This is a genomic window from Klebsiella sp. WP4-W18-ESBL-05 (assembly GCF_014169075.1).
GTDB lineage: Bacteria > Pseudomonadota > Gammaproteobacteria > Enterobacterales > Enterobacteriaceae > Kluyvera > Kluyvera ascorbata_B.
In genome coordinates, this window is sequence record NZ_AP022057.1 from 2,166,803 (window position 1) to 2,397,488 (window position 230,686).

212 protein-coding genes, 2 tRNA genes, 2 other RNA genes, 6 pseudogenes and 1 other annotated feature (1 of these 223 only partly in view) are annotated in these 230,686 nt (G+C 55.0%); of the genes and pseudogenes, 131 read left to right on the forward strand and 91 right to left on the reverse strand.

The genetic code is table 11. The annotated features are described in order from the left end of the window. Positions 1-112 precede the first annotated feature (112 nt). On the reverse strand, positions 113-466 hold the full coding sequence (locus H7R58_RS10390) for a DsrE/DsrF/TusD sulfur relay family protein (protein WP_106928881.1): 354 nt from the start codon (positions 464-466) through the stop codon (positions 113-115). 71 nt (positions 467-537) lie between these two features. Between H7R58_RS10390 and nasR the strand changes: the two genes are divergently transcribed. From nasR to H7R58_RS10425, 7 genes are all read left to right on the forward strand, one after another. Continuing rightward, complete coding sequence (gene nasR / locus H7R58_RS10395) at positions 538-1,746, forward strand: nitrate regulatory protein NasR (RefSeq protein ID WP_182929009.1); 1,209 nt, start codon at positions 538-540, stop codon at positions 1,744-1,746. 201 nt (positions 1,747-1,947) lie between these two features. Further along, positions 1,948-3,204, forward strand: coding sequence for a CmpA/NrtA family ABC transporter substrate-binding protein (locus tag H7R58_RS10400; RefSeq protein ID WP_182929008.1), 1,257 nt, complete (start codon positions 1,948-1,950; stop codon positions 3,202-3,204). 1 nt (position 3,205) lies between these two features. Then, positions 3,206-4,084, forward strand: coding sequence for a nitrate ABC transporter permease (gene ntrB, locus H7R58_RS10405; RefSeq protein ID WP_106928878.1), 879 nt, complete (start codon positions 3,206-3,208; stop codon positions 4,082-4,084). Between the two features lie 10 nt (positions 4,085-4,094). After that, positions 4,095-4,883 (forward strand): ABC transporter ATP-binding protein, encoded by a 789-nt coding sequence (locus tag H7R58_RS10410; RefSeq protein WP_106928876.1) that lies wholly within the window; start codon positions 4,095-4,097, stop codon positions 4,881-4,883. Positions 4,884-4,894: 11 nt separating this feature from the next. Next, on the forward strand, positions 4,895-8,959 hold the full coding sequence (gene nirB, locus H7R58_RS10415) for a nitrite reductase large subunit NirB (protein WP_182929007.1): 4,065 nt from the start codon (positions 4,895-4,897) through the stop codon (positions 8,957-8,959). Continuing rightward, positions 8,956-11,562, forward strand: a complete 2,607-nt coding sequence (locus H7R58_RS10420; RefSeq protein WP_182929006.1) for a nitrate reductase — start codon at positions 8,956-8,958, stop codon at positions 11,560-11,562. Before nirB ends, H7R58_RS10420 begins: the two co-directional genes overlap by 4 nt. A gap of 117 nt (positions 11,563-11,679) precedes the next feature. Then, positions 11,680-13,071, forward strand: coding sequence for a YchO/YchP family invasin (locus H7R58_RS10425; RefSeq protein ID WP_106929054.1), 1,392 nt, complete (start codon positions 11,680-11,682; stop codon positions 13,069-13,071). 43 nt (positions 13,072-13,114) lie between these two features. On the opposite strand, the gene narL is transcribed toward H7R58_RS10425, so the two are convergent. Then, positions 13,115-13,765 (reverse strand): two-component system response regulator NarL, encoded by a 651-nt coding sequence (narL, locus tag H7R58_RS10430; RefSeq protein WP_182928277.1) that lies wholly within the window; start codon positions 13,763-13,765, stop codon positions 13,115-13,117. Beyond that, a complete protein-coding gene (gene narX, locus H7R58_RS10435; RefSeq protein ID WP_182934716.1) occupies positions 13,758-15,557 on the reverse strand; it encodes a nitrate/nitrite two-component system sensor histidine kinase NarX in 1,800 nt (599 codons plus the stop codon). The genes narL and narX overlap by 8 nt, the downstream gene beginning before the upstream one ends. Positions 15,558-15,868: 311 nt before the next feature. Between narX and H7R58_RS10440 the strand changes: the two genes are divergently transcribed. The 5 genes from H7R58_RS10440 (at position 15,869) to narI (ending at position 24,317) form a co-directional block, all read left to right on the forward strand. Continuing rightward, complete coding sequence (locus H7R58_RS10440; RefSeq protein WP_182934717.1) at positions 15,869-17,257, forward strand: NarK family nitrate/nitrite MFS transporter; 1,389 nt, start codon at positions 15,869-15,871, stop codon at positions 17,255-17,257. A 397-nt stretch (positions 17,258-17,654) separates the two neighbouring features. Continuing rightward, positions 17,655-21,398, forward strand: coding sequence for a nitrate reductase subunit alpha (locus H7R58_RS10445; protein WP_182934718.1), 3,744 nt, complete (start codon positions 17,655-17,657; stop codon positions 21,396-21,398). Next, on the forward strand, positions 21,395-22,933 hold the full coding sequence (gene narH, locus H7R58_RS10450) for a nitrate reductase subunit beta (RefSeq protein ID WP_182929004.1): 1,539 nt from the start codon (positions 21,395-21,397) through the stop codon (positions 22,931-22,933). The genes H7R58_RS10445 and narH overlap by 4 nt, the downstream gene beginning before the upstream one ends. Continuing rightward, on the forward strand, positions 22,930-23,640 hold the full coding sequence (gene narJ / locus H7R58_RS10455; RefSeq protein WP_182929003.1) for a nitrate reductase molybdenum cofactor assembly chaperone: 711 nt from the start codon (positions 22,930-22,932) through the stop codon (positions 23,638-23,640). Before narH ends, narJ begins: the two co-directional genes overlap by 4 nt. Then, entirely contained in the window at positions 23,640-24,317 is a 678-nt protein-coding gene (narI, locus tag H7R58_RS10460) for a respiratory nitrate reductase subunit gamma (RefSeq protein ID WP_035895580.1), read from the forward strand. Before narJ ends, narI begins: the two co-directional genes overlap by 1 nt. 237 nt (positions 24,318-24,554) lie before the next feature. Here the strand turns inward: narI and H7R58_RS10465 are convergent. The 5 genes from H7R58_RS10465 to H7R58_RS10485 form a co-directional block, all read right to left on the reverse strand. After that, positions 24,555-24,685: non-coding RNA, RtT sRNA (locus H7R58_RS10465), on the reverse strand. Positions 24,686-24,731: 46 nt separating this feature from the next. Next, positions 24,732-24,816: transfer RNA gene (locus H7R58_RS10470), tRNA-Tyr, on the reverse strand. A gap of 34 nt (positions 24,817-24,850) precedes the next feature. Then, positions 24,851-24,935: transfer RNA gene (locus tag H7R58_RS10475), tRNA-Tyr, on the reverse strand. Positions 24,936-25,098: 163 nt separating this feature from the next. Next, positions 25,099-25,941, reverse strand: a complete 843-nt coding sequence (gene purU, locus H7R58_RS10480; protein WP_106930781.1) for a formyltetrahydrofolate deformylase — start codon at positions 25,939-25,941, stop codon at positions 25,099-25,101. A gap of 46 nt (positions 25,942-25,987) precedes the next feature. Further along, on the reverse strand, positions 25,988-26,446 hold the full coding sequence (locus H7R58_RS10485) for a YchJ family protein (protein WP_106930783.1): 459 nt from the start codon (positions 26,444-26,446) through the stop codon (positions 25,988-25,990). A 113-nt stretch (positions 26,447-26,559) separates the two neighbouring features. Between H7R58_RS10485 and rssA the strand changes: the two genes are divergently transcribed. Together rssA and H7R58_RS10495 are read left to right on the forward strand one after the other, a co-directional pair. Continuing rightward, positions 26,560-27,471 (forward strand): patatin-like phospholipase RssA, encoded by a 912-nt coding sequence (rssA, locus tag H7R58_RS10490; RefSeq protein WP_182929002.1) that lies wholly within the window; start codon positions 26,560-26,562, stop codon positions 27,469-27,471. Positions 27,472-27,562: 91 nt separating this feature from the next. Next, positions 27,563-27,946 (forward strand): annotated as a pseudogene (locus tag H7R58_RS10495) (response regulator); the annotation flags it as partial. A gap of 56 nt (positions 27,947-28,002) precedes the next feature. On the opposite strand, the gene H7R58_RS10500 reads toward H7R58_RS10495, so the two are convergent. Further along, on the reverse strand, positions 28,003-28,971 hold the full coding sequence (locus H7R58_RS10500; RefSeq protein ID WP_077255787.1) for an IS5-like element IS903B family transposase: 969 nt from the start codon (positions 28,969-28,971) through the stop codon (positions 28,003-28,005). Positions 28,972-29,003: 32 nt separating this feature from the next. Between H7R58_RS10500 and rssB the strand changes: the two are divergent. Both rssB and galU read left to right on the forward strand, forming a co-directional pair. Beyond that, positions 29,004-29,642 (forward strand): annotated as a pseudogene (gene rssB / locus H7R58_RS10505) (two-component system response regulator RssB); the annotation flags it as partial. A 316-nt stretch (positions 29,643-29,958) separates the two neighbouring features. Continuing rightward, positions 29,959-30,867 (forward strand): UTP--glucose-1-phosphate uridylyltransferase GalU, encoded by a 909-nt coding sequence (gene galU, locus H7R58_RS10510; RefSeq protein WP_106930789.1) that lies wholly within the window; start codon positions 29,959-29,961, stop codon positions 30,865-30,867. Positions 30,868-31,028: 161 nt separating this feature from the next. Here the strand turns inward: galU and hns are convergent, their stop codons facing one another. Continuing rightward, complete coding sequence (hns, locus tag H7R58_RS10515) at positions 31,029-31,442, reverse strand: histone-like nucleoid-structuring protein H-NS (RefSeq protein WP_064545023.1); 414 nt, start codon at positions 31,440-31,442, stop codon at positions 31,029-31,031. A gap of 911 nt (positions 31,443-32,353) precedes the next feature. On the opposite strand from hns, the gene tdk reads away from it, so the two are divergent. Next, complete coding sequence (tdk, locus tag H7R58_RS10520) at positions 32,354-32,983, forward strand: thymidine kinase (RefSeq protein ID WP_106930791.1); 630 nt, start codon at positions 32,354-32,356, stop codon at positions 32,981-32,983. Positions 32,984-33,124: 141 nt separating this feature from the next. On the opposite strand, the gene adhE is transcribed toward tdk, so the two are convergent. Next, positions 33,125-35,797 (reverse strand): bifunctional acetaldehyde-CoA/alcohol dehydrogenase, encoded by a 2,673-nt coding sequence (gene adhE, locus H7R58_RS10525; protein ID WP_182929001.1) that lies wholly within the window; start codon positions 35,795-35,797, stop codon positions 33,125-33,127. A gap of 493 nt (positions 35,798-36,290) precedes the next feature. Between adhE and H7R58_RS10530 the strand changes: the two genes are divergently transcribed. The 7 genes from H7R58_RS10530 (at position 36,291) to H7R58_RS10560 (ending at position 44,161) form a co-directional block, all read left to right on the forward strand. Continuing rightward, positions 36,291-36,938: a YchE family NAAT transporter gene (locus tag H7R58_RS10530; protein ID WP_106930795.1), complete on the forward strand. Its 648-nt coding sequence runs from the start codon at positions 36,291-36,293 to the stop codon at positions 36,936-36,938. Between the two features lie 759 nt (positions 36,939-37,697). Beyond that, a complete protein-coding gene (gene oppA, locus H7R58_RS10535) occupies positions 37,698-39,329 on the forward strand; it encodes an oligopeptide ABC transporter substrate-binding protein OppA (protein WP_106930797.1) in 1,632 nt (543 codons plus the stop codon). A gap of 84 nt (positions 39,330-39,413) precedes the next feature. Beyond that, a complete protein-coding gene (gene oppB, locus H7R58_RS10540) occupies positions 39,414-40,334 on the forward strand; it encodes an oligopeptide ABC transporter permease OppB (RefSeq protein ID WP_106930799.1) in 921 nt (306 codons plus the stop codon). Positions 40,335-40,348: 14 nt separating this feature from the next. Next, a complete protein-coding gene (oppC, locus tag H7R58_RS10545) occupies positions 40,349-41,257 on the forward strand; it encodes an oligopeptide ABC transporter permease OppC (RefSeq protein WP_106930801.1) in 909 nt (302 codons plus the stop codon). Positions 41,258-41,268: 11 nt separating this feature from the next. Continuing rightward, the gene (locus H7R58_RS10550) at positions 41,269-42,264 is read left to right on the forward strand and encodes an ABC transporter ATP-binding protein (protein ID WP_106930803.1); all 996 of its coding nucleotides are present in this window, start codon (positions 41,269-41,271) and stop codon (positions 42,262-42,264) included. Then, positions 42,261-43,265 (forward strand): murein tripeptide/oligopeptide ABC transporter ATP-binding protein OppF, encoded by a 1,005-nt coding sequence (gene oppF / locus H7R58_RS10555; protein WP_106930805.1) that lies wholly within the window; start codon positions 42,261-42,263, stop codon positions 43,263-43,265. The genes H7R58_RS10550 and oppF overlap by 4 nt, the downstream gene beginning before the upstream one ends. Positions 43,266-43,315: 50 nt before the next feature. Continuing rightward, positions 43,316-44,161, forward strand: coding sequence for an ion transporter (locus tag H7R58_RS10560; protein WP_413774311.1), 846 nt, complete (start codon positions 43,316-43,318; stop codon positions 44,159-44,161). A 49-nt stretch (positions 44,162-44,210) separates the two neighbouring features. Here H7R58_RS10560 and H7R58_RS10565 read toward each other — a convergent pair whose 3' ends face one another. Continuing rightward, positions 44,211-44,540, reverse strand: coding sequence for an HI1450 family dsDNA-mimic protein (locus H7R58_RS10565; RefSeq protein ID WP_106930809.1), 330 nt, complete (start codon positions 44,538-44,540; stop codon positions 44,211-44,213). Between the two features lie 33 nt (positions 44,541-44,573). Continuing rightward, positions 44,574-46,034, reverse strand: a complete 1,461-nt coding sequence (cls, locus tag H7R58_RS10570; RefSeq protein WP_106930811.1) for a cardiolipin synthase — start codon at positions 46,032-46,034, stop codon at positions 44,574-44,576. Positions 46,035-46,177: 143 nt separating this feature from the next. On the opposite strand from cls, the gene H7R58_RS10575 reads away from it, so the two are divergent. Further along, the gene (locus tag H7R58_RS10575) at positions 46,178-46,351 is read left to right on the forward strand and encodes a YciY family protein (RefSeq protein WP_015964169.1); all 174 of its coding nucleotides are present in this window, start codon (positions 46,178-46,180) and stop codon (positions 46,349-46,351) included. Positions 46,352-46,541: 190 nt separating this feature from the next. Here H7R58_RS10575 and cspF read toward each other — a convergent pair whose 3' ends face one another. After that, positions 46,542-46,754 carry a cold shock-like protein CspF gene (gene cspF, locus H7R58_RS10580; protein WP_182929000.1) on the reverse strand — a complete coding sequence of 71 codons (213 nt, stop codon included), beginning with the start codon at positions 46,752-46,754 and terminating at the stop codon, positions 46,542-46,544. A gap of 381 nt (positions 46,755-47,135) precedes the next feature. Next, complete coding sequence (locus H7R58_RS25285; protein ID WP_320108696.1) at positions 47,136-47,306, reverse strand: YnfU family zinc-binding protein; 171 nt, start codon at positions 47,304-47,306, stop codon at positions 47,136-47,138. A 138-nt stretch (positions 47,307-47,444) separates the two neighbouring features. Between H7R58_RS25285 and H7R58_RS25290 the strand changes: the two genes are divergently transcribed. Continuing rightward, positions 47,445-47,627 carry a cold shock small protein YmcF gene (locus tag H7R58_RS25290; protein WP_227674979.1) on the forward strand — a complete coding sequence of 61 codons (183 nt, stop codon included), beginning with the start codon at positions 47,445-47,447 and terminating at the stop codon, positions 47,625-47,627. A 150-nt stretch (positions 47,628-47,777) separates the two neighbouring features. Here H7R58_RS25290 and H7R58_RS10585 read toward each other — a convergent pair whose 3' ends face one another. Then, complete coding sequence (locus H7R58_RS10585; protein WP_182934719.1) at positions 47,778-49,283, reverse strand: sensor domain-containing diguanylate cyclase; 1,506 nt, start codon at positions 49,281-49,283, stop codon at positions 47,778-47,780. A gap of 400 nt (positions 49,284-49,683) precedes the next feature. Between H7R58_RS10585 and H7R58_RS25605 the strand changes: the two are divergent. Continuing rightward, positions 49,684-49,795: pseudogene (locus H7R58_RS25605) on the forward strand (hypothetical protein); the annotation flags it as partial. A 57-nt stretch (positions 49,796-49,852) separates the two neighbouring features. Here H7R58_RS25605 and H7R58_RS10590 read toward each other — a convergent pair. Beyond that, positions 49,853-50,128, reverse strand: coding sequence for a hypothetical protein (locus H7R58_RS10590; RefSeq protein ID WP_182934720.1), 276 nt, complete (start codon positions 50,126-50,128; stop codon positions 49,853-49,855). Positions 50,129-50,361: 233 nt separating this feature from the next. On the opposite strand from H7R58_RS10590, the gene H7R58_RS10595 reads away from it, so the two are divergent. After that, positions 50,362-51,059 (forward strand): IS1 family transposase gene (locus tag H7R58_RS10595; RefSeq protein WP_182929052.1). Its coding sequence is split into 2 segments (ribosomal slippage): positions 50,362-50,611 and positions 50,611-51,059, totalling 699 coding nucleotides; the frame shifts between segments, so codons are not numbered across the junction. Between the two features lie 65 nt (positions 51,060-51,124). Here the strand turns inward: H7R58_RS10595 and H7R58_RS10600 are convergent. Then, positions 51,125-51,421, reverse strand: a complete 297-nt coding sequence (locus tag H7R58_RS10600; RefSeq protein ID WP_106930819.1) for a YciI family protein — start codon at positions 51,419-51,421, stop codon at positions 51,125-51,127. A 221-nt stretch (positions 51,422-51,642) separates the two neighbouring features. Between H7R58_RS10600 and tonB the strand changes: the two genes are divergently transcribed. Further along, entirely contained in the window at positions 51,643-52,356 is a 714-nt protein-coding gene (tonB, locus tag H7R58_RS10605) for a TonB system transport protein TonB (RefSeq protein WP_181358060.1), read from the forward strand. A gap of 29 nt (positions 52,357-52,385) precedes the next feature. Here tonB and H7R58_RS10610 read toward each other — a convergent pair whose 3' ends face one another. Further along, on the reverse strand, positions 52,386-53,246 hold the full coding sequence (locus H7R58_RS10610; RefSeq protein WP_182928997.1) for a fructosamine kinase family protein: 861 nt from the start codon (positions 53,244-53,246) through the stop codon (positions 52,386-52,388). 253 nt (positions 53,247-53,499) lie between these two features. Then, a complete protein-coding gene (gene pfkB / locus H7R58_RS10615) occupies positions 53,500-54,432 on the reverse strand; it encodes a 6-phosphofructokinase II (RefSeq protein WP_106930825.1) in 933 nt (310 codons plus the stop codon). Positions 54,433-54,747: 315 nt separating this feature from the next. Here pfkB and H7R58_RS10620 point away from each other — a divergent pair, with 315 nt between their 5' ends. Together H7R58_RS10620 and H7R58_RS10625 are read left to right on the forward strand one after the other, a co-directional pair. Next, complete coding sequence (locus tag H7R58_RS10620) at positions 54,748-55,506, forward strand: DUF481 domain-containing protein (RefSeq protein WP_106930827.1); 759 nt, start codon at positions 54,748-54,750, stop codon at positions 55,504-55,506. A gap of 266 nt (positions 55,507-55,772) precedes the next feature. Beyond that, positions 55,773-56,018, forward strand: coding sequence for a YdgH/BhsA/McbA family protein (locus H7R58_RS10625; protein ID WP_106929232.1), 246 nt, complete (start codon positions 55,773-55,775; stop codon positions 56,016-56,018). A 238-nt stretch (positions 56,019-56,256) separates the two neighbouring features. On the opposite strand, the gene yniD is transcribed toward H7R58_RS10625, so the two are convergent. Then, positions 56,257-56,364: a small membrane protein YniD gene (gene yniD / locus H7R58_RS10630; protein ID WP_100249959.1), complete on the reverse strand. Its 108-nt coding sequence runs from the start codon at positions 56,362-56,364 to the stop codon at positions 56,257-56,259. Between the two features lie 102 nt (positions 56,365-56,466). Here yniD and amyA point away from each other — a divergent pair, with 102 nt between their 5' ends. The 16 genes from amyA (at position 56,467) to selO (ending at position 72,326) form a co-directional block, all read left to right on the forward strand. Then, entirely contained in the window at positions 56,467-57,954 is a 1,488-nt protein-coding gene (amyA, locus tag H7R58_RS10635; RefSeq protein WP_182928995.1) for an alpha-amylase, read from the forward strand. 291 nt (positions 57,955-58,245) lie between these two features. Next, positions 58,246-60,174, forward strand: a complete 1,929-nt coding sequence (gene thrS / locus H7R58_RS10640) for a threonine--tRNA ligase (protein ID WP_106929228.1) — start codon at positions 58,246-58,248, stop codon at positions 60,172-60,174. Positions 60,175-60,177: 3 nt separating this feature from the next. Further along, entirely contained in the window at positions 60,178-60,720 is a 543-nt protein-coding gene (gene infC / locus H7R58_RS10645) for a translation initiation factor IF-3 (protein ID WP_071845866.1), read from the forward strand. Between the two features lie 96 nt (positions 60,721-60,816). Beyond that, the gene (rpmI, locus tag H7R58_RS10650) at positions 60,817-61,014 is read left to right on the forward strand and encodes a 50S ribosomal protein L35 (protein ID WP_003030583.1); all 198 of its coding nucleotides are present in this window, start codon (positions 60,817-60,819) and stop codon (positions 61,012-61,014) included. 51 nt (positions 61,015-61,065) lie between these two features. Continuing rightward, complete coding sequence (rplT, locus tag H7R58_RS10655) at positions 61,066-61,422, forward strand: 50S ribosomal protein L20 (protein WP_013366084.1); 357 nt, start codon at positions 61,066-61,068, stop codon at positions 61,420-61,422. Between the two features lie 118 nt (positions 61,423-61,540). Continuing rightward, positions 61,541-61,665 (forward strand) — a sequence feature (Phe leader region). Then, positions 61,546-61,590: a pheST operon leader peptide PheM gene (pheM, locus tag H7R58_RS10660; protein WP_001386830.1), complete on the forward strand. Its 45-nt coding sequence runs from the start codon at positions 61,546-61,548 to the stop codon at positions 61,588-61,590. (Overlaps the previous feature by 45 nt.) A gap of 60 nt (positions 61,666-61,725) precedes the next feature. Further along, positions 61,726-62,709, forward strand: coding sequence for a phenylalanine--tRNA ligase subunit alpha (gene pheS / locus H7R58_RS10665; RefSeq protein WP_106929226.1), 984 nt, complete (start codon positions 61,726-61,728; stop codon positions 62,707-62,709). Positions 62,710-62,724: 15 nt separating this feature from the next. Beyond that, positions 62,725-65,112: a phenylalanine--tRNA ligase subunit beta gene (gene pheT, locus H7R58_RS10670; RefSeq protein ID WP_182928994.1), complete on the forward strand. Its 2,388-nt coding sequence runs from the start codon at positions 62,725-62,727 to the stop codon at positions 65,110-65,112. Between the two features lie 4 nt (positions 65,113-65,116). After that, complete coding sequence (gene ihfA, locus H7R58_RS10675; protein ID WP_003030571.1) at positions 65,117-65,416, forward strand: integration host factor subunit alpha; 300 nt, start codon at positions 65,117-65,119, stop codon at positions 65,414-65,416. A 100-nt stretch (positions 65,417-65,516) separates the two neighbouring features. Further along, a complete protein-coding gene (gene btuC, locus H7R58_RS10680) occupies positions 65,517-66,503 on the forward strand; it encodes a vitamin B12 ABC transporter permease BtuC (protein WP_182934721.1) in 987 nt (328 codons plus the stop codon). Between the two features lie 88 nt (positions 66,504-66,591). Further along, positions 66,592-67,146, forward strand: coding sequence for a glutathione peroxidase (locus H7R58_RS10685; protein WP_106929220.1), 555 nt, complete (start codon positions 66,592-66,594; stop codon positions 67,144-67,146). Next, positions 67,143-67,904 carry a vitamin B12 ABC transporter ATP-binding protein BtuD gene (gene btuD / locus H7R58_RS10690; RefSeq protein WP_182928992.1) on the forward strand — a complete coding sequence of 254 codons (762 nt, stop codon included), beginning with the start codon at positions 67,143-67,145 and terminating at the stop codon, positions 67,902-67,904. Before H7R58_RS10685 ends, btuD begins: the two co-directional genes overlap by 4 nt. A gap of 95 nt (positions 67,905-67,999) precedes the next feature. After that, positions 68,000-68,464 carry a C40 family peptidase gene (locus tag H7R58_RS10695; protein ID WP_106929238.1) on the forward strand — a complete coding sequence of 155 codons (465 nt, stop codon included), beginning with the start codon at positions 68,000-68,002 and terminating at the stop codon, positions 68,462-68,464. A gap of 279 nt (positions 68,465-68,743) precedes the next feature. Continuing rightward, on the forward strand, positions 68,744-69,457 hold the full coding sequence (locus H7R58_RS10700) for an EAL domain-containing protein (RefSeq protein WP_106929216.1): 714 nt from the start codon (positions 68,744-68,746) through the stop codon (positions 69,455-69,457). Positions 69,458-69,565: 108 nt separating this feature from the next. After that, a complete protein-coding gene (locus H7R58_RS10705) occupies positions 69,566-70,588 on the forward strand; it encodes an IS110 family RNA-guided transposase (protein ID WP_000156887.1) in 1,023 nt (340 codons plus the stop codon). A 295-nt stretch (positions 70,589-70,883) separates the two neighbouring features. After that, positions 70,884-72,326 carry a protein adenylyltransferase SelO gene (gene selO / locus H7R58_RS10710; protein WP_182928991.1) on the forward strand — a complete coding sequence of 481 codons (1,443 nt, stop codon included), beginning with the start codon at positions 70,884-70,886 and terminating at the stop codon, positions 72,324-72,326. Positions 72,327-72,360: 34 nt separating this feature from the next. Here the strand turns inward: selO and hemP are convergent, their stop codons facing one another. The 3 genes from hemP to H7R58_RS10725 form a co-directional block, all read right to left on the reverse strand. Beyond that, positions 72,361-72,540, reverse strand: a complete 180-nt coding sequence (gene hemP / locus H7R58_RS10715) for a hemin uptake protein HemP (RefSeq protein WP_106929212.1) — start codon at positions 72,538-72,540, stop codon at positions 72,361-72,363. 138 nt (positions 72,541-72,678) lie between these two features. Continuing rightward, positions 72,679-73,725: a 3-deoxy-7-phosphoheptulonate synthase AroH gene (gene aroH / locus H7R58_RS10720; RefSeq protein ID WP_106929210.1), complete on the reverse strand. Its 1,047-nt coding sequence runs from the start codon at positions 73,723-73,725 to the stop codon at positions 72,679-72,681. A gap of 153 nt (positions 73,726-73,878) precedes the next feature. Then, entirely contained in the window at positions 73,879-74,712 is an 834-nt protein-coding gene (locus H7R58_RS10725) for a posphoenolpyruvate synthetase regulatory kinase/phosphorylase PpsR (protein WP_106929208.1), read from the reverse strand. A gap of 331 nt (positions 74,713-75,043) precedes the next feature. Between H7R58_RS10725 and ppsA the strand changes: the two genes are divergently transcribed. Further along, a complete protein-coding gene (gene ppsA, locus H7R58_RS10730; RefSeq protein ID WP_106929206.1) occupies positions 75,044-77,422 on the forward strand; it encodes a phosphoenolpyruvate synthase in 2,379 nt (792 codons plus the stop codon). Between the two features lie 217 nt (positions 77,423-77,639). Next, entirely contained in the window at positions 77,640-80,012 is a 2,373-nt protein-coding gene (locus H7R58_RS10735) for a glycoside hydrolase family 3 N-terminal domain-containing protein (RefSeq protein WP_106929204.1), read from the forward strand. Positions 80,013-80,060: 48 nt separating this feature from the next. Here H7R58_RS10735 and rprA read toward each other — a convergent pair. Both rprA and ydiK read right to left on the reverse strand, forming a co-directional pair. Then, positions 80,061-80,160, reverse strand: an RNA gene (gene rprA / locus H7R58_RS10740) — antisense sRNA RprA. A 176-nt stretch (positions 80,161-80,336) separates the two neighbouring features. Next, the gene (gene ydiK, locus H7R58_RS10745) at positions 80,337-81,458 is read right to left on the reverse strand and encodes an AI-2E family transporter YdiK (protein WP_106929202.1); all 1,122 of its coding nucleotides are present in this window, start codon (positions 81,456-81,458) and stop codon (positions 80,337-80,339) included. A gap of 258 nt (positions 81,459-81,716) precedes the next feature. Here ydiK and H7R58_RS10750 point away from each other — a divergent pair, with 258 nt between their 5' ends. Together H7R58_RS10750 and menI are read left to right on the forward strand one after the other, a co-directional pair. Beyond that, positions 81,717-84,773: a D-2-hydroxyglutarate dehydrogenase YdiJ gene (locus tag H7R58_RS10750; protein ID WP_182928990.1), complete on the forward strand. Its 3,057-nt coding sequence runs from the start codon at positions 81,717-81,719 to the stop codon at positions 84,771-84,773. Further along, complete coding sequence (gene menI, locus H7R58_RS10755) at positions 84,770-85,180, forward strand: 1,4-dihydroxy-2-naphthoyl-CoA hydrolase (protein WP_106929198.1); 411 nt, start codon at positions 84,770-84,772, stop codon at positions 85,178-85,180. Before H7R58_RS10750 ends, menI begins: the two co-directional genes overlap by 4 nt. 198 nt (positions 85,181-85,378) lie before the next feature. Here the strand turns inward: menI and H7R58_RS10760 are convergent, their stop codons facing one another. The 3 genes from H7R58_RS10760 to H7R58_RS10770 form a co-directional block, all read right to left on the reverse strand. Then, positions 85,379-85,669, reverse strand: a complete 291-nt coding sequence (locus tag H7R58_RS10760) for a putative quinol monooxygenase (RefSeq protein WP_106929196.1) — start codon at positions 85,667-85,669, stop codon at positions 85,379-85,381. Position 85,670: 1 nt separating this feature from the next. Continuing rightward, positions 85,671-86,678 (reverse strand): zinc-binding alcohol dehydrogenase family protein, encoded by a 1,008-nt coding sequence (locus tag H7R58_RS10765; protein ID WP_182930640.1) that lies wholly within the window; start codon positions 86,676-86,678, stop codon positions 85,671-85,673. 112 nt (positions 86,679-86,790) lie between these two features. Then, positions 86,791-87,603, reverse strand: coding sequence for a DNA-binding transcriptional regulator (locus H7R58_RS10770; RefSeq protein ID WP_146145733.1), 813 nt, complete (start codon positions 87,601-87,603; stop codon positions 86,791-86,793). 188 nt (positions 87,604-87,791) lie between these two features. Here H7R58_RS10770 and H7R58_RS10775 point away from each other — a divergent pair, with 188 nt between their 5' ends. The 7 genes from H7R58_RS10775 (at position 87,792) to mhpT (ending at position 95,396) form a co-directional block, all read left to right on the forward strand. Next, positions 87,792-89,456, forward strand: a complete 1,665-nt coding sequence (locus H7R58_RS10775) for a bifunctional 3-(3-hydroxy-phenyl)propionate/3-hydroxycinnamic acid hydroxylase (protein ID WP_182928989.1) — start codon at positions 87,792-87,794, stop codon at positions 89,454-89,456. Between the two features lies 1 nt (position 89,457). Further along, a complete protein-coding gene (gene mhpB / locus H7R58_RS10780) occupies positions 89,458-90,402 on the forward strand; it encodes a 2,3-dihydroxyphenylpropionate/2,3-dihydroxicinnamic acid 1,2-dioxygenase (RefSeq protein ID WP_106929188.1) in 945 nt (314 codons plus the stop codon). 17 nt (positions 90,403-90,419) lie between these two features. Next, the gene (gene mhpC / locus H7R58_RS10785; RefSeq protein ID WP_182928988.1) at positions 90,420-91,286 is read left to right on the forward strand and encodes a 2-hydroxy-6-oxonona-2,4-dienedioate hydrolase; all 867 of its coding nucleotides are present in this window, start codon (positions 90,420-90,422) and stop codon (positions 91,284-91,286) included. 9 nt (positions 91,287-91,295) lie between these two features. Then, the gene (gene mhpD, locus H7R58_RS10790; RefSeq protein ID WP_106929184.1) at positions 91,296-92,099 is read left to right on the forward strand and encodes a 2-keto-4-pentenoate hydratase; all 804 of its coding nucleotides are present in this window, start codon (positions 91,296-91,298) and stop codon (positions 92,097-92,099) included. After that, positions 92,096-93,046 carry an acetaldehyde dehydrogenase gene (gene mhpF / locus H7R58_RS10795; RefSeq protein ID WP_106929182.1) on the forward strand — a complete coding sequence of 317 codons (951 nt, stop codon included), beginning with the start codon at positions 92,096-92,098 and terminating at the stop codon, positions 93,044-93,046. The genes mhpD and mhpF overlap by 4 nt, the downstream gene beginning before the upstream one ends. Next, positions 93,043-94,062, forward strand: a complete 1,020-nt coding sequence (gene mhpE / locus H7R58_RS10800) for a 4-hydroxy-2-oxovalerate aldolase (protein WP_182928987.1) — start codon at positions 93,043-93,045, stop codon at positions 94,060-94,062. Before mhpF ends, mhpE begins: the two co-directional genes overlap by 4 nt. A gap of 107 nt (positions 94,063-94,169) precedes the next feature. Further along, positions 94,170-95,396 carry a 3-(3-hydroxy-phenyl)propionate transporter MhpT gene (gene mhpT, locus H7R58_RS10805; protein ID WP_182934722.1) on the forward strand — a complete coding sequence of 409 codons (1,227 nt, stop codon included), beginning with the start codon at positions 94,170-94,172 and terminating at the stop codon, positions 95,394-95,396. A 72-nt stretch (positions 95,397-95,468) separates the two neighbouring features. Here mhpT and H7R58_RS10810 read toward each other — a convergent pair whose 3' ends face one another. Beyond that, complete coding sequence (locus tag H7R58_RS10810; RefSeq protein ID WP_106929176.1) at positions 95,469-95,987, reverse strand: hypothetical protein; 519 nt, start codon at positions 95,985-95,987, stop codon at positions 95,469-95,471. Between the two features lie 332 nt (positions 95,988-96,319). Between H7R58_RS10810 and H7R58_RS10815 the strand changes: the two genes are divergently transcribed. Continuing rightward, entirely contained in the window at positions 96,320-97,186 is an 867-nt protein-coding gene (locus H7R58_RS10815; RefSeq protein WP_182928985.1) for an aldo/keto reductase family oxidoreductase, read from the forward strand. Positions 97,187-97,197: 11 nt separating this feature from the next. Continuing rightward, entirely contained in the window at positions 97,198-97,617 is a 420-nt protein-coding gene (locus H7R58_RS10820) for a GFA family protein (RefSeq protein ID WP_182928984.1), read from the forward strand. 43 nt (positions 97,618-97,660) lie between these two features. On the opposite strand, the gene azoR is transcribed toward H7R58_RS10820, so the two are convergent. Next, positions 97,661-98,263: an FMN-dependent NADH-azoreductase gene (gene azoR, locus H7R58_RS10825; protein ID WP_106929170.1), complete on the reverse strand. Its 603-nt coding sequence runs from the start codon at positions 98,261-98,263 to the stop codon at positions 97,661-97,663. Positions 98,264-98,464: 201 nt separating this feature from the next. Between azoR and hrpA the strand changes: the two genes are divergently transcribed. Then, positions 98,465-102,367, forward strand: coding sequence for an ATP-dependent RNA helicase HrpA (gene hrpA / locus H7R58_RS10830; RefSeq protein ID WP_182934723.1), 3,903 nt, complete (start codon positions 98,465-98,467; stop codon positions 102,365-102,367). A gap of 234 nt (positions 102,368-102,601) precedes the next feature. Here the strand turns inward: hrpA and H7R58_RS10835 are convergent, their stop codons facing one another. The 6 genes from H7R58_RS10835 to H7R58_RS10860 all read right to left on the reverse strand — a co-directional run bounded on the left by H7R58_RS10835 (position 102,602) and on the right by H7R58_RS10860 (position 109,318). Then, positions 102,602-103,261: an O-methyltransferase gene (locus H7R58_RS10835; RefSeq protein WP_106929165.1), complete on the reverse strand. Its 660-nt coding sequence runs from the start codon at positions 103,259-103,261 to the stop codon at positions 102,602-102,604. Between the two features lie 21 nt (positions 103,262-103,282). Next, positions 103,283-104,659 (reverse strand): efflux transporter outer membrane subunit, encoded by a 1,377-nt coding sequence (locus tag H7R58_RS10840; RefSeq protein ID WP_182928983.1) that lies wholly within the window; start codon positions 104,657-104,659, stop codon positions 103,283-103,285. Further along, positions 104,656-105,741 carry an HlyD family secretion protein gene (locus H7R58_RS10845; protein ID WP_182928982.1) on the reverse strand — a complete coding sequence of 362 codons (1,086 nt, stop codon included), beginning with the start codon at positions 105,739-105,741 and terminating at the stop codon, positions 104,656-104,658. The genes H7R58_RS10840 and H7R58_RS10845 overlap by 4 nt, the downstream gene beginning before the upstream one ends. A 17-nt stretch (positions 105,742-105,758) precedes the next feature. Continuing rightward, entirely contained in the window at positions 105,759-107,417 is a 1,659-nt protein-coding gene (locus H7R58_RS10850; RefSeq protein ID WP_182928981.1) for an MFS transporter, read from the reverse strand. Then, positions 107,417-107,848, reverse strand: a complete 432-nt coding sequence (locus H7R58_RS10855; RefSeq protein WP_182928980.1) for a MarR family winged helix-turn-helix transcriptional regulator — start codon at positions 107,846-107,848, stop codon at positions 107,417-107,419. Before H7R58_RS10855 ends, H7R58_RS10850 begins: the two co-directional genes overlap by 1 nt. 147 nt (positions 107,849-107,995) lie before the next feature. Then, positions 107,996-109,318, reverse strand: coding sequence for an MFS transporter (locus H7R58_RS10860; RefSeq protein WP_182928979.1), 1,323 nt, complete (start codon positions 109,316-109,318; stop codon positions 107,996-107,998). A 361-nt stretch (positions 109,319-109,679) separates the two neighbouring features. On the opposite strand from H7R58_RS10860, the gene H7R58_RS10865 reads away from it, so the two are divergent. Continuing rightward, positions 109,680-110,474, forward strand: coding sequence for a YdcF family protein (locus H7R58_RS10865; RefSeq protein WP_182928978.1), 795 nt, complete (start codon positions 109,680-109,682; stop codon positions 110,472-110,474). A gap of 45 nt (positions 110,475-110,519) precedes the next feature. Here the strand turns inward: H7R58_RS10865 and H7R58_RS10870 are convergent, their stop codons facing one another. After that, positions 110,520-111,008: a hypothetical protein gene (locus H7R58_RS10870; RefSeq protein WP_181358027.1), complete on the reverse strand. Its 489-nt coding sequence runs from the start codon at positions 111,006-111,008 to the stop codon at positions 110,520-110,522. Positions 111,009-111,281: 273 nt separating this feature from the next. On the opposite strand from H7R58_RS10870, the gene aldA reads away from it, so the two are divergent. Then, a complete protein-coding gene (gene aldA / locus H7R58_RS10875) occupies positions 111,282-112,730 on the forward strand; it encodes an aldehyde dehydrogenase (protein ID WP_182928977.1) in 1,449 nt (482 codons plus the stop codon). A gap of 44 nt (positions 112,731-112,774) precedes the next feature. Here aldA and H7R58_RS10880 read toward each other — a convergent pair whose 3' ends face one another. The 4 genes and pseudogenes from H7R58_RS10880 to gap all read right to left on the reverse strand — a co-directional run bounded on the left by H7R58_RS10880 (position 112,775) and on the right by gap (position 116,603). Beyond that, positions 112,775-113,701, reverse strand: a complete 927-nt coding sequence (locus H7R58_RS10880; protein WP_182928976.1) for an alpha/beta hydrolase — start codon at positions 113,699-113,701, stop codon at positions 112,775-112,777. Positions 113,702-113,741: 40 nt separating this feature from the next. Then, positions 113,742-114,724: pseudogene (locus tag H7R58_RS10885) on the reverse strand (bifunctional transcriptional activator/DNA repair enzyme AdaA). After that, on the reverse strand, positions 114,708-115,484 hold the full coding sequence (locus tag H7R58_RS10890; protein ID WP_182928975.1) for an isocitrate lyase/PEP mutase family protein: 777 nt from the start codon (positions 115,482-115,484) through the stop codon (positions 114,708-114,710). The pseudogene H7R58_RS10885 and the gene H7R58_RS10890 overlap by 17 nt, the downstream one beginning before the upstream one ends. Positions 115,485-115,601: 117 nt before the next feature. Continuing rightward, positions 115,602-116,603 carry a type I glyceraldehyde-3-phosphate dehydrogenase gene (gene gap, locus H7R58_RS10895; protein ID WP_182928974.1) on the reverse strand — a complete coding sequence of 334 codons (1,002 nt, stop codon included), beginning with the start codon at positions 116,601-116,603 and terminating at the stop codon, positions 115,602-115,604. 225 nt (positions 116,604-116,828) lie between these two features. Here gap and cybB point away from each other — a divergent pair, with 225 nt between their 5' ends. From cybB to H7R58_RS10925, 6 genes are all read left to right on the forward strand, one after another. Then, a complete protein-coding gene (cybB, locus tag H7R58_RS10900; RefSeq protein ID WP_182928966.1) occupies positions 116,829-117,356 on the forward strand; it encodes a cytochrome b561 in 528 nt (175 codons plus the stop codon). Positions 117,357-117,428: 72 nt separating this feature from the next. Further along, the gene (gene leuE, locus H7R58_RS10905) at positions 117,429-118,067 is read left to right on the forward strand and encodes a leucine efflux protein LeuE (RefSeq protein ID WP_106929143.1); all 639 of its coding nucleotides are present in this window, start codon (positions 117,429-117,431) and stop codon (positions 118,065-118,067) included. Between the two features lie 342 nt (positions 118,068-118,409). Further along, positions 118,410-118,562: a Hok/Gef family protein gene (locus H7R58_RS10910; protein ID WP_106929142.1), complete on the forward strand. Its 153-nt coding sequence runs from the start codon at positions 118,410-118,412 to the stop codon at positions 118,560-118,562. Between the two features lie 198 nt (positions 118,563-118,760). Continuing rightward, on the forward strand, positions 118,761-119,036 hold the full coding sequence (locus H7R58_RS10915) for a metal/formaldehyde-sensitive transcriptional repressor (RefSeq protein ID WP_106929140.1): 276 nt from the start codon (positions 118,761-118,763) through the stop codon (positions 119,034-119,036). Positions 119,037-119,059: 23 nt separating this feature from the next. Further along, on the forward strand, positions 119,060-120,178 hold the full coding sequence (locus tag H7R58_RS10920) for an S-(hydroxymethyl)glutathione dehydrogenase/class III alcohol dehydrogenase (RefSeq protein ID WP_182928965.1): 1,119 nt from the start codon (positions 119,060-119,062) through the stop codon (positions 120,176-120,178). A gap of 137 nt (positions 120,179-120,315) precedes the next feature. Beyond that, positions 120,316-122,010 (forward strand): methyl-accepting chemotaxis protein, encoded by a 1,695-nt coding sequence (locus tag H7R58_RS10925; protein ID WP_106929138.1) that lies wholly within the window; start codon positions 120,316-120,318, stop codon positions 122,008-122,010. Positions 122,011-122,052: 42 nt separating this feature from the next. On the opposite strand, the gene H7R58_RS10930 is transcribed toward H7R58_RS10925, so the two are convergent. Further along, positions 122,053-124,428 (reverse strand): glucose/quinate/shikimate family membrane-bound PQQ-dependent dehydrogenase, encoded by a 2,376-nt coding sequence (locus tag H7R58_RS10930; RefSeq protein WP_182934724.1) that lies wholly within the window; start codon positions 124,426-124,428, stop codon positions 122,053-122,055. Positions 124,429-124,851: 423 nt separating this feature from the next. Here H7R58_RS10930 and H7R58_RS10935 point away from each other — a divergent pair, with 423 nt between their 5' ends. Continuing rightward, on the forward strand, positions 124,852-125,751 hold the full coding sequence (locus H7R58_RS10935) for a lipopolysaccharide core biosynthesis protein RfaZ (RefSeq protein ID WP_182934725.1): 900 nt from the start codon (positions 124,852-124,854) through the stop codon (positions 125,749-125,751). Positions 125,752-125,788: 37 nt separating this feature from the next. Here H7R58_RS10935 and H7R58_RS10940 read toward each other — a convergent pair whose 3' ends face one another. From H7R58_RS10940 to pcaH, 3 genes are all read right to left on the reverse strand, one after another. Beyond that, complete coding sequence (locus H7R58_RS10940) at positions 125,789-126,712, reverse strand: LysR substrate-binding domain-containing protein (protein ID WP_182928963.1); 924 nt, start codon at positions 126,710-126,712, stop codon at positions 125,789-125,791. A gap of 209 nt (positions 126,713-126,921) precedes the next feature. After that, on the reverse strand, positions 126,922-127,542 hold the full coding sequence (gene pcaG, locus H7R58_RS10945; protein ID WP_182928962.1) for a protocatechuate 3,4-dioxygenase subunit alpha: 621 nt from the start codon (positions 127,540-127,542) through the stop codon (positions 126,922-126,924). After that, positions 127,539-128,279, reverse strand: coding sequence for a protocatechuate 3,4-dioxygenase subunit beta (gene pcaH, locus H7R58_RS10950; RefSeq protein WP_182928961.1), 741 nt, complete (start codon positions 128,277-128,279; stop codon positions 127,539-127,541). Before pcaH ends, pcaG begins: the two co-directional genes overlap by 4 nt. Before the next feature lie 226 nt (positions 128,280-128,505). Here pcaH and H7R58_RS10955 point away from each other — a divergent pair, with 226 nt between their 5' ends. From H7R58_RS10955 to rimL, 4 genes are all read left to right on the forward strand, one after another. After that, positions 128,506-129,849, forward strand: a complete 1,344-nt coding sequence (locus H7R58_RS10955) for a 2-oxoadipate dioxygenase/decarboxylase HglS (protein WP_106929128.1) — start codon at positions 128,506-128,508, stop codon at positions 129,847-129,849. A 44-nt stretch (positions 129,850-129,893) separates the two neighbouring features. Then, a complete protein-coding gene (locus H7R58_RS10960) occupies positions 129,894-131,399 on the forward strand; it encodes a carboxylesterase/lipase family protein (protein WP_106929126.1) in 1,506 nt (501 codons plus the stop codon). A 115-nt stretch (positions 131,400-131,514) separates the two neighbouring features. Beyond that, on the forward strand, positions 131,515-133,170 hold the full coding sequence (locus H7R58_RS10965; RefSeq protein ID WP_106929124.1) for a glucan biosynthesis protein D: 1,656 nt from the start codon (positions 131,515-131,517) through the stop codon (positions 133,168-133,170). A gap of 59 nt (positions 133,171-133,229) precedes the next feature. Then, on the forward strand, positions 133,230-133,781 hold the full coding sequence (gene rimL, locus H7R58_RS10970; RefSeq protein ID WP_106929123.1) for a 50S ribosomal protein L7/L12-serine acetyltransferase: 552 nt from the start codon (positions 133,230-133,232) through the stop codon (positions 133,779-133,781). Here rimL and ydcK read toward each other — a convergent pair. Then, positions 133,776-134,756, reverse strand: a complete 981-nt coding sequence (ydcK, locus tag H7R58_RS10975; RefSeq protein WP_182928960.1) for a YdcK family protein — start codon at positions 134,754-134,756, stop codon at positions 133,776-133,778. The two genes, rimL and ydcK, sit on opposite strands and share 6 nt — an antisense overlap. A gap of 124 nt (positions 134,757-134,880) precedes the next feature. Between ydcK and H7R58_RS10980 the strand changes: the two genes are divergently transcribed. The 6 genes from H7R58_RS10980 to H7R58_RS11005 all read left to right on the forward strand — a co-directional run bounded on the left by H7R58_RS10980 (position 134,881) and on the right by H7R58_RS11005 (position 139,637). Further along, the gene (locus H7R58_RS10980) at positions 134,881-135,861 is read left to right on the forward strand and encodes a threo-3-hydroxy-L-aspartate ammonia-lyase (RefSeq protein WP_182928959.1); all 981 of its coding nucleotides are present in this window, start codon (positions 134,881-134,883) and stop codon (positions 135,859-135,861) included. Then, entirely contained in the window at positions 135,861-136,490 is a 630-nt protein-coding gene (locus H7R58_RS10985) for a helix-turn-helix transcriptional regulator (protein ID WP_106929118.1), read from the forward strand. Before H7R58_RS10980 ends, H7R58_RS10985 begins: the two co-directional genes overlap by 1 nt. A gap of 46 nt (positions 136,491-136,536) precedes the next feature. Continuing rightward, entirely contained in the window at positions 136,537-137,166 is a 630-nt protein-coding gene (locus H7R58_RS10990; protein ID WP_182928271.1) for a LysE family translocator, read from the forward strand. A 58-nt stretch (positions 137,167-137,224) separates the two neighbouring features. Continuing rightward, complete coding sequence (gene tehA, locus H7R58_RS10995; RefSeq protein ID WP_182928958.1) at positions 137,225-138,226, forward strand: dicarboxylate transporter/tellurite-resistance protein TehA; 1,002 nt, start codon at positions 137,225-137,227, stop codon at positions 138,224-138,226. Continuing rightward, the gene (gene tehB, locus H7R58_RS11000; RefSeq protein WP_106929113.1) at positions 138,226-138,822 is read left to right on the forward strand and encodes a tellurite resistance methyltransferase TehB; all 597 of its coding nucleotides are present in this window, start codon (positions 138,226-138,228) and stop codon (positions 138,820-138,822) included. The genes tehA and tehB overlap by 1 nt, the downstream gene beginning before the upstream one ends. A 146-nt stretch (positions 138,823-138,968) precedes the next feature. Further along, positions 138,969-139,637, forward strand: a complete 669-nt coding sequence (locus tag H7R58_RS11005) for a DUF3313 domain-containing protein (protein ID WP_106929111.1) — start codon at positions 138,969-138,971, stop codon at positions 139,635-139,637. Positions 139,638-139,846: 209 nt separating this feature from the next. Here the strand turns inward: H7R58_RS11005 and H7R58_RS11010 are convergent, their stop codons facing one another. Next, the gene (locus tag H7R58_RS11010) at positions 139,847-140,746 is read right to left on the reverse strand and encodes a DMT family transporter (RefSeq protein ID WP_106929109.1); all 900 of its coding nucleotides are present in this window, start codon (positions 140,744-140,746) and stop codon (positions 139,847-139,849) included. Positions 140,747-140,921: 175 nt separating this feature from the next. Next, on the reverse strand, positions 140,922-141,953 hold the full coding sequence (locus H7R58_RS11015) for an IS630-like element ISEc33 family transposase (protein ID WP_001395480.1): 1,032 nt from the start codon (positions 141,951-141,953) through the stop codon (positions 140,922-140,924). Between the two features lie 133 nt (positions 141,954-142,086). Between H7R58_RS11015 and H7R58_RS11020 the strand changes: the two genes are divergently transcribed. After that, positions 142,087-142,962: a helix-turn-helix domain-containing protein gene (locus H7R58_RS11020; RefSeq protein ID WP_106929108.1), complete on the forward strand. Its 876-nt coding sequence runs from the start codon at positions 142,087-142,089 to the stop codon at positions 142,960-142,962. Here the strand turns inward: H7R58_RS11020 and H7R58_RS11025 are convergent. Further along, complete coding sequence (locus H7R58_RS11025; RefSeq protein ID WP_182928957.1) at positions 142,939-144,105, reverse strand: benzoate/H(+) symporter BenE family transporter; 1,167 nt, start codon at positions 144,103-144,105, stop codon at positions 142,939-142,941. The genes H7R58_RS11020 and H7R58_RS11025 overlap by 24 nt on opposite strands. 130 nt (positions 144,106-144,235) lie before the next feature. On the opposite strand from H7R58_RS11025, the gene H7R58_RS11030 reads away from it, so the two are divergent. Next, positions 144,236-144,811 carry a helix-turn-helix domain-containing protein gene (locus H7R58_RS11030; protein ID WP_106929105.1) on the forward strand — a complete coding sequence of 192 codons (576 nt, stop codon included), beginning with the start codon at positions 144,236-144,238 and terminating at the stop codon, positions 144,809-144,811. A gap of 198 nt (positions 144,812-145,009) precedes the next feature. Next, positions 145,010-146,971 (forward strand): peptidase U32 family protein, encoded by a 1,962-nt coding sequence (locus tag H7R58_RS11035; RefSeq protein WP_182928956.1) that lies wholly within the window; start codon positions 145,010-145,012, stop codon positions 146,969-146,971. A 77-nt stretch (positions 146,972-147,048) separates the two neighbouring features. Here H7R58_RS11035 and H7R58_RS11040 read toward each other — a convergent pair whose 3' ends face one another. The 4 genes from H7R58_RS11040 to H7R58_RS11055 form a co-directional block, all read right to left on the reverse strand. Continuing rightward, positions 147,049-147,402, reverse strand: coding sequence for a hypothetical protein (locus H7R58_RS11040; RefSeq protein WP_227673967.1), 354 nt, complete (start codon positions 147,400-147,402; stop codon positions 147,049-147,051). 125 nt (positions 147,403-147,527) lie between these two features. Next, positions 147,528-147,653 (reverse strand): DUF2474 domain-containing protein, encoded by a 126-nt coding sequence (locus H7R58_RS11045; RefSeq protein WP_181358025.1) that lies wholly within the window; start codon positions 147,651-147,653, stop codon positions 147,528-147,530. Next, positions 147,653-148,663, reverse strand: coding sequence for a cytochrome d ubiquinol oxidase subunit II (gene cydB, locus H7R58_RS11050; protein ID WP_182934726.1), 1,011 nt, complete (start codon positions 148,661-148,663; stop codon positions 147,653-147,655). The genes H7R58_RS11045 and cydB overlap by 1 nt, the downstream gene beginning before the upstream one ends. Beyond that, positions 148,660-150,060, reverse strand: coding sequence for a cytochrome ubiquinol oxidase subunit I (locus H7R58_RS11055; protein WP_182934727.1), 1,401 nt, complete (start codon positions 150,058-150,060; stop codon positions 148,660-148,662). Before H7R58_RS11055 ends, cydB begins: the two co-directional genes overlap by 4 nt. A gap of 232 nt (positions 150,061-150,292) precedes the next feature. Between H7R58_RS11055 and H7R58_RS11060 the strand changes: the two genes are divergently transcribed. From H7R58_RS11060 to H7R58_RS11095, 8 genes are all read left to right on the forward strand, one after another. After that, positions 150,293-151,702, forward strand: coding sequence for an aminotransferase-like domain-containing protein (locus H7R58_RS11060; protein WP_106929095.1), 1,410 nt, complete (start codon positions 150,293-150,295; stop codon positions 151,700-151,702). A 298-nt stretch (positions 151,703-152,000) separates the two neighbouring features. Beyond that, positions 152,001-153,146, forward strand: coding sequence for a putative ABC transporter substrate-binding protein YdcS (gene ydcS, locus H7R58_RS11065; RefSeq protein ID WP_106929093.1), 1,146 nt, complete (start codon positions 152,001-152,003; stop codon positions 153,144-153,146). Between the two features lie 17 nt (positions 153,147-153,163). Further along, positions 153,164-154,177: an ABC transporter ATP-binding protein gene (locus H7R58_RS11070; RefSeq protein ID WP_182928953.1), complete on the forward strand. Its 1,014-nt coding sequence runs from the start codon at positions 153,164-153,166 to the stop codon at positions 154,175-154,177. A 12-nt stretch (positions 154,178-154,189) separates the two neighbouring features. After that, positions 154,190-155,119: an ABC transporter permease gene (locus tag H7R58_RS11075; RefSeq protein ID WP_374956752.1), complete on the forward strand. Its 930-nt coding sequence runs from the start codon at positions 154,190-154,192 to the stop codon at positions 155,117-155,119. Beyond that, positions 155,109-155,924: an ABC transporter permease gene (locus H7R58_RS11080; RefSeq protein WP_182928952.1), complete on the forward strand. Its 816-nt coding sequence runs from the start codon at positions 155,109-155,111 to the stop codon at positions 155,922-155,924. Before H7R58_RS11075 ends, H7R58_RS11080 begins: the two co-directional genes overlap by 11 nt. Before the next feature lie 14 nt (positions 155,925-155,938). Continuing rightward, positions 155,939-157,363: an aminobutyraldehyde dehydrogenase gene (gene patD / locus H7R58_RS11085; protein ID WP_106929086.1), complete on the forward strand. Its 1,425-nt coding sequence runs from the start codon at positions 155,939-155,941 to the stop codon at positions 157,361-157,363. A 111-nt stretch (positions 157,364-157,474) separates the two neighbouring features. Continuing rightward, on the forward strand, positions 157,475-157,711 hold the full coding sequence (locus tag H7R58_RS11090; RefSeq protein ID WP_146145732.1) for a hypothetical protein: 237 nt from the start codon (positions 157,475-157,477) through the stop codon (positions 157,709-157,711). A gap of 198 nt (positions 157,712-157,909) precedes the next feature. Next, positions 157,910-158,083: a GhoT/OrtT family toxin gene (locus H7R58_RS11095; RefSeq protein WP_106929082.1), complete on the forward strand. Its 174-nt coding sequence runs from the start codon at positions 157,910-157,912 to the stop codon at positions 158,081-158,083. A 2-nt stretch (positions 158,084-158,085) separates the two neighbouring features. On the opposite strand, the gene H7R58_RS11100 is transcribed toward H7R58_RS11095, so the two are convergent. Beyond that, positions 158,086-159,117 carry an AI-2E family transporter gene (locus H7R58_RS11100; protein WP_182928951.1) on the reverse strand — a complete coding sequence of 344 codons (1,032 nt, stop codon included), beginning with the start codon at positions 159,115-159,117 and terminating at the stop codon, positions 158,086-158,088. 399 nt (positions 159,118-159,516) lie between these two features. Between H7R58_RS11100 and mdtJ the strand changes: the two genes are divergently transcribed. The 3 genes from mdtJ to H7R58_RS11115 all read left to right on the forward strand — a co-directional run bounded on the left by mdtJ (position 159,517) and on the right by H7R58_RS11115 (position 162,465). Continuing rightward, entirely contained in the window at positions 159,517-159,885 is a 369-nt protein-coding gene (mdtJ, locus tag H7R58_RS11105) for a multidrug/spermidine efflux SMR transporter subunit MdtJ (protein ID WP_106929079.1), read from the forward strand. Beyond that, positions 159,878-160,207 (forward strand): multidrug/spermidine efflux SMR transporter subunit MdtI, encoded by a 330-nt coding sequence (gene mdtI / locus H7R58_RS11110; RefSeq protein WP_106929077.1) that lies wholly within the window; start codon positions 159,878-159,880, stop codon positions 160,205-160,207. The genes mdtJ and mdtI overlap by 8 nt, the downstream gene beginning before the upstream one ends. Before the next feature lie 92 nt (positions 160,208-160,299). Beyond that, positions 160,300-162,465, forward strand: a complete 2,166-nt coding sequence (locus tag H7R58_RS11115) for a putative bifunctional diguanylate cyclase/phosphodiesterase (RefSeq protein ID WP_182928950.1) — start codon at positions 160,300-160,302, stop codon at positions 162,463-162,465. On the opposite strand, the gene H7R58_RS11120 is transcribed toward H7R58_RS11115, so the two are convergent. From H7R58_RS11120 to H7R58_RS11135, 4 genes are all read right to left on the reverse strand, one after another. Further along, positions 162,462-163,286, reverse strand: coding sequence for a trypsin-like serine peptidase (locus H7R58_RS11120; protein WP_182928949.1), 825 nt, complete (start codon positions 163,284-163,286; stop codon positions 162,462-162,464). The genes H7R58_RS11115 and H7R58_RS11120 overlap by 4 nt on opposite strands. A 342-nt stretch (positions 163,287-163,628) precedes the next feature. Further along, the gene (asr, locus tag H7R58_RS11125) at positions 163,629-164,054 is read right to left on the reverse strand and encodes an acid resistance repetitive basic protein Asr (RefSeq protein WP_106929073.1); all 426 of its coding nucleotides are present in this window, start codon (positions 164,052-164,054) and stop codon (positions 163,629-163,631) included. A gap of 170 nt (positions 164,055-164,224) precedes the next feature. Beyond that, complete coding sequence (locus H7R58_RS11130; protein WP_106929072.1) at positions 164,225-165,421, reverse strand: MFS transporter; 1,197 nt, start codon at positions 165,419-165,421, stop codon at positions 164,225-164,227. A 135-nt stretch (positions 165,422-165,556) separates the two neighbouring features. Next, positions 165,557-166,807 carry an MFS transporter gene (locus tag H7R58_RS11135; protein WP_106929070.1) on the reverse strand — a complete coding sequence of 417 codons (1,251 nt, stop codon included), beginning with the start codon at positions 166,805-166,807 and terminating at the stop codon, positions 165,557-165,559. 116 nt (positions 166,808-166,923) lie between these two features. Between H7R58_RS11135 and H7R58_RS11140 the strand changes: the two genes are divergently transcribed. The 3 genes from H7R58_RS11140 to bioD all read left to right on the forward strand — a co-directional run bounded on the left by H7R58_RS11140 (position 166,924) and on the right by bioD (position 169,995). Next, positions 166,924-167,832 (forward strand): LysR family transcriptional regulator, encoded by a 909-nt coding sequence (locus tag H7R58_RS11140; RefSeq protein ID WP_106929068.1) that lies wholly within the window; start codon positions 166,924-166,926, stop codon positions 167,830-167,832. A gap of 118 nt (positions 167,833-167,950) precedes the next feature. Next, positions 167,951-169,168: a sugar metabolism global transcriptional regulator Mlc gene (gene mlc, locus H7R58_RS11145; RefSeq protein WP_182934728.1), complete on the forward strand. Its 1,218-nt coding sequence runs from the start codon at positions 167,951-167,953 to the stop codon at positions 169,166-169,168. A gap of 131 nt (positions 169,169-169,299) precedes the next feature. Then, positions 169,300-169,995 (forward strand): dethiobiotin synthase, encoded by a 696-nt coding sequence (gene bioD / locus H7R58_RS11150; protein ID WP_106929064.1) that lies wholly within the window; start codon positions 169,300-169,302, stop codon positions 169,993-169,995. Here the strand turns inward: bioD and clcB are convergent. The 5 genes and pseudogenes from clcB to ynfE form a co-directional block, all read right to left on the reverse strand. Next, the gene (clcB, locus tag H7R58_RS11155) at positions 169,948-171,243 is read right to left on the reverse strand and encodes a voltage-gated ClC-type chloride channel ClcB (RefSeq protein ID WP_182934729.1); all 1,296 of its coding nucleotides are present in this window, start codon (positions 171,241-171,243) and stop codon (positions 169,948-169,950) included. The genes bioD and clcB overlap by 48 nt on opposite strands. Positions 171,244-171,256: 13 nt before the next feature. Continuing rightward, positions 171,257-171,871 carry a Tat proofreading chaperone DmsD gene (dmsD, locus tag H7R58_RS11160; RefSeq protein WP_182928946.1) on the reverse strand — a complete coding sequence of 205 codons (615 nt, stop codon included), beginning with the start codon at positions 171,869-171,871 and terminating at the stop codon, positions 171,257-171,259. A 48-nt stretch (positions 171,872-171,919) separates the two neighbouring features. Then, the gene (locus H7R58_RS11165) at positions 171,920-172,777 is read right to left on the reverse strand and encodes a DmsC/YnfH family molybdoenzyme membrane anchor subunit (RefSeq protein ID WP_182928945.1); all 858 of its coding nucleotides are present in this window, start codon (positions 172,775-172,777) and stop codon (positions 171,920-171,922) included. Between the two features lies 1 nt (position 172,778). Beyond that, positions 172,779-173,396: a DMSO/selenate family reductase complex B subunit gene (locus H7R58_RS11170; RefSeq protein WP_182928944.1), complete on the reverse strand. Its 618-nt coding sequence runs from the start codon at positions 173,394-173,396 to the stop codon at positions 172,779-172,781. A 10-nt stretch (positions 173,397-173,406) separates the two neighbouring features. After that, positions 173,407-175,841, reverse strand: a pseudogene (gene ynfE, locus H7R58_RS11175) (selenate/tellurate reductase subunit YnfE). A 245-nt stretch (positions 175,842-176,086) separates the two neighbouring features. Here ynfE and H7R58_RS11180 point away from each other — a divergent pair. Then, positions 176,087-176,488, forward strand: coding sequence for a dTDP-glucose pyrophosphorylase (locus H7R58_RS11180; RefSeq protein ID WP_106930582.1), 402 nt, complete (start codon positions 176,087-176,089; stop codon positions 176,486-176,488). 33 nt (positions 176,489-176,521) lie between these two features. Here H7R58_RS11180 and H7R58_RS11185 read toward each other — a convergent pair whose 3' ends face one another. After that, the gene (locus tag H7R58_RS11185) at positions 176,522-176,776 is read right to left on the reverse strand and encodes a DUF1161 domain-containing protein (protein ID WP_106930584.1); all 255 of its coding nucleotides are present in this window, start codon (positions 176,774-176,776) and stop codon (positions 176,522-176,524) included. Positions 176,777-176,880: 104 nt separating this feature from the next. Here H7R58_RS11185 and H7R58_RS11190 point away from each other — a divergent pair, with 104 nt between their 5' ends. Next, a complete protein-coding gene (locus H7R58_RS11190) occupies positions 176,881-177,591 on the forward strand; it encodes a YnfC family lipoprotein (protein ID WP_106930586.1) in 711 nt (236 codons plus the stop codon). 196 nt (positions 177,592-177,787) lie between these two features. Here H7R58_RS11190 and H7R58_RS11195 read toward each other — a convergent pair whose 3' ends face one another. Further along, entirely contained in the window at positions 177,788-178,129 is a 342-nt protein-coding gene (locus H7R58_RS11195) for a DUF1283 family protein (protein WP_106930588.1), read from the reverse strand. A gap of 150 nt (positions 178,130-178,279) precedes the next feature. Between H7R58_RS11195 and H7R58_RS11200 the strand changes: the two genes are divergently transcribed. From H7R58_RS11200 to H7R58_RS11225, 6 genes are all read left to right on the forward strand, one after another. Further along, positions 178,280-178,606, forward strand: a complete 327-nt coding sequence (locus H7R58_RS11200) for a YnfA family protein (RefSeq protein WP_106930666.1) — start codon at positions 178,280-178,282, stop codon at positions 178,604-178,606. A 181-nt stretch (positions 178,607-178,787) separates the two neighbouring features. Then, the gene (gene manD, locus H7R58_RS11205; RefSeq protein WP_106930590.1) at positions 178,788-180,002 is read left to right on the forward strand and encodes a D-mannonate dehydratase ManD; all 1,215 of its coding nucleotides are present in this window, start codon (positions 178,788-178,790) and stop codon (positions 180,000-180,002) included. Between the two features lie 47 nt (positions 180,003-180,049). Beyond that, on the forward strand, positions 180,050-181,456 hold the full coding sequence (gene uxaC / locus H7R58_RS11210; protein ID WP_182928942.1) for a glucuronate isomerase: 1,407 nt from the start codon (positions 180,050-180,052) through the stop codon (positions 181,454-181,456). A gap of 26 nt (positions 181,457-181,482) precedes the next feature. Next, positions 181,483-183,024 carry an MFS transporter gene (locus tag H7R58_RS11215; protein ID WP_182928941.1) on the forward strand — a complete coding sequence of 514 codons (1,542 nt, stop codon included), beginning with the start codon at positions 181,483-181,485 and terminating at the stop codon, positions 183,022-183,024. A 170-nt stretch (positions 183,025-183,194) separates the two neighbouring features. Next, on the forward strand, positions 183,195-184,655 hold the full coding sequence (locus H7R58_RS11220; protein ID WP_106930596.1) for a mannitol dehydrogenase family protein: 1,461 nt from the start codon (positions 183,195-183,197) through the stop codon (positions 184,653-184,655). Between the two features lie 217 nt (positions 184,656-184,872). Beyond that, a complete protein-coding gene (locus H7R58_RS11225; RefSeq protein WP_106930598.1) occupies positions 184,873-185,301 on the forward strand; it encodes a universal stress protein in 429 nt (142 codons plus the stop codon). A 33-nt stretch (positions 185,302-185,334) separates the two neighbouring features. On the opposite strand, the gene H7R58_RS11230 is transcribed toward H7R58_RS11225, so the two are convergent. Further along, positions 185,335-186,021, reverse strand: a complete 687-nt coding sequence (locus H7R58_RS11230; protein ID WP_106930600.1) for a GntR family transcriptional regulator — start codon at positions 186,019-186,021, stop codon at positions 185,335-185,337. A 91-nt stretch (positions 186,022-186,112) separates the two neighbouring features. Beyond that, positions 186,113-186,862 (reverse strand): bifunctional NADP-dependent 3-hydroxy acid dehydrogenase/3-hydroxypropionate dehydrogenase YdfG, encoded by a 750-nt coding sequence (gene ydfG, locus H7R58_RS11235; protein WP_106930602.1) that lies wholly within the window; start codon positions 186,860-186,862, stop codon positions 186,113-186,115. Between the two features lie 198 nt (positions 186,863-187,060). Here ydfG and dcp point away from each other — a divergent pair, with 198 nt between their 5' ends. Both dcp and H7R58_RS11245 read left to right on the forward strand, forming a co-directional pair. Beyond that, complete coding sequence (gene dcp / locus H7R58_RS11240) at positions 187,061-189,112, forward strand: peptidyl-dipeptidase Dcp (RefSeq protein ID WP_182928940.1); 2,052 nt, start codon at positions 187,061-187,063, stop codon at positions 189,110-189,112. A 343-nt stretch (positions 189,113-189,455) separates the two neighbouring features. Then, positions 189,456-189,626: a hypothetical protein gene (locus tag H7R58_RS11245; RefSeq protein ID WP_181358056.1), complete on the forward strand. Its 171-nt coding sequence runs from the start codon at positions 189,456-189,458 to the stop codon at positions 189,624-189,626. A gap of 167 nt (positions 189,627-189,793) precedes the next feature. Here H7R58_RS11245 and mgtS read toward each other — a convergent pair whose 3' ends face one another. Both mgtS and ftrA read right to left on the reverse strand, forming a co-directional pair. After that, on the reverse strand, positions 189,794-189,889 hold the full coding sequence (gene mgtS / locus H7R58_RS11250) for a protein MgtS (protein WP_146145744.1): 96 nt from the start codon (positions 189,887-189,889) through the stop codon (positions 189,794-189,796). 83 nt (positions 189,890-189,972) lie between these two features. After that, positions 189,973-190,962 (reverse strand): transcriptional regulator FtrA, encoded by a 990-nt coding sequence (ftrA, locus tag H7R58_RS11255; RefSeq protein ID WP_106930606.1) that lies wholly within the window; start codon positions 190,960-190,962, stop codon positions 189,973-189,975. 85 nt (positions 190,963-191,047) lie between these two features. Between ftrA and H7R58_RS11260 the strand changes: the two genes are divergently transcribed. Both H7R58_RS11260 and H7R58_RS11265 read left to right on the forward strand, forming a co-directional pair. Then, entirely contained in the window at positions 191,048-191,446 is a 399-nt protein-coding gene (locus H7R58_RS11260) for a rhodanese-like domain-containing protein (protein ID WP_106930608.1), read from the forward strand. Positions 191,447-191,598: 152 nt separating this feature from the next. Then, a complete protein-coding gene (locus H7R58_RS11265; protein WP_106930610.1) occupies positions 191,599-192,702 on the forward strand; it encodes a cobalamin-independent methionine synthase II family protein in 1,104 nt (367 codons plus the stop codon). A 54-nt stretch (positions 192,703-192,756) separates the two neighbouring features. Here the strand turns inward: H7R58_RS11265 and ydeE are convergent, their stop codons facing one another. Then, positions 192,757-193,947: an efflux MFS transporter YdeE gene (gene ydeE, locus H7R58_RS11270; protein WP_106930612.1), complete on the reverse strand. Its 1,191-nt coding sequence runs from the start codon at positions 193,945-193,947 to the stop codon at positions 192,757-192,759. A gap of 195 nt (positions 193,948-194,142) precedes the next feature. On the opposite strand from ydeE, the gene eamA reads away from it, so the two are divergent. Continuing rightward, positions 194,143-195,045 (forward strand): O-acetylserine/cysteine exporter, encoded by a 903-nt coding sequence (gene eamA, locus H7R58_RS11275; protein ID WP_106930614.1) that lies wholly within the window; start codon positions 194,143-194,145, stop codon positions 195,043-195,045. A gap of 32 nt (positions 195,046-195,077) precedes the next feature. On the opposite strand, the gene marB is transcribed toward eamA, so the two are convergent. Genes marB through marR form a run of 3 tightly spaced genes read right to left on the reverse strand, consistent with a single transcriptional unit; the run spans position 195,078 to position 196,158 of the window. Next, on the reverse strand, positions 195,078-195,290 hold the full coding sequence (marB, locus tag H7R58_RS11280) for a multiple antibiotic resistance protein MarB (protein WP_106930616.1): 213 nt from the start codon (positions 195,288-195,290) through the stop codon (positions 195,078-195,080). 29 nt (positions 195,291-195,319) lie between these two features. Then, positions 195,320-195,703 (reverse strand): MDR efflux pump AcrAB transcriptional activator MarA, encoded by a 384-nt coding sequence (marA, locus tag H7R58_RS11285; protein ID WP_064545350.1) that lies wholly within the window; start codon positions 195,701-195,703, stop codon positions 195,320-195,322. A 20-nt stretch (positions 195,704-195,723) separates the two neighbouring features. Beyond that, positions 195,724-196,158, reverse strand: coding sequence for a multiple antibiotic resistance transcriptional regulator MarR (gene marR / locus H7R58_RS11290; protein ID WP_182934730.1), 435 nt, complete (start codon positions 196,156-196,158; stop codon positions 195,724-195,726). 225 nt (positions 196,159-196,383) lie between these two features. Between marR and H7R58_RS11295 the strand changes: the two genes are divergently transcribed. Beyond that, positions 196,384-197,052 (forward strand): MarC family NAAT transporter, encoded by a 669-nt coding sequence (locus H7R58_RS11295; RefSeq protein WP_106930620.1) that lies wholly within the window; start codon positions 196,384-196,386, stop codon positions 197,050-197,052. Between the two features lie 46 nt (positions 197,053-197,098). Here H7R58_RS11295 and H7R58_RS11300 read toward each other — a convergent pair whose 3' ends face one another. After that, positions 197,099-198,298, reverse strand: a complete 1,200-nt coding sequence (locus H7R58_RS11300; RefSeq protein WP_182934731.1) for a sugar transporter — start codon at positions 198,296-198,298, stop codon at positions 197,099-197,101. A gap of 202 nt (positions 198,299-198,500) precedes the next feature. Here H7R58_RS11300 and H7R58_RS11305 point away from each other — a divergent pair, with 202 nt between their 5' ends. Beyond that, on the forward strand, positions 198,501-199,289 hold the full coding sequence (locus H7R58_RS11305; RefSeq protein ID WP_182928938.1) for a PhzF family phenazine biosynthesis protein: 789 nt from the start codon (positions 198,501-198,503) through the stop codon (positions 199,287-199,289). Positions 199,290-199,361: 72 nt separating this feature from the next. Here H7R58_RS11305 and H7R58_RS11310 read toward each other — a convergent pair whose 3' ends face one another. The 6 genes from H7R58_RS11310 to H7R58_RS11335 all read right to left on the reverse strand — a co-directional run bounded on the left by H7R58_RS11310 (position 199,362) and on the right by H7R58_RS11335 (position 205,309). Next, on the reverse strand, positions 199,362-200,642 hold the full coding sequence (locus H7R58_RS11310) for an SLC13 family permease (RefSeq protein ID WP_182934732.1): 1,281 nt from the start codon (positions 200,640-200,642) through the stop codon (positions 199,362-199,364). Positions 200,643-200,654: 12 nt separating this feature from the next. Next, positions 200,655-201,125, reverse strand: a complete 471-nt coding sequence (locus H7R58_RS11315) for a NanQ anomerase/TabA/YiaL family protein (RefSeq protein WP_182934733.1) — start codon at positions 201,123-201,125, stop codon at positions 200,655-200,657. Then, positions 201,122-202,294 carry a sialidase family protein gene (locus H7R58_RS11320; protein ID WP_182928936.1) on the reverse strand — a complete coding sequence of 391 codons (1,173 nt, stop codon included), beginning with the start codon at positions 202,292-202,294 and terminating at the stop codon, positions 201,122-201,124. The genes H7R58_RS11315 and H7R58_RS11320 overlap by 4 nt, the downstream gene beginning before the upstream one ends. Positions 202,295-202,323: 29 nt before the next feature. Continuing rightward, positions 202,324-203,085, reverse strand: coding sequence for a TerC family protein (locus H7R58_RS11325; RefSeq protein ID WP_182928935.1), 762 nt, complete (start codon positions 203,083-203,085; stop codon positions 202,324-202,326). Positions 203,086-203,263: 178 nt separating this feature from the next. Continuing rightward, positions 203,264-204,145 (reverse strand): dihydrodipicolinate synthase family protein, encoded by an 882-nt coding sequence (locus H7R58_RS11330; RefSeq protein ID WP_182928934.1) that lies wholly within the window; start codon positions 204,143-204,145, stop codon positions 203,264-203,266. 18 nt (positions 204,146-204,163) lie between these two features. After that, positions 204,164-205,309 (reverse strand): iron-containing alcohol dehydrogenase, encoded by a 1,146-nt coding sequence (locus tag H7R58_RS11335; protein WP_182934734.1) that lies wholly within the window; start codon positions 205,307-205,309, stop codon positions 204,164-204,166. Between the two features lie 170 nt (positions 205,310-205,479). Between H7R58_RS11335 and dtnK the strand changes: the two genes are divergently transcribed. Genes dtnK through H7R58_RS11350 form a run of 3 tightly spaced genes read left to right on the forward strand, consistent with a single transcriptional unit; the run spans position 205,480 to position 208,460 of the window. Beyond that, positions 205,480-206,718 (forward strand): D-threonate kinase, encoded by a 1,239-nt coding sequence (gene dtnK / locus H7R58_RS11340; protein WP_182928932.1) that lies wholly within the window; start codon positions 205,480-205,482, stop codon positions 206,716-206,718. After that, the gene (locus H7R58_RS11345; RefSeq protein WP_182928931.1) at positions 206,711-207,697 is read left to right on the forward strand and encodes a D-threonate 4-phosphate dehydrogenase; all 987 of its coding nucleotides are present in this window, start codon (positions 206,711-206,713) and stop codon (positions 207,695-207,697) included. Before dtnK ends, H7R58_RS11345 begins: the two co-directional genes overlap by 8 nt. 1 nt (position 207,698) lies before the next feature. After that, the gene (locus tag H7R58_RS11350; RefSeq protein WP_182928930.1) at positions 207,699-208,460 is read left to right on the forward strand and encodes a DeoR/GlpR family DNA-binding transcription regulator; all 762 of its coding nucleotides are present in this window, start codon (positions 207,699-207,701) and stop codon (positions 208,458-208,460) included. 13 nt (positions 208,461-208,473) lie between these two features. Here H7R58_RS11350 and H7R58_RS11355 read toward each other — a convergent pair whose 3' ends face one another. Continuing rightward, positions 208,474-209,418, reverse strand: coding sequence for an L-lactate dehydrogenase (locus H7R58_RS11355; RefSeq protein ID WP_182928929.1), 945 nt, complete (start codon positions 209,416-209,418; stop codon positions 208,474-208,476). Positions 209,419-209,569: 151 nt separating this feature from the next. Between H7R58_RS11355 and H7R58_RS11360 the strand changes: the two genes are divergently transcribed. Beyond that, complete coding sequence (locus H7R58_RS11360) at positions 209,570-210,049, forward strand: GNAT family N-acetyltransferase (RefSeq protein WP_106930626.1); 480 nt, start codon at positions 209,570-209,572, stop codon at positions 210,047-210,049. Here the strand turns inward: H7R58_RS11360 and ptrR are convergent. Further along, entirely contained in the window at positions 210,003-210,881 is an 879-nt protein-coding gene (gene ptrR / locus H7R58_RS11365; protein ID WP_106930628.1) for a putrescine utilization regulator PtrR, read from the reverse strand. The two genes, H7R58_RS11360 and ptrR, sit on opposite strands and share 47 nt — an antisense overlap. Before the next feature lie 104 nt (positions 210,882-210,985). Here ptrR and sad point away from each other — a divergent pair. The 8 genes and pseudogenes from sad to H7R58_RS11405 all read left to right on the forward strand — a co-directional run bounded on the left by sad (position 210,986) and on the right by H7R58_RS11405 (position 218,675). Beyond that, a pseudogene (gene sad, locus H7R58_RS11370) lies at positions 210,986-212,370 on the forward strand (succinate-semialdehyde dehydrogenase). Positions 212,371-212,440: 70 nt separating this feature from the next. Continuing rightward, positions 212,441-213,367 carry a glutaminase B gene (glsB, locus tag H7R58_RS11375; RefSeq protein WP_106930632.1) on the forward strand — a complete coding sequence of 309 codons (927 nt, stop codon included), beginning with the start codon at positions 212,441-212,443 and terminating at the stop codon, positions 213,365-213,367. Next, complete coding sequence (locus H7R58_RS11380; RefSeq protein WP_106930634.1) at positions 213,367-213,732, forward strand: DUF4186 domain-containing protein; 366 nt, start codon at positions 213,367-213,369, stop codon at positions 213,730-213,732. The genes glsB and H7R58_RS11380 overlap by 1 nt, the downstream gene beginning before the upstream one ends. Positions 213,733-213,897: 165 nt before the next feature. Next, the gene (locus H7R58_RS11385; protein ID WP_182930638.1) at positions 213,898-214,890 is read left to right on the forward strand and encodes a sensor domain-containing diguanylate cyclase; all 993 of its coding nucleotides are present in this window, start codon (positions 213,898-213,900) and stop codon (positions 214,888-214,890) included. An 87-nt stretch (positions 214,891-214,977) separates the two neighbouring features. Beyond that, positions 214,978-215,505 carry a GNAT family N-acetyltransferase gene (locus tag H7R58_RS11390; protein WP_182928928.1) on the forward strand — a complete coding sequence of 176 codons (528 nt, stop codon included), beginning with the start codon at positions 214,978-214,980 and terminating at the stop codon, positions 215,503-215,505. A 114-nt stretch (positions 215,506-215,619) separates the two neighbouring features. After that, the gene (locus H7R58_RS11395; protein ID WP_182928927.1) at positions 215,620-217,071 is read left to right on the forward strand and encodes a tagaturonate reductase; all 1,452 of its coding nucleotides are present in this window, start codon (positions 215,620-215,622) and stop codon (positions 217,069-217,071) included. 236 nt (positions 217,072-217,307) lie between these two features. Continuing rightward, entirely contained in the window at positions 217,308-218,222 is a 915-nt protein-coding gene (locus H7R58_RS11400; RefSeq protein ID WP_106930642.1) for a bestrophin family protein, read from the forward strand. A gap of 12 nt (positions 218,223-218,234) precedes the next feature. Then, positions 218,235-218,675: a GNAT family N-acetyltransferase gene (locus tag H7R58_RS11405; RefSeq protein ID WP_106930644.1), complete on the forward strand. Its 441-nt coding sequence runs from the start codon at positions 218,235-218,237 to the stop codon at positions 218,673-218,675. A 303-nt stretch (positions 218,676-218,978) separates the two neighbouring features. Here H7R58_RS11405 and H7R58_RS11410 read toward each other — a convergent pair whose 3' ends face one another. After that, positions 218,979-219,926 carry a GlxA family transcriptional regulator gene (locus H7R58_RS11410; RefSeq protein WP_106930648.1) on the reverse strand — a complete coding sequence of 316 codons (948 nt, stop codon included), beginning with the start codon at positions 219,924-219,926 and terminating at the stop codon, positions 218,979-218,981. Positions 219,927-219,940: 14 nt separating this feature from the next. Next, positions 219,941-220,717, reverse strand: coding sequence for an MBL fold metallo-hydrolase (locus H7R58_RS11415; RefSeq protein WP_106930650.1), 777 nt, complete (start codon positions 220,715-220,717; stop codon positions 219,941-219,943). A gap of 270 nt (positions 220,718-220,987) precedes the next feature. Between H7R58_RS11415 and H7R58_RS11420 the strand changes: the two genes are divergently transcribed. Next, complete coding sequence (locus tag H7R58_RS11420) at positions 220,988-221,338, forward strand: PerC family transcriptional regulator (RefSeq protein WP_106930651.1); 351 nt, start codon at positions 220,988-220,990, stop codon at positions 221,336-221,338. Here H7R58_RS11420 and H7R58_RS11425 read toward each other — a convergent pair. Beyond that, a complete protein-coding gene (locus H7R58_RS11425; RefSeq protein WP_223878973.1) occupies positions 221,335-222,072 on the reverse strand; it encodes a helix-turn-helix domain-containing protein in 738 nt (245 codons plus the stop codon). The two genes, H7R58_RS11420 and H7R58_RS11425, sit on opposite strands and share 4 nt — an antisense overlap. A gap of 178 nt (positions 222,073-222,250) precedes the next feature. On the opposite strand from H7R58_RS11425, the gene cfa reads away from it, so the two are divergent. Beyond that, positions 222,251-223,405 (forward strand): cyclopropane fatty acyl phospholipid synthase, encoded by a 1,155-nt coding sequence (gene cfa, locus H7R58_RS11430; RefSeq protein WP_106930653.1) that lies wholly within the window; start codon positions 222,251-222,253, stop codon positions 223,403-223,405. A gap of 61 nt (positions 223,406-223,466) precedes the next feature. On the opposite strand, the gene H7R58_RS11435 is transcribed toward cfa, so the two are convergent. After that, positions 223,467-223,634, reverse strand: coding sequence for a hypothetical protein (locus tag H7R58_RS11435; protein ID WP_227674969.1), 168 nt, complete (start codon positions 223,632-223,634; stop codon positions 223,467-223,469). Positions 223,635-223,731: 97 nt separating this feature from the next. Here H7R58_RS11435 and H7R58_RS11440 point away from each other — a divergent pair. Then, positions 223,732-224,429 (forward strand): IS1 family transposase gene (locus H7R58_RS11440; protein WP_223335778.1). Its coding sequence is split into 2 segments (ribosomal slippage): positions 223,732-223,981 and positions 223,981-224,429, totalling 699 coding nucleotides; the frame shifts between segments, so codons are not numbered across the junction. On the opposite strand, the gene H7R58_RS11445 is transcribed toward H7R58_RS11440, so the two are convergent. Both H7R58_RS11445 and H7R58_RS11450 read right to left on the reverse strand, forming a co-directional pair. Then, positions 224,364-225,512 (reverse strand): amino acid permease, encoded by a 1,149-nt coding sequence (locus H7R58_RS11445; RefSeq protein ID WP_413774312.1) that lies wholly within the window; start codon positions 225,510-225,512, stop codon positions 224,364-224,366. The genes H7R58_RS11440 and H7R58_RS11445 overlap by 66 nt on opposite strands. A 276-nt stretch (positions 225,513-225,788) precedes the next feature. Further along, on the reverse strand, positions 225,789-227,102 hold the full coding sequence (locus H7R58_RS11450) for a glycoside hydrolase family 10-like protein (RefSeq protein ID WP_413774313.1): 1,314 nt from the start codon (positions 227,100-227,102) through the stop codon (positions 225,789-225,791). A 244-nt stretch (positions 227,103-227,346) separates the two neighbouring features. Between H7R58_RS11450 and H7R58_RS11455 the strand changes: the two genes are divergently transcribed. Continuing rightward, positions 227,347-228,351, forward strand: a complete 1,005-nt coding sequence (locus tag H7R58_RS11455) for a zinc-binding dehydrogenase (RefSeq protein WP_182928925.1) — start codon at positions 227,347-227,349, stop codon at positions 228,349-228,351. Here H7R58_RS11455 and H7R58_RS11460 read toward each other — a convergent pair. Both H7R58_RS11460 and H7R58_RS11465 read right to left on the reverse strand, forming a co-directional pair. Beyond that, the gene (locus H7R58_RS11460) at positions 228,341-228,625 is read right to left on the reverse strand and encodes a VF530 family protein (RefSeq protein WP_106930670.1); all 285 of its coding nucleotides are present in this window, start codon (positions 228,623-228,625) and stop codon (positions 228,341-228,343) included. The two genes, H7R58_RS11455 and H7R58_RS11460, sit on opposite strands and share 11 nt — an antisense overlap. Before the next feature lie 335 nt (positions 228,626-228,960). Then, positions 228,961-229,203 carry a hypothetical protein gene (locus H7R58_RS11465; RefSeq protein ID WP_197974834.1) on the reverse strand — a complete coding sequence of 81 codons (243 nt, stop codon included), beginning with the start codon at positions 229,201-229,203 and terminating at the stop codon, positions 228,961-228,963. A 221-nt stretch (positions 229,204-229,424) separates the two neighbouring features. Between H7R58_RS11465 and H7R58_RS11470 the strand changes: the two genes are divergently transcribed. The 3 genes in view from H7R58_RS11470 to H7R58_RS11480 are tightly spaced (at most 8 nt apart) and all read left to right on the forward strand, a layout consistent with a single transcriptional unit that may run on beyond the window. Further along, positions 229,425-229,715, forward strand: coding sequence for a hypothetical protein (locus tag H7R58_RS11470; RefSeq protein ID WP_182934735.1), 291 nt, complete (start codon positions 229,425-229,427; stop codon positions 229,713-229,715). A gap of 8 nt (positions 229,716-229,723) precedes the next feature. Beyond that, on the forward strand, positions 229,724-230,251 hold the full coding sequence (locus H7R58_RS11475) for a hypothetical protein (RefSeq protein WP_182934736.1): 528 nt from the start codon (positions 229,724-229,726) through the stop codon (positions 230,249-230,251). 1 nt (position 230,252) lies between these two features. After that, positions 230,253-230,686, forward strand: partial view of a hypothetical protein gene (locus H7R58_RS11480; RefSeq protein ID WP_182934737.1) — the 5' portion only. Its footprint extends 289 nt past the window's final position; the window shows 434 of its 723 coding nt (coding positions 1-434); it begins with the start codon at positions 230,253-230,255; the stop codon falls past the right edge of the window.

A 230,686-nucleotide genomic window follows, 5' to 3' on the forward strand; every position in this document is an offset into this window, starting at 1 on the left:
TTCAACAAAAATGACAATGTTCCTGAATGCATTCAGCCTTCGCCACATTGCTGCGCAGAATGCAGCAGACGTAATACAAAATCCTTTAAAAACGGGGTAAATGGCGACGATATCAGAAGGTCAGCACTTTATCCGCGGCCAGCGTCCACTGCGCTAGCTCGACCAGCGTGCCAATCTCGACGCCGTCAATCAGCGGCAGGGCGGTGATGCCACGGCCGTCGGTGCAGGTTTTACACAGCTTCACCGGCACGTTTTGCGCAGTGAGGATCTCGAGCATTTGCTGAATGTTGTAGCCTTCCGCGGGTTTTTGCCCGCGCAGGCCTGCGGTGACGGCGTCAGACATCAAAAATAGCTGAAGATGCAGGTCTTCCTGCTGTTCGCGCAGGGCGATAGCAAGGCGCAGGCTGTTGAACAAAGATTCGCTGCCGTAGGCGGCACCGTTGGCGATAATGACGATACGTTGCATCTGAACTCCTTTTAGGCACGGTTATTGCTGGTTGTTGCTAAAGATAGGTAAATCCTCTACCGGGAGCGCATATGATAAATCATGAAGATGATACCCCCGACGCTATCGAGTGGTTTCGCTACGCGCGGCAGGTGCAGAAAGACCAGCTTCGGCAGCTGGCGCGGCAAGGGCAATTGGTCAGCCAGATAAGCCACGTCGTGCATATGTTACAGTGTGAACGCGGGGCCTCCAACATCTGGTTATGTTCACAGGGGCGACTGTACGGCGCCGAGCGCCGGGCCAGCGCCGCGCTGGTGGATGAACAGCTGCGCCCGCTGCTGCGGTGCCTGTCGCCGCGCCATCTGCCATCAACCAGCGGCCTTTGCCAGCGCATCGCTCGAGCGGTCTGGTCGTTGGAACAGCTGCCCGCGCTGCGCGAAAATGTTGCCAGCCTGCAAATTGCCGCCGAGACGGCCACCGGCCAGTTCAGCCGCACCATTCGCCATTTACTCAACATTATTCCACAGCTGAACGACAGCATTGACGATCCGCAGCTCGCCGCGCGGCTGGTGGCGCTGTACAGCTTTATGCAGGGCAAAGAGCTGGTGGGTCAGGAGCGTGCGCTGGGGGCGCAGGGGTTTGCGCTGGGCTGTTTTAGCCAGGAGCTTCGCCAACGGCTGGTCGATCGTATTGACGGCCAGCAGCCCTGTTTTGACAGCTTTCTGTCGCTGGCGACGAGCCCGCTGAAGATGCTGTTTTACACCGAATGTCAGGCGGGGATAGCGATTGAACAACTGCGGCGGATCGCCTGTACCCGCCAGCCCGGCGAGGATGATGGCGAAACGGCGCTGCGCTGGTTCCAGCTGCAAACTCAGCGGCTGGAGCAGATGCGCGGGCTGGAAGAGCTGCTGATTGGCGAGCTGATGACGGCCGTTGATGGCCTGCTGCTGGACGATAACGCCCCCGATCCACGGCAGGATGACGCCGTCAGCGACGGTATGTTGCTGCACCTGGACAGGCAGCTGCTGCCGCTGGTGCGCCAGCAGGCGCGCGAACTGGAGCAGCTTTCCAGCCAACTGGCGTCGCTGAAGGATACGCTGGAAGAGCGGCGGCTGATTGATAAAGCCAAAGGCGTGCTGATGACCTACCGGCAGATGAACGAAGAGCAGGCCTGGCACTGCCTGCGCAAAATGGCGATGGAGAAGAATCAGCGCATGGTAGAGATCGCGCGCGCGCTGCTGGCGGTAAAGACGTTATGGCAGCAGGAGGCCCCCCCACCGTTGCACAATGAACGGGCATGAATGCTTTGCTGCGGTGCAAAAAAGGTGACGCAGACAACATTATTTGCCGCAACCCCGTGTGTTTACGACCTGGCATCTGAATTGCATTAACTTAATAAATCATCGGTCACGAGCCAACGGCGGTTCGGAGACCACGAGGATAAAGGCGTCCTGCAATGCGAAGCATTGCCGGGCGCTTTTTTTTTGCATTCGGGAGCGAATATGGGCGAGACGTTTTCACTATCACGGCGGCGATTTATTCAGGCGGGCGCGGCGCTGGGCGGCGCGATGCTGCTGCCGGGCATCATGCAGGCAGCCTGGGCGGCCGGTTCCGATAAACCGGAACGGCAAACGGTCAAGGTGGGGTTTATCCCGCTCACCGACTGCGCGCCGTTGGCGATTGCGGCGTTAAAGGGATTCGATAAGAAGTACGGCATCACCCTCGTGCCAAGTAAAGAAGCCAGCTGGGCGGCAGTGCGCGACAAACTGGTTAACGGCGAGCTGGACGCGGCGCACGTACTCTATGGCCTGCTGTATGGGCTGGAGCTGGGCGTGGCGGGTAAACCGCAGGCGATGGCTAACCTGATGACGCTGAACCGTAACGGCCAGGGGATCACCCTATCGACGGATTTGCATGCGCAGGGCGTGAGCGATCTCAGCGCGCTGAAGACGCTTATTGGCAACAGCGCGCCGGGCACCTACACCTTTGCGCATACCTTTCCGACCGGCACTCATGCGATGTGGCTCTACTACTGGCTGGCCAGCGGCGGCATTAATCCCTTCAGCGATATTCGTACCGTGGTGGTTCCGCCGCCGCAGATGGTGATGAACATGCGTATTGGCAACATGGTGGGTTTTTGCGTCGGCGAGCCGTGGAACGCCCGCGCCATCAACGATCGCATCGGCTTTACCGCCGCCACCAGCCAGGAAATCTGGCCGGAACACCCGGAAAAAGTCCTGGGCACGCGCCGTGAGTGGGTTGAACAGTACCCGAATACCAGTCGTGCGCTGGTGGCTGCGCTGATGGACGCCGCCCGCTGGATTGACGCCTCTGCGGATAACAAGCGGGAAACCGCCCGAATTCTGGCCCAGCGCGGGTGGCTCAACACCAAAGAACAGTACCTGACCGGCCGTATGCTCGGCGACTACGACAACGGTATCGGGCGTCGCTGGCACGATGCGCACCCGATTCGTTTTTTTGACCAGGGCGATGTTAGCTTCCCGTGGCTGTCGGACGGCATGTGGTTCCTGACCCAGTTCCGCCGCTGGGGTCTGCTGAAAAGCGATCCGGATTATCTGGCCGTTGCCCAGCGCATCAACCGCATCGATGTGTGGAAAGACGCCGCGCAGGCCGTGGGAGGGATCGCCGCACCAACGCAAACCTTACGCAGCAGCACCCTGATTGACGGCACCGTCTGGAATGGGAATGACCCCGCCGGATACGCCCGCCGTTTTGCCATTCAACGTTTGGGAGCATGAGATGAAGAGCAGAAACAAAACCGTTGAGAAGATGCCCGCGCCAGCGGGAGAAGTGATTACGCTGCCGCCGGTGCAGGTACGTCGACAGGCCCCCGTATGGGGTCGGCGGATTCGCGGTCTGGCTGAGCGCGCGATCCCGGCGCTGATGGGATTAGGCATGCTGGTGCTGCTCTGGCAGCTGGCGGCAGTCAACAGCAAAGGTTTTCCGACCCCGCTAAGCACGCTCGACTCCGCGCTGACGCTGTTCGCCGATCCGTTCTACAACAATGGCCCTAACGATGTGGGCGTTGGCTGGAATGTGCTGGCGTCGCTCCAGCGTGTGGCCGTGGGGTTCGGTCTGGCGGCGCTGGTCGGGATCCCGCTGGGCTTCCTGATTGGCCGCTTTACCTTTTGTTCCCGTATGTTTACGCCGCTTATCGCACTGCTGCGCCCGGTCAGCCCGCTGGCGTGGCTGCCAATTGGCCTGCTGTTGTTCCAGAAGGCGGAGCCTGCCTCGAGCTGGACCATTTTTATCTGCTCTATCTGGCCGATGGTGATCAACACCGCTGAAGGGGTCAGACGCATTCCGCAGGACTACCTCAACGTTGCGCGGGTGCTACAGCTTTCTGAATGGACGGTCATGCGCAAAATCCTCTTCCCGGCGGTATTGCCCTCGGTGCTGACCGGCGTTCGGCTGTCGATCGGTATCGCCTGGCTGGTGATTGTGGCGGCGGAAATGCTCACCGGCGGTCTGGGCATTGGTTTTTGGATCTGGAACGAGTGGAACAACCTCAACGTGGAAAACATCCTCATTGCGATCGTCATCATTGGCGTCGTCGGGCTGCTGCTGGAGCAGGGGCTGATGCTGATTGCGCGTCGTTTTAGCTGGCAAGAGAAATAAGGAGAATCGCATGAAACCATTAATTCAGGTCCAGGCCGTGAGCCAGCGTTTCCATACCGCCAGCGGCGAGTTTCTGGCTTTACAAAACGTCTCGTTTGATATTCACGAAGGGGAAACGGTGAGTCTGATAGGCCATTCTGGCTGTGGGAAATCCACGCTGCTCAACCTGATCGCCGGGATTACTCTGCCAAGCGAAGGCGGGCTGATTTGCGATAACCGGGAGATCGCGGGGCCGGGACCGGAGCGGGCGGTGGTGTTCCAGAACCATTCGCTGCTGCCGTGGCTGACCTGCTTTGATAACGTCGCGCTGGCGGTTGACCACGTTTTCCGCCGCAGCATGAGCCAGGCCGAGCGCCGGGAGTGGATTGAACACAACCTCGATCGTGTACAGATGGGTCATGCGATGCACAAACGGCCTGCGGAAATCTCCGGCGGCATGAAACAGCGCGTAGGCATTGCCCGCGCGCTGGCGATGAAACCTAAGGTGCTGCTGATGGATGAACCGTTCGGTGCGCTGGACGCGCTGACCCGTGCGCATTTGCAGGATTCGGTGATGCAGATCCAGCAGGCGCTGAATACCACCATCGTCTTGATAACCCACGACGTGGATGAAGCGGTACTGCTCTCCGATCGCGTGCTGATGATGACCAACGGCCCGGCGGCCAGCGTGGGCGAAATACTGGAGGTTAATCTGCCGCGCCCGCGCAATCGGGTACAGCTGGCTGATGACGGGCGCTATCACCATCTGCGTCAGCAGATTCTGCATTTCCTCTACGAAAAACAGCCCAAAGCGGCGTAAGGGACGGGCGTATGCGGAAACTGGTGATGATCGGTAACGGTATGGCGGCAACCCGGCTGGCAGAGAAGCTGGTGACCGCTGCACCGGGGGCGTTTGCGATAACGATTATCGGCGATGAGCCGCACCCGGCCTACAGCCGTATTCTGCTTTCTCCGGTGCTGGGCGGAGAGAAAACGTTTCCGCAGACGCTGCTGCAGCCGGAGGGATGGTACGCCGGACACGGCATCACGCTGTGCATCGGGGAGACGGCGCTGGCGGTGGATATTGCGGCCCGTCGGGTCACCACCACTCAGCGCACGCTGATCTGGGACGAGCTGGTCTTCACCTGTGGCTCCCACGCTTTTATGCCGTCGTTGCCGGGCATCACGTTGCCGCATGTGTTTGCCTTCCGCACTCAGGCTGATGTTGATGCCATCCTGGCAAGTCCGGGGGCGACGGTGGTGATCGGCGGCGGGGTGCTGGGGGTGGAAGCGGCGGCCGCGCTGCGGCAATCAGGTGACAACGTCACGTTGGTGCAGCGCAGCGGTCGATTGATGGAGCAGCAGCTCGATGAGCAGGCCAGCAAACTGCTGGTACAGCGCCTGGCGGCGCGCGGCATCCGCTGCGAACTGAATGCCGGAATTGCGGCCATCACCCCTCAGGCAGTCATGCTTGATGACGGCCGCAACATTCCTGCACAGCGGGTGGTGATGGCGACCGGCGTACGGCCAAACATCGCGCTGGCGCAGACCGCAGGACTGCTGTGTCAGCGCGGCATCGTGGTTGATCGCCAGCTGGCGACGTCGGTCCCCGGCGTTAGCGCCATCGGCGAATGCTGCGAAATTGACGGCCAGACCTTTGGCCTGGTCGCGCCCTGTATGCAGCAAGCGGATGTGCTGGCGGCGCGGCTGTGCGGCGCGCCCGGCAAGGATTTTCACTGGCAGGATGCGGGAACGCGCCTCAAGGTCAGCGGTATCGATCTGTTCAGCGCCGGGCAGGTTGAGGCTCGCGATGAGGATGAACAGTGGTCATCGTTCGACCCGCAGACCGGCCATTATCGTCGCCTGCTGGTGCGCGATGAACGCCTGATAGGCGTTCTGCTGCTGGGCGACTGCGCCCGTGCGGCGACCTTTACCGATTTATTGCACGCTACGCAGCCTGCGCAAGCGGGTTGGATCTTCGACCAATTCACGACGCAGCCGCGGGCTGCAGGAACGCAAACAATGACTAAATCAACCTTAGCGGTGGTCGGAAACGGCATGGTCGGCCACCATTTTCTTGAGCAGTGCGTCAGCCGTAACCTGCATCGGCAGTACCAGATCGTGGTCTTTGGCGAGGAGCGTTATGCCGCCTATGACCGCGTCCATCTGTCAGAATATTTCGCCGGACGCAGCGCCGACTCGCTGTCGTTGGTTGAGGGCGACTTTTTCGCCGAACACGGCATTGAGCTGCGCTTGTCGCAGCGCGTGGCGGCGATTGATGGCGATGCCCGGCTGATTCGCGATGCCGACGGTCACGAGCTGCACTGGGATAAGCTGGTGCTGGCGACCGGATCTTACCCGTTCGTGCCGCCGATCCCCGGCAGCACGCTGCCAGGCTGTTTTGTTTACCGCACACTCGACGATCTGGATGCCATTGCCGCGCGCGCAAAAACGGCGACCCGTGGCGTGGTGATCGGCGGCGGCTTACTGGGGCTGGAGGCGGCGAATGCGCTGCGTCAGCTGGGGCTGGAGACGCACGTGGTGGAGTTTGCGCCAAATCTGATGGCGGTACAGCTGGATAACGGCGGCGCGGCGATGCTGCGTGAAAAAATCACGGCGTTGGGCGTGAATGTACACACCAGTAAGGCGACAACCTGCATTGAAGAGACGGAGCAGGGACTGACGCTGCGTTTTGCCGACGGCGAGAGCCTGAGCGGCGATCTGGTGGTCTTCTCGGCCGGGATCCGCCCACAGGATAGCCTGGCGCGTGCCAGCGGGCTGTGCCTGGGTGAACGCGGCGGCATCGTGATTGATAATCAGTGTCGTACCTCCTGTGAGGATATCTACGCTGTCGGTGAATGCGCGCTGTGGGACAGCAAAATCTATGGCCTGGTGGCGCCGGGCTACCAGATGGCACGCGTCACGGCCGCGACCCTGGCCGGTGAACCGGCCGCGTTTACCGGTGCTGACATGAGCACCAAGCTGAAGCTGCTGGGTGTTGACGTGGCCTCGTTTGGTGATGCCCAAGGGCGCACTCCCGGTAGTCAGAGCTATCAGTGGATCCACGGGCCGCAGCAGATCTACAAAAAGATCGTGGTCAGCGCCGACGGTAAACGACTACTCGGCGGTGTGCTGGTGGGCGACGCCAGCGACTACGCCACGTTATTACAGATGATGCTTAACGACATGGCGCTGCCGTCGCAGCCGGAATGGCTGATTCTACCCGCGCTGGAGGGCAGTGCGCCTAAAGCGCTGGGGGTGGCGGCGCTGCCTGATTCGGCGCAGATCTGCTCATGCCATAACGTCAGCAAAGGGGATATTTGTCAGGCGGTCAGCGATGGCGCAACCAGCGTGGGGGCGATTAAGCAATGCACCAAGGCGGCGACCGGCTGCGGTGGCTGTAGCGCGCTGGTAAAACAGGTGATGGAATATCAGCTGGCGCAGCAGGGGGTGGAGGTGAAGAAAGACATCTGCGAACATTTCCCGTATTCGCGGCAGGAAATCTATCATCTGGTGCGCGTCAACCGTATTCATACCTTTGATCAGCTGATTGCCCGCTATGGACATGGCGATGGCTGCGAAATTTGTAAACCGCTGGTTGGCTCGGTGCTGGCCTCCTGCTGGAATGAATATCTGCTGAAACCGGCACATCTGCCGCTACAGGACACTAACGACCGCTATTTTGCCAACATTCAAAAAGACGGTTCCTACTCGATTGTCCCACGAATGCCCGCCGGGGAAGTCACGCCGGACGGGCTGATCGCCATTGGGCAGATCGCCAAGCGCTATGCGCTGTACAGTAAAATTACCGGCGGGCAGCGTATCGATCTGTTCGGCGCGCGATTAGAACAGCTACCGGAAATCTGGCGTGCGCTGCTGGAGGCCGGCTTTGAGACCGGACACGCCTATGGAAAATCGCTGCGTACGGTGAAATCCTGCGTCGGCTCGACCTGGTGTCGCTACGGTGTGCAGGACTCCACCGGGCTGGCGGTGACGCTTGAGCATCGGTACAAGGGGTTACGCGCGCCGCACAAAATTAAGATGGCGGTGTCCGGCTGCACGCGGGAGTGCGCCGAGGCGCAGGGCAAGGACGTCGGCGTGATTGCGACGGACAAGGGCTGGAATCTTTATCTTTGCGGCAACGGCGGTATGAAGCCGCGCCATGCGGATCTGTTCGCCAGCGATCTGGATGATGCCACGCTGCTACGCACCATCGATCGTTTCCTGATGTTCTATATTCGCACCGCCGATCGTCTTCAGCGCACCAGCACCTGGATGGATAACCTGGAAGGCGGCATCGACTATCTGCGTAGCGTGATCATGGACGACTCGCTGGGCATCGGCGACGAGCTGGAGCAGGAAATGGCGCGGGTGATTGAGAGCTACCAGTGCGAATGGCAAACTACCCTCAACGATCCGCAGAGACTGGCGCTGTTCCGTTCCTTCGTCAACAGCGAAACGCCGGACGAAGCGATGCAGCGACAGTCGGTGCGCGGGCAGCCGCAACGGGCTGTCATCGCTGCACCGCTCGCGCTGGAGGTCAGCCGTAAGCCCTGGCAGGCTATCTGCTCGCTGGAGGATATTCCGCCGCAGGCCGGTATTGGCGCGCGTCTGGGCGAGCTGCAGATAGCGCTGTTCCGGCTTAACGATAAGGTCTATGCGCTGGATAATCTGGAGCCGGGCAGCCAGGCTAACGTGCTGTCGCGCGGGCTGCTGGGCGACGCCAGCGGTGAACCGATTGTCATTTCACCGCTGTATAAGCAGCGCATTCGTCTGCGCGACGGGCGACAGTGCGACAGCGGCGAGCAGGTCGTGCGGGCCTGGCCGGTGAAGATTGAACAGGGGCAGGTATGGGTTGGCAACCAGGCGCTGGTACTGCGCGCGGAGGCGTCATGAGGGAAACGAAAACCACCTGTCCCTACTGTGGCGTTGGCTGCGGGGTTGTCGCGCGCGTTGAGGGCAGCGTCGTCAGCGTGGAGGGCGATGCGACTCATCCGGCCAACGCGGGGCGTCTGTGCGTCAAGGGGGCATCGCTGGCGCAAACTATCGGCCTGGAAGGGCGATTGCTGTACCCGCAGCTTGATGGTCAGGCGGTGAGCTGGCCGCAAGCCCTGACCGCGGCCGGCGAACGGCTGCGGGCGATCATCGATGCGTACGGCCCGCAGGCGGTGGCTTTTTATGCGTCAGGCCAGCTGCTGACCGAGGATTATTACGCGGCCAACAAGCTGATGAAAGGGTTCATCGGTGCGGGCAACATTGATACCAACTCACGGCTGTGTATGTCGTCGGCGGTGACGGGCTATAAGCGCGCGTTCGGTGCGGATGTGGTGCCGTGCAGCTATGAAGACGTGGAGCGTAGCGACCTGGTTATTCTGGTGGGCTCCAACGCTGCCTGGGCCCATCCGGTGCTGTATCAGCGGTTGGTTCAGGCAAAACAGCGGCGTCCGCAGATGAAAGTGGTGGTTATCGATCCCAGACGCACGGCTACCTGCGATATTGCCGATTGCCACCTGGCGATTTCACCGGGCACCGACGGTGGGCTGTTTGTCGGCCTGCTGCGGGCGCTGGCGCAAGCGGGCGTGGCCCGAATGGACTACGCCGACGCTAGCGCTGCGCTGACTGCGGCAGAGGGGTGGACGGTGGCTCGCGTCGCCGCATTTTGTGGCCTGAGTGAGGGCGAGGTGCAGGCGTTCTATGCCCAATTTATCGCGGCGCCGCGTGCCATTACGCTCTACACCATGGGCATCAACCAATCCTCCAGCGGCAGCGATAAATGCAACGCCATCATTAATGTCCATCTGGCGAGCGGTCAATTCGGCCGCGAAGGCTGTGGGCCATTTTCGCTGACCGGGCAGCCTAATGCTATGGGGGGGCGCGAGGTGGGCGGTCTGGCGACGATGCTGGCGGCGCACATGAATTTTGAGCCGGCGGATCTGGCCCGTGTAGCACGGTTCTGGGGCACTGAGCGGCTGGCGCAGACGCCGGGACTGATGGCGGTTGACCTGTTCACTGCTATTGGGCGCGGTGATGTCAAAGCGGTATGGATCATGGGGACCAACCCGGCAGTATCTTTGCCTGACAGCCACGCGGTGAGTCAGGCGCTGGCGGCCTGCCCGCTGGTGATTGTCTCTGAGGTCGCTGCGGAAACGGACACGTCGCACTATGCCGATATTCGTTTCCCGGCGCTGGCCTGGGGGGAGAAAAATGGCACCGTGACGAACTCCGAACGGCGCATTTCCCGTCAGCGCCCGTTTTTACCGCCGCCGGGCGAGGCGCGTGCCGACTGGTGGATAATTGCTCAGGTGGCCGGCGAACTCGGCTTTGCCGAGGCATTCGGCTGGCAGCATCCGCATGAGGTGTTCAGTGAACATGCGGCGCTTTCCGGGTTTGAGAACCACGGCCAGCGGGCGTTCGATATCAGTGGGCTTGCGAGCCTTACCCGTGCGCAGTGGGATGCGCTGGCGCCGGTGCGTTGGCCGGTTAGCCGTGGTGAAGGCAAATGGGATCTTCATCGCGGCTGGCGTACGGATGGTCGTCTACGAATGGTGCCGGTAACGCCGCAAACCATGCAGGCGCGCAGCGAGCCGCTGTATCCGCTGATTCTCAACAGCGGGCGCGTACGCGATCAGTGGCACACCATGACCCGAACCGGCAGCGTACCGCTGCTGATGCAGCATATCGCGCAGCCGATGGTGGAAATTTCGCCACAGGATGCCGCCCACTATACGATACAGCACGGCGGCCTGGCGCGGATCAGCTCACCGCGCGGCGTGATGGTGGCTCGCGTCGCGGTGAGCGATACGCAGCGCCCGGGCTCGCTGTTTACGCCGATGCACTGGAATGACGGCTTCGCGCGTCAGGGTAAAGTCAACAATCTGGTTGCCCCCACGGTCGATCCGCATTCCGGGCAGCCGGAAAGCAAGCAAACGGCGGTGCGTATTGCGCCGTGGCAGCCGCTGTGGCAAGGGGAATTGTTGAGCCGCGCGCCGGTAATGCTACCGCGCCATCTGCACTGGTGGCGTAAAGCCGCACCGGGGTTGCATCATCTGACGCTGTGCGGCGAGCGCCTGATTCAGAGCGCACTGCTCGCCTGGTGTCAACGGCAAGGTTGGCAGATTCAGGTCGCAAGCCTGGGGGATACCTGGCATCTGCTGGCCTGGCATGACGGGCAGCTGATGCTGGGATTCTGGAGCAGCCGCACGCTGCCGGACGTTGACGTCTCGCTGATTTTACGCGCTTTCGACGAAGCGCCGCAGGCGCTTGCCGAACGTCATGCGCTGCTCGGCGGGCGCGATCTGGCGCGGCCGGCGGTAGGGAAAATTGTGTGCAGCTGTTTCAGCGTGGGTGAAAAAACCATCGTCGATGCCATTGAAAGGCAGGGATGCGCCACAACGGAGGCTTTGGGGGAACGGTTGAAATGCGGGACCAACTGCGGTTCGTGTCTGCCGGAGCTAAAGGCGCTGCTGGCCTGCGCCGAACGCAGGGCGGCGATTTTATAGCCTTTCAGTCTATTCCTGGAATGCGCCGCAGAAGCTGAACAATGCGCGTAAAGGGAATAGACTTAAGGCGTTAGGGTCGGCGATTTCCGACCTTTGATTTACGCTGGCTATGAGGTTGTGGATTTGTCTTTGCGTTTTTACTCGTCATTTCTGGTGCTGCTGATATTAACCAGCGGCAGCGCGCGGGCACGGCAAACGTTTATTGAAGAGGCCGAACACCCTTTCGATAATCTACCGGATCTGGGTATCGCGCCGGAAACACACGATGGCGAAAAACAGTTTGCCGAAATGGTAAAGTCGTTTGGCGAAGCCAGCATGACCGACAACGGCCTTGATACCGGCGAGCAGGCGCGGCTTTTTGCCCTCACGCAGATCCAGGAAAAGGTCAACGGCGAAGTGAACGAACAGTTGGGCAGTTGGCTGTCGCCGTGGGGGAACACCGACTTCCAGATGCTGGTGGATGAAAAGGGCAAACTGACCGGCAGCCACGGCAGCTGGTTTATTCCGCTTGAGGACAATACGCGCTACCTCACCTGGAGCCAGCTTGGACTCAGCCAGCAGGATGAAGGGCTGGTGGGCAATCTCGGCGTGGGGCAGCGTTGGGTCGCGGGGCACTGGCTGCTGGGCTATAACACCTTTTATGACAGCCTGCTGGACGCCAGCCTCGATCGCGGCGGCGTCGGCGCGGAGGCGTGGGGCGAGAACCTGCGCTTCTCAGCCAACTATTATCATCCTCTTCATGATTGGTATCGTGGCGGTACGACGTTGCAGCAGCGGATGGCGCGCGGTTACGATGTGACCGCACAGGCCTGGATACCGGCCTATAACCACATCAATACCAGCCTCAGCGTTGAACAATACTTTGGTGATAACGTTGATCTGTTTCGCAGCGGTACCGGCTACCACAATCCGGTCGCCGTTTCCCTGGGGCTCAATTACACGCCCGTTCCGCTGCTTACCTTCAGCGCCCAGCACAAACAGGGCGAAAGCGGGGTTAATCAGAACAACCTTGGCATGAAGGTGAACTACCGCTTCGGCGTGCCGTTAAAAAAACAGCTGGCAGCCGACGAGGTTGCGCAGCGGCGTACGCTACGCGGCAGCCGCTACGATGCGCCGGAGCGCAATAATCTACCGGTCATGGAGTTTCGTCAGCGTAAGAGCCTGACGGTGTATCTGGCGACGCCGCCGTGGAACCTCACCGATGATGAAACGGTTGAGCTTAAGCTGCAGGTGCGCGATCGGTATGGCGTGAAGTCGCTGACCTGGCAGGGGGATACCACGGCGCTCAGCCTGACGCCACCTGCGGCTAATAACAGCACCGAGGGCTGGAGCATCATCATGCCGGCGTGGGATTATACGGAAGGCGCCAGCAACACCTGGCATTTATCGGTGGTGGTGGAGGATAACAAAGGCCAGCGGGTGACCTCGAATGAGATCACGCTGGCGTTGACCGAACCGGTGGTCAGCGTTTCGCCGACCGAGAACGGTTGGTCGAACGTTGCACCTTAATTGTGCGTGACAGCGGCTGCCACGACAATTAAGCGGCGGTGGCTCAGAAAATACGTTCCTGATGCACCCAAACGGCAGCTTCCACGCGGGATTTCAGCTTCATCTTTTTCAGCATATGCTTCACGTGCACTTTCACCGTGCTTTCGGTGATGTCCAGACGGCGGGCAATCATCTTGTTCGGCAGGCCTTGGGCAATCAGCTTGAGGATATCGCGTTCGCGTGGGGTCAACTGGTTGATGTCGCGATCCGACGTTGCGCGGTTAGCGCGCAGGCTGGCGGCCAGCACCGGCGTTAATGCTTCACTCAGCACCATTTCACCGGCGGCAGCCTGTTGCAGCGCCTTCAGCAGATCTTCGGGTTCCATATCTTTCAGCAGGTAGCCGTCGGCGCCGCGTTTGAGGGCGGTGACAACGTCTTCTTCATGATTCGATACGCTGAACACGACAACGCGCCCGGAGAGCGACTTTTCACGCAGCTTGTCGAGCGTTTCCAGACCGTTCATGCCGGGCATATTGAGATCGAGCAAAATCAGATCCGGATCGAGCGTTTCCGCCAGTTCAATACCTTGCTCGCCGTTGCTGGCTTCCCCGACGACCTGGATATCCGAGGCCATACTGACCAGCTGTTTAACGCCGGTACGCAGCATGGGATGGTCGTCAATGAGCAGGATGGTAGCCCGTTCCTGATTAGTCATGGATTTCTCCTTGGAGGGTTGAAAGCGATTTTTCGGGGATAAACGTGACCACGACTTCAGTGCCGCCGCTTTCACGACGGCGAACCTGGCAATCGCCGCGCAGGCTTTGTGCGCGATCACGCATAATAATAAGACCGTAGTGGTTGCTGCGCTCGGCGTGCATCGGCACGCCGCAGCCGTTATCCGCCACCACCAGTTTGACCTGATTGGCCTGCTGGGTGACCGTTACCTTCACTTCGCTGGCCTGCGCGTGTTTTAGCGCGTTGCTGAGCGCCTCGCGGGCAATTTGCAGGACGTGGATCGCCTGGTGTGACGGCACGTGGCGCGGCGGCAGCTGGTAATCCAGCTGGACCGGGAAGCCGAAGTGATTACTGTATTCCTGACAGCTGGCTTCCAGCGCCGGACGCAGACCTGACTCGGTCAGCTTCAGACGGAAGGTGGTTAACAGCTCGCGCAGCTGCGCCCAGGAGGTGTTCAGCTCGTTACGCACCTGGCCGAGCAGCTCGCGGCTCTCTGCCGAGGCGTTTTCGTTTTGCATCATTTGCAGACAGCTGATCTGCATTTTCATGCAAGAGAGCGACTGGGCAATAGAGTCATGCAGCTCACGGGCAATGGTCGCCCGCTCTTCCATCACGATCAGCTGCTGCTGGCGTTCGAGCTGTTTATCCAATGCCAGCGTCGACGTTAGCTGTTCGAGCAGCGTGTCGACTAACTGCTGCTGATCGTGGCTCAGTTCACGCCCGTGTGGCAGCGTGGCGAGCAGGATCCCGTACTGGTTGCGAGGGTCGGTGAGCCGCCATTTCAGCGTGACGCCGTCCGGCGCGGAGGCTTCTTCATCGCGCGGGCACAAATAACAGCCCCGGTCGTCGCATTCACGGCCGGAATGACAGCTGAATTCCTGATGGTTTTCCTCATCTTCGGTGTCGTAAACCCGCACTTCAATTTCCCGCAGCGGGGTGAGCGCCTGAAGGCCGTTCAACACTGGCGAAATGCGTTCACATAGCGGCGCGCTGGCGTGCAGGCGGCGGTTGGCCTGCCACAGGAAGGAGAGGATGGCGTTTTTCTGCTCCAGCCCGGCGGTTTTTTCCTGAACGCGCCGCTCCAGCGAGGCGTAGCTTTCGGCGAGCTCGGCGGACATATTGTTCAGCGCCATACCGAGGGTTGCCATCTCATTGCGCCCGCTGATTTGCGCGCGGTAGGTAAAATCACGATGGCTGATGGCTTCAGCCATACGCAGCAGCTGACGCCACGGATGCAGCAGCCGAGTACGCAGCCAGAAGACGGTAAAGATAAACAGCAGCGCCATGAAGAAGGCCATCAGGCGGTGCATCCATACCACGTGGGTAATACGTTCTTCCGTGGTGTGGTCAAAGACGGTCACCAGCTGATTGATACGACTCACGAAACCGGTCACGTCGTTCAGCACCTCATCCTGGCTGCGGGCGTTACGAATGTCCGGCGCCAGATGGCCCAGCCAGTATTGCTGTAACGACTTCAGCTGCGGCACCTGGCCGTCGCGCTCGGCTGCCAGCTGCAGCTCGGGGCTGAAGACGGTGCGCTGCATTTCATCAAATAACGTCTGGTCGCTCGGTTTTACCGGGATGGCCGCCAGCAGGCGATAGCTTTGCATACGCAGCGAACCGGCCTGGTTAATGGCGTGTGTGCTGCCCTGGAGACCGTTGACCAGGCGGGCAGAAATCATCATGCTTGCCACCCCGATAAGGGTTGATAGCAGGACGATGAGGGCCAGTTGATTCACCAGCGTGAGTGGTGTAAAAAAACGTTTAAACATTGTGCGATGCGGCTCCTGGCGGAAGACTCTCCGGCGAGTGGCGTTATTTTCGGCTATCGCCTGGAGTATACCCATGCCCCTAAAGGGTTACCCCTTTATTTCCATAATAGTAAAGCGCGGGTACGCGGAGGGGTAGCGACGTAACAGCCACGTGATAAAACAGGTTTTTTTGGGCATAAAAGCCTACTCCCTAAGGATGACGCTGTTTTTTTGCGCATTCTACAGCCAACTTTTCCTTTGATTTATATCAACTTACCTCACGGTGTAAACCCTAATGTGGCGGGGGTTAATATTAATAATCAGAGGTGTCTATGAGTCACTCCACTGCCCCCGAAAGGGCAACCGGCGCTGTCATTACCGACTGGCGTCCGGAAGATCCGGCGTTCTGGCAAGAGCGCGGCCATCGCGTCGCAAGCCGGAACCTGTGGATTTCAGTACCGTGCTTGCTGCTGGCGTTCTGCGTTTGGATGCTGTTCAGCGCCGTCGCGGTGAATTTACCGAAAGTGGGCTTCCAGTTTACCACTGACCAGTTGTTCATGCTGACGGCGCTGCCGTCGGTGTCCGGGGCGCTGCTGCGTGTTCCTTACTCCTTTATGGTGCCGATGTTCGGCGGCCGCCGCTGGACGGCATTCAGTACCGGAATCTTGATCATTCCTTGCGTATGGCTGGGCTTTGCGGTTCAGGATACGTCTACGCCATTTAGCACCTTTATTATTATCTCACTGCTGTGTGGTTTTGCGGGCGCTAACTTCGCTTCCAGCATGGCGAACATCAGCTTCTTCTTCCCGAAACAAAAGCAGGGCGGGGCGCTGGGCCTGAACGGCGGTTTGGGGAATATGGGCGTGAGCGTGATGCAGCTGGTGGCTCCACTGGCGATCTCGCTGTCCATCTTTGCCGCTTTCGGTAGTCATGGCGTACAGCAGCCGGACGGCTCCGAGCTGTTCCTGGCAAACGCCGCGTGGTTTTGGGTGCCGTTCCTGGCCATCTTCACCGTCGCGGCCTGGTTCGGGATGAACGAACTGGCGACGTCTAAGGCATCGCTGAAAGAGCAGCTGCCGGTGCTGAAACGCGGCCACCTGTGGATCATGAGCCTGCTGTATCTGGCGACCTTCGGTTCGTTTATCGGGTTCTCGGCGGGCTTTGCGATGCTGTCAAAAACCCAGTTCCCGGAAATTCAGATCCTGCATTACGCCTTCTTCGGCCCGTTTATTGGCGCACTGGCGCGTTCAGCGGGCGGGGCGATCTCTGACCGCCTGGGCGGCACGCGCGTGACGTTGATCAACTTCATTATGATGGCGGTATTCAGCGCGCTGTTGTTCATGACGCTGCCGAGCAACGGTGAAGGCGGTAACTTTATCGCGTTCTACGGCGTGTTCCTGGCGCTGTTCCTGACGGCCGGTCTGGGCAGTGGTTCTACCTTCCAGATGATTTCGGTTATTTTCCGTAAGCTGACGATGGATCGCGTGAAAGCCGAAGGCGGTTCTGAAGAGAAAGCGATGCGTGAAGCGGCGACCGATACGGCGGCAGCGTTGGGCTTTATTTCCGCCATTGGTGCGATCGGCGGGTTCTTTATTCCGAAAGCCTTCGGGACCTCGCTGGAATTAACCGGCTCACCGGCTGGCGCGATGAAAGTATTCCTCGTGTTCTATATTGTCTGCGTGATCGTCACCTGGGCAGTATACGGTCGTAAAGCAAAATAATAACCGCGACGGTTATTTGTGAAATAAAAGCGCGAGGGTTCGCGCTTTTATTTTATTCCCTCTTAGTTACAACATACTAATAACCGAATCTGTGCTTGTAGCCGCGTGCCCGTTGGGGGCCTTGCAGCGAGAGAGAAATACCTACCCCTTAATACCAGTGCGCTAAGTTGTAACAATACGAAACGCATAAAATTAATAAAATATCCTTAAAATACATAGTGTTAAAAAATAGGTGTTAATACCACCTTAGTGGTATGTGTGTTTTGCGTGGTGGTTGTTAAGCAAGAGCATCTTGATCGTTATCAATTCCCTTCATCTTTCAGCGCGTTACCTTCGCTGCAAATTCAGCAATGTCGACTTATCAGAGAGCCGTCAGGCTCCACACAGGAGAGACCCGATGAGTAAATTCCTGGACCGGTTTCGCTACTTTAAACAAAAGGGTGAAACATTTGCCGATGGGCACGGACAGATTCTAAATACCAACCGGGATTGGGAAGATGGATACCGCCAGCGCTGGCAGCATGACAAGGTGGTTCGTTCCACGCACGGCGTGAACTGCACCGGTTCCTGCAGCTGGAAAATCTACGTTAAAAACGGTCTGGTCACCTGGGAAACCCAGCAGACTGACTATCCGCGCACCCGCCCGGACCTGCCGAACCACGAACCTCGTGGCTGCCCGCGCGGCGCGAGCTATTCCTGGTACCTCTACAGCGCCAACCGCCTGAAATACCCGCTGATGCGTAAACGCCTGATGAAAATGTGGCGTGATGCGAAGAAACTGCACAGCGATCCGGTTGATGCCTGGGCCTCCATTATTGAAGATGCGGATAAAGCGAAAAGCTTTAAGCAGGCGCGTGGTCGCGGTGGTTTCGTTCGTTCCTCCTGGCAGGAAGTGAATGAGCTGATTGCGGCGTCTAACGTCTACACCGTAAAAACCTACGGCCCAGACCGTGTGGCAGGCTTCTCGCCAATTCCGGCGATGTCGATGGTCTCCTACGCCTCCGGCGCACGTTACCTTTCCCTGATTGGCGGTACCTGCCTGAGCTTCTACGATTGGTACTGCGACCTGCCGCCGGCTTCTCCGCAGACCTGGGGTGAGCAGACTGACGTTCCAGAATCAGCCGACTGGTATAACTCAAGCTACATCCTCGCCTGGGGTTCCAACGTTCCGCAGACGCGTACCCCGGATGCCCACTTCTTCACCGAAGTTCGCTATAAAGGCACCAAAACCGTTGCTATCACGCCGGACTACGCTGAAATCGCTAAACTTTGCGACCTGTGGTTAGCTCCGAAGCAGGGTACCGATGCGGCCATGGCGCTGGCCATGGGCCACGTGATGCTGCGTGAATTCCACCTCGACAAGCCGAGCCAGTACTTCACCGATTACGTTCGCCGCTATACCGACATGCCAATGCTGGTGATGCTGGAAGAGCGTGACGGCTTCTACGCCGCGGGCCGTATGCTGCGCGCAGCGGATCTGGTTGATGGCCTGGGCCAGGAAGAGCATCCAGAATGGAAAACCGTCGCCTTTGATGAAAAAGGTGAGATGATCGCGCCAAATGGTTCTATCGGTTACCGCTGGGGCGATAAAGGTAAGTGGAACCTCGAACAGCGCGACGGCAAAACCGGCGAAGAGGTTGAGCTGCGCCTCAGCCTGCTGGGCAGCCATGACGATGTTGCACAGGTTGGCTTCCCGTACTTTGGCGGCGACGGTACCGAACACTTCGCCAGCGTAGAACTGGAAAATATTCTGCTGCACAAACTGCCGGTGAAACGCCTGCAGCTGGCAGACGGCAGCACCGCGCTGGTGACCACCGTTTATGACCTGACCATGGCCAACTACGGCCTGGAACGCGGCCTGAACGATGAAAACTGCGCAACCAGCTACGAAGATATTAAAGCGTACACCCCGGCGTGGGCTGAGAAAATCACCGGTGTATCCAGCGCGCAGATCGTCCGTATCGCGCGTGAGTTCGCCGATAACGCCGATAAGACGCACGGTCGTTCGATGATCATCGTCGGTGCCGGTCTGAACCACTGGTACCACCTCGATATGAACTATCGTGGTTTGATTAACATGCTGGTGTTCTGCGGCTGCGTCGGTCAGAGCGGCGGCGGCTGGGCACACTACGTAGGCCAGGAAAAACTGCGTCCGCAGACCGGCTGGCAGCCGCTGGCGTTTGCCCTTGACTGGCAGCGTCCGGCTCGTCATATGAACAGTACGTCCTACTTCTATAACCACTCGAGCCAATGGCGCTATGAGTCGGTTACTGCACAGGAACTGCTGTCACCGCTGGCGGACAAATCTCGCTATACCGGTCACCTGCTGGACTTCAACGTGCGTGCTGAACGCATGGGCTGGCTGCCGTCTGCTCCGCAGTTAGGCACTAACCCACTGCGCATTGCCGATGAAGCGAAGAAAGCGGGTATGACCCCGGTGGACTACACCGTTAAAGCGCTGAAAGAAGGTTCTATCCGTTTTGCGGCTGAACAGCCGGAAAACGGTAAAAACCACCCGCGTAACCTGTTCATCTGGCGTTCTAACCTGCTGGGCTCTTCCGGTAAAGGTCACGAATACATGCTGAAGTACCTGCTGGGTACCGAGCACGGCATTCAGGGGCTGGATCTCGGCAAGCAGGGCGGCGTGAAGCCGGAAGAAGTGGAATGGCAGGATAACGGCCTCGACGGCAAGCTGGATCTGGTGGTGACGCTGGACTTCCGTCTGTCGAGCACCTGTCTGTACTCCGACATCGTGCTGCCTACCGCGACCTGGTATGAAAAAGACGATATGAATACTTCGGATATGCATCCGTTTATTCATCCGCTGTCTGCCGCCGTTGACCCAGCCTGGGAATCAAAAAGCGACTGGGAAATCTACAAAGGCATCGCGAAGACATTCTCCGAAGTCTGCGTGGGGCACCTTGGTAAAGAAACCGACGTTGTCACGCTGCCAATTCAGCACGACTCCGCTGCCGAACTGGCACAGCCGTTAGACGTGAAGGACTGGAAAAAAGGCGAATGCGACCTGATTCCGGGCAAAACCGCACCGCACATTATTCCGGTTGAGCGTGATTATCCGGCAACCTATGAACGCTTTACCTCCATCGGCCCATTGATGGAAAAAATCGGTAACGGCGGTAAAGGGATTGCCTGGAACACCCAGAGTGAAATGGATCTGCTGCGTAAGCTCAACTACACCAAGGCGGAAGGCCCGGCGAAAGGCCAGCCTAAGCTGGACACAGCAATCGACGCCGCAGAGATGATTCTGACTCTCGCCCCGGAAACCAACGGTCAGGTGGCAGTAAAAGCCTGGGCGGCGCTGAGCGAGTTTACCGGTCGTGACCACACGCACCTGGCGCTCAACAAAGAAGACGAAAAAATTCGCTTCCGCGATATTCAGGCGCAGCCGCGCAAGATTATCTCCAGCCCAACCTGGTCCGGTCTGGAAGACGAACACGTCTCTTACAACGCTGGCTATACCAACGTTCACGAGCTGATTCCATGGCGTACGCTGTCTGGTCGTCAGTCGCTGTATCAGGATCACCAGTGGATGCGCGACTTCGGGGAAAGCCTGCTGGTTTACCGTCCGCCTATCGACACCCGCTCGGTGAAAGAGGTGATGGGTAAGAAATCCAACGGTTACCCAGAGAAGGCGCTGAACTTCCTGACGCCGCACCAGAAATGGGGCATTCACTCTACCTACAGCGACAACCTGCTGATGCTGACCTTAGGTCGCGGCGGCCCGGTGGTGTGGATGAGTGAAGAAGATGCCAAAGAGATCGGTATTGAAGACAACGACTGGATTGAAGTCTTTAACAACAACGGTGCACTGACCGCGCGTGCGGTAGTCAGCCAGCGTGTACCGGCCGGCATGACCATGATGTACCACGCGCAGGAACGTATCGTGAACCTGCCGGGTTCAGAAATTACCGGTCAACGCGGCGGTATCCATAACTCGGTGACCCGCATTACGCCAAAACCGACCCATATGATCGGTGGCTATGCGCACCTGGCCTACGGCTTTAACTACTACGGCACCGTAGGTTCAAACCGTGATGAGTTCGTGGTGGTACGTAAGATGAAGAACATTAACTGGCTGGACGGCGAAGGCAATGACCAGGTACAGGAGAGCGTAAAATGAAAATTCGTTCACAAGTCGGCATGGTGCTGAATCTCGATAAATGCATCGGCTGTCATACCTGCTCAGTCACCTGTAAAAACGTCTGGACCAGCCGTGAAGGGACCGAGTACGCATGGTTTAACAACGTTGAAACCAAGCCGGGCACCGGTTTCCCGACCAACTGGGAAGATCAGGAAAAGTACAAAGGCGGTTGGATCCGTAAAATCAACGGCAAGCTGGTACCGCGCATGGGTAACAAAGCGCTGCTGCTGGGTAAAATCTTCGCCAACCCGCATCTTCCGGGTCTGGATGATTACTACGAGCCGTTTGATTTTGACTACCAGACGCTGCATAACGCGCCGGCTGATAGCAAGGCGCAGCCGATTGCACGTCCACGCTCGCTGATTACCGGCAAGCGCATGGACAAAATCACCAAGGGTCCGAACTGGGAAGACGACCTCGGCGGTGAGTTCGAGAAGCTGTCGAAAGACAAAAACTTCGAGAACATGCAGAAGGCAATGTACGGCCAGTTCGAAAACACCTTCATGATGTACCTGCCGCGCCTGTGCGAGCACTGCCTGAATCCGGCGTGTGTTGCTACTTGCCCGAGCGGTGCAATTTACAAGCGTGAAGAAGATGGCATCGTACTGATCGATCAGGATAAGTGCCGCGGCTGGCGTATGTGCATCACCGGCTGCCCGTACAAAAAAATCTACTTCAACTGGAAAAGCGGTAAATCGGAAAAATGCGTTTTCTGTTACCCACGTATCGAAGCCGGTCAACCGACAGTATGTTCTGAAACCTGCGTGGGCCGTATTCGTTACCTCGGCGTGCTGCTGTACGACGCGGATGCCATTGAAACCGCAGCCAGCACCGAGAACGAGAAAGACCTGTATCAGCGTCAGTTGGACGTGTTCCTCGATCCGAACGATCCGAAAGTGATCGAGCAGGCGCAGAAAGACGGTATCCCGCTGAGCGTGATTGATGCAGCACAGAAATCGCCGGTTTATAAAATGGCGATGGACTGGAAGCTGGCGCTGCCGCTGCACCCTGAATACCGCACGCTGCCGATGGTCTGGTACGTGCCGCCGCTGTCACCGATTCAGTCCGCCGCCGATGCGGGTGAACTGGGCAGCAACGGTATCCTGCCGGACGTTGAAAGCCTGCGTATCCCGGTTCAGTACCTGGCGAACCTGCTGACCGCAGGCGACACCCAGCCGGTGCTGCTGGCGTTGAAACGTATGCTGGCGATGCGCCACTTCAAACGTACGGAAACCGTCGATGGCGTTATCGATACCCGTGCGCTGGAAGAGGTGGGTCTGACCGAAGCCCAGGCGCAGGAAATGTACCGCTATCTGGCGATTGCTAACTACGAAGACCGCTTCGTGGTGCCAAGCAGTCACCGTGAACAAGCGCGCGAAGCGTTCCCGGAGAAAAACGGTTGTGGCTTTAGCTTCGGCGACGGCTGCCACGGTTCGGACAGCAAGTTCAACCTGTTCAACAGCCGTCGTATTGATTCTGTGGATGTGAGCAGCAAAACGGAGCCACACGCATGATTGAACTCGTGGTGATTTCACGTCTCCTTGAGTACCCGGATGCTGCCTTATGGCAGCATCAAGGCGAACTCTTTGACGTTCTGTCTGAATCAGAAAAACTGGAAAAAGCGGATGCCCAGGCTCTGGGCGTTTTCCTGCGCGATTTAACCGCGCAGGATCTGCTGGATGCTCAGGCTGCCTACAGTGAGCTGTTTGACCGCGGCCGTGCGACGTCGCTGCTGCTGTTCGAACACGTGCATGGCGAATCCCGCGACCGCGGGCAGGCGATGGTCGATCTGCTGAATCAGTACGAGCAGCATGGTCTGGTTCTCGACAGCCGCGAGCTGCCGGACCACCTGCCGCTGTATCTGGAGTACCTGGCGCAGCTGCCAGAGAGCGAAGCGATTGGCGGCTTGCAGGACATCGCGCCGATTCTGGCGCTGCTCTGCGCGCGTCTGCAACAGCGTGAGAGTCGTTATGCGGTGCTGTTTGAGCAGTTGCTGAAGCTTGCGAACAGCGCGGTTGATGAAGCGAAAGTGGCGGAAAAAATTGCCGACGAAGCGCGCGATGATACGCCTCAGGCGCTGGATGCGGTGTGGGAAGAAGAGCAGGTGAAATTCTTTGCCGACCAGGGCTGTGGTGACTCGGAAATTACTCACCACCAGCGTCGTTTTGCCGGTGCCGTGGCCCCGCAATATCTGAATATCTCTAACGGAGGACAGCAATAATGCACTTCCTGAATATGTTCTTCTTCGACATTTATCCGTACATTGCGGGTTCTGTCTTCCTGATTGGCAGTTGGCTACGTTACGACTACGGCCAGTACACCTGGCGCGCCGCGTCCAGCCAGATGCTGGATCGTAAAGGGATGAATCTCGCATCTAACCTGTTCCACCTTGGGATCCTGGGCGTGTTCGCCGGTCACTTCCTGGGTATGCTGACGCCGCACTGGATGTATGAAGCGTGGCTGCCGCTGGAAGTCAAACAGAAGATGGCGATGTTTGGCGGTGGCGCGGCTGGCTTGATGTGTCTGGTCGGCGGCGTGCTGTTACTTAAACGCCGTTTGTTCAGCCCACGCGTGCGTGCGACGACGACCGGTGCTGACATCCTGGTGCTTTCCGTGCTGGTTATCCAGTGTGCGCTGGGCCTGCTGACCATTCCGTTCTCGGCGCAACATATGGACGGCAGCGAGATGATGAAACTGGTTGGTTGGGCGCAGTCCGTGGTGACCTTCCACGGTGGTGCGTCTGCACACCTGGACGGCGTGGCGTTTATCTATCGTATGCACCTGGTGCTGGGGATGACGCTGTTCCTGCTGTTCCCGTTCTCGCGTCTGGTGCACATCTGGAGCGTGCCGGTCGAGTATTTGACCCGCAAGTATCAGATTGTTCGTGCGCGCCATTAATACGGCGTAGTGACGTGCTAAACCCCGCTTCGGCGGGGTTTTTTGTTTGTGCGGCCTGTGTTCCCCGGCGGCGCTGCGCTTGGCCGGGCTACAAATGCTTCGATATCCGTGTAGCCCGGCCAAGCGCAGCGCCGCCGGGATATATATGGCAAAGACGCAAGATAGAGCTAGAGAAATAAAAGAAATAACTGAGAAAGATTTGAATATTTAATCAGAGGAGATACTACCGAGAGAAGGTGGTGGTGGGGGAAGGATTACTCAGCGCTACGCGCTTCGCCCTTCGGGTCGTTGTCTGCGACAACGCTTTCTCGCTACGCTCGAATCGAACCTTAGTCGAAGCTTCTCATCCTTCCCCGCATGGGCAGAATACACAATTTTAGCGTTTTAATTAAATGAGATACTATCAGGAAGTGATGGTGGTGGGGGAAGGATTCGAACCTTCGAAGTCGATGACGGCAGATTTACAGTCTGCTCCCTTTGGCCGCTCGGGAACCCCACCAGGGGTAATTCACATTGTAGGTAAAGCTTGAAGATGGTGGTGGGGGAAGGATTCGAACCTTCGAAGTCGATGACGGCAGATTTACAGTCTGCTCCCTTTGGCCGCTCGGGAACCCCACCACTGGGGTAATGCTAGGTTTTACTGGCCTGCTTCCTTCTCGGGAAGCGGGGCGCATCATATCAAATGACGCGCCGCTGTAAAGCATTCGTTTGTCGAAAATGAACTGTTTGCCTGCTTTTTATCCGTAACGGGTTAAAGCTAATCAATTCATTTCGCTAACGATTAAAGAATAATCGTCCGGTTACCGTACACAAAGACGCGCTGCGCCAGCACCTGATAAAGCGCGCGGCTGAGCACGTTTTTTTCTACATCGCGCCCGGCGCGCATCATATCTTCTGCTGTATAGGTATGATCGACGTGAATCACATCCTGCATAATGATCGGACCTTCGTCCAGGTTATCGTTGACGTAGTGGGCGGTGGCACCAACGATCTTCACGCCGCGTTCATAGGCCTGGTGATACGGACGCGCGCCGATAAAGGCCGGCAGGAACGAGTGGTGAATATTGATGATTTTGTTCGGGAAGCGGGCAACAAACTCCGGCGTCAGCACGCGCATATATTTCGCGAGCACGACATAATCCGGCTGGTGGGCTTCAATGGCATCCGCCATCAGCTTGTCGTGCTCCTCGCGGGCAAGACCCTCGTGGCTGACCAGTTCGAACGGAATGCCAAAGCGTTCAACCAGCGAACGCAGCGTATCATGGTTGCCAATAACGGCAGCAATCTCAACGTCCAGGCCGCCGTAGTTCGCCTTCATTAACAAATCGCCCAGGCAGTGCGCCTCTTTGGTCACCAGAATCACGATACGGCGACGCCCGGCGGGATTCAGCTCGCGTACCGAACCTTCCGGCAGGGCGCTGTCCAGATCGGCCAGCAGGGTTGCATCGTTGAAGATCCCTTCCAGCTCGGTACGCATAAAGAAACGCCCGGTGCGGTGATCGACAAATTCATTGTTCTGCACGATGTTCAGTTCGTGTTTGTAACAGATATTGGTAATGCGCGCGATCAGGCCTTTCTGGTCAGGGCAGATTGTGCGTAAAACTTTTCGTTGGATGGAATGCATTGCCGGGTAAATCCTGTTGATGATGTTTGCGAAGCTGTTGCCGGGCCTACTGCCCGCAGCATTTTTTAAATTTCTTCCCTGAACCACAGGGGCAGGGATCGTTTCTGCCAATGACTGGCCGTGTGCCATCGATATAATACCACTGCCCGTTTTCTTTTAAGAATCGTGAACGCTCAATGATGGCGCCGTTCTTGTTATGTTCACGAAAACGGGCAACGAAGCTCACGAAGCCTTCGTCGGCGTGGCGGCCGTCTTCCTCGGCGAAAACGGTGAGCCCCAGCCATTCAGTATGGGCGAAACCGTTGCGAATGTCGTCGCGAAACGCGTCGGCCTGACAGGTGGGGTGCCAGGTTTTCACCAGATAATCTGCATCCTTCTTCACGAAGGCGCAATAGCGCGAACGCATAAGACTCGATGGGCTGGGGGCCGCGGCATTGCCAGACAGATAAGGCTGGCAACATAAGCTATACTCGAGAGCGCTCCCACAAGGGCAAAGTTCAGACAAAGAGATCTCCCTGATTCGATAAAATAACGGCGAGGTTTCGCCTGATTGCGATATGGTAACCGAGCGATGGAGATGATGCCACGCCAGAAATAAGAGGATGTTCGTCGGTAACAATGAGAAAAATTAAAATCGGCCTGGCGTTGGGTTCAGGAGCGGCGCGCGGCTGGTCGCATATCGGCGTGATTAAAGCGCTACAGAAAATGGGCATTGAAGTTGATATTGTTGCCGGTTGCTCTATTGGTTCACTGGTAGGGGCAGCTTACGCCAGCAACCAGCTTCCCGCGCTCGAGCAGTGGGTGTGTTCGTTTAGCTACTGGGATGTACTGCGCCTGATGGATCTCTCCTGGCGGCGCGGTGGGTTGCTGCGCGGTGAACGCGTATTTAATCAATATCGGCGGATTATGCCCAATGACACCATTGAGCAGTGCGAGCGACGCTTTGCGGCCGTCGCCACCAATTTAAGCACCGGTCGCGAGTTGTGGTTTACGGAAGGTGATTTACATATGGCCGTGCGCGCGTCATGCAGTATTCCCGGTCTGATGGCGCCGGTGTTGCATAACGGCTACTGGTTAGTTGACGGTGCGGTGGTTAACCCGGTACCGGTTTCGCTCACGCGTGCGCTGGGCGCGGACATTGTTATCGCTGTCGATTTGCAACATGACGCACATCTTATGCAGCAGGATCTGCTGTCCGTGAATATTCAACCCGATGCGGAGATCGATGAGTCTCCCGATGAGCTATCATGGCATGAACGCCTGCGCGCTCGGCTAGGACGCGTTGCCTCACGTCGTTCCGTGGTGGCGCCTACGGCAATGGAAATCATGACCACATCGATACAGGTGCTGGAAAACCGTCTCAAGCGTAACCGCATGGCGGGTGACCCGCCGGATATTTTACTGCAACCGTTTTGTCCCCAGATCTCAACTCTGGATTTTCATCGAGCCTCATCTGCAATCGCCGCGGGCCAACAAGCGGTTGAAAAAAAGACAGATGAGCTTTTGCCTTTGGTTCAGAGTTCAACTTAAGGCACTTTTTTCGACTACTTCAGCAAAATCTGAAAGGCGATGATCGCAATAGCATGCCACTATTTAAATATCGTCGGGCAGGGGAGATATCATGACGCAGCCGTTGGCGGGTAAACACATTTTAATTGTCGAAGACGAACCCGTTTTCCGCTCACTTATGGATTCATGGCTTTCGTCGCTTGGCGCGCGCACGTTGCTGGCCCAGGACGGCGTTGATGCGCTCTCGCAGATAGAGTGTCAGAGGCCAGATCTGATGATTTGCGACCTGGCCATGCCAAGGATGAACGGCCTGCAGTTGGTGGAGCATTTGCGTAATGCAGGTGATACCTTGCCGATTCTGATTATTTCCGCGACTGAAAATATGGCCGATATCGCGAGGGCACTGCGCCTTGGCGTGCAGGATGTGTTATTAAAGCCGGTGAAAGACCTCAACCGGCTGCGGGAAACCGTGCTGGCTTGTCTGTATCCCAATATGGGCTTTGTTGAATAAATCAGATTTCGGGTAAGTCTCCCCCGTAGCGGGTTGTGTTTTCAGGCAATACGCACGCTTTCAGGCATACCTGCTTTCGTCATTTTGTTCAGCGCTCGTACCAGGGCCATAGCCTCCGCAACCTGACCATCGTAGTCACGCAGCGTCAGTGAACCCCCGAACAGCTGTTTTACCCGGTACATCGCCGTTTCCGCTATCGAGCGACGGTTGTAGTCTGTTGTCCATTTCCACCGCGCATTACTCCCGGTCAGCCGCTGATTCGCAACAGCACGGTTACGGTCTGCATATTCACCGGGCCAGTAACCCGCGCCTTTTCGGGGCGGGATAAGCGCGCTGATTTTTTTGCGGCGCAGTTCATCGTGACAGAGCCGGGTGTCGTAAGCGCCGTCTGCCGATGCTGCCCTGATTTTTCTGTGAGTCTGCCGGATAAGACCCGGGAAGGCCTCTGAGTCCGTCACATTGTTCAGCGACAGGTCAGCGCAGATGATTTCATGTGTTTTACTGTCAACGGCGAGATGCAGCTTACGCCAGATACGGCGGCGTTCCTGGCCATGCTTTTTGACTTTCCACTCGCCTTCACCGAAGACCTTCAGCCCGGTGGAATCAATTACCAGGTGTGCGATTTCACCCCGGGTGGGCGTTTTGAAACTGACATTAACCGACTTTGCCCGCCTGCTGACACAGCTGTAATCCGGGCAGCGTAGCGGAACGTTCATCAGAGAAAAAATGGAATCAATAAAGCCCTGCGCAGCGCGCAGGGTCAGCCTGAATACGCGTTTAATGACCAGCACAGTCGTGATGGCAAGGTCAGAATAGCGCTGAGGTCTGCCTCGTGAAGAAGGTGTTGCTGACTCATACCAGGCCTGAATAGCTTCATCATCCAGCCAGAAAGTTATGGAGCCACGGTTGATGAGGGCTTTATTGTAGGTGGGCCAGTTGGTGATTTTGAACTTTTGCTTTGCCACGGAACGGTCTGCGTTGTCGGGAAGATGCGTGATCTGATCCTTCAACTCAGCAAAAGTTCGATTTATTCAACAAAGCCCCCAATATGTTTAATTCCCGAGTGGAAGAGGAAGAGCGGTTATTTGAAGATTGGGATGCGTTAGTGAGCAATCCGGCAGCGGCGGCAAAACTGTTACAAGAGCTACAGCCGCCGGTGCAGCAAAAAATATCCCATTGCCGGATAAATTATCGCCAGCTGATGGCGGTGGATGCGCCAGGCTTAGTTTTGGATATTGCGCCGCTTTCTGAACACGATCTGGCATTTTATTGTCTGGATGTTACCCGCGCGGGTGATAATGGCGTTCTTGCCGCATTGCTATTACGTGTGCTGTTTAATGGTCTGCTGCAAGAGCAGTTCGCGCATCAAGGCCAGCGTCTGCCAGAATTAGGCAGTTTGTTAAAACAGGTTAATCAACTGCTCCGTCAGGCCAATCTACCCGGCCAGTTCCCGCTGCTGGTGGGTTATTATCACAGCGGGTTAAAAAATCTTATCCTGGTATCGGCCGGTTTGAACGGCACATTAAATACCGGCGACCATCAAATACAAATAAGCAATGGCGTACCGCTGGGTACGTTAGGAAACGCCTACCTTAACCAAATAAGCCAGCGCTGCACTTCATGGCAGTGCCAGATTTGGGGTAAAGGCGGTCGTTTACGCTTAATGTTGTCTGCGGAATGAGCAAACGCATTTTTTTTCAGGGATAGCTTTAACAGCTTAACTGCCGTGGTGATACTATCAGGCAAATTGATGTGGATATACTCGTCATACTTCAGCGTGCTGTGCGTTGAACGAACCCGTTATCTTCGGCTTAGGTGATTTATGCCAGCGCCGATCTTATGGGCGGCGCTCCTCCTTCAGCCCGACTTTCGAGTATAAATCTTAATTCGAGGTCATCGCGTCCTTTTCAGAGTAGCCTCAGTAGGTTGTGATGATATACTCGGCGCGTTATTAATAAACGAGCAAGTTCAAAGTTTGAACAGTTCAGGAGATTTGAATGGCTGCCCTAAATTCGAAAGTAAGAAAGGCTGTTATCCCGGTTGCCGGATTAGGTACAAGGATGTTGCCTGCCACCAAAGCAATTCCTAAGGAAATGCTGCCGCTGGTGGATAAGCCTTTAATTCAGTATGTCGTGAACGAGTGTATTGCAGCTGGTATCACTGAAATTGTGCTGGTGACTCATTCTTCTAAGAATTCTATTGAAAACCACTTCGACACCAGCTTCGAACTTGAAGCGATGCTGGAGAAGCGCGTTAAGCGTCAGCTTCTCGACGAAGTGCAGGCTATTTGCCCGCCGCACGTCACCATTATGCAGGTTCGCCAGGGTCTGGCGAAAGGCCTGGGCCACGCGGTACTGTGCGCGCACCCGGTGGTCGGCGATGAGCCCGTTGCGGTCATTCTGCCGGACGTTATTCTCGACGAATATGAATCCGATCTGAGCCGTGAAAACCTGGCCGAAATGATTAGCCGTTTCGATGAAACCGGCGTGAGCCAAATCATGGTCGAACCGGTTGCAGACGTGACGGCCTACGGCGTGGTTGACTGCAAAGGCGCAGAGCTGAAGCCTGGCGACAGCGTACCGATGGTGGGCGTCGTTGAGAAGCCGAAAGCCGACGTTGCGCCGTCTAATCTGGCGGTCGTTGGGCGTTATGTTCTTGGCGCGGATATCTGGCCGCTGCTGGCGAAGACCCCTCCGGGAGCCGGCGATGAAATCCAGCTGACTGACGCGATTGATATGCTGATCGATAAAGAAACCGTCGAAGCATACCATATGAAAGGCAAAAGCCATGACTGTGGTAATAAGCTGGGTTATATGCAGGCGTTTGTTGAATACGGCATTCGTCACAATACGCTGGGCGAAGAGTTCAAAGCGTGGCTGCAAGATACGCTGGGCATTGCTAAGTAATATAGCGGATGCTTTAAAAAGCCGGGGAAACCCGGTTTTTTTATTTCTGAATAACACAAAAGGATAAAAAATGAGCGTGCTTGCGTAGGTGCGTTCGTGCAGACGGGGTATTGTGGATATAAAAAATCCCGCCGTAGCGGGATTTTTGCGAAGCGTAAGGATTAATCCTTGATCAGGAAGTCGTCCAGAGATTTACCCTGTTCGTCCATCGCTTTTTTGATAACTGCCGGGGTACGACCCTGGCCGGTCCAGGTTTTGGTTTCGCCGTTTTCGTCAACATAGCTATATTTAGCCGGACGTGCAGCGCGTTTTGCTTTGGTGCCGGTTTTAGCAGCAGCCATGCTATTCAGCAGTTCGTTCGGATCAATACCGTCAGCAATCAGCATTTCGCGATATTGTTGCAGTTTACGGGTGCGCTCTTCGATTTCCGCAGCAGCTGCGTTTTCTTCTTCGCGACGTTCGTTAACAACAACTTCTAATTTTTCCAGCATTTCTTCAAGCGTTTCAAGGGTGCATTCTCTTGCCTGCGCACGAAGAGTACGGATGTTGTTCAAAATTTTAAGTGCTTCGCTCATTGTAGTAATCTCAAACTTATATTGTGGGGTGGTTTGTTGAAGTAATAATAGAGCGATAAAATCAGATGTGCAATAGGGAAGAATGTAAGGAATTCAAAATAACGTGTTATTTGATGCTGCCATTAATATTTATAAGTTAAATTGCGGCCAGACTTCTTCGGTTGAACGGTCGTTATTGCGGGAAAGCGCAGCGGGATAACGAGTGCCATGCTGAAGCACACGGGTGCATAAATATACCCCGTATGGATAAATATCAACCTTATGTATTAGCGTGGTTGCATCCATTTTGTGCATTACTTTATCGATGATGAATGGTTACGCTGCTCAACCATTCTGCCTCCAGGCCGGCTTTCGGCAGCGGTATCCTTAACCGCTATTCATCTATTTGCCTCAGCGCGTGTATGGGTAAATTGTTGGGTAGAGAAAACGATTCCAACAAGGAAACTACGGTAATAAGCCCGGCGTAATGGGGTTCTCAGGGTTAAGTCCATAGTTATGGCGATGTTATTTCAAGCCGATGCTGTTTAATTTACAGATAACAATACCCGGCAGTGCGCTACACAATTTGTCGGCGATCACATTTTTTCAGGCAAACTCATTAATCTTTTCAACTATTAACCTGTCGAGCTAATTTGTGGGCGCACGGTGTGCGGTACATTGACGTCTGACTGAACGGGATGCGGTTAAATATTTCAGATTTATGATGCAGTTACCTCTATGTCGGTTATAAATAGGCAGCAATAAACCTCTGCAGCCGTTTAATTTCGGTTTTACCGACCTTTTTCATCCCTCTCTGGCGTTGCTGGTGCGAAGTAAGGGGGAAATGGTATGGATGACGCAGGAAGCCTGGGGATAAAATATGTTACACTGCGCTCCGTTTAAAAAACGCATCGATTAGGATTTCTCAGCCAATGGCACAACTTTATTTCTACTACTCAGCAATGAATGCCGGGAAGTCGACCGCCCTGTTGCAGTCGTCGTACAACTATCAGGAGCGCGGCATGCGCACCGTGGTTTATACCGCGGAAATAGACGACCGCTTTGGTGCCGGTAAAGTCAGCTCGCGAATTGGCCTTTCTTCGCCAGCGAAGCTGTTTAACCAGAGTAGCGACCTGTTTGACGAAATTCGTGCGGAGAACGCCCGTGAGCAGGTTAACTGCGTGCTGGTGGATGAATGCCAGTTCCTGACCCGAGAGCAGGTCTATGCGCTTTCTGACGTGGTAGATAACCTCGATATCCCCGTATTGTGCTACGGGCTGAGAACGGACTTTCGCGGCGAACTGTTTATCGGCAGCCAATATTTGCTGGCGCTCTCCGACAAACTGGTGGAATTAAAAACCATCTGCTTCTGCGGGCGGAAGGCCAGTATGGTGCTGCGTCTCGATCAGGAAGGGCGTCCTTACAATGAAGGTGAGCAGGTGGTGATTGGCGGTAATGAGCGCTATGTCTCCGTTTGTCGAAAACATTACAAAGAAGCGCTGGAAACAGGCTCTCTGGCCGTTATTCAGGATAAGCATCGTCTAGCCCATCGTTCCTGCTAAACGCCTTCAGACGCGTTTCTACCCCCTGTCATCGCCGGGGAGTAGAAGCGCGTTTTTTATTGCTGATTTCACGGTAATAAAAAAAGCCCCATCACGAGAATGGGGCTTGTTCTTTGTGCTTTCAGCGAGCGTTAAAGCGAATTATTTTTTCGCTTTTTTCTCAGCTTTAGCCGGTGCAGCTTCTTTTTTCTCTACTGCCGGCGCGCCTTCAACGAAGTCACGACCGTAGTAGGTATCCAGCAGAATCTGTTTCAGTTCAGAAATCAGCGGGTAACGTGGGTTAGCACCAGTACACTGGTCATCAAACGCATCTTCAGACAGTTTGTCCACGTGTGCCAGGAAGTCAGCTTCCTGCACGCCAGCTTCACGGATAGACTTAGGAATACCCAGCTCAGCTTTGATTTCTTCCAGCCAGCCCAGCAGTTTTTCGATTTTCGCTGCGGTACGGTCGCCCGGAGCAGACAGACCCAGATGGTCAGCGATTTCAGCGTAGCGACGACGAGCCTGCGGACGGTCGTACTGGCTGAATGCAGTCTGTTTAGTCGGGTTGTCGTTCGCGTTATAACGAATAACGTTGCTGATCAGCAGGGCGTTCGCCAGACCGTGAGGAATGTGGAACTGAGAGCCCAGCTTGTGCGCCATTGAGTGACATACGCCCAGGAAGGCGTTCGCAAACGCAATACCGGCGATGGTGGCTGCACTGTGTACGCGCTCACGTGCTACCGGGTTCTTAGAACCTTCATGGTAAGACGCTGGCAGGTTTTCTTTCAGCAGTTTCAGCGCCTGCAGAGCCTGACCGTCGGAGAACTCAGAAGCCAGTACGGAAACGTAAGCTTCCAGGGCGTGAGTGACGGCATCCAGACCACCGAAAGCACACAGGGACTTCGGCATATCCATGACCAGGTTGGCGTCAACAATCGCCATGTCAGGCGTCAGCGCGTAGTCAGCCAGTGGGTATTTCTGGCCAGTTGCATCGTCGGTTACAACCGCAAACGGAGTCACTTCAGAACCGGTACCGGAAGTGGTGGTGATCGCAACCATTTTTGCTTTCACGCCCATTTTCGGGAACTTGTAGATACGTTTACGGATATCCATAAAGCGCAGCGCCAGTTCTTCGAAGTGCGTTTCTGGGTGTTCGTACATGACCCACATAATTTTTGCTGCGTCCATCGGGGAACCGCCGCCCAGCGCGATAATCACGTCTGGTTTGAAGGAGTTCGCCAGCTCTGCACCTTTACGAACGATGGTCAGAGTCGGGTCAGCTTCAACTTCGAAGAATACGTCAGTTTCAACGCCAGCCGCTTTCAGTACAGAAGTGATCTGGTCTGCATAGCCGTTGTTGAACAGGAAGCGGTCGGTCACGATCAGAGCACGTTTGTGGCCATCAGTAATCAGCTCATCTAACGCGATTGGCAGTGAGCCACGACGGAAGTAGATAGACTTCGGAAGTTTGTGCCACAACATGTTTTCAGCTCGCTTAGCAACGGTTTTCTTGTTGATCAGGTGCTTAGGACCAACGTTTTCAGAGATGGAGTTACCACCCCATGAACCACAACCCAGAGTCAGGGAAGGTGCGAGTTTGAAGTTGTAGAGGTCACCGATACCACCCTGAGAAGCAGGGGTGTTGATCAGGATACGCGCGGTTTTCATCATCTGACCGAAGTGAGCAACGCGTTCTGGCTGGTTGTCCTGGTCGGTGTACAGGCAAGAGGTATGACCGATACCGCCCATCGCAACCAGTTTTTCAGCTTTCTCAACGGCATCGTTGAAGTCTTTTGCACGATACATCGCCAGGGTTGGAGACAGTTTTTCGTGAGCAAACGGTTCGCTTTCGTCAACAACCTTCACTTCGCCGATCAGAATCTTAGTGGTTTCTGGTACGGTGAAGCCTGCCAGTTCGGCAATTTTGTGCGCCGGCTGACCAACGATAGCGGCGTTCAGCGCGCCATTTTTCAGGATAATATCCTGAACCGCTTTCAGCTCTTTGCCCTGCAGCATGTAGCCGCCGTGGCTGGCGAAACGTTCGCGAACGGCATCGTAAACGGAGTCAACAACAACAACGGACTGTTCAGAAGCACAGATAACGCCGTTATCGAAGGTTTTAGACATCAGAACAGATGCAACAGCACGTTTGATATCAGCGGTTTCGTCGATAACAACAGGGGTGTTACCTGCGCCAACGCCGATTGCTGGTTTACCGGAGCTGTATGCTGCTTTAACCATGCCTGGACCACCGGTCGCAAGGATCAGGTTAATGTCCGGGTGATGCATCAGCGCGTTAGACAGTTCTACAGACGGTTGGTCAATCCAGCCGATCAGATCTTTTGGCGCGCCAGCAGCGATTGCAGCCTGCAGAACGATGTCTGCTGCTTTGTTGGTCGCATCTTTCGCACGCGGGTGCGGAGAGAAGATGATGGCATTACGCGTCTTCAGGCTGATCAGTGATTTGAAGATAGCGGTAGAAGTTGGGTTAGTGGTCGGTACGATACCGCAGATGATGCCGATGGGTTCAGCGATGGTGATGGTACCGAAGGTGTCGTCTTCAGACAGCACGCCACAGGTTTTTTCATCTTTATAGGCGTTATAGATATATTCAGAAGCGAAGTGGTTTTTGATCACTTTATCTTCAACAATACCCATGCCGGATTCGGCAACGGCCATTTTTGCGAGAGGAATTCGAGCATCTGCGGCAGCCAGGGCGGCGGCGCGGAAGATTTTATCAACTTGCTCTTGAGTGAAACTGGCATATTCACGCTGGGCTTTTTTTACGCGCTCGACGAGTGCGTTAAGTTCAGCGATATTAGTAACAGCCATAATGCTCTCCTGATAATGTTAAACTTTTTTAGTGAATCATCTGCTCGACAAGTCAGTATAGACAAATCACCTGCAGCTGGTGAAAGAGTTAAGGAAACAAGGTGTTACCCACAAACTGATTCACTGATTTACTAAAAGAGCTTCGATTTAGCCAAGGAGCTTACCGGAAAATACGCCTTATTTATGAGGCCGTTTCTCTTTCGGTGTAAGCAGATTACCCACTTCTGAGTACGATTTACGTGATCTAAATCAAATTTAAGGCAAGCTGACACCTTTCAGCAGGCCGATTTTAGCAAATTGTATAAACTGTTAATCATTGGTGGGTATTGGTGGTGTAAACATTAGCATACTTTATACAAATGCATAACACTCTGTTTTTGCCTCATTTTTATGGATAATTCTAATGAACATGGCTAATAAAAAGGGTATTGTCTGCGCGACTCGCGATTTGCAGTTCGTCAACTACAACTTTTAATGATGCTCCGGGGTTCACGTGATTCAAACGCTGTTTGATTTTCCTATCTTCTTTAAGTTCTTTATTGGGCTGTTTGCGTTGGTGAACCCGGTTGGGCTGATACCCGTTTTTATCAGCCTGACGAGTTATCAAACGGCGGCGGTGCGTAATAAAACCAACCTGACGGCAAGCCTGTCGGTGGCCATTATTCTGCTGACCTCGCTTTTCCTTGGGGATTTCATCCTGCAACTGTTCGGCATTTCCATCGATTCGTTCCGCATTGCCGGCGGGATCCTGGTCGTATCGATTGCCATGTCGATGATCAGCGGCAAGCTGGGGGAAGATAAGCAGAACAAGCAGGAAAAATCAGAAACCGCCGTACGTGAAAGCCTGGGGGTTGTGCCGTTGGCGCTGCCGCTGATGGCGGGGCCGGGGGCCATAAGTTCGACAATCGTTTGGGGTACCCGCTACCATTCGCTCACTTATCTGCTCGGCTTTTCTTTATCTATTGCGCTGTTTGCCTGGTGCTGTTGGGGCATTTTCCGTATTTCTCCCTGGCTGGTACGTATGCTGGGGCAAACCGGAATTAACGTCGTCACCCGTATCATGGGCCTATTATTGATGGCGCTTGGCATCGAATTTATTGTGACCGGTATCAAATCCATCTTTCCGGGGTTGGTCGGTTAAATATTCTACGGCGGCAATGGATGTTAACATCTATTGTTGCCGTTAATATCACAAAATCATATCGTTCATTTATCATGCCGATACAGAAATAATTAATTCGAATGATTCTAAAATAACCATTAATATCAATGCGATATGCATTTCCTCATCTTCTTGCTTCCCGCATAGAAATGTTATTTCTCTCACACGATACTCTGGGGCTTGCCGTTAGATAATTGAAATGATATTAGTAATTTCAGTTTCACAGCAGAGTTATGTGCTAAAAATTGAGCAACTGTTAAGTTTTTGTGCAAAAAATCGCCTCCGACGCTGACGCGTTGAGTCATACGAAAGATTTTTGCATATCTATCTGAAATTTATGGATTTCATGATTAGGTGCTTTCTCTATAGGCTGTCCTGCTGCGGGTGGGATGCTGCGCAAAAGAGAATTGGTTAACAAATTTGCAAATTATATTGGCGGTGATAATCGTCATTTGGTACTTTCCGGCCTAAGTTATTTGCGGATAACGTAATGTAAACGATAACTGTTTCTATTTGTAAACAGTGATGAACAGAATAAGAAAAGCGTCCCGACAGGGGGAGGCTTTAATGAATCGACGTCAGGTTGCCACAAAGAGCGACCGTAATAAAAAAGTCGGTGATAGCAGGCAGTAAATGACCTGGCAGACGCAAAAATCTCCTGCGCTGTACAGGAACCCGCAAGGGGACTAAAACAGGCTGACTTCAGTCAGTAATAATAATGAACGGAGTATCAACACAATGTCCATCATCACAAAAAGAAGTTTGGTTGCGGCAGGTATTCTCACCGCGCTGATCGCAGGGAACGCGGCTATGGCTGCAGAAGTACCCGCGGGTGTGCAGCTGGCAGAAAAGCAAACCCTGGTTCGTAATAACGGTTCCGAAGTGCAGTCTCTTGACCCGCATAAGATCGAAGGTGTTCCAGAGTCCAATATTAGCCGCGATCTGTTCGAAGGGTTACTGGTCAGCGATCTGGACGGCCATCCAGCACCGGGCGTAGCAGAATCCTGGGATAATAAAGACTTTAAAGTCTGGACCTTCCATCTGCGTAAAGACGCTAAATGGTCCGACGGTTCGCCGGTGACCGCACAAGATTTTGTTTACAGCTGGCAGCGTTCAGTTGACCCGAAAACCGCTTCACCGTATGCAAGCTACCTGCAGTATGGTCATGTCGCGGGTATCGATGAAATCCTCGAAGGTAAAAAACCGATTACCGATCTCGGCGTAAAAGCGGTTGACGACCATACGTTAGAAGTGACCTTAAGCGAACCGGTTCCTTATTTCTACAAGCTGCTGGTGCATCCTTCCACTTCGCCAGTACCAAAAGCAGCAATCGAAAAATATGGCGAAAAATGGACCCAGCCGGCGAATATCGTCACCAACGGTGCTTATAAATTAAAAGATTGGGTAGTGAACGAGCGTATCGTTCTTGAGCGCAGCCCAACTTACTGGAATAACGCGAAAACCGTTATTGATCAGGTTACCTTCCTGCCAATTTCTTCTGAAGTGACGGACGTAAACCGTTACCGTAGCGGCGAAATCGACATGACCTATAACAACATGCCGATTGAACTGTTCCAGAAGCTGAAAAAAGAGATCCCGAGCGAAGTTCACGTTGACCCATACCTCTGCACCTACTACTACGAAATTAACAACCAGAAAGCGCCGTTTACCGATGCGCGCGTGCGTACTGCGCTGAAGCTGGGTATCGATCGCGATATTATTGTTAATAAGGTAAAAGCACAGGGTGATATGCCGGCTTATGGCTATACGCCACCTTACACCGATGGTGCAAAACTGACGCCACCAGAGTGGTTCGGTTGGACTCAGGCCAAACGTAACGAAGAAGCGAAGAAATTGCTGGCCGAAGCGGGTTATACCGCGGATAAACCGCTGACCATTAACCTGCTGTATAACACATCCGATCTGCACAAGAAGCTGGCGATTGCCGCAGCATCGCTGTGGAAAAAGAACATTGGCGTGGATGTGAAGCTGGTTAACCAGGAGTGGAAAACCTTCCTGGATTCCCGTCACCAGGGGACGTTTGATATTGCGCGCGCAGGCTGGTGTGCCGACTATAACGAACCCACCTCTTTCCTGAACACCATGTTGTCTAACAGCTCAATGAATACCGCGCATTATAAGAGCCCGGCATTTGATAGCATCATGGCTGAAACGCTGAAAGCGACCGATGAAGCGCAGCGTACCGCACTGTATAGCAAAGCAGAGCAGCAGCTCGACAAAGACAGCGCGATTGTACCGGTTTATTACTATGTAAACGCCCGACTGGTGAAACCATGGGTCGGTGGCTATACCGGCAAAGACCCGCTGGATAATACTTATACAAGAAATATGTATATTATTAAGCACTAATGGCAATACGTGGGGCAGGCTCGGCTTGCCCCACGGTGTCTCGCATTATTGTATTATTACAGGCACAGCCAAAAGGTATGGGCAATGTTGAAATTTATTCTCCGTCGCTGTCTTGAAGCGATTCCGACGTTATTTATTCTTATTACCATTTCGTTCTTTATGATGCGTCTTGCGCCTGGTAGCCCATTTACGGGGGAGCGCACGCTGCCGCCAGAGGTTATGGCCAATATTGAAGCGAAATATCACCTTAACGATCCCATTACCACCCAATATTTCAGCTATCTGAAACAGCTCGCGCACGGCGATTTTGGGCCATCGTTCAAATATAAAGATTATACGGTCAACGATCTGGTGGCGAGCAGTCTGCCAGTGTCGGCCAAATTAGGCGCGGCGGCATTCCTGCTGGCGGTTATTCTTGGCGTCTCAGCGGGGGTGATTGCCGCGCTTAATCAGAATACCAAGTGGGACTACGCGGTGATGGGGGTCGCGATGACCGGGGTGGTTATCCCCAGCTTCGTGGTGGCGCCGCTGCTGGTCATGATTTTCGCGATTACACTGCACTGGCTGCCCGGCGGCGGCTGGAACGGCGGGGCGCTGAAGTTCATGATTCTGCCGATGGTGGCGCTTTCTCTGGCCTATATTGCCAGCATTGCGCGTATTACCCGTGGCTCAATGATTGAGGTTTTACACTCCAACTTTATTCGTACCGCAAGGGCGAAAGGGTTGCCTATGCGGCGGATTATTTTCCGTCACGCTTTAAAACCCGCGCTGCTGCCGGTGCTTTCTTATATGGGGCCTGCCTTCGTCGGTATCATTACCGGTTCGATGGTCATTGAGACAATCTACGGCTTGCCGGGGATTGGACAGCTGTTCGTTAACGGGGCGCTTAACCGCGACTACTCCCTGGTACTGAGCCTGACCATTCTGGTTGGCGCGCTAACGATCCTGTTTAACGCGGTTGTCGACGTACTTTACGCCGTGATTGACCCGAAAATTCGCTATTAAGGCTGGAGTTCGCCATGATGTTAAGTAAAAAAAGCAGCGAGGCGCTGGAAAACTTCAGTGAGAAGCTTGAGGTTGAAGGCCGCAGCCTGTGGCAGGACGCGCGTCGTCGCTTTATGCATAACCGCGCGGCGGTAGCCAGCCTGGTTGTGCTGGTATTGATTGCGCTGTTCGTCACCCTGGCGCCGATGTTGTCGCAGTTTTCCTATTTCGACACCGATTGGGGCATGATGTCCAATGCGCCGGATATGGAATCCGGGCACTATTTTGGTACCGACTCTTCCGGCCGCGACCTGCTGGTCCGTGTGGCAATCGGCGGGCGAATCTCTCTGATGGTTGGGATCGCTGCGGCGCTGGTTGCAGTGGTTGTCGGCACGCTGTACGGCTCGCTCTCCGGCTATCTGGGCGGGAAAATCGATTCGGTAATGATGCGTTTGCTGGAAATCCTCAACTCCTTCCCGTTTATGTTCTTCGTGATCCTGCTGGTGACCTTCTTTGGGCAAAACATCCTGCTGATCTTTGTTGCTATCGGGATGGTGTCCTGGCTGGATATGGCGCGTATCGTTCGCGGGCAGACGCTTAGCCTGAAGCGTAAAGAGTTTATTGAAGCAGCCCAGGTAGGCGGCGTATCGACCGTCAGCATTGTGGTGCGCCATATCGTACCGAACGTGCTGGGGGTGGTAGTGGTGTATGCCTCTCTGCTGGTGCCCAGCATGATTCTGTTTGAATCATTCCTCAGCTTCCTCGGACTGGGGACACAAGAGCCGCTGAGCAGCTGGGGCGCTCTGCTGAGCGACGGTGCTAACTCGATGGAAGTTTCGCCATGGCTGCTGCTGTTCCCGGCGGCGTTCCTGGTGGTGACCCTGTTCTGTTTTAACTTTATCGGCGATGGCCTGCGTGATGCCCTCGACCCGAAAGACCGTTAAGGAGCGTTGCCATGAGCATAATTGAAACGGCAACAGCGTCACAGCGTCTGCTGGATGTGAAAGATCTGCGCGTCACCTTCAAAACTCCCGACGGCGATGTCACCGCCGTTAACGACCTCAACTTCAGCCTGCGTGCAGGCGAAACGCTGGGGATTGTCGGCGAGTCCGGCTCCGGAAAGTCGCAAACCGCGTTTGCGTTGATGGGGTTACTGGCAAGCAACGGGCGTATTGAGGGATCGGCGCTGTTTAACGGTAAAGAAATCCTGAACCTGCCGGAGCATACGCTTAACAAGCTGCGCGCCGAGCAGATTTCCATGATTTTCCAGGACCCGATGACCTCACTGAACCCGTATATGCGGGTAGGCGAGCAGCTGATGGAAGTGCTGATGCTGCACAAAGGCATGGGAAAAGCTGAAGCGTTTGAAGAATCGGTGAAAATGCTGGATGCGGTGAAAATGCCGGAAGCGCGTAAGCGCATGAGGATGTACCCGCACGAGTTTTCCGGCGGGATGCGTCAGCGTGTGATGATCGCTATGGCACTGTTGTGTCGCCCTAAACTTCTGATTGCCGATGAGCCAACGACCGCACTGGACGTGACCGTTCAGGCGCAAATCATGACCCTGCTGAACGAGCTTAAGCGCGAGTTCAATACGGCGATAATCATGATCACCCACGATCTCGGCGTGGTCGCCGGGATCTGCGATAAGGTGCTGGTGATGTACGCCGGGCGGACCATGGAATACGGCAAAGCGCGCGATGTCTTCTATCAGCCTGCGCATCCTTATTCTATTGGTCTGTTGAATGCGGTTCCACGTCTCGACGGCGAAGGAGAATCGCTGTTGACCATTCCGGGTAACCCACCAAACCTGCTGCGTTTACCATCAGGCTGCCCGTTCCAGCCGCGCTGTCCGCATGCGATGGACGTGTGTAGCAGCGCGCCGCCGCTGGAAGAGTTTGCGCCAGGCCGCTTACGCGCCTGCTTTAAGAACGTGGGGGAACTGGTATGAGCGCCGTGACTGACGAAAGAAAAGTACTGCTCGAAATCGCCGATTTAAAGGTCCACTTCGAGATTAAAGATGGCAAACAGTGGTTCTGGCAGCCGCCAAAAACTCTGAAAGCGGTTGATGGCGTGACGCTGCGTTTATACGAAGGCGAAACGCTGGGCGTGGTGGGAGAGTCCGGCTGCGGTAAATCCACCTTTGCGCGTGCCATTATCGGCCTGGTGAAAGCGACCGATGGTAAAGTCGCCTGGCTGGGGAAAGATCTGCTGGGGATGAAACCGGATGAATGGCGCAACGTGCGCAGCGATATCCAGATGATTTTCCAGGATCCGCTGGCGTCGCTGAACCCGCGTATGACCATCGGCGAGATTATCGCCGAGCCGCTACGCACCTACTACCCGAAAATGCCGCGTCAGGAAGTTCGTGACAAAGTGAAAGCCATGATGATGAAGGTGGGGCTGCTGCCAAACCTCGTCAATCGTTACCCGCATGAGTTTTCCGGCGGTCAGTGCCAGCGTATTGGCATTGCGCGGGCGTTGATTCTTGAGCCGAAGCTGATCATTTGTGATGAGCCAGTATCCGCGTTGGATGTGTCGATTCAGGCACAGGTAGTGAACCTGCTGCAGCAGCTACAGCGTGAAATGGGCCTGTCGCTCATCTTTATTGCCCACGATCTGGCCGTCGTGAAGCACATTTCCGATCGCGTACTGGTGATGTATCTGGGGCATGCGGTGGAGCTGGGCACCTATGACGAGGTGTACAACAATCCGCTGCACCCGTACACCAAGGCGCTGATGTCCGCTGTGCCGGTTCCGGATCCGGATCTGGAGCAGAATAAAACCATTCAATTGCTGGAAGGGGAGCTGCCTTCGCCGATTAACCCGCCTTCAGGCTGCGTATTCCGTACGCGCTGCCCGCTGGCCGGGCCAGAATGTGCGCAAACGCGCCCCCTCTTAGAAGGCAGTTTCCGCCACGCGGTTTCCTGTCTCAAGGTTGACCCGTTATAATCATCTGGGCTGGCAGGTTGCCAGCCCTTTTTTTTATACGAGGGTTCATCGTGGTCGGTATTAGCGCTCTGCGCCATCGTCTCTATCATTTGCTCTTTGATCAACGCACACGAACCGGACGCCGGTTTGAAGCGTTGTGCGGTTTTTTCGCCTTATTAAGCGTCTGCGCTATTTTTATTGAGTCGGGCATTGGTACAACCTACCACCTGAGCTACGACGAATGGCATGCTTTTGTCTGGCTGGAAATAGCCTTTACGCTGGTGTTCACGCTGGAATATTTTCTGCGGCTATTCTGCTGGCCAAATCCCGCTCGCTATGTTTTTAGCTTCTGGGGTTTTATCGACCTGGCGACAATTTTACCGTTTTACGTGATTATGCTGTGGCCGGAAATAGGCGTGGAATATCTGTTTGCCTGGCGTGCGATGCGCGTTATTCGGGTGTTACGTATTCTGAAGCTGCTGCGCTTGATGCCCGCATTGAATAGCTTCTGGACGGCGATCGTCAATTCCCGCCATCAGCTGATTCTATTCTATGCCTTTATCGGCATTGTGATGGTGGTGTCCGGTGCGCTGATGTACGGCATTGAAGGGCCGGTACACGGTTTTACCACGCTCAGCACTTCGGTCTACTGGGCTATTGTGACCGTGACCACCGTGGGCTATGGCGATATTACGCCGCACACCGCCGCGGGCAGAATGGTGGCTTCTGTACTGATATTGATCGGCTATTCCGTCATTGCCATTCCGACCGGCATTATTACCGCGCAGATGACCAGCGAGTTTCAAAAGCGTCGCCAGGAGCGCGTTTGCCCGCACTGCAAACAGCGGCATCATGAACCCAGCGCGCACTACTGCAATAGCTGCGGTACCGCGCTTCCTCAACATCAGTCGCAATAAGGCGGTATTACAGGCATAAAAAAGGGCAGCCAGGCTGCCCTTGATGTTGTTATTCTCGCCAGAGAATATGGCAAAGCTTGTGATCTTTTTCGCGACACAGCAGCACACGGGCAAAAATATCGTTCAGTTCGCCGCCGTCAGTATCCGCAAGGCCAATCACCACTTCGGCAAAGAAATCCGGGTTCAGATCGTAGTCGACATGCTCCTGCCAATCTTCGGAAGGATCGAACAGCTCAGCGCCGCCGCGTTCTTCAAATTGCAGGTTGAACAGAATAATGTCGGCCGGGTCAAGATTGTCTGCCGCCAGCTCGAGAAAAATGTCATAAGCCTGCTCGAGCGTTTCATCTTCGGTCAGACGATTATTTAAATCCATATCCATGATGGCTACCTGTTGAGTGCTGATGGGCACGTTTTACAGTAATGGGCTAAAGAAGTAAAACAGTCGCTCAGCAATACGGTGCCAGAATGGACGTTTTACCCATAAACGCGCGTCCAGTAACCGCGAGCGGGAAATATAATCATCCTGCACGGCCGCGAGATCGCTGCCGAATCCGCTGTCATCGATGACCAGGGTAATCTCAAAGTTAAGCCACAGGCTGCGCATATCGAGATTAACCGTGCCGACAAGGCTCAGCTCGCCATCGACCAGCACGCTTTTGGTGTGCAGCAGACCGCCTTCAAACTGATAGATTTTGACGCCGGCCGCCAGGAGTTCGGTAAAGAAGGCGCGGCTAGCCCAGCCAACCAGCACCGAGTCGTTTTTACGCGGCAGGATAATGCTGACATCAACCCCACGCTGTGCGGCGGTGCAGATTGCGTGCAGCAGATCGTCGCTGGGGACGAAGTACGGCGTCGTCATAATCAGGTATTCGCGAGCAGAATAGGCTGCGGTCAACAGCGCCTGATGAATCAAATCTTCAGGGAAGCCTGGGCCGGAGGCGATAGTCTGAATAGTATGCCCGCTGGCCTCTTCAAAGGGCATAATGTTAAGGTCCGGCGCAGGTGGTAATATGCGCTTACCGGTTTCAATTTCCCAGTCACAGGAATAGACAATACCCATTCCCGTGGCGATCGGCCCTTCCATTCGCGCCATCAGATCAATCCATTGGCCAACGCCGGAGTCCTGCTTAAAGAAACGCGGGTCGACCATGTTCATACTGCCGGTGTAAGCAATATAGTTGTCGATCATGATCATTTTGCGATGCTGACGTAAATCCATGCGCCGTAAAAATACACGCATCAGATTAACCTTGAGCGCCTCGACCACCTCGATGCCTGCATTACGCATCATCGCTGCCCACGGGCTGCGGAAGAAGGCGACGCTGCCAGCCGAATCGAGCATCAGGCGGCAGTGTACGCCGCGACGTGCGGCGGCCATCAGCGATTCGGCTACCTGATCGGCCATGCCGCCGGGCTGCCAGATGTAAAAGACCATTTCGATATTGTGCCGCGCCAATTGGATGTCGCGGATGACCGCCTGCATGACATCGTCGGAGTCGGTAAGCAGCTGTAGCTGATTGCCCTTCAGGCCGGCGATGCCTTGACGGCGTTCGCATAGCTTAAACAGCGAAGAGGCGACCTGGCTGTTATCGTCGGCGAAAATGTGTTTGCAGGCCTTCAGGTCGTTTAACCATTTGGCGGTGGAAGGCCACATGGCGCGCGCACGTTCCGCGCGTCGCTTGCCGAGATGCAGTTCGCCCAGCGAGAGATAGGCAATAATACCGACCAGCGGCAGGATATAGATGATCAGCAGCCAGGCCATTGCCGACGGCACGGCGCGGCGTTTCATCAGAATACGCAGCGTTACCCCGGCGATTAACAACCAATACCCCAGAATAGCCATCCAACTTACTACGGTGTACACGGTTGTCATAGTTCGAAAATCCTTTTGAATGCCAGATGTTAAGAGTTTACGCATCAGGAGACATCTGGCAAATAAAAACGCACCCAGAAAGCGCTGGTCAGCGATTAGCAAGGGGCTATAATGGAGCGTCTTTTTTAGCAAGAGCGTGAGCAATGAAGCGTAGTAGACCTGAAGTGGGGCGCTGGCGGATGCTGAGACAAGCAAGCCGCCGTAAAGCGCGTTGGCTGGAAGCTCAATCGCGTCGTAACATGCGCATCCACTCCATCAGAAAGTGCCTGGTCGGTCGGCAGCGTAACTGCCTGTTGTTCGCCATCTACGATCTCTGATGATAAAAAAGGGCACCGTCAGGGTGCCCTCTGTTTTTGCTGGTGGCTCAGCGTTAACGTCAATCAGAACACTTTTTATATTGTCGTTCGCGTATTCCGATTAAAGACGTTCCATTCCATGAATCCCCGTCCTCTCTGACGCGACGCGTATCTGTGAGTACGGCATGCTGCGTTGCGGGTGAAAATAAGATCAAGATAAGTAGATGTTTGCGGCCACTGGTCCGTTGAGACCATTGATACGACAAAACTCAACGCGGATTCCCGGTATCAGGTTTTCGGATTGACTACAATAGACTGCTGAAATGTGTAGCAGAACGTCTTTTCGACCGTCGGAAGGGGTGATAAAACCTTTACCACTGATAGCATCAAAACTTTTGACAATGCCTGTCATTTTACGAGACAAATAGATTCCTTGTTAAAAATTACGGGCAAACTATACGCTTAAAAAAAATTAAAAGCTAATGTTATGCCAGAATTTTAATCAGGACTCCTGGATGGCTAAAATAAAATTTGCTAATCCGCATAGGAAGTGCATTAATGGCTGCGTAAGCTTGAAACGCAAGCAAAACGTAAAACATTCTTCTGTATAGCCTTCATTGTCTGGCGCTATCGCTGATATCTCCTTCCTTTGAGTTCAACGTACAGTACTATGTGTTTATAGCAATCATCGAAATTAACATCCGTAAAAGAAGTCGGTATGTTTTCAAGAATGATTGCATACAAATTTGATTGCCAAATGAGGATTTTAGTTAACGCCATGAGAACATTTGGCCACAGCGTATTTTTAGATGTGCGGCGAGGATCTGAATAAACTATTGCAATACGGGCAGACTAACTGTGAGCCCTTCTGAACTCGAGTAAAACTATGCTCTGAGTTCTTCGAGCAGTTTGGGCATAGGCACTTAACCAGATAATTGCGGTTTGATTGTGTATTCTTACGTCCGGACATAGACATCTCCTGATTGAATGGACTGTCACCATACACGGTTATGCATGTGGATGCTTGTTTGTTTTAGCTTTACATCGGTATTGCCACGTAAAAGTCACATTCATAACAAAAAGTAAGTTAAACCTTCAAAAAGAGGTATATAGTATTAATTTAAATATTCATTTTAGATGCCCATGTTGCCATGGCTCTCAATATCGAATGTCAGCGTTTGATGTCTCAGAGAAAAAACCATTTGGTGCGAAGTGTATTTTTTGTAAAACCAATATGGTCTTTAATGGGTGTATGAATGCCAGTGATAAAATTCCTGGCGTGCGGCATGGCGTTTAGCACAACGGAGGACTGTGCTGGTTATCTTTTCGGATATTATCAAGCAAGATATTACTCAATACAGAGATTAGTTTGAGCAGTAATCCCCTAAGCATAAGAGGATTATTGCTTTATACTGACAATGTATAAATTTATACGGCTAAACGCTGATTAAATTTTTGTTCCATCATATATTCTATCTTTACCCATGGATTTCGCCTGGTACAGGTAGCCGTCAGCGATAGCGATGGCATCTTCAGCTTTTTTATCGCTCAGCACGCAAACCCCGCCACTGAACGTCACTTTCAGGTTTGGCTCTCTGAATTGACGATGCTTAACTTCATTTTTCCAGTTTTCCAGCCACTCGATAGCATCATCCAAATTCACATCGGTAAAGATTACAGCAATTTCCTCACCACCATAGCGATACAAAGTGATGTCAGATAGCCCGCACAAGCGCATTCCAAAGCTTGCAACCGTTTTGAGTACGATATCTCCGGTTGTATGACCAAAGCTATCATTAATCAGTTTGAAATTATCAATATCTATCAAGGCAAGAATGGCATTGTTATTACTGCTTTTTTTCTGAATATCAGCGTCAAACGCTCGGCGATTTTTTAAACCAGTAAGGCTGTCAGTTAACGATTCTGATTTGACGTGATCCATCTGGAGGGTGGTGTTTTTTATTTGCTCGACGAGCAGTTCGTCAGCAGCTTTCTTCTCAATAATTCCATTCTGTATGGAACCCGTAATACGGATATATATATTGTTAAGTATTGTCCTCATTGACCACCAGCAGGTGGCGAGAACAAGTAGTAAGATCGTTGTTATAATGAAAATTGGGAAGTTTTTATTATAAGCGATATTGCTGTATTCTGAACGGTCTACTTTAATCAACAGATACCAATCCGGATGGCTAATATGATAATAGTAATAATATGCCTTAGTATCGGGAAGGTAAAATGTACCATTGTACTCACCGATATTGGACATCACATCAGGAATATGCGTCAGTTCATCTTTGCTATCTGAACTGAGTACGACAGAACCCTCTCTGGTTATGAGATACTTAGTGTTCGGCAACGGTGAGGCCAGTTTCTTTAATGAGCGCTCTCCTTTGATAACATCAATGTCGAACGAAACAACACCAAAATGTTTACCGTCACTGCCACTGACCGGTAGTGACATTGAATATATTTTTCTTGATGTATTAAGGTCAGTATAAGGTTCAGTAAATACTACATCACCGGCGCTGATTTGACCTGCGATATACCATGGCCGCGTTTTATGATCGACTGAATCAGTGCTTGATGCATAAGGAACATGAACCTCTCTGTCTTCAGGAGTAGACGTAATGATTGCCAGGATGTCGGGTAGTAACCTTAGATGACTTGTCAAAAACGCCGATAATTCACCGTCACTCATTTTGCTGTTTTTTTCTTTGTATTTTTCAACAAGCTCTGATTTTAGATATAACAGAGACTCTTCGTTAGCATTTATGTCTTTCTGAATAAATGACGCAATATTTTGCGTATGCGTATTATGTAGAGAGTGATAATGTTTGAATATATGATTTTTCTGCAATAGCACTAGCACAAGACTAGAGAGAAATACGCATACGGCAAGTATCGTAAATATAAAATTTAATGGTCTCTTAAAACTTAAACTACCAATCATAAATTACTCCAGAGCTTGTTAATATCTACATCCATGCAAAATAAAAGCACTTAATAAAAACGTATTATTTTTTTGAAACTGCGTTTTATTTTTATTGCAATTATATCATTGATTGTCATTAACGATCAATGTTTATGTATCGATCGTTTTTGCCTATAGTTAATTTTTGTGAGCAAGCGGTCATTCAAATACGTATATCGCATTAGGCTCAGCGTGCTTTACAGCCTGAAGGGAAGAGGGATGGTTCTTTTGGTGGAAATAACCGGAAAGTTAACTTCCTGTTATTTGGTTGGTTTGGCCAGGTGCAATGGCAATGCAGCGTTAATAATATTCACCGGAACAACCCACGCCGGGCCTCAGCCAGGATGTTTTTCCGGAACGATGAAAGTCATTCAAAAAATCAGAATGCTGTGGCCTGGTGATACGCATTTCTGATGATATTACAAGGAGCATCACCGGGTAGAATCCCTGAGTTGATACGGGATTTGGAGAATACGGAAAGTATGGTAAAACCAGACTGGGAGGTCATCGAGACGGCGCACTGGATCCGTGGGTGAACAATCTTATTCTTACACCGATAGCGACCTCATATATAGAAAAACCTGAAGATTTTCATCGAATATAACAACTCCTATTGCGAAAAGCAGCGCGCCTATTACCGCCATCCCGATAACGTTAAAATAGAAATTCCAGGGTTCTTTTGCGCGGTAGATATAGTATTTTTCATACGAGCCCTTGTACCAGCCAATGAAAACGCCAGTTTGGATAGCTCTTCCTGTATGACAGATATAGAAGAGGCCGCACAGACAAAAAGCCAAAGCAGCTAGCGCATCTAAAGTACTCATTCAGACAATAACCTTATCTTTCAAAATGGCAGACCAGGCACTTATACTTCAAGTATGTCATTAGCAAACAACACGTTGAACCCGGTGGAAGGCAAATCGAGGGTAAAGTTAAGGGCACAAACATTGTGTACTTGTTTGCGCCCTTAAGAATTAAAGTCAAGGCAGTGTCTTTTTGGTCATGTATTCAATCCGTTGATCACCCTGTAGAATGACTGATTTACGGGTGAGAATTTATGGCTCAGGTTGACGTGAAATGTCCCTTCTGTGGACGCATTGATGCGGTTAAAAAGCATGGTCTGGGCACTGCCGGGCACCAGCGCTATCGTTGTCAGTCATGTAGCCGAACTTTCCAGCTTGATTACGCTTATCGTGCCTGCCAGCACGGCATGAAAGAGCAAATTGTTGACCTTGCGATGAACAACTCGGGGATCCGCGATACTGCAAGAGCGCTACATATCAGCATTAATGCTGTTGTGCGCACCTTAAAAAACTCTCGCCGCGACGGGTAACTACGCTTCCACTGGACAACCTGCAAATCCAGCTGATTTGTGAAATTGATGAAATGTGGTCATTTGTGGGCAACAAGAAGCAGCAGCGTTGGTTGTGGTATGCATGGGAGCCTCGCCTCAAACGTATTATTGCCCATGCTTTTGGCCGTCGAAGCAAAAAGACTTTGCGTAAGTTATTGAAGCTGTTAGTGGGCTTTAATGTTGTCTTCTGGTGCACAGATAACTTCAGCGTTTACGACATGTTACCGAATGAAAAGCACATCACAGGCAAGCTTTATACACAACGGATAGAGCGTGAAAACCTGAACCTTCGCAACCGGCTAAAGCGGCTTAATCGTAAGACCCTCGGATACTCGAAATCAGTAGAAATGCATGACAAAATTATCGGTACATTCATTGAGCGTGAGCACTACTTGCAATGAGCCGATCTACACATTGAATACGTGACCGTCTTTTTTAATGTATTGTATTTATTGATTATTTTTTATCAAAATACCTTTTTATACGGTTTTACCCAAACCTGCTGATAGACTCCGGCCGCCACGTACGGGTCGTCCTGGGCCCAGGACTGGGCGGCTTCAAGAGATTCAAATTCTGCAATAACCGTGGAACCGCTGAAACCTGCGGCACCCGGATCGTTGCTGTCGACTGCAGGCATTGGGCCAGCGGTCAGCAGACGGCCTTCATCGTGCAGCAGTTGCAAACGGGCCAGATGAGCAGGGCGAACGGCAAGACGTTTTTCAAGAGAGTCGGCGACATCCTGGGCATAAATGACGTAAAGCACGGGCAGAACTCCTGTTTAAAATAGTTTGCGGATTACGGTAAGGGAAAGCGTCGGTGACTGCAACGCAAAGTTGCACTGCCGTAAAAAGAGGGAAATCGGTGCGCGCTTTTTGGGCAACTGCGGGAGAAAATTGACCGAAGATAAGATGTCTTATTGAATATGATTGCTATTTGCATTTAAAATTGAGCTCTCATTTTTCAACTGTAACGACTATGACTGCAATGACCTATGATTTACCTCGCCGGTTTCCCTGGCCGACGTTGCTCTCAGTTGGCATCCATGGCGCCGTCGTGGCCGGTCTGCTGTATACCTCGGTACATCAGGTTATTGAACTGCCCGCGCCCGCGCAGCCGATTACGGTCACGATGGTGGCCCCTGCCGATTTAGAACCGCCTCAGGCCGTGGTTCAGCCCCAGCCTGTCGTTGAACCGGAACCTGAGCCGGAACCGGAGCCTATTCCTGAAGTGCCGCAGGCGCCGGTGGTGATCCATAAACCGAAGCCAAAACCGAAACCGAAGCCAAAACCGGTGAAAAAAATTGAGCAACCGAAGCAAGAAGTGCGGCCGGTTGAATCTCGTCCGCTGTCAACGGTCAACCGCGATGCGCCACCGGCAAGTTCAGTAGCGAACAATCTTCCCGGGGCCAGCGCGCCGTCGGTGAATGCACCAACCGGTCCGCGTGCGCTGAATCGTCCTCAGCCGGGGTACCCGACGCGCGCTCAGGCGCTGCGTATTGAAGGTAAAGTGCGGGTCAAATTCGACGTGACCGCCGATGGCCGTGTGGAGAATGTGGAAATACTCTCGGCGCAGCCATCCAATATGTTTGAACGCGACGTGAAAACGGCGATGCGTAAATGGCGTTACGAAGCCGGGAAACCGGGGACGGGATTGATTATGAATATTGAATTCCGCCTGAAAGGCGTGCAGATGAATTAAGCGAAAGCCCCCGAAAGGGGGCTTTGTCGTTATACGGCGAGGACTTTATCCAGTGCCTTCTGCGCGGCGACGAAGTGCTGGCCGCCAAAAAGAATAGCGCGGTTAATCAGCGTATAGAGCTGGTAAATGGGCTGACGGTCGAGAAAATCGGCCGGAAGCGGGGACACCGACTGATAGCCATCGTAGATCTGCGGTGGGCGATCCGGATGCAGCGGCAGCATGGCCAGATCGCACTCACGGTCTCCCCAGTAGCAGGCAGGATCAAAAATGTAGGGCCCGTTCGGCCCAAGCGCGCAGTTATTTGACCACAAATCGCCGTGCAGCAGAGAAGGCTGCGGCTGATGTGCGCTCAGGCGCTGCTGCACGTGATCGACGATCGCGTCGATATCGCCAAACTCCATGCCTTTTTCCGCCGCCAGCTCGAGCTGCCAGCCGATGCGCTGCTCGGAAAAGAATGTCGACCAGCGACGCTGCCAGGCGTTGGGCTGCGGGGTAGTGGAGAGATCGTTATCAAAATCGAGACCGAACTGCGGCTGATCGCTCCACTGATGTAAGTGCGCCAGCTGTTGACCCAGCAGGAAGGCATTGTGCGCGTCCAGCGGACGAGGCGGGAGATATTCCATCACCAGGAAACTGTAGTCGCGGTCTGCGCCGACGACGAAGACCTCTGGGACAGACACCGTTTTACTGCGAGAGAGCAGCTCCAGCTGGTCGGCCTCTGCGGTAAAAATGGGCAACAATTCACGTTCATCGCACTTCACGAAAAAATCACGACCGGCATAACGCATATGCCACGCGGCGTGAATTTCTCCGCCGGGCAGTTCATTACGCAGATCGATTTCGCCACTTCCGAGTTGCTCGCCTAACAGGCTACTGATCGCTTGCCACATGATGTCTCTCCCCATGTTTTCTGCCGTATCATAAGGTTAGCGCATTACTGCCGGGTAAAAATTCGAGCTATACCGCACAACGGGTAAAAAGAATGTAGAAAGCAGAAGCGACGTAATAACGTTTCTGCTACAGACGTATGGTGACTCAACCAGCGGAGACACTCGATTGTTAACAATGGAGTTTGCTTAGCATAGTTGATTACAACAATTTAGCGACCTGCGGGTTAGCCCGCAGGGGCGTTTTCCTGCACATTTAGTGCGATTGCAGGTAGTCGTAGATCTTTTGCGTATTCTCGCGCGAGCACAGGCGGGTGCCTTGATTAAGCGTCGCGGCGCTGCCTGCTGCCACACCGTAGCGAACCATGTCCTGCAGGCTGGCGTTTTCCGCCAGTTTCAACGTCATCGCGCCGACCATGCTGTCGCCCGCGCCAACGGTGCTTTGGCTTTTAATGGGGGGCGGGACAACCTGCACGCAGCTATGCGCGTCAACGGCCAGCGCCCCTTGGGCACCTAGCGACACCACGACACGGTGGGCTTTTCCACTGCGGACCAGTTCCTGCGCGGCGTTGCGGACGTCGTCCGGCTGGCTTAAATCGCGCTGTACCAGCGCACTTAGCTCTTTTTGATTCGGTTTTACCAGCTCGATATTGCCAATCTCCAGCGCGGCCGTGAGCGCCTCGCCGGAACTGTCGATAATGCAGCGTAATCCGTGCTGTTGAGCGGCACGGATCAGGGCGACAAATTGCAGCAGTGAAACGCCGGGCGGTAAACTGCCGCTGATGACTAATAACGAGCCCGGAGGAATCTGTAACACCTGCGTCTGAAGCGCCTGAATTTCGTCATCATGTAACGCAGCGCCCGGCATCACAAAACGGTACTGCTCGCCGCTGGCATCAATGTGTACGTGCAGGTTCTGACGCGTCCATTCACGCGAGGCAATGGTCACGACGGGAACATGTTCAGTCTGCAGCAGCGTAACCAGATGTTCGCCCGTTGCGCCGCCCGCCGGGAAGAGGGCGGTGGCGTTGCCGCCAAGGAAGGTTATCGCCCGTGCAACGTTAATCCCACCGCCGCCCGGTTCAAAAATGGGTGCGCTACAGCGGAGTTTCCCCTCAGGATAGATTTGCGGCGTTTGGGTCGCGCTGTCGAGAGAAGGGGCGAACGTGAGTGTGTAAATTTTAACCATAGCTATAAACTCCATTTATGAGCTAATGAGCGGCTCGAAACACATGTAGAGGTAAGTCTGGCACCTGGTTAACAATAAATAAAGCAACAACGGCATGATTTTTATAGAAAAGAGTAAATAAATGCTTACTTTTATTATGAAATAAAATGCGGTTTAAGAACGCTCTTATTCAAAAAATGACAGCAGATTAGGATTGCTATGTTATACGTGGCTTTTTATAATTTGTTGCCTTTCTATGGACCACCCCGTCGTTGATCCTCGCGAAAGTTTCCGGGACGTAAGCGTCTCCTTTTTTGTTGTACGGACTCATAATAAATGAAGCTTTTGAAGACAGTACCGGCAGCGGTTGTGCTGCTGGGGGGCGTGTTTGCGTCTGCGTATGCAACCGCCAGTGATACCGTTTTTACTGTCATGGATGACCCAACCGCCGCTAAGAAACCTTTTGAAGGTAACGTGAATGCGGGCTACCTCGCGCAATCAGGTAATACTAAAAGCTCGTCAGCCACCGCTGATACGACGCTGACCTGGTACGGCGATACGACAGCATGGTCCCTGTGGGGCAATGCCAGCAATACTTCGGCTAACGATGAACGATCTTCTGAAAAGTACGCCGTTGGCGGCCGTAGTCGTTATAACATGACGAATCAAGACTATCTATTCGGTCAGGCCAGCTGGTTGACTGACCGCTATAACGGCTATCATGAACGTGATGTCTTCACGGCTGGTTATGGTCGTCAGTTCCTGAATGGCCCTATTCACAGCTTCCGCTTTGAATTTGGTCCAGGGGTTCGCTATGACGAATATACCGATGGCAACACGGAAACCCAGGCGCTCGGCTACGCTTCTGCTGCCTACGCGTGGCAGATGACCGACACCGCCAAATTTACTCAGGGCGTATCCGTCCTGGGGGCTGATGATACCACCGTGAACTCAGAGACCGCGCTGAACGTGGCAATCAACGCACACTTCGGTCTGAAGGTTGCTTACAACGTCACCTGGAACTCTGAGCCGCCGGAAACTGCGCCGAATCACACCGATCGCCGCACTTCTCTGACGCTGGGTTATACCATGTAATATTTATGGGCCGGTTTTCTTCCGGCCTGTATTTTCAGTTTAGCGTATTGTGTTATTCTTAAATTCAACCGCTGTTTTATTTAATTAAAAATACACTCCCTCCATAATATCTCCATATTTGCCGTTTCAGACATATATTCAGTAAATTTGACACGAATAGCTAAATATTTTGACTAGTCAAAAGTGTGATCTGGATCTAGACTATGTTCAAGGGCGAAATGATGCCTGGCAGTCTAGAGTCTTAATCCAGTTAGAGAATAAACATTATGAAAAATATCAAAATCGCATCTGCAGCTATTCTGCTGTCAGCACTCTCTTTCGGCGTATTTGCCGCCGAACCTGCAACGCAGCCAGCCCGTACCACTAACGCCACCACCGTTCAACACGTGGGGATCTCCAGCGCTTATGACGTTGAAGCGGGTTCTAACATCGCCCCCGGCTCACAGTCTACCGGCCGCTCTATGGACGACGCATTCAATGTCCATACCCTTGTTGCGGGTGAGTGGTATTAATCATTCTGTGCTGTAATAATTTGATTTAATTATTTTATACCGGCAGAGAAAACCGGGTAGAGATGTACCGGTTTTTCTTGCTGCTGTTGATATTTAGCTAATTAAGTATGTTGATATTTAAAACGATAGTTCGGATATTTTAACGGCACGTATTGTTAATTGAATCGGGTTAAGCGCATTTTTTGTATATAAATGATCTTTAACCATACTTTTCCCAATCCCCATTCTTTACGTTTTATTATCCCCAAATCATTGCTGCCCATCGCAGCAACAGCATGGCACCACAGATAGCGATCAGCACTAGCACCATTTTCCAGTGTTTTTTTGCAAATCGATGTGTTGGCATGGTCCATTCCTTTTGGCATTGAATGCACTTAGTGTACCAGAATCTCGCACCTGGCGTATTTCCCTCTTATAGTTCTTGTGTCGTCTTATGCGGAGAACAGGTATGCGCAACCCCACCTTATTACAATGCTTTCATTGGTATTATCCCGCCGGTGGTGAATTGTGGCTGGAAGCGGCGGCGTTGGCGCCCAGCTTGAACGAAATTGGTATCAACATGATTTGGCTGCCGCCGGCCTGCAAAGGGGCGTCTGGGGGGTATTCCGTTGGCTATGACAGCTACGATCTTTTTGATTTGGGGGAGTTCGATCAGAAAGGAACGGTGGCAACCAAATATGGCGATAAATCTCAGCTGCTGGCGGCCATCGACGCCCTGAAACAACATGATATTGCGGTGCTGATGGACGTGGTCGTCAACCATAAGATGGGAGCAGATGAGAAGGAGCGTATCCGCGTACAGCGCGTGAATGCAGACGATCGTACGCAAATCGATGACGAAGTCATTGAGTGTGAAGCGTGGACCCGCTACACGTTTCCCGCGCGCGCAGGAAAATACTCGCAGTTTATCTGGGATTTCAGATGTTTTAGCGGCATTGACCATATCGAGAACCCTGACGAAGATGGCATCTTCAAAATCGTGAACGACTATACCGGCGAAGGCTGGAGCGATCAGGTCGACGACGAAATGGGGAACTATGACTATCTGATGGGCGAAAATGTTGATTTTCGCAATCAGGCGGTGGCGGAAGAATTGAAATACTGGGCACGGTGGATGCTTGAGCAGACCGGCTGCGATGGTTTTCGCCTGGATGCCGTTAAACATATCCCCGCGTGGTTCTATAAGGCGTGGATTGAGCACGTGCAGGAAGTGGCCGCCAAGCCGCTGTTTGTTGTTGCGGAATATTGGTCCCATGATGTCGAGAAATTACAGCAGTACATTGCTCAGGTTGAGGGGAAAACTCTGCTGTTTGATGCCCCATTGCAAATGCATTTCCACGATGCGTCGCGCATGGGACGCGATTATGACATGAGCCAGATCTTTACCGGTACGTTGGTTGAGGCCGACCCGTTCCATGCGGTTACGCTGGTGGCGAACCATGATACCCAGCCGCTTCAGGCGTTGGAAGCGCCGGTGGAAGCCTGGTTTAAACCGCTGGCTTATGCGCTAATCCTGCTGCGTGAAAACGGCGTGCCGTCGGTCTTTTATCCCGATCTGTTTGGCGCCCACTATGAAGATAGCGGCGGGGACGGTGAAAACTACGTTATCGACATGCCGGTGATTGAGCAGCTACACGAGCTGATTCATGCCCGCCAGCGCTTCGCCCACGGTGTACAGACCCTGTGGTTCGATCATCCGAACTGCATTGCCTTTAGTCGCAGTGGAACAGAAGATATGCCGGGCTGCGTGGTGGTGCTGTCTAATGGCGACGCCGGTGAAAAGACGCTGACGCTCGGCGAAAATTATGCCAATAAGCGCTGGAAAGATTTTCTTAATAACCGCGAGGAGTGTGTTGAAACCAACGACGCGGGGGGCGCGACCTTTACCTGTAATGGCGGTAGCGTCAGCGTGTGGGTGATGGAGGAGGGGCTGTAAGCGCCAGTCAGTCATCATCATCGCCATTGGCGGTGACGATGCGCTGCTTTTATCTTCGATAGCGGCAGTCATCGGCTGTCGTCGCCAATTCACACTTTTCTGCCAGGTCAGCGGCGTGTACACTGGTGCTTCGGTATCAGGGCGTTAATGCGGGTACATTCAGAATACTTGTGGATGTACACACTTAGCAGAGTGAAGCTCAGAAACGCATTTAACAAACTGATATTTCTAAATACTTTTGTTTTGTATGTGCTCTTTCGTGTGGGGCACCACTGCAAATAAGGACATGAAATGCCTGTAATTACTCTTCCTGATGGCAGCCAACGCCATTACGACCACGCCGTTAGCCCGATGGATGTCGCTCTGGACATCGGCCCTGGTCTGGCAAAAGCCACCATCGCTGGGCGCGTGAACGGTGAACTGGTTGATGCATCCGACATTATTGAAAATGATGCCACGCTGTCTCTCATTACTGCAAAAGATGAAGACGGTCTGGAAATCATTCGTCACTCGTGTGCTCACCTGCTTGGACACGCTATCAAACAGCTGTGGCCTAACACCAAAATGGCGATCGGCCCGGTTATCGACAACGGTTTCTATTACGACGTCGATCTTGACCATACGCTGACCCAGGAAGACATCGACGCGCTCGAAAAACGTATGCACGAGCTTGCCGAGAAAAACTACGACGTCATCAAGAAGAAGGTCAGCTGGCATGAAGCTCGCGATACTTTCGTAAAACGTGGCGAAACCTATAAAGTTTCCATTCTTGATGAAAATATCGCGCATGATGACAAACCTGGTTTGTATCATCACGAAGAATACATCGACATGTGCCGCGGTCCGCACGTGCCGAATATGCGTTTCTGCCACTACTTCAAGCTGATGAAAACCGCAGGCGCCTACTGGCGTGGCGACAGCAACAACAAAATGCTGCAACGTATCTACGGTACGGCGTGGACGGACAAAAAAGCCCTGAATGCCTATCTGCAGCGTCTGGAAGAAGCGGCAAAACGCGACCACCGTAAAATCGGTAAGCAGCTTGACCTGTATCATATGCAGGAAGAAGCGCCGGGCATGGTCTTCTGGCATAACGACGGCTGGACCATCTTCCGTGAGCTGGAAACTTTCGTACGCTCCAAGCTGAAAGAATACCAGTATCAGGAAGTGAAGGGCCCGTTCATGATGGACCGTGTGCTGTGGGAAAAAACCGGCCACTGGGACAACTACAAAGATGCGATGTTCACCACCTCTTCGGAGAACCGCGAATACTGCATCAAACCGATGAACTGCCCGGGGCACGTTCAGATCTTTAACCAGGGTCTGAAATCCTACCGCGACCTGCCGCTGCGTATGGCGGAGTTCGGTAGCTGCCACCGTAACGAACCGTCTGGTGCGCTGCATGGTCTGATGCGCGTACGCGGCTTTACTCAGGATGACGCCCATATCTTCTGTACGGAAGAGCAGGTGCGTGATGAAGTGAACGCGTGCATTCGTTTAGTCTATGATATGTACAGCACTTTCGGTTTTGAAAAAATCGTGGTCAAACTTTCAACGCGTCCGGAAAAACGTATCGGCAGCGATGAAATGTGGGACCGTGCAGAAGCGGATCTGGCCGTCGCGCTGGAAGAGAACAACATCCCGTTTGAATATCAACTGGGTGAAGGCGCGTTCTATGGTCCGAAAATTGAGTTTACCCTGTATGACTGCCTCGATCGTGCTTGGCAGTGCGGTACTGTACAGCTGGACTTCTCCCTGCCGGCTCGTCTGAGCGCCTCTTATGTGGGCGAAAACAACGAACGTCAGGTTCCGGTAATGATTCACCGCGCCATTCTCGGTTCACTGGAGCGCTTCATTGGCATCCTGACCGAAGAATTTGCCGGTTTCTTCCCAACATGGCTTGCGCCGGTGCAGGTTGTGGTGATGAATATTACCGATTCTCAGTCTGAATACGTTAACGAATTGACCCGTAAACTACAAAATGCAGGCATTCGCGTAAAAGCAGACTTGAGAAATGAGAAGATTGGCTTTAAAATCCGCGAGCACACTTTACGTCGTGTCCCTTACATGTTGGTCTGTGGCGACAAAGAGGTTGAAGCCGGCAAAGTCGCCGTGCGCACCCGTCGTGGCAAAGACTTGGGCAGCCTGGACGTAAACGAAGTGATTGAGAAGCTGCAACAAGAGATTCGCAGCCGCAGTCTTCAACAACTGGAGGAATAAGGTATTAAAGGCGGAAAACGAGTTCAAACGGCACGTCCGAATCGTATCAATGGCGAGATTCGCGCCCAGGAAGTTCGCTTAACTGGTCTGGAAGGTGAGCAGCTGGGTATTGTGAGTCTGAGAGAAGCAATCGAAAAGGCTGAAGAGGCTGGAGTAGATTTAGTTGAAATCAGCCCTAACGCCGAACCGCCAGTTTGTCGTATCATGGACTACGGCAAGTTCCTTTATGAAAAGAGTAAGTCTTCTAAGGAACAGAAGAAAAAGCAAAAAGTTATCCAGGTTAAGGAAATTAAATTCCGTCCTGGGACCGATGATGGCGATTACCAGGTAAAACTCCGCAGCCTGGTACGCTTTCTCGAAGATGGCGATAAGGCTAAGATCACGCTGCGTTTCCGCGGTCGTGAGATGGCCCACCAGCAGATCGGTATGGAAGTGCTTAACCGCGTCCGTGACGATCTGAGTGAACTGGCAGTAGTCGAATCCTTCCCTACGAAGATCGAAGGCCGCCAGATGATCATGGTGCTCGCTCCTAAGAAGAAACAGTAAGGCCTTCAAGTAGCAATGTCCGTGGAGCTTTCGGGCTTCACTGGCGTTGTTCGCCTATGTTTCGTTTATTAACAATGCGAAGTGGAAGTTATTAAGATGCCAAAGATTAAGACCGTACGCGGTGCTGCTAAGCGCTTCAAAAAAACCGGTGGTGGTGGATTTAAGCGTAAGCACGCAAACCTGCGTCATATTCTGACCAAAAAATCTACTAAACGTAAACGTCACCTGCGTCCAAAAGGCCTTGTTTCTAAAGGCGATCTGGGTCTGGTTATCGCGTGCCTGCCGTACGCATAAGCCGTTAACGTTTAATTTTTTTACTAAGAATATAGATACAGGAGAGCACATATGGCTCGCGTAAAACGTGGTGTAATTGCACGTGCACGTCACAAGAAAATTTTGAAACAAGCTAAAGGCTACTACGGTGCGCGTTCTCGCGTATACCGCGTTGCCTTCCAGGCTGTTATCAAAGCTGGTCAGTACGCTTATCGTGACCGTCGTCAGAAAAAGCGTCAGTTCCGTCAACTGTGGATTGCGCGTATCAACGCAGCAGCACGTCAGAACGGCATTTCTTACAGCAAATTCATCAACGGCCTGAAAAAAGCCTCTGTTGAAATCGACCGTAAGATCCTGGCTGACATCGCAGTATTCGACAAAGTAGCGTTCACCGCTCTGGTCGAAAAAGCGAAAGCAGCACTGGCATAAGCCAGTTGGAAGAGGGAGCTAGTCTCCCTCTTTTCATTTTAATCGCATCAAAACGTTGACATTTATTCCAGTAGCCCTTTCAATAAAGGTGTTACGACCCTTACCACACAAGGTAACGCAAGCATGAATGCTGCTATTTTCCGCTTCTTCTTTTACTTTAGCACCTGAATCCAGGAGGCTTGCGCGTGAAAGAAGAAACGAAAAATCAGCGCCAATAAGCCTCCGGATGGAGGCTTTTTTTGTATCTGAATTCGAGATTAAGTCCACCAAACCGGTGTCTGCACCGACATAATGAGGAAAACCATGTCACATCTCGCAGAGCTGGTTGCCAGTGCCAAGGCAGCCATTAACCAGGCTTCAGATGTTGCCGCGTTAGACAATGTCCGCGTCGAATATCTGGGCAAGAAAGGGCATCTGACCCTTCAGATGACCACACTGCGTGACCTGCCGCCAGAAGAGCGCCCGGCCGCAGGCGCGGTCATTAACGAAGCGAAAGAGCAGGTGCAGCAGGCACTGAACGCGCGTAAAGCCGATTTGGAAAACGCCGCGTTGAACGCCCGTCTGGCCGCAGAGACCATTGACATCTCCCTGCCGGGTCGTCGTATTGAGAACGGTGGTTTACACCCGGTAACGCGTACTATCGACCGTATTGAAAGTTTCTTCGGTGAGCTCGGCTTTACCGTTGCAACGGGCCCGGAAATCGAAGATGACTACCATAACTTCGATGCGCTGAACATCCCAACGCACCACCCGGCACGTGCTGACCACGACACTTTCTGGTTTGACGCCACCCGTCTGCTGCGTACCCAGACTTCCGGCGTACAGATCCGTACCATGAAAGATCAGCAGCCGCCAATTCGTATCATTGCGCCGGGCCGCGTCTATCGTAACGACTACGATCAGACCCACACCCCGATGTTCCATCAGATGGAAGGCCTGATTGTTGATAAAAACATCAGCTTTACCAACCTGAAAGGGACGCTGCACGATTTCCTGCGCAACTTCTTTGAGGAAGACCTGCAGATTCGTTTCCGTCCGTCCTACTTCCCGTTTACCGAACCGTCAGCGGAAGTTGACGTGATGGGCAAAAACGGTAAATGGCTGGAAGTGCTGGGCTGCGGCATGGTGCACCCGAACGTCCTGCGCAACGTGGGTATCGATCCGGAAGTTTACTCCGGCTTCGCCTTCGGTATGGGCATGGAACGTCTGACTATGCTGCGTTACGGCGTCACCGATTTACGTGCATTCTTCGAAAACGATCTGCGTTTCCTCAAACAGTTTAAATAAGGGCAGGGCAACATAATGAAATTCAGTGAACTGTGGTTACGCGATTGGGTTAACCCGGCTATCGACAGCGAAGCGCTGTCCGATCAAATCACCATGGCGGGTCTGGAAGTCGACGGCGTTGAAGCCGTGGCCGGCTCCTTCAATGGCGTGGTAGTGGGTGAAGTGGTTGAATGCGCCCAGCACCCGAATGCGGACAAACTGCGCGTTACAAAAGTTAACGTGGGCGGCGAACGTCTGCTGGATATCGTCTGTGGCGCGCCGAACTGCCGCCAGGGTTTGAAAGTTGCGGTCGCGACTATTGGCGCCGTACTGCCGGGCGACTTCAAAATTAAGGCCGCTAAACTGCGCGGTGAACCGTCAGAAGGGATGCTGTGCTCCTTCTCCGAGCTGGGCATTTCCGACGATCATAGCGGTATTATCGAGCTGCCGGCCGACGCGCCGCTGGGTACCGATATCCGTGAATACCTGAAGCTTAACGATAACACTATCGAAATCAGCGTGACTCCGAACCGTGCCGACTGCCTGGGCATCATTGGCGTTGCCCGCGACGTTGCGGTGCTGAACAAGCTGCCGCTCAACGCGCCGGAAATTGCGCCAGTAGCGGCAACCATCGCTGATGTGATGCCGATTGACGTAGAAGCAGCCGATGCCTGCCCGCGCTATCTGGGCCGGGTGGTCAAAGGTATCAACGTGAAAGCGCCAACCCCGCTGTGGATGAAAGAAAAACTGCGTCGTTGCGGTATTCGATCCATCGATGCCGTAGTTGATGTCACCAACTACGTCCTGCTGGAACTGGGTCAGCCGATGCATGCGTTCGATAAAGATCGCATTGAAGGCGGCATCAAAGTGCGCATGGCGAAAGAGGGCGAAACGCTGGTGCTGCTGGACGGCTCTGAAGCCAAACTTAGCGCCGACACGCTGGTGATTGCCGATCATAACAAAGCGCTGGCGATGGCCGGTATCTTTGGTGGCGAGCATTCTGGGGTGAATGATGAAACCCAGAACGTGCTGCTGGAATCGGCGTTCTTCAGCCCGCTGTCCATCACCGGACGCGCACGTCGTTATGGCCTGCATACCGATGCGTCTCACCGCTACGAACGTGGTGTTGACCCGGCGCTGCAGTACAAAGCCATGGAACGCGCTACCGCGCTGCTGATTGAACTATGCGGCGGCGAAGCGGGTCCGATTGTTGACGTTACCCACGAAGCCTCACTGCCGAAGCGTGCAACTATCACGCTGCGTCGCAGCAAGCTGGATCGCCTGATTGGCCATCACATTGCCGATGACCAGGTGACGGATATCCTGACCCGTCTGGGCTGTGAAGTGACCGTCGGTAACGACCAGTGGCAGGCGGTTGCGCCAACCTGGCGTTTCGATATGGAGATTGAAGAAGATCTGGTTGAAGAAGTGGCGCGTGTTTACGGCTACAACAGCATCCCGAACGAGCCGGTACAGGCCGGTCTGGTGATGGGTAGCCATAAAGAAGCCAATCTGTCGCTCAAACGCGTCAAAACCATGCTTAACGACAAAGGCTACCAGGAAGTGATCACCTACAGCTTCGTGGATCCGAAGGTCCAGCAGCTGGTGCACCCTGGTGAAGAAGCGCTGATTCTGCCAAGCCCGATTTCCAGCGAAATGTCCGCGATGCGTCTGTCTCTGCTCACCGGCCTGTTGTCGACGGTGGTTTATAACCAGAACCGTCAGCAGAACCGCGTGCGTATTTTCGAGACTGGCCTGCGCTTTGTTCCGGATACGCAGGCTCCGCTGGGTATTCGCCAGGACGTGCTGCTGGGCGGCGTGATTTGCGGTAACCGCTATGACGAACATTGGAATCTGGCGAAAGAGACCGTTGATTTCTACGATCTGAAGGGCGATTTGGAATCCGTTCTCGACCTGACCGGTAAATTGTCTGAAATTGAGTTCAAAGCGGAAGCCAACCCGGCCCTGCATCCAGGCCAGTCCGCCGCCATTTATTTGCACGGTGAACGTATTGGTTTCATTGGTGTTATCCACCCGGAACTGGAACGTAAACTGGACCTGAACGGCCGTACGCTGGCGTTTGAACTGGAGTGGGACAAGCTCGCAGACCGCGTGGTTCCTCAGGCGCGTGACGTTTCTCGCTTCCCGGCAAACCGTCGTGATATCGCCGTCGTTGTGGCTGAAAATGTGCCTGCGGCAGATATTTTAAACGAATGTAAGAAAGTTGGCGTAAATCAGGTAGTTGGCGTAAACTTATTTGACGTGTACCGCGGTAAGGGTGTTGCGGAAGGCTATAAGAGCCTTGCTATCAGCCTGATTCTACAAGATACCAGCCGTACACTCGAAGAAGAGGAGATTGCCACTACCGTTGCCAAATGCGTAGAGGCATTGAAAGAGCGATTCCAGGCATCATTGAGGGATTGAACCTATGGCGCTTACAAAAGCTGAAATGTCAGAATATCTGTTTGATAAGCTTGGGCTTAGCAAGCGGGATGCCAAAGAACTGGTGGAGCTGTTTTTTGAAGAGATCCGTCGTGCTCTGGAAAACGGTGAACAGGTTAAGCTGTCCGGTTTTGGCAACTTTGATCTGCGTGACAAAAATCAACGCCCGGGACGTAACCCAAAAACGGGTGAAGATATTCCCATTACAGCCCGGCGTGTGGTGACCTTCAGACCAGGACAGAAGTTAAAAAGCCGGGTCGAAAACGCAACACCCAAAGAAGAGTAATTCTGCACTAACTAAAAAGGCCGCTGATGCGGCCTTTTTCTTTTCTGTGCGGCATTGTCACCGTAAAATCAAACGCTTCTCTACGGGCTGACGGATAACTATGCAGGTTTACGTACATCAACAGCAGCGGCGCAACCGCCGCTGGCTTGTCGGGCTGTCTCTGGCGCTACTGTGTATGCTGGCGATCAGCCTTTGCGCGGGTGAGCGCTGGATCCCGCCCGGCGAATGGCTGACCGCAAAAGGCCAGCTGTTTATCTGGCAGATTCGCCTGCCGCGAACCGCCGCCGTACTGTTGGTGGGTGCAGCGTTGGCCCTTTCCGGCGCGGTGATGCAGGCGTTGTTTGAAAACCCGCTCGCCGAGCCGGGGCTGCTGGGCGTCTCTAACGGCGCGGGCGTCGGACTTATCGCGGCGATTATGCTCGGCCAGGGCAGCCTGCCGGGATGGGCTCCCGGGCTTGCGGCCATTGCCGGTGCGCTGGTGATTACCGCGATTCTGATGCGCTTCGCGCGTCGTTACCTGTCGACCAGCCGGCTGTTGCTGGCGGGGGTGGCGCTAGGGATTATCTGCAGCGCCATCATGACGTGGGCCGTCTATTTCTCGACCTCGTTCGATCTGCGTCAATTAATGTATTGGATGATGGGTGGTTTTGGCGGCGTGGACTGGCAGCAGGTGTGGCTGATGATTGCACTATTGCCGGTGATTATCTGGGGCTGCCTGCAATCACAGCCTCTGAATCTGCTGGCGCTGGGGGAAACGTCTGCCCGCCAGTTGGGCGTGCCTATCGCATTCTGGCGCAAGCTGCTGGTGATGGCGACCGGCTGGCTGGTCGGCGTGAGCGTCGCGCTGGCTGGGGCGATTGGGTTTATCGGTCTGGTGGTGCCGCACATGCTGCGCCTGTGCGGTCTGACCGATCACCGGGTGCTGCTGCCTGCCAGCGCGCTGGCGGGAGCCTGTACGCTGCTGTTTGCCGACATTGTCGCGCGACTGGCGCTGTCGGCGGCGGAACTGCCAATTGGCGTGGTGACGGCGACGCTCGGCGCGCCGGTGTTTATCTGGCTGCTGCTCAGGTCAGGACGCTACGCGTGAATGAAAAGGCTTGCCGTCGGGCTAGCCTATCTGTCTATTATTAAAGACCGGGCGATAAGACCCCCTAACACGCTGAAATGAGGATGCTATGCAAACCACGATTCTGAACACCCCCGTGACCACCATTGACGGCGAGAACACGACCCTGGAACGCTATCAGGGCAAGGTCCTGCTGATTGTTAACGTGGCGTCGAAGTGCGGCCTGACGCCGCAGTACGAACAGCTGGAGGCGCTGCAAACGTCATTGCAGGATGAAGGCTTCACCGTGCTGGGCTTTCCCTGTAATCAGTTCCTGGGCCAGGAACCGGGCAGCGAGGAAGACATTAAAATCTTCTGCAGCACGACTTACGGCGTAACTTTCCCGCTGTTCAGTAAAATTGAAGTGAACGGTGCAACGCGTCATCCGCTGTACAGTTTGTTGACGCGCCTGGCGCCGGTTGCCATTGCGCCGCAGGGGAGCGGCTTTTATGAGCGAATGGCGAGCAAAGGACGTGCGCCCGCGCATCCTGGTGACATCCTGTGGAACTTTGAGAAGTTCCTGATTGGCCGTGACGGACGCGTTATCGATCGTTTCTCCCCGGATATGACGCCGGACGATCCGATTCTGACGGCGGCGATTAAGCAGGCTATCGCCGAGCTATGACCACGTTGATGCAGCTTCAACACGTCGGCGAAGGTGTCCGTCTTCAGGACTTCAGCGCCGACGTGGCGCGCGGGGAAATCGTGCATCTGGTCGGGCCGAATGGCGCCGGGAAAAGCACGTTGCTGGCCAGAATGGCCGGTCTGCACCGCGGTAAGGGCGAGATTACGTTGAACGCGCAGCCGCTGGAGGCATGGCCTGCTCCCGAGCTTGCGCGCCACCGAGCCTATCTCTCCCAGCACCAGACGCCGCCTTTTGCCATACCCGTCTGGCAATTTCTGATGCTGCATCAGCAGGGGGGGCAGCACTCGCCGCTTGCCGTCCATATTACCGATGCGCTGGGGCTGAAAAACAAGCTTGCACGCAACGTTAATCAGCTTTCCGGCGGCGAATGGCAGCGCGTCAGGCTGGCGGCGGTGATGCTGCAAATTCACCCCGCAGCGAATCCGGACGGGCAGCTGCTGTTGCTCGATGAGCCGATGAACAGCCTCGACGTATCCCAGCAGGCGGCGCTGAACAAAATGTTGGATGAACTCCGTGCCGCAGGCGTGGCTATCGTAATGAGCAGCCACGATCTGAACTACACGCTACGCCATGCCGATCGCGTGTGGCTATTATGCCAGGGGCGATGCATTGCCCGTGGTGAAACTGAAAATGTAATGCAGCCGAAGAATTTAGCTGCAGCGTATAATATGCATTTTCAGCGGCTGGACATTGCCGGTCATCAAATGCTCATTTACGATGAAGTCGGCGAAAATTAATCCAACTCCGCTTATCGGGGCGCGGATTGCTTGCCAGCCAATACGCAATGGATATAATTTATTGGCTGAATAAAAAAATAGAGGATTCGCTGGATATGCGTTTCTGGGCTCTTTTTCTCGTCGCATTCATTTTAGCAGGGTGCAGTAGCCATCGTGCACCGCCGCCGAATCCCCGGCTTGCGGATTCGATCACCGTGATTGCCAGCTTAAACGATCAGCTGCAAAACTGGCACGGTACGCCATATCGCTATGGCGGAATGAATCGTCGCGGCGTTGATTGTTCTGCGTTTGTGCTGGTGACGTTCCGTGATAAATTCGAAATGCAGTTACCGCGCGAAACGCGACAGCAGGCGAAAATTGGCACCGAAATAGACAAAGACGATCTGCTGCCCGGCGATCTGGTGTTCTTCAAGACTGGAGCAGGTGAGAGCGGGCTTCATGTCGGTATCTATGACACCGATAACAAATTTATCCATGCCTCTACCAGCCAGGGCGTGACGCGATCGTCGCTTAACAACGTCTACTGGCAGAAAAACTTCTGGCAGGCCAGGCGAATTTAATCGAAAAGAAAAGGAGGCGAAATGCCTCCTTTTCTTTTTATAGACGGCATAAATTTAATTAATCCGCCCGTATTATTCTGATTTTGTTAGGCGAGATCATAGAACTTCAGGTTGATTGTGTTAATCCATTACTTCTGATTACAATCATTATGATCCAGTGACGGACTATAAAAATAAAAAGGGACCGATGAAAGGAATAACCACCACATTCACTACCGTAGGTTTTTTGCTTTGTGACGTCAGGAACCCGGACATGACTTTTAGTGAAGGGCAGTCGCAATGATGGTATCGCTGGATAATACGTATTGTTCTCAATTGTTTTTCCTACCCGCGAGAAATAGCGACGGGCAGCTTGTCGGTCTGAAAATTGTCAGCCAGTTTAGCGGTATTGATAACGACATCCGCATTCCCACCGGCCTGGTGCTGCCGCGCCTGACGCCGCAGCAAGAAATCACTCTCTTCGAGGAAAAGCTGGCGCTGCTGAACAACTGCCAGCTGTTCTTTCTTCAGCACAATCTCAAAGCCTGGATAACGATCCCCCCTGGCCTCGTAGACGTGCTGCTGGCCGATGCTGAACTGGCCGCCAGCGCTCAGCGTTTTCCGTTTCTCGAATTAGCCGTCAGTGAAAGTTTCCCAGGGCTGAATCAAATAGACGATCAGCATCCGCTGGCGCAGCTGAGCCTGTACTTTCCATTGGTCTTAAGCGACTTTGGGTCCGGTGATGCCTCTACCCGGGCGGTGTTTAGCGGGCTGTTCAGCCGTGTCGTACTCGACCGCAACTTTGTACAGCGGCAGGCGAGATCTGCGTCATTTGAGCCGTTTATGCGCGCTATCGTGACGCAGATCCAGCCTTACTGTCAGGGAATCATGATTTCCGGCGTCGATGACGACAATACGCGTCAGCGCGTCGCGTCCTATGGCTTTAGCGGTATGCTCGGCAGCCTGTGGCCTGTCGTTGCCGAATCCTCCCTCATCACCCTCGTTCAACAATAACCCTGCTCTTACCCGGGTGTTTAACGAATGGAAGGGACTTCCCCTGATTATGCGCCTGATTAACTCTTGTGCAATCATGGGGTACACATCGTCCCGGAGGAATTCGTTATGACTATCACGACTGTCGGTATCGATCTTGCTAAAAATGTGTTTGCTGTTCACGGTGTTGATCAAAATGGTAGAACTGTTCTGGTTAAGCCTAAAGTATCGCGTGCTGCACTTCCTGAGTTAATTGCAAGTTTGCCTCCCTGTGTTATCGGGATGGAAGCATGCTCCGGGGCTCACTACTGGGCAAGATTGTTTCGGCAGTATGGTCATGAGCCACGTCTGATGGCTGCTAAGTTTGTATCGCCTTATCGTATGGCCGGAAAATCAGGAAAAAATGATGCAGCTGATGCTCAGGCTATCTGTGAAGCTGTTCGTCGTCCGCATATGCGGTTCGTACCAGTGAAAGACGAAAGCCAGCAGGCCATGCAGTGTTTACATCGTACCCGTCAGGGTTTTATCGAAGAGAAAACAGCAACGTATAATCGTCTGCGAGGATTGATATCTGAATTCGGTGTCATCGCGCCACAAAGTGCTGATGCCCTGCGCCACATGGTTTCTGTGCAGAAGAGCTCTTTACCGCTTCAGGTTCAGCAATGTGTTGATGATTTGATGGAACACGTTGATCGCATTGAAGCTAACATCACTGAATATGACCGAATTTTGTCCCACATAGCCAAAACAGATCATCGCAGTCAGCGGCTGATGGAGCTAAAGGGCGTTGGTCCCACAACGGCCTGTGCACTGGTCGCCAGTATCGGTAATGCACATGATTTTAAAAATGGACGTCAACTGGCAGCCTGGCTGGGGCTGACGCCATCACAATACAGCAGCGGGGGAAAGTCGAAACTCGGCAGGATCACAAAAGCCGGTGATTCGTATCTGCGAACGCTTCTGGTTCAGGGGGCTCGTTCAGTGCTTATTGGCGCCGGGAAAAGGACTGACTCATTCAGCCGTTGGGTTTGTATGTTGGTTGAGCGCAGAGGGTACTGGCGGGCTGTTGTGGCCATCGCCGCTAAAAATGCGCGGCTGTGTTGGGCATCACTACATTACGGTGATGATTTCCGGCTGTACTCAGTCAACTAAAGCTCGAAGCTGTATAACCATCTGACCTGCAATTCGTTGATGATAAAGGGTTAGACCCCGTGAGGCCTATCTGGCTATTGTACAGGATATACGTATCCGCTTAACGAACAAGAACCTCACGCGCGTCTTTCATCAGGGCCCGAATCGATGACGATTCATCATGGCCGTTTATAGTACCGCAGTCTCTCCCCTTTATTTTTACTGAAGAGCAGACAGAAACCATAAATACCGGCTTTGACATGCCGGGGAAGTCCTTATAGTACAGTAACCCAATACACTACGGGCAGGAGGAACCATGAACCTGTCATTTAACACCCGCTGGCGCGACGAGCTGCCAGGTTTTTACACAGCGCTACGGCCCACGCCGCTGCATAACGCTCGCGTTATCTGGCACAACGCACCGTTGGCGCAAGAGCTTGAGATACCGGAATCATTCTTTACCCCTGCACAGGGCGCTGGCGTCTGGGGCGGTGAAGCGCTGCTGCCGGGCATGTCGCCGTTGGCCCAGGTCTACAGCGGTCATCAGTTTGGCGCATGGGCCGGTCAACTGGGTGACGGGCGGGGTATTTTGCTTGGTGAACAGCAGCTGTCGAATGGCCGCACGGTTGACTGGCACCTCAAGGGTGCAGGGCTGACGCCGTATTCACGTATGGGCGACGGCCGCGCGGTGTTACGCTCAACTATCCGCGAAAGTCTGGCTTCTGAGGCGCTGCATTATTTGGGTATTCCCGGTACTCGCGCGCTGACGATAGTCACCAGCGATACGCCGGTGTACCGTGAAACGGTCGAGTCCGGTGCGATGCTGATGCGCATTGCCGAAAGCCATATTCGTTTCGGGCATTTCGAGCATTTCTACTATCGCCACGATATCGACAATGTGCGCACGCTGGCAGACTTCGCCATCCGCCATTACTGGCCGCACTTGCAGCATGAGGCCGACGGCTACGCACTGTGGTTCCAGGATATTGTCGCCCGCACCGCGCGGATGATTGCCCGTTGGCAAACGGTCGGTTTTGCCCATGGGGTGATGAATACGGACAACATGTCGATTCTGGGGCTGACGCTGGACTATGGTCCGTTCGGTTTCCTCGATGACTATCAGCCCGCCTTTATCTGTAACCATTCCGATCATCAGGGCCGCTACCGCTTCGATAACCAGCCCGCCGTAGGGCTGTGGAACCTTCAGTGCCTGGCGCAGGCGCTGTCTCCGCTGATTGCGGTCGATACGCTTAATGCGGCGCTCGACGACTATCAGACGGTGCTCTTCCGCGAGTACGGTCAGCGAATGCGCCGTAAACTGGGGCTGTTTAGCGAAGAAAATGGCGACAACGATCTGCTGAATGGATTGTATGCGCTGATGGAGCGCGAGGGCAGCGACTACAGCCGAACCTTCCGTCTGCTTAGCGAAACTGAGCAGCATAACGGCGCTTCGCCGCTGCGCGATGAGTTTATCGATCGTGCGGCGTTTGACGCCTGGTTTACGCAGTATCGCGCGCGCTTACAGCAAGAACAGGTTGATGATGCGCAGCGTCAGCAGGCGATGAAGCAGGCCAATCCTGCCATTGTGCTGCGAAACTGGCTGGCCCAGCGGGCGATTGAGCAGGCGGAGAAGGGGGACTATCAGGAACTGCATCGCCTGCACGATGCGCTTCGCGATCCGTGGTGCGATCGTGACGACGAATACAGCCGTCGTCCGCCGGACTGGGGCAAACGACTGGAAGTCAGCTGTTCAAGCTAAGGGCTATTGGCTGCGCCAGCAAACGGCGGCGCAGCTATTTCGTCAGTATCAGTTTTCCTGCCTGAGTTTGACGCAGCAGATAGCGCTGCTCACCGTGTTCAATGATTAACCTGCCTTCCTGGCCCAGCAGCGTTTTACTGTCGACCCGGCGGTCGTTGGGTAGGGGATGAGGAGTATGATCCTTTTGCGGTTCCTGCGTTGCGCACGTATCCATTTGCGTTATTTAATAATGAAAATTAATGTAACAATGATAACTATTATCAATATTCAATAAGTTAACCGCAAGTCTTATTTATTACGCAAATGAACGGCAGGAGGGAAAACACCCGCCGATGTCCGGCGGGCGGGGGCATTACAGGCGAGTCGCGACCGCTGCGGCCAGTTTTTCCAGCAGCAGTTCCGTATCTTCCCAGCTCAGGCACGGATCGGTAATCGACTGGCCGTAGGTGAGGGGCTGGTCGGCAACAATTTTTTGCGTCCCTTCACGCAGGAAGCTTTCCGCCATGATGCCGGCAATAGCCGACGAACCGTTGCGGATCTGCTGACAAATATCGTCACACACTTCCAGCTGGCGACGATGCTGCTTCTGGCAGTTACCGTGGCTAAAGTCGACCACCAGATGCTCCGGTAGATCGAACTGATGCAGCGTGTCGCAGGCGACGGCAATATCATCGGCATGGTAGTTTGGCTTTTTACCCCCACGCATAATGATATGACCATACGGATTCCCGCTGGTCTGGTAGATAGTCATCTGGCCGTTTTTATCCGGCGACAGGAACATATGGCTGGCGCGGGCGGCACGGATGGCATCGACGGCAATGCGGGTGTTACCGTCGGTACCGTTTTTAAAACCGACCGGGCAGGAGAGCGCTGAGGCCATTTCCCGGTGAATCTGGCTTTCGGTGGTGCGCGCGCCAATGGCACCCCAGCTGATCAGGTCAGCAATAAACTGGCCGGTAACCATATCGAGAAACTCGGTTGCCGTTGGCACGCCGAGGGTATTCACCTGGAGCAGCAGTTTACGTGCCAGCTCAATGCCGTGGTTTACGCGGTAACTGCCGTTGAGATCCGGGTCGGAAATCAACCCTTTCCAGCCCACCACGGTGCGCGGTTTTTCAAAATACGTGCGCATTACAATTTCCAGCTCACCCTGGTGCTTTTCACGCAGAACCTGAAGACGGCGGGCGTAGTCCATTGCCGCATCCAGATCGTGAATTGAGCAGGGGCCGACGATCGCCAACAGACGACGATCTTCACCGTTGAGAATTTTTTCAATACGCTGGCGTGATGCGGTGACGTGAGCCGCAACTTCAGGTGATACGGGGTGTCGCTGAGCAAGTTCAGCAGGCGTAATCAGGCTCTCAATTCGAGCGGTACGCAATTCATCGGTCTTATTCATGGAAGTCTCAGAAATTTGTTGCTTCGTCGGCCAAAATGCCGAGAAGTGATGCACATCACGATAAACCAATCTGCGCTTAATTCAAGCGTGGCAGGTGATGTGCGCTCAATCACAAAGCCATGATAAACAAAATTGCTGCATTGTACTAGTGTATTAGTACATTCTGCGGCTTAATCCCATGATGTCCATGATTTTGGTAGCAATTTCTTCGACCGAGTAATTGGTGCTGTTGATCCAGGGGATCTGATTACGACGATACAGTGCCTCAACCTCAGCGACCTCCATCCGGCACTGGCGCATTGACGCATAGCGACTGTTCTCACGGCGCTCTTCACGGATTGCCGCCAGCCGTTCAGGGTTAATGGTCAGACCAAACAGTTTATGCTGTAGCGGCTTTAACGAGGCGGGCAGGACGAGGTTGTCCATGTCATCGGCAATAAACGGATAGTTGGCGGCGCGAATACCAAACTGCATCGCCAGATAAAGGCTGGTCGGTGTTTTGCCGCAGCGCGAGACGCCAAGCAAAATGACCTGCGCCTGATCGAGGTTGCGTAATGAGATGCCGTCATCGTGCGCCAGCGTGTAGTCAATGGCGGCAATACGCGCATCGTACTTGGTCAGATTACCGGGGGTGAGGCCGTGGGTTCGATGGGCAATCGGCGTAGGATCAAGCTGGAGTTCCTCCTGAAGCGGGGCCACCAGCGCCTGCACGATATCCTGACAAAACCCTTCACATTGCAGAATAATGTCACGAATTTCAGGAATAACGATCGAATAGAACACTAACGGGCGCACGCCCGTTTGCTGATAGATGGCGTCTATCTGTTCCTTCACCGCCCGTGCGCGGCTTTCGCTTTCGATAAAGGGCAGGGTAATGCTGTTGATCGCCACCGGGAACTGTGACATCACCGCATGACCGAGCACTTCGGCGGTGATCGCGGTACCGTCGGAAATATAAAATACCTGCCTGTCGACTGCGTTATCCATATTGCTTGACTCCCGTTAATTGCCTGAAAGGGTAAATTAAATTTAAACACAAGCCGCTCATCTTTGTCTTAAAAATAAAAATGAAATGGTATTTTTATTTTTAATGAAATGGTCGTTTCAATTTCCAAAAGCTGCCAATAGACCGCTGGTTACTGTGCCTTTTCAGGCTAATCAGTAGGTTATGAATAATCAGGAATCAATCCTAAAAAGTAAAAAAATAATTTGCTTACACGATTCACCGTTTTTTTCAGCGGTTTAAATATGCCAAGATATTTTGAGTAGTCAGTCGTTTCTTATCACTGCTTCTTTAAATCAAAAAAGGATTGTCTCGATGTCCAACAATGGCTCGTCACCGCTGGTGCTTTGGTACAACCAACTCGGCATGAATGATGTAGACAGAGTTGGAGGCAAAAATGCCTCCTTGGGTGAAATGATTACTAATTTGTCCGGAATGGGCGTATCCGTGCCCAACGGATTTGCCACCACTGCCGATGCGTTTAATCAGTTTCTCGACCAGAGCGGCGTGAACCAGCAGATTTATCAACTGCTGGATAACACCGATATTGACGACGTTACCGCTCTGGCGAAAGCCGGCGCGCAGATCCGCCAGTGGATCATCGACACTCCTTTCCAGAGCGAACTGGAAGAGGCTATTCACGAAGCCTATAACCAACTGGCCGCCGATAACGCCAACGCCTCCTTCGCCGTGCGTTCCTCCGCCACGGCGGAAGATATGCCGGACGCCTCGTTTGCTGGCCAGCAGGAAACCTTCCTGAACGTGCAGGGCTACGATGCCGTACTCGTGGCGGTGAAACATGTGTTTGCGTCACTGTTTAATGACCGCGCGATCTCATACCGCGTTCACCAGGGCTATGACCACCGGGGCGTTGCGCTTTCTGCAGGCGTGCAGCTGATGGTCCGCTCCGATCTGGCGTCTTCCGGCGTGATGTTCTCGATTGATACCGAATCTGGCTTCGACCAGGTGGTGTTTATCACCTCCGCGTGGGGGCTGGGTGAAATGGTGGTGCAGGGCGCGGTGAACCCGGATGAGTTCTACGTGCACAAGCCGACGCTGGCCGCGGGTCGCCCGGCGATTGTACGTCGTACCATGGGGTCGAAAAAGATCCGTATGGTCTACGCACCTACGCAGGAGCATGGCAAGCAGGTGCGTATTGAAGACGTGCCGCAGCAGCAAAGCGATATTTTCTCGCTGACCAACGATGAAGTGCAGGAGCTGGCGAAGCAGGCTGTACAGATCGAAAAACACTACGGCCGTCCAATGGACATCGAGTGGGCGAAAGACGGCCACACCGGCAAGCTGTTTATCGTTCAGGCGCGTCCTGAGACCGTTCGCTCTCGCGGGCAGGTGATGGAGCGTTACACGCTGCACTCGCAGGGGCGCATCGTTTCTGAAGGGCGTGCTATCGGCCACCGCATCGGAGCGGGCCCGGTGAAAGTCATTCAGGACATCAGTGAAATGAATCGCATTCAGCCGGGCGATGTACTGGTGACCGACATGACCGACCCGGATTGGGAGCCGATCATGAAAAAAGCGGCGGCGATCGTCACCAACCGCGGCGGGCGTACCTGCCACGCGGCGATTATCGCCCGTGAGCTGGGGATCCCGGCGGTGGTTGGCTGCGGCGATGCCACCGAGCGTATGAAGGATGACGAAAAGGTCACCGTTTCCTGTGCCGAAGGCGACACCGGATACGTCTACGCCGATCTGTTGGACTTCAGCGTGAAAAGCTCCAGCGTGGACACCATGCCGGACCTGCCGTTGAAGGTGATGATGAACGTCGGTAACCCGGATCGCGCGTTTGACTTTGCCTGCCTGCCGAACGAAGGTGTGGGGCTGGCGCGTCTGGAGTTCATCATTAACCGCATGATTGGCGTGCACCCGCGTGCGCTGCTGGAGTTTGATGACCAGGAGCCGAAGCTGCAAAACGAAATCCGCGAGCTGATGAAAGGCTTCGACTCGCCGAAAGAGTTCTACGTCGGCCGTCTGACGGAAGGGATCGCGACGCTGGGCGCGGCATTCTATCCGAAGCGCGTTATCGTGCGTTTGTCTGACTTTAAGTCGAACGAATACGCTAACCTGGTCGGTGGCGAGCGCTACGAACCGGAAGAGGAAAACCCGATGCTGGGCTTCCGCGGTGCCGGTCGCTACGTGTCGGAAAGCTTCCGCGACTGTTTCGCACTGGAGTGCGATGCGGTGAAACGCGTGCGTAACGAAATGGGCCTGACCAACGTTGAAATCATGGTGCCGTTCGTACGTACCGTAGAGCAGGCGAAAGCGGTGGTTGATGAACTGGCGCGTCAAGGGCTTAAGCGCGGTGAAAACGGGCTGAAGATCATTATGATGTGTGAGATTCCGTCCAACGCCCTGCTGGCCGAACAGTTCCTTGAGCACTTCGATGGCTTCTCTATCGGTTCAAACGATATGACGCAGCTGGCGCTGGGCCTGGACCGTGACTCCGGCGTTGTGTCTGCGCTGTTCGACGAACGCAATGACGCGGTGAAAGCGCTGCTGTCGATGGCGATCCGTGCGGCGAAGAAACAGGGCAAATACGTAGGTATCTGCGGCCAGGGGCCGTCTGACCACGAAGACTTCGCCGCCTGGCTGATGGAAGAAGGGATCGACAGCCTGTCGTTAAACCCGGACACCGTCGTGCAAACCTGGCTGAGCCTGGCTGAACTGAAAAAATAACGCTGCGGTAACGCGCAAATCCCGGGTCAATGCACCCGGGATTTTTTTATCGGTCAGGAGTTGCGGCCGATCACACTTCTCCAGAAAAACCAAATATCGTAAATCTGCAGGTAATTTCAACAATTGTTCCCCACCGGTCACTTCTGAATACTGAGACTTATAACTTGTGCTTACCTGAATGTTTTCGGGTATTTATCAGCGAATCAGGAGCGTGGCTATGACCCCGATTTACAAAGACCCTCAACGTCCCATCAAGGAACGCGTCGCCGATTTACTGGCGCGAATGACTCCGGAAGAGAAGTACGCCCAGATGCATGCCTGGTGGCTGGTGCTGTCACCCGACGGCAATCATCGCGAACGTACCGACATGAGCGATGAGTTTGCGGGCGTCAGCGAACAAACCGCGCTGAGCGAGCGGCTCAAGCTGGGCGTTGGGCAGATCACCCGTCCGTTAGGCACCCACATTGTCGATGCCAGAACCGGCGTGCGCGCGGCGAACCGCCTGCAAAAAATGCTGATGGAAGAGACGCGGCTGGGGATCCCTGCGCTGTTCCACGAAGAGTGTCTGGTCGGCCTGTTGTGTAAAGACGCCACGCTGTTCCCGTCATCATTAAACTACGGCTCCACCTGGGACCCTGAACTGGTCAAACGCGCCGCGCAGCAAATTGGCGAGGAAGCCCGCTCGACCGGCTGTAAGCAGGGGCTTGCGCCGGTGCTGGATGTCTCCCGCGACGTGCGATGGGGGCGGACGGAAGAGACCTTCGGCGAGGACCCGTGGCTGGTGGGCGTGATGGCCTGCGCCTACGTTGAGGGATTACAGGGCGAAAAACGTGACGTGCTGGCAACGTTAAAACATTATGTCGGTCACTCCTTTAGTGAAGGGGCGCGCAACCATGCGCCGGTTCATCTTGGTTTCCGGGAGCTGAACGATACCTTCCTGTTACCGTTTGAAATGGCGGTGAAACGTGCCAACGCCGGTTCGGTGATGCCCGCATACCACGACATTGACAATCAGCCGGGCCACAGCGACCGCTTCCTGCTGACCACGGTTCTGCGCGAGCGCTGGGGCTTTGACGGCATTGTGGTTGCCGATTACGGCGGCGTTAGTCTGCTGCACCAGCACCATGGTGTCTCTCACGATCCGGCTGAGTCGGCGGCGCTGGCATTTAATGCCGGTCTCGACGTTGAGCTGCCGAAGGACGATTGTGCGCGTCATTTAGCCGAGGCGGTGGCTCGTGGGCTGATTACGCCAGAAAAGATTGATGAGATTGTCGCAAGGACGTTAACGGAGAAATTCCGCCTGGGGCTGTTTGAGCATCCTTACACCGACGAACACGCCATCTCACTGCAATCGGCGACCACGCGTCAGGTGGCGCGTGAGGTCGCGACCCGCTCGATGACGCTGCTTGAGAACCGGGATGCGCTGCCGCTGTCCGGCCAACAGACCGTGGCGGTCGTTGGTCCTACGGCAGACGATCCGCTGGCGCTGCTTAGCGGCTATAGCTTCCCGGTGCATCTGATCATCAGCGATATGGTTGAGAAAACATCGCAGGTGACCACGCCGCTGGTGGCGCTGCGCGATTATCTTGGCGCAGACCGCGTACGTTACGCGAAAGGTTGCCACATCATTGAGCAACGGATGGCCGGCGCGCCGGTCTTCCCGGGCGACAGTTCTGGCAAACCGATGCAGTCTTCTCCCGTTTCGCAGGATCTGAGCCTGATTGCGGACGCGGTGCGCGCTGCGCAAGAAAGCGATGTGGTCGTTGCCTGCGTGGGCGATCTGGCCGGTCTGTTTCAGAGCGGCACGGTGGGGGAAGGTTCAGATACCGACAGCCTGAATTTGCCTGGCGTACAGCAGCAGCTGCTACAGGCGTTGGTCGATACCGGCAAGCCGGTCGTGGTGGTGATGACCGGTGGACGGCCATACAGCCTCCAGGGGCTGGAAAGCAAGGTCGCTGCGCTGATGCTGGCGTGGGCGCCTGGACAGGAAGGCGGCTGGGCCATTGCCGATGCGCTTACCGGGCGCGTCGAACCGCAGGGGCGCCTGGTGGTGAGCGTGCCTAAAAGTGCGGGCGCGATGCCGTTTTACTATAACCACAAGCTCAAAAGCGGCGGTACGCCGTTTGCGTTTCACTTTGGCGCGCGTTACCCCTTCGGCTACGGAAAAGGTTGGGGTGACTTCCAATTTGGAACGCCGGAGCTAGCGGAATCACAGGTGGCGATCGACGGCGAAATTGCCCTGCGGGTGACGGTAACCAACCGCGCCGATCGCCGCGGTAGCGAGGTGGTGCAGCTGTATGTGCGCGACAAGGTCGCCAGCCTGGTGCGTCCCCTGCAGGAGCTCAAGGCTTTCCAGCGCGTCACCTTAGCGCCGGGTGAGCAGGCAACGCTGACCTTTACGCTGCCGGTCGATATGCTCAACTTCACCTCTTATGAAGGCCAGCGTATCGTCGAACCGGGCGAATTTGAGCTGCAGGTAGGGCGCTCATCAGCGGATATTCAGGGGCGTGTAACGGTGTCGGTCATCGGTCAAACCCGGGTTCTGTCGTCAGACTGGGAAATGATGAGCCGCTGTGAAGTGGGGTATTAATCAGCTGCCCGGATGTTACGCATCCGGGTCATTACTGTGTCACAGGTAAAAAAAAAAGGCCCATCGTGGGAGATGGGCAAAGACTACACACAGCAATTCTTAGTTTCACTCAGGGGATATATAAATCAAGGGGTTGATTTAATGTCTTGACGTTAATAGTAAGCATTGCCTTTTTTACCGTCGATCGGATTCGTCTCAATAGTTAAATAAATGTGAATAATATCCGGGATATGTCGCAGTTCAGAGGGGATAGAGCGGGGCGAGGGGGCGCATTAAATCAGCGTCGCTTAACTAACAAGGCGGGTTTCCCCGCCTTTGACGTGCTTATGGTTTCGGATAGTTATTCTTTTCCAGCTCGCTGAGCTCTTCCAGAACGTCATCCGGGTCAGTCGATGGCGGGGGAACTTCGTGCAGCCAGGCATCAAACAGACGCCACGAAACGGCCAGCAGTACCGGCCCGATAAACAGGCCAATCATACCAAAGGCGACCAGGCCGCCGATCACGCCGGAGAGAATCAGGATCATCGGCAGGTCGGCACCCATGCGAATCAGCATCGGGCGAATGACGTTATCCATGGTACCTACCACGCAGCTCCACACCAGCAGCACCGTGCCCCAGGTGGTGTCCCCGGTCCAGTAGAGCCAGATAATACATGGCACTAACACGATCAGCGGCCCAAGCTGCACCAGGCAGGAGAAAATCATCACGACGGTCAGCAGCGTTGCGTAGGGTACGCCAGAGATACCCAGGCCAATCCCGCCCAGCACGGCCTGTACCAGCGCCGTGACCACTACGCCCAGCGCGACCGCGCGAATCGCCTGGCCGGCCAGCAGCACCGCCGCATCACCGCGCTTGGCAGCGAGGCGGGTCGCAAAATAACGCATCCCGAAAGCGACCTTTTCCCCCTGCCAGTACAGCAGGGCGCTAAACAACAGCATCAGCCCGCTGTGCAGCAGGAACCGACCCACGTGGGCCGCTTGACCGACAAACCACGTGGTTGTGGTGCCGATATAAGGGCGAACCTTTGCCATCAGCGCGGTGCCGCCCATATCGAGCAGGCTGTGCCAGCCGCTGTACAGGCGATCGCCGATAAACGGAATGCTGTTCAGCCAGGCGAGGTCCGGCAGGGTTAAGGTGCCGCTGGTGATGGCGTGAATCAGCGGCGTGCTGCCATCAACCAGGCTGTTGACCAGCAGCGCAATCGGAATAACGAACAGTAAAAAAAGCAGTAACGTCATGACCAGCACGGCAAGGCCGCGTCGGCCAAAAAGTACGCGCTGGAACCAAAGCAGCACCGGCCAGGTGGCAATGACGATGGTCGCCGCCCAGGCGAAGCCCAGAATAAACGGCTGAACAATCCATAAACAGGCGATGATCATCAGCGCTAAAAACAGCACCGATAGCAGTATTTGTGGAATATCACGAGGCCGAGGGATGGTGTTCATAAATGCGTTTTACCTTCTGTTGCTCGTCAGCGGACTGACGCAGCGTAAATCCGTTCATTGATAGCAATATCAATAAATTCCCGGCGCTGATTCTGCGACAAAAACTCCCGGGCGTATAAGAAAAAAATGTGATAAAACGATAACGGCACGACGCAAACGATTAATTATTTATACACCGTCTTTTTGCCGTTTGCTGCGAATGCGCAAATCGGCAACATACGGTGCGTACAACACAACATTCAGAAAGGGTCAAGCGTAATGATCCCACAGATTTCCCAGGCACCCGGCGTAGTACAGCTGGTGCTGAATTATTTGCAGGCACTGGAGCAACAAGGTTTTACCGGCGATACCGCCACCCGCTACGCCGACAGGCTAACGATGGCGACCGATAACAGTATCTACCAACTGCTCCCGGATGCGGTGGTATTCCCGCGCTCCACCGCCGATGTCGCGCTGCTGGCTCGTCTGGCGGCGGAAGAACGTTTTCAATCCCTGGTTTTCACCCCGCGCGGCGGCGGCACCGGCACTAACGGGCAGTCGTTGAACCAGGGCATCATTATTGATATGTCCCGCTATATGAATCGCATCATTGAAATCAACCCTGAAGAGGGCTGGGTGCGCGTCGAAGCGGGTGTGATTAAGGATCAGCTTAATCAATATCTTAAGCCCTATGGCTACTTTTTCTCGCCTGAACTGTCGACCAGTAACCGTGCAACGCTGGGCGGGATGATCAATACCGACGCCTCCGGGCAGGGTTCGCTGGTGTACGGTAAAACCTCCGATCACGTGCTGGGCGTGCGCGCCGTGCTGCTGGGCGGCGATATTCTGGATACTCAACCGGTGCCGATCGCGCTGGCCGAAACGCTGGCCAAACAGCAGTCGGCGGTAGGGCGAATCTATCGCACCGTGTTTGAACGCTGTCGCGAAAACCGCCAGCTGATCCTCGACAAATTCCCCAAACTCAACCGCTTCCTGACCGGCTACGACCTGCGTCACGTCTTTAACGATGAGATGACCGAGTTTGACCTGACCCGCATTCTTACCGGTTCGGAAGGGACGCTGGCGTTTATTACCGAAGCGCGTCTGGACATTACGCCGTTGCCGAAGGTGCGCCGGCTGGTCAACATTAAATACGACTCCTTCGACTCGGCGCTGCGCAACGCGCCGTTTATGGTAGAAGCGCGCGCGCTGTCGGTTGAAACCGTTGACTCTAAGGTGTTGAACCTCGCGCGGGAAGACATCGTCTGGCATTCGGTGAATGAACTGATTACCGACGTTCCCGACAAAGACATGCTCGGGCTCAATATCGTGGAGTTCGCCGGTGATGACGATGCGCTGATCGAAGGCCAGGTCAGCGCACTGTGCCAGCGTCTGGATGAACTCATCAGACAGCAAGAAGGCGGCGTGATTGGCTGGCAGCGCTGTAACGAACTGGACGGTATCGAACGTATCTATGCTATGCGTAAAAAGGCCGTCGGCCTGCTTGGTAATGCAAAAGGCGCGGCCAAGCCGATTCCCTTTGCCGAAGATACCTGCGTGCCGCCGGAGCATCTGGCGGACTATATTGTTGAGTTCCGCGCGCTGCTCGATAGCCACGGCCTGAGCTACGGCATGTTTGGCCACGTGGATGCGGGCGTACTGCATGTGCGTCCAGCGCTGGATATGTGCGACCCGCAGCAGGAGATTCTGATGAAGACGATCTCCGATGAGGTGGTGGCGCTGACCGCGAAATACGGCGGTCTGCTGTGGGGCGAGCACGGTAAAGGGTTCCGCGCCGAGTACAGTCCCGCTTTCTTCGGCGAGCAGCTGTACGGCGAACTGCGGAAGGTGAAAGCAGCATTTGACCCGGACAACCGCCTGAACCCGGGCAAAATCTGCCCGCCGGAAGGGATTGATGCGCCAATGATGAAAGTCGATGCGGTGAAGCGCGGCACTTTCGACAGGCAAATTCCGGTCACCGTGCGTTCGGCGTGGCGTGGCGCGATGGAGTGTAACGGCAACGGTCTGTGCTTCAACTTTGACGCTAAAAGCCCAATGTGCCCGTCGATGAAGATCACCAACAACCGGATGCACTCGCCAAAAGGCCGTGCGACCCTGGTGCGCGAATGGCTGCGCCTGTTGGCCGACCGCGGCGTCGATCCGCTGCTGCTGGAAAAAGAGCTTCCGGAGAAACGCGCCAGCCTGCGTGCGCTGGTCGAGCGCACCCGTAATAGCTGGCATGCGCGCAAGGGCGAGTATGATTTTTCGCATGAGGTTAAAGAGGCCATGTCCGGCTGTCTGGCCTGCAAAGCCTGTTCAACCCAGTGCCCGATTAAAATCGACGTGCCGGAGTTTCGCTCCCGCTTCCTGCAGCTCTACCACACGCGCTATCTGCGCCCGGTGCGCGATCATCTGGTCGCGACGGTGGAAAGCTACGCGCCGCTGATGGCCCGCGCGCCGAAAACCTTTAACTTCTTTATGAGCCAGCCGCTGGTGCGTAAGCTGTCGGAAAAACACATCGGCATGGTCGATCTGCCGCTGCTTTCCGCGCCGTCGCTGCAAAAGCAGATGGTGACGCACCGTTCTGCCAATATGACGCTGGAGCAGCTGGAAACGCTCACTCCGGCGCAAAAAGCGCAGACTGTGCTGGTTGTACAGGATCCCTTCACCAGCTATTACGATGCTCAGGTAGTGGCCGATTTTGTCCGGCTCATCGACAAGCTTGGCTACCAGCCGGTGCTGCTGCCGTTTTCACCGAACGGTAAGGCACAGCATATTAAAGGCTTTGTTACCCGTTTCACCAAAACGGCGCAGAAAACCGCCGACTACCTGAACCGGGTGGCGGCGCTGGGGATGCCGATGGTAGGCGTCGATCCAGCGTTGGTGCTGTGCTATCGCGACGAATACAACCAGGTTCTGGGCGACAAACGCGGCGACTTCAACGTGATGCTGGTGCACGAATGGCTGCCGCAGGCGCTGGCACAACGTGAAAGCCCGCCGCCGTCGGGTGAGGCCTGGTATCTGTTCGGCCACTGCACGGAAGTGACCGCGCTGCCGACGGCACCGAAACAGTGGGCGTCTATCTTTGCGCGCTTTGGCGCCACGCTTGAGAACGTTAGCGTCGGCTGCTGCGGTATGGCGGGCACCTACGGCCATGAAGTGAAGAATCACGCCAATTCGTTGGGCATTTATGCGCTATCGTGGCAGCAGGCGATGCAGCGCCTGCCGCGCAACCGCTGTCTGGCAACCGGCTATTCCTGCCGCAGCCAGGTGAAGCGCGTTGAAGGTAACGGCGTACGCCATCCCCTGCAGGCTTTACTGGAGATTATCGGATGATCTGGAGACGGCAAACCACGCTGGAGGCATTGAACGCGATGGGCGAGGGCAATATGGTCGGGCTGCTGGATATTCAGTTCGACAGTATTGGCGACGATTCGCTGGAAGCCACCATGCCGGTAGACCACCGTACTCATCAGCCGTTTGGCCTGCTGCATGGCGGCGCGTCGGTGGTGCTGGCTGAAACCCTCGGGTCGGTGGCTGGATATCTGTGTACGGAGGGCGATCAGCGGGTGGTGGGGCTGGAGGTGAATGCCAACCATATCCGCTCTGCGCGCAGCGGGCGGGTACGCGGAGTGTGCAAAGCGCTGCATGCCGGGCGGCGCCATCAGGTCTGGCAGATTGAAATCTTCGACGATGAAGGGCGGCTTTGCTGCTCCTCGCGGCTGACGACGGCAGTCGTATAAGCCCTCAGGAAAAACGCGCTTCCCTGTGGGGAGCGCGTTCAGATGGCTCACAAACCAGCCCGCGCTGTGCCGGATGGCGTCGCAAGCGACTTATCTGGCCTATAACGGATGTCGATTTCAATCAGTGACGCCATCCACGTAGGCCTGATAAGCGTAGCGCCATCGGGCTTTCGGACGTGGTCATCAGTCTTAACGCACTTACGCCTCGATCGGCGTTAAATATTCCAGCCGTAGCGGCTCGGCCAGCAGAGTATCCATTTGCCCAACAAACGCCTGAAAGTGCGCCTGCGATACATGATGGTCCAGCGCAGCCTGGTCGCGCCAGCGCTCGTGCATGTAAAATGTCTCTGGTTCATCGCGCCGTTGAAACAGCGCGTACTCGAGGTTGCCTGGCTCCTCACGCGTGGGTCGCAGCAGAGCGCTTAGCGCCTCGCGCAGCGCCTGCGTTTTTCCCGGTTGGGCCTTCAGCACGGCAAGTATCGCGATCATCCTAAAACCCCTCCAGCACGATTTTTCCAACCGCGCGGCCGGTTTCGAGCTGAGCGTGCGCCCGTTGCAGGTTTTCAGCGTTAATCACGCCGTAATGCTCGCCCAGCGTGGTGCGAATAACCTGAGTATCTATCAGCGTCGCCACTTCAGACAGTAAACGGTGCTGTGCATCCATGTCTTTGGTCTCAAACATTGAACGGGTGAACATAAACTCCCAGTGCAGCGAAAGACTTTTTAGCTTCAGCGGCGCCACGTCGAGGTGCTCCGGGTCATCAATGAGCGCCAGTTTTCCCTGTGGGGCCAGCACGTTAATAAGCTCTAAATAGTGTTCTGCCGTATTATTCAGGCTGGCAACGTGCGTGACGGCGGGGACGCCAATGCGTGCCAGCTCGTCGCTCAGCGGTTGACTGTGATCGATAACATAGTGGGCGCCAGCCTCACGCACCCACTGCTGACTGGCTGGGCGAGACGCGGTACCGATGACCGTCATGTTCGTCAGTTTACGGGCAAGCTGAGTCAGAATAGAGCCGACACCGCCCGCCGCGCCGACAATGAGCAGCGTATCGCCCTCATTGCCGCCGCGGGCAACGCCCAGACGGTCGAACAACAGTTCCCAGGCGGTAATGGCGGTCAGCGGCAGCGCGGCGGCTGCGGCGTTATCCAGGGTACGCGGCTTCAGTGCGACGATACGTTCATCCACCCGCTGAAATTCGCTGTTGCTGCCAGGACGACCGAGTGCGCCGGCATACCAGACTTCATCGCCGGGTGTGAAAAGGGTCACACGTTCGCCGACGGCTTTGACGACGCCAACGGCATCCCAGCCGAGCACGCGCGGCGTCTCGCCTGAAAAACCGGCGCGCACTTTAGCATCGACGGGGTTGACGGAAATCGCTTTGATCTCCACCAGCAGGTCGTGGCCCGCAGCTTGTGGAACGGGCAGGGAAATCTCTTGAATAAACGGAATGTTGCTGCCGTCTGCGGCGGCTCTGGTAATGGCAAAGGCTTTCATCATGGCTCCAGGTCTGATTTGTCTTACCCGGATAATAAAAATAAGCGATGAAGAGAAAAACGGCGTCGCGGCGATAAGACTTATACGCAAACCGCGAAAATCACGCCGTGGGCTAACGATGTTCGAAGAAAATTTCTTCCTCTTCCATGCGTTCTTCAATCTGCCGGGTCACGCGCTGTAGCGCCGCCAGATGCTTTTCCGCCGCTTGCTCAATGGTCATCGCCTTCGCGATATAGACCAGATTCAGGCAGCCGATAACCCGCGCCTGGCTTCGTACCGGTACGGCGATGGAGGCGATTTTTTGCTCCAGCTGCCAGCCCTGAAAGTTTTCGCCGTAGCCGTTTTTCCGCGTACGTTCGAGTATCGCGTGCAGTTTTTCCGGCTCGCGGGCCAGTTGGTATTCCTCTTCCGGGCGGGCGGCCAGCATTTCAATAATGGGCTGACGCTCATGCTCAGGCGAAAAAGCCAGCCACGTCAGGCCAGACGCGGTCAACAGCAGCGGCAGGCGTCGGCCCACCATGGCGCGGTGGAAGGAGAGGCGACTGAAACGGTGGGTGGTTTCCCGTACGACCATGGCATCAACGTCGAGCGTGGTTAAATCGGTGGGCCAAATGACCTCGCGCAATAATTCTCCAAGTAGCGGCGTTGCAAGTGCAGAAATCCAATGTTCGTCACGAAATCCCTCACTTAACTGCCGCACTTTCATCGTCAAACGGAAGCTGTCGTCTGACAAACTGCGCCGCACATACCCCTCCTCCTGAAGGGTCTCCAGCAGCCTGCGTACGGTGGTGCGGTGCAGGCCGCTAAACTCCGCCAGCGTCGCGGTTGACGCGCCTCCGTCGAATTTATTTAACAAATTAAGTAACAATAAACCCCGCGTTAATCCCCGCACGGTTTTGTAATCGGTCGCCTCGTTATTCTTCATATTTCCTGACATTTTTATATCTAAAACAACGTTGTGCACCTGGTGCACATCCTGGTCTGTTTTGATTGTAGCCTAAATTCCCGGACATATACTGCGCTCATTATAAAAATATGTTTACAACAAATTAACAGTCGAGCATGTGCGTTAACAGCACCAACCCGGCTGGTCCGATTCGTGAGGTATTGAAGATGACAACATCAAATCCGGATATTCAACCTGCAGTACAACACCATGTTCAGGTCGCTATCGCTGGCGCGGGTCCGGTAGGGCTGATGATGGCGAACTACCTGGGACAGATGGGCGTGGAGGTGCTGGTTGTCGAGAAGCTGGATAAATTAATCGACTATCCGCGCGCCATCGGCATTGATGATGAAGCGCTGCGCACCATGCAGTCTGTCGGGCTGGTCGATAACGTGCTGCCACACACTACGCCGTGGCATGCCATGCGTTTCCTGACCCCGAAAGGCCGCTGCTTTGCTGATATCCAGTCGATGACCGACGAATTTGGCTGGTCGCGCCGCAACGCGTTTATCCAGCCGCAGGTCGATGAGGTGATGTATCAAGGCCTGAGCCGTTTCCCGAACGTGCGCTGCCTGTTCTCCCGTGAACTGGAGGCGTTCACCCAAAAAGGTGACACCGTCACCATTAATCTGAAAGGCCCTGAGGGCGAACGTGAAACCGTACAGGCTAACTGGCTGGTGGCCTGCGACGGTGGCGCCAGCTTTATTCGCCGTACGCTGAACGTACCGTTTGAAGGTAAAACGGCGCCCAACCAGTGGATCGTGATTGATATTGCTAATGACCCGCTGGCTACGCCGCACATCTATTTGTGCTGTGACCCGGTGCGCCCTTACGTGTCGGCAGCGCTGCCGCACGGCGTGCGCCGCTTTGAATTCATGGTGATGCCGGGCGAAACCGAAGCCCAGTTGAGCGAGCCGGAGAATATGCGTCGCCTGCTGAGTCAGGTGCTACCGGATCCGGATAACGTCGAGCTGATTCGCCAGCGTGTATATACCCATAACGCCCGTATCGCAGAACGCTTCCGTATCGATCGCGTGCTGTTGGCCGGTGATGCGGCCCACATCATGCCGGTCTGGCAGGGGCAAGGCTACAACAGCGGTATGCGCGATGCTTTCAACCTGGCATGGAAGCTGGCGATGGTGGTCAACGGCAAAGCGGGCGAGACGCTGCTGGACACGTATCAGCAGGAACGCCGCGACCATGCCAAAGCCATGATCGATCTCTCGGTGACCGCTGGCAACGTACTGGCACCGGCAAAACGCTGGCACGGTACGGTGCGTGACGGCATCTCCTGGCTGCTGAACTACATTCCACCGGTAAAACGCTACTTCCTGGAAATGCGCTTTAAACCGATGCCGCAGTACCGCGAAGGCGCGCTGTTGCTGGAAGCTAACGCTAAAAATTCACCGGTCGGCAAGATGTTTATCCAACCGAAAGTGACCCGCGAAAACGGTGAGGTGGTGCTGCTGGATGAGGTTATTGGACCGAAGTTTGCCGTGATTGCCTGGGGCTGCAACCCGCTGTGGGGTATGAGCGACAGTCAAATCGCGCAATGGCGCGCGCTGGGAACCTGTTTTATTCAGGTGGTGCCGGATGTGCAGATCCGTACGCCGCAGGACAATTTCACCGGCGTGATACGTCTCGGCGATAGCCAGAATCGGCTGAAAACATGGTTTGCGGCGCAGAACGCTTCCCTGGTGGTGGTACGCCCGGACCGCTTTGTTGCTGCGCTGGCCATTCCACAGACGCTGAATACAACCCTCGACCAACTTGCTCAGGCGATGGCGCTGACCCCCGCGACATCGGGTCTGGCTGAAGAGAAGGTGGCCTGAAATGAATGCATACCTGCACTGTCTTTCCCACACGCCGCTGGTGGGCTATGTCGACCCCGCACAGGAGGTGCTGGACGAAGTTAACGGCGTGATTAGTGAAGCGCGCGCGCGCATTGCGGCATTTGACCCGGAGCTGGTGGTGCTGTTCGCACCGGACCACTACAACGGCTTTTTCTATGACGTCATGCCGCCGTTTTGCTTAGGCATCGGCGCCACCTCCATCGGCGACTTTTCCAGCGCGGCAGGGGTATTGCCGGTACCGACGGCGCTGGCGGAAGCCTGCGCTCACTCGGTGATGAAAAGCGGTATCGATCTGGCGGTTTCCTACTGTATGCAGGTCGATCACGGTTTTGCCCAGCCGCTGGAGCTGCTGCTTGGCGGGCTGGACAAACTGCCGGTACTGCCGGTGTTTATCAATGGCGTCGCCACGCCGCTGCCGGGTTTCCAGCGTACGCGCATGCTCGGCGAGGCCATGGGGCGCTTCCTGTCGACGCTGAATAAACGGGTGCTGATCTTAGGATCCGGTGGCCTGTCGCACCAGCCGCCGGTACCGGAGCTGGCGAAGGTGGACGCCCATATGCGCGATCGCCTGCTCGGCAGCGGTAAACAGCTGCCGCCCGACGAGCGTGAGCTGCGCCAGCGTCGGGTCATTGAAGCGGCTGAACGCTTTGTTGAAGACCAGAAAACGCTGCACCCGCTGAACCCCATCTGGGACAACCAGTTTATGACGTTGCTGGAACAGGGCCGCCTGACGGAGCTCGATGCTATCAGCAATGAAGAACTTTCGGCGATCGCCGGCAAATCGACCCACGAAGTGAAAACCTGGGCTGCGGCGTTTGCCACGCTTGCCGCCATGGGGCGCTACCGCGCCGAAGGCCGCTACTATCGGCCGATCCCGGAATGGATCGCCGGCTTTGGCTCACTGAGCGCCATGACAACGAATTGATTAAGCAGGAGATTATGATGAGCTATCAACCACAAACCGAATCTGCAACCAGCCGTTTTCTTAACGTGGAAGAGGCCGGACAAACGCTGCGCATCCACTACAACGACTGCGGCCAGGGCGATGAAACCGTCGTGCTGCTGCACGGTTCCGGACCGGGGGCAACCGGCTGGGCGAACTTCAGCCGCAATATCGATCCGCTGGTGGAGGCGGGCTATCGCGTACTGCTGCTGGACTGCCCGGGCTGGGGCAAAAGTGACTCGATCGTGAACACGGGCTCTCGCTCCGATTTGAACGCCCGTATTCTGAAAAGCGTGGTCGATCGGTTGGATATCGAGAAAGTACACCTGCTCGGTAACTCTATGGGTGGGCACAGCGCGGTGGCCTTTACGCTGACCTGGCCTGAACGCGTCGGCAAACTGGTACTGATGGGCGGTGGCACCGGCGGCATGAGTCTGTTCACACCGATGCCGACGGAAGGCATCAAGCTGCTGAACGCGCTGTATCGCGAACCGACCATCGAAAATCTCAAAAAGATGATGAGCATTTTCGTTTATGACACTCGCGATTTGACCGACGCGCTGTTTGAAGCCCGTCTGAACAACATGCTGTCGCGCCGTGACCACCTGGAAAACTTTATTAAGAGCCTGGAAGCCAACCCGAAACAGTTCCCGGATTTCGGCCCGCGGCTGGGTGAAATTAGCGCGCCGACCCTGGTGGTCTGGGGGCGTAACGACCGTTTTGTCCCGATGGATGCGGGCCTGCGACTGCTCTCCGGGATTGCCGGTTCCGAACTGCATATTTACCGCGATTGCGGCCACTGGGCACAGTGGGAGCACGCAGAGGAGTTTAACCAGCTGGTGCTGAATTTCCTGGCGCGTCAATAAGGAGCCGCAATGTCTACCGATTCTTTGGCCACACTGGCCGCCGCGCTGCGCGAAGCAGAACGCACCGGGGTGGCGATCGCGCCGCTGCGCGAGATGATTGGTCTCGATAACGCCGAAGCCGCGTATGCCATTCAGCGCCTGAACGTCGAATTTGGTGTGGCGCAGGGCCGCCGCATCGTGGGGCGCAAAGTGGGTTTGACCCACCCGAAAGTCCAGCAACAGCTGGGCGTCGACCAGCCGGATTTTGGCACCCTGTTTGCGGATATGTGCTACGGCGATAACGAGACCATTCCCTTCGACCGCGTGCTGCAGCCGAAGATTGAAGCCGAGATCGCCCTGGTGCTGAACCGCGATCTGCCGCATGCCGACACCACCTTTGATGAACTGTATAACGCCATTGAGTGGGTGGTCCCGGCGCTTGAAGTGGTGGGCAGCCGCGTGCGCGACTGGTCTATTAAGTTTGTTGACACCGTCGCCGACAACGCCTCCTGCGGCGTGTACGTGGTCGGCGGCCCGGCGCAGCGTCCAGCCGCGCTGGACCTGAAAAACTGCGCGATGACCATGACCCGCAATCACGAAGAGGTGTCCAGCGGTCGCGGCAGCGAATGTCTGGGTCACCCGCTGAACGCCGCCGTCTGGCTGGCGCGCAAAATGGCCAGTCTCGGCGAGCCGCTACGTGCGGGGGATATCGTACTCACCGGCGCACTGGGGCCGATGGTCGCGGTCAAACCGGGCGATCGTTTTGAGGCGGTTATCGAGGGCATTGGCTCGGTTGCCGCGACCTTTTCAGAGCAAGAAGGAAGTCAGTCATGAGCAAATGTAAAGTCGCCATTATCGGTTCAGGCAATATCGGCACTGACCTGATGATCAAAATTCTGCGTCACGGTAAGCATCTGGAGATGTCGGTGATGGTTGGCATTGATCCGAACTCTGACGGCCTGGCGCGTGCGGCGCGTATGGGCGTCGCCACCACTCACGAAGGGGTGAGCGGATTAATGGCGATGGCGGAATTTGCCGACATTGATATCGTATTCGATGCCACCAGCGCGGGCGCGCACGTGAAAAATGACGCCGCGCTGCGTAAGGCAAAGCCGGGTATCCGCCTGATTGACCTGACGCCAGCGGCGATTGGCCCGTACTGCGTGCCGGTCGTTAACCTCGACAAAAATCTGTCGCAGGGCAACGTCAACATGGTGACCTGCGGCGGCCAGGCTACCATCCCAATGGTGGCGGCGGTTTCCCGCGTGGCAAAAGTTCACTACGCGGAAATTATTGCCTCTATCTCCAGCAAATCCGCGGGCCCGGGCACCCGCGCGAATATCGACGAGTTTACGGAAACAACGTCGCAAGCGATTGAAGTGGTTGGCGGTGCGGCGAAGGGGAAAGCGATTATTATCCTCAACCCGGCCGAACCGCCGGTGATGATGCGCGACACGGTATACGTGCTGAGCGAAGCGGCCTCGCAGGCTGAAATTGAGGCTTCCATCGAAGCGATGGCGGCAGCGGTACAGGCCTACGTGCCGGGCTACCGTCTGAAGCAAAAAGTGCAGTTCGAGGTTATCCCGCAGGATAAACCGGTGAACATTCCCGGCGTGGGTCAGTTCTCCGGGCTGAAAACGGCCGTGTATCTGGAAGTCGAAGGTGCCGCTCACTATCTGCCGGCCTACGCCGGAAACCTCGACATTATGACCTCGGCGGCAATGTCTACCGCTGAAAAAATGGCCCAAACGCTGGTTAAAGTGGCAGGAGAAGTCGCATGAACGGTAAAAAACTCTATATCTCAGATGTGACGTTACGCGACGGGATGCACGCCATCCGCCACCAGTATTCGCTGGACCACGTTCGGCAGATAGCCAGGGCGCTGGACGATGCGCGCGTCGACTCGATTGAAGTTGCGCACGGCGACGGCCTGCAGGGATCCAGCTTTAACTACGGCTTTGGCGCGCACAGCGATATCGAGTGGATCGCTGCGGCGGCGGAAGTGGTGCAACATGCCAAAATCGCCACGCTACTGATCCCGGGTATCGGCACGCTGCACGACCTGCAAAATGCCTATCAGGCAGGGGCCCGCGTGGTGCGTGTGGCGACGCATTGCACCGAAGCAGACGTTTCCGCGCAGCATATTGCCTACGCCCGCGAACTCGGGATGGACACCGTCGGTTTTCTGATGATGAGCCATATGACCACGCCGGAAAATCTGGCGAAGCAGGCAAAACTGATGGAAGGCTACGGCGCAACCTGTATTTATGTGGTGGACTCCGGCGGCGCAATGAACATGAACGATATTCGCGATCGCTTCCGCGCGCTGAAAGAGGTGCTTAAACCGGAAACGCAAACCGGTATGCACGCGCACCATAACCTGAGCCTTGGCGTTGCCAACTCGCTGGTGGCGGTAGAAGAGGGCTGTGACCGTATTGACGCCAGCCTTGCGGGAATGGGTGCCGGTGCCGGTAACGCGCCGCTGGAAGTGTTTATCGCCGCCGCTGACAAGCAGGGCTGGCAGCACGGTACTGACCTGTATGCGCTGATGGCGGCAGCGGACGATCTGGTGCGTCCGTTACAGGATCGTCCGGTACGCGTCGATCGTGAAACGCTGGCGCTCGGCTATGCCGGCGTCTACTCCAGCTTCCTGCGTCACAGCGAAGTGGCAGCGGCGCGTTATGGTCTCAGCGCGGTTGATATCCTGGTTGAACTGGGCAAACGCCGAATGGTGGGTGGCCAGGAAGACATGATCGTCGACGTGGCGTTGGATCTGAAAGCCAAAGCGCAGGCTTGATAACGATCCGGTCGGCAATGTACTGACCGGGCGAACGAAAATGAAAAAATAACGCGGCCGGCAACGTATCGGCCGCCTTTCACCTGTTCTCTACAGAAGGTAGCACGATGTCGAATATTACTCACGTTTCCTCACCGCCGAAAACGTCCCGCCTGATGCAGACCGTCGGGCTTTGCTTTTTGGTCGCCCTGATGGAAGGGCTCGATTTACAGGCCGCGGGTATTGCTGCGGTGGGCATTGCCCAGGCATTCTCGCTGGATAAAATGCAGATGGGCTGGATTTTCAGCGCCGGGATACTGGGTCTGCTGCCAGGGGCGCTGTTTGGCGGTATGCTGGCCGACCGACATGGCCGCAAGAAGGTGCTGCTGGGCTCGGTAGTGCTGTTTGGCCTGTTTTCGATTGTGACCGCGCTGGCGTGGGATTTCCCGTCGCTGGTATTTGCCCGTTTTATGACCGGTGCGGGGCTGGGTGCGGCACTGCCGAATCTGATTGCGCTCACTTCCGAAGCGGCGGGGCCACGTTTTCGCGGTACCGCAGTGAGCCTGATGTACTGCGGGGTGCCGATTGGCGCGGCGCTGGCTGCCGCCATGGGGTTCAGCGGCCTGACGCAGGCCTGGCAGACGATTTTCTGGGTTGGCGGTATTGTGCCGCTGTTGTTGGTTCCGCTGCTGATGCTCCGCCTGCCGGAGTCGCAGGCGTTTAGCCGTCAGCAGCAGGATGCCCCGGCGCCGCTGCGGGCCATTTTTGCATCCGGTACCGCCTCATCAACGCTGCTGCTGTGGCTGTGTTACTTCTTCACCCTGCTGGTGGTGTATATGCTGATTAACTGGCTGCAGATGCTGCTGGTCGATCAGGGCTTTAGCCGCCCGCAGGCTGCCGGCGTGATGTTCGCACTGCAAATGGGGGCGGCGCTGGGTACGCTGATGCTGGGTGCGTTGATGGACAAACTCAGCCCGCTCAAAATGTCGCTGTTGATTTACTGCGGAATGCTGGCGTCGCTGATTTCACTGGGTATGGCGAACTCATTGGCCATGATGCTGGTATCAGGTTTTGTCGCGGGGATGTTTGCGACCGGTGGGCAGAGCGTGCTTTATGCCCTGGCGCCGCTGTTTTACGGCACCGAAATTCGCGCTACTGGCGTTGGCACGGCGGTAGCGGTCGGGCGGCTGGGGGCGATGAGCGGCCCGCTGCTGGCCGGAAAAATGCTGGCGCTGGGCACCGGCACCGTGGGGGTGATGGCCGCCTCCGCGCCGGGGATTGTGCTGGCGGGCGTGGCGGTGTTCTGGCTGATGAATCGCCATCAGCGCAGCGTGGCGGAGGAAAGCGCGGGATGATAATGGGGGCGTCGCTGGCGACGCCATCCGGCACAGGGGGCCTTAATGGGCTCCCTTTTTTATGCGTGATGATTAATCAAAAGCGCTGCTCGGGCACAATTTAACGCCGTCCGTTTTCCAGCGAACCATTTTGGCGTTGGCATCGAGATCTTTTACCGATACAGAATCACCGGAATATAACGATCCGGTGACGATAATATCGTAATTGTGGTTCGGCTGCGGGACGAAATCAGAATAGGATGTGGTGCTGGCGTAATGCACGATATCAATGAGTTGCCCCGGTTTGATGGTAAATTCATTGATAAATGCGCCCTTAACATCGTTTGATGCCGGCATGTCTGAGAGGCGTTTGTTTCCGGTTACCGGAATGCCAATGATCGCCAGTCCGGAGGTAATTCGCCTTTCCAGTACTTTCTTATAGCAGCCATCAGGCTGCTTTTCATAAAACTGCAATGCGGTATTGCCAGAGGTGCTGGCGCGAATACGCGCGGCATCATTACCTTTGTAATCTTCAAGCGCAGGTCGGAAACCGGCGGTGCATCCACTCAGAAGTACGGCGACCAGGCCACTGACTAAAATATTTTTATACATTTTTATCCGTGATAATAATTTTTATTAAGGACGAAGGAGGATGTTGCTTTTAATTATTCAAGACCTTTTATAAACGCAATACTACACGTGATTTCAGGCATTACTTTATTCGTAATGCTATGATTCACAGTGGTTTCTTGGTTTGGTTAACGTTATCGTGCCAGAATGTTTTTTTCAACACTAAAATAGGCTGCTTGCTGAGCAGGGAACTGACGTGATGGAATAAACGCTATTTGCCGCGCAAAGCGTTAAAAGCCATCTATTCTTGTTGAGCGCCTTTGCGCGATGGTTAAGAATAGAATGACACTTCACGATGCGACAGGCAGGACGTTATGACCCAGTACAGTACGTTTTCCCTTGGTTCTCAATTTGTTAATCGTCTCGGATACGGGGCGATGCAGCTGGCCGGTCCCGGTGTCTTTGGCCCGCCAAAAGACCGCCATGCGGCGATTTCCGTGTTACGCGAAGCTCTCGAACTGGGCGTCAATCACATTGATACCAGCGACTTTTACGGCCCGCATATCACCAATCAGATTATCCGTGAAGCGCTGCATCCGTACGCCGACGATCTGACCATTGTCACTAAAATCGGCGCCCGCCGCGGCGATGACGCGTCCTGGCTACCGGCATTTTCCGCCGCAGAACTCAAGCAGGCGGTGCATGATAATCTACGCAATCTGGGCCTCGACGTGCTTGATGTGGTCAATATGCGGGTGATGATTGGCGACGGACATGGGCCGCGAGAAGGCGATATTGAGGCCAGCATTAGCGTACTGGCAGAACTGCAGCAGCAGGGGTTGGTGAAGCATATTGGCCTGAGCAACGTCACCCCGGCGCAGGTCGCGCAGGCGCGTCAAATTGTGCCGATTGTTTGCGTTCAGAACGAATACAATATTGCTCACCGCGCCGACGATGCGCTGATTGACGCACTGGCGCACGACGGTATTGCCTACGTGCCGTTCTTCCCGCTTGGCGGTTTCTCACCGCTGCAATCCACCACGCTCAATCGCGTTGCCGCCGAACTGGGCGCGACGCCAATGCAGGTGGCTCTGGCCTGGCTGTTGCACCGCTCGCCAAATATTTTGCTGATCCCTGGTACGTCGTCAGTGGCGCACCTGAGGGAAAACATGGCTGCGGCGCAGCTGCCGCTGCCGTCCGAGGCGCAGGCGACGCTTGACGGAATTGCTGCTAAAGGCTAACGGGAGGTCACATGACGCAAACGCTCTCGGCCCGGTGCCACTGCGGCGCGGTCGCGTTCACCGTTACGCTGAGCGAGGGTTTTAACACCGCACGGCGCTGTAACTGTTCCTATTGCCGGATGCGCGGCGCGGTGGCCGTGTCTGCACCGTTGGCGGAGATTAAGGTGCTGCGCGGGCGAGATAAGCTGACTGAATACCGCTTTAATACCGGCGAAGCGGTGCATTTTTTCTGTTCGGTATGCGGAATCTATACCTTCCACCAGCGTCGTTCTAATCCGCAGCAATATGGCGTTAACGTTGCGTGCATTGAAGGCGTATCGCCGTTTGATTTTGCCTGCGTAGAGGTCGTTGATGGTGCGAATCACACCAAAGATGGCGGCAGCGGCGGGGTAGTCGGGTATTTACGCTACGAAGGTATAAAGTCGGAATAAAAAAAAGCCCTGCTTTGAGCAGGGCTTGTCAATTTCAGGGCAATTAAGCCACCAGGCTATCAATCGCCGCTTTCGCGTCAGCAGACGCTTTTGCCGCCATTTCCGGACCGTAAGCGATGCCTTCAGCGAAGACCACGTTCACGTCGGTGATGCCGATGAAGCCCAGGAACACGTTCAGGTACGGGGTGATCAGGTCGGTCGGGGTATCTTTATGGATGCCGCCGCGGCTGGTCAGTACGATAGCGCGTTTACCGGTCACCAGGCCTTCTGGACCTTTCTCGGTGTAACGGAAGGTCACGCCGGCACGGGCAATCAGGTCAAAATAGTTTTTCAACTGAGTTGGGATGTTGAAGTTGTACATCGGCGCAGCAATAACAATCACGTCGTGCGCTTTCAGTTCAGCAATCAGCTCATCAGACAGCGTCAGCGCTTCCTGCTGGCGCGGGGTCAGCGGGGAATCGCTCGGACGCAGCGCACCTACCAGTTCACCATCCAGTACCGGAATCGGGTTGGCGGCCAGGTCACGCACGGTGATTTCGTCAGCGGAGTGCTTTTCGCGCCACTGTTCAACGAAATAATCGGACAGCTGACCTGATTGAGAGTAGCCTGCCAGGATGCTGGATTTCAGAACTAATACTTTGCTCATTGGGTGATTCCTTATATTTGATTGACGGGCTGTGCCCTGTTGCTTGCTGACACTCTATTCACATTCCTGCCGCAGGGATAGCGCAATATATCGAATTCTATATTCAGTTTTTTTGAACAAGGCAACAAATGCGCAAATGTGGTACTCTAGGACCATACTTTATAAGCGTTTTTTACAGGCACTCCGCTGCCCGATAACACTATGACAGAACAACAAAAAATCACCTTCGCCACGCTCAGCCAGCGCCTTGACGCGCTGACGCTGCGGGATAAACAGCGTTTTGCCCGCCGTCTGCACGGCGTGAAGAAGGTTAAAAATCCTGATGCTCAACAGGCCATTTACCAGGAGATGGCGCAGGAAATTGAACAGGCGGCAGGTAAGGTTGTGCTACGCGAAGCGTCACGTCCGGCGATTGAATACCCGGAAAACCTGCCCGTCAGCCAGAAGAAACAGGATATCCTTAACGCCGTTCGCGACCACCAGGTGGTGATCGTTGCCGGTGAAACAGGTTCGGGTAAAACCACCCAGCTGCCAAAAATCTGTATGGAGCTGGGACGCGGGATTAAAGGCCTGATTGGCCATACCCAGCCGCGTCGTCTGGCGGCGCGCACCGTGGCTAACCGTATTGCAGAAGAGTTAAAAACCGAGCCGGGCGGCTGCATCGGTTATAAAGTGCGTTTCAGCGACCACGTCAGCGATAACACGATGGTCAAGCTGATGACCGACGGTATTCTGCTGGCGGAAATTCAGCAGGACCGTCTGCTGATGCAGTACGACACCATTATTATCGATGAAGCGCACGAACGTAGTCTGAACATCGACTTCCTGCTCGGCTACCTGAAAGAGCTATTGCCGCGTCGCCCCGATCTGAAAGTCATTATCACTTCCGCAACGATCGACCCGGAGCGCTTCTCCCGTCACTTTAATAACGCGCCGATCATTGAAGTCTCCGGCCGGACTTATCCGGTAGAAGTGCGTTATCGACCCATCGTGGAAGAGGCGGACGATACTGAGCGCGATCAGCTACAGGCGATTTTTGACGCGGTTGATGAACTGGGTCAGGAAAGCCCTGGCGACATCCTGATCTTTATGAGCGGTGAACGTGAAATTCGGGATACCGCCGATGCGCTCAACAAACGCGACCTGCGCCACACCGAAATTTTGCCGCTGTACGCGCGGTTGTCGAACAGCGAACAGAACCGCGTGTTCCAGCCGCACAGCGGGCGTCGCATTGTGCTGGCGACCAACGTGGCGGAAACGTCGCTCACCGTACCGGGCATCAAGTACGTTATTGACCCGGGCACGGCGCGTATCAGTCGCTACAGCTACCGCACCAAGGTTCAGCGTCTGCCTATTGAGCCGGTCTCACAGGCCTCCGCCAACCAGCGTAAAGGCCGCTGTGGCCGTGTGTCGGAAGGGATCTGTATTCGTCTGTATTCTGAAGACGACTTCCTGTCGCGCCCGGAGTTTACCGACCCGGAAATTCTGCGCACCAACCTGGCATCGGTCATTCTGCAAATGACCGCGCTGGGGCTGGGTGATATCGCCGCGTTTCCGTTTGTTGAAGCGCCCGATAAACGCAACATTCAGGATGGTGTACGTCTGCTGGAAGAGCTGAGCGCCATCACCACCGACGAGCAGCAAACCGCTTACAAGCTGACGCCGCTGGGGCGTCAGCTTAGCCAACTGCCGGTTGACCCACGTCTGGCGCGTATGGTGCTGGAAGCGCAGAAACACGGCTGCGTGCGCGAGGCGATGATTATCACCTCCGCGCTGTCTATTCAGGATCCGCGCGAGCGGCCGATGGACAAACAGCAGGCGTCCGATGAAAAACATCGCCGTTTCCATGATAAGGAGTCCGACTTCCTGGCGTTCGTCAACCTGTGGAATTACCTTGGTGAACAGCAGAAAGCGTTGTCGTCAAATCAGTTCCGCCGCCAGTGTAAGCAGGATTTTCTTAACTATCTGCGCGTACGGGAATGGCAGGATATCTACACCCAGCTGCGCCAGGTGGTGAAAGAGCTGGGCATTCCGGTTAACAGCGAACCGGCGGAGTACCGTGAGATACATATCGCGCTGCTTACCGGTCTGCTTTCGCACATCGGTATGAAAGATGCCGACAAGCAGGAATTCACCGGCGCACGCAACGCGCGCTTCTCTATCTTCCCGGGCTCCGGGCTGTTCAAGAAGCCGCCTAAATGGACCATGGTTGCCGAACTGGTGGAAACCTGCCGCCTGTGGGGGCGTATTGCCGCGCGAATCGATCCGGAATGGGTGGAGCCGGTTGCGCAGCATTTGATCAAACGCTCTTACAGTGAACCGCACTGGGAACGCGCGCAGGGCGCGGTGATGGCGACGGAGAAGGTGACCGTCTACGGCCTGCCGATTGTCGCTGCGCGTAAGGTCAACTACAGCCAGATCGATCCGGCGCTGTGTCGTGAGCTGTTTATTCGCCATGCGCTGGTGGAGGGGGATTGGCAGACACGCCACGCTTTCTTCCGCGATAACCTGAAGCTGCGTACCGAAATTGAAGAGCTGGAGCATAAATCGCGCCGTCGCGACATCCTGGTGGATGACGAGACGATGTTTGAATTTTACGACCAGCGCATCAGCCATGAGGTGATTTCCGCGCGCCACTTTGATAAGTGGTGGAAACAGGCCAGCCGTGAAACGCCGGATCTGCTCAATTTTGAGAAGAGCATGCTGATTAAAGAGGGGGCGGAGCAGGTCAGCAAGCTGGACTACCCGAACTTCTGGCACCAGGGCAACCTGAAGCTGCGCCTCTCTTATCAGTTTGAACCCGGTGCTGACGCCGATGGCGTGACGGTGCATATTCCGCTGCCGCTGCTCAATCAGGTGGATGACGCCGGGTTTGAATGGCAGATCCCGGGCCTGCGCCGTGAGCTGATTATCGCGCTGATTAAATCACTGCCGAAGCCGGTGCGCCGCAACTTTGTGCCTGCGCCGAACTACGCGGAAGCGCTGTTAGGCCGCGTCACGCCGTTTGAACAACCGCTGCTCGATGCGATGGAGCGCGAGCTGCGCCGGATGACCGGCGTGACCGTTGACCGTGAGTCCTGGCAGTGGGATCAGGTGCCCGATCACCTGAAAATTACCTTCCGCGTCGTTGACGATAAAAACAAGAAGCTTCAGGAAGGCCGCTCGCTGCAGGAATTGAAGGACGCGCTGAAGGGCAAAGTGCAGGAGACGCTTTCGTCGGTGGCCGACGACGGCATCGAACAAGCCGGGCTGCATATCTGGAGCTTTGGCGACCTGCCGGACCGCTACGAGCAGAAGCGCGGCAACTATAAGGTGAAGGCCTGGCCGGCGCTGGTGGATGAACGCGACAGCGTGGCGATCAAGCTGTTCGATAACGAGCTGGAACAGCAACAGGCCATGTGGCGCGGCCTGCGTCGTCTGCTGCTGCTGAATATCCCGTCGCCGATCAAGTATCTGCACGAGAAGCTGCCGAACAAAGCCAAGCTGGGCCTGTACTTTAACCCGTACGGCAAAGTACTGGATCTGATTGACGACTGCATCTCCTGCGGCGTGGATAAGCTGATTGATGAAGCGGGTGGCCCGGTGTGGACGGAAGCAGGCTTTAACGCGTTGCATGATAAAGTGCGCGCGGAGCTCAATGAGACGGTGGTTGACATTGCTAAGCAGGTTGAGCAAATCCTGACGGCGGTATTCAACGTTAACAAACGCCTGAAAGGGCGCGTCGACATGACGATGGCTCTGGGGCTGTCGGACATCAAAGCGCAGATGAACGGTCTGGTGTACCGCGGCTTCGTCACTGGCAACGGCTTCCGTCGTCTGGGCGACACCCTGCGTTATTTGCAGGCTATCGAAAAACGGCTGGAGAAAATGGCCGTCGACCCGCACCGCGATCGCGCGCAGATGCTCAAAGTGGAGAGCGTTCAGCAGGCGTGGCAGCAGTGGCTGAATAAGCTGCCGCCAGCGCGCCGGGAAGATGACGACGTGAAAGAGATCCGCTGGATGATCGAGGAGCTGCGTGTCAGCTTCTTTGCGCAGCAGCTCGGGACGCCGTATCCGATTTCCGATAAGCGAATATTGCAGGCGATGGAGCAGATAGTGGCGTAAGCGTGACCCATGCTGCTGATGGCAACGAACCGGGGCGTAAGGTTTACCCTGCGGCCCGGTTCGGCGCATGCTTTTATGGTGACGATATCCGTTCACCATCAGATTGACGCAGTCATGGCACAAACCAGAAGGCGTGGGCGTCTCGTTCCTGGCTACGCTTGCGGTATTAAACGCTGTATGTCAGGCCTTCACCCGTGATGAGAAAAAGCGGGTTGTCCCGCCCAACCCGCAGCATCATGCGTTGACCCAGGTGAGCGTAAACCCGTCCCAGCCCTTTATCCCTACGGTTTGCAACGCCGTTGACGTTAAGCGCGGGTTGTTATGTATCATGTCAATGAACCGGCGTACGCCCTGCACGCGTTCGTCGGTGCTGTCAGGATCCGTCACCTCACCGTCGCGCACGACGTTGTCGCCAATAATCAACGTACCCGGGCGTGAATATTTCAGCGCCCATTGCAGGTAATAAGGATTATTGGGTTTGTCCGCGTCGATGAAAATCAGATCGAACGGCGCGGCATCGCCGAGCATGGCCAGTGAATCCAGCGCCGGGCCTTCATGCAGCGTCACGCGATCGTTAAGACCTGCCAGCGCAATGTTTTGCCGCGCGATTCGGGCGTGGTTCGGGTCAGCTTCCAGCGTTATCAGATGCCCACTGGCGGGCAGTTCACGCGCCATCCAGATAGCGCTATAAGCACCGAGCGTGCCGATTTCCAGTATTTTTTTCGCGCCTGACATTCGTACAAACAGCGCCAGCAACTGCCCCTGATTGGCGGCGACGTCGTGGGCGGGCAGCCCCGCGCGGAGGTTATTTTCCAGCACCTGAGACAGGATGGCATCTTCGCCAATCAGTTTTTCAATCAGATAGTTATCAACATCGGTCCACCGTTTTTGCATTGCGATGCTCTCATGGTTTTGTCAGCCTGACGATGAAGACCAGCCGCCTCCCAGCGACCGGTAAAGATCGATCTGCGCCAGCAGCAGATTATTTTTCACCTGTACTTCGCTAAGCTGCGTCGAGAACAGGGTGCGCTGCGCGTCCAGTACGTCAAGGTAGGAGGAGTAGCCGTTCCGATAGCGGTTTTGCGCAATGCGCAGCGTTTCCTGTGCCACCGTCTCTTGCCCCTGGAGTTCGCTGAGCTGTTCGCCGTAGCGGGCGATAGCATCAAGACTATCATTCACCTCTTTAAAGGCGTTGCGCACGGTTTTCTCATAGCCGTACAGCGCCTGATTGCGCTGGGCCATCGAAACATCGACCTGGGCGTTTAACGCCTGCCGATTCAACAGCGGAGCCAGAATACTGCCGCCGAGGCTCCACAGCCGCAGCGGGTTATCCAGCAAATCGGGCAGGGTGCGGTCCTGTAAGCTGCCGGTAGCGGTCAGGTTGATGGACGGCAGCAGCTGTGCTTTTGAAGACGCCAGCGTGGCATCGGCGGCCAGCAGCTGGCGCTGTGCCTGAACGATATCCGGGCGCCGGTTGAGCAGCGATGATGGTAGCTGAGAAGGTAACACCAGCGGCGTCAACTGGGCAAACTCATGACGCATAACGTCGCCGGGGTTTTTACCCAGCAGCACGCTCAGGGCATTCTCCTGCTGAGCAATCTGATGACGTAACACTGGCACCTGAGCGCGCGTCGCGCGCAGTTCTGAATCGGCCTGCATCAGTTCGAGCCGCGAGGTATAGCCGGTTTCAAACTGCCGCTTTGCCAGAGTCCAGGCGTCTTCACGTGATTTCAGCGTTTGTTCGGTGACCCGTAGCTGCTCGTCCAGCGAAAGTAGTGAGAGATAACCGGAAGCGACGGCGGTGGCCACTGTCAGATCCGCCGCGGCAGCGGCGGCTTTTTGCGCCTCCAGGCTCGCCTGCGCGGCATCGGCGGCGCGACGGTTTACGCCCCATAAATCGACGTCGTAGCTGGCGGTCAGCCCGCCTTTGTACACCGTGCTGTGGACCGGCAGCCCGGTCGCAGCCGACTGCGCGCGGGCGCGGGTACCGCCCAGGCTGGCATCAAGCGACGGGAACAGGCTGCTGTCGGCAGCGTAGGCGCGGGCCTGATATTCGTTGACTCGTTCGCGGGCGATGAGCACATCGCTGTTATGGCGCAACGCCAGGTCAACGTACCGGTTCAGCGCGTCGTCATGGAAGTGACGCCACCAGACACCTTCGACGGCGCTGGCGGGGCCGATATCAGCGCGCCAGGCCGTAGGGATTGCCAGCGTTGGCTGCGCCTGCTGAACGTCTGCCGACTGGCAGCCCACTAAGGCGAGCGCTAATGCAACGACCGCTGGCCGGATCATTTATCCGCCTCCGCATGCGTATCAATCGTCACTTGCACCGACATCCCCGGACGCAGACGCTCGAGATTTTTCTGCCCCGTGTTCACGGCAATACGCACGGGAATACGCTGGGCGATCTTGACGAAGTTACCGGTAGCGTTGTCGGGCGAGATGGCGCTAAACTCAACCCCGGTGGCGGGCGAAATACTTTGTACGGTGCCGTGGAATTTTTCGCTGTTCAGCGCATCGACGCTAAAGGTTACGGCCTGGCCGACGCGCACGCTTGCCAGCTGCGTCTCTTTCAGGTTGGCGATGACCCAGTGCTGCGGCGGTACCAGCGGGGCAAGGTGGGTACCTGCCGTGACGTACGCGCCGAGGCGCACGGCCACTTGTCCTAACTGACCGTCGGTAGGCGCGATGATACGCGTATTCTTTAGATCGATCTCCGCCAGTTCCAGCGCCGCTTTAGCGTTCGCCACGTCGGCCTCCAGCGATGCGCGATTGACGATGGTCGACTGTAAATCCTGGCGCGACATTTCCAGCGTGGCCTTCGCCTGCTCAATATCGGCCGCGCTCTGCGCGGCGCTGGCGCGTGCGGCGTCACGCTCGCGTACCGACAGCGAACCGTCGGCGGTCAGCTCCTGCACGCGCGCTAAGTCGGCCTGTGATTTGAGATTCTGCGCGCGGGCGTTTTGCAGCGCCGCGTCGTTGCGGGTAATCACCGCTTCGGCGCTTTTTCGCTGCTGGAGGTTATTTTTCAGCGCGGCCTCTTTCATCGCCAGCTGCGCCTGCGCCTGGTGAACTCGCTGCTTATAGATGCGATCGTCAATCTGAAAGAGGACTTGCCCCCGTTTGACGCGGTTAAAATCCTGCACGTTGACCTGGGTCACGTAGCCGCTGACCTGCGGGCTGATAAAGGTCGTCAGGCCGCGTACGTAGGCGTTATCGGTAAACTGGCTGTGGCGGGTGAAGGGCGGCAGTTGCCAGGCGTACAGGACGACCAGTACGCCGACAAGGCCAATGGCCGCAGCGGTAAAAATGGACACCACGCGGATGTTGTTGCGGGTGTTGGCCTGCTGCCTGGCGGCATCCTGCTGACTCATGACGACTCCGATCTCTCTTAAGGTAACTTGCCGCCCGTGGCGCGCTTGAGCGCGATATGGGCAGTGATTTTCAGTCTTAGCAAACGCCAGAACACCCACAATAATGTGGCGGCGGAAATGGCGGCCGTCAGCATATAGGTGTCATTGTAGGCGAGGATATTGGCCTCCAGCGTTGAGGCGGTTTGTAGCAGTGAGCTGGCCTGTACGTTAAGCAGTGCGCTGTCGCCTATCTGGCTTTGATACTGCTGGGCATACTGCTGCAAACGTTCGTTAATAATCGGGTTCAGCGTGGTTAACTGATCGGCAAGCTGACTGGAGTGAAATTTTTCACGCCAGGTCTGGAATGTGCCGAGAATAGCCGAGCCCAGCAGGCCGCCAACGTTTTGACTCATGCCGAACAGCACCGAGAAACTGACCAGATTGCGCTGGTCAGCCACCACGCCGCCGATGCCCGCCAGCATGGCCGGGGCAAGGAAAAACGCGCTGCCGAAACCGAGCAGGAACTGACTGAGCATCAGTTGATCCGGCCGGGTCAGGCTGTTGGATTGGCTGTCGAGCAGCGAAGCCGCCATGATAAGCGCCAGCGCGGTGGCGGTTGGCCAGTAGAGGCGGCGCGGGTTGAGCGTCAGGCAACTGGCGACAATGCCGCAGATGATACCGGCGAAAATCGACCAGGCCAGCGTGGTCATCTGTTCGTTTTGCAAGCCAACATACTGGAGCCAGCCGATGACGCCGGTGTTTTGCTCTGCCAGCACAATACGGATGAGCACCATAATCAGCCCCAGACGCAGAATACTGCCGCTGGAGAGCCAGCGCGTATTCAGCAGCGGATTACTGCGGTTGTGTTCGAACGCAATAGCGCTGACGATAAGGACGATAGCGCCAGCCAGCGACCAGCCGATCCACGGCGCTTCAAACCACCAGTCGAGGCGGCCAAGTGAGAGCACCGCGCAGACCAGCGCCATTCCGGGGGCCAGCAGCAGAAAGGTAATGAAGTCTTTTTTCTCAAAGACCTTTTTACGATCGCTGGGCGGCAGCTTCAGGGCAATCACGCAGGCCAGCGAGACCAGCGCCAGACCCAGTTCAAAGAAATACAGCCCGCGCCATTCATCAATTTGTAGCAGTTCGGTTGAGAACAGCCGGGCGAGGGGGATCGCCAGCGACGAACCGGTAATGCCGATCGTCAACGCCTTCAGGCGATGCTTTGCCGGCCATGCCTGCACCTGATAGTAAATACCTAACGAGCTAAGCGCGGCAGCCACCATGCCGTGTGCGGCTCGCACCATCAGCGCGGAGCTGAGATCGTTAACGAATAAATGGAAAAAGGTGACCAGTACATACAGCACCAGAAAGCCTTCGGTGAACGCCCGCAGGCCAAACTGCTGGCGGAACTTCACCAGCAGAAGATTAATGGAGACGTTGGTCATCACGTACACCGCCGGTAGCCAGGCGATTTCGTTTGACCAGGCGGAGAACGAGCCCTGTAAATTCTGCAAATTAGCGGTGACGACCGCATTTCCCAACGCACCGGTCAGGCACACCAGCAGGCCAACGATGCCGTAGGCAATACGCCTGGGCGTGCTGTGAATTGGGGTTGAGGGGGAACCGAGAATGGCCGGTTTTTCGTGCGGTGCCCAGTCGCGAGGGGCGTAGGGATCGCGGCGCGGAGGAGCCATTATTTCTTCTCCACTTCACGCAGCAGCTTGAGCAGCACATCGTACGTCTGTGCCTGCTCTTGCGGCGTGAGGACGGTCAGAATTTCTTCTCGTAACGCATCCGCGACGGCTTTGACCTGGTGATACAGCGCGAGCCCTTGCTCGGTCGCAATCAGCAGGCGTTTGCGTTTGTCCTGCTCGGTGAGGACGCGTTCGACCAGCCGCTGGGCGACCAATCGGTTAATAAGCGGCACCACGGTAGCCGTTTCCACGCCGAGCTCTTGCGCTAGTTCCGTTTGCGAGAGCGGCCGTTCATTACGGGCAATGCTGGCAACGGCAACCCAACTGGCCTGGCTCATGCCGAGCGCTTTCAGCCGACGGTCGACGGCAAGCCGCCAGTGGTGAGCGGTCAAATAGAGCAGATGGGAGAAATTCAGCTGGCGGTTATCCATGGCATCATCGTTAAAATCATTAGAGCTCTAATGATTTTAGATTCGCCGGAACCCATAATTCAAGAGAATGTGAAAAATAAAAGTTAGTAGAACGTTGCTATTTGTGGGTGGCCCGGGCGAACGCAATGGCGTCGCCCGGGGACCGCATTAGATTTGACTGGTTTGTGCGTTAACCGTTTCGGATTGGCGTTTACGACGGCTGGCGAAGAAAATCGCCGTCAGCGAGATAGCCACGGTCGCACCCAGATACCAGGCAACCGGCACCCAATCGCCGTTGTATTTCGCCAGCAAACCGGTGGCGATTAACGGCGCGGTACCGCCGGCCAGCGCAGCGCCAATTTGATAACCGAGCGTAATGCCCGTATAGCGGACGTTAGCGCTGAAAATCTCCGAACACAGCGTACCCAGTACGGCGGTGATCGGCGACCACAGCACCCCAAAGGTGATCACCGTTGCCACGATAATCCCCCAGGTGGTGCCGGTATTGAGCAGCATAAACCATGGCACGATAAACAGGCCCAGCAGCACGACGCTGATAGCATACATTCGCTGACGGCCGATTTTATCGGAAAGCAGGCCCATCAGCGGAATCATGACCGTGGAGACCAGGGCTCCGAGGGTCACCGCTTCCAGCACCTGTGATTTTTGGTAGGTCAAGGTGGTGGTGGCATAGCTGACAACGAAGGTTGAGAAAATATAGAACGGCGCGGTCTCTACCACCTTGAGCCCGGCGGCAATAACCACTTCACGCCAGTGATGAGTTAAGGTCTCGCGCAGCGGCGCTTTGGCGACGTTACCGGAGGCTTTCACTTTTTTGAACTCCGGCGTTTCATCGATATCTTTACGGATCCACAGGCCAATCAGCACCAGTACCGCGCTCATCAGGAATGGGATACGCCATCCCCAGGAGAGGAACTGTTCTTCGCTGAACAGCGTCATCAGCGAGACGATAAACGTTGCCATCAGCATACCGATGGTGACGCCCGCCTGTGGAATACTACCGAAGAAACCTTTACGTTTTTCCGGCGCGTATTCGTAGGCCAGCAGCAGCGCGCCGCCCCATTCGCCGCCAATGCCCATCCCCTGAATGATACGCATCAGAATCAGCAGAATAGGTGCCCAGATACCAATCTGATCGTAGGTGGGCAGCAGGCCTATCATCACGGTTGCGCTGCCCATTAGCGACAGGGTTAACACCAGCGTTTTTTTACGGCCAATACGGTCGCCAATGTGGGCAAAAATCACGCCGCCGATCGGGCGAATAAAGAACGTCAGGGAGAAAGAGAGATACGAGAGAATCAGGCCAATGACCGGGTCAACCATCGGGAAAAAGATCTTGTTGAACACCAATGCGGCAGCCGTGCCGTAAAGAAAATAATCAAACCATTCAATGGAACTGCCCGTCAGGCTAGCAATCAAAACCCTTTTATTCTTTTTCAGGATTGTGGTGCTGCTTTCTTGTATTGTCATGAAGAATAACTCCCGCCACATTGGGTTAAAATCAGGTGTCACCTTTTTGATGTTGTGGGTGCAACCTGGATTGTGAAAAAGGTTGTGTGTTTGTTAAGCAAATTAGATATGTGCGTTATTTTTGGCAAGCGTGGTATTGAAATTTGTGAGTAAAAATGAGAGTCATTTTCATTAATTGGAACTGTGGCTTGCGGATTTGTTGGGTTTAAATACTGAAAAAATCTGATTTAATAGCGGATTATTCAGGTGCAACCGCATTGTTTTTAGACGTTTCTGGTTATTTCATTATTGTTACAAATTGGCTGCGATGAGGCGCTTTTCCGCACTCTGTGAGCCTGTATTAAAAGGAGCTGTGCGCGCGATGAGTCTGTTACATTTATCGGAAACCTCGGTTGAGGATGCCAACCTTCTCGGCGGATGGCTGGCGCAGGATGATTTCTCCGCACGCCCCTGTGCTGCGGAGAGTCAACTGGTCGTATTGGCGGGTAACGCGGTTATGCCAACCATTGACGCCGCCTGTCGGCTGGTCAGCGAACATGGCGGAACGCTGCTGATTAGCGGCGGCATTGGCCACTCAACGTCGTTTCTTTATGACGCCATCGTCCATCATCCGCGCTATTGCAGCATTGCCACCCAGGGCGAACCGGAGGCGGTGCTGCTGGCGGAAATCGCCCAGCGTTTCTGGCAAATCCCGCGATCGCGGATTGTGGTTGAGGCGCAGTCGACCAACTGCGGTGAGAACGCGGAGTTTACCCGCCAGGTGATGGAAGAAAAGGGCATCCGCGTAGCCAGTGCCACGGTGGTGCAGGACCCAACGATGCAGCGCCGTACCATGGCGACCTTTGCCCGTGTCTGGCAGGGCGTTGAGTACGCGCCGCGCTGGCTAAGCTACCCGGGTTACCTTCCCGTGGTGGATTATACCCCGCAGGGCATTCTCTGGCGGCAGCCGGACAATGGCGTCTGGCCGCTAGCGCGCTATTTATCGTTGATTTTGGGCGAATTGCCGCGTTTGCGCGACAATGCAGACGGCTATGGTCCACAAGGAAAGGGATTTATCGCTCATGTCGATATTCCGCAGGACGTTGAGGCCGCGTGGCAGCGGTTAACCGCCGACCCGCAGCTACAGCAAATATTAGCGAGCCGCCGTATGGCATAATGAGTCTCTCCGGCCAGGCGCAGCGACGCCGGAGGGGCATACCGCTTAGCGGAAACTCCACTGCATGCTCACGACAAATATCGACGGTAAAATCACGCCGCTTTCAATCCCGAAGTTGTCGGTAAAATTATACTGCAGCCCGTGGTAAATATACGGTGAAAAGCCTACACCGGTGATTTTCTTCGCCGTATGGTAAGCCCCTTCATCGCCGCAGTGTTTAAAGGCATCAAAAAAGAACTCTCCCGTATAGGCGTATACGCCTTTAAAGGTCCAGCCTTTATTGCTGTTCGTGCCGTTTAACCAGTCGCGGCGCACGCCCAGCGTCAGGCAGCGATCGGCAAAGCTGTTTTTCATGGTTCCAACGAGGACGCTGTATTTTGACTCGGCGGAGAATTTACGCTCGACGGAGAAGAATTGGTTGTTGAAATTCTCATTATATTGCCCGTGATTCCCGGTCATATGATAAACGAATGACCCGGTATTCACGGAATACAGATTTAACTCACTCGCGATGCTCGACGCAGCTGGCGTCATTGCTGACATAAATACCAGCGCGTTGGCGATTTTACGCATGATAAAACTCAGAAAGAACTCAAAAGTAAAATAATATCCTTCATCATACATTCTGCGTAATAAACAAAGGTTCAACCAAGCTGGAACGGTAGTTTATTATTTGTGCCGTATCGGCGTTATCTTTACGCGTGACCTCACATAAACGGCGTGAACCGGTTGGGGAAAGTTGCCAAATTGTATATGTGTTTAACAATATTTTTACCTGTTAAACACTCACGCAGAAAGGAGCAGCTTATGACGTCACCCGTACAACATCCGATGTATATCGATGGCCAGTTTGTCAACTGGCAGGGCGAAGGCTGGATTGATGTGATTAACCCGGCAACGGAGGTGTGCCTTTCACGCATCCCCGATGGCGACGCTGAACAGGCGAAAAGGGCGATTGATGCTGCCGAACGCGCCCAGCCTGGATGGGAGGCGTTGCCTGCGATTGAACGCGCAGGGTGGTTGCGCAAAATTGCCGCCGGCATCCGCGCGCGTTCATCGGAAATCAGCAAGCTGATCGTCGCCGAAGGCGGAAAAATACAGCAGTTGGCTGAGGTGGAAGTGAATTTTACCGCTGATTACATTGAGTATATGGCTGAATGGGCGCGTCGTTATGACGGCGAGATCCTGCAAAGCGACCGTGCCGGTGAAAATATTTTTGTCTTTAAACGTGCGCTGGGCGTAACCACCGGGATCCTGCCGTGGAATTTTCCGTTCTTCCTGATAGCCCGTAAGCTGGCGCCTGCATTGATTACCGGCAATACCATTGTGATTAAGCCGAGCGAGTTTACGCCAAATAACGCCGTTGCTTTTGCCGAAATTGTTCACGATATCGGGCTGCCTAAAGGGGTCTTTAACCTGGTGCTGGGGCGCGGTGAGACCGTGGGCCAGGAACTGGCGGGCAATCAGAAGGTCGCGATGGTTAGCATGACCGGTAGCGTAACGGCGGGCGAGAAGATTATGACGGCGGCGGCCAAAAATATCACCAAAGTTTGCCTTGAACTGGGCGGCAAGGCCCCGGCCATTGTGCTGGATGATGCCGACATTGCGCTGGCGGTGAAGGCAATTGTTGATTCCCGCGTGATCAATAGCGGGCAGGTGTGCAACTGCGCGGAACGCGTGTACGTGCAGAAAGGCATTTACGATAGCTTCGTGAGTCAACTGGGCGAAGCGATGAAGGCGGTCTCATTCGGCGATCCGACGGAGCGTAATGATATCGCCATGGGGCCGTTGATTAATGCTGCGGCATTGGCGCGCGTTGAGCAAAAGGTGGCGAAGGCCGTTGCTGAAGGGGCAAACGTGGTGCTCGGCGGCAAAGCGGTGCAAGGCCCGGGCTATTTCTACCCGCCAACCCTGCTGCTGAACGTGCGTCAGGATATGAGCATCATGCATGAAGAAACCTTCGGCCCGGTGCTGCCGGTGGTGATGTTTGATACGCTCGATGAGGCGCTAAAGATGGCTAACGACAGCGACTACGGCCTGACGTCGTCGGTGTATACCCGCGACCTCAACCTGGCGATGAAAGCGATCCGCGGGCTGAAGTTTGGTGAGACTTACATTAATCGCGAAAACTTTGAAGCGATGCAGGGTTTTCATGCGGGCTGGCGTAAGTCGGGTATTGGTGGTGCCGACGGCCGTCACGGTCTGAACGAATATTTGCAGACCCAGGTGGTTTACCTGCAATCGCAGGGGGCGTAAATCGAGTGCCATCCGGCACCTGCTGCGCCGGATGGCAGATGTCGCTAGGCTTTAGTGGCTATCCAGTTCATCATCAGCTGCGGCCATACCGCGACGGGCAGACCCTGCGCATCGCGAATACCAAAGCCGTGCCGCCCCTGCTCAAACAGGTGCATTTCGACCGGTACGCCCTGAGCATGCAGGGCGTTAAACAGCGCGATGCTGTTCTCCACTTTGACCGCCGGGTCATCCACAGCATGCAAAATAAAGGTGGGCGGTGCTTCCGGCGTCACTCTTTTTTCCAGCGAGTAATGTGCGCGTTGCGCAGCGCTCGGCATATGGCCGATCAGTGCCTGGCGAGAGCCTGCGTGGCCAAACGCGTCGTCCATACTGATAACCGGGTAAACCAGCGCCATAAAATCAGGGCGTGCGCAAAGGTCGTCAATGGTGTCTTGTGAAGGGTATACGGTTTCCTCGTATCGGGTGCCGAGGCTAGCGGCGACGTGACCGCCAGAGGAAAATCCCAGTACCCCGAGTTTATCGGGCTGTAGGCCCCAGTCAGCCGCCCGGCTGCGGATCGTGCGCATGGCTCGCTGCACGTCGGCCAGCGGCGCATTCGCCCCCTCGAGGTGCCCATCGTCGGGCAGGCGGTAGGTCATCACGAAAAGCGTATAGCCTCGCGCGGTAAACTCCGGGGCCAGCGCTGTGCCTTCTTTGTCCAGCACGACGCGGCGGTAGGAGCCGCCGGGCGTGACCAGAATACCCACGCCGTTTGGTCGTTCGGGTTCAAACACCGTAATGTGCGGCGCGCGGATGCCGGTTACCGCACGATCCCATTCGCTGGGGCCGGTGTGATCGGCCTCCAGCGCGGGGACCGCATGGCTATTGCGTGCACCGGGCGCATCGCCTTCGGGCCATAGTGAAAACGTGGTGGCCGCGCGGGCGGCTTTATCCATCCGCGCCAGCAAATCTTCCTGGGTGACAACGTGCATTTTCTCCTCCTTGGTGTGGTGTTTATGGCGGTTACCGTCCTCAGCGGCAGGTTTTTTCGTGCGCCAGCAGCCAGGCTTTACGCGCAACGCCGCCGCCATAGCCGGTCATACTGCCGTCTTTGCCGATAACCCGGTGGCAGGGAATAACGATAGCAATACGGTTCGCGCCGTTGGCGGCTGCGACCGCGCGTGCGGCGGTGGGGTGATTCAGACTCTCCGCCAGCGCCTGGTAATGGGTGGTTTCACCGCTGGGCAACTGGCGCAGCGCGTGCCGGCAAAATATTCACCGATTTCTCGCTCTGCCAGGCGGGTATGCGCGTTCTGACCGGCGATAATCTGCGCGCGCAGCAGACGCTGAAGATCGCTGAATTCGGTTTCCAGCATACGACGGTCGACAAACTCCAGCAGACAGACGCCGCGCTCGGTAGCGCAAACGAACATTGGCCCGAGCGGGGTGGTAAAGCGGTGGATAACGATCGTTTGCTGCCGAGCGGCCGGTGAGTGGCCGGTGAGTTTTTTACAGGTATAACCAAAACCGCTCAGCGAGTCGTAGCCATTGTCGAAGGCGACATCAGTGGCACTGCGGCCGCCTCTCAACTCTTGCAGCGCGACATTCACTCGCTGCATCCGCTGGAACGCCTGAAAGGTGATGCCATGATGCTGCAAAAACCAGCGGCGAACGCGCTCGGGGCTGATGCGATGCTCGCGCAGTTGACTATCGCTAATCCGCGCTTTGGGCGTCAGACGCACCAGCGCCAGCGCCTGCTCAATATAAGGCGGTGCGGTACAGGCATTTTCCGTGGGGCGGCACACTTTGCAGGGACGAAAACCGGCATCGAGCGCCGATTTGAAGTCACTGTAAAATTCAACGTTTTCTCGTTTGGGCTTCCGCGCCCGGCACACGGCAATGCAAAACACCCCGGTCGTTTTTACGCCGACGAAAAATACCCCGGTATATTCTGACGCACGCGCCAGCAGCGCCTGGTACCAGCGATCACACTGCGCGCTATCGGTAATTTTCATCGTTAAAGACTCCTGCGAATGACTGCTGCTGCTGAACGGTTAACAGTAGATCGTTTAGCCGATGTTGTATTGCACTATGTAGCGCATTCCCCATCGAAATGCGGCGTACGCCAAGTTTTGCCAGCGTGGTAAAGTCGCTGAGCCCGGGAATGGCCATGACGTTCAACGGCAGTCGGGTGTGCTGAACCAGCGCCGCAATATCCTGTGCTTCGATGACGCAGGGAATGAAGAGACCGTCCGCGCCGCAGGCAGCATAACGCGTTATTCGTGACAGTGTCACATCAAGGGCGTCGGTAAGACCGAGTAAAAAAGCATCGCTGCGCACATTGATAAACAGCGAGCAGCGATGGAAGACCAGCGCCGTACGAACCGCCTGCAGGCGCTGGCTGAAGAGGTCAGGATCTTCAAGTTTACGCACGCCATCAATGACCCGACTGTCCTCCAGATTGATGCCGACAACGCCCATCTCAGCCAGCTGGCGCAAATGGAGAGTCATATCTTCGGCGGTCGTGGCGTAGCCTGCTTCAACGTCTACGCTGAGGGGCAGCGAACAGACGGCGCGGATGCGGCGTACGATCAACAGCAGGGCGTCAAATGGCAGGGCTTCGCCATCGGGATACCCGAGCATGGCGGCAACGGCAGCGCTCGAGGTGCCTATCGCCTGATAACCGGCTCGCTGCGCAGCCTGCGCGCTGGGCACGTCCCAGACGTTGGCGATAACTAAGGGTTTTTGTTGATAATGTTGGGCAGTGAAATCCATGAGTGTCTCCGGTTGTGTGCGCAGACGGAGTGTGCCGCTACGGCAACCCTGCTCACAACCGAAAATTGGACGACCATTTTGTGAGAAAAGGCGGGCGCTAAGCACCCGCCGGAGGGGTTACATTTTGGCGAATTTCTCCAGCACGCGAATCAGCTGCGTCACAAAACCGTATTCGTTATCGTACCAGGAGACGGTTTTAACCAGCTGCAGGCCGCCGGCTTCGGTGACCTCCGTTTGCGTGGCGTCAAACACGGAACCAAAATGGGTGCCGATGATATCGGAAGAGACAATTTCTTCTTCGGTGTAGCCGAACGATTCATTGTTTTCGGCCGCTTTTTTCATCACCTGATTAACTTCATCGGCGGTCACTTTTTTGCCGAGAATCGACACCAGTTCCGTTACCGATCCGGTTTTGGTCGGCACGCGTTGAGCATGACCTTTGAGCTTGCCGCTCAGCGCCGGGATAACCAGACCGATCGCTTTGGCCGCGCCGGTGGTATGCGGAATGATATTCTCCGCCGCCGCGCGCGACGCGCGCAGGTCTTTGCCGCGCGGCCCGTCGACCAGCGACTGGGTGCCGGTGTAGGCGTGAATGGTCGTCATGGTACCCACTTCAATGCCGAATGCATCGTTGAGCGCTTTAGCCATCGGCGCCAGGCAGTTGGTGGTGCACGAGGCGACGGAAATAATCTTATCACTGGCGTTCAGCGTGTCGTCGTTGACGTTAAAGACCAGGGTTTTCATCTCTCCGGCTGGCGCGGAGACCAGCACTTTTTTAGCCCCGGCATCAAGGTGCGCCTGTGATTTTTCGGTTGAGGTGTAGAAGCCGGTGCACTCTACGATAAGCTCGGCGCCCTGGGCCGTCCACGGGATATTTTTGGCATCTTTTTCGGCATAAACGGTGATGGTTTTGCCGTTGACGATCAGCGCGTTGTCGGTGAAATCGACGCCCCATGGGAAGGGGCCGTAGTTCGAATCATGCTTTAAAAGATAAGCCAGTACTTTTGGCGACGTCAGGTCGTTAATCGCCACCACTTCATGACTGCTGGATACTTCCAGTAACCGGCGCAGCACCAGACGGCCGATGCGCCCAAACCCGTTAATGCCAATTTTACTCATGTTACTCTCCTGTCAGTGATGGGCCTTTACCCAATATCGGTACTTAACAATCGCTGATAAATAAGTGTGGATGATATGTTTCACCTGTCCAGGCTTAGTTCAGCCAGGGCTGAAGGGCAATGTAAGCGTGATAAAATAATTTGTAGTGATATGAAAAAGTTAATGAATTTTTAACGAATGGCGGCTATTTTTGTCTTTATGTGAATTTTTAGCGTGTCATCAACAATGAACGACAAATACACCCGCTTGCAAATTACGATCCACTGGTTGGTGTTCCTGCTGGTGGTTGTGGCCTACGCCGCCATGGAGTTGCGCGGTTTTTTCCCGCGTAGCGATCGCCCAATCATCAATATGATTCACGTTTCCTGTGGCATCAGCATTCTGCTGCTGATGGTGGCGCGCCTGTTGATTCGTCTCAAGCGACCGGCGCCGCCGATTGTGCCGAAACCAAAGCCGATGATCACCGGTTTGTCGCACCTGGGGCATCTGGCTATCTATCTGCTGTTTATTGCCTTGCCGCTTATCGGATTAGTCATGATGTACAATCGTGGGAACCCGTGGCTGGCGTTTGGCATGGTGATGCCGCATGCCGCTGAGGCGAATTTCGATCTGGCCGATACGCTTAAGCAATATCACGTTCTGCTTGCTAATCTCGGCTACTGGCTGATAGGGCTGCACGCTCTGGCTGCGCTGGCGCATCACTATTTCTGGAAGGACAATACGCTGCTGCGCATGATGCCGCGCAAGCGTTAACAAGGCTTTAAACTCTCTGGGCTTCGCGTTACCATACGTCATCTTTTAAACGTATGAGTCAGGGAGAACAGGGTGTTCGCAGATTTTGGCGTGCTGAATTACTGGACGTATTTGCTCGGGGCCATTTTTATTATTCTGGTGCCGGGGCCAAATACCCTCTTTGTGTTGAAAACCGGCGTCGCGCACGGTATTCGCAAAGGTTACATGGCGGCGCTGGCGGTCTTTATTGGCGATGCCGTGCTGATGTTCCTCTCCTTTGCTGGCGTGGCGACGCTTATCAAAACCACGCCGCTGCTGTTTAACATCGTCCGCTACCTTGGCGCATTTTATCTGCTGTATCTTGGCGGCAAGATGCTTTACAGCACGCTGAAGCGAAAGGCGGCGGGGCAGGACGCGCATGCGGAACCGGGGCACGCTATCTTTAAACGCGCGCTGACCCTGAGCCTGACGAATCCAAAGGCTATCCTGTTCTATGTCTCGTTTTTCGTGCAGTTTATTGATGTGCACGCGGCAACTCCGGGGCTGGCGTTCTTTATTCTGGCGCTGACGCTTGAGCTGGTCAGCTTTACCTACCTGAGCTTCCTGATTGTTTCTGGCTCGCTGGTGACGCGCTACGTGAAAACCCGTAAAAAGCTAGCAAAAATTGGCAACAGCCTGATTGGCCTGGTGTTTGTTGGTTTTGCCGCACGCCTGGCTACGCTCCAGTCCTGATTCCCTTGTGCCGGGTTGCGTGACGCTCACCCGGCCTTCCTTCCTGATATTACTCTCGCCGCGCGTAAAATCACCCGCGTGACCTGCTACGCCCGCAGCCCTGGCATTTTCCGAAAAAAGTACGTCTGGTTGAATCGCGGTAGGGAACGTCATTGGCGGGTGTAGAATGTTGGCGGGTGCTTGAGGCTATTTGTCTCAGGCATTGACCGAAAGGCAGATAGAAGAAAGCCCCGGAAACATTATGCGTCTTGCAGGACGCTTAACATTTACCGAGGCCACATCTATGCCCTACAACATAGAGACTAGCCTCTTACAGACCTTCGGGTCAAGGAGTAGTGGGCTATGGAACCACGAAAATCAGCGCTTCTGGCGCTAATCGTTATCGGTATAACGCTTTTGTGCGCTTTGCTGTTTAACAATAAAAACCTCTGTGATGTTCGCTTCCGAAGCGGCGAAACGGAGATAGTGGTTCACATGGCTTACGAAACCAGGTAAGAGCCAGGCGGGGAGAAATCCCCGCCATTCTTCCTGTTGTCCGGTATCCTCAACGCACCCGATCTTTATCCCGCGTTAGATTCGTTGTCCTCGGGCCTGTTTTACCGCCTCAACCCGATCTTTTTGACGTTAATGAAATCATTTTTTTACAATCACATAAAAAATGATAGTATACCCCCCTATATCACCGGAGGGGCTATGCCACATTCACCCGAAGATAAAAAACGCGCGCTTACCCGGGTTCGCCGTATTAAAGGGCAGGTTGAAGCGCTGGAGCGCGCGCTGGAGTCCGGCGATTCCTGCCTGACCATACTGCAACAGATCGCCTCTATTCGCGGGGCCGCCAACGGCCTGATGGGCGAAATGGTTGAGATGCATCTCAAAGACGAACTAGTCAGCGGAGAAACCACCCCGGATCAGCGTGCGGTGCGCATGGCTGAGGTCGGTCATCTGCTACGATCCTATTTAAAATAATCATCACAACGGAAGAGACAGCTATGAAATCACGTGCTGCAGTTGCGTTTGGCCCCGGTCAGCCGCTGAAAATTGTTGAAATTGACGTCGCACCGCCGAAAAAAGGGGAAGTGCTGGTCAAAATCACCCATACCGGCGTTTGCCATACCGATGCATTTACGCTCTCCGGGGACGATCCGGAAGGCGTCTTCCCGGCGGTGCTGGGCCATGAAGGCGGCGGCGTGGTGGTGGAAGTGGGTGAAGGCGTGACGAGCCTGAAGCCGGGCGACCACGTTATTCCGCTGTATACCGCCGAATGCGGCGAGTGCAAATTCTGTAAATCCGGTAAAACCAACCTGTGCCAGGCCGTACGTGCGACGCAGGGGAAAGGGCTGATGCCGGACGGCACGACACGATTTTCTTACAACGGCGAACCTATTTACCACTATATGGGCACCAGCACCTTCAGCGAATACACCGTGGTAGCAGAAATTTCGCTGGCGAAGGTGAACCCACAGGCTCCGCTGGACAAAGTGTGCCTGTTAGGCTGCGGCGTGACCACCGGTATCGGTGCGGTGCACAACACGGCGAAGGTCAAAGAGGGCGACACCGTAGCGGTCTTTGGCCTTGGCGGTATTGGCCTGGCGGTGATCCAAGGCGCGGTGCAGGCGAAAGCCGGGCGCATCCTGGCCGTTGACACCAACCCGGAGAAGTTCAAGCTGGCCGGGGAAATGGGGGCCACCGACTTTATCAACCCGAAAGACTACGACAAGCCGGTTCAGGACGTGATTGTGGAACTGACCGACGGCGGCGTGGACTTCAGCTTTGAGTGTATCGGCAACGTGAACGTTATGCGCTCCGCGCTTGAGTGCTGCCATAAAGGCTGGGGTGAAAGCATTATCATCGGGGTAGCCGGTGCCGGGCAGGAAATTAAAACCCGCCCGTTCCAGCTGGTTACCGGCCGCGTGTGGCGCGGTTCTGCCTTCGGCGGCGTGAAGGGCCGTACCCAACTGCCGGGCATGGTTGAAGAGGCGATGGCGGGCAAGATTCAGCTCGATCCGTTCATCACACACCGCCTGCCGCTGGATCACATCAACGAAGCGTTTGACTTGATGCATGAAGGTAAATCTATTCGTACCGTTATTCATTTCGGCGATAAATAACGCCATCAACCAGCGGGTGTTTTCCCGCTGGTTTTCTGAAGTGTGACCCGCCTTACGTTTTACGCCTTTGCTGATAAGAAATTAGCGGCTATGGCCGATGACTCTAGTACTTACCTCAAGTACAAGAGAGCTTACTCATGGATAACAAGGCTGCGCCGAGCCGTGCGCAAAAGATCGGTTTCTTACACCATATCCGGCTGGTGCCGTTTTTTAGTTCCGTTCTGGGCGGTATTCTGCTGCTGTTTGCCCTGAGCTCTGGACTGGCGGGCTACTTTATGTGGAAAGCCGATAACGATCAGCGTGATGTGACCCGAGAACTGCAGGTTCGTGTGGGGCTGTCAGACAGCGCCAACTACCTGCGCGAAGCGCGTTTAATGATGATCCACGCCGGTGCCGATAGCCGTATCGCCGAAATGGACAGCATGAAGAAGAACCTCGCGGCGGCCAGCCACTGGATTGAACGTTCACAGGACGGTTTCAAGGTTTATACCGATCGCAGCGTCAAAACCCCGGCCGATCGGGCGTTGGATAACGAGATGAATCAGCGTTATACCGCCTATCTTGAGGGGATGAAGCCAATGCTGAAATATGCCCAGAACGGTATGTTTGAGGCCATCATCAACTATGAGAGCGAGCAGGCCCGTGCGTTGGATGATGCCTACAACGATGTTCGTTTGAAAGTGATTGATATTCGTACCGCACGCGCGAACCAGCTGGCCGATCTGGCGCACGACCGCACCCGATTGGGCGTGATGTTTATGATTGGCGCTTTTGTCATGGCGGTGGCGATGACGCTGCTGACCTTTACGACTCTGCGCCGGGTGGTCATTCTGCCGCTGCAGCGTGCCGGAGCGCGTATCGCGCAGATCGCCAGCGGCGACCTGACCATGGCTGATGAGCCCGCGGGGCGTAGTGAGATAGGCCAACTTAACGCCAACCTGCAAAAAATGCAGCACTCGCTGGTGAAGACCGTGGGTACGGTGCGCCAGGGGGCGGAAGAGATCTATCGCGGCACCAGTGAAATCTCTATGGGCAACACCGATCTTTCCTCGCGTACCGAGCAGCAGGCGGCGGCAATTGAACAGACCGCCGCCAGCATGGAACAGCTGACGGCAACGGTGAAACAGAACGCCGACAACGCGCACCATGCCAGCAAGCTGGCAGAGGATGCCTCCGGCAAAGCGACGCGCGGCGGGCAACTGGTGTCCGGCGTGGTGTCCACCATGGGCAGCATCTCCACCAGTTCGAAGAAAATCTCCGAAATCACCTCGGTAATTAACAGCATTGCCTTCCAGACCAACATTCTGGCGCTGAACGCGGCGGTCGAAGCGGCGCGAGCGGGCGAACAGGGGCGCGGGTTTGCGGTGGTTGCGAGCGAAGTGCGGACGCTGGCCAGCCGCAGCGCACAGGCGGCAAAAGAGATAGAAGGGCTGATCAGCGAGTCGGTTACGCTTATCGAACGCGGTTCGGATGAGGTTGTCCGCGCCGGGTCGACGATGACTGATATTGTGGATGCGGTTAAACGCGTGACGGACATCATGCTGGAAATTGCGGCGGCCTCCGATGAGCAAAACCGGGGTATTCAGCAGGTAAGCCAGGCGGTGACCGAAATGGACAACGTCACCCAGCAGAACGCCTCGCTGGTGGAAGAAGCCTCGGCGGCGGCGGCCTCGCTGGAAGAGCAGGCGGCGCGCTTAACTCAGGCAGTAGGCACGTTCCGCATTGGGCGCGGCGAAAGCGTTGAGCACGAGAAGGCGAGTGTAAAAGCAACGTTTACGCCGACGCGCCCAGCGGTAGCGACGGCCGGAGCCGATAACTGGGAAACGTTCTGACGAGGAAAAATCCCCGTAGCCTTGTGGCTACGGGGCTGTGGATTACTGTGAATCCGGCAGGGCGTAAGCAATGATATAGTCACCGCGATCCGGCGACTGACGAGCGCCCCCGGCGTTAATCACGATGTACTGCTTACCGGTTTTCGGCGACACGTAGGTCATCGGGCCGGACTGGCTCCCCACCGGCAGACGATCTTTCCAGATTTCTTTCCCGGTTGCGGTATCAAACGCGCGCAGGTAGAAATCCTGGGTACCGGCGAAGAACAGCAGACCAGACTGTGTCGACAGCGAGGCGCCCAGCGTCGGCATGCCAATGGGGATTGGCATGTGCATACGAATACCCAGCGGGCCGGTGTCCTCTACGGTACCCACTGGAACCTGCCAGACAATCTTACCGGACTTCAGGTCCACCGCGGACAGGGTGCCAAATGGTGGTTTCTGGCATGGGATCCCCAGCGGTGACAGGAAACGTTCGCGCATCGCACCGTATGGCGTGCCATCCATAGGCACAATCCCCATCTCAATCCCGCTGGCGTCTTTAGCAACGTTGGCGCGCGGCACCATATAGTTTGCCAGACCCAGGCGCATATCGTTGACGAACATCAGACTATTGTTTGGATCAACCGATACGCTGCCCCAGTTCATACCGCCGAGGGATCCCGGATACTGCAGCGAGCGGTCAACGCCCGGCGGGGTGAAGATGCCCTGATGGCGCATTTCTTTAAACTGGATGCGGCACAGCAGCAGATCGACCGGGGTAGCGCCCCACATATCGGACTCTTTCAACGTGTCATTACCGATCATCGGCATACCCACAGAGTACGGTTGGGTGGGCGAGTAACGCTCTCCCTGCACATTGCCTGCCGGTACCGGGCGCTCTTCGACTTTCGCGACCGGTTCGCCGGTTTCTCGGTTGAGCATAAAGATCATGCCCTGTTTGCTGGTTTGCACCAGTACCGGCGTAGTACCACCTTTGCCGTTCGGCAGGTCGTACAGCAGCGGCTGAGACGGCAGGTCGAAGTCCCACAGATCGTGGTGAGTTGTCTGGTAGTGCCAGCGAACTTTACCGGTCGTGGCATCAACGGCAACGATTGACGAGCTGTACTTATCGTCCAGCGCGGTACGTTCACCCGCCCAGAAGTCCGGCGTCGCATTACCGGTGGGCAGATACACCAGGTTTAGCTTCGCGTCATAGGACATCGCGGACCAAACGTTCGGCGTCCCGCGCGTGTAGGTTTGGCCTTCCGGCGGCAGGCCGGTCAGATTCGGGTTGCCCGGATCCCACGCCCACGCCAGTTTGCCGGTGCGTACATCATAAGCGCGTACGACGCCCGGCGGTTCACCGGTAGAGAAGTTGTCGGCAACGCGGCCGCCAACCACCACCACATTTCCCGCCACCAGCGGCGTCGAGGTTTGCTGGTAGTAGCCCGGTTTGATTTCACCCATCCCGACGCTCAGGTCCACGGTGCCGTGGTCGCCGAAGTCTTCGCACAGCTGGCCGTTATCGGCGTTGATGGCGATCAGCCTGGCATCGGTGGTCGGCAGGAACAAGCGGCGTGGACAGGCGGCGGGTTGCACAGAAGACTGAGGTGAGGTGAGTGCGGTCGTGTCTTCAAAGTAACCCAGTCCACGGCAGCGCTGCCAGTTCGGCGCGGTGGCTTTCGCATCATAGCGCCACTTTTCTTTACCGCTATCGACGTCCAGCGCCAGTACCTTGCTGTACGGCGTGCAGACGAATAGCGTATCGCCGATTTGCAGCGGCGTATTCTGATCTTCCGCGCCGGAACCGTTGCTTAGCGGAATATCGCCGGTATGGGCCGTCCAGGCTACCTTCAGTTGATTAACGTTTTGCTTGTTAATCTGATCCAACGCAGCAAAACGATCGCCGTGAGTGGTATTGCCCCAGTGTGCCCAGTTTTTCTGCGCTTCACCCGCTGCCACCGGTTTCACCGGCACCGCCTCGGTGGCGGATACCAGCGTCTGCGGTTTGAACATACCGCCTACGCTTGCCAGCAGGGCAACGGCGAGCACGGCCGCCAGGCCAAACGCGGGCCCTTTACGTGCAGGTGCCGTCGTGGCCATAAACGGCCACACCAGCGCGCAAAGCAGCGCCAGTACGCCAAAGGTAAAGAGGCGGGAAAACAGCGGCCAGAAATCCCAGCCCGCATCGCCAATTGACCAGATAATTGCCACGATAAACGCCAGTGCGTAAAGCATAATCCCGGCGCGGCGCTGGCGCGCGATCAGCACAGCGCTGACGAGCATGACCAGCCCCATCAGGGCAAAGAAGACCGAGCCACCCACGGCGGCGAGTTTCGCCCCCAGCGCGCCGATTGCCAGACCGACGATCGCCATCAGCCCAATAAGAAGCCACTGCAGGATTCGCGGGAATCCTCGCGGCACGTTGCCAGTAGACATACTGTTCTCCTTACGACAGCAGATATTGCACACGGCTGAACCACATGGGGTATAAGTTCCGTATTTTTATTTTGAATGAAGCGAGCACCTGTTTCTAAGTGAGGGTTTTAGTTCTCATGTGAAACTAGTTGTGAACCATTTGGTTAACTGGTGACTATGATAGATCTGTTAAAATGCATTGCGCAATTGTTAATAAAAGATTTCGCATTATTTGCGTATTGGTCTTGGTTCGGTGATGCGCACGACCGCAGACGACCAAGCGGATATTGTCTACCCCACAGACACGGGCCGCGAAAAGCGTTGTGCAGAAAAGTCCGTCTATGAACCCAATCGCCGCATTCAAAACGTAGAAATAAAAATGTGTAAATATTATTAATCCCGCCGGATAAAAAATAATTTAATAATATTCATGGTGTGAATGATATGAGCGGGATAAATATTTTTTCCAGATGGGTCTATAAAACATTTTACCGACTGACGCATTCTGAAAAATACGATCACAATAAAAATCTTTGGCCCTATTTTAAAGTCCAGCGTAAGCCCTGCGGAATGATTCAAAACGTTTATTTTAAAAATAGTCGATTGAACCACATTGATATTGAGGCGCGAGCCAGAAATAAACCACTGCTGATTATGGCCTCCGGGCCGTCGGTCAATCGTATCCGGGGTGAGTTTTATGATGATTATTTCGACTATATGGGCGTTAACGGCGCCTGTGCCCTGACGCCGATAAACTTTCGTTGGTATGTGATTATCGATCGCAGTTTCATTATCAATAAACTTGATTTTATTAGGGAAATTGTTGGCGTGTCCGATCTGGTGTTGTTCTGCCCGTGTAAATGTCTGGAGGCTATCTGCTCGTTGATTCCGCCTTCGCGCATTCGCTGTCAGTTTAAAATTATTGAAACGATCACCTATGCAATGTGTGAAACCTTTCTGGGGAAAGCCTACCCGGTAGAACCGAACGATGGCGAATATCACTGGTTTAATGAAACAGGATTCTCTGCTCATTTATCTCGTGCGGTATTTGATTATGGTACGGTCGCTTATCCCGCGCTACAAATAGCCTGCGCCTTAGGCTATAAGCATATTTATTTTGCCGGACTGGATATGAACAGTTTTCATTCGCCTCGTTTTTATGAGCAGGCTGATAATATATTATCAACGCGCCTGCAGCGCGATTTTGATAAAATAACCCGGGCTTTTACTGCCGCACATTCCTATTGTGATAAACATGATATTAATGTAGTGAATTTATCGACGGAGAGCGCGGTGACGGTTTTTCCCCGACAATCCTGGGAAACGGTGATAAAGAGACGCTGAGCGCGTGGCCTGCCGGGAGCAGGCCAGCGGAGGCCGATCAGGAGGGAACGGCCTTTCGCACCGCGCTCAGCAGCGTCTGTGCGCCGGAGGAAAGCGGCGTATCTACGCGGGTCAGAATGCCAATGGGCTCGCCCTGGCCCTGGGTCGCAATCGGCAAGGCGGTGAGCGTACCGCGTCGCAGGTCGTCTTTTACCGCACCCGAAGGAACAAACCAGATGTAGTTGTAGTCAACCGTGAGCTGGCGGGACAGCGATGCAGACAGCGTTTCAATACAGCCAGCAGGCATTTTGCAGCCCTGGCTTTGTAGCAGGGTCTCGGCGTTCTGGCGCGGCACGGTGCCTTTAGGTGACACAACGACCGGCCACTCCAGCACCCGACTCAGGGTGATGTTTTCATGCAAAATCGGATGATCCGGGCGAACCACCAGCTTCAGCGATTCAAGAAACAGCAGTTCGTAGTTCAGCCCGGTCATCAGTTCAGGATCGGACATACGGCCAATGCCGAGGTCAATATCGCCGGACTTCAGCGCCGCCAGCAGCATGGTGTTGTTCATGGTCGCCACCTGCAGCGTGACGTCTTTTTGCTGCTGGTGAAATGGGCCGATTACCGCAGGCAGCACGCCCAGAGCCGCAGTGGGTAGCGCGCCAATGCGCACCACATCATTATTAACACCTTCTTTACGTACCAGCGCCTGTCCGGCGGTGTTCAGCGCGTCGAGCACTTTCACCGCATGGGTCAGAAATTGTTCGCCCACTAAGGTCAGCTGCGCGCCGAGGCGGCCGCGTTCAAACAGGCGGGTACCGGTAAGCTGTTCGAGTTCATTTAAGGTCTTAGAAAGCGCAGGCTGGCTAAGATTAAGGGTTTCAGCCGCTCGCCCCAATGTTCCTTGCTGGGCGACGGCCACGAAAGTGTGCAGATGGCGCAGACGAATGCGCTGACTAAAGAGAGCATTTTTTTCCATAAGCGATGTTTAAAACAGAGCAGCATGGGTGACAAGTAATGTTGTTTAATTTTGATAACTTGCTAGCAAATTATTATTAACATTTGTGCGGTTTAACAGACAAGCGTTTTGTTGCAGGAAGAAAGGAAACCCGGCGTGGCGATCCTCGCCGGGTGCGATCGTGTCGGCCTATTGCTCACCCGCGCGCAATCGCGGCGAAGGGGCCGCCATCAGACGTCAAAGAAGACGGTTTCTTTTTCACCCTGCAGATAAATATCAAAGTGATAGACCGTTTCGTTGCCACGGATCTCTTTTCGGCCAATCAAGGTCTGACGGCGAACCTCCCATTCGATCAGGTTGAGCACCGGATCGCTGGCGTTCGCTTCTTGTTCGTCAGAGAAGTACATGCGCGTATTCAGGCCAATGTTAATGCCGCGCGCCACGATCCACAGATTGACGTGCGGTGCCATCATGCGCCCATCGCGACCGACCGCCTGACCCGGCTTGATGGTGTCAAAACGCCAGACGCCGCTGTCAAAATTGGAGCAGGCGCGGCCCCAGCCGCGAAAATCGGCGTCCAGCGCTTTGCCTTCCTGATGGTCGGCGACATGGTTATAACGCCCGTCGGCGTTGGCCTGCCAGATCTCAATCAGCACGTCGCGCACCGGGGTGCCTGAGCCGTCGAAGACGCGTCCTTCAATGGCAATGCGTTCGCCCGGCGTGTGGCTGTTGGTCAGCGTGGGACCAAAGTTTTTCTCGAAAATATGAAAGCCGGCAGCGTCCGGCGCAAGGCCAATATGAACGTATGGCCCGGCGGTTTGTGAAGCGGTTTCCGGTAAATAGTCTTTCATCGTGCAGCCCCCTGGGTACGATTCTCAAACAGCGTGGCGCGCTGGCCGCGTAGCACCAGATCAAAACGGTACGCCAGGCAGTCGAGCGGCACGGCGGCATGGGTATCAAGTTCAGCAATCAGCGTGCGGACGGCGTCATCGTTGTTAATGGTTTTGACGATGGGGCACTGCTTGATGAGCGGGTCGCCTTCAAAGTACATCTGCGTGATCAGTCGCTGGGCGAACGCCTCGCCGAAGATCGAAAAGTGAATATGTGAAGGACGCCAGTCGCTGACCTGATTACGCCACGGGTACGGGCCCGGCTTGATGGTGCGGAAGAAGTAGTAGCCATTTTCATCGGTCAACACGCGCCCGCAGCCGCCAAAATTTGGATCAATCGGCGCCAGATACTGATCTTTCTTATGCCGATAGCGTCCGCCGGCGTTGGCCTGCCACACTTCAACCAGCGTATTTTTCAGCGGGCGACCAAAGCCGTCGCGGACATAGCCGTGCACGATAATACGCTCGCCGATCGGCAAGCCATCTTTGGCGTAGTTGAGGATCAGGTCGTTATCCAGCGGGCCTATATCCTGCTGAGAAAAGACCGGGCCGGTGATTTCTGACAGCGAATTTTGCAGGGAAATAAGCGCGTTACGCGGTGAACGCAATACGCTGGTTTTATAGCCTGGCGCATAGGCCGGCGGGTGATTGTTGTAATCACGATGAATCACTTCTTGCGGTGACCATTTTGTGCTCATAGGTGGCTCCGTGTAGGGTATTTTATTATTGCCGCACTCAGTGTGTGTAAATGCATTGTTAATTAATAGTGAATTTAAGGTGTGTTTTAAATAACCTCTGGTTATGGCAACGCCAGAGTTAACGGTGGAATTTATGCAGTCGCCGGGATCACACTTTGTAAATTCTTACCGCACGGCGTTATGCGCTTACCTACACTGCAAATAGAGTCACAGGAGGCGAGATAACATGGCGCATACCCTTTCAGCAGATGATATTCGGGAAGATTTTTCGCAAGCAATGTCGGCAATGTACCAGCAGGAAGTCCCGCAATATGGCACTTTGTTAGCGCTTGTTGCTGACGTAAATCTGGCGGTGCTGGAAAATAATCCGCGCTTACATGAACAGCTGGCCAACGCCGATGAACTGGCGCGCCTGAACGTGGAGCGTCACGGGGCTATCAGGGTGGGAACGGCGCAAGAGCTGGCGACGCTGTGCCGCATGTTTGCCATCATGGGGATGTACCCGGTGGGGTATTACGATCTTTCCGTGGCGGGCGTGCCGGTGCACTCCACCGCTTTTCGTCCGGTTGATGACGCGGCGCTCCAGCGTAATCCTTTTCGTATTTTTACCTCGCTGCTGCGTTTGGAGTTGATTGACGACCCGGCGCTGCGTGACAAAGCGGCGCGTATTCTTGCCCGACGCGATATCTTCACGCCGCGCTGTCGGGCGCTGATGGCCCTTCACGACGAGCAGGGTGGCTTGACCCCGGCACAGGGGCAGGAATTTGTCCGTGAAGCGCTGGAAACCTTTCGCTGGCATCACCACACGACGGTCGATAAAGAAACGTATCAGGCGCTGCATCAACAGCATCGGCTGATTGCCGATGTGGTGTGTTTTCCCGGCTGTCATATTAACCATCTGACGCCGCGTACCCTGGATATTGACCAGGTACAGTCGCTGATGGCGAAATACGGCATCGAACCGAAAGCGGTGATCGAAGGGCCGCCGCGTCGCGCGGTGCCGCTGCTGCTGCGCCAGACCAGCTTTAAAGCCCTGGAAGAACCCGTTTCCTTCGCCGGTGACGCCAGCGGCACGCACACGGCGCGCTTTGGGGAAATAGAGCAACGCGGCGTGGCGCTGACACCTAAGGGACGGGCATTGTACGACCGGCTGTTGAGCGAGGCGGGTGTGGGAAAAGACAACCTTAGCCATCAGCAGCATCTACAGGCCGTATTCAAAGCGTTCCCGGACAGCGAATTTCTGCTGCGCCAGCAGGGGCTGGCCTGGTTCCGCTATCGTCTGACCCCCAGCGGCGATGCGCATCGCCAGGCCATTCGTCCCGGCGACGATCCGCAGCCGTTTATTGAACGCGGCTGGGTTATCGCACAGCCCATCACCTATGAAGATTTTCTGCCGGTCAGCGCCGCCGGTATTTTCCAGTCCAATCTCGGCGGTGAATCGCAGACGCACAGCCATGGCAACGCCAGCCGCGGCGCCTTTGAAACGGCGCTGGGAAGGCCGGTACTTAACGAGTTCAGCCTGTACGAAGAGGCGGAGATGCGCAGCAAACGGCGTTGCGGTTTGCTCTGAAACGGTTAATCTGCAAAGGAATAATATAAAAAGGATGAACACCGATGCAGAATGCCGCAACGCGCGTAGAGACCCGTCAAGGATGGCTATCAGGACGAGTGGATGACGATATTCATGTGTGGTGCGGTATTCCCTATGCCGCGCCGCCCGTGGGGGCGCTTCGCTGGCGAGCGCCCCGGCCGGTTGCGCCGTGGCAGGGCGTTCGCCCGGCCGAGACTTTTTCTGCCGCCAGCTGGCAAAATGGGGAATACTGCCAGGAGCTGGGGGGCGGCGATCCGGGGCGTTTCTCGGAAGATTGTCTCTATCTCAACGTTTGGGCACCCGTAGAACGTTCCGGCCCGCTGCCGGTGATGGTCTGGCTGCACGGCGGCGGATTTACCATCGGTTCTGGCGGGCTGCCGCCATACGACGGTAAAGCGCTGTCCAGACGCGGCGCGGTGGTGGTGACCCTGAATTACCGGCTTGGGCATCTGGGCTTTTTTGCGCATCCGGCGCTGGAAGGCGAAGACGGCGAGCGGCTGTATAATTTTGGCCTGCTCGATCAAATCGCCGCGCTGCGCTGGGTACAGGAGAATATCGCCGCGTTCGGCGGTGACGGTGACAACGTCACGTTATTCGGCGAATCCGCTGGCGCCCGCAGCGTGCTATCGCTGATGACCTCACCCAAAGCTGAAGGGCTCTTCCATAAAGCCATCATTCAGAGCGGCTACACGTTGCCGGATGTGCCGCGTGAAGCCGCATTGGCTCGCGGTGAAAGGCTGGCGGAACATTTTAATCTCGCCAATGCGTCCGCCGACAGACTGCGTGAAATTCCCGCCGAGGCGTTCTGGCCGCTGGCCGCGCCGCATACCACCGGCCCCGCGCCCATTGCGGGCGATGCGGTGCTGCCGCAGCCGATGCTTGACGTGTTCTTCGCCGGTAAACAGCACGCGATGCCGGTGCTGGTTGGCTCCAATAGCGATGAAGCCAGCGTTATGGCGGTGTTCGGCGTCGATCTTGCCGGTGAAATCCAAAAACTACGCCGCGAGCGCCGCCTGGGGCTGGGATTGATTCGGCTACTGTATCCGGGCGTGAAGGCGGATGAAGCGCTAGGCCGTGAGGTGTGCCGCGACATGGCCTTTACCACCCTGGGTTACGTTGTGATGCAGGCGCAGCAGCGGATTAATCAACCGTGCTGGCGCTACTGGTTTGACTATGTTGCCGAGGCTGAACACGCCACTTATCCCCACGGCGCCTGGCATGGTAACGAGGTGCCTTACGTGTTTGATACGTTAGGGCACATTTCCCCCTCCTGTGACTATGCCACGCAAGACGATCTGGCCTTCGCCGCGCAGGTTGCCGACTACTGGGTACGCTTCGCGCGTGAAGCCAGCGCCGCGCACGTTGTGCTGGCGGGGCCGGTACGTTGGCCTGCAGCGGTGCGCGGCCGGGATCGCCTGTTGCGCATTGGGCTGCATAAGCGCGCCGGATTTCGCGTTGAAAACCGCTTTATGCGCGCGCGACTGGCGCTGTTCAAACGCGTAATGAAACACCATGTGAACCTGGATTAGCAGATTTTATTGCCTGACCAATTGGATTATCAGTGAATTTTGTCTAGAGTGGGCGGCAGTTAACACGCGCATTTTTTTGCTGCATTCCGATGATAAAAAGGACGCTTTGCCAGGCATGAACCGCAGACACTTTCTCAAATCTTCAATGGCTGTTGCCGCCGTGTGCGGTACTTCCGGTTTTGCATCGCTTTTCTCTCAGGCCGCGCTGGCGCAGGAGTCCGATATTGCCGACGGCCAGACGCGTCGCTTTGATTTCGGCGTGCTGCAATCGATGGCCCACGATCTTTCCCGTCAGCCCTGGGTTGGCGCGCCGCGCGCGCTGCCGGAAACCCTGGCCAACCTGACGCCGCAGGCTTACAACAGCATTCAGTACGATGCGCAGCACTCTCTGTGGAATAACGTCAACGATCGCCAGCTGGATATCCAGTTCTTCCACGTCGGAATGGGTTTCCGTCGTCGCGTGCGCATGTTCTCACTCGATCCGGCCAGCCAGCAGGCGCGTGAAATTCATTTCCGCCCTGAGCTGTTCCAGTATCACGACGCCGGTGTCGACACGAAACAGCTGGAAGGGCAAACCGATCTCGGCTTTGCCGGGTTCCGCGTGTTTAAAGCGCCGGAGCTGGCGCGCCGCGATATCGTCGCTTTCCTGGGGGCAAGCTATTTCCGCGCCGTAGACAGCACCTATCAGTACGGTCTTTCCGCGCGTGGTCTGGCAATCGACACCTACACGGATTCGCTGGAAGAGTTCCCTGACTTTACCTCCTTCTGGTTTGAAACCGCGAAACCGGGCGATACCACCTTCACCGTCTATGCGCTGCTCGACAGCGCCAGCATCACCGGCGCGTATAAATTCGTCGTGCACTGCGAGAAGGCGCAGGTGATCATGGACGTGGAAAACCACCTCTATGCGCGAAAAGATATCAAACAGTTAGGTATCGCGCCGATGACCAGTATGTTCAGCTGCGGTAATAACGAGCGCCGCGTCTGTGACACCATCCACCCACAGATTCATGACTCTGACCGTCTGGCGATGTGGTTGGGCAACGGCGAGTGGATCTGCCGTCCGTTGAATAACCCACAGAAGCTGCAGTTCAACGCCTATCAGGACAAAAACCCGAAAGGTTTTGGTCTGCTGCAGCTGGATCGCGACTTTACCCACTATCAGGATGTCATGGGCTGGTACAACAAACGCCCGAGTCTGTGGGTTGAGCCACGCAATCAGTGGGGAAAAGGGGCCGTCAGTCTGATGGAAATTCCGACTACCGGCGAAACGCTGGATAACATCGTCTGCTTCTGGCAGCCGGAAAAGCCGATGAAGGCGGGCGACCAGCTCAACTTTAGCTATCGCCTGTACTGGAGCGCGATGCCGCCGGTTCGTTCGCCGCTGGCGCGCGTGCTGGCCACGCGTACCGGGATGGGCAGCTTCCCGGAAGGTTGGGCGCCGGGGGAACACTACCCGGACAAATGGTCCCGTCGTTTCGCCATTGATTTCGTCGGCGGTGATTTGAAAGCCGCCGCGCCGAAGGGGATTGAACCGGTGATCACGCTGTCCAGCGGTGAGGCGAAACAGGTTGAAATCCTGTACGTAGAACCGTTTGACGGTTACCGGATTCTGTTCGACTGGTACCCGACTTCCGATTCAACCGAACCGGTGGATATGCGCCTGTTCCTGCGCTGCCGCGGCGAAGCGATCAGCGAAACCTGGCTGTATCAGTACTTCCCGCCAGCGCCAGATAAGCGTCAGTACGTTGACGACCGCATTATGAAATAACGCCCCTGGCCCGGCCGAGCTTTGCCTGGCCGGGTTTTCTTCCCGAGTGAGAACCTAACATGACCCGCGTTGAAACGATCGTGGTATCGGACGCCATCACCCTTCAGGCCGTTAATGAAGGCCATATTACCGATCTTCACCAGATGGTGCTGCGCAACCGTGACTGGCTGCAGCAGACGCTGAACTGGCCGCAGTTTGTGAACAGCGAGCAGGACACCCGCCAGAACGTGCAGGGCAATATGATGCTGCACCAGCGCGGCATCGCGAAAATGTTTCTGATTTTTGTCGACGGCAAAATGGCGGGCGTGCTGTCATTTAACCAGATTGAACCGTCGAATAAGACCGGGTATATCGGCTACTGGCTCGATGAAGCCGCGCAGGGTAAGGGGATTCTGTCGGCGTCGTTACAGGCGTTTATTCGCTATTACGTGGACCGCGGCGAAATCCGCCGCTTCGTGATCAAATGCCGGGTTGATAATCTGCGCAGCAATCAGGTGGCACAGCGTAACGGTTTCCAGCTGGAAGGATGTTTACGTCAGGCCGAGTTTCTTAACGATGTCTTCTACGATCAAAACCTCTACGCGCGAATTATCGAACAGTCTGATTTATAGCGCACCGAACAGCGGGGTGCGGGTGATACGCTGCGCGCCGCTAATCGCTTTACGCCCGCGCAGGTGGATGGCCTCACCCGGCAGCGCTTCTACCACCACGCTGTCGCCAATATCAATGTGATACTCGATCAGCACATCGCCCTCGATACGCGCGTCGCCCTGAATCACGACGTGATCGTCCAGCAGAATCGGCCCGCCGCGGAGCCGGGCATTTCCGCCGACCCTGACATGATGCTTCAGCACGCAGTTGCCCTCGATGACCGCGTTTTCTGCCACCTGCGCACTGTAGCGAAGAGTGGGGATCGCATCCTCACCGTGTCCGGCGATGATACGCGCGTTGCCGTAAACCCTGGCGCAGTCGCACACCCAGATGTTGTTCGCCTCATTGCCCTCTAACCGTGCGCGGTCATAGATCTCTGCCCGGTGTTCGATAAAGGCGTGACACAGCGACGCATCACCGTAGATTTGCGCCTGGTGCACAACCCGGCAGTCGGTTAAACGGGCGCGATCGTAGATTTGCAGCGGCAGATCGCTGTCAGCGGTCAGGCCCTTCGCGCCGACAATCTGGCACTGTTCGCCTATGTAGGCACTGCCAAACAGATGGCAGTGGCCGTGAACCCTGGCCCCTTTAACGATGACGTTCTCGCTCAGCCGCGCGCCGTGGCTGATACGACTGGCACATACCCGTGCGTTGCCGCCAATGGCTGCCTGATGGCTGACTTCGCAGATCTGCGTCAGCCGCGCGTTGCCGGCGACGGTTGCGCCCGCATAAACGAGGCTATTTTCATCGTAAATCCAGCAATCGCCTTCGTGACTTAACGCCTGCTCATCCGCAATCCACCCCCCCAGGCTGCCGGCGGCGACATCGGCAAAATCACGCAGGGCAATGATTTGCCACACCTGTACGCTCTCCCGAGCACCAGGCTCGCCAATTTGCACGCGACGGGAATTCTCACTGAGACGGTACTTTTTCATGGTGGCCTCTGACCTGGCGGATACCTTAAATGTAGCAAATTACGCTGGGCATAAGCGGGGATGAGGCGTATAACGAATAATACAAAAAATATTAATTAATACTAAATGTATTAGTGGTGAAAAAATGACAGAACGAAAATTACCAGACTATGGCGATGTCGCCGCCGCGGCGGAACGTATTGCCCACTATGCTCACCGTACGCCGGTGATGACCTCGCGCACCGCCAACGCTGATTTTGGTGCCGAAGTGTATTTCAAGTGCGAGAATTTTCAGCGTATGGGGGCGTTTAAGTTTCGCGGCGCGATGAACGCGCTGTTGCAGTTTACGCCCGAGCAGCGCGCCGCTGGCGTCGTGGCTTTTTCCTCTGGCAACCATGCGCAGGCGGTGGCGCTGGCGGCTAAGCTGCTGTCGATTCCGGCAACGATCATCATGCCGCTCGATGCCCCGGCGGCCAAGGTGGCGGCCACTAAAGGTTACGGTGGCCGCGTTGTGACCTACGATCGCTATACCGAAGACCGGGAGCAGATTGGCCGTGAGCTGGCGCAAAAAGAGGGGCTGACGCTGATTCCGCCTTACGATCATCCGCAGGTGATCGCCGGTCAGGGCACGGCGGCGAAAGAGCTGATTGAGGACGTGGGGCCGCTGGACGCGCTGTTTGTGTGCCTGGGCGGCGGCGGTTTGCTGTCGGGTTCGGCGCTGGCCGCGCGGCATCTTTCGCCGCGGTGCGCTATCTACGGCGTTGAGCCCGAGGCGGGCAATGATGGGCAGCAGTCGCTGCGCAGCGGTCAAATTGTCCACATTGAGACGCCGAAAACCATCGCCGACGGTGCACAGACTCAGCATCTGGGCCACTACACGTTTCCCATTATCCAGCATACGGTGGAGGATATTCTGACCGTGAGTGATGATGAGCTGATCGCGGCGATGACGTTTTTTGCCGAGCGTATGAAAATGGTCGTCGAGCCGACCGGATGCCTCGGCTTTGCCGCGGCGCGGGCAAGAAAATCCTCGCTGCGGGGCAAAAAGGTCGGTGTGATTATCAGCGGCGGTAATGTGGATATCCACCGCTATGCCCGTTTTCTGGCCGGTGAAAGGGAAAGTTGATGCAGGATGATAATACGCTGCTCCGGCAGCTCGATAACATCGCGAAAGGGGTGAGCGCAACGTTGTCACCCTTTTGTGAGGTGGTGGTTCACGACCTTACGCACCCGGATCACGCCATTCTGGCGATACACAACAATTTATCCGGCAGAACGGTAGGGCAGCCGGCCACGGAAATGGGGCTGGCGCGCATTGCATCGGCGGAATTTCCGCAAATTGTGGCGAATTACGCCAATCAGTTTGCCGATGGCCGCCCGGTAAAAAGCACCTCCATCGGTATTAAAGACGCCAATGGCGAATACGTCGCAGCACTGTGCCTTAACGTTGATATGACGCTGTTTCGCGGTATGCAAAGCGCGTTATCTCAGTTTACCGCAGTGGCCAGCGCGCCCCTGGTCGAGCACCTTGAGCCTGCTGGCCTGGAGGCTATCCGTCGTTATATCGACCGCTATGCGGCAACAAGGGCGACCACCGCACGAGCGCTGAGCGTTGACGACCGCAAAGCGCTGATACAGGCCCTGGGTCAGGAAGGGCTGCTGGAAGTACGTAAATCGATGGACACCGTGGCCCAACATCTTGGGATCTCGCGCGCTACCGCTTATCTCTATGCAAGACAGAAAAATGCCGTATAACGGAAAGACCGTTTACCTTAGCTAACGTCCATCTTCAGGAGAAAATATGCTGTTATCGAGTCTGCTTGCCATTGCTGCCGTGCTGATTATGGGGGTAATGAGCCCCGGCCCCAGCTTTATCTACGTGGCGCGAACGGCCGTCGTGCACTCCCGCGCCCACGGCCTGGTGACCGCGCTGGGCACCGGGGCAGGAGCCGCGACGTTTGCGCTGATGGCGATGCTGGGGCTGCAAAAGGTGCTGAATGCGGTACCGGAACTGTTTATCGGCCTGAAGCTGGCGGGCGGTGCTTATCTTATCTGGATAGGTATTAAAATTTTTCGCGGCGCACGTCAGCCGATGGCGATTGCCGTGGGGGGAGAAACGGTCTCTATTTCACTGTGGAAGGCGTTTCGCGATGGGCTGTTCACCCAGCTCAGCAACCCGAAAACGGCTATTGTTTTTGCCTCAATTTTCACTGCGCTGCTGCCCGCGCATATTCCTACCGTGTTTTATTACCTGATCCCCTTGATGAGCTTTGTTATTGACGCCGGTTGGTACGCGCTGGTGGCGCTGCTGCTGTCGGCGGAGAAGCCGCGTCGTGTTTATCTGCGTATGAAAGGGGCGGTAGACAGGGTCTCGGCGACCATTTTGGGGCTGCTGGGCGTGAAGCTTATCTATACTTCTTTTTCACGCTAGCGCCGCGCTAAAGAATCATTTAAAATGCAACTTAAATAAATTTGAATAAATAAACAAAATGCATAATAAAAACGACGAACGCCAGGTGCTGAATTTGCCCGCCGGCTATTTTGGCATGGTTCTCGGCACCATCGGGATGGGATTCGCCTGGCGCTACGCCAGCACTATCTGGCCGCTGAGCCACGCCATCGGCGACGGGCTGGTGATACTGGCAATCGTGATGTGGGCGCTGCTGGCGCTGGCGTTTATTGTGCGCGCAGTCCGCTTTCCGTATAGCGTCTGGCTGGAAATGCGCCATCCTATCGCCAGCAGCTTTGTGAGCCTGTTCCCGGCGACCACCATGCTGGTCGCGATTGGCGTAACGCCGTGGCTGCGGCCGCTGGCGTTGGCGCTGTTTATCATCGGGGTTGTGCTTCAACTGAGCTATGCTGCCTGGCAAACCGCCGGGCTGTGGCGCGGCGAACATCCGGCAGACGCCACCACGCCGGGGCTGTATCTGCCGACGGTGGCGAATAACTTTATCAGCGCCATGGCCTGCGGTGCTCTGGGCTTTAACGACGCCGGGCTGGTGTTCCTGGGGGCCGGGGTGATTTCCTGGATAACGCTGGAGCCCGCGATTGTACAGCGCCTGCGTAGCGGCGGCGCGCTATCGATTCCGCTGCGTACTTCGCTCGGCATTCAGCTGGCCCCCGCGCTGGTGGCCTGTAACGCATGGCTGAGCGTCAACGGCGGCCACGCGGACGTGTTCGCCAAAATGCTGTTTGGCTATGGGCTGCTTCAGCTGCTGTTTATGCTGCGTTTGATGCCGTGGTATCTGCGCCAGGCGTTTAACGCCTCATTCTGGAGCTTCTCGTTCGGTATCTCCGCGCTGGCCTCTACTGGGCTGCATCTCGGGCATGCCAGCAGCTCCGGCTTTTTCCACTACCTGGCGCTGCCGCTGTTTATCTTCACGAATATCGTGATCGGCCTGCTGCTGATTAAAACGCTGCTGTTGCTGCTTCAGGGTAAATTTTTGACGCGAGCTGCCGCGTCGACACTGATGAAACCGAAGGATGACTAATGACCATGCGTGATGAAAACTACTTCACCGAAAAATACGGCCTGACCCGTACCCATTCCGATGTCGTGCATGCGGCGACGATCGTTAAGCCGGGTAAGGCACTCGATCTGGGCTGCGGTAACGGGCGTAACAGTCTTTATCTGGCGGCGAACGGTTATGACGTAACGGCGTGGGATAAAAACCCGATGAGCATCCAGAATCTGTTGTCGATTCGCGAGGCTGAAGGGCTGACCTCTTTGCAGGCGGCGGTCAAGGACCTTAATACGCTGAGCTTTGACGGCGCGTACGACTTTATTTTGTCTACCGTGGTGATGATGTTCCTTGAGCCGGGGACGATCCCGCGTCTGATTGCCAACATGCAGCGCTGCACCGTTGCAGGGGGCTATAACCTGATCGTTGCGGCGATGGATACCGATGATTTTCCGTGCACGGTGGGTTTCCCGTTCGCGTTTAAGGCCGGCGAGTTGAAGGCATATTATGCGGGGTGGGATCTGCTGAAATATAACGAAGACGTTGGCGAGCTTCACCGTACGGACGAGCAGGGTAATCGAATTAAATTGCGCTTTGCCACCCTGCTGGCGCGTAAGAAATCATAATTAGTATTTATATAACGGGCGAAGAGCCCGTTATATGGTGAATTCTTTTTATTAATATTGCGTGTCTCCTCTATTTTTGTCGCGACAATCTCCTGATTCCTTTGCTATAACTTACTGGCATCTGTGCATTTCTCAGGGATTATCTCATGCGTACTCAAACGTTTTTTAAAGCGGCGGTTCTTGTCGGCGTTCTGGCTCTTGCCGGTTGTGCATCTAAGACCACCACGCCCGAGCAGTATTCCGGCTTTTTGAAAGATTATTCTGGCCTCAAACAAACGACAACGGCGTCCGGGAAAACCGAGCTGCGTTGGATCTCTCCGGACTACAAACCGGCCAACTACGCGAACGTTGTTTATAACCCTGTTACCTATTATCCGGTGCCGAAACCGACCACGCAGGTGGGTGAAAAAGCGCTGAACGACATTCTGGCCTATACCAATACCGAGCTGAAAAAAGCCATCAGCGAGCGCAAGCCGCTGGCGACCACCGCCGGTCCGCATAGCCTGATTTTCCGCGGTGCGATTACTGCTGTTGACTCCAGCAAAGAAGGGCTGCAGTTCTACGAGGTGATCCCGATTGCGATGGTCGTTGCCGGTACGCAGGCGGCCACCGGCCATCGCACCATGAACACCAACCTGTATTTTGAAGGCGAACTGATTGATGCGGCCACCAACAAACCGGTTATCAAAGTGGTGCGTAAAGGGGAAGGCAAAGACCTGTCGAACTCAGATGCGAAGCTGACGCTGGATACGCTGAAACAGGTGATTGATGATATGGCGATTGATGCGGTGAAATTCGATCCGTCGCAGAAATAAAAAATATCCCATCATGAATAAAGGGGCACCGATAAGGTAGCCCCTTTATTTATGATGGTATTATATTTTTGATGAATACATTATTCCGATTTTGTGGCCGCTTATTTTCCCTGTCAGAGAAAATATCGTGCCGTCAGCATGATCGCGTCATTACTTTTACTCTCGAACGGCACGGTTGATTTATTTTCCACAGCACATTGCGTGAAGGACTAGGCGCGGCTGAGAAACGGCAGACGCCAGGCCAGCGGTTTGGCGAACATCACCAGATTGCCCAGCAGAATCAGCACCAGCCCGACGACGGCGTTTGCGTGCCATTGGTATCCTTCGTAGACCGTTGACAGCGTCAGCGCAACCAGCGGAAACAGCAGGGTACTGTAGGCGGCATTGCTGGCGCCGATGCGGCCAACCAGGGTGAAATAGACGCCGAAGGCAATGACCGAGCCGAACAGCGCCAGATAGAACAGCGCGCCCATATAGCTGAGGGTCCACTGCGGTGTGAAATCATCGCCGCGCAGCAGGGCGACAAGGCCAATGACTATCGTGCCGTAGAGCATCGCCCAGGCGTTAGTGGTGAGCGTCTCCAGCCCGCGGCGCTGGTGACGCAGACTGAGCATATTGCCCAGTGAGAAACCGTAGGTGCCCAGCGCGCTGAGGAGAATACCGGCCAGCAACGTACTGCTCATCCCCACGGCCTGCAGATCGTCCCAGAAGAGCGTCACAATCCCGGCCAACCCCAACAGCGCCGCCGCGTAAAAGCGTTTGGGCGGCGTCTGGCGGAAGAAAATAAAGCTATTAATCGCGTTAAACAGAACCGCCATCGAGAAAATAACCGATTCCAGACCGGTATTGATCCATTTCGCGGCGGTGTAAAAACAGAGGAAGTTAAAACCAAATACGCAGCAGCCTTGTACCATGCAGAACAGGTGGTCACGCAGCGCTAGCGGCCGCAGGCGGCGCAGGCACAGCAGAATGGTCAGCATGGTGGTGCTGGCGATGGCGAAGCGCCAGAAAATAGAGACGGCTTCGGGCACCGGACCCTGCTGTAAAAAGATGGCAATCCAGGTGGTACCCCAAATAACGACAACTAAAGCATAGAGCAGCGCGTTCATTTTTCCTCACAACGGTTATCGCGACAGAGATCCAGTCTGCCGCACGCGTGTCGTCGCCGCTTGCAGAAGGTTGCGGATGACTTGCATATTCTTGCGGTTTTTTGCCGTATAGCGGCGCAGAAAAGTAGCATCCACCCGCGACAGCCCCTAGACTAAATAGCTGCGCCTAATACCGCTACACTTTTGCCTGACCATGTTTTCCTCCGGGGAATGGGCTGGCGGTTTCCATAAAATGGCGGACCTTTTTCAGTAACTGCCACATTGAGCGGCACTGATGATTACGGGTTATCGTGTCATGAAGTGCCTGCCATAGCCGTTCCACATGATTCACCCACGGCGAGTAAACCGGCTGGTAAATTACCCTGAACTTGGGATTTGCTTTCAACCAGCGCTGTGTTTCGCGGCTTTTATGGATAATGTAGTTATCAACGATCAGCGTGATTGTTTTCGCCCGCCGGTAAGTGGCTTTCAGGTGCTTCAGCAGAGCGATAAACAGCGCTGAACTTTTGCTGTTGCCGCCCACGTAGCTGACTTTACCCGTGCCACTGTGCAGTGCGCCGGCCAGATAGTATTTTTCGTTCTGCCCCGGCGTCACTACCCGTTTCTGCTGTCCGCGCAACTGCCAGTCCGCACCGATTTTAGGATTAAGGTGGATATCCACTTCATCTTCATAAAATACCGGATGCTCTGCGCTGCATTCATCCAGCGCTTTGTGGATTACCGCCATCTTTTCATCTTTATGTGGGTCACGGATACGCAGAGTTGGCGCGGCCCTGCGCCATACAAGCCCCGCAGATGGCAACCAGCGGCGAACGGTTCCTGCATGTAACTGGCAACCGGTTATCTCATTGATTTTTATTGCCAGTAATTCGGTGCTCCAGCGTGAACGTTGATAACCAAAATCGCCGGGAGAATGCTTTATCAGCTCACGTAACAGGGTGCAGATATGTTCAAAAGGCCAGCGTCGGGAGCGCCCTGCGGGTAAGGATTTCAGGCCTTCAATACCTGAGTGCGTAAACCAGTTAATCCAGCGACCAACGGATGAACGGGCACAACAGAGAGTTCTGGCAACATCGCTGACCCGTTCACCCCGATGAAGCATCAGCATGGCCGTGAGTCTGCGGGCATGATTTTTATCACGCGTTTTATGAATAGCTTTCTGCATCAGGCGTCGTTCGCCACGGGGTATTGGTACTATGATCGGCATCGCTCAGTCCGGTTGGTGATTTTGGTTGGTTTGGCGATTGATCAGATCGCACAATCCGGGCTGAGTTCCCTTTCAGTGATCTACTATTCCGCGCAGCTATTTAGGGCTATCGTTAATCGTGACAGAAATCGTAATGACCCACACCTACGCGACGTTTGAAAGACTACGGAGTCAGAAAGCTATTCTGCGGGAAACCGTCGCGCTCAATTCCGGCATTCAGCTTGCCGCGTGGTACAACAAACTCGATACGCTGACGGTGCAAAGCGATCATCATACCCTAAGCCTGTACGTCGCCGACGGCTATGAAAGCTACCAGAAAACGCCACACGGCTGGAAAAACGGCGGCGGGCCTAACCGTTTTTGCCTGATGCCGGAGGACAGTGAATCGACGTGGGATATTCGTGGCGATCTGTCGTTCGTGCATCTTTACTGCACCGATGAACACCTGCGCCACGTTGGGGAGCAGGTGTGGGATCGTAGTCCGGCTAGCGTGACGCTGGATGAACAAATCTTTGGCGATGACCCGAAAATTACGCTGCTCTACCGCCAGTTTTTGCTCGGCTGTGACTGGCAGCAGCCGGCGAATCAGCTGACGTTAAGCAGCGCCAGCACGCTGCTGCTGACCCATTTGCTACAAAATTATGCCAACGTCCAGTGGCGTCTGCCGACGGTCACCGGTGGGCTGGCACCGGGGGTGTTACGAAATACGCTGGATTATATTGACGCGCATCTCAGCGAGCCGTTAACGCTGGCCGACCTCGCCGCGCAGGCATCGTTGAGCGAGTATCACTTTGCGCGCATGTTCCGTCAGTCCGTGGGCCTGGCGCCGCATCAGTACGTGATGCAGCGGCGGATGGATACGGCTCAGCAGATGGTGCGCTATAGCGCATTGCCATTAACCGACATTGCGCTACGCTGCGGTTTTAGCTCCGCGAGCCACTTCAGCAACCGTTTCAAAACGGCAATCGGCGTGACGCCATCGCAGCTACGCGCGAGCCTTGCTGGCTAACAGCGCGAAGCTCACCCCACCCAGCACTAAGCCCCAGAATGCGGAGCCGATACCCGCGAGGGTTATGCCGCTGGCGGTCACCAGGAAAGTGACCAGCGCGGCGTCGCGTTCACGTTCCGCATTCAGAGCCTGAAACAGACTTCCGCCCAACGTACCGAGCAGCGCCAGCCCCGCCAGCATTTGAATCCACGCGACGGGAAGCGCTGCCATCAGCGCGGTGATCGAACCACCGAAGATGCCTGCCAGAAGATAAAACACGCCTGCCGCCGCTGCGGCCAACCAGCGTTTTTGCGGATCGGGGTGGGCATCCGGGCTTTGGCAAATGGCGGCGGTAATGGCGGCAATGCACACCGAATAAACGCCAAACGGCGCCAGCAGCAGGCCAAAGGCGCCGCTGATCACCATCAGCGGCGAGACCGGCACCCGATAGCCCGACGCCTGTAGCGTGGCAAGGCCGGGCGCATTTTGCGAGGCCATCGTGACGAGGAAAAAGGGAATGCCTACGCTCAGTAACGCGGTGAGTGAAAAATGAGGCGTGACAAACTGAGGTACAACGAAAGCCAGGTTAAGTGATTTCGTGACAACGTCACCTTTAAGCCATGCCACCGCGATCCCCACGGCCATGGCGGCCACCACCGCATAGCGTGGCGCCAGCGCTTTACACAGCAGCCAGCCCATCAGCATACTGCCGCATAGCAGCAGTTGCCCCTGTAGGGTGGCAAACGCCTGAAGGCCGAAACGCAATAAAATCCCCGCCAGCATCGCCGCGGCCAGTGAATGCGGGATCAGCCTCATCAGACGGGCGAACCAGCCGGTCAGGCCGCAGATGACAATCAGCGCGTTAGCGAAAATAAAAATGCCTACGGCTTCGTTGAGCGTCGCGCCCTGCAGGCCACCAACCAGCAGCGCCGCGCCGGGCGTTGACCACGCGGTCAGAATAGGGACTTTACGCCACAGCGTCAGAACCAGCGTGCTGAGGCCCATGGCCAACCCTAACGCCGTCATCCAGCCGGAGATTTGCAGCGGGCTTGCACCCGCAGCAGCGGCGGCCTGCCAGATAATTGCCGCCGAGCTGGCATAGCCGACCAGAACGGCTACAAACCCCGCCAGCAGCGAGGGGAAAGGAATAAGATAGGATCGCATTGTAGACCTTTGTGCGTTATAACGTACATTGAATGTATCATTGTGCGCTATAGCGCACAAGTGGCGTGCGACGGGCGAAAACACGCGCTGGCTGGGGTATACTGCGTAAAGGCAACGACATGGAGGCTGAATGAATATTGCGCAACACCTGGCGACAACGCTAAAACACCTGCGTCAGCAGCGGGCATGGAGCCTGTCTAAGCTCGCCGAAGAGACGGGCGTTTCCAAGGCTATGCTCGGGCAGATTGAACGTAATGAGTCCAGCCCGACGGTGGCAACGCTGTGGAAAATTGCCACGGGCCTGAACGTGCCGTTCTCGGTGTTTATCACGCCGCCGTCGCCCGGTCTTGAACAGGCGTTCGATCCTCAGCAGCAGGCGATGGTGGTCACGCCGGTGTTTCCGTGGGATCCGGAACTGTGTTTTGACCATTTTTCCATTACGCTGGCACCCGGCGCGCTGAGCGAATCGACTCCGCACGAAAAAGGGGTGATTGAACATGTGGTGGTGATTGAAGGGCGTTTGGATATGCACGTGATGGACGAATGGCGCACGCTGTCGGCAGGGGAAGGGCTACGGTTCGCTGGCGATCTTGCGCATGCATATCGCAACAGCGCAGAGCAGACCGTGCATTTTCACTCGCTGATTCACTATCCCAAAGAAAAAGCCGCAGGAAACCCTGCGGCAAATCGCGACAATCAATCCTGATGTGGCCGTTACGAGGAAATCCCGAACACGCTAGCGACTGTAACGCGTTGCTCCCGGCTTCGGAACTGAGAATTCTGGCAATCGGTTTTCGAAATTAAGCTAACGGTGGCGCAGAAGCGGTGGAAACTGTTTTCGTCTCTCGCCGCTTCTGGCTACAATAGCCGCCATTTTGTGACTCTACTGGATAACTCAGACCGTATGCGCCAGCAGAACGCTCTTCTCGAACTCCTCAGCCCGGCCCGCGACACGGCGATAGCCCGGGAAGCGATACTTCACGGTGCCGATGCCGTTTATATCGGCGGCCCGGGTTTTGGCGCACGCCATAACGCCAGCAACAGTCTTCAGGACATTGCCGCGCTGGTGCCGTTTGCTCACCGCTACGGCGCGAAGATTTTTATCACGCTCAATACCATCCTGCATGACGATGAGCTGGCGCCGGCGCAGAAGCTGATCACCCAACTGTATGATGCCGGCGTGGATGCGCTGATCGTGCAGGATATGGGCATCCTGCAGCTTGATATCCCACCGATAGAGCTGCATGCCAGCACCCAATGCGATATTCGCAGCGTGGAGAAAGCTAAATTCCTCTCTGACGTTGGTTTTAGCCAGATCGTTCTGGCGCGTGAGCTGAATTTGCAGCAGATCAAAGCGATTCACGATGCTGCCGACGCCACCATTGAATTCTTTATTCACGGTGCGCTGTGCGTGGCCTATTCCGGCCAGTGTAATATCTCTCATGCGCAAACCGGGCGCAGCGCCAACCGCGGTGACTGCTCCCAGGCCTGTCGCCTGCCGTATACGCTGAAAGACGATCGGGGACGCGTGGTCGCGTTTGAAAAGCACCTGCTGTCGATGAAAGACAACGATCAAACCGCCAACCTTGGCGCGTTGATTGATGCAGGCGTGCGCTCCTTCAAAATTGAGGGGCGCTATAAAGATATGAGCTATGTGAAAAATATCACTGCACACTATCGCCAGATGCTGGACGCCATTATTGAAGAACGCGGCGATTTGGCCCGGGCTTCCGCTGGCCGTACTGAGCATTTCTTTGTGCCGTCGACCGATAAAACCTTCCATCGCGGCAGCACGGATTATTTCGTCAATCAGCGTCAGATGAACATTGGTGCGTTTGACTCGCCGAAGTTCGTCGGTCTGCCGGTAGGGGAAGTGCTGAAGGTTAACAAAGAGACGCTGGATGTTGAAGTGAGCGAACCGCTGGCCAACGGCGACGGTCTCAACGTGCTCATCAAACGCGAAGTTGTCGGTTTTCGTGCCAATACGGTGGAGAAGATTGCTGAAAATCGCTACCGCGTTTGGCCAAACGAGATGCCGGCTGACCTGCATAAGGTGCGTCCGCATCAGGTGCTCAACCGGAACCTCGATCACAACTGGCAGCAGGCGCTGTTGAAAACCTCCAGCGAGCGCCGCATCGCCGTGGATATCGAGCTGTCTGGCTGGCAGGAACAGCTGGTGCTGACGCTAACCAGCGAAGACGGCGTGGCGGTGACCCACACTTTAGACGGGGAATTTGCAGCGGCGAATAACGCACAGAAAGCGCTGAGCCAGCTGCAAGACGGGATCGCTAAACTGGGGCAAACGCTGTACTACGCACGCAACGTTGAAGTGCTGCTGCCGGAAGCGCTGTTTGTTCCGAACAGTCTGCTTAACCAGCTGCGTCGTGAAACCGTGGCGTTGCTCGACCAGGCGCGGCTGGATGCCTATGTTCGCGGCAGTCGTAAAGCGGTTGCCGAACCGGCGCCGGTGTACCCCGAAAGCCATCTGAGTTTCCTGGCTAACGTTTATAACCATAAAGCGCGTGAATTTTACCACCGTTATGGCGTTCAGCTGATTGATGCAGCCTATGAAGCGCACGAAGAGAAGGGCGACGTGCCGGTGATGATCACCAAGCACTGCCTGCGCTTTGCCTTCAATCTGTGCCCGAAGCAGGCGAAAGGGTCGATTAAAAGCTGGAAAGCGACGCCGATGCAGCTCATCAACGGTGATGAAGTCCTGACGCTGAAGTTTGACTGTCGTCCGTGCGAAATGCACGTGATTGGCAAGATTAAAAATCACATACTGAAGATGCCGCTACCGGGGAGCGTGGTGGCCTCGGTAAGCCCGGACGAATTGCTGAAAACGCTGCCTAAGCGGAAAGCTTGACGCTAATGCCACTCGCCAGCGCGGGGGCATATAAAGTAAAAGGCCGGAAAGCGAGTGTGCTCTCCGGCCTTTTTTAATTAATTACGCTGGTCGTTCGGCGGTGGCAGTTTGTTGTCGCCGTCATGTTTTGGCGGCTGACCTTTACCATCGTGCTGCTGACCCTTGTTATCGCGCGGCGGTTGGCCTTTGCCATCATGCTGCTGACCTTTGTTGTCGCGCGGCGGTTGGCCTTTGCCATCGTGTTGCTGACCTTTTTCATCACGCGGCGGCTGGCCTTTGCCATCGTGCTGCGGGCCTTTGTTATCGTGCTGACCCTGATGCTGTTGTTCTACAGGCGGCTTTTTCGGCGGATCCTGACGATCGGCGGCAAAGGCGGTTGAACACAGGCCCAGCGCCAGAATCGCAGACAGTGCAATACGTTTTTTCATCATGTACTCCAGACATTGCTTTGGTGCAATGGCGTTAGTTGACCAACAAAACGTGGAGGAAATGTGAAGGCCAGAGCAATTAGGATTTCTCTTGGCCAGTACGATTCAATACCCAGGCAGCTGTTCTTTCAGGCTTTAAAACCGGCAGCGGTCATCAGCATGCGAAATAAGCCGCCCACCGTTGCCAGCGCCAGCACGCTGCCGCCCCACAGCGCAATTAACCAGAACAGGCGTGATATCCAGCGGCTTTTCATCAGTGATATCCCTCATTTTGCGGCACTTTGCCGCGAAACACGTAATAGCTCCAGAAGGTGTACGCCAGAATGACGGGAATAATAAAGATGGCGCCAATCAGCATAAACTCCTGGCTTTGTTGCGGCGCGGCGGCCTGCCACAGCGTGATAGACGGTGGAATAATCGCGGGCCAGATGCTGATACCCAACCCGCTAAAGCCCAGGAATACCAGCGCGAGCGTCAGAATAAACGGCGGCACATGGCTTTCATGCAGCGCCAGTTGATGCCATAGCGCGCCGCTTGCGGCCAGCACCAGCAGCGGGACCGGCAGCAGAGAGTAGAGATTGGGCAGGCTAAACCAGCGCGCTGCGATTGCGGCATGCTGAAGCGGCGTCCACGCGCTGATAATCGCCATCACCGCCAGCAGCGCGAGCAGCAGTCCACGCGCAGCGCGGCGCATACGGCTTTGCAGAGCGGCTTCGCTTTTCATGACCAGCCAGGTTGCGCCCAGCAGCGCATAGGCGATGACCAGCCCTACGCCGCAGAAGAGCGAGAATGGCGTCAGCCAGTCGAATGGGCCACCACTGAAGGCGCGCTGGCTGACGGGAAAACCGTTAATGACGGCTCCGACAACTACGCCCTGGCAGAAGGTGGCCAGCATCGAGCCGCCCATAAAGGCGTTATCCCAGAACGGGCGATGTGAAGGCGTGGCATTGAAGCGAAACTCGAAGGCGACGCCGCGGAAAATCAGCCCGATAAGCATCAGCGAAAGCGGAATCGTCAACGCATCAATAATGACCGCGTAGGCCAGCGGGAACGCGCCAAAGAGTGCTGCACCGCCGAGTACCAGCCAGGTTTCATTGCCGTCCCATACCGGAGCGACGCTGTTGACCATTACGTCACGCTCCTGTGCGCTGCGGGTAAAGGGAAACAGGATGCCAATACCTAAATCAAAGCCGTCCATGACGATATACATCAGGGTGGCAAAGACAATAATCACAAACCAGACAATAGACAGATCGACATTCATGCTCGCTTCTCCTGGGACGACTGTGCGGTGATCGCGGCGGAAAGTGGACGCGACGGCGTACCGTGCGGCGGTGGATTAAACGGCTGAGGCCCTTTGCGAATCAGTCGTACCATGTAGCTGTAGCCGACGCCGAAGACCGCGCTGTACACCACAAAGAAGGCCAGCAGGCTGATGCTCATATGCAGATCGCCGTGGGCCGAGACGGCTTCCGCCGTACGCTGCAAGCCGTAGACCACCCACGGCTGACGACCGACTTCGGTGGTCACCCATCCCGCGAGAATGGCGATGAGCCCCGATGGCCCCATCAGCAGCGCGAACCACAGGAACGGGCGTGAAGTATAAAGCGTCTGTTTTTTGCGTAGCCACAGCGCGACGACGCCTAGCAACAGCATCAGCATGCCTAATCCGGCCATAATGCGGAACGACCAGAAAACGATCGTCGAGTTTGGCCGGTCTTCTTTGGCAAAGTCTTTGAGTGCAGGCACCTGTTTATCCAGACTGTGGGTGAGGATCAGGCTGCCCAGCGCCGGGATTTCCAACCCGTAGCGGGTACGCTCCTGGTTCATGTCCGGCCAGCCAAACAGCAGCAGCGGCGTCGGTTCTCCCGGCGGATTTTCCCAGTGGCCTTCAATCGCTGCAATCTTTGCAGGCTGATGCTTCAGCGTATTCAGCCCGTGCATATCGCCTACCATCGCCTGAATAGGGGCGACAATCAGGGTCATCCACAGCGACATGGAGAACATCACGCGTACTGCCGGTGAGGGGTTGCCACGCAGTAAATGCCAGGCTGCCGAAGCGCCGACAAACAGCGCGCTGCTCAGAAACGCAGCGATGCACATATGCAGCAGGCGGTAAGGGAATGATGGGTTAAATACCACCGCAAACCAGTCTACCGGCACCACTTGACCATTGACGATTTCGTAGCCCTGCGGCGTTTGCATCCAGCTGTTGGAAGCGAGGATCCAGAACGTTGAGATCAGCGTGCCGAGGGCCACCATGCAGGTGGCGAAAAAGTGCAACCCTGGCCCAACGCGGTTCCAGCCAAACAGCATCACCCCGAGAAAACCGGCTTCGAGGAAGAAGGCGGTCAGCACTTCGTAGGTCAGCAGCGGGCCGGTAATGCTGCCGGCAAACTGCGAGAAACCGCTCCAGTTGGTGCCAAACTGGTAGGCCATCACCAGGCCGGAGACGACGCCCATGCCAAAATTGGCGGCGAAAATCTTCGACCAGAACTGATACAGCGAACGCCAGAGCGGGTTATGGGTTTTTAGCCATAGACCTTCCAGCACCGCCAGGTAACTTGCCAGCCCAATAGTGATAGCAGGGAAGATAATGTGAAACGACACGGTAAAGGCAAACTGAATTCGTGCGAGGTGAAACGCATCAAGACCGAACATGCAGACTCCGGAAAATAGAATAACTCCCGGTGATTTTACGCAGCGGCGTGAATGGGTTGCAGAAACAGTCGCCGCCTTTTAAATGATAACAGTTTTGCTTTTTTATTTGCCCGTTTTTCCGACAAAGCTAATTCAATCATGGCGATAGAGTGAATATATCAGTTACATAAAAATGCAAAAATTGTAACGCTGATATAATATATTCGCACAGTTTGCGCGATTGGGATCGACCATGAAAAAGTACCAGCGGCTTGCCGAGCAGATGACGGAACAGATCGCCCACGGGGTGTGGCAGCCGGGTGATAAGCTGCCGTCGCTGCGCGAGCAGGTGGCCAATAGCGGTATGAGCTTTATGACCGTCAGCCATGCGTATCAGCTGCTGGAAAGCCAGGGGCGGATTGTTGCACGCCCGCAGTCCGGTTATTACGTGGCGCCGCATCCGGTAGCACCGCGCGCGGCGGCCCCCGCACAGGTAATGCCGGATAACGCCGTCGATATCAATACCTACATCTTTGAGGTACTGCAGGCCAGCCGCAACGCGGCGGTGCTGCCGTTTGCCTCGGCGTTTCCCGACCCTAAACTGTTCCCGCTGCCGCAGCTGAACCGTTCGCTGGCACAGGTGAGTAAAACCGCCACGGCCATGAGCGTGATTGAAAACCTGCCGCCGGGTAACGATGAGCTGCGTCATGCTATTGCCCGCCGCTATGCGTTACAGGGTATGACGATATCCCCTGATGAGATTGTGATTACCGCCGGTGCGCTGGAAGCGCTGAACCTGAGCCTTCAGGCGGTAACGGAGCCGGGCGATTGGGTGATCGTGGAGAACCCCTGTTTTTACGGGGCGCTTCAGGCGCTGGAACGCCTGAAGCTGAGAGCGCTATCGGTTGCCACCGACGTGAAGGATGGGATTGATCTCGACGCATTGGTGCAGGCGCTACAGAACTATCCGGTGAAAGCCTGCTGGCTGATGACTAACAGCCAGAACCCGCTGGGTTTTACGCTGACGCCGGAAAAGAAAGCGAAGCTTATTCAGATCCTTACCGCCCACAATGTGACCCTGATTGAAGACGATGTTTACAGCGAGCTCTATTTTGGCCGAGAGAAGCCGCTGCCCGCGAAGGCGTGGGATAAGCAGGATATGACGCTGCACTGCAGTTCGTTTTCCAAATGCCTGGTTCCTGGGTTCCGTATTGGCTGGGTGGCGGCCGGTAAACATGCGCGTCGCATTCAGCATTTGCAGCTGATGAGCACGCTGTCGACCAGTTCGCCGATGCAGCTCGCTTTGGTCGACTATCTGGCAACGAAGCGCTACGACGCTCACCTGCGCCGCTTGCGCCGCCAGCTGGCCGAACGTAAGCAATTGGCGTGGCAGTCGCTGCTGCGTTCGCTGCCGCCTGAGGTGCGCATACACCATAACGATAGCGGCTATTTTCTCTGGCTGGAGCTGCCGGCCGGGATGGATGCGGGCACGTTGAGTGCGAAAGCGCTGGAACACCACATTAGTATTGCTCCAGGCAAAATGTTTTCGACGACCGACAGCTGGTCGTCATTTTTCCGCTTTAATACCGCGTGGGGCTGGGGGGAAAGAGAAGATAAAGCGGTCGAAACCCTGGGGCAACTTATTCGACAAATGCTGAGTTAATCACCAACGCTTATTTTCAGCTTCTGTATTTAATTATTCCCCCCGGTTATTCGGGGGCTTTTCATTTTGGCTGGTCATAGGAAATTCGCATAGCACCTGCGGCCAGTAACTCCTTGTCTATAATCCATATTATCTGCATTGATTATTGCTTTTTTGCGGAATGCGCACTTTGTCACAACCTGTGCAAATTTTTATCTGCCGCAACGGTGGTTGTCATGGCGCCGTCTATTTTTAAACAGGGAGATATTTTTAACGGCACGGCTGCCGCTCAAATTCATTGTGACAGGAGTAAAACTTTATGAGCAAAACATTTGCCCGCAGCAGCCTGTGCGCGCTGGTGATGACGGTTGCCACCGCCAATGCCGCCGAGCCGCCAACGTCATTGGGAAAAGGCGAAGGACGACTGGATATTATTGCCTGGCCGGGTTATATCGAACGCGGTCAGACCGACAAGCAGTACGACTGGGTCACGCAGTTTGAGAAAGAGAGCGGCTGCCAGGTGAACGTCAAAACGGCGGCGACGTCTGACGAAATGGTTAGCCTGATGGCGAAAGGCGGCTACGATCTGGTGACGGCTTCCGGCGATGCCTCGCTGCGTTTGATCATGGGTAAGCGCGTGCAGCCGATTAATACCGCACTTATCGAAAACTGGAAAACCCTCGACCCGCGACTTGAGAAAGGTGCATGGTTTAACGTCGACGGCAAAGTGTATGGCACCCCGTATCAGTGGGGACCTAACCTTCTGATGTACAACACTAAAACCTTCCCTGTGCCGCCGGATTCCTGGAACGTGGTCTTTGTGAAACAGGATCTGCCGGACGGCAAAACCAATCAGGGCCGCGTGCAGGCCTACGATGGCCCAATCTACATCGCGGACGCGGCGCTGTTTGTGAAAGCGACACAGCCGCAGCTCGGCATTAGCGACCCGTACCAGCTGACCGAAGAACAGTACCAGGCGGTACTGAAGGTCTTGCGCGATCAGCATAGCCTGATTCATCGCTACTGGCATGACACGACCGTACAAATGAGCGACTTCAAAAATGAAGGCGTGGTGGCGTCCAGCGCCTGGCCATACCAGGCCAACGGCCTGAAAGGTGAAGGTCAGCCGATTGCGACCGTCTTCCCGAAAGAGGGCGTTACCGGTTGGGCGGATACCACCATGCTGCACGCCGAAGCGAAGCATCCGGTTTGCGCCTACAAGTGGATGAACTGGTCGCTGACGCCGAAGGTGCAGGGTGATGTGGCGGCGTGGTTTGGCTCACTGCCGGTGGTGGCTGAAGGGTGTAAAGCCAGCGCGCTGTTGGGCGACAAAGGTTGTGAAACCAACGGCTACAGCTTCTTTGACAAAATTGCCTTCTGGAAAACGCCGATTGCCGAGGGCGGCAAGTATGTGCCTTACAGCCGCTGGACGCAGGACTATATCGCCATTATGGGCGGCCGTTGATTACCCAGGAGTCCATTATGACGTATGCAGTAGAGTTTCATGACGTCTCGCGACTTTATGGTGACGTTCGGGCGGTGGATGGCGTGAGTATCGCCATCCATGACGGCGAGTTCTTTTCGATGCTGGGGCCGTCTGGCTCCGGCAAAACCACCTGTCTGCGGCTGATCGCCGGATTTGAACAACTGAGCGGCGGCGCTATCTCTATTTTTGGCCGTCACGCCAGCGAACTGCCGCCGTGGGAGCGTGACGTTAACACCGTCTTCCAGGATTACGCGCTGTTTCCGCACATGTCAGTGCTTGATAACGTCGCCTACGGGCTGATGGTCAAGGGCGTTGGCAAGAAAGAGCGTCAGGCCAGGGCGGCGCAGGCGCTGGAGAAAGTGGCGCTGGGTTTCGTCGGCGGGCGCAAGCCGTCGCAGCTTTCCGGCGGCCAGCGTCAGCGCGTGGCGATTGCCCGCGCGCTGGTTAATGAACCCCGGGTGCTGCTGCTCGACGAACCGCTAGGTGCGCTGGATTTGAAGTTGCGCGAACAAATGCAGTTCGAATTAAAAAAGCTGCAACAGTCGCTGGGGATCACTTTTATTTTCGTCACCCACGATCAGGGCGAGGCGCTATCGATGTCGGACCGTGTCGCGGTCTTTAACGACGGTCGCATTGAGCAGGTGGACTCGCCGCGTGCGCTTTATCTGCGCCCGCGAACGCCGTTCGTCGCCAGCTTTGTCGGGACCTCTAACGTGTTCGACCCGGCGATGTCGGAGACGCTATGCGGCATGACGGGGAACTGGGCGCTGCGACCTGAACACATCCGCCTGAATGAAGGTGGCGAAGTGCAGGTGAAAGGGCGGATACAGGCGGTGCAGTATCAGGGCGCGGCGACGCGCTATGAGCTGCTGCTTGAAAGCGGCGATAAGCTACTGGTGAGCCAGGCGAACTTTGCCGTCGGGCTGGATGCGGAAGGACCTGCGGTGGGCCGGGATGTTCTGGCCTCCTGGCCGCGCGATGCCATGATCGCGCTGGATGGAGGGAGGTAAATGGAGATGAGCATGACGCCGGTACCTTCCTCCCGCGGCGGCGGAAAGATAGCCAGCCTGTTCTGGCGTAAGCCGACGCTGGGGCTTTTTCTGCTGCTGCTCGGGCCGCTGATGTGGTTCGGCATTGTCTATTTCGGTTCGCTGCTGACGCTGCTGTGGCAGGGGTTTTACACCTTTGATGATTTCACCATGTCGGTTACCCCGACGCTGACGCTGGCAAACCTGTACGCCCTGTTTAACCCGGCTAACTACGACATTATTGTCCGTACGCTGGTGATGGCGCTGGCAGTGACGGTCGCCAGCGCGCTGCTGGCGTTTCCGATGGCGTGGTATATGGCGCGCTATACCCACGGCAAGAAAAAGGCCTTCTTCTACGTGGCGGTCATGCTGCCGATGTGGGCCAGTTATATTGTCAAAGCCTACGCCTGGACGCTGCTGCTGGCCAAAGACGGTGTAGCCCAGTGGTTTTTAAATCACCTGGGTCTACAGCCGCTGCTGGCGGCGATACTGAGCGTGCCGGGCGTTGGCGGAAATACGCTGTCGACCTCCGGTCTGGGGCGCTTTCTGGTGTTTGTATACATCTGGCTGCCGTTTATGATCCTGCCGGTACAGGCTGCGCTGGAGCGGATCCCCGGCTCGTTGTTGCAGGCATCCGCTGACCTCGGCGCATTGCCGCGTCAGACTTTCCGCCATGTCGTGCTGCCGCTGGCGATACCGGGGATTGCGGCGGGGTCTATCTTCACCTTCTCGCTGACTCTTGGGGACTTTATCGTCCCGCAGCTGGTGGGGCCGCCGGGCTACTTCATCGGCAATATGGTTTATTCTCAGCAGGGGGCTATTGGCAATATGCCGATGGCGGCGGCGTTTACCCTTGTGCCAATCGTCCTGATTGCGCTCTATCTGGCGTTTGTGAAGCGCCTGGGAGCATTCGATGCACTCTGAGCGCGCACCGCTGTTCCTCAAAATTGCCGCCTGGGGGGGCGTTATTTTCCTGCACTTCCCGCTGGTGATTATCGCGCTTTACGCCTTCAACACCGAAGACGCCGCCTTCAGTTTCCCGCCGCAAGGCCTGACGCTGCGCTGGTTTAGCGAGGCGGCTGGGCGCAGTGATATCTACGAGGCTGTGACACTGTCACTGAAAATTGCCGCGCTGTCGACGGCCATTGCGCTGGTACTTGGCACGTTTGCTGCAGCAGCGCTGTGGCGGCGGGATTTTTTTGGCAAAAGCGCGATATCGCTGCTGCTCCTGCTGCCGATTGCGCTGCCGGGCATTGTTACCGGACTGGCGCTGCTGACCGCGTTTAAGGTAGTGAATCTGGAGCCGGGGCTGTTCACGATTGTGATCGGTCACGCCACGTTCTGCGTGGTGGTGGTGTTTAACAACGTCATTGCCCGATTCCGGCGGACCTCATGGAGCCTGGTCGAAGCGTCGATGGATTTAGGGGCTAACGGCTGGCAAACCTTCCGTTACGTTGTGTTGCCAAATCTGGGCTCGGCGCTGCTGGCAGGGGGAATGCTGGCATTTGCGCTGTCGTTTGATGAAATTATCGTCACCACCTTCACGGCAGGCCATGAGCGCACGTTGCCGCTGTGGCTGCTTAACCAACTTGGGCGCCCGCGCGATGTGCCGGTGACCAACGTGGTCGCGCTGTTGGTGATGATACTGACAATGATACCGATTTTAGGGGCATGGTGGCTGACGCGCGAAGACGACGCGGCCACCGGCGGTGGTACGACATTTAAATAAAACAGGATCATGCTATGCAACATAAGTTACTGATTAACGGTGAGCTGGTCGCGGGTGAAGGCGAAGCGCAGCCGGTCTATAACCCCGCTACGGGTGAGATCCTGCTGAACATCGCGGAGGCCAGCGCCGCGCAGGTAGATGCGGCGGTGCATGCCGCCGACCGTGCATTCATACAATGGGGACAAACCACGCCAAAGCACCGCGCAGAGTGTTTGTTAAAACTGGCCGACGTGATTGAAGCGCATGCTCAGACGTTCGCCCGGCTGGAATCCCTTAACTGCGGCAAGCCGCTGCACTGCGTGGCCGGTGATGAAATTCCGGCGGTGGTGGATGTATTCCGCTTCTTTGCCGGCGCGGCGCGCTGCCTGAATGGTCTGGCGGCCGGGGAATATCTTGAAGGCCACACTTCCATGATTCGCCGCGATCCGGTTGGCGTGGTGGCCTCGATTGCACCGTGGAATTATCCGTTGATGATGGCCGCGTGGAAGCTGGCACCGGCGCTGGCGGCGGGCAACTGTGTGGTACTGAAACCGTCTGAAATTACGCCGCTTACGGCGCTCACGCTGGCCGAGCTGGCGAAAGATATTTTCCCTGCCGGCGTGCTGAACGTTCTGTTTGGTCGCGGTCATACCGTTGGCGATCCGCTGACCGGCCACGCGAAGGTACGCATGGTGTCGCTGACCGGCTCAATCGCCACCGGCGAGCATATTCTGGCGCATACGGCATCTTCCGTTAAGCGCACGCACATGGAGCTAGGAGGGAAAGCGCCGGTGATTGTGTTTGACGACGCGGATATCGATGCCGTGGTTGAGGGGGTACGGACGTTTGGTTTTTACAACGCCGGACAGGATTGTACCGCCGCCTGTCGAATCTATGCGCAGCGGGGCGTTTATGACCGGCTGGTGGCTCGCCTTGGCGCGGCGGTGGCAACCCTTAAATTCGGCGACCCGGAGGATGTGAGCACCGAACTGGGGCCGCTGAGTTCACTGGCACATCTGACGCGCGTCAGCGATGCCGTGGCGCGGGCCAGGGCGCTGCCGCACATTAAGGTGGTGACCGGCGGTGAGAAGGCTGAGGGAAGCGGTTATTACTTCCAGCCGACTCTGCTGGCGGGCGCGCTGCAGGAAGATGATATCGTTCAGCGTGAAGTGTTTGGCCCGGTCGTCAGCGTGACGGTGTTTGACAGTGAAGAGCAGGTGCTGGCGTGGGCCAACGATTCACAGTATGGCCTGGCCTCGTCGGTATGGACCCGCGACGTAGGGCGCGCGCACCGTTTGAGCGCGCGTTTGCAGTACGGTTGTACGTGGATCAACACCCACTTTATGCTGGTCAGCGAAATGCCCCACGGCGGGCAGAAGCTATCGGGGTACGGCAAGGATATGTCGATGTACGGACTGGAGGACTACACCGTCGTGCGCCATGTGATGATTAAGCACTGATTACCCCCTTCGCGGTAGGCGAAAAACCTGCCGCCCACTGCGCCATTTTTGACATGCCCGGAGCAACGTGCGAGGATGCGCGCCGTTGTAAAACCGGGCAAAGTCAGCATCATGAAAAAGAGTATTGTGTGTAGCGCTGCCGTTATCGCGGCCTTAATCGGCGTGGGTATTATCTATTCCGCGAATCATATTGCCGCCTGTCACGGCGAACATCGGCTTGATGCCGCCTGCCTGGCGCAGGCCTGGGATACGGAGAAAGTGAACCCTATCGCGCAGTTCAATCCCAATTATGCGGTGAGCGACCCGGTCGCTGATACGGTTTTTACCGCTTCCCAACCAAAACGCTAATCGTAACCCATATCACGGAATTAAAAACTAAAGAGGCGTACCGTTGCTTTGGTTTTAATTCATCCATGCAGTGAATTCATCTGGAGATGAATGTGTGTGGATTAGCGATCCCTACGCGAAAAGCGGCAAAAACTTGATGTGCATCAAAAAACGTAGCATATTGCGCCGCTTTAACGATCAATTGTAAGGACTAAATTGGTGACGCTGTATCAACACATGCTTGTTTTCTACGCCGTGATGGCCGTGATCTGTGCCTTTATCACCTGGTTTCTCACTAAAGAAAGTACCTCTATTCGTCTGATAGCGACGGTATTGATTGGCGCAACGTGGCCATTCAGCTTCCCCGTTGCGCTACTGCTGTCGCTGTTCTGACGTTACTGGCTAAGATCGCTGAGCAGAATGGCGATGCTTTTACCGCCTTCAGTCTGTTCGAGTGCGATTTTGACGATAATCGTCAGCGGTACCGATAGCAGCATCCCGACCGGGCCCAGCAGCCAGCCCCAGAAAATTAACGACAAAAAGACCACCAGCGTGGAGAGCCCAAGGCCGCGTCCCATGATGCGAGGCTCAAGAATATTGCCGAAAACGAGATTTATAATCAGATACCCCGCAAGTACGATAAGCGCGTCGTAAAAGCCGCTGAACACCAGCACCTGCAGAATAGGGGGAATGGCCGCCAGCACCGACCCGATGTTGGGGATATAGTTGAGCGCGAATGCCAGTAGACCCCAGATAAACGCAAACCGCACGCCCAGCAGTTCCAGCATTCCCCACACAATCAGGCCGGTAACGAGGCTAATGGCGGTTTTCAGCACCAGATAGTGCGACACGCTGTCCAGCGCCCGTTGAATGGCCGCCATCCCTTCCACCGGTCGCGACATAATTTGCTGGAATTTTGCCGGGAGCTGCGGCACCTCCAGCAGCATAAACACGACCGTGAGCAGCAGCAGGAAGATTGACGACATGGCGTTTGACAGCTGGCTTAACAAACGTGAAACCAGCGTCATGGCGGCGTTGGGATCGATATACTTAATCAGTTCATCGGGAGAGACGGAAATGCCGAAGCGCTGCATCCATGGCTGAAGGTTATAAAGCGGTACCGCCAACGACGAACGATATTGCGGTAGCGTACGCGTCAGCTCGTTAAGCGAGGTGCCCAGCGATGCTAACAGCAGCACGGCAACCAGGATAATCACGGCGATGAGCAGCGAAATGCCGAGCACGCGCGGGACGCGGCAGCGCACCAGCAGTTGAACCACCGGGTTAAGCACCACGGCGATAAACAGCGCCAGTACGAAGGGCACGATAATTTCCGCCGCAAAGCGAATACCGGTAAGAATGATAACCAGCATGCCGAGCATGATGACGATTTTTAATCCATTAAGCGTGATGATCGGCCTGGCCATGGTTGCTCCTGCTATAAATTCTGCTGATTATGATAATTGCGAATCATCTAATAATAAATGCATTTACATCAAACAACCTTAGTAAAGATTTGAAAACATTTTGAAATACTTCATTGGCTGTGTTAGAAATTAACTGTGTTTAACTACTGAGGACAATTTTAATCCGCAACGATGAGAAGCAATACCGCGGATGATTGTAATTTTATGGACAATATGTTCAGGACGTTTGTTTCTGCCAAAACTTCTGTTTTTCCTTCCTTTTCTGCCTTCTGTGGTGAGCATCACTGGCGCAGCGCGCTATAGTCCGTCTCTTCGTTTGAGCTAAATACTAATCATTTTATTTCGGTTTGCGCACGTCGCGAGCCGTAGCAGATTATATTCTCATGCAGGAGAAGGACCATGTTTTACTGGATTTTATTAGCCCTGGCTATCGTTGCTGAAATTACGGGTACGCTGTCTATGAAATGGGCGAGCGTCAGTGATGGCAACGCTGGTTTTATTTTAATGCTTGTTATGATCGCACTGTCTTATATTTTTCTTTCGTTCGCAGTTAAGAAAATAGCTCTCGGTGTCGCCTACGCGCTCTGGGAAGGGGTCGGCATTTTGTTGATTACCCTGTTCAGCGTTTTATTGTTTGACGAAAGCCTGACGGTGATGAAAGCAACCGGCCTGGCGACCCTGGTTGTCGGCATCGTGTTGATCAAATCGGGTACGCGAAAAGCGCCGAAGAAAAGCGTTATGATGAAAAAAGAGGTGAATCATGCCTAAGTTTGAATTGATTCACGGCTTGTGGCTGGCGGGCTCCATTGTACTGGAGATAGTCGCTAATATTTTCCTCAAGTTTTCGGACGGCTTCCGTCACAAGCTTTACGGCTTCCTGTCGCTGGCGGCGGTGTTAGCCGCTTTTAGCGCGCTGTCTCAGGCGGTAAAGGGGATTGACCTGTCGGTTGCCTATGCCATTTGGGGTGGTTTTGGCGTCGCGGCAACGCTGGCGGCGGGCTGGATTCTTTTCGGCCAACGTCTGAACCATAAGGGTTGGATGGGGCTAGCCCTGCTGCTGGTCGGTATGGTGATGATTAAACTGGCCTGATGTGATCGCTGCCTGAGAAATCGGGCAGCGAAATTCGCTGTCTGTATTACGCTTGTAACAAAGGGTTCGCTTTGTTTCTGCGAGGGTGATACATGTTCAATCCGTCACGCTGGCGTAATATTGCCACGGCCAAAACGCTGTTCGTGATGATCTTTTTAGCAGGCATCGGCCTGATTTTTTCCATTATCGCTTTACTGTACCTTTCACAGAATCTGATAAGCAGCAAAACAAACGATATTGATGCTCGCCGTTCGGCACTCTCCGTTGATGGCGCGATACAGACCTCCATTAACCGCGTTTTGTCGCTGGTTATCGATAACGCCATCTGGGATGACGCGGTGCGCGAGGTGTATGCTCCGAAGCTGAACACGACCTGGCTGTACAATACCTGGGGCGCAGGCTTTAAAATTAACAATCTCTATGACGGTACGTTCGTGCTTGATGAACACGATAAAGTACTGTGGGGATCGTTTCGCAGCGCGCCGTTTACGGAAACCAATCTCGATTTTTTTGGCGAAGGATTGTCCGCGCTGATTGCCAAAAATGAAGACGCGCTGCGTCGCGGTAGCAATATTTTCGCCGGTATTACCCGCACCCGTAAAGGGATTGCCTTTGTGGGGGTCGGCCTGATTCGCCCCATGGTCGGTCGTTTACAGGTGCGTGACGCCACGCGCCGCTATCTGGTTATCACCCGCCATATCAATCCTGTTTTATTGAAAAACCTTGGTAATACGTTTCAGATTGAGAACCTGACCCTGGTCGATGCGCCCAGGAATATGTACAACATTCCGCTACGTACCTCAGGCGATAAGGTCGTTGGCTGGCTAGACTGGCAGCTTCGTCAACCGGGCGCTGAAGCGGCCAGCGCGGCATCGCCGCAGATCCGTATCATTGCGCTGCTGGCCGCCGGGCTCATTTTGCTCTTTATATTGCTCAGTAGCTTAGGGCTCTGGAAACTGGCGCGCGGGGAACGCCAGGCGCGTGAAATCGCGCTGACCGATTGGCTGAGCCATTTGCCAAACCGGCGGGCGCTGATCGAGCAGCTTGAGCGCGTTAGCCGTCGCGGCGATGACAATATCACCACGGTGGTATTTATCGATCTCGATGGTTTTAAGGATGTTAACGACATTTATGGTCACGATATCGGTGATATTCTGATTATTCGCATTGCCGATATGCTGCAAACGTTGCTGCCAACCGGGGGCATGCTGGCGCGAATGGGAGGCGACGAATTTGCAATGACCGTTGGCGGTGAACAGTCGGAAGCGCGCGCCTCGGCGTTTGCGGGTCGCGTGCTGGATTATCTTAACACGCCGATACGTATCGGCGAACGAACGCTGCACATCAGCGCCAGCATCGGTATTGCCAGCGGTCGCCTGCAAACCATTTCAAGCTCCGAGCTGTTTCGCCAGGCCGACATCGCCATGTACCACTCTAAAGTCACCGGAAAGGGGCGCATTACCCATTATGACGCCGAGCTGAACGGCGCCCGCGAGTACCAGCTTTCTATTGAAAACGATATCCGCCACGGCCTGGAACATGATGAGTTCGAGGTATGGTATCAACCGATTGTCTGCGCGCGCACTCAGGTAATGATTGGTGTGGAAGCGCTGGTGCGTTGGCCCCGGCGGCCAAAGGGTGAACTGATGCCCGAAGCGTTTATTGCCATCGCCGAAACCAGCGGTCTGATTTATTCTCTCGGGCAGTTTGTGCTGGCGCGGGCCTGCCGCGATCTGCTGGCGCATCCGGATCTAAAGCTCTCGGTGAACATTTCACCCGCGCAGTTCCGCGATCCTGAGTTCGAAAATAAAGTGTCGAGCGTACTCAGGTCGTCCGGTTTCCCGCCTTCACGTCTACAGCTTGAGGTGACGGAAACCTACGTGCTGGAGAAACCTGAACGCGCCCGCGCGGCGATTGCCAACCTTAAGGCCCTGGGTACCGCCGTTGCGCTGGATGATTTCGGTACCGGCTATTCGAGCATCGGTTATCTTCGCCGGTTTAATTTTGACACCATCAAAATTGATAAATCACTGGCCGGACTGGTGGACGATGATGAACAGGCGGCGGCGCTGGTCGGTGGTACGATTCGTATTGCCAGTGCGCTGGGAATGACGGTGATTGCAGAAGGGGTTGAGACAGAGAAGCAGATGAAGCTACTGCGCTTGGCGGGTTGCGATCAGCTGCAGGGTTTCTATTTTAGCGAACCGATGCCGTTATCGTCGCTGCTGGCTTTGCGTCGCCAGCAGCGGCAGAGTTAGTTACCGGCGGCCAGCGCTTCCAGCTTATCGCGAAAACCGGTAACAGAAATGGCCCGATTATCGGCGCGCCAGCGATCTTTCGCCGCCGGTGCCGAACTTTGTACGGCAATCAGCTGCCATCCGGCGTCGGTTTTCAGCAGCAGCGGAGAACCGCTGTCGCCAGGCAACGTATCGCATTGGTGGGAAAGGACGGTGTCCTGCGCCCAGCCGGTGACGGTACAGTCTTCATGGCTATAGAGTGAATCCAGATGATCGACCGGGTAACCGGACTGCGTGACTTTGCGCCCGGCGGCTTTCAGCGCGGCGGTCAACTCGGCTTTGTTGCCGGTAAACAGCGGCAGCGGCGTGATGCCGGAGGGGGGATAGCGCAGCACAATCAGCCCAAAGTCCCACGGTGCGGCGGAAGATGGCACAATCCAGCCGTCACCGTCGGCCTTCAGCCGTTTACCCAGCGAAGGATCGACGCGCCCCTCAATACCGTGAATTTCATAGCGCCAGCTGCCTTTTTGCGATACGAAGCGCAGCGCAACGGCTTTATCCAGCTTGCCGCGAGGCGGCTCCAGCAGACAGTGTCCGGCGGTTAATGCCAGGTGCGGTGAAATGAGCGTGGCGGTACACAGGTTGCCGCTGGCGGTTTCCAGTTGACCGATGGCATCCCACGGCTCTTGCGATGGATGACTGACCAGGGTGCGATCGTCCTGACCAAAGAACAGGGTTTTAATATCTTTTGCGCTGATGCCGCTATCACTGTCATCAGCATGAGTCATGAAGGGCAGAACGGATAACGATCCCAGTAAACAACACACAAAGGCTGTACGCATATCACTCTCTGATGGGGCAATTATGATTATAAAAACGAAACCCAGTGAGACTACTATAGACGGGAGCAATGAAAAGTGGGAGCAAAATCAGCGAACTACACTCAGTAAAAGAAGAACTGGGTCGCAATAAGCGCGCAGACGATCAGTAATGCCAGGATGAGCTCGAAACGATAGCGCCGCAACATGATTGGCTCTCCGGGAAAAAATCGGCGCTGTAATAGCGCCGATGCGAATAGTTGATCGTTCAGACCGTTGGCGAATCCGACGCCAGAGAATGACGTGACGGGATAACGCGGCGGTCTGAACCGGCGCGTTCACCGCGCCGATGTCTATCAATAATGATTAAGCAGCTGGCTGCGCAGCCGGTTTAGCAGCGGCGTGATGTTTCACTGCTTTTTTGTGTTTTTTAGCAGCCTGAGCTTTTTGCTCTACAGCCGGTTTGGTTGCTGCTTTTTTGTGTTTTTTAGCAGCCTGAGCTTTTTGCTCTACGGCCGGTTTAGTTGCTGCTTTTTTGTGTTTTTTAGCAGCCTGAGCTTTCTGTTCTACTGCTGGTTTAGCAGCGGCTTTTTTGTGTTTTTTGGCAGCCTGAGCTTTCTGTGCAGGTGCAGCTGCTTTGTGGTGTTTTTTATGGTGAGTCGCTTTTGCCGGAGCAGCGTGAGTCGCCGTCGCAGCAGCAGCCGGTGCCGGAGTGGCAGTCGCGTCAGCAGCGAAAGCAGCAGAAGACAGACCCATAGCAGCGGCAACAACCAGAGCTAATACTTTTTTCATTCTCATACCCTCGAATTGGTTTTTTCATTCAACCCCACTGCGGGGCCGTTGAAAGAACTATACCCGCAGGCTATAAGTCTTTCCGTGAGTGATTGGTATCGGCGTGTAACGGAATGTACAAGACTTGTTGTACAAACGTACAAGGGCGATTTTTCATCGCCCTCAATAGGTTAGTCAGCGCAGGTTGCCCGGTCAGATCGCTGCGACAGGTAGACGCGGAAAATAAGCACAAAGGCCATTGCCACCACGATAGCGGCAAGCAGGTAGATACTGTCCAGCCCGTGATAGCCGGCGATCCATCCGGCGACCGGCCCGGTAATACCCAGCGCCAGGTCGAGGAAGGCAGAATAGGTGCCCAGCGCGGTGCCCTGGTTTTGCTCTTCAACCTGCCTGACCGCCTCGACGCCGAGGGCCGGGAAGACCAGCGAGAAGCCGGAGCCCGTCAGGAAAGCGCCGAACCCGGCAACCCACGCATTCGGCGCAAACCAGATAATCAGCAGCCCAAGGCATTCGAACAGATAGCAGACCAGCGACACGCGAATACCGCCAAAGCGAATGATGGTGTTGCCGAGTACCAGACGAATACAGATAAAGCCGACGCTGAATAATGACAGCGTGAATGCTGCACCCTGCCAGCCGTGGGCGGTGAAGTAGAGCGTGATAAACGTCGCGATGACCCCGAATCCCACCGTACCCAGCCCAAGCCCCAGGCCGTATGGCCAGATTTTACGTGCCACGACGTGGAAGGGGGCTCTGACGCCTGCGCTGACGCTCACGTCGGCGCGGGTGCGGGCAAACAGTAAACCGACGACCGAGATAATCACAATCAGCGCGGCAAATCCGCTGATACCAAATGCGTCATTCAGCATCACGCCCAGCGGCGCGCCTGCGGCCATCGCAACGTAGGTGGCGACGCCGTTCCAGGAAATAACCCGCGAGGTATGAACGGCTCCGACCGTTTTTATGCCCCAAAGCGTGGACCCGGTGGAGGTAAAGCTTTCGCCGACGCCAAGGAATACGCGGCCAACCAGCAGCATCGTCACCGCCAGAAGCGGGCTGCCGTGTGCGGCGGCGGCGGCCAGAGTGAACAGACCACTCAACATACAGCAGATGATCCCGAGGCTGACGACCTTTTTCGGCCCCCAGATATCGGTGTAACGCCCGGCGTGAGGGCGGCTAACGAGCGTGGAAATATACTGCAGGCTAATCACTGCACCCGCGACCAGCGTGCTGTAACCAAGATGGTAATGGATAAATCCAGGCAGCACCGCCAGCGGCAGACCAATGGAGAGGTAGCAGATGCAGGTAAAAACAACGATCGAGATAATGCGCAGATTGAGCTGGGTATTGTTAGCGTAGGTAGTCATCACACGAAGCGGGTAAGACAAAGGTGGGCTTATTATAGAAAGTGCCATCTAGTATGGCGAGACAACAAGGCATTTTATGTCAATAACATAAGCATTAAAAATAATGGGCGGCGACGCGTGCGCCGCCGCTTATGATCAACGCAAGCGTTTATGCAGGGTGTAGCCAATGGCCAGAGCACCCACCAGCAGTATGGCGATGAAGGCACCGACGCCGTTCCAACCGTATTGGTGCCAGAACACACCACCTAGCGTACCGGCAATGCTGGACCCCAGATAGTAGCTGAACAGATACAGCGATGAGGCCTGGCCTCTGGCGCGGCGCGCGCGCGGGCCAATCCAACTGCTGGCCACAGAGTGCGCGGCGAAAAAGCCTGCGGAGAACAGCAGCATACCCGGAAAAATCACCCACAGCGGCGAGAACAGCGTCAGCAGCAGGCCGAGCAGCATCACGCCGGTAAAGAAGATCATCACCGGGCCACGCCCGTAGCGGCTGGTCATGACGCCGGCTTTCGGCGAGCTCCAGGTGCCGGTCAGATAGGCGACGGAAAGCAGACCTACCACCGCCTGATTCAGCGACCACGGCGACAGCATCAGACGGTAGCCAATATAGTTGAACAGGGTGACAAACGACCCCATCAGCAGGAACCCTTCGACAAACAGCAGCGGTAAGCCGCGATCGCGCCAGTGCAGGTGAAGGTTAATCAGCAGCGACTTTGGCTTCAGTGAGCTGGGGCGGAAGTGGCGTGACTCCGGCAAAATACGCCAGAACATAATGGCGGCGGCCAGCGCAAAGGCGCTGATCACCGCCAGCGCGAGGCGCCAGCCGAAGAAATCGGTCAGTACGCCGGTAAGCAGACGGCCGCTCATCCCGCCAATGGAATTGCCGCTGATATACAGCCCCATGGAAAAGGCCACGAAGCTGGGGTGGATCTCTTCGCTCAGGTAGGTCATGCCAACGGCAGCCACGCCGCTCAGCGACAGGCCGATCAGCGCACGCATGATCAGAATACCGTGCCAGCTGGTCATGACGGTCGACAGCAGCGAGCAGCAGGAGGCCAGCAGCAGGGCGGTCACCATGACCTTCTTGCGCCCGATGGCATCGGAAAGCGGGCCGGTAAACAGCAGACCAACGGCCAGCATCGCCGTTGAAATAGAGAGTGAAATACTGGTTCCGGCGGGGCTGATGCCGAATTCATGCGACAGCACCGGCAGAATGGGCTGCACGCAGTACAGCAGGGCGAACGTCGCAAGACCCGCGGAAAACAGGGCGAGCGTGACGCGGATAAACGGCGGCGTACCGCGGCGGATAAAAACATGGGTGGAGGTTGGGCTAGCATCGCGGACATCAATAACGGGCGTATGGTCTGCGGTAGTTGTGCGGCTCACGGGAAGATCCTTGGCTAAAAACAACGAGTAATGGCGACATAGGTCACATAATCAGAGTAGGAAAATGTAAATATTCTGTCTAATATATTAATAATCTCAATTGATATGTATTAAATATGAATATCGAGCTGCGTCATTTACGTTATTTTATCGCTGTCGCAGAAGAGCTGCATTTTGGCCGCGCCGCCGCCCGCCTGAACATCTCGCAGCCCCCGCTGAGCCAGCAGATCCAGATCCTGGAACAGCAGGTGGGCGCCCGTTTATTTGCCCGCACTAACCGCAGCGTTAGCCTGACGGAAGCCGGGCGTCAGTTTCTGGCCGACAGCCGCCAGATCCTATTACAGGTCAACGAAGCCGCCGCGCGCGCAAGCCGCCTGCACCATGGTGAAACCGGCGAGCTGCACATCGGCTTTACCTCCTCTGCGCCATTTATCAAGGCCGTTTCCGATACGCTGTCGGCCTTTCGACAGCGCTACCCGGACGTGCACATTCAGACTCGCGAAACCAATACGCGCGAACAGATTGCGCCGTTAACTGAAGGGACGCTTGAGCTGGGTCTGATGCGTAATACGCAGCTGCCGGACACGCTCGACTGGCAGATTATCCTGCGCGAGCCGCTGCTGGCGATGATCCACCGTGACCACCCGCTGGCTCAGCGACCCTCGGTCAGCCTGGTTGAGCTGGGCAAAGAACCGTTCGTTTTTTTTGACCCTCACGTTGGGACCGGTCTGTATGACGATATTCTCGGCTTGATGCGTCGCTACGGCGTGACGCCGGCGATCGCTCAGGAGGTTGGGGAAGCGATGACCATTATCGGCCTCGTGGCGTCAGGACTTGGCGTTTCCATCCTGCCGGCCTCGTTTAGCCGCGTGCAGCTGAATGAAATGCGCTGGGTACCCATTACTGAGGTGGATGCGGTATCGGAAATGTGGCTGGTGTGGTCAAAACATCATGAGCTTAGCCAGGCGGCGGAACGTTTTAAACAGCAGCTGATAAATGCAGCAAAGCTGAGCGTTGAGCGATAAAAAGCGTGAAAAATTGTGCGGTAAATCACAAGGCTAAGTAAATATTTGACGACAGCCATTGAAGTCATTCACCATAGCCCAAAGTTTATTTCGAAGCGCGAAAATAAGGGAGTTAACGGTGGTAGCGGATAGTCAGCCAGGCCATATCGATCAAATCAAGCAGACCAACGCGGGGGCGGTCTATCGCCTCATTGATCAGCTCGGCCCGGTGTCACGCATTGACCTTTCCCGACTTGCGCAACTGGCCCCCGCCAGTATTACCAAGATTGTACGCGAACTGCTGGAAGCTCACCTGGTACAGGAAACCGAAATTCAGGAAGCGGGTAGCCGCGGCCGCCCGGCGGTTGGGCTGATGGTAGAAACTGAAGCCTGGCACTATCTGTCCGTGCGCATTAGCCGTGGTGATATCCATCTGGCGCTGCGCGACTTGAGCAGTAAACTGGTGGTGGAAGAGTTGCTCGAGCTGGCGCTGGAGGACGAAACGCCTTTCCTTAACCGCGTACTGAGCCATATCGATCAATTTTTTATCCGCCATCAGAAGCTGCTTGAACGGTTAACCGCGATTGCGATTACGCTGCCGGGTATTATCGATACCGAAAACGGCATTATTCACCGCATGCCATTTTACGATGTGAAGGATATACCGTTGGGTGAAACGCTGGAAGCGCACACCGGCGTGCCGGTGTACATTCAGCACGACATCAGCGCCTGGACCATGGCTGAAGCGCTGTTCGGCGCTTCGCGCGGCGCGCGCGATGTCATTCAGGTGGTCATCGATCACAACGTAGGTGCCGGTGTCATTACCGATGGGCGTTTGCTGCATGCAGGCAGCAGCAGCCTGGTGGAAATCGGCCATACCCAGGTTGATCCGTATGGTAAGCGTTGCTACTGCGGCAACCACGGCTGTCTGGAAACCATTGCCAGCGTGGAAAGCGTGCTGGAGCTGACCCAGGTGCGAATGCAGCAGTCGATGAGCTCGATGCTGCATCAACAGCCGCTGACCGTCGACTGGCTGTGCCAGGCGGCAAAGCAGGGCGATTTGCTCGCCAAAGATATCATCAGCAGTATTGGTACCAACGTCGGGCGCATACTGGCAATCATGGTGAATCTGTTTAATCCGCAAAAAATTCTTATCGGTTCGCCGTTCAACCAGGCGGCCGACATTCTCTTCCCCGCCATTGGCGACTGCATCCGCCAGCAGTCGTTGCCAGCCTACAGCCAGCATATTTCCGTGGAGCAAACGCAGTTCTCCAACCGAGGCACCATGGCCGGTGCCGCGCTGGTCAAAGATGCGCTGTATAACGGAACGCTGCTGATCAGACTGTTACAGGGTTAACATTTTTTCGCGGTTTTGCAAAAAATTGCGCTACCTCAATCCGACCCCCTGGCGCATCACGTAAACTTTCACCCCGTTGAATTATTCATTGTCTTGATATTTTATCGGCATACCTGTGGGGTTCGTGAGTGATGCTAAATCGTTTCTTTATTACTGGAACTGATACTTCTGTCGGTAAGACGGTGGTTTCTCGTGCGCTATTACAGGCGCTCGCCGCCAGCGGGAAACGTGTGGCAGGTTATAAGCCGGTAGCCAAAGGCAGCAAAGAAACCGCCGAGGGGCTGCGTAACAAAGATGCGCTGGTGTTGCAAAGCGTTTCGTCGTTGGCGCTGCCCTATGAAGCGATTAATCCTATCGCACTGAGCGAAGAAGAAAGCAGCGTGGCGCACAGTTGCCCAATCAACTACACGCTGCTGTCCGACGGCCTGGCCAATCTCAGCGGCATGGTGGACAACGTGGTGGTTGAAGGTACGGGCGGCTGGCGTAGCCTGATGAACGATCTGCGTCCGCTGTCTGAATGGGTCGTGCAGGAGCAACTGCCGGTGCTGATGGTGGTGGGGATCCAGGAAGGGTGCATCAATCATGCGCTGCTGACGGCGCAGGCCATCGCTAATGACGGCCTGCCGCTGATCGGATGGGTTGCCAACCGTATCAACCCTGGGCTGGCGCACTACGCGGAAATTATCGATGTGTTGAGCAAGAAACTGCCGGCGCCGCTCATTGGCGAATTGCCGTATCTGCCGCGCCCGGAACAGCGTGAACTCAGCCAGTACGTTGATTTAGCGATGCTCCGGAACGTGCTGACGGTAGATAGAATTCTGGCGTAAGGTACGCGACAGCACCGACGCCAGCTCGCAGGCCATCAGCAAACCGGGCAGCAGCGTATACTGCCCGGTCATTTCACAAATCATCAGCGCTGACATAATCGGCGCATGCGTGGTCGCCGCCAGCAGCGCGGCCATCCCGGTCATCGCCAGCAGTATCGGCAGGCTCTCGTTTCCCGGGGATCCGGCGCTGCATGCCTGAGCAAACAAAATCCCGATAGCCAGTCCGACAAAGAGCGTGGGCGTAAATACCCCGCCGGGCGCGCCGGAGCCGCTGCTGGCGAGAATGGCGAGCAGTTTACACACGAAGATCCCCGTCATGATGGCCAGGGTCGGTGGCGTGAGCAGAAAACCCTGTACCACGCTGTAGCCATTGCCCCAGACGGCGGGGGTCAGTAGCGACAGCAGACCGACGATAAGCCCACCGAGCGCCAGTTGCCACGGTGGCGACAGCTTCAGCGCCACAAAACCGCGGTGAGTGGTATCCATTAGCCACATTAATAGCGGCCCGGCAAGGCCGCAGATCAACCCGGCGGCAAGCATCAGTCCATAGTCAACGGCAGTGAGAGCAGGCAGCGCGTCGACCTGATAAAGCGGCCTGGCGTCGCCATTGAGTAGCTGACTGGCGAGCAGGGCAACCACGGCCGCAATCACGACCGGCCCCAGAGAGGCGAGCATCAGCGTGCCGAACAGAATCTCGGCAATAAACAGACTCCCGGCCAACGGCGCATGGTAGGCACTGGCCATCCCGGCGGCCGCACCACAGGCAATCCATAGTTTCCATTCGGCTTTTGGCGTAAAGCGCTGGGCAAAAAACGATGCCGCCAGCGCGGCCAGCAGTATCATTGCCCCTTCGCGGCCGATTGCGCTACCGCTAGCAACCACCAATAGCGAGGCAGTGGATTTGATCAGGCTGGAGCTGGCGTCAAATCGGCCCTCATCGCTCTCCAGTGCTTCCATATAGTCGGTGGGCGCATGGGGCCGCTGACGCGTATAGCGCTGCCAGCCCCACAGCAGCGTACCGGCGGCCAGACCGCCCAGCGCCGGGGTAATCAGGCGTCGCCAGCCGCTTAGCCCTTCGGCGGCGTTCACCAGGCTGCCGCTGTCGTTACTTAAAAACAGCCATTCCAACAGCAGCATGGCATGGCGAAACGCCGAGACCGCCAGGGCCGCCAGAACGCCAATGATGCAAGCGAGCAGAAGGCGGCGAAACATCGCATTGATGTCGGGATAATGATGAAGACGCTGCATGAGGCTGAAACGCTTAACGATAGAGCTTTTTATCAGCGACGGGGATCAGCAGCTGCGACTGCCACTGCGTAAGAGTATGCTGCGCGAGATGCCCCAGCGCGGTGAAGAAGGGGTGATTGGCTTTCTCGACAAACTCCTTGAGGAAGCGCGGAGCCCACGGCAGCAGATGCCAGGCAAGCAGCTGCTCGCAGGCTTCTGGTCGGTCATTTTCAACCAGCCATGCCGCCAGCATCAGCAGGGTACCAAAGTGATCTTCCGGCTCGTTTTGTTCAACGTCGAACGCGATCGCGTTTTCACGCATCCACTGGCGTAGCGCCAGCGTGGAATCGCCAAACAGCACGTTTTCCCGGTCTAGCCAGACGGAGCCCCACGGCGGCGACGGTAACGCCGATGGGCCGATAAACAGCCGCTGCCAGGCCTCGGCCAGCGATTCATCGCTGTGGGCGGCAAATGCGGTGGACAGCGCATCGGCGTTTTCGAGCGGATACGGCCATTGCCCGGCCCACTCGCCGTCGCGTAAGGCGGCGACCAGCGGCTCAGCGAGTGCGCTATCCGGCGCGAAATAGAACAGTGCTCCCAGTACGCGAGCAGAGAAAGCTAAATCGTCGTTGTGCTGAACGTCATTCATTACTGCAAATTCCTTAAAAGGGCGCGGGAGAGGTCCCGCGCCGAGAGTTTATCCGGCAATCGCCATGCCGACGGTCATATGCAGGCCGTAGAACAGCCCACGGCCGATCAGTTCACCCACGATCAGCAGCAGCAGCCCGAGCGCCAGGCCGACGGCCCGAGGCGGTACACGGCGCAGCAGCGGGCATAACCAGCAGCCCAGACCCGCCGCCAGCAGCACGAAGCGCACGACCTGCCAGAGTCCCCAGTCGGGGAGCAACGCATTGGCCTGCTGTACTGAACTGTGAATAAACCCCAGATCGTTGGTCTGCATTACCACAATGGCCAGGCTCGCCAGAAAGGCCAGCGTGCTTAAACCGGCAAAGAACTTGCCGTTAAAAGGCACCTTCGAGAGCTTAAGCAGCAGGGCAGCAAACAGCGGGCCGGTTAGCATGACGGTTAAGAAGAACGTGGCCGTCGTATAGCCATTATACCAGGTTGGCACCGTATCTATCTGATAAACGCGCGTCATTGCCCAGACAAATATCAGCCCCAGCGCCATGGCGATCACCAGCCAGATACGGCCCAGGGTTTCCGGTATTTTGCCCAGTACGGAAAACAGCCACCAGAAGCCGCCGACGGCGAAGAAAAGCGAGCCGCTGGCGATTTCATTGCTGAGCGCGGAGGCGCCGATGCGGTTGAGCGAATTGAACGCCCGCAGCGGCGAACCAAGGTGCAAAACCGAGGCAAAAAAGGCAATGCCCATTATCACCCACAGGAAGAACATATTGCGTACGATGCGTCGCCGATCGTCGGTTTCACTGTGTGCCGCTAGCCAGCCCATCCCGCTCACGATGATGGCGCCCGCCACGCATTGCCCCAGTACCGTAAACAGCACCAGTGGCCATTCATGCCATCCGTTGCCCATCTTACACCTCCTTCGGGTTGGCCAGGTAGCCAGTGGTATCGCCGCACGGACGTGCATTGGCGTTAGGTTTAATCACAATGCTCGGCTTGGTAAAGTGCGCCGACGGCAGCGGCGCAACGGCTGCCAACTGCCCGTGCTTCTGGCGAAGCGCTTCAATCGGCCCGAAGTCCAGCGCGCGCAGCGGGCAGGACTCGACGCAGATCGGTTTTTTGCCTTCCGCCACGCGTTCGTGGCAGCCGTCGCACTTGGTCATGTGGCCTTTTGCCGCATTGTACTGTGGGGCACCGTACGGGCAGGCCATATGGCAGTAGCGACAGCCGATGCAGACGTCTTCGTCGACGACCACAAAGCCATCTTCTCGTTTATGCATCGCGCCGCTCGGGCATACTTTAGTACAGGCCGGATCTTCACAGTGGTTACAGGCGATGGACAGGTAGTAGGCAAAAACGTTCTGATGCCAGACGCCGTTATCTTCCTGCCAGTCGCCGCCGGCGTATTCATAAATACGGCGGAAGCTGACGTCCGGGGTTAAGTCTTTGTAATCTTTACACGCCAGCTCGCAGGTTTTACAACCGGTACAGCGGGCGGAGTCGATGAAAAATCCGTATTGCGTGCTCATTGACTAATCCTTATACCTTCTCGATCTCAACCAGGTTGGTATGCTGCGGGTTGCCTTTCGCCAGCGGCGAAGGGCGGTGGGTGGTCAGCGTGTTGATACAGGAACCGTGGTCAATGCGATCGCCATCCATCTTCGCGTCGTGCCATGCGCCCTGGCCCATGGCCGACACGCCGGGCATGATGCGCGGCGTCACTTTTGCTGCAATGCGCACTTCACCACGTTCGTTGAATACGCGAACCATATCGCCGTTCTGAATCCCGCGTTTTTGCGCGTCTATCGGGTTGAGCCAAATTTCCTGGCGACAGGCGGCTTTAAGACATCCACGTTGCCGTAGCTGGAGTGGGTGCGGGCCTTAAAGTGGAAACCAAACAGCTGCAACGGGAATTTGTCGCGCAGCGGATCGTCCCAGCCTTCAAAGGTGGAGGCGTACACCGGCAGCGGGCTGATAGTTTCATCTTTTTCCAACTGCCATTTCGCGGCAATATCGGCCAGACGGCTGGAGTAAATTTCAATTTTTCCCGATGGAGTTTTCAGGGGATTCGCCTGCGGGTCTTGACGGAAATCGCGATAGGCCACGAAGTGGCCGTTGGGATCTTTGCGTTTATAGATGCCCATTTTTTTCAGCTCATCGTAACCCGGTAGCGCCGCGTCTTTTGCGCGCATTTTGGCATACAGATATTGCAGCCACTGTTCCTGAGTGCGACCTTCGGTAAACTTCTGGTGCACCTCGTCGCCCAAGCGTTTAGCCACTTCGCTAAGGATCCAGTAAATTGGCTTACGTTCGAACTTCGGCGCGGTGGCGGGCTGGATGAAAATCAGGTAGCCCATGTTGCCCGCGTAGTCGTTTGGAATGATGTCTTCTTGCTCGACGGTCATCAGATCCGGCAGCAAAATGTCGGCGTATTTTGCCGACGCGGTCATAAAGTTCTCAATCACCACGATCATTTCGCATTTACTTTCGTCCTGCAGAATTTCGTGGGTTTTGTTGATGTCCGAATGCTGGTTAATGATGGTGTTGCCCGCATAGTTCCAGAAGAACTTGATGGGAACATCCAGCTTCTCTTTACCGCGTACGCCGTCGCGGGTGGCGGTCATTTCTGCTCCGCGGTCGATGGCATCGGTCCATGTAAAACAGGAAATCGCGGTTTTCACCGGGTTTTCCAGCACAGGGAAGCGCTCGATGGTAATGGTGTAGGTCGATTCACGCGCGCCGCTGTTGCCGCCGTTAATTCCGACGTTACCGGTCAGAATGGGCAGCATAGCAATCGCACGGGCGGCAAGTTCGCCGTTGGCCTGACGCTGCGGGCCCCAGCCCTGACAAATGTACGCCGGTTTCGCGCTGCCTATTTCACGCGCCAGTTTAATAATACGGTCGGCCGGAATCCCGGTGATGCCCGATGCCCACTGTGGCGTTTTCGCGATACCGTCGTCGCCCTGGCCGAGAATATAGGCTTTGTAGTGTCCGTTGGCCGGTGCGCCTTCCGGCAGCGTTTTTTCGTCGTAACCGACGCAGTATTTGTCGAGGAACGGCTGATCGACGAGGTTTTCGTCAATCAATACCCATGCAATACCGGCAACCAATGCGGCATCGGTGCCGGGGCGGATAGGGATCCATTCATCTTCGCGCCCGGCGGCCGTGTCGGTATAGCGTGGATCGATAACGATCATGCGCGCATTTGAGCGTTCCCGCGCCTGTTCAAGATAATACGTAATGCCGCCGCCGCTCATGCGCGTTTCCGCCGGATTGTTGCCGAACATCACCACCAGCTTGCTGTTTTCGATATCAGAGGTGCTGTTGCCGTCATTGCTGCCGTAGGTATACGGCATGGCGCAGGCGATTTGCGCGGTACTGTAGGTTCCGTACTGGTTGAGCGAGCCGCCGTAGCAATTCATCAGACGCATGACGGCCGAACCGGACGGTGAAGAGCGGGTAATGTTGCCGCCGACGATGCCGGAAGAGTAGTTAATGTAAACCGCTTCATTGCCGTAATCTTTCACCACGCGCTTCAGGTTGTCGGCAATGGTGTCCAGCGCTTCCTGCCAGCTGATACGCGCAAATTTACCTTCGCCGCGCTTGCCGACACGTTTCATCGGGTAGTTGAGGCGATCGGGATGGTTGATTCGCCGACGAATGGAGCGACCGCGCAGACAGGCGCGCACCTGGTGATCGCCATAGCGATCTTCGCCGGTGTTGTCGGTTTCAACCCAGTAGACTTCGTTATCTTTCACGTGCAGCCGCAGCGCACAGCGGCTGCCGCAGTTAACGGAGCAAGCGCCCCAGACCACTTTATCGTCTTTACCGCGCGCCTGCTGCACGGCCGCTGCCGTTGCTCGCTGGGAGAAAGGCAGCGATAGACCACCGGCGGCGAGGGCCAGCGAACCAATCGCTGACGATTTAATGAGGGTGCGTCGACTTAGCCCCCCGGGCTTTTCCTGATCGGACATTGCTCACTCCATTATTATTTAATGATTACATCGTGCAATTAGAAACACGCTAATGGAGCGTCATCCTACCCGCTAAGTGGTATACAAGTATTAACCGTGGTCAAAACTCAACGGAACGGCGTAAAGGAATTGCGTAACGATATTTGCCAGTATTCGAGGGGCTATGCATAATTGTTTCACAACAAAAAAAGCGCATTTCGGGCCCTCCGGCAATGCGAAACTCTGATGCTGATGGAACCTCCCCTATGCACGATATTGCTACCCACGTTATCCCGATGCCCGCGATTGAGACGGTCACCGTTCCGCATAAGGGGCTGAATTTTTTGCGCCCCGAAATTTTGCTCGATTTCATTAGCGTCACCGATAAACCGGTGATCGCGGTGACGCCGCTGGCGGTGCTTTATTCGACGGTTGGCGTGCTGCAAACGACGGCGTTGCGCAAGATCCCGGTGCTGGTTTCCGGTCGGGTGGTGTATCCCATCACCTCGCAGTCGCTGCCCTGTTTGCATTCGCGCCTGACTATCAATACGACTACGCAGAAGCTGCGTTTTCAGGGAGATCTCGACGCGCTGTCTGACGATCATTCACTGCGTGATGCCGTGCTGATTGGCGTAGCGCTTGAGTTTACCGTTGAGCAGGGCGGATAAAGCGAGCCGCCTCCGGGCGAAGGCGGCAGGGGGTTACTGAGCGTTATCGGTGCGGGTGTAGAGAATTTTGAAGGTGTCGTTGGCGCAGTGGCCTACCACCTGTGCCCCCGGCTGGTCGGCCTGGTCATTGGGGACGATATCGAGACTGAACGCGTCTTGTGCTACGCCGTTTTGCTCAATTTTCTGCTGAATGTCACTACGAACGCGCTCGCAGGACTCCGGTACTGCCGCGAGCGCGGGCATCGCGCCTGCTAACAGAAGTGCCAGTAACCAGCGTGAAGATCTCATGGTCGGCTCCTTTATCTTTAGACTCGCAAAAAGTATAGCAGTGCTAGTGTAAACAATTGTATTTCCTAATATGATTGAGAAAACTCCCGAAACAGGATGGCGGTGTGAAGAAATTATTATTACTGGCGTCAGCGCTGACCCTGCTCAGCGGTTGCGATAAACCCGGCGCTCCCGCGGCATTCACGCCGGAAATGGCCAGTTTTTCTAACGAATTTGATTTTGATCCGCTGCGCGGGCCGGTGAAGGATTTCAGCCAGACGCTGCTCAACGAGAAGGGCGAAGTGTCGAAACGCGTTAGCGCACAGCTTTCGCGTGAGGGGTGCTTCGATATGCTGGAGTTTCACAATATTGAGGATGACACCGGCGCGCTGCTGGTGCTGGACGCGAACTATTATCTCGACGGCGTCACGCGCGAAAAACGCGTGCGTTTGCAGGGCAAATGTCAGCTGGCCGAGTTTCCGTCGGCGGGCGTTTCGTGGGAAACGGACGATAACGGTTTTGTGGTGAAAGCACAGGGCAAAGAGAGTGAGGTCGACTATCGCTATGATGCGGAAGGCTACCCGCTGGGGAAAACGTCAACGACGAAGAATAAAACGCTGTCGATTGTGGCCACCCCGTCACAGGACAGTCGTAAGAAGCTTGACTATACCTCGGTCAGCCTGCTGGACAAACAGCCGGTCGGCAACGTGATCCAGCGTTGCGATTACGATGGCCATGACAACCCGGTGAGCTGTGATTTAACGATCGTTGATGAGAGCGTCAAACCTGCGACGACCCAGCGCTATACGATCAAAAATACGATTGAATACTACTAGCCGCCGTGAAAGGAAAAAGACGCCCACGGCGTAATGCTGAATACGTAGGCCGGATAAGCAAAGCGCCATCCGGCATACTGCACGCTGATTGCCGGATGGCAGCGCAAACGCCTTATCCGGCCTACCGTTCCTGCCCCTGCTCCTGACTTCTGAAGTCAACGCCTTAACTGGCAAGCATTACTGCCACGGCGCTTTTTTATGGATGCAGGGTGCGGCCCGTTGAGCGATCAAGGCAGCGTAGGGTGTTGGGTTCCCAGTAGGCATTGACGTTCGGGCTTTGCAGGCATTTATCGCGAGCGTCAAACGCCACGTCGGCTTTGTCCCACTCTTTTTCCGCGCGTTTGTTCACTTTCTGGCGCAGCTGGCGCGTATCGTTCCACTGCTCCTTGTCCATCGCTGCATTCTGACGGCTCTGTGCGCTATCGCCGGATTCAATAATCAGTTTGCTGGTTTCAGCCGATGCGCAAGCGGTGTACACGACGGCACCCAGCGTCAGCATTGCCGTCAGGCACAGGCGTTTGCTAAGTGTAATTTTCATTTTGGGTTCCTTTAACGTGATAAAAACGATGGCTCCTGTTGAGCAGTCTACTACATCTCTTCTGGCTGGCATACCCGCGAAAATCATGTGGTCGATTCGTCATGATTTATCCGTATGATGGCGCCATTCTTAGTTTATCGATCCGTCATGATGCTCAAAACTTCGCTGCTTTTTTTTGCTACCGCGCTGTGTGAAATTATCGGCTGCTACCTGCCATGGCTTTGGCTTAAGCGTGGCGCTACGCCGTTACTGCTGCTGCCTGCCGCGCTGTCGCTTGCGCTGTTCGTCTGGCTGTTGACGCTGCATCCGGCGGCCAGTGGGCGCGTCTACGCCGCCTACGGTGGGGTGTATATCTTCACCGCACTCTTGTGGCTGCGGGTCGTGGAAGGGGAAAAACTGACCCTGTACGATTGGCTTGGCGCGGCGGTTGCGCTGTGCGGCATGCTGATCATCGTTGCCGGCTGGGGCAGAGCGTAGTGCTATCGTCGCGCGTGACCATCAGTTTTCGACATAACGGGTGTGACTTGTCATGCCTTCTTCAGCACGCATTCCCCTTTTTTTTGTGATCCTTCTCGGTAATTTTTGATCTCTATACTTGTATGGTAGTAGTTCAGGGCGTAAATTTTTCGCACTAACCGATGAGATGTAAGGATTGAAGATGAAAATTGTGGGTGCTGAGGTTTTTGTAACCTGTCCGGGTCGTAACTTTGTCACGCTGAAAATTACTACCGACAGCGGATTAATTGGCTACGGCGATGCGACGCTGAATGGCCGCGAGCTGTCCGTGGCATCTTATTTAAAAGATCACCTTTGCCCGCAGCTGGTGGGGCGCGACGCGCACCGCATCGAAGATATCTGGCAGTTCTTTTATAAAGGCGCGTACTGGCGTCGTGGCCCGGTGACCATGTCGGCTATCTCCGCCGTGGATATGGCGCTGTGGGATATTAAAGCCAAAGCGGCCGGTATGCCGCTGTATCAACTGCTGGGCGGGGCGTCACGCGAAGGGGTCATGGTTTACTGTCACACCACCGGCCACACGATTGATGAAGTGCTGGAAGATTATGCACGTCATAAAGAGATGGGCTTCAAGGCCATACGCGTTCAGTGCGGCGTACCGGGCATGAAAACCACCTACGGGATGGCAAAAGGAAAAGGGCAGGCATACGAACCGGCGACCAAGGGTCTGTGGCCGGAGGAACAGCTGTGGTCAACGGAAAAATACCTCGACTTTACGCCGAAGCTGTTTGATGCCGTTCGTAACCAGTTTGGCTTTAACGAACATCTGCTGCATGACATGCACCACCGCCTGACGCCAATTGAGGCCGCACGCTTTGGTAAGAGCGTTGAAGATTACCGTCTGTTCTGGATGGAAGACCCAACGCCAGCGGAGAACCAGGAGTGCTTCCGTCTGATTCGCCAGCACACCGTGACGCCGATTGCGGTAGGTGAAGTCTTTAATAGCATCTGGGATTGCAAGCAGCTGATCGAAGAGCAGCTTATCGACTACATCCGCACCACGATTACCCACGCGGGAGGCATCACCGGTATGCGCCGCATCGCCGATTTTGCCTCGCTTTACCAGGTGCGTACCGGCTCACACGGCCCGTCCGATCTTTCTCCGGTGTGTATGGCCGCGGCGCTGCACTTCGATCTGTGGGTACCCAACTTTGGCGTGCAGGAATATATGGGCTACTCCGAGCAGATGCTGGAAGTCTTCCCGCACAGTTGGACCTTCGATAACGGCTATATGCACCCAGGTGATAAACCCGGTTTAGGCATCGAGTTTGATGAAAAACTGGCGGCAAAATATCCGTATGACCCTGCATATTTACCGGTAGCTCGTCTTGAAGACGGCACGCTTTGGAACTGGTAATCCCCCGTAATCAGTAAAGTAAGCTTTATCTTAACAAGAGAATAAACATGGACTTCATTAACGATCGTTTCATGATCGATAGTGAAGTCGGTGTTCGGTTATATAAAGACGTTGCTGCAAAATTACCGATCATCGACTATCACTGTCACCTTGATGCAAAAGAAATCTACGAAAATAAAAATTTCGAAAATATCACCCAGCTGTGGTTGGCTGGTGACCACTATAAATGGCGAGCGATGCGCGCAAATGGAATTGCCGAGAAGTATATAACCGGTGATGCCACGCCGGAGGAAAAAATTAAGGCCTATGCGGAAACCGTCGAAGCCGCTTTTGGTAATCCGTTATATCACTGGACGCATTTAGAGTTAAGTCAGTATTTTTCCTGTAATGAAATGCTGTCTAGTGATAACTGGCAGGAAATTATGCAGCATTGTAATAGTTTAATTTCCGGCGATGATTTTAAACCACGTAATTTAATTTCTCGCTCCAACGTTGAAGTTATTTGCACCACCGATGCGCCGCTGGATACGCTGGAATATCATCGACGGCTACAGCAGGACCCGAGTTTCACGACCAGGGTACTGCCTACGTTCCGCCCGGATGATATTTTTACCGAAGATTCCCAGGCATTTTGCCGCTTTATTGACAAGCTCGCGCTGGCTACCGGACAGTCGATTCGCTCCTTTAACGATTTTGCCATTGCGATGGCGCAGCGTATTGAGGTGTTTCACGAAGTGGGCTGTCGCATCTCCGACCACGGGCCGGTCAGCATTGCGTATCTTGCTGCCGATGCGGAAACGATTAATACGCTTTTTAGCCAGAAATGCCGCGGTATGCTGCTAAGCGAGCGGGAAACCGTACAACTCAATAGCGCTATGCTGGTGATGCTGGCGAAAGAGTATAAACAGCGCGGCTGGGCGATGCAGCTGCATTTTGGCGCTATTCGCAACAATAACGGCAAAATGCATGCGCAGCTTGGCATTAACACCGGGTTTGATTCCATTGCCGACCAGCATCATCTGGCCTCGGGTCTCAATCGCCTGCTGGATGCGATGGCGCAGAATAGCGGTCTGCCGAAGACCATAATTTATAATCTGAACGCCAGTTATAACGATATTGTTGCGACAACTATCGCTAATTTCCAGTCGGCGGATGACGGTGTCAAATCTCCGATGCAGTTTGGTTCCGGCTGGTGGTTTAACGATACACGCCGGGGAATGGAAAACCAGCTGAATAGCCTGGCCGATCAGGGTTTATTAATGCACTTCGTTGGCATGTTGACGGATTCACGTAGCCTGGTGTCTTATCCTCGTCACGATTATTTCCGGCGTATTCTTTGTAATTTAATAGGTAGTTGGGTTGACCGTGGTGAAATTCCTGATGATGAGAGGATATTAACGCGGATGGTTAAGAATATTTGTCACGATAATGCAGTGAACTATTTTAGATTCTAACGTCCTTCCTTACATGAGGGTAGAACATGTCTCGTACTAATAGAAAAATAACAATTCCAGTCAGCATTGGTTATGGCTTAACAGATATTATGGGGGGCGGTGCGTTTACCGTTATTGGCGCCTGGCTTTTATTCTTTTATACCACCTTTGTCGGTTTGTCGCCGGTTGAAGCCGCTTCAATTGTAGCGATTGCTCGTATCGTTGATGCTATCGTCAGCCTGTTTATGGGCAGTTTCACCGACCATTTCTATAAAAACCGCTTAGGCAAACGCTTTGGCCGCCGCCGTTTCTTCTTACTGATCGGCGCACCGCTGATGCTGGTGTACATTCTGCTGTGGATTACCGGGATGAGCTTCTGGTTCTACCTCGCCGTGTATCTTGCCTTTGAAATTATTGCGGCAATGGTGCTGATCCCGTGGGAGACGCTGCCGTCGGAGATGACCAAAGATTTTAACTCGCGTACTAAGCTCTCGACCTGCCGGATGTTCCTGTCGGCTTCCGGTACTTTCCTGGCGACCTTTATTCCTGGCCTGCTGATTAGCCACTTTGGCGAGCACGATCCAAACGCTTATTTTATTAATGGCGTTGTATTTGCAGTGCTGTTTATGTTCTGCGTCTTCATCTCCTGGAAAGTCACCTGGGAGCGTGAACTCACGCCGGAAATGCTGGCCGAGCTGGAAAAAGATTATCAGCCGACCACCTTTGCAGCGAAAGTAGCCGCCACGGGCAAACTGTTCAAAGAGTATTACTCGACGCTGAAAGTTCGCGCTTTCCGTAAACATCTGGCTATCTATTTGTTCTCCTTTACGGCAAAAGATGTCTATAACACGGTCTTTGTTTTCTTCTGTGTATATTGCCTGAACGTGTCGCCATCGCTGTCCGGCACGCTGCTGTCGATGAGTATCGTCGGCCTGCCGGTCACGCTGCTGGCGGGGGTGGCAATCATTAAGTTCGGGCCGTCACGACTGTACGTTTTTGCCTATACCCTGATGATGCTATGCCTGGCCGGGCTGTTTATGGTTTACCAGTTCCCGACTGACAATAAGGTGACGATTCTGGTCGTACTGGCCGCGCTGTATCAGGTTGGCCGCTGCGTGCTGGAATTTACGCCGTGGAACGTGTTCCCGTTTATCCCGGATATTGATGAAATGATCACCCGTCAGCGCCGTGAAGGGCTGTTCGCTGCGGTCATGACGTTCTCGCGTAAAACGACCGTTGCGATTGCGACGTTCATCGTCGGCGTGATGCTGCAGGAAGGGGGCTTCGTCAAGGGCAGCCAGGTGCAGCCGGAGAGTGCGGTCAATACCATTGCCATGCTGCTGTTTATCGGTACCGCCGGTTTGCTGGTCATCGCATTGTGGCAGGCGGTGACGTTCCGCCTGAATAAACGCACGCATAAGATTTTCGTTGATGAAGTTGAACGTCTGAAGGCGAATGGGGCAAAACAAGATGTGACGCCGGAAACGCGGCATATTGTGGAAGACCTGACCGGCTATTCCTATGACGACCTTTGGAATGTGCCGCAGAAAACCGACAGCACATACCGCCGCCCAGCGCGCGTAAACTAACCGCCCGCCGTGACAGCATCAGCAACGGCCGCTGACTTTTGCTGATGCTGTCACACAGCTTGAAAATCATGTCATACCAATCGCCAATAAATTAATGCAAATCAAAATCTCGCTTGATGAACTCGTTAATCTAGTATGGCAATCAACATTCTCTACAGTGAGTAAAAAAGATGCAGAATATGCTATTAACCGCGAAGGCGACTCTCCCGACCTACGATCGCAGCAAACTGGTGCCACGTATTGTGCACCTGGGCTTCGGCGCATTCCACCGCGCACATCAGGCTGTTTATGCCGATATCCTTGCCGCTGAGCACGGCAGCGATTGGGGGTATACCGAAGTTAACCTGATCGGCGGTGAGCAGCAGATTGCCGACCTGAATCATCAGGACAATTTATACACCGTGGCGGAAATGTCCGCGGATGCATGGACTGCCCGCGTGGTGGGCGTGGTCAAAGAAGCGCTGCACGCCCAGGTTGATGGTCTGGAAACCGTGCTGGCAAAAATGTGTGAACCGCAGGTGGCGATTGTCTCCCTGACGATCACTGAGAAAGGCTACTGCCACTCTCCGGCCACCGGCCAACTGATGCTCGATCATCCGCTTATCGCGGCTGACCTGCAAAACCCGCATCAGCCTAAATCAGCGCCGGGCGTGGTGGTTGAAGCGCTGGCACGTCGTAAAGCGGCGGGTCTGCCGGCGTTCAGCGTTATGTCTTGCGACAATATGCCGGAAAACGGTCACGTGATGCGCAACGTCGTGTGCGCGTATGCGCGCGCCGTGGATGCGGGTCTGGCCGATTGGATCGAGTCCCATGTGACGTTCCCGTCCACAATGGTTGACCGTATCGTACCGGCCGTGACGCCGGAAACGTTGGATAAAATTGAACAGCTGACTGGCGTACGCGATCCGGCGGGTGTGGCCTGTGAGCCGTTCCGTCAGTGGGTTATCGAAGATAACTTTGTCGCGGGCCGCCCGGCTTGGGAAAAAGCGGGCGCTGAGCTGGTCAGCGACGTGATCCCGTTTGAAGAGATGAAGCTGCGTATGCTTAACGGCAGCCACTCGTTCCTGGCTTATCTGGGCTACCTGGCGGGCTATCAGCACATTAACGACTGCATGGGCGATGAAAATTATCGCCGCGCTGCGCACGATCTGATGCTGAAAGAGCAGGCTCCGACCCTGAAAGTGCAGAACGTTGACCTGGCGCGCTATGCCGACCTGCTTATCGCTCGTTACACCAACCCTGCGCTGCGTCATCGCACCTGGCAGATTGCCATGGACGGTAGCCAGAAGCTGCCTCAGCGTATGCTGGACTCCGTACGCTGGCACCTGGCGGATAACAGCAGCTTTGCGCTGCTGGCGCTGGGCGTGGCTGGCTGGATGCGTTATGTGGGTGGAGTAGATGAACAGGGTAACGCCATTGAAGTCTGCGATCCGCTGCTGCCGGTCATTCAGGCGGCGGTCCAGCAGAGCGAAGAGGGCGAATCCCGCGTGAAAGCACTGCTGGCTATCGAAGCCATCTTCGGTCACGATCTGCCGCAGGAAGGCAAATTCGTGGATCTGGTGACCCAGGCCTACCTGTCGCTGGTGAGCAAAGGCGCGAAGGCGACCGTCGCCGAGTTTGCTGCGCGTTAATGACACCCTATAATGCCGCCAGCCCTGGCGGCATTTTCTTGCCTGTTTTTCCTCCGCATTACACTTCTTTAAGTTAATTCATCTCGCTTGAAATAATGGACGATTATTTTCATGCTGAAACTATCATTTTGGTGAATTAATGCTATGTAGAAAGTCCTGCTTGTGTCATGGTTATAGCGAAACAAAAATGGATTCTCTGAAATAAGGAGCTCGGGCTATGTACAAAAAAATTCTCATGCCTGTAGATATTTTCGAAATGGATTTGAGCGACAAAGCAATTCGACATGCCGCGTATCTGGCGGGGGAGTTTGGTGAAATTACGTTATTAAACGTATTGCCGAACAGTAACCGTTCAATATTACGCGGATTCGCGTCAGATATTAAAAAATTTGAAGATTTCATGCAGATGGAATCGGCAAAGAAGATGAAGAGCCTGCAGCGGCTGTTTGATATTCCAGAGTCGCGACTGCACACCGAAGTTCGCTTTGGTAATATTCGCGATGAAGTGATCGCGTTAAGCAAAACCGGCGAGTACGACGCGATTGTCATTGGCTCGCGCCAGCGCGGCATGACCACCCATCTGCTGGGGTCTAACGCAGAATCAATTTTGCGTTACGCAAATATACCGACGATGGTTATTCGATAAAAAAAAGGCCTTCAGCAATGAAGGCCTTTTTTATTACTCTTCGCTAAACCAGTCGCGATTTTCCTGACGAATTAACAGCACCGACTCGCTAATTTCCTGAAGATGCAGAGTCATGGCTTTCTCAACCGCATCGGCATCCCGCTGTTCCAGCGCGCTGAAAATTTCGTGATGCTGGCGCAGCAGCATTTCGGGTGATGAAATATGATCGAGGCTCATATAACGGACCCGGTCAATCGCCGCTTTGATATTTTCAATCGTGTCCCAGGCGAGCTGGCAATCGGCAATATTCGACAGCAGCTGGTGGAATTCATCGTCGAGCAGGAAGAAATCATTGAGCTGCTGGCGCTCAATCGCCATTCGCTGCTGATGCAGATTTTGCTCGAGCTGATAGGTTTGCGCATCGTTAATCATGGTTGCTGCACGGCGCGCGACCGCACACTCAATCGCCTGGCGCACGAAGCAGCCGTTACGAACCTGAGAAAGCGAAATTTTATTCACGTAACTGCCGCGTTGCGGACGAATCTGGATAAGTCCGTTTTCAGCCAGCTTAATAAAGGCCTCGCGCACCGGCTGACGCGAAACGTCAAAGCGCAGAGATACCTCTTTCTCCGACAACGGGGTGCCTGGCGGAATGAGGCAGTGCACAATATCGCGACGCAGAATGCGATAAATCTGTTGGTTGACGGGCTGTGTTGGGTTCAGTTGGGTTTCGGCGGCCATTGAGTCGTTCTTATCAGCTGATTAAGCAGCTATTTTACGCTCTTTTTGCCGCCGAGCCCAGCCCGACCGGGGGGCGGGCTGGGATTAAATGCTAACTTTCGCGATGAACGCTCAGACCCGCGTAGGTCTGGCTGACCGGCATCATTTCTACGGTATTAATATTGACGTGTTTTGGCAGCGTCGCGACCCACCAGACCGCCTCGGTAACGTCTTCTGGCGTCAGGGCATTGGCATTTTCGTAGGTTTTTCCGGCCTTCGCATCGTCACCCTTGAAGCGAACGTTGGAAAACTCGGTTCCGCCGACCAGCCCTGGCTCAATATCCGTGACGCGAACGGCGGTACCATGCAGATCGGTACGCAGATTAAGGCTGAACTGGCGCACAAAGGCTTTGGTGGCGCCGTAGACGTTGCCACCGGCATAAGGCCAGCTACCGGCGGTGGAACCAATGTTAATAATATGGCCGCGATTGCGTTCTACCATGCCCGGCAGTACCGCGCGGGTCATATACACCAGGCCTTTGTTGTTGGTGTCGATCATATCTTCCCAATCGTCAACGCTGGCACGGTGTGCGGGCTCCAGACCCAGCGCCAGCCCGGCGTTATTGACCAGAATATCAATCTCGCGCCACGCTGCCGGCAGGTTAGCAATGGTTTCTTCAATCGCCGCGCGGTTGCGCACGTCAAGCTGCACGGTCAGGATGCTGTCGCCCAGCTCATCTTTGAGTGCTTTTAAACGTTCGTTACGACGGCCTGTGGCGATGACTTTATGCCCGTTGGCAATAAAACGGCGGGTTATGCTTTCGCCAAATCCTGCCGTTGCTCCGGTTACCAGTACGATCATTTCTCTGTTCCTTCAACGTTTAACTGTCACATTACGATAGCAGAACGCCTGGGGCATAACTATCACGGCCCTGCGCTTTACTGAAAGAAAGGCGATAACCCGCGAGGAAGAAAAATGCGGGAATGTTGAGATAAGCGGGCAGCCCCGCGCCGTTTTGTTTATTCTGCTACGGTTAACCGTTTTGTTAAGGAGTACACCATGTCGGCCATGAATCCCTTTTTTGCCAGCAGCACCTTACCGTATCAGGCGCCGCCGTTCGATATGATTAACGATGAGCACTATCGTCCGGCTTTTGATGAAGCGCTGAAGCGCAAACGTCAGGAGGTTGCCGACATCGCACATAACCCTGAGCCGGCAACGTTCGACAATACCTTCGTGGCGCTGGAAAAAAGCGGCGAGATGCTGGCGCGCGTCACCGCCGTGTTCTTTGCCATGGCCGCCGCAAACAGCAATGAGACCATTCAGCGGCTGGATGAAGCGTTTTCTGCCGAGTTGGCCGGACTGGCGAACGATATTTATCTTAACGATGCGCTATTTAAGCGTATCCAGTCCGTCTGGGCGCAGCGTGAATCGCTGGGGTTGGATAGCGAGTCTCACCGTCTGGTTGAGGTGATTTACGCCCGTTTTATCCAGGCCGGTGCGATGCTGGGTGAAACGCAAAAGGCAGAGCTGAAAACGCTGAATACCGAAGCCGCCACGCTGAGCAGCCAGTTTCACCAGTGCCTTCTCGGTGCCGCTAAAAACGGTGGACTGGTGGTGGACAGCGAAGCGGCGTTAGCCGGCTTAAGTGCAGATGAGATTGCCACGGCCGCCGCTGCGGCCGCGGAACGCGGGTTGGCGGGACGCTGGTTGATTCCGCTGGTGAACACCACTCAGCAGCCCGTGCTGGCGAGTCTGCGTGTTCGGGAAACCCGTGAAAAACTCTTTAATGCGGCCTGGCAGCGCAATCAGCGCGGCGACGATAACGATACGCGTGAACGCATTCTCAAACTGGTCGCCATCCGCGCGCGTCAGGCCGAGCTGCTTGGCTATGCCGATTATGCCAGCTGGAGCATGGCTGACCAGATGGCAAAAACGCCGCAGGCGGCGTTTGAGTTCATGCGCGAAATTACCCCGGCGGCCCGCGCTCGCGCTGAAAGTGAACTGGCCGATATTCAGGCGCTGATTGATAACGGTGATGCGCCCTTCAGCGCACAGGCCTGGGACTGGCTGTATTATTCCGAACAGGTCAGGCGCGAAAAATACGCGATAGATGAAGCACAAATTAAGCCTTTCCTGGCGCTGGAGCGTGTGCTGATTGATGGCGTGTTCTGGGCTGCCAGCCAGCTGTTTGGCATTCGTTTTATCGAGCGCTTCGATCTGCCGGTTTACCATCCCGACGTGCGCGTGTGGGAGATTTTTGATGCCGATGGCGAGGGAATGGCGCTGTTCTATGGCGACTTCTTTGCCCGAGACAGCAAAAGCGGCGGGGCGTGGATGGACAACTTCGTCCCGCAGTCAACGCTGCTGGGCACGCGTCCGGTTATCTACAACGTGTGCAATTACCCGAAACCGGCTGCCGGAAAAAGCGCGCTGATCTCGTGGGATGATACCATTACGCTATTCCATGAGTTCGGCCACGCGCTGCACGGCCTGTTTGCGAATCAGCGTTATGCGACGTTATCCGGCACCAATACGCCACGCGATTTTGTTGAGTTTCCATCGCAAATAAACGAGCACTGGGCGAGCCATCCGGAGGTGTTTGCCCACTATGCGCGTCATTACGAAACCGGTGAGCCGATGCCGGAAACGTTGCGAGATAGCCTGTTCCGCGCAGCGAACTTCAATAAAGGCTACGATATGAGCGAACTGCTCAGCGCGGCGCTGCTGGACATGAACTGGCACAGCCTGTCGGCAAATTCATTGCCTGAGAGCGTAGACGAGTTCGAAGCCCAGGCGCTACAGCGCGAGCGTATCGATCTTGCTGCCGTTCCTCCGCGTTACCGCAGCAGCTATTTTTCGCATATTTTCGGCGGCGGCTACGCGGCGGGTTATTATGCCTATCTGTGGACGCAAATGCTGGCCGATGATGGTTATCAATGGTTCGTCGAGCGCGGCGGTTTAAATCGCGAGAACGGTCAACGTTTTCGCGATGCTATTTTATCGCGCGGTAACAGCAGCGATTTAGAAAAACTGTATCGTTGCTGGCGGGGACACGATCCGCGCATTGCGCCGATGCTGAAAAATCGTGGTTTAAGCGAAACGGATTAATACTCGCACCGCTCGTCCGGCTGTTTAGATATTCCGGACGAGCGTAAAAAACGAAAAAAAACCCGCACACAGGGCTGGCGGGTTAAGTACCACAATAAATAGAGCATTGTTGCTGCCATTCCTGGAGCGAAGGCAACTGCTGTGATTTTACGTGGTGATAACAATTACGCAACCTGAAATTTTCGGTAGGGTATCACCTCTTGGCGCAGAGAGGTGCGCTGGCTCACAGGCTCTTTACAAATACGTGCAGTTGTTGAAATAACTCGCCATTCAGCTTGCTAACATGTCTGCGTAAATCGTTGAGTTAATGGATTTAATATCGACAATCTGCCCGGAGGCAATAATGAAAAAATCCCAGCGTAACGCTCGTCGCGAATCCATCTGGTCTACCCGTCCTGAGCATCAGGACTTACAGGAGTCGCGTTCCGGCAGATTGTGGGCGGGCCGGCGGGCCGGCTGCCAGAGCAAGAAGGCGTGGAAACACACCGCCTTAAATAATGCGTTGGCCGTTTAGCATTAGTTGAATAAAGCAGTGATAAGATCCCTTTACAGCAACGGTTTCTTCATTCAGGACGGATGGGGAACTGGAGAAGTAAAAATCTATCCATGCAAGCATTTATACCGCCAGTTTCCTGGCGGTTTTTTTATGCGCGATATGCTACAGGCTTATTTCGGTTGTCGTTAATCGTTCCATTTCCCGCTAAAATAGGCAGTCAGAAAACCGGAAAACAGAATAAGCCCCATTGCAACCAGAAACACGTGCATATTATCCAGCATGATGACCTCCTCTTTTAACGATTCCACTCCGGACATCCTTTAGCGTACTGTTTTAAACTTAGACTAACGCGGTCATTTGTGAATTAATTATTTGTTGCGGTAAATTTCTTACGGTAGGCCAGCGGACTGGTGGCCAAATGCTGCTGAAAACGCAGACGCAAATTTTTGGCGTTACCAAAACCGGTTATCTCCGCCACTCGCTCTACGCTGTCTCTGCTGGACGCCAGGTGGTGCTGTGCCTGCTGCAGGCGGGCATCAAGCAGCCAACGGGCAGGCGTTTTGCCGGTGGCCTCCTGGAAACGTCGCAGAAATGTCCGTTCACTCATGCCCACCCGTCCTGCGAGCGAACGGACGCTATGGCTATCGGCCAGATGCTGATGAAGAAAATCAAACAGCACGCCCAGACGCTGGCTCTCACGGGAGCGGGCAACCGGCCGACTTACCTGCTGTTTCTGGGCCCCGTCGCGGTGCGGCTGGATGACCAGCCGCCTGGCAACGCGATTGGCCGCTTCCAGACCATAATCCAGGCGCACCACGTGTAAACAAAGATCGATCCCCGCAGCGCTGCCCGCGGAGGTCAATACGTGCCCTTCCTCGATGTATAGCACGTCCTCCGCCACCTTGATTTGCGGGTAGCGCTGCTGCAGTGGGGCGGTATAACGCCAGTGGGTGGTTGCCCGCTGGCCATCAAGCAGCCCGGCTGCCGCCAGGACGAAGACGCCGGAACAAATCGACATCACCCGACAACCACGCTGGTGCGCGCGGCGTAGCGCCTGGCACAGCGCATCGGGCACCGGGCTGTCTATTCCACGCCAGCCGGGAACGATGATGGTGTCGGCGTCGTCGAGTAACGTCAGGCCGCCATCGGCCATAATCCGAATGCCGCCGGTGGCGCGAAGTTCACCGTCATCGACGGCGGCAACGGCGAAACGGTACCAGTCGTCGCCCATTTCCGGGCGATGCAGGCCAAAGACCTCGACCGCCACGCCAAATTCGAAGGTACATAGCCCGTCATAGGCGAGCACCACCACGCGATGGGCGCGGATTGTCATATTCTGGCCGTTTTCTGTCATCTCTGGGGGCGGTCCTCTCGGCAGGTGCCTGTTTATACTCATCTCATCGTTACCATAGTGGTAACACATAATGAGAGAGTCAACGATGAGTTACGTAACTGAATTTCCGGCCGCCAGCGCCGCCGAAGCCGCCGCCCATTTCCGCCAGCGTCTGAGCGTTGAAACGGATTGTGCTGATGTTCATGCCGCGCTCCAGCAGCCGCCGTTAGATTTTGTATTACTGCACGTGGTGGGCAACGCCGAGACCTTTGCGTTCCGCCATATCCCCGGTGCGATTCACCTTCGTCACGCAGAGATCAACGCTGAGCGTATGCAGACATGGCCGCCGGAAACGCTGTTTGTGGTCTACTGCGCGGGGCCACACTGTAACGGCGCAGATCGCGCAGCGCTTAAGCTGGCGATGCTTGGGCGTCCGGTGAAAATAATGATTGGCGGTATCACCGGTTGGCAGGATGAAGGTTTCGCTTTTAACGTGGGATCGTGAATTTTCTTCATCATCCATGAATTATTCTCGTTTGCCTGCGTGGGTTACGGATGACATTATTTGGATATCTAGCCATCCAGAAGTCTAAATAGTTTAAATAACCAATAATCACCCAGGGGAAACACATTCTCCCGGGAAGTCAGGAGAAACGCATGGCACATCAACACGCTCCTTATCGCGCCGATATCGTCGGCAGCTTTTTACGTCCGCTGGCAATAAAGCAGGCGCGTCAGCAGTGGCTTAACGGAGACATCACCGCACAGCAGCTGCGTGCGGTAGAGGACGAGGAAATTCGTCGCGTTGTGCAGCACCAGTGCGACTGCGGCCTGCACGTAGTGACCGACGGTGAATTCCGTCGTGCCTGGTGGCACTTTGATTTCTTTGACGGCCTACAGGGCGTTGAACGCTATGATGCGGAGCAGGGCATTCAATTTAACGGCGTGCAGACGCGGGCCCATGGCATTCGCGTGACTGGCAAGCTGGGCTTTGGTGACCATCCTATGCTGGACGATTTTCGTTTCCTGAAAAGCATCAGCGGCGATGCCACGCCGAAAATGACGATTCCAAGCCCCAGCGTGCTGCACTTCCGCGGCGGGCGCAAAGATATTGATGCCACCGTATATCCGGATCTGGCGGATTATTTTAACGATCTGGCCGATACCTGGCGTGATGCCATCCGTGCCTTCTATGATGCGGGCTGCCGCTACCTTCAGTTGGATGACACGGTCTGGGCCTATCTGTGTTCCGAAGACCAGCGTCGGCAGGTGCGTGAGCGCGGTGACGATCCGGATCGACTGGCGGCAATTTATGCCGATGTGCTGAACCGCGCGCTGGAAGGTAAACCGGACGACCTGATTATCGGCCTGCACGTCTGTCGCGGTAACTTCCGCTCGACGTGGATTTCGGAAGGCGGCTATGAACCGGTAGCCGAGATCCTGTTTGGCCGTGTGAACGTTGATGCGTTCTTCCTGGAGTATGACAACGATCGTTCTGGCGACTTTGCACCGCTGCGCTTCATCCGTCCTGGGCATCAAAAAGCGGTGCTGGGTCTGATTACAACCAAAAACGGTGAGCTGGAAAATCCGCAAGGGGTGAAGGCGCGCCTGGAAGAGGCGGCAAACTACGTGGCGCGGGATCAAATCTGCCTGAGCCCGCAGTGCGGCTTTGCCTCCACTGAAGAGGGCAATAGTCTGAGTGAACAGCAACAGTGGGATAAGGTACGTCTGGTGACGGGGATTGCCGCACAGGTCTGGTGATTCGCTTAGGCAAAGGCCGGATTAGGCAGCACGCTTATCCGGCCGATTGCGCTATCACACGGCGTTAAGCTCAGGGTGCCAGCCGCTGGCTTTAATGCCGCGGAAGATCAACAGCCAGGCCAGCACAATCACCACCATCATGATGGGGAAGAGCGCAAGGGGCGCGAAATGCGTCAGGATCTGCCCGGTCAACAGCGGATTCAGCGCCGCCCCTAACCACCCCAACGCCTGAGCGGAAAAATAGCTGGCTTTCATTCCCGGCGGGGCGATGTTGTCGATGAGCATATATTCTCCCGGGGCGTAGATAACCTCGCCCAACGTGAAGACGGCGGCCGCCAGCCCCCAGAACAGCAGATTGCTGCCCGACATCATAAAACCCGCCAGGCCCAGCACGTAGCAGACGGTGCCAAAGGTCATCAACGGACGCAGGTTGGTCGAGGTAAGCCGGCGGCCAATCGCATACTGCAAGGTCACCACCACGGCGGCATTGACCGGCAGGATCACCGCCACGACTTTTTCAGCAAAGGTGCTGTCGCCGATGGCCAGCACATACTGTGACAGGCAGGAAGCGAATGAACCACCGACAAACGACGCCAGCAGGCCGGAAAGCGTAAACCACAGCAGCGCCCGATCGCGTAGCAGAACCGACGGTGACCAGGCGACCGGCGATTCGGCCATTTCGGCCGCTGAGACACGCTCAACGTAGCGCTGGATAAACAGCAGCGGGAACGCCGCGCAAATGGCTGCCAGCCAGAACGGCAGGTTGATGCTGCTCATGACCAGCAGCGTGCCGATAGGCGGCCCGATGGTCCAGCCGATGTTCAGGAACGTATAGTTCAGCGAGAACACGCGCGCTTTGGTGGTAGGCGCAAGCGTATCGGAAAAATAGGCTTTCAGCACGGTGGAGAACACCGAGTACGAACAGTTGATCAGCGAAAAGAAAAACACCACCAGCGTGACGCTGTGCACCAGCGGGATAGCCACAAAACCGCAGATGAAGAACGCGATGGCGATCAGCATATAGCGTTTTTTATCAAACTTGTCGGCCAGAATGCCGAAGCCGAGGCTGAACACCACACCAATCACCAGCGCGATAGACATCGCGTAGCCGATGGTATCTACCGTCATCGCGTACTGGCGCGTGAGGTAAATGGTCATAAAGGGAAGTGTGGCACCGCGCCCGATGGTTAACAGTAACGACGATGCCAGCAGCGCAATCGTGGATCGCCTTGTCGTTGGTTTCATTTTCCTGCCCGAGAAGTGTGGTTGGCTTATTTTTTGTTATCGCTTTCAGAAATATCACGCCATAAGCGGCTTGTATAGCCAGGGTCTTGTCGGGAAGTGCGATTTCAGCCTGCCAGAAATAATGATCTATTCCTGGGGTGAATTTTTCGTTACTTTGATTGTGTTTACATAAATTTAATAAATGACGGGGCGGGTATGACGCGTAAAGATGGACTGCTGGCGTTGCTGGTTGTCGTGGTATGGGGGCTGAACTTTGTCGTTATCAAAGTGGGGCTGCACGGTATGCCGCCGCTGCTGCTGGCAGGTCTGCGTTTTTTATTTGTTGCCTTCCCGGCGCTGTTCTTCGTGCCGCGTCCGCGGGTGCCGCTCTCGCTGCTGCTGGGCTATGCGCTGACCATTAGCTTTGGCCAGTTTGCCTTCCTGTTTTGCGCCATTAATTTCGGTATGCCGGCCGGTCTGGCTTCGCTGGTCCTCCAGGCACAGGCTTTCTTTACTATTGTGCTCGGTGCCTTCGCGTTCGGTGAACGACTGCAGCGCAAGCAGCTGGTGGGCATTTCGCTGGCGGTGTTTGGTGTGCTGGTGCTGATAGAAACCAGCATGACCGGCCAGCATGTCAAGCTGCTAGGTTTTATGCTGACGCTGGCGGCGGCACTGTGCTGGGCCTGCGGCAATATCTTCAATAAAAAGATCATGCACCATGATTCGAAGCCGGGCGTGATGTCGCTGGTGGTATGGAGCGCGCTGATTCCTATTTTACCTTTCATGCTCAGCTCGTGGATTTTTGAAGGATCGCAGCAAATGGCGCAGAGCCTGATTCATATTGATCTGACTACCGCGCTGTCGCTGGCCTATCTGTCCTTTGTCGCCAGTATTGTCGGCTATGGCATCTGGGGATCGTTGCTGGGGCGTTATGAAACCTGGCGCGTGGCGCCGCTGTCGCTGTTGGTGCCGGTGGTGGGGCTGGCCAGCGCAGCGCTGCTGTTAGATGAAACGCTATCGGTAATGCAGCTCATCGGTGCGCTGCTGATTATGGCCGGGCTGTTTATTAATGTCTTCGGGCTGCGTTTGCCGGGACTGAGGCGAGCGGTGAAGGGCTAAAAAAAGCCCCGCAAAGGCGGGGCAATTAGCGTTTAGCGATTGTTTTCATTGTAATACGGTACGCCCAGCTCATCGGATTTATCGCTGCCGGAACCCATATGATTAAAGTCAAACGGTGACTGGCTGCTGGCGGACGGCATCAGCATGGTGTCGTGCGCGTTCTTGTGGGCTGGAAGTTGCTCCGCGTAGCTCTGCATGGAGGCCATCGCCAGTAGGGCGAAGGCAACGGAAGCGAACAGTTTCATGATTTCCTCAATACGTCTTTTGCAGGCGATTAACAAACACAGTGATTAATAGGGTGGAGATAGCGAGACTCTCCGTGCATATTGGTGACGCGATACTTGTGCGGCGGCACGTCAAAATAGTTTTTAAATGTCCGCGTCAGCGTCTGCTGCGACTCAAACCCGTAACGTTCGGCCAGATAGAGAATCGGCTCGTTGCCTTCTTTGAGTTTCTGGGCGATTTCCGTCAGCTTGCGGGTGCGAATGTACTGACCTAATGAATGGCCGGTTTCTTTTTTAAACATCCGCTGCAGGTGCCATTTAGAGTAACCGGAACGTTCTGACACTTTCTCAAGCGACAGCGGTGATTCCAGGTTATCTTCGATCCAGTCCAAAATGCTATGAATAGTAATAGCGTCAGTGTTGCGTCTGGACATCGTCTTACCTCTTCTTCTGTTTACGGCAATATTTTTTTAAGGAGAAGTTCGAGCGTTGCAACTTCATTTGCCGTTAAGTTTTTTGTTAATTCCTGGTGCAGGTTTTGCCCAACGAGCAGATGGCATTGTTCACAAATGGCTGCGCCTTCAGGCGTCAGCTGAATCAACACACCGCGTTTATCGCTTGGATTGGGTAACCGGGCAATCCAGCCCCGGCACAGCAAGCGATCGAGCATGCGGGTGAGCGCGCCCAGATCCACCGACAAGGTTTTTTTCAATCCCACGGGGGTGATACTGCCTTGACAACGAATAGAGCAAAGCACTCTGAACTGTGAGGCGGTAATGTCTTCCGGCGATAAATGCTCGTTGAGTAAGCGATCTTTTTTTTGGTTAACCAGGTGAATCAAATGCCCAAGTGGAATCATTTCATTGAAGAGATTGCTTGTGCTGTTCACGATGGTTGCCCTGGCAAGTACTTTAGTTGCGGTGGATATTATTTCTCACGCAACCATAAGTCAACTGAATGGATTGGGCGATGCCACGAATTGCTAAAACGCTCCAAATCGACCCAAATAGGATATCCTCTAAAGTGTCGCTTTGAAGTCATACATGCTGTGTAAAAAGCGACAGCGCGGCGTAAAGGCCATTTTCCGTAACACAGACAGGATTTTTGAACGCTTATGAAGGAACTCTTTCAGGCTATTGGACTGGGGCTGGTGGTTTTGCTGCCGCTGGCTAATCCGCTAACGACCGTTGCGCTGTTCCTTGGGCTTTCGGGGAATATGAACAGCGCGGAGCGTAACCGCCAGTCGCTGATGGCGTCAGTTTACGTCTTCGCTATCATGATGGTGGCCTATTATGCGGGCCAGGTCGTGATGAATACATTCGGCATATCAATACCAGGGCTGCGTATTGCCGGTGGGCTTATCGTGGCTTTTATCGGTTTCCGGATGCTGTTCCCGCAGCAAAAAGCGCATGACTCCCCGGAGGCGCGCAGTAAATCGGAAGAGCTTCAGGATGAGCCTACTGCCAATATCGCGTTTGTGCCGCTCGCGATGCCCAGCACGGCAGGTCCGGGGACCATTGCCATGATTATCAGCTCGGCATCTACGGTGAAACACGGGGTTAACTTCCCGGAGTGGGTGGTGCTGGTGGCACCGCCGATAATCTTCGCACTGGTCGGGGTGATTCTGTGGGGATGCCTGCGCAGCTCTGGGGCGATCATGCGGCTGGTTGGCAAAGGTGGCATCGAGGCGATCTCGCGCCTGATGGGCTTCCTGCTGGTATGTATGGGGGTACAGTTTATTATTAACGGCGTACTCGAAATTATTAAGACCTATCCCGCCTGATACAGTCCGCGACCGCAGCACGGAACAGCGCTGCGGTCGCGGGTCATTAATGCTGATGTGCTTGTTCTTCCAACGACGCCGCTGGCCAGCGGCGGAAAATCACCACTGACCAGATAAACGCCGCCAGTGCCGGCAGCGCGCCCACGTAGCCGATAGATGACATCGACCAGTGGGTGCTGATCTGGCTACCGAGCAGCGCACCGGCACCAATACCGATATTAAATATCCCGGAAAACAGCGACATGGCGACGTCGGTTGCATCCGGCGCCAGCGCCAGCACTTTGACCTGCATTCCCAGGCCAATCACCATAATGGCAATACCCCAGAAGATGCTCAGCACCGCGAGGTGACTCGCGTCGCGCGCGGCAGGCAGCAGCAGCAGCAGGCAAATCAGCAGCATGCCAATCGCACTGCTGATGAGCCCGGAGGCGTGTTGATTACCCAGTTTGCCGAAGACAATGCTACCAATAATGCCCGCGCCGCCCAGAATCAGCAGCAGGATCGTGGCGAAATTGCCGCTCAGGCCTGCCACGGTCTGCACGAACGGTTCAATGTAGCTGTAGGCCGTGTAGTGCGCGGTCACCACCACCACGGTCAGCAGATAGATGCTGACCAGCGCCGGTCGGCGGAACAGTACCGGCAGGCTTTTCAGCGAGCCAGAGTGTTCACTTGGCAGACGCGGCAGCAGTTTGATCAGCGCCAGCAGGGTCAGCAGCGCGCCAACGCCAATGGCGAAAAAGGTGGTACGCCAGCCGAAGTACTGGCCGACGATCCGTCCAATCGGGATACCGAAGACCATCGCCAGGGCGGTGCCGGTGGCTATCAGACTCAGCGCCTGCGCGCGTTTACCTGCTGGTGCCATGCGAATAGCCAGCGAGGCGGTAATTGACCAGAACACCGCATGTGCGAACGCAATACCGATACGGCTGGCCACCAGCACGGTGAAATTCCATGCAAGGAAGGAAAGGACGTGGCTGGCGATAAATAAAATAAACAGACCAATAAGCAGCTTACGTCGCTCCATCTGGCTGGTGAGCAGCATAAACGGCAATGACATCAGCGCCACCACCCAGGCATAGATGGTCAGCATGATGCCCACTTCGGCGGTTTGCATACCAAAACTTTGCGCAATATCGGAAAGCAGGCCCACCGGAACGAATTCCGTGGTGTTGAAAATAAAGGCGGCGATAGCCAGCGTGACTACCCGAAGCCACGCGATCCGACGAGAGACCGTGTTCGTTGTCATAGGTAAATGCACCGGGAGTATGAGAGGAATGAAGAGACGCACGATCTTAAAGCTATTACCGCCGCGAATACAATCATTATGTGATTTACATCTCACTTTTACATTATGGTGACAGTGTCACGTTTAGGCGGGCAAAAGAGACTTGTTGCTGTTAACGTTCTGTGTCAGTTTGCCTTAACGCCATGACAACACGGAGAAGCAGATGCACGAGATTGATTTTTTTATGGTTGATGCCTTTAGCAACAAGGCGTTCGGCGGCAATGCGGCGGCAGTGTGTCTGCTTCGCGAGTGGCCAGAGGATGCGCTACTGCTCAGTATGGCCCAGCAGCATAATCAGTCCGAGACGGCCTTTATCGTCAATCAACCGGGAGGTTTTGCGCTACGCTGGTTCACCACCCGCAATGAAGTCAACCTGTGTGGTCACGGTACGCTCGCCAGCGCGCATGTGGTGTTTAACCATCTCAACTACCCGGATGATCGCATCCATTTCGAGACGCTATCGGGGCGCTTAACCGTGACGCGCAGCGGTGACTGGCTGACGCTGGATTTTCCGGCCGGCGACACCAAAGCGGCGGCACCGCCCCCCGCGATGCTGCGTGCGTTGGGCATCAGTACCTATCGTCATGCGCGTCGCGGGCGCGCGTGGGTGATTGAACTGGATAACCGCGAGCAGGTAGAGGCGCTTCAGCCTGATATCGGCGCGATGACCCCCGGCGAACATAAGGTGTCGGTAACGGCCGTCGGTGAGGGCGAATATGATTTTGTCAGCCGCTTCTTTTCACCCGGCGAGGCGGTATGGGAAGACCCGGTCACCGGCTCGGCGCATACCATGCTGATCCCGTATTGGGGGGAGAAGCTCGGTAAAACGCAGATGCTGGCGCGGCAGGTGTCGACGCGGGGCGGCGATATTCGCTGTGAGTGGGCAGGCGACCGCGTGCTGATGGGGGGAAAAGCGCGAACCTATTTGCAGGGTAAGGTGCTGCTGGATTAACCCGGCGTCACAGCCGCTCGGCCGGGTGAGATAATAGACCCGGCGTGAGGGGGTGACGCCGGGAGCTTAGGGTTACATCGGGAAGATGAAGATTGCGCCCAGGCATAGTGCAAGAATGCGTATCAGATACATGGGTACCGAAAAGATCCAAAATTCTGGCAGTTTATATTTACCCATTCCAAGAATCATTGCAGGCATACCGTCAATTGGCATGTAACCACCGTTCCAGCCTGAAATAACAACGGCGATGGCTGCCGCTGTAGGATTTAATCCCAGACTGGAACATGCCGCGATCGCGATGGGGGCGAAAATATACACTGACCCCATGTTAGATCCGGTAAAGGTTGCACATGTACTGGTTAGCAATGCAAAGGCAATAACGATCAAAACAGGCGATACGCTAGAGCCGAGTATTCCTGCTACGACATCGCCAACCATTGCCGTAAATCCCGTTCCGGCAAGGGCATCAGCGACACCAATTACGCCAGCCATCATCAGAATGACCGGAGCACCCATGTGGTCGCGAACTTCTTTAAAGTCCAAAACGCCAAGCATCAAAATGAACGCAGCGGCCAGACCAGGAACGACATAAGCGATATTACCAAGCTGATTCATCATCATCATGCCAATCACGCTGACCATGAAAGCGCCAATGGTGCAATACTCTTTCCATTGAGGCATGATTTCAGTTTCAGCATCTATCGTCGCGACCGCATCCTCAGATGCATCTGCAATGGGATGGTCAGGTAAAAAACGATAGGCGATCAGACTCCAGGCGAGAAATGCCAGCGACATGACTAAATTCACCAGCGCGAATTTCATCATTGAAATTTCTTGGCTGATTCCTGCTGCCTGCAATACCGTTGCTGTAACACCAAATAATAGGGCAACGTTAATGGGCAATAGCGGATGGTTGGTCGCAAATCCCAGTGGCATCATCAGCTTTGACGTAGGTAATTTCTTGCTGTACGGAATGGTGGAAACCAGGGATAAAATTAACACGTAATAACCTGTAGAACCGGTACCGGCAAGACTGGCACCAATCATGACGATGACAAGCAATAGAGCATAACTTTTATAGCTGCCTTTGGTGACCAGCGAGATCATTGATGACTTTACATTACCGATCAGTCGGGTTTTTTGTAGGGCAGCCATCACCACCATAAATCCAGCAATCATAATTACGCTGGAATTCACAAAACCCGCAAATGCTTGCTGAACTGTCGAGAGGCCAGATACGACCAACAGTAAACAGGCCAGCAAGGGAGGAGCACCAAAGGCAAGCTTATCTGACATGATGAGTACGATCATCAGAATTAGAATACCCAGTGCCAAAACCATATCCATTGTCATTTTTTGGCTCCTTTATGCTTCCAGCATGTCGCGGGGCACCTTAAAAACCGCTTTACGGACTTCCGCAGGCGCGGCTACCGCGCACAGCGCCTGATGGGGTTCTCCGGGCATAAACAGGGCGAAATCGCCGCCGTGCAGCGTGATGGCAACCGTGTTCCGCGGCTGCACCGTGATATACAAATCAGGTTTACGCTCCTCATCATCGGGCAGAGAGACGGGTAAACTACCGGCATAAATACGCTCGTGACCGTCCAGCACGACCTGAATATCGGCCCATAGCCGGTGATACTCGGTGTGCCGCTCGCTATCGGGCTGGGTAGGCGAAACGCCGACGGTACAGAACCAGCGACAGCCATCCGGCTGCCAGCGGCCGTCGCCCCGCTCGCGCAGTGCGGAGAGTGAACAGTCCGGACGGGAGAGCAGTTGGCGAATCGCCGTGGGTAGCCCCGCCAGCGGCAGGGCATCAAGATTTCCGATGATCATTGCGCGGATCCTTTTACCCAGTCCGGCGTAATGCGGACGTATTTGATTGCCTGGCGGAAATAGGTGTAGGCAATATGCAGCTTGCCGTCCGCGCCTTGCTTGATGGTGGGATACGAGAACTCGCGGTTGCGCTTGTCGAGAGAGTTGTTGGTCATGCAGTAGCCGTCACCTTCATCGAGGTTGCGCTGCCAGGGCCAGCTCTTCCCGCCATCCGCTGAAATTGCCACCGTCATTGGCGCGCGCGGCGCGCCCCAGAAGGCGGTTTTTCCGTGCGTGATCTCTGGCTCCTGGCGGGAGCTGTCGCCGTCGTCAATTTCATCGTAAAGTGACGCGCGACGTTCCAGCGCCCCCTCGGCGCTCATCATGTTGAAGATCAACGCCAGTTCGCCGTTTTGGAGGGTGGTAACCTGAATCGAGGAGTTATTGTTAGGCAGCACCGTGGCTTCAGGCGCGGACCAGCTTTCACCGCCGTCCGTTGAACGGCTGCAATAGATGTTGTCGGCCCAGCGGCTGCGGAATAGCGCAATCAGCGTACCGTCAAGCAGGGCGGTAATGTTCATATGCACGCAGCCGAGGCTGTCCGGCACCGCCACATCGCGCCAGCTTTTACCGTCGTCATCTGAAACTTTCACCGCGCTGATATCATCATTGCCCACCCATTTCACTCCCGGTTGCGTACGGCAGTAGAACACCGGCAGCAGCCAGCGGCCGTTGTCGAGCACGGTAATGGGCTGGCGGATAAATGTGCCCGGCTTATCGAGCAGCGTGTCGATATCTCCCCAGGACTGACCGAGGTCGCGGGACTGGCGATAGCGGACGATGGCCGTATCCTGATTACCGGAAATTTGCGCCGTCCACAGAAGCCAGAGCGTGTTATCCGGCGCGAGAAACAGCACCGGGTTTTGTTCTGAGCGGCTCTCGTCGTGGGACAGTTTTTCCGCCGGGCTCCACTGCTGACTTCCCGCCTGCAGTCGCGAGCCCCATACCGAGATATCGGCAATACCTTCCTGAGTGCCGCCAAACCAGACGCACATCAGCGAGCCGTCTGGCAGCGGCAGCAGGTTCGCCGCATGGTTCTGCGGGCAGGCTGCCGGCAGCATGGCTGTTTCAATCGTTGCGTCCTTGCTGTCCGGGCGAATTTGCCCGTCACAAAGTAGGGTTACAGACATAATCAGACTCCATTGTTTTAATGAGGGTTTTATTTATTAACTTCCAGTGGTGCTAATGCTTTTTGTTCGCTTGATGCATGAGGCGTTTTTTTATTTCGCATAATGTTGATGACTTCAACGGTTAACGAAAAGAAAATCGCGAAGTAGAGATAGCCTTTGGCGATATGTATTTCCAGGCTGTCGGCAATCAGTAATACGCCGACAAATAATAAGAATGTTAATGCCAGTATTTTTATTGATGGATTATCATTAACGAAGTCGCCGATGGTTCTGGCGGCAAACATCATCACGCCCACCGCAATCATAACGGCGGCAATCATGATAAAAATGTGTTGTGAAAGCCCTACGGCGGTAATAACAGAGTCGAGGCTGAACACAATATCCAATAACATAATCTGAATAATGGCGCCGGTAAAAGAGAGCTGGCGCTGGCGTTCGCCATGATTTTCTTCGTGCTGTCGTAGCTCGGCGGCGATCTCCTGTAATGATTTGTAGATCAGAAACAGGCCGCCAGCGAACAGGATTAATGTCCGGAAAGATACCGTTAAATGGTAAACTGAGAACAGAGGCGCGGTGATGTGCGCCAGCCAGGCAATGGACACCAGCAGCAGAATACGCATGACCATCGCGCCGCTCAGCCCCAGCTTGCGTGCGCTATTTTGCTGTGCTGGGGGGAGTCTGGCCACCACCAGTGAAAGAAAAATAATATTATCAACCCCAAGAATAATTTCCAGAAACGTCAGCGTCAGCAGCGTGAGCCAAATATCCGGATCTAACAGCCATATCAGCATGGATAAAAACCTTTAATCAATTAAATAACAGGTGAGTACGTTATATCTCGAGAATATTGTTCGTTAAACAATACGAATGCTGTTACCCTTTATTCGCCTGTCATACAGGCGAATAAAGGCTGTTAATAGCCATGGCGTGTATTAAAAATAAATACTCAGCAATGTTCGAGTGGGCAGTTTAACGATAATTATGCGTAATTTGTTTTATTTGCTCTATGTGTTGTGAAGAGAATTGAACGGCGTAGCGGCTATTACCGACCTCATGCCCCATTATCTGCAACGCTTTTTTGACGACCGCCGGTGAAAAGGCAATTTGATAAAGCTGGCTACGTAGACCGGTGACATTTTCTTGTGCCTGATGAGAGCCCGCAATATCGCCCTGTTCAAAACACGACCAGATTGCGTTAATTTCTGCGGCGGCGACGTTTGCCAGCCCGGAAATACAGGCGGAGCAGCCGTCAACAAAGCCCTGGTGAATCAGCGAGTCGGGGCCGTTGAGCACATCAAAATCGGGCAGATCGCGTACCACATCAAGAAAGCCTTTCAGGCTCTCGTAGCTGCCAGCGCTGTCTTTAATACCGATAATGTTCGGATGCTGCGCTAACTCGCGGACGGTTTGTGGTTCGATAGTGTTGCCGGTTCGCGCCGGGATGTTGTACAGAAAAACCGGCACGTTGAGGGCATCGGCAACGGCGATGTAGTGGGCTTTCAGCTCATCCTGTTTTAAAGGGACGAACCAGGGCGTAATCACCGACACCGCATCGACGCCCAGCGCGGCAATTCGCTGTCCGAGGCGAATGGTTTCGCGGGTTGAAATCTCGCCAATGTGGGCGACAACGGGGACGCGTCCGTTGGCTTGCGCCACGCAGGCGGCGGCGATGGACACTTTTTCATCCTCGTTCAGCACAAAAAACTCACCGTTGGTGCCGCCGCAAAAAATGCCGTTGCCTGCGGCAATCTGACGGTCAACCTGACGTTTGAGCTCGATAAGATTCAGCGCACCGTCCGGGTCGAAGGGGGTTACAATCGCGGTTAATACGCCGCGGATAGCATGATTCATGGTGCTCTCCTTGTTGAATTAGCGAAGGGGGAATAACGTCTGATAGATGGCCTCAATGTCGGGCTTGCTGAGCTGACACGGCGCGTTATTCATCAGGCGCTTAACGTTCAACGCCGCGTCGCTCAGCGCAGTAATGCTTTCCTTTGGGACACCAAGGGTGGCAAGGTTGTCCGGCAGAGGCAGCTGTTTGACTAATGCTGCCAGCCATTCCACCAGCGCGAGCGATTTGTCCTGCGGGCTGAGCGTGGTGTCGGCGTCGGGGATCAGGTCCCAGACCTGGGCAAATTTATCGACCACGGCGGGGCGAATCGCCGCCATACACGGCGCCAGAAGAATGGCGTTGGCGACGCCGTGCGGCAGGTGATAAGTACCGCCGAGCGGATAGGAAAGGGCGTGGACCAGATGCGTGCCCGCATGATTGATGGCCACGCCGCCGTAGTACGATGCCCAGAGCATTTCGAGCTTTGCCATCAAGTTCTGCGGTTGGAAAACCGAAATTTCAATATTGCTCAATAGTTTGCGCAATCCGATAAGCGCAGCGTTATCGCTTACCGGGTTAGCGACCGTAGCGGTATAGCATTCCAGCAAATGGCACAGCGCATCGATGCCCGTGGAGGCCGCGATAGCGGCAGGCATACTGGTGGTCAGTTCCGGCAGCAGCGCCACGTAGTCCGGCAGCAGAACCGGCGAGATAATCCCTACCTTAGTATTGTGTTCCTCTATTCCCAGAATGGCGTTCGGAGTGGCTTCAGAACCGGTCCCCGCCGTGGCCGGTATCAGCAGCGAAGGCATTCTTGCCTCTGGCTTAATGCCTGCCAGCAGCGCATCAAGCCCCGGCGATTGTGGATGCAGCAGCACGGAAAGCAATTTAGCCACGTCCAGCACGCTCCCACCGCCGATACCGACAACCAGATCGGGCTGCCAGTCGCCTACGCCCTGACATATGCGCGATACATCATGTTGGCTGGGTTCTGCGGGAACGTTGTCGACGGCGCGCAGTTCACCACCTTCCGCTTCGAGGATCGTTCGGATCCGCTGTGCGGCTTCCAGATGCCCGACGTTGGTATCGGTTACCCACAGTAGTTTCTGTTTACCCGCCAGCAGCGGAACCAGCGCCGTAAAGGCACCTGCTCCGCCGATCAACGTGCTGTTAATCGTTGCCACATTATTCTCCTTATTGATGATTGAAATTAATCATCTTCTGTTCTTGTCTCTCACATCATGGCGTGAATTTATAATTTATCTCGAGGATTAATAACTTGATGTTGCTCACACTTAATCAATTGTGATTGAATATAATCAATGTCGGGTTGGACATAGGAAAAGGGATAACGATGCGCAGTTGCAACAACACGGTTCTGGTGCTGGCAGATGACTTTACAGGGGCCAATGACGCAGGCGTTTCACTGGCTGAGGTGGGAATGCGGGTTGATGTCGCTTTCCGCGCCGATTATCAGGGGGATGCCGATGCGCTGATTCTTAACAGCGATAGCCGTGCGTTCACGGCAGAGCTGGCCGTGGAACGGGTAGAGACGTTGTTAACGGGGGCGCTGTCCCGGTTTCATCCGCGCCGGGTGATGAAAAAAATAGATTCCACGCTACGCGGCAATATTGGCGCTGAAATAGCGGCCATGACGCGGGTACTGGGCTGCGAGCTGGCGATACTGGCACCCGCCTATCCGCGTGCGGGAAGGGTGACGCAGGGCGGCTGTTGTTACGTCAACGGCCAGCCGTTGAGCGCCACCGAGTTTGCCAGCGACCCGAAGACACCGGTCATTGATGCCCGAATCGACACGCTGGTGGGACAACAAACCTCCCTGCCGTGCGAGGAGATGACGGTGGCTACATTGGCGGCGGCGATACAGAAACCTGGTGCGGGCCCAAGGGTATTGATTGTCGATGCGACGACGGACAGCGAGCTGGACGATATTGTCTTACTCGCGGCGCAGTATGCGCCTGGCGCGCTGTTGGTGGGATCAGCCGGGCTGTGCGAAGCGCTGGCGAGAAACCTTTCAGGGGCGAGTCGGGAGCCGCTGCTGGCGCTTGTCGGTTCGATGAGCGAAATCGCTCAACGTCAGGTTGCCGAACTGGCGGGGCATCCGCGGGTCCAGCGCGTTGATATCGATGTGATGAATGCGTTTTCTGCTAGCGCCGCGGCTGACGCGCAGCGCATTGCTCGCGTGATTGTTCAGGGACACCACTGCGTGATGACCACCGCGCCAGACGGCGCGGCGCGAGAAAACATCGAGCAACGGTGCCGTTCGCTGGGGCTGACACGCGCGCAGTTTGGCGAACAAATCTGCCGTTATCTCGCCGATGTCGTTAAGCAGGTGCTGGCGACGTGCAGTCCCGGCGCACTGTACCTGTCGGGGGGCGACGCGGCGATTGCCGTTGCCACCGCCCTAAACGCTTCAGGGTTTCATATTACCGGCCGGGTCGCTCAGTGCGTACCGTACGGTCATTTTCTGGGCGGCAGTTGGCAGCGCCTGGTCATGACGAAAGCAGGAGGCTTCGGCAGTGAAACAACATTGCGCGAAGTTGTGGATTTTATTGAGGAGAAATTGAGTGACTAACATCATTGCGGTAACGATGGGCGACCCGGCGGGCATTGGCCCGGAGATTATTATTAAATCGTTGATTGAAGGGGACCTGAATGGCGCGCCGGTGGTTGTGATTGGCTGCGTGAAAACATTACGCCGTATCCTGGCGCTGAACATTACGCCACCGGCTGAACTGCGGGTGATTAAACACCCTGCGGAGGCCCATTTTGCACAGGGCCGTATTCATATTATTGACGAACCGCTGGCCGATCCTGATGGACTGGTACCCGGCGTGGTACAGGCGGCAGCGGGGGATTTGGCCTATCGCTGTATCAAAAAAGCGACGGCGCTGGCGCTGGCGGGCAAGGTAAAAGCCATTGCAACCGCGCCGCTTAATAAAGAAGCATTACATCTTGGCGGGCACCACTATCCCGGGCATACCGAAATGCTTGCCCGTCTTACGGAGACAAAAGATTATGCCATGGTGCTGTATACCGACCGTCTCAAGGTGATTCATATCTCGACCCATATTTCAATGCGTCAGTTCCTCGATACGCTGAATCAACCGCGCGTGGAGACGGTCATTCAGGTGGCCGATCGTTTTCTTAAACGCGTTGGTATTCAGCAACCGCGTATCGCGGTCGCGGGCGTCAATCCGCACGCGGGAGAGAACGGGCTGTTTGGTGATGAGGAGATCCGTATTGTCGCGCCAGCGGTAGACGCGATGAAGGCGCAGGGTTTGAGGGTCACCGGGCCGTGTCCGCCGGATACGGTCTTTATGCAATGCCACGAAGGGCAGTATGATATGGTGGTGGCGATGTACCACGATCAGGGGCATATCCCGCTGAAACTGCTCGGTTTTTATGATGGAGTTAACATCACCGCCGGGCTACCGTTTATCCGGACTTCCGCCGATCACGGAACGGCATTTGATATTGCCTGGACAGGTAAAGCTAAGTCTGCGAGCATGGCAACCTCCATTGCGCTCGCCATGCAGATAGCACAGGAATAACATGAAGGGATATAACCGGTTAGAGAAGATTATGGACTTTCTTAAAAGCCATAATCTGGTCACAGTAGAGCAGCTCGTTGCGGCGACCGAAGCGTCGCCAGCCACCGTTCGCCGCGATCTGATTAAACTCGATCAGGAAGGGGTAATCAGCCGCACCCACGGCGGCGTGACCCTGAACCGGTTTATTCCTTCCCAGCCTACGACGCTTGAAAAATCGCAGCGAAGCCCGCAGGAGAAGCAGGCTATTGCCAGCGCGGCCGCAGCGCTGGTCAAACCCGGCGACTCCCTCGTTCTTGATGCGGGCACCACGATGATTGAACTGGCGCGGCAGATCACCCATTTGCCGCTGCGCGTCATCACCAGCGATCTGCATATCGCCTTGTTCCTCGCCGAATTTAAGCAGATTGAGGTTACGATTATCGGTGGCCGTATCGACGACAGTAGCCAGTCGTGTATTGGTGAACACGGGCGGCAACTGTTGCAGAACGTCTGGCCGGATCTGGCGTTTGTGAGCTGTAACGGCTGGGACCTCGAGAAAGGCATTACCGCGCCGACGGAAGAAAAGGCGGCGTTAAAACGCGACTTAATCGCCAACGCCCAGCGGCGGGTGCTGCTGGCGGATAGTTCAAAATACGGCGCCTGGTCACTGTTCAACATTGCGCACCTGAATTCGCTGACTGACATTATAACGGATGCGCATTTGAGTGACGACGTACGTCGTCAACTGCAACCGATATCGCCCCGGTTAACCATCGCCGGTTAGCCGGGGGACAGGTCTACGGCAGCAAGGCGATATTTGTCTTAATCACCTCGACCGAGCGGGCGAATTTCTCTCGTTCGTCCGCCGCCAGCTGTAGCTCAATGACCTGCTGAACGCCGCTTTGCGCCAGAACCGCCGGCACGCCAATGGCCACGCCGTTCACGCCATATTCACCGTCAAGAATGCAGGAAATAGCCAGTGCGCGGTGGCTGCCGGTAAAGACGTTGCGGCAGATTTCGGCAATGGTGCCAGCGATGCCGTATTCGGTGCAGCCTTTACCCGCATAGATTTCGAACCCCAGCTTGCGCACGCTATCGGCCATTGCCTGACGATCGAGCTCGCGGCCGGTACGACGTTGATAAACCTGGCCAATCGGAGAGCCGTACACCGAGGAGTGCGACCATACCGGGAACTGGCTATCGCCATGCTCGCCGAGAATAAAGGCATCAATACTCTGTGCGCCAATATCCAGATCCTGCGCCAGCTTGCGGCGCAGGCGGGTAGTATCGAGCCAGACGCCGGTGCCGATCACCTGGCTGCGTGGCAGACCGGAAAGCTGCCATACCTGCCACGTAATGATGTCGCACGGGTTCGTAGCAATCAAAAAAATACCGTTAAATCCGCCGGCCATCATCTGCGGCACAATACTGTGGACGATTTTGGCCGTGCTTTTTAATTCATCCAGCCGCGTCTGGCCGGGTTTCAGCGCACCGCCGGAAACGGTAATGACGGCGATATCCACATCGGCGCAGTCGCTGGCGTCGCGGCAGGAAATCGTCATCATGCCGGGCATATAAGCGGCCGCGTCGCTGAGATCCTGCGCGTGGGCCTCGGCGCGGGTTTTATTGAGATCGACCAGGATCAGTTCTTCGCAAATATTCTGATTCAGCAGCGCATAGGCTGCGGATGCGCCAACGTTGCCGGCGCCGATGATCATCACTTTACGGGCTTTCGTATTCATGAATCTTCCATTGTATGGCCAAACGACGGGAATAAAGCTACTCGTTAACAAGCGGTTAGCGCAAGTGTCTGCGGACAATATAAGTTAATGCTATGAGCGGCGGCGAGAGGGAATGGTAGAGTGGCAAGATAATCACAAACAGGAGCCTGCTATGTACGCTTTCATGCTTACATCTCCCGCTGAACCCGCCGTAGTGCGCCTGATTGCTGCGCTAGACCAATATCAGTCCATGCTTTATCCAGCAGAAAGTAATCATCTTCTGGACTTGTCGATGCTACCTGCCGAACAGGTGATCATTCTGCTCATTCGTCATGGCGAGAAGGCAATCGGCTGCGGTGCCGTGGTGATGGGGGAAGACGGCCATGGTGAAATGAAGCGGGTGTTTATCGAGCCGACGCACCGGGGTAAGCAACTGGGCGAGCGGCTGCTGGTGGAGCTTGAAACGGTGGCGGTGCAGCGTGGCTGCACTCTGTTGCGCCTGGAAACCGGAATTCATCAGCATGCGGCAATTCGCCTGTACACGCGATGCGGCTATCGCAGCTGCGAAGCCTTTGCACCGTACTCACCGGACCCGCTCAGCGTATTTATGATGAAACCGCTGGCGTCTGAGGCTCATCCAGCAACGCAATAAACGCTTCCAGCTGGCGGCTCATCGCGCCGCGTCGCCACACCAGCCAGGTGGTTAACCAGCGCCATTTCTCCGCCAGCGGCCAGGCGCTGACCTGATGATGACCGGGCATACTTTCCAGCATACTGCGCGGCATCAGCGCCAGCCCGGCGCCAGCGATAACGCAGGCCAGCATACCGTGATAGGACTCCATCTCATGAATACGCCCGGGCGTGGCTCGATCGGCGTGAAACCAGCTTTCAAAATGCCGACGATAAGAACAGTTGGCGCGAAACGCATAAATGCTGGCGCCGTTGACGTCGCTGGCGCGGGTAATGGGAGGATGACCGTGGGCGGCGACAATCATCATCTCTTCCTGATAGACCGGCATGCCATCAAGGCCGGGGTGCATCACCGGTCCATCAATAAAGGCCGCGCTCAGGGTGCCTTCCAGTACGCCATCGGTCATCGTACCGGATGGGCCGGTAGCGAGATCGAACTGGATTCGCGGATAGCGTTGATTATAGCGGGCCAGCGTCTGTGGGATGCGCACCGCTGCGGTACTTTCCAGCGCGCCGAGTGCAAATAACCCCTGCGGTTCGTCACCGGCGACCACCATGCGTGCTTCATCGACCAGGGCGAGAATTTGCTGACTGTAACGAAGGAAACTGTGTCCCGCGGGCGACAGACGCAGGCGCTGATTTTCCCGAATAAACAGCTCAACGCCAAGATCGGCCTCCAGCTGGCGAATACGGGTCGTCAGGTTGGACGGTACGCGGTGAACTTTCTTTGCGGCCTGCGTGATACTGCCGCTTTGGGCGACAGCGTTAAACATTTCCAACTGAGTTAAATCCATGCGTATTCTCGTATCGTGAATTGGGTGGTTAATATTATTCAGTTTTCATAAACGGAAGAATAGGTGAGTATGTGACCACAACGCAATCAATCAGAGAGAAAAAGATGACTTCACCTGCAACTCATGCCGTCTCCGTGAACCCGATGAATGGCGAAACGATTTCCGCGCTGCCGTGGGCGTCCTCTGCTGACGTGGATCGGGCGGTGACGCTGGCGGAGACGGCTTTCCGTCAATGGCGTAAGACCTCCGTTGCGCAGCGTGCCGATGCGCTGCGTTCGATTGGCCGCGTGCTGCGCGAGCGTGCCGAAGAGATGGCGCAATGTATTACCCGCGAGATGGGAAAACCTATTAAACAGGCGCGTGGCGAAGTGGCGAAATCAGCCCACCTGTGCGACTGGTATGCTGAACACGGCCCGGCCATGCTCGCCACCGAAGCGACCCTGGTTGAAAATCATCAGGCGGTGATTGAGTACCGTCCGCTGGGACCGGTGGTGGCGGTGATGCCGTGGAACTTTCCGCTGTGGCAGGTGCTGCGCGGTGCGGTGCCGATTATGCTGGCGGGGAATAGCTATTTATTAAAACATGCGCCGAACGTGATGGGCTGCGCGGCGCTGATTGGTGAGATTATCACCCAGGCAGGCGTACCCGCTGGCGTTTTTAATTGGGTGAATGCCACTAACGATGGCGTCACGCAGATCATAAACGATCCGCGCATTGCGGCGGTCACGGTCACCGGTAGCGTTCGTGCGGGTAAAGCAATAGGCGCTCAGGCCGGTGCGGCGCTGAAGAAATGCGTGCTGGAGCTTGGCGGCTCCGATCCGTTTATCGTGTTGAATGATGCCGATATCGACCTGGCGGTACAGGCGGCGGTAACGGGGCGCTATCAGAATACCGGGCAGGTGTGCGCCGCGGCGAAACGATTTATTGTCGAAGCGGGTATTGCCGATACCTTCACCCGGAAGTTTGTCGATGCCGCCGCGCAGTTGAAAATGGGCGATCCGCGTGAGGAAGACAACTATCTTGGACCGATGGCCCGTTTTGATTTGCGCGATGAGCTTCACAGTCAGGTGATGGCCACCGTCAAAGAAGGGGCTAGCCTGCTGTTGGGGGGGAGAAGTGCGGCGGGGAAGGTAACTTCTACCCGGCAACCGTGCTTGCCAACGTAACGCCGACGATGACCGCCTTCCGACAGGAAATGTTTGGCCCGGTCGCTGCGATCACCGTTGCTCGCGACGCCGATCATGCGCTGGCGTTAGCCAACGACAGTGAGTTTGGGCTCTCTGCTACCGTCTTTACTGCCGATACGGCGCAGGCGCAGCGTTTTGCTGATGAGCTGGAGTGCGGTGGCGTATTTATTAATGGCTATAGCGCGAGCGATGCCCGAGTGGCGTTCGGCGGCGTGAAAAAGAGCGGCTTTGGCCGCGAGCTGTCGCATTTTGGCCTGCGTGAATTCTGTAACGTTCAGACGGTATGGAAAGATCGCCGATAAGCGAAACGACGTAGCCATTTCGCTCTGTTATACTTCCAGGCCGAAAATAGCCTGTGGGCAAGGAGTGTGAGTGGCTACGGTTATCAATAATGCCATGCTGGCGTCTGTCCTCGACGACGTCAGGCCGCTGATTGGACAGGGGAAGGTGGCGGACTACATTCCGGCGCTGGCCTGCGTCAGCGGCAAAAAACTGGGGATCGCGATCAGCACCGTTGACGGGCAGCACTTTAGCGCCGGTGATGCGAACGAGCGATTCTCTATCCAGTCAATTTCTAAAGTCCTGAGTCTGGTGGTGGCGATGAACCACTATCAGGCTGAGGAGATCTGGTCCCGCGTTGGTAAAGATCCGTCCGGGCAGCCGTTTAATTCCCTATTACAGCTGGAAATAGAACAGGGGATCCCGCGCAACCCGTTTATTAACGCCGGGGCGCTGGTGGTCTGCGACATGTTACAAGGGCGTCTTAGCGCGCCGCGTCAGCGGATGCTGGAAATTGTGCGTAAGCTGAGCGGCGTATCCAGTATTGGTTATAACGCACAGGTGGCGCGCTCTGAGTTTGAACATTCTGCGCGCAATGCGGCCATTGCCTGGCTGATGAAATCGTTCGGTAACTTCCACCAGGATGTCACGACGGTATTGCAGAACTATTTCCACTACTGCGCCCTGGAAATGAACTGCGTGGAGCTGGCGAAGACGTTTTTGTTTCTGGCGAATCAGGGGCAGGCGCTGCACCTCGACGCGCCGGTGATCACGCCGATGCAGACGCGTCAGGTTAATGCGCTGATGGCGACCAGCGGCATGTATCAGAATGCCGGCGAATTTGCCTGGCGGGTGGGATTGCCGGCAAAATCCGGCGTCGGCGGCGGGGTGGTCGCCATCGTGCCGCACGAAATGGCGATTGCCGTCTGGAGCCCGGAGCTGGATGAAGCGGGCAACTCGCTGGCGGGCGTTGCTGCCCTGGAAAAACTCACTCAGCAGATAGGACGTTCAGTTTACTGATGGACACGCTTGATAGCTTATTTGCCCGGCTGCAGCGCTCAACGTTTCGCAGCCGTTTTCGCCTTGGGGTGAAAGAACGGCAGTATTGTATTGATAAAGGGCCGGAGGTGATTGATAGCCACGCGGCAGATTTTATCGCCAACCGCTTAGCACCTGCACAGCCGATCAACGACGGTAAGCAGACGCCAATGCGCGGTCATCCGGTGTTTATCGCCCAGCATGCCACGGCGACCTGCTGCCGCGGCTGTCTGGCAAAGTGGCACCATATTCCGCAAGGTCAGGTCCTCAGCGATGAGGCGCAGCGCTATATTGTCAGTGTTATTCACCATTGGCTGGTGATTCAGATGAATCGTCAGGATCGGTAGCACGTCTAAGATTATTCTGAATAGCTATCGATTTTGATAGCTTGATCGGCGTTCCGGCTCTTAATAAGATGAGCCGGGCGCCGTATCGGAATAAATTGCGTTATGAATAGTTTTGACAAACTTATTACGAATAGTGAGGTGGCGGGAGCCCGGTTTGTCAGACGGATGTATCTGATGCGGATGCTCGGCACTTTCCTGTGTTTTCTACCGATTCTTTCCGTCCTGTCTGAGCATCACCGGCCGGTTTATCTTCAGGTCTTGCTTGCCATTAATGCCTTTATCTGGCCGACGGTTGCCTATCTGCGCGCGATACGTGCGCCGATACCGCGTTTGGTGGAGCAGCAAAATTTGCTGCTGGATGCTGGCGTCGGTGGCTTCTGGATAGCCATGATGTCACTGAACCCGCTACCCTCGGTAACGATAGCGACCATTCTGCTCACCGACAGGCTTTCCGCCGGTGGGGTGACGCTGATGCGTAAAGCGGCATTCATGCTGGTTTCCTGCTTCGCCCTTAGCTGGGTTCTGACCGGCATGCCTTTTATTGGCTATGTTTCTCAACGCACTATGCTGGCGACGCTGCCGCTGATTTCCTTATATGTACTTGCCTTAAGCCTGCTGACTGATGGTATTGCCGTCAGGCTGCGGCTGAAGAGTCAGGAACTGGAGCGTATTGCGATGCTCGATCCGCTGCTGGATATCGCCAACCGCCGCCTGCTGGAACAGCGTATTGCGTGGGAACTGGTGCGCCTGCAACAGCACTGTGGCCACTCGCTGCTGATGTTTATCGATCTGGATAACTTTAAAGAGATCAACGATCGCTATGGGCATAAAGTGGGCGACGTCATGCTTAAAACCGTCTCACAAATTTTGCAGATGGCGACGCGTGCTACCGATACGCCCGCGCGTTTAGGCGGCGACGAGTTTGTTATCCTGCTGCCCGATACGTCGCTGGAAGAAGGGCGGTCGATAGCTCAGCGGATTATGGATGCTACATCGCCGGTCACCGAACGTCCGGACCACTCTCAAACGTTGACGCTCAGTATCGGTATTGCCGAAGCGCTGCCGGAGATGCTTGAAGTTTCGGACTGGTTGCAGGCGGCGGACAATGCGCTGTATGAGGCCAAACGGCGCGGTAAGAACCAGATTTTTGCCCATTAATACCGATAAGAAAATGCGATGGCGGCTTCTGTTGTGTTGTCAACTTGTTAACGTAAAATCGGTGGTACCCCTTTTTCGGAGATCGCCATGAATTCAATGTACTCGCTTCATATCTTTTCTGAATCCGATATCCTTTCACATCTTGATGCGTTGTCCGGCGTGCTGACAAACTGCGTTAACGGCGGCGCATCCGTCAGCTTTATGCTGCCGTTCAGCCCGGAAACCGCACAGCAGTTCTGGCAGCGGACTGCCGGTAGCGTGGCGCGAGATGAGCGTGTCGTGCTGGTCGCTAAAGATGTCGACCAGCATATCGTCGGGACCGTACAGCTGATTGTTGACCAGCCGGAAAACCAGCCGCACCGCGCCGATGTCGCGAAACTGTTAGTGCATGAACGTGCTCGTCGCGGGGGGATTGCCCGTGCGCTAATGCAGCGCCTGGAAGCGGTCGCCGTTGACAGGCATAAAAGCGTGCTGGTGCTGGATACGGCGACCGGTAGCGGGGCGGAAAGTTTCTATCAGCGCTGCGGCTGGCAAAAGGTGGGGGAAATTCCGCGCTATGCCTGTATGCCGGACGGTGAGTTGACGGCGACGTCGATTTTTTACAAATTTTTATAGACTCGCTATTTATTCTCTCACTTTTGATCAAAACAGGGTTTCATAAGCGGAAAATCTGATAAGTTATTAGACCAATTGAGCAGGTTGTATGACTAATCCAGAAAGGAACCCATTGTGAAAACACTGAACCGCCATGATTTCCCCGGTGCCCAATACCCTGAACGTATTATCCAGTTTGGCGAAGGAAACTTCCTGCGCGCGTTTGTCGACTGGCAGATTGACCTGCTGAACGAACACACTGACCTGAATTCAGGCGTGGTTATCGTTCGCCCGATTGCCAGCGACTTCCCGCCTTCTCTGAGTACTCAGGACGGCCTGTACACCACAATTATTCGTGGTCTGAATGAAAAGGGTGAGGCGGTCAGCGATGCTCGCCTGATCCGTTCGGTGAACCGTGAAATCAGCGCTTATAACGATTACGCAGAATTCCTTAAGCTGGCTCACAACCCGGACATGCGTTTTGTGTTTTCCAATACCACCGAAGCGGGTATCAGCTATCACGCGGGCGACAAGTTTGATGACGCCCCGGCGGTAAGTTATCCGGCGAAACTGACACGCCTGCTGTTCGAACGCTTCAACCATTTCAACGGCGCAGCCGATAAAGGCTGGGTGATCATTCCTTGCGAACTGATTGATTATAACGGTGAGGCGCTGCACGAGCTGGTGGTTCGCTATGCGCAGGAGTGGGCGCTGCCGGCCGAATTCATGACTTGGCTGAATGAATCAAACGCTTTCTGCTCTACGCTGGTGGACCGTATCGTCACAGGATACCCGCGTGATGAAGCGGCAAAACTGGAAGCGGAGCTGGGTTACAAAGACGGCTTCCTCGATACCGCTGAGCACTTCTATCTGTTTGTGATTCAGGGGCCAAAATCCCTCGCCAGCGAACTGCGTCTCGACAAGCTTGCACTTAACGTACTGATTGTTGACGATATTAAACCGTATAAAGAGCGTAAAGTCGCGATTCTGAACGGTGCACATACCGCCCTAGTGCCGGTGGCCTATCAGGCCGGTATCGATACCGTGGGTGAAGCCATGAATGATGCGGAAATCTGTGCATTTGTTGAAAAAGCGATTTATCAGGAAATTATTCCGGTGCTGGATCTGCCGAAAGACGAGCTGGAATCCTTTGCCAGCGCGGTTACCGGTCGTTTTCGTAACCCGTACATCAAGCATCAGCTGTTGTCTATTGCCCTGAACGGTATGACAAAATTCCGTACCCGCATTTTGCCGCAGCTGCTAGCAGGGCAGAAGGCCAGCGGTAAGCTGCCTGCACGCTTGACCTTTGCGCTGGCTGCGCTGATCGCTTTCTATCGCGCGGAACGTAACGGGGAAGCGTATCCGGTACAAGACGACGCGCACTGGATCGAGAGTTATCAGCAGCTATGGGCGCAGCATCGTGACCACCAGATTACTACCCGCGATCTGGTCAGCGCGGTACTTTCCGTGAGCGAACATTGGGAACAAGATCTTACACAGGTTTCCGGATTGGTCGAACAGGTGGCAACCGATCTTGACGCGATTCTGACTCAGGGAATGCGTAAAGCCGTGCAACCGCTCTGCTAACGGCGGTTCAACGCTTATCAAGCCCGGCTCCGGCCGGGTTTTCTATGGCCGTAACAAGGCAACTTAGTTACAACATACATATTTTCTTTTATCACTATCCCACTGAAACACCGAGCATAAACCGCGTAACAGCCCATAAAGGGCTTCGCTAGCATACCATTTCACCGTCAGTACCGCTTGAATACATGACGTAGATCACGTTTAATATACAATTCATTAACCTGATTGATATCAAAATGATCGTTCGTCCTCACCAGCACTGGCTGGCCCGTATCTTTGTCTGGCACGGTTCCGTGCTGCCGAAAATCTTTTCGCGGTTGCTGCTTAACTTCCTGCTATCGATAGTCGTGATCCTGATTTTGCCCTGGTATTCTTCGCTGGGGGTGAAGCTGACGGTCGCCCCGTTCAGTATTCTCGGCGTGGCCATTGCCATATTCCTGGGTTTTCGCAATAACGCCTGTTATTCCCGCTACGTTGAAGCCCGTCAGCTTTGGGGACAACTGATGATTGCCTCACGCTCTTTGCTGCGTGAGGTAAAAAACACGCTGCACGACGATCCGCATCTGAATGAATTTGTGGGTCTGCAAATTGCGTTTGCCCACTGTCTGCGTCTGACGCTACGCCGCCAGCCTACGCGTGCGGTGCTGGCGAAGTATCTTTCCGAATCGCATCTTCATGAGGTGATGACCGCCCAGTCGCCGGCAAATCGTATTTTGCTGATTATGGGGGAGTGGCTGGCTCAGAGGCGTCGGGCAGGGCAACTGTCGGATATTCTGTACCATAGTCTGAACATTCGCCTCAACGATATGTCCATCGTGCTGGCCGGCTGTGAACGTATTGCCAATACGCCGGTGCCTTTTGCCTATTCCCTGATTTTACATCGCACCGTGTACCTGTTCTGCATCATGCTGCCGTTCGCGCTGGTTGTTGACTTACACTATATGACGCCATTTGTCTCGGTGCTGATTTCGTACACCTTTATCTCTCTGGATACGCTGGCGGAAGAGCTTGAAGAACCCTTCGGTATGGAAAATAATGATTTACCGTTGGATGCTATCTGCAACGCTATCGAAATCGATCTGCTGCAAATGAACGATGAACCCCAGATACCTGAGCGCCTTACCGTCGATAAGCATTACCAGCTCAGCTAAGAGGAAAAACGCGTGACCGTAATCATTCGTGCCATACAGGCTGAAGATAAAGCGCAGTGGTTGGCGCTATGGCAGGGTTACAACACTTTTTATGGCGCGACACTGGCCGACGATGTCACGGAAAACACGTGGCAGCGAATGCTCAATCCGCAATCGCCTGTTTTTGGCCGAGTGGCGGTGGTAGAAGGGCGCGTGACCGGTTTTGCCCTGTGCGTATTACACGAAGGCACGTGGGTGACCCAACCCATCTGTTATCTGGAAGACCTGTTCGTGGACCCGTCATTTCGTGGCCTGGGCATTGCCCGGCAACTCATGCATTTCGTGCTAAATGAAGCCAAAGAACAGAAATGGTCGCGTTTCTACTGGCATACGCGTATTCATAATCCTGCCCGTAAGCTTTATGATGAATTCATCTCCGCAGATGATTACGTACGTTATTGTGTTAGGCTGTAAAGCCAGGATGCAGAATAAATCATTAAGGTTTTCCCTGTTTAATGGTTGCACCGACATAAGGAGAATCAAAATGGAAAAACGAATCGAGACTGCCGTTAACATCATTCTGTTCATTTCACTGTTCGCTACCGCCTGGGATCTGTCGCTGGTACGCGCGCTTGGCTGGTAAGCGGTACGCTCGGCTGAAACGGGCGCAGGACACGCTGCGCCCCTGTACATTTCATGAACGCCTCATTAATCAACGGCTTTTAGGCTAATTACCCACAAGGTTGTGCACCGTTTCTGTGGATAACCTCAGCGAAGTTATCCGCGAAAGGTTTTACGCCATTCCCCCGGGCTGACGCCCATTCTTTCACGAAAGGTCTGGCGAAACGTAATAGATGACTGAAAGCCTGCGCGCTCCGCGACCTGCTCAATGGAAAGCTGGCTGCTCTCCAGCAGGCTCTGACTCCGTCTTAACCGCTCAGCGGTGATCCATTCACCAATCGACATACCGGTAGCTTTCTGAAAATGGCGGGTTAGCGTACGGCGGCTCATCGCCGCTCGCTCGGCCAGTGAGTCGATGTTAAGTGTCTGACCGAGGTTATTTTGCAGGAAAAGAAGAAGCTGGTTAATCCGCGTATCGTCAGTTCGCAGTGGTACCGTAGGTTCAATAAACTGGGCCTGGCCGCCTTCACGGTGTGGCGGCGTGACCATACGCCGGGCTATCTGGTTTGCGACGCTCGCACCAAGACGCTGACGAATCACATACAGGCAGCAGTCCAGCGCGGCGGCGGTGCCAGCCGAGGTAATCAGACCATCGTCGTCGGTATACAGAACGTTGACATCGAGCGTTACCTGAGGGAAAAGCCGTGAAAAGTCAGGCTCATATTCCCAATGCGTCGCGGCTCGACGGTGGTCGAGTAACCCGGCATAGGCCAGAACAAATGTTCCCAGGCACAGACCGACCACTGTCGCACCGTTAGCACGTGCGGTTTTCAACGCGGCCAACAATGCGGTTGACGGTTTCTCGTTCACGTCTCGCCAGAAGGGCACGATGACAATATCGCTTTGTGTCAGCGCGGTAAAATCTGCCGTGGCCAATACCGCTGTACCTTCCTTAGACCAGACCATCCCAGGCGTTTCAGCGCATATGATACGGCGAAAATGCGTTTCGCTGCTGGCGCTGTCGCCAAACAAAATTAGCGGTACCGAAAAATGAAAGGTGCTGAACCCTTCACTGGCCACAATCGCAACGGAGGTGGGGGTCATTATGTTCTCACTCTTTAATACGTGACAGTGTCACCATCTGCTGGGGCACAGACGAAATCCTCTATCTGGTTATCTCGAGCATATTCCAGCAGCGCTTCTCGCGTCACCAGACAATGGTTAATCGCCCCCATATGGGTGGCAACGATCTGCGCCTGCGGCAATAGTGCATGTGCTTTTAGCAGATCTTCATTGCCAAAAATAATCGGGCCAAATCCCAGCACGTGTGCCCATCCGGTATTCATCACCAGCACTTCCGGCTGATAGTGGCGCATATTTTCAGCAATGGCGTCGATCCAGATTGTGTCGCCAACCAGATAGAGCGTTTTTTCTTCCGGATGCTGAAATACTACGCCGCAGGCTTCGCCAAGTCGTTCTGCCAGTTCAGGTATCGCGTAGGCGGCGTCTGATCCATGCTGCCCGTCGGTTTTGAGCAAACGGATGTGGCCAAAATGACTGTCAGCTGAAAGGAGGCGCACTTCGCTAAAGCCCTTAGCGCGCAGGAGTGCTTCATCATGGGCATTCTGCACATAAATCGGTATCGACCCTGGAAGAGCAGCGGCGGCCGCGTCATCCCAATGATCGAGATGAGTATGCGTCACAATCACCGCATCCACGTCGATAATCTCGCCGATCGGCAGAGGCAGTTCCACCATCGGGATACGAATATCGGCGCGGGCCGTGCCGGGAAAGCCCGGGTAGGTGTCTTTGGCCGCCAGCATCGGGTCAATCAGAAAGCGTTTACCCGCGTAGTGAATCAACTGGGTGGCGTTGCGGATTTGGGTAATGTTCATAGTGAGAGTCCTGTTGTGTGAGGAGATGAACACAGTATGTCGGATTCTCAGCGTTGCGCCGCTGGCGTAATGACAATCTTCGATGATATTGGGCCAATTGATGGCCGCTGTTGTGCGCAACGATGCCGTTCAGGCATAGCAAGTATGAATATTCAGTATAGAAATAGAGCCAAACAGGCATAGACAGTGGGGATATTTTGTATTTATCATACAAATGAAGTGAGCCACAGCGCATACGCGTATTATTCATTTATCCGTGGGTTTTTGATTATGTCCGCCGAAATTAATGCACTCATTGTGCTTGCCCAACTGAACGAAACGAAAGGCTTTTACCGTCGAGCTCTGCGTCTTTGGCGAGAAATTTCAACGCATTTTGATGCCGACAAGGCTCAGTGCCGACTGGCTTCGGAGAAAATAGATAACTGCAGTTTACATCTGCGTATCAAATCACCCCATGATGCGCCAGCAGGGAACGACAAAAAACAGCATGTTGAACGCGATAAATTAAAAATTCAGCAGCTTCTGAAGCAGGGATACAGCATTAAAGAAGTGCAGCATATGACCGGAAGGTCGAGCGCGTTTATCTACAAATATAATCCCCGTAGTAAACCAATCCATTAGTAACTCGATGGGGGTACACCGAATGCCTGGCGAAAGGCAAAGCTAAATGCGGCCGTGCTGGAATAGCCGACATCAAGGGCAACGGCGGTCACGTTTTTATTTTTTTTCAGCAACATTACCGACTCGAGAATGCGCATTTTTTGTTTCCAGGCGCCAAACGGTAAGCCAGTTTCTTTTTTAAAATGACGTGAGAAGGTACGGGCCGACATACCTAAATGATCGGCCCAATATTCCATCGAATGCTCTAATGCAGGCGATTCCTGTATAGTCCGACAGACCTCTATCAGCGCCGCATTATGTGGCCACGGTAGCATCAACTCCACTTCCGGTAGTTTCAAAATAACGTCCAGCAGGACGCTGACCAACTGACCATCTTTACCTTTAATATCATAACGTTCTGGTATATTTGTGGTAGCGTAATGGATAAACTCGCGTACAAAATCGCTGATGGCCACCATTTTACAGTCATCGATCGGCACCGGTAAAAACGCGGGCTCGATATCCAGACTCTCCAGGTGCACTTCATCCAGTGCCCACACCGCATGTTCGGTATTATGCGGTATCCAGATCCCATAGTGGGCAGGTATTACCCAGCATTTCCCCGCGACATCAATTCGCATGCTGCCCGTATGAGCAAAATGGAACTGCGCGAAGGAGTGGCTATGATTGGCAACATGATTATTGGCTTCAAGCACATACGAACGAAAGTACACCGACTGCGGCAGCTCTTTCATCGAATTATCCTGCGATGAAAACCACCGTTTTGCCTGTATGGTTGAGAAAGAAGGGCGCTCGTCCATCGTTATGGCGTCTACTCGATAAATATTGTCCTCACATCATAATACATACCATCGTGATATCAATAATAATCTTACGCAGAAAATACTGACTTCTAATTTATGGAATAGAATTATGGCGACGGTTTGCTCAGACGTAATAAATGTTGAAGAATTGAATGATAATTGGTCGCGAATGGGCAACGAACTGCTCCAGCAGGCGGATATTAAAATCAACGGCTCGCGCCCGTGGGATATTCAGGTGCATCACGCTGATTTTTTTAAACGCGTATTTCAACAAGGTTCGTTAGGCTTTGGTGAAAGTTATATGGACGGTTGGTGGGATTGTGACCGGCTGGACATTCTGTTCTGTAAAATTCTTCAGGCCAAACTGGATAAACAGATGCCGGGAAATCTGAAGGATATTCTGCAAATTGCCAGCGCGAGATTGTTTAACCTACAGTCGCGCCGACGCGCCTGGATTGTCGGTAAAGAGCATTACGATATCGGTAACGATTTATTTTCCAGGATGTTAGACCCTCACATGCAGTACTCCTGTGCTTATTGGCGTACGGCAAGTTCTCTGGAAGAGGCGCAAGATGCCAAGCTGAAAATGATTTGCGAAAAATTGCAGCTCCAGCCCGGCATGCGTTTGCTGGATATCGGCTGCGGGTGGGGCGGTTTGGCCGAGTACGCCGCTCGCCACTATGGCGTCAGCGTTGACGGCGTGACCATTTCGCAAGAGCAGCAAAAAATGGCACAGCAGCGCTGTGAAGGGCTTGATGTGAGCATTCTGCTGCAGGACTATCGCGATCTGAACAGAAAATACGATCGTATTGTTTCCGTTGGGATGTTTGAGCACGTTGGTCCCAAAAATTACGACACCTATTTCAAGGTCGTTGACCGCTGCCTGAAGGCCGACGGGCTGTTTTTACTCCACACTATCGGCAGTAACGAGACCGGGGTTAACGTCGACCCATGGATTAACAAATACATTTTCCCGAACGGCTGCCTGCCGTCAATTCGTCAGATCGCCAACGTCAGTGAATCCAGGCTGATTATGGAAGACTGGCACAACTTCGGTAGTGATTATGATAAAACGCTAATGGCCTGGCACCAGCGCTTTAATGCGGCATGGCCCGACATAGCCACGCACTATACTCCGCGTTTTCGTCGAATGTTCAACTATTACCTTTGCGCCTGCGCCGGTGCATTTCGCGCACGTGATATTGAACTCTGGCAGGTATTGTTCAGCCGGGGAACCGAAGGCGGGATGTACGTTTATCGGTAAACTGTTAAAACGGGCTGGACCGATAGTCGGTGCCAGCCCATCGTCATATTAATAACTGAGATCAGAACATCCCGTACAGCAGGGCGGAAACGGTCAGTACGCCGCTGGCCATGACCATCGCGGAGAGCATACCTCGCAGTGGTTTCAGCGCTTCGCGGGTGAAAATCAGCCAGGTTGGAATAATAAACAGGAAGATCGCAATTAATGGCCCGCACAGGGTTTCAATCATATTAATGACGTCTGGGTTAAGATAAACCACCGCCGATGTGATGGTGATGCTGCCAACTTACTGATTTAGTGTATGATGGTGTTTTTGAGGTGCTCCAGTGGCTTCTGTTTCTATCAGCTGTCCCTCCTGTTCAGCTACTGACGGGGTGGTGCGTAACGGCAAAAGCACCGCCGGACATCAGCGCTATCTCTGCTCTCACTGCCGTAAAACATGGCAACTGCAGTTCACTTACACCGCTTCTCAACCCGGTACGCACCAGAAAATCATTGATATGGCCATGAATGGCGTTGGATGCCGGGCAACCGCCCGCATTATGGGCGTTGGCCTCAACACGATTTTCCGCCATTTAAAAAACTCAGGCCGCAGTCGGTAACCTCGCGCATACAGCCGGGCAGTGACGTCATCGTCTGCGCGGAAATGGACGAACAGTGGGGATACGTCGGGGCTAAATCGCGCCAGCGCTGGCTGTTTTACGCGTATGACAGGCTCCGGAAGACGGTTGTGGCGCACGTATTCGGTGAACGCACTCTGGCCACACTGGAGCGTCTTCTGAGCCTGCTGTCGGCCTTTGAGGTCGTGGTATGGATGACGGATGGCTGGCCGCTGTATGAATCCCGCCTGAAGGGAAAGCTGCACGTTATCAGCAAGCGTTACACTCAGCGCATTGAGCGACATAACCTGAATCTGAGACAACATCTGGCAAGGCTGGGACGGAAGTCACTGTCGTTCTCAAAATCGGTGGAGCTGCATGACAAGGTCATCGGGCATTATCTGAACATAAAACACTATCATTAAGTTGGAGTCATTACCCGATGTGATAATAAACATCAGCACGGAAATGATTAATTTGGCCTGTTTAATATGGCTGGTGCGTTTAATGCCAAAAAGATCTGCCGCCAGGACATTGAACGTTTCGGCAACCGGCATCGAGATCCCCAAAAATGATTTAGTCATCCCCAGAATCGCAATCAACGGCGCCAGATAGATCATCACGCTCATACCGTCGTTGCCGCCGATAACCGACAGCACATTAAGGTTTTGCGCCTTAGCCAATTCAAACGTTTCGCGCGGGGTGCTCAAAATACAGCTCAGTACGAAAAAGAGAATACTGAAGAAAATCAAACCATAGGCGTGCCGAATAACACGAACGGACTGCGTCTCGCCACCGTTGCCAGGTTCGCGATACCAGGAAGCCAGTGCGGGAATCAGCGGCGCGGAGCACAGCGAGAAAGCAATCAGCGGTAGGGTTAACCACAAATCCTTCAGAGAACTGCTGGCCGACGTTGAATGGGTTGATTGCCACGCATGGGCGATATTGCTGAAATCCCAGGCCGGAATCTGTGACGCCGCCACCACAATAATAGCAATGGCGAACGGCAGCGCAAGGGCGCTCATGGTGCTGACGACTTTATCACGACCTTTGCTTAGCACCAGATGCAAAATTGCCAGCACAACCAGCGTCAGAGTCGCGCGGTTAAAGCCGGTGAAGTGCAGGCGTTCGGTCAGGAAATGGCTGAGGGCGTTAATCAACGAAACGGCGTACACCAGCGTCACCGGATAGTGTGCAACGCAGAAAAACAGCTTCATCAACTGACGTCCCTTGGCGCCGAAGAACGAACCAAACAGCGGCAGCGTGCGATCGTTCTGCTCGTCCGCCGGGTTGTCGCGCATAAAGACACGGCATATCAGCACGTGGGGAACTAACGACAGCGGAAAACCGAGTAGCAGTAGTAGAATAAAGACCAGCGGACCGCGCGTACCAATTTCTACCGGCAGGAATAGCGTGCCTGCTCCGACGGTAGCGCCATACACACCCATCATCCAGATGGTGTCCTTTTTCGTCCATTGAGGACGAGATACTTCGGTTTCTTTATTCATAGTACTCATAAATATTAGAATTAACGCAAGCGTTAACGAGCGAGTGGTTGGTATCCAAACGGGAATGAGAAGGTAGAGGGGGTTATTTTATTTTTATTTCAGGCCGTAAACTGGCCCTTTTCAAGATACTACTGGTACTTCGGCAGGCGTCGCAAGCTATTTTTATTAACGATCGTTAGTTTAGATATATTAATGATAATAATTCACAGCTATGTAACTTATATCGCTTTTTATTAAAAAAGAGCCGGCCGCATAACGGCCGGTTCAGGGTAGACGTTAATTACCCCAGCGGTCTTTTAAATAATCAACCGCCTGCTGGGTTTGCGGTTGCTCCAGATAACCTTCGCGGAACAGGATGGTTCCGTTGATGTTTGATGCAGATTCATTGAGGTCAATTTGCTTTTTCAGCTCCGGAACGCCGCCTTCGATGGTCCAGTCCGGCTCGTTCTTTGACGGTTCACCCACTTTATACAGCGCGATGCCAATGTACAGACGCGTGTTAGTCGGCTTCACTACATCCGCCCACCATTTGGCTAACACATCGTAGCGGGCCGCATCACGGGCAAAGGGCCAGTAGATCTGTGGGGCGATATAATCCAGCAAACCTTGTTGTACCCATTGACGCGTATCAGCATAGGATTCATCGTAAGCCGCCGCGCCACGGGTATCTGACCCGGCCGGGTCATGCGAACGGTTACGCCAGACCCCAGCCGGACTGACGCCAAACTCGACGTTCGGGTTCAACTGTTTAATCGTGCGGGATACCTGGGCGATCAACTGCTGAGTGTTACTCCGACGCCAATCGGCTTTGGAGGCATAACCCTGGCCATAGCGGCGGAATGTGGCGCTGTCATTCAGCGAAGAGTTAGCGGTTTCGGTGTAGAAGTAATCATCGAACTGAACGCCGTCGACGGGATAGCGCGATACGACTTCCGCCACAATACTGGTGATCCAGTCACGGGCATCCGGAATTCCAGGGTCGAGCACAAAGCGATCGCTCGCCGTACGAATCCAGTCACGATGCAGCACAAACACGCTCGGTGGCGTCATCGAGAGGGTGCTATTGAGCGCCGAAACGGTCGACGGTTTAGTATTAGTGGAAACCCGGTACGGGTTGAACCACGCATGGACTTTCATTCCACGCTTATGGGCTTCATCCAGCATAAACTGCAGCGGATCGTAGCCAGGATATTCGCCAATATTGCCGGTCATGACGTCGGACCACGGTAGAATATCAGACTTCCACAGCGCGGTGCCGTCAGGTTTAACCTGGAAAAACACGGTATTGATACCGAGATTTTTGAGCCTGTCGAGCTTAGCCCGCAGCGCCGCCTGCTGCTGGTCAATACGCTGAGTGGCGCTGCCGGCATTGATGGAGCTTATTGGCGGCCAGTCCAGGCGTGAAACGGTCGTCAGCCAAACGCCACGCATCGGTTGATTGCTCTGCTGTGATTTGCCCGGATTCACGGTGGACGGCGGCGTGGTTGGCTGCTTCGAATCACAGCTGACCAATAACAGGGCGGCAACAATCAGCGCGCTGGCCTTTTTCAAAGTGGAGAGACGGAAGAAGCGGTAAGAGCTGGGAGTCATAGGTGCCGTTTTTCGGATTGTCACGAGTGGAGAACATTTTCGTACTATTTACGGCGAAGTCAATTGGTTAGCCAGTAGCAAATAGGGTCTTTACTAACCCAGAGCAATGAATGTACCGTTACTCAATACGATGAGCTGATATCAGTCCTGATGATGACTACTATAAAAGAAGGTAATTTGCCTTATTTCAGTACATTTCTTATCTTTGGAAGTCATGCTCCTGGAAAATAGGTAAAGAAGACTTATGTCGAATAATATCCCACACGCGCAGACGCATCTGGCCTGGACCTGGCAAAATAGTGCCGAACCCCATGACCTGCAGCTGGAACGTATTGCGATCCCGCAGCCGGCTGCCGGTGACGTGCTGGTGCGCAACCAGGTCATTGGCCTGAATCCGGTTGACTGGAAGGTGCTGACCCCGGGGCTGGTCGATTGGCAGACAGGACACGTTCCGGGCGTTGACGGGGCCGGAACCGTGGTAGCACTGGGCGAGGGCGTTGATAAACGCTGGCTAGGCAAACGAGTTGCCTATCATCAAAGTCTGGCCAGGCCCGGCAGCTATGCTGAACATACCCCGGTGGCCGCGCGGGCACTTATTGCGATTCCTGATGCGCTAAGTTTTGACGTTGCCGCCAGCATTCCTTGCCCGGCGCTGACCGCCTGGCTGGCCATTGAAAAGCTACCCGCTATTCAGAATGCACCGCTGTTGATTAGCGGCGCCGGTGGTGCGGTGGGCCATTATCTGGTGCAGTTCGCCGCAGCCCGCGGCTTTGCGATTACCGCGATGTGCAATCCGCGACACTGGCCACGTCTGCAGGCCATGGGGGCAGCGCACTGTATTGCCGGGCCACTGGCGCCGGAACAGGTCTGGCCGGAAGATAAAAACGGCACGTTCTTCGCCGTTATTGATAGCGTCAATGAAGATCACGCTGCGCGCCTGACGCCGGCGCTTAAGGCGAACGGACATATTATTTGTATTCAAGGACGGCTGACGCAGTGGCCGTGTGCACCTTTTGGCAGAACGTTGTCCATGCACGAGGTGGCACTCGGTGCGCTGCACTGGTACGGGGATGATGAGGCCTGGAACGATCTCACCACTGCGGGAGTGCAGATATTCGACGATCTGGTGAATAACCGTTTGGTTGCCGAAGAGACCGTCGCCGTCGATTTTGATGAACTGCCGCAGCTCCTTGATAAACTGCGCCATCGCCAGTTTAGCGGCAAACCGCTGGTGCGGATTAACCCTTAGCGCGGTGATTCGCCCACGGATCGAACGCCGGTTCTGCCGGCGTGATTTCCACATCACCATTCAATGAATCCAGATACAGCGCTTCAACTTCCGCGCGTGCCCACGGAGTCCGACGCAGAAACTTCAGGCTCGATTTTACGCTTGGCTCATTCTTGAAACAGTTGATGTTAATCAGCTTGCTTAACTGCTCCCAGCCGTAACGCGCGACCAGCGCGTTTACCTGCATTTCCAGGGTAACGCCGTGTAAAGGATCTTTAGATGTATGCACAGTGATGGAATTCCGTTGTGTCTGATAGTTCGGCGAGGGAAGGGTACAAGAAAGCGGAGTCAGCGGCAATGCCAGCGTTTACTGTATGTTTTTTCACCCAATAAAACCGCGCAGCTACGTAAAATCTGACCCACTATGACACAGCGAAAATCACAGAATTCGCGTAGCGCTAGCATAATCGATAATTTATCAATAAATCAGTACGTTACATTTGTTTTTCAGAAGCAACCGTGCTGTGTTATGTATTTTCCGACCCAAACCACGGTTTCCGTGTTCGGATCAACATTGAGCACGACGTTGCGAATCTGCGGGCAAAACAGTTCCTGACTGGTTTTCGCACATTACAGCTGTTTTAAAACCTGAACACCCGATTCTGTATCAACGTGGCTGAGCCTGGCATCGCGATCGCAAACAAAGCCTGCAGCGCTGATTTTTTCTTTCGCGGCATCCAGACGCAGACCAACGATATTAAGACGATCGACTTCCTCAGCATGTGCGCTATCAGAGACGCGCGTTAATGAACAGCCGGCGAGGAGAAAGGTAGCAAAGCACAGCAAAACGGTTTGATGGCGCGGCGTTGGCATCAGGCTTCCGAGAGCAATAAAGGATGTAAAGAAAGTAGACGCTAAACGCAGGCGCCGCAATGAAATAGAATTAAATGAGGACAAAACATCCCAGAAGGTTAAGGGGGATGTGGTGGAGTCGGTAAAGGACTGGGTTATGGTGTTGGTTCAAATTCAATTTAACATAATATACAAAAAATAAGGCCATTATCGAGTAACCACATTATGAGTGTGGGTATTTTATGGCTATTCATGGCGTAAGGTTAAGCAAAACAAGTAGAGAGGAGCACGTTGTTAGTGCTTTGCTCCTCATTTGTTGTCGTTTAGGTGAGGGTGATAACGTAGCTCACCTTTTCGGCGATGAAGCCTCCAGTATTTCCCCATCACAATATGTTCAGGCGCTGCCGGAACGCACTGCAAAAATCCTGTCTGAAATTTGCCGTCGCGGGCTTTTCTTCCACATTGCCACGCATAGCGGAATCCCCGGCATATTCATTGCCAGAGACAACAAAACCCTGAAAAAGAACACATGAGGGCAATCATGCACGATTTTGCACTGGTGTTTCGTCATGCATGGGAGTTGGCCCGGAAGGGCGCGGCAACCTACGGCGGCAACGCCCGAGACTATTTTCAAGAATCTTTGCGGCTGGCTTACGAAAGTTTCAAACGCAATGCGACAGCTAAGGACCTAGTGAAAATTATGCTTGGTCGTAAGCTATCAATGGGGCAAATACGTGAAGAGGTTAACGCCAGATTCAAAAAACAGACGGCAAAGAATATCGCCCGTCGTATCTGGAATATGTTTCGATCTCCATACGTGGAGATTGAAAAGAAAAAATGCAATGAATCAGGGAAATATATTTACCACCTAAAAAAAGCACAGAAAAATTTCTTTGTAAGTGGTGCGATTACTCGCGCCCTCAAATCAGCAAGGCCGGAAAAGAAAAAGGCGGTTAAGCCTCGCCCTGCGATGACTAAAGAAGAAATTAACGCCTGTAGACTTGCTAATGCATTTCATACTGCGTTACGAACTGGCGTGTATGTAGCACCGCAATTAATAGAGAACTGAAATGAAAAAACAACAAAAAATAGTCCAGTTTCGCGCGGATGAAGACACATATAACCGTGCTCAGGAGCGACTAGCCAATGACGCTATTCAGTTCCCGGATGTGATGCGCGCAGCCCTTAAGGCCGTAGCTGACGGCGATGTGAGTCCTTTCGCCGATATCATCGGTGAAGCTGAACGCGGTGGCGATGAGGCTAATTCAGCATGGTTGTACCATAAGTGCCATGAGCTTTTTGAATATCGTGAAGGGAAATTACTTCGTAAATCGCGTAAAGGAATGGGTGAGCAAGGAACCCAGGCATATGTACGCATCAGAGGTGGCGAAGAGAATATTTTAATTCAGGGCAATTGCTATCCGCTGAAAGACATTATCTGGTTAATGCTAAATGGTAGCCTTTCTGGTGAGGTCATTTACAAAAATCCTAATAGAGTCAATGG

Excerpts from the sequence above, each read along its gene's own strand:
- H7R58_RS10820 (WP_182928984.1), top strand. The coding sequence starts at position 97,198 with ATGACGCAAACGCTCTCGGCCCGGTGCCACTGCGGCGCGGTCGCGTTC.
- H7R58_RS10990 (WP_182928271.1), top strand. The coding sequence starts at position 136,537 with ATGCTGTTATCGAGTCTGCTTGCCATTGCTGCCGTGCTGATTATGGGG.
- galU (WP_106930789.1), top strand. The coding sequence starts at position 29,959 with ATGGCTGCCCTAAATTCGAAAGTAAGAAAGGCTGTTATCCCGGTTGCC.
- pheS (WP_106929226.1), top strand. The coding sequence starts at position 61,726 with ATGTCACATCTCGCAGAGCTGGTTGCCAGTGCCAAGGCAGCCATTAAC.
- btuD (WP_182928992.1), top strand. The coding sequence starts at position 67,143 with ATGACCACGTTGATGCAGCTTCAACACGTCGGCGAAGGTGTCCGTCTT.
- tdk (WP_106930791.1), top strand. The coding sequence starts at position 32,354 with ATGGCACAACTTTATTTCTACTACTCAGCAATGAATGCCGGGAAGTCG.
- H7R58_RS11090 (WP_146145732.1), top strand. The coding sequence starts at position 157,475 with ATGAAAAAGAGTATTGTGTGTAGCGCTGCCGTTATCGCGGCCTTAATC.
- hrpA (WP_182934723.1), top strand. The coding sequence starts at position 98,465 with ATGACAGAACAACAAAAAATCACCTTCGCCACGCTCAGCCAGCGCCTT.
- mgtS (WP_146145744.1), bottom strand. The coding sequence starts at position 189,889 with ATGCTGGATAATATGCACGTGTTTCTGGTTGCAATGGGGCTTATTCTG.
- H7R58_RS11380 (WP_106930634.1), top strand. The coding sequence starts at position 213,367 with ATGGACACGCTTGATAGCTTATTTGCCCGGCTGCAGCGCTCAACGTTT.
- H7R58_RS10940 (WP_182928963.1), bottom strand. The coding sequence starts at position 126,712 with ATGGAAAAAAATGCTCTCTTTAGTCAGCGCATTCGTCTGCGCCATCTG.
- H7R58_RS11360 (WP_106930626.1), top strand. The coding sequence starts at position 209,570 with ATGTACGCTTTCATGCTTACATCTCCCGCTGAACCCGCCGTAGTGCGC.
- H7R58_RS10985 (WP_106929118.1), top strand. The coding sequence starts at position 135,861 with ATGCAGGATGATAATACGCTGCTCCGGCAGCTCGATAACATCGCGAAA.
- ftrA (WP_106930606.1), bottom strand. The coding sequence starts at position 190,962 with ATGACAGAAAACGGCCAGAATATGACAATCCGCGCCCATCGCGTGGTG.
- H7R58_RS11140 (WP_106929068.1), top strand. The coding sequence starts at position 166,924 with ATGAATATCGAGCTGCGTCATTTACGTTATTTTATCGCTGTCGCAGAA.
- H7R58_RS10915 (WP_106929140.1), top strand. The coding sequence starts at position 118,761 with ATGCCACATTCACCCGAAGATAAAAAACGCGCGCTTACCCGGGTTCGC.
- amyA (WP_182928995.1), top strand. The coding sequence starts at position 56,467 with ATGCGCAACCCCACCTTATTACAATGCTTTCATTGGTATTATCCCGCC.
- H7R58_RS10840 (WP_182928983.1), bottom strand. The coding sequence starts at position 104,659 with ATGATCCGGCCAGCGGTCGTTGCATTAGCGCTCGCCTTAGTGGGCTGC.
- H7R58_RS11455 (WP_182928925.1), top strand. The coding sequence starts at position 227,347 with ATGTCGAATAATATCCCACACGCGCAGACGCATCTGGCCTGGACCTGG.
- H7R58_RS11415 (WP_106930650.1), bottom strand. The coding sequence starts at position 220,717 with ATGAACATTACCCAAATCCGCAACGCCACCCAGTTGATTCACTACGCG.
- oppF (WP_106930805.1), top strand. The coding sequence starts at position 42,261 with ATGAGCGCCGTGACTGACGAAAGAAAAGTACTGCTCGAAATCGCCGAT.
- H7R58_RS11225 (WP_106930598.1), top strand. The coding sequence starts at position 184,873 with ATGTACAAAAAAATTCTCATGCCTGTAGATATTTTCGAAATGGATTTG.
- H7R58_RS10775 (WP_182928989.1), top strand. The coding sequence starts at position 87,792 with ATGACAACATCAAATCCGGATATTCAACCTGCAGTACAACACCATGTT.
- dmsD (WP_182928946.1), bottom strand. The coding sequence starts at position 171,871 with ATGAATGACGTTCAGCACAACGACGATTTAGCTTTCTCTGCTCGCGTA.
- H7R58_RS11020 (WP_106929108.1), top strand. The coding sequence starts at position 142,087 with ATGACCCACACCTACGCGACGTTTGAAAGACTACGGAGTCAGAAAGCT.
- H7R58_RS10765 (WP_182930640.1), bottom strand. The coding sequence starts at position 86,678 with ATGAAAGCCTTTGCCATTACCAGAGCCGCCGCAGACGGCAGCAACATT.
- H7R58_RS10695 (WP_106929238.1), top strand. The coding sequence starts at position 68,000 with ATGCGTTTCTGGGCTCTTTTTCTCGTCGCATTCATTTTAGCAGGGTGC.
- H7R58_RS10880 (WP_182928976.1), bottom strand. The coding sequence starts at position 113,701 with ATGCACGTTGTCACCCAGGAAGATTTGCTGGCGCGGATGGATAAAGCC.
- H7R58_RS10685 (WP_106929220.1), top strand. The coding sequence starts at position 66,592 with ATGCAAACCACGATTCTGAACACCCCCGTGACCACCATTGACGGCGAG.
- H7R58_RS10925 (WP_106929138.1), top strand. The coding sequence starts at position 120,316 with ATGGATAACAAGGCTGCGCCGAGCCGTGCGCAAAAGATCGGTTTCTTA.
- mhpC (WP_182928988.1), top strand. The coding sequence starts at position 90,420 with ATGAGCTATCAACCACAAACCGAATCTGCAACCAGCCGTTTTCTTAAC.
- pheT (WP_182928994.1), top strand. The coding sequence starts at position 62,725 with ATGAAATTCAGTGAACTGTGGTTACGCGATTGGGTTAACCCGGCTATC.
- H7R58_RS11315 (WP_182934733.1), bottom strand. The coding sequence starts at position 201,125 with ATGATCATCGGAAATCTTGATGCCCTGCCGCTGGCGGGGCTACCCACG.
- H7R58_RS11470 (WP_182934735.1), top strand. The coding sequence starts at position 229,425 with ATGGCTATTCATGGCGTAAGGTTAAGCAAAACAAGTAGAGAGGAGCAC.
- H7R58_RS10585 (WP_182934719.1), bottom strand. The coding sequence starts at position 49,283 with ATGATTGGTAGTTTAAGTTTTAAGAGACCATTAAATTTTATATTTACG.
- H7R58_RS10865 (WP_182928978.1), top strand. The coding sequence starts at position 109,680 with ATGAGTCTGTTACATTTATCGGAAACCTCGGTTGAGGATGCCAACCTT.
- ptrR (WP_106930628.1), bottom strand. The coding sequence starts at position 210,881 with ATGGATTTAACTCAGTTGGAAATGTTTAACGCTGTCGCCCAAAGCGGC.
- cydB (WP_182934726.1), bottom strand. The coding sequence starts at position 148,663 with ATGAATGTCGATCTGTCTATTGTCTGGTTTGTGATTATTGTCTTTGCC.
- oppB (WP_106930799.1), top strand. The coding sequence starts at position 39,414 with ATGTTGAAATTTATTCTCCGTCGCTGTCTTGAAGCGATTCCGACGTTA.
- H7R58_RS11185 (WP_106930584.1), bottom strand. The coding sequence starts at position 176,776 with ATGAGATCTTCACGCTGGTTACTGGCACTTCTGTTAGCAGGCGCGATG.
- H7R58_RS11220 (WP_106930596.1), top strand. The coding sequence starts at position 183,195 with ATGCAGAATATGCTATTAACCGCGAAGGCGACTCTCCCGACCTACGAT.
- btuC (WP_182934721.1), top strand. The coding sequence starts at position 65,517 with ATGCAGGTTTACGTACATCAACAGCAGCGGCGCAACCGCCGCTGGCTT.
- H7R58_RS10440 (WP_182934717.1), top strand. The coding sequence starts at position 15,869 with ATGAGTCACTCCACTGCCCCCGAAAGGGCAACCGGCGCTGTCATTACC.
- narL (WP_182928277.1), bottom strand. The coding sequence starts at position 13,765 with ATGACTAATCAGGAACGGGCTACCATCCTGCTCATTGACGACCATCCC.
- selO (WP_182928991.1), top strand. The coding sequence starts at position 70,884 with ATGAACCTGTCATTTAACACCCGCTGGCGCGACGAGCTGCCAGGTTTT.
- H7R58_RS10725 (WP_106929208.1), bottom strand. The coding sequence starts at position 74,712 with ATGGATAACGCAGTCGACAGGCAGGTATTTTATATTTCCGACGGTACC.
- H7R58_RS11120 (WP_182928949.1), bottom strand. The coding sequence starts at position 163,286 with ATGCGTACAGCCTTTGTGTGTTGTTTACTGGGATCGTTATCCGTTCTG.
- H7R58_RS11230 (WP_106930600.1), bottom strand. The coding sequence starts at position 186,021 with ATGGCCGCCGAAACCCAACTGAACCCAACACAGCCCGTCAACCAACAG.
- H7R58_RS10815 (WP_182928985.1), top strand. The coding sequence starts at position 96,320 with ATGACCCAGTACAGTACGTTTTCCCTTGGTTCTCAATTTGTTAATCGT.
- marB (WP_106930616.1), bottom strand. The coding sequence starts at position 195,290 with ATGAAACTGTTCGCTTCCGTTGCCTTCGCCCTACTGGCGATGGCCTCC.
- ydcK (WP_182928960.1), bottom strand. The coding sequence starts at position 134,756 with ATGAAAAAGTACCGTCTCAGTGAGAATTCCCGTCGCGTGCAAATTGGC.
- menI (WP_106929198.1), top strand. The coding sequence starts at position 84,770 with ATGATCTGGAGACGGCAAACCACGCTGGAGGCATTGAACGCGATGGGC.
- H7R58_RS10965 (WP_106929124.1), top strand. The coding sequence starts at position 131,515 with ATGAACCGCAGACACTTTCTCAAATCTTCAATGGCTGTTGCCGCCGTG.
- cls (WP_106930811.1), bottom strand. The coding sequence starts at position 46,034 with ATGACAACCGTGTACACCGTAGTAAGTTGGATGGCTATTCTGGGGTAT.
- aldA (WP_182928977.1), top strand. The coding sequence starts at position 111,282 with ATGACGTCACCCGTACAACATCCGATGTATATCGATGGCCAGTTTGTC.
- narI (WP_035895580.1), top strand. The coding sequence starts at position 23,640 with ATGCACTTCCTGAATATGTTCTTCTTCGACATTTATCCGTACATTGCG.
- mhpE (WP_182928987.1), top strand. The coding sequence starts at position 93,043 with ATGAACGGTAAAAAACTCTATATCTCAGATGTGACGTTACGCGACGGG.
- H7R58_RS11170 (WP_182928944.1), bottom strand. The coding sequence starts at position 173,396 with ATGAGCACGCAATACGGATTTTTCATCGACTCCGCCCGCTGTACCGGT.
- hemP (WP_106929212.1), bottom strand. The coding sequence starts at position 72,540 with ATGGATACGTGCGCAACGCAGGAACCGCAAAAGGATCATACTCCTCAT.
- H7R58_RS10860 (WP_182928979.1), bottom strand. The coding sequence starts at position 109,318 with ATGACAATACAAGAAAGCAGCACCACAATCCTGAAAAAGAATAAAAGG.
- gap (WP_182928974.1), bottom strand. The coding sequence starts at position 116,603 with ATGAGTAAAATTGGCATTAACGGGTTTGGGCGCATCGGCCGTCTGGTG.
- H7R58_RS11420 (WP_106930651.1), top strand. The coding sequence starts at position 220,988 with ATGTCCGCCGAAATTAATGCACTCATTGTGCTTGCCCAACTGAACGAA.
- H7R58_RS11200 (WP_106930666.1), top strand. The coding sequence starts at position 178,280 with ATGCTCAAAACTTCGCTGCTTTTTTTTGCTACCGCGCTGTGTGAAATT.
- H7R58_RS11245 (WP_181358056.1), top strand. The coding sequence starts at position 189,456 with ATGAAAAAATCCCAGCGTAACGCTCGTCGCGAATCCATCTGGTCTACC.
- tonB (WP_181358060.1), top strand. The coding sequence starts at position 51,643 with ATGACCTATGATTTACCTCGCCGGTTTCCCTGGCCGACGTTGCTCTCA.
- rpmI (WP_003030583.1), top strand. The coding sequence starts at position 60,817 with ATGCCAAAGATTAAGACCGTACGCGGTGCTGCTAAGCGCTTCAAAAAA.
- H7R58_RS11350 (WP_182928930.1), top strand. The coding sequence starts at position 207,699 with ATGAAGGGATATAACCGGTTAGAGAAGATTATGGACTTTCTTAAAAGC.
- H7R58_RS10845 (WP_182928982.1), bottom strand. The coding sequence starts at position 105,741 with ATGAGTCAGCAGGATGCCGCCAGGCAGCAGGCCAACACCCGCAACAAC.
- H7R58_RS10410 (WP_106928876.1), top strand. The coding sequence starts at position 4,095 with ATGAAACCATTAATTCAGGTCCAGGCCGTGAGCCAGCGTTTCCATACC.
- H7R58_RS11475 (WP_182934736.1), top strand. The coding sequence starts at position 229,724 with ATGCACGATTTTGCACTGGTGTTTCGTCATGCATGGGAGTTGGCCCGG.
- H7R58_RS10590 (WP_182934720.1), bottom strand. The coding sequence starts at position 50,128 with ATGAGTACTTTAGATGCGCTAGCTGCTTTGGCTTTTTGTCTGTGCGGC.
- H7R58_RS10760 (WP_106929196.1), bottom strand. The coding sequence starts at position 85,669 with ATGATCGCGATACTTGCCGTGCTGAAGGCCCAACCGGGAAAAACGCAG.
- H7R58_RS11265 (WP_106930610.1), top strand. The coding sequence starts at position 191,599 with ATGGCACATCAACACGCTCCTTATCGCGCCGATATCGTCGGCAGCTTT.
- nasR (WP_182929009.1), top strand. The coding sequence starts at position 538 with ATGATAAATCATGAAGATGATACCCCCGACGCTATCGAGTGGTTTCGC.
- H7R58_RS10920 (WP_182928965.1), top strand. The coding sequence starts at position 119,060 with ATGAAATCACGTGCTGCAGTTGCGTTTGGCCCCGGTCAGCCGCTGAAA.
- H7R58_RS11445 (WP_413774312.1), bottom strand. The coding sequence starts at position 225,512 with ATGAATAAAGAAACCGAAGTATCTCGTCCTCAATGGACGAAAAAGGAC.
- nirB (WP_182929007.1), top strand. The coding sequence starts at position 4,895 with ATGCGGAAACTGGTGATGATCGGTAACGGTATGGCGGCAACCCGGCTG.
- purU (WP_106930781.1), bottom strand. The coding sequence starts at position 25,941 with ATGCATTCCATCCAACGAAAAGTTTTACGCACAATCTGCCCTGACCAG.
- H7R58_RS11080 (WP_182928952.1), top strand. The coding sequence starts at position 155,109 with ATGCACTCTGAGCGCGCACCGCTGTTCCTCAAAATTGCCGCCTGGGGG.
- mdtI (WP_106929077.1), top strand. The coding sequence starts at position 159,878 with ATGCCTAAGTTTGAATTGATTCACGGCTTGTGGCTGGCGGGCTCCATT.
- manD (WP_106930590.1), top strand. The coding sequence starts at position 178,788 with ATGAAAATTGTGGGTGCTGAGGTTTTTGTAACCTGTCCGGGTCGTAAC.
- narH (WP_182929004.1), top strand. The coding sequence starts at position 21,395 with ATGAAAATTCGTTCACAAGTCGGCATGGTGCTGAATCTCGATAAATGC.
- dtnK (WP_182928932.1), top strand. The coding sequence starts at position 205,480 with ATGCGCAGTTGCAACAACACGGTTCTGGTGCTGGCAGATGACTTTACA.
- H7R58_RS11025 (WP_182928957.1), bottom strand. The coding sequence starts at position 144,105 with ATGCGATCCTATCTTATTCCTTTCCCCTCGCTGCTGGCGGGGTTTGTA.
- H7R58_RS11355 (WP_182928929.1), bottom strand. The coding sequence starts at position 209,418 with ATGAATACGAAAGCCCGTAAAGTGATGATCATCGGCGCCGGCAACGTT.
- thrS (WP_106929228.1), top strand. The coding sequence starts at position 58,246 with ATGCCTGTAATTACTCTTCCTGATGGCAGCCAACGCCATTACGACCAC.
- H7R58_RS10735 (WP_106929204.1), top strand. The coding sequence starts at position 77,640 with ATGACCCCGATTTACAAAGACCCTCAACGTCCCATCAAGGAACGCGTC.
- H7R58_RS11010 (WP_106929109.1), bottom strand. The coding sequence starts at position 140,746 with ATGAACGCGCTGCTCTATGCTTTAGTTGTCGTTATTTGGGGTACCACC.
- asr (WP_106929073.1), bottom strand. The coding sequence starts at position 164,054 with ATGAAAAAAGTATTAGCTCTGGTTGTTGCCGCTGCTATGGGTCTGTCT.
- H7R58_RS11075 (WP_374956752.1), top strand. The coding sequence starts at position 154,190 with ATGACGCCGGTACCTTCCTCCCGCGGCGGCGGAAAGATAGCCAGCCTG.
- tehA (WP_182928958.1), top strand. The coding sequence starts at position 137,225 with ATGCATAATAAAAACGACGAACGCCAGGTGCTGAATTTGCCCGCCGGC.
- H7R58_RS11005 (WP_106929111.1), top strand. The coding sequence starts at position 138,969 with ATGCGTACTCAAACGTTTTTTAAAGCGGCGGTTCTTGTCGGCGTTCTG.
- H7R58_RS10910 (WP_106929142.1), top strand. The coding sequence starts at position 118,410 with ATGGAACCACGAAAATCAGCGCTTCTGGCGCTAATCGTTATCGGTATA.
- H7R58_RS11195 (WP_106930588.1), bottom strand. The coding sequence starts at position 178,129 with ATGAAAATTACACTTAGCAAACGCCTGTGCCTGACGGCAATGCTGACG.
- H7R58_RS11045 (WP_181358025.1), bottom strand. The coding sequence starts at position 147,653 with ATGAAAAGCCGCTGGATATCACGCCTGTTCTGGTTAATTGCGCTGTGG.
- H7R58_RS11390 (WP_182928928.1), top strand. The coding sequence starts at position 214,978 with ATGAATTCAATGTACTCGCTTCATATCTTTTCTGAATCCGATATCCTT.
- H7R58_RS11400 (WP_106930642.1), top strand. The coding sequence starts at position 217,308 with ATGATCGTTCGTCCTCACCAGCACTGGCTGGCCCGTATCTTTGTCTGG.
- H7R58_RS10935 (WP_182934725.1), top strand. The coding sequence starts at position 124,852 with ATGAGCGGGATAAATATTTTTTCCAGATGGGTCTATAAAACATTTTAC.
- cfa (WP_106930653.1), top strand. The coding sequence starts at position 222,251 with ATGGCGACGGTTTGCTCAGACGTAATAAATGTTGAAGAATTGAATGAT.
- mhpF (WP_106929182.1), top strand. The coding sequence starts at position 92,096 with ATGAGCAAATGTAAAGTCGCCATTATCGGTTCAGGCAATATCGGCACT.
- ydeE (WP_106930612.1), bottom strand. The coding sequence starts at position 193,947 with ATGAAACCAACGACAAGGCGATCCACGATTGCGCTGCTGGCATCGTCG.
- rplT (WP_013366084.1), top strand. The coding sequence starts at position 61,066 with ATGGCTCGCGTAAAACGTGGTGTAATTGCACGTGCACGTCACAAGAAA.
- H7R58_RS10750 (WP_182928990.1), top strand. The coding sequence starts at position 81,717 with ATGATCCCACAGATTTCCCAGGCACCCGGCGTAGTACAGCTGGTGCTG.
- H7R58_RS11040 (WP_227673967.1), bottom strand. The coding sequence starts at position 147,402 with ATGATGAAAAAACGTATTGCACTGTCTGCGATTCTGGCGCTGGGCCTG.
- rimL (WP_106929123.1), top strand. The coding sequence starts at position 133,230 with ATGACCCGCGTTGAAACGATCGTGGTATCGGACGCCATCACCCTTCAG.
- clcB (WP_182934729.1), bottom strand. The coding sequence starts at position 171,243 with ATGCAGCGTCTTCATCATTATCCCGACATCAATGCGATGTTTCGCCGC.
- H7R58_RS10565 (WP_106930809.1), bottom strand. The coding sequence starts at position 44,540 with ATGGATATGGATTTAAATAATCGTCTGACCGAAGATGAAACGCTCGAG.
- hns (WP_064545023.1), bottom strand. The coding sequence starts at position 31,442 with ATGAGCGAAGCACTTAAAATTTTGAACAACATCCGTACTCTTCGTGCG.
- H7R58_RS11305 (WP_182928938.1), top strand. The coding sequence starts at position 198,501 with ATGCACGAGATTGATTTTTTTATGGTTGATGCCTTTAGCAACAAGGCG.
- H7R58_RS11300 (WP_182934731.1), bottom strand. The coding sequence starts at position 198,298 with ATGACAACGAACACGGTCTCTCGTCGGATCGCGTGGCTTCGGGTAGTC.
- ydcS (WP_106929093.1), top strand. The coding sequence starts at position 152,001 with ATGAGCAAAACATTTGCCCGCAGCAGCCTGTGCGCGCTGGTGATGACG.
- H7R58_RS11435 (WP_227674969.1), bottom strand. The coding sequence starts at position 223,634 with ATGATTGAAACCCTGTGCGGGCCATTAATTGCGATCTTCCTGTTTATT.
- ydiK (WP_106929202.1), bottom strand. The coding sequence starts at position 81,458 with ATGAACACCATCCCTCGGCCTCGTGATATTCCACAAATACTGCTATCG.
- H7R58_RS11450 (WP_413774313.1), bottom strand. The coding sequence starts at position 227,102 with ATGACTCCCAGCTCTTACCGCTTCTTCCGTCTCTCCACTTTGAAAAAG.
- mhpT (WP_182934722.1), top strand. The coding sequence starts at position 94,170 with ATGTCGAATATTACTCACGTTTCCTCACCGCCGAAAACGTCCCGCCTG.
- rssA (WP_182929002.1), top strand. The coding sequence starts at position 26,560 with ATGAGAAAAATTAAAATCGGCCTGGCGTTGGGTTCAGGAGCGGCGCGC.
- oppC (WP_106930801.1), top strand. The coding sequence starts at position 40,349 with ATGATGTTAAGTAAAAAAAGCAGCGAGGCGCTGGAAAACTTCAGTGAG.
- mdtJ (WP_106929079.1), top strand. The coding sequence starts at position 159,517 with ATGTTTTACTGGATTTTATTAGCCCTGGCTATCGTTGCTGAAATTACG.
- pcaG (WP_182928962.1), bottom strand. The coding sequence starts at position 127,542 with ATGAAAGACTATTTACCGGAAACCGCTTCACAAACCGCCGGGCCATAC.
- H7R58_RS11320 (WP_182928936.1), bottom strand. The coding sequence starts at position 202,294 with ATGTCTGTAACCCTACTTTGTGACGGGCAAATTCGCCCGGACAGCAAG.
- H7R58_RS10700 (WP_106929216.1), top strand. The coding sequence starts at position 68,744 with ATGATGGTATCGCTGGATAATACGTATTGTTCTCAATTGTTTTTCCTA.
- H7R58_RS25285 (WP_320108696.1), bottom strand. The coding sequence starts at position 47,306 with ATGTCTATGTCCGGACGTAAGAATACACAATCAAACCGCAATTATCTG.
- H7R58_RS11410 (WP_106930648.1), bottom strand. The coding sequence starts at position 219,926 with ATGACCCCCACCTCCGTTGCGATTGTGGCCAGTGAAGGGTTCAGCACC.
- H7R58_RS11325 (WP_182928935.1), bottom strand. The coding sequence starts at position 203,085 with ATGCTGATATGGCTGTTAGATCCGGATATTTGGCTCACGCTGCTGACG.
- narJ (WP_182929003.1), top strand. The coding sequence starts at position 22,930 with ATGATTGAACTCGTGGTGATTTCACGTCTCCTTGAGTACCCGGATGCT.
- H7R58_RS11030 (WP_106929105.1), top strand. The coding sequence starts at position 144,236 with ATGAATATTGCGCAACACCTGGCGACAACGCTAAAACACCTGCGTCAG.
- H7R58_RS10705 (WP_000156887.1), top strand. The coding sequence starts at position 69,566 with ATGACTATCACGACTGTCGGTATCGATCTTGCTAAAAATGTGTTTGCT.
- H7R58_RS10810 (WP_106929176.1), bottom strand. The coding sequence starts at position 95,987 with ATGTATAAAAATATTTTAGTCAGTGGCCTGGTCGCCGTACTTCTGAGT.
- H7R58_RS10575 (WP_015964169.1), top strand. The coding sequence starts at position 46,178 with ATGAAGCGTAGTAGACCTGAAGTGGGGCGCTGGCGGATGCTGAGACAA.
- uxaC (WP_182928942.1), top strand. The coding sequence starts at position 180,050 with ATGGACTTCATTAACGATCGTTTCATGATCGATAGTGAAGTCGGTGTT.
- H7R58_RS10890 (WP_182928975.1), bottom strand. The coding sequence starts at position 115,484 with ATGGATTTCACTGCCCAACATTATCAACAAAAACCCTTAGTTATCGCC.
- H7R58_RS10770 (WP_146145733.1), bottom strand. The coding sequence starts at position 87,603 with ATGAAGAATAACGAGGCGACCGATTACAAAACCGTGCGGGGATTAACG.
- H7R58_RS11425 (WP_223878973.1), bottom strand. The coding sequence starts at position 222,072 with ATGAAAGAGCTGCCGCAGTCGGTGTACTTTCGTTCGTATGTGCTTGAA.
- dcp (WP_182928940.1), top strand. The coding sequence starts at position 187,061 with ATGTCGGCCATGAATCCCTTTTTTGCCAGCAGCACCTTACCGTATCAG.
- H7R58_RS10445 (WP_182934718.1), top strand. The coding sequence starts at position 17,655 with ATGAGTAAATTCCTGGACCGGTTTCGCTACTTTAAACAAAAGGGTGAA.
- H7R58_RS11310 (WP_182934732.1), bottom strand. The coding sequence starts at position 200,642 with ATGACAATGGATATGGTTTTGGCACTGGGTATTCTAATTCTGATGATC.
- H7R58_RS11070 (WP_182928953.1), top strand. The coding sequence starts at position 153,164 with ATGACGTATGCAGTAGAGTTTCATGACGTCTCGCGACTTTATGGTGAC.
- ihfA (WP_003030571.1), top strand. The coding sequence starts at position 65,117 with ATGGCGCTTACAAAAGCTGAAATGTCAGAATATCTGTTTGATAAGCTT.
- H7R58_RS11465 (WP_197974834.1), bottom strand. The coding sequence starts at position 229,203 with ATGCCAACGCCGCGCCATCAAACCGTTTTGCTGTGCTTTGCTACCTTT.
- pcaH (WP_182928961.1), bottom strand. The coding sequence starts at position 128,279 with ATGAGCACAAAATGGTCACCGCAAGAAGTGATTCATCGTGATTACAAC.
- H7R58_RS11115 (WP_182928950.1), top strand. The coding sequence starts at position 160,300 with ATGTTCAATCCGTCACGCTGGCGTAATATTGCCACGGCCAAAACGCTG.
- H7R58_RS11385 (WP_182930638.1), top strand. The coding sequence starts at position 213,898 with ATGTATCTGATGCGGATGCTCGGCACTTTCCTGTGTTTTCTACCGATT.
- cybB (WP_182928966.1), top strand. The coding sequence starts at position 116,829 with ATGAACGACAAATACACCCGCTTGCAAATTACGATCCACTGGTTGGTG.
- H7R58_RS10420 (WP_182929006.1), top strand. The coding sequence starts at position 8,956 with ATGAGGGAAACGAAAACCACCTGTCCCTACTGTGGCGTTGGCTGCGGG.
- H7R58_RS10625 (WP_106929232.1), top strand. The coding sequence starts at position 55,773 with ATGAAAAATATCAAAATCGCATCTGCAGCTATTCTGCTGTCAGCACTC.
- H7R58_RS10610 (WP_182928997.1), bottom strand. The coding sequence starts at position 53,246 with ATGTGGCAAGCGATCAGTAGCCTGTTAGGCGAGCAACTCGGAAGTGGC.
- narX (WP_182934716.1), bottom strand. The coding sequence starts at position 15,557 with ATGTTTAAACGTTTTTTTACACCACTCACGCTGGTGAATCAACTGGCC.
- H7R58_RS11295 (WP_106930620.1), top strand. The coding sequence starts at position 196,384 with ATGAAGGAACTCTTTCAGGCTATTGGACTGGGGCTGGTGGTTTTGCTG.
- H7R58_RS10930 (WP_182934724.1), bottom strand. The coding sequence starts at position 124,428 with ATGTCTACTGGCAACGTGCCGCGAGGATTCCCGCGAATCCTGCAGTGG.
- H7R58_RS10835 (WP_106929165.1), bottom strand. The coding sequence starts at position 103,261 with ATGCAAAAACGGTGGACCGATGTTGATAACTATCTGATTGAAAAACTG.
- H7R58_RS11165 (WP_182928945.1), bottom strand. The coding sequence starts at position 172,777 with ATGGGCAACGGATGGCATGAATGGCCACTGGTGCTGTTTACGGTACTG.
- ppsA (WP_106929206.1), top strand. The coding sequence starts at position 75,044 with ATGTCCAACAATGGCTCGTCACCGCTGGTGCTTTGGTACAACCAACTC.
- azoR (WP_106929170.1), bottom strand. The coding sequence starts at position 98,263 with ATGAGCAAAGTATTAGTTCTGAAATCCAGCATCCTGGCAGGCTACTCT.
- ntrB (WP_106928878.1), top strand. The coding sequence starts at position 3,206 with ATGAAGAGCAGAAACAAAACCGTTGAGAAGATGCCCGCGCCAGCGGGA.
- H7R58_RS10980 (WP_182928959.1), top strand. The coding sequence starts at position 134,881 with ATGACAGAACGAAAATTACCAGACTATGGCGATGTCGCCGCCGCGGCG.
- mhpB (WP_106929188.1), top strand. The coding sequence starts at position 89,458 with ATGAATGCATACCTGCACTGTCTTTCCCACACGCCGCTGGTGGGCTAT.
- ydfG (WP_106930602.1), bottom strand. The coding sequence starts at position 186,862 with ATGATCGTACTGGTAACCGGAGCAACGGCAGGATTTGGCGAAAGCATA.
- bioD (WP_106929064.1), top strand. The coding sequence starts at position 169,300 with ATGCTAAATCGTTTCTTTATTACTGGAACTGATACTTCTGTCGGTAAG.
- H7R58_RS10870 (WP_181358027.1), bottom strand. The coding sequence starts at position 111,008 with ATGACGCCAGCTGCGTCGAGCATCGCGAGTGAGTTAAATCTGTATTCC.
- oppA (WP_106930797.1), top strand. The coding sequence starts at position 37,698 with ATGTCCATCATCACAAAAAGAAGTTTGGTTGCGGCAGGTATTCTCACC.
- patD (WP_106929086.1), top strand. The coding sequence starts at position 155,939 with ATGCAACATAAGTTACTGATTAACGGTGAGCTGGTCGCGGGTGAAGGC.
- H7R58_RS10850 (WP_182928981.1), bottom strand. The coding sequence starts at position 107,417 with ATGGCTCCTCCGCGCCGCGATCCCTACGCCCCTCGCGACTGGGCACCG.
- H7R58_RS11015 (WP_001395480.1), bottom strand. The coding sequence starts at position 141,953 with ATGCCGATCATAGTACCAATACCCCGTGGCGAACGACGCCTGATGCAG.
- mhpD (WP_106929184.1), top strand. The coding sequence starts at position 91,296 with ATGTCTACCGATTCTTTGGCCACACTGGCCGCCGCGCTGCGCGAAGCA.
- H7R58_RS11100 (WP_182928951.1), bottom strand. The coding sequence starts at position 159,117 with ATGGCCAGGCCGATCATCACGCTTAATGGATTAAAAATCGTCATCATG.
- H7R58_RS10960 (WP_106929126.1), top strand. The coding sequence starts at position 129,894 with ATGCAGAATGCCGCAACGCGCGTAGAGACCCGTCAAGGATGGCTATCA.
- H7R58_RS11180 (WP_106930582.1), top strand. The coding sequence starts at position 176,087 with ATGCACGATATTGCTACCCACGTTATCCCGATGCCCGCGATTGAGACG.
- H7R58_RS11260 (WP_106930608.1), top strand. The coding sequence starts at position 191,048 with ATGAGTTACGTAACTGAATTTCCGGCCGCCAGCGCCGCCGAAGCCGCC.
- H7R58_RS10855 (WP_182928980.1), bottom strand. The coding sequence starts at position 107,848 with ATGGATAACCGCCAGCTGAATTTCTCCCATCTGCTCTATTTGACCGCT.
- H7R58_RS10955 (WP_106929128.1), top strand. The coding sequence starts at position 128,506 with ATGGCGCATACCCTTTCAGCAGATGATATTCGGGAAGATTTTTCGCAA.
- adhE (WP_182929001.1), bottom strand. The coding sequence starts at position 35,797 with ATGGCTGTTACTAATATCGCTGAACTTAACGCACTCGTCGAGCGCGTA.
- eamA (WP_106930614.1), top strand. The coding sequence starts at position 194,143 with ATGACGCGTAAAGATGGACTGCTGGCGTTGCTGGTTGTCGTGGTATGG.
- H7R58_RS11035 (WP_182928956.1), top strand. The coding sequence starts at position 145,010 with ATGCGCCAGCAGAACGCTCTTCTCGAACTCCTCAGCCCGGCCCGCGAC.
- aroH (WP_106929210.1), bottom strand. The coding sequence starts at position 73,725 with ATGAATAAGACCGATGAATTGCGTACCGCTCGAATTGAGAGCCTGATT.
- H7R58_RS11055 (WP_182934727.1), bottom strand. The coding sequence starts at position 150,060 with ATGTTCGGTCTTGATGCGTTTCACCTCGCACGAATTCAGTTTGCCTTT.
- pfkB (WP_106930825.1), bottom strand. The coding sequence starts at position 54,432 with ATGGTTAAAATTTACACACTCACGTTCGCCCCTTCTCTCGACAGCGCG.
- tehB (WP_106929113.1), top strand. The coding sequence starts at position 138,226 with ATGACCATGCGTGATGAAAACTACTTCACCGAAAAATACGGCCTGACC.
- H7R58_RS10390 (WP_106928881.1), bottom strand. The coding sequence starts at position 466 with ATGCAACGTATCGTCATTATCGCCAACGGTGCCGCCTACGGCAGCGAA.
- yniD (WP_100249959.1), bottom strand. The coding sequence starts at position 56,364 with ATGCCAACACATCGATTTGCAAAAAAACACTGGAAAATGGTGCTAGTG.
- H7R58_RS11060 (WP_106929095.1), top strand. The coding sequence starts at position 150,293 with ATGAAAAAGTACCAGCGGCTTGCCGAGCAGATGACGGAACAGATCGCC.
- marA (WP_064545350.1), bottom strand. The coding sequence starts at position 195,703 with ATGTCCAGACGCAACACTGACGCTATTACTATTCATAGCATTTTGGAC.
- H7R58_RS11215 (WP_182928941.1), top strand. The coding sequence starts at position 181,483 with ATGTCTCGTACTAATAGAAAAATAACAATTCCAGTCAGCATTGGTTAT.
- H7R58_RS11130 (WP_106929072.1), bottom strand. The coding sequence starts at position 165,421 with ATGACTACCTACGCTAACAATACCCAGCTCAATCTGCGCATTATCTCG.
- H7R58_RS10550 (WP_106930803.1), top strand. The coding sequence starts at position 41,269 with ATGAGCATAATTGAAACGGCAACAGCGTCACAGCGTCTGCTGGATGTG.
- H7R58_RS10620 (WP_106930827.1), top strand. The coding sequence starts at position 54,748 with ATGAAGCTTTTGAAGACAGTACCGGCAGCGGTTGTGCTGCTGGGGGGC.
- H7R58_RS10400 (WP_182929008.1), top strand. The coding sequence starts at position 1,948 with ATGGGCGAGACGTTTTCACTATCACGGCGGCGATTTATTCAGGCGGGC.
- H7R58_RS11330 (WP_182928934.1), bottom strand. The coding sequence starts at position 204,145 with ATGAATCATGCTATCCGCGGCGTATTAACCGCGATTGTAACCCCCTTC.